Here is a 230,686-nt window from a genome sequence, read left to right as displayed (position 1 = left end):
CGTCGATGATCAGGTTGACGCCGGTCACCGACTCGAAGGCGCGGATGTTGCGCCCCTCCCGGCCGATGATGCGCCCCTTCATCTCGTCACCGGGCAGGTGCAGGACGCTGACCACGCTCTCGGCGGTCTGCTCGCTGGCGACCCGCTGGATCGCGTCCACCACGATGTGGCGGGCCCGCTGCTCGGCGGTGTTGCGCGCGTCGGACTCGATGTCCCGTACGAGCAGTGCCGCCTCCCGCTTGGCGGACGTCTCGATCGCCTCGATCAACTCCAGTCGAGCCGATTCGGCGGTGAGCCCTGCGACCCGCTCCAACTCCCGACGGCGCAGTTCCTCCGACTCGGCCAGCTCGACCTCCCGCTGGGCGAGCGCGGACTCCCGGGCGGCGAGGTCGGCCTTCGCGGCGGTGAGCTGCCGCTCCCGTTCGGCGAACCGCTCCACCTCCTCGGTGTGCATCCGCTCCCGCTCGTCCATCCGGGCAGCCCGACGTTCCACCTCGGCGGCCTGCTCCCGGGTGGTGGCGGCCAACACCGCGACTTCCCGCTCGCCGCTGCGCCGCGCCGCCGTGCGCAACTGCTCGGCGTCCGCCTCGGCCTGCTTGTGGGCGCGCTCCAGCACGGTGTCCGCCTCGGCGCGGGCGTCGTCGAGCACCCGCCGCGCCTCGGCGCGGGCCGCCTTCGCCTCCGCCTTCGCCGCCGCGGCCTCCGTACGGGCCGCCGCGGCGGCGGACTTGGCCACGTCGATCGTGCTGTTCGCCTCGTCGGCCGCGGTCCGCAGGGCGGCGAGGGACTGCTCCTGACGGTCCTTCTCGGCAATGAAGGCGGGATCCTCCGGGGCCGGCGCGACACCCATCCGGCGCATCGTCCGGATGCCCACCAGCACGGCCCCGATCACCACCACGGCGAGGACGAGGACGGCCGCGAGGAGCACGACATCGAAGGCGTTCATGCCGGGACCCCGTCGGGTCCACCGGTGAACCTGTGCCGCCGCCCCGCCATGGCCGCCTCCCCTAACGTCGAGACCGCAGCGACCGTGCCGGGGCACACTGCTGCGGCTGTGGACGCCCGACCGGAGCGGCTGGCCGTGGGTAGCTCTCTCCGCCGGCGGTGCCCGCAGGCAACGTCGGCGACCGGGTGCAGTTGTCGCGGCGTCCCGGACCGGCCAGTCCGGAGCTGCCGCCAAAGGCCGTGGAGTCGGCCAAAGTGATGCTGTCTTGTTACGCGATCTATGTTGTGCGCTTAGCCTGCGATGGTCGGGCAATGTGAGCCTGTATGGCGAGGCTAGGTCTCCGGGGGTGCTCTGGTCAAGGACTCATGATCAAACCCCCCGAACGGAGAGAAGTTGAATCGTCACCGAAAGCTGATGTCGTTGCGGACACAGGGTGACAAAAACCGCGACCTGGCAGGGCTTATTGACATGTCCTACCTGTTCAGGGACGACGACGCCGGCGGGTAGAGCCGACTTTGTGACAACCATGACGTCGGCGCCGACGAAACTGCGCTCGCGACGCCACCGCGCCGCCGCGCGGCACCAGTCACCGCCGCCGCGCGGTCCGCGCAGCCACCGGCCACCACCAACGCAACGCCACCCCCGCCACCCCCGCCACCCCGCCGCCCGCCGCCCGCCGCCCGCCGCCCGCCGCCCGCCGCCCGCCGCCCGCCGCCCGCCGCCCGCCGCCCGCCGCCCGCCGCCAAGATCGTGCTCGATCCAGGATGTAGTGGGGTCGTCGTGCCGGTCAGGCCACCACATCCCGGATCGAGCACGATCAACCGGTCGGCCGTCCCGGCCGGTCCGCCGGTGTCCGCCGCCCACACCAGCGGGTGATTGTTGACCTTGTGGTGCTCCCGTACGGTCCGCGCATGACTCGGAAATGGCCCCTGTTCATCGCCGTGCTGATGCTGTCGTTCACGGTCGTGGTGGCCCTCGGCAGCCGGCGATCGGGCACCGGTTCCGCGCCCCGGGCGGGCGACACGACCCGACTGGGCCCGGGTGAGCGGACGACCACCGGCGACGGACGGGTGAGCTTCACCGCCCCGAAGGGCTGGACGGCAGGCCCGTGCCCCCCGCGCGGCGACGCGAACTGCGTCCACCTCTCGCCTCGGGGCGCAGCCGAGGGCGACGCCGTCATCCTGATCGCGAGTGAGAGCAACCGGGTCGAGGGCTCGCCGATGGACCTGCTGTTGGTCGACGACCCATCCCGCGCCATGCAGAACCCGTCGGTCGAACGACTCACGTTGGACGGCGCGAAGGCGGTCCGGATGGACCTCTCCGCCCTGGGCGGCGGCCCCCGGTGGGACGGCGAGCCGGGGGTCCAGGACGTGATGGTGTACGGCGTCCTGCCAGGCGGCACCCACAACCTCATGGTCAGCTGCGGGCACGACCGGCTGGCGGTGGAGATGCGGGCCGGCTGCGATCTGATCGTGGAGAGCCTGCGCTTTCCCCGCTGAGGTCGACTCAGCGGGCGTCGACCTCAGCGGGGCGGGCAGATCACTCGACGGCGCGGGTGTCGCGGTCCAGGTCGCCCTCGGCGTCGGCGAGCACGTCGGCGTCGATCTGCTCGGCGAACTCGGCCGCCTCGGCGCTCTGCGCCGCGAGGGCGTCCTTCACCGCCCGGATCGCGACCCCCGGCGGGTAGCCCTTGCGGGCCAGCATGCCCACCAGCCGGCGGAAGACCGCGTCGGGCTCGCCTCGGGCCGTGCGCAGCTTGCGTTCCACGAGACTGCGGGCGGTGTCGGCCTCGGTCTCCTCGTCCAGCTCACCCAGCGCCTCGGTGGCCACCTCGCCGTCGACGCCCTTGCGGCGCAACTCGTTGGCGAGCGCCCGCCGAGCCAGCCCGCGACCTGAGTGCCGACTGGACACCCACGCTCGGGCGAACGCGGCGTCGTCGATGATGCCGACCTCGTCGTACCGGTCGAGCACCTCGGCGGACACCTGCTCGGAGATGCCCCGCTTGGCCAGCGCCCCGGCCAACTCGGCCCGGGTACGCGGCCGGACGGCGAGTTGGCGCAGGCAGATCTCGCGAGCCACCTCGGACTCGTCGCGCGGTGGGGGCGCCGGTTCGTCCGTCGGCGACTCGGCCCGGCGACCCCGACGGGGACGCGGCGGATCAGCGGCGTCGCCCGCACGGGGCGGACTGGCATCCCAGCCCCGCCCCGTGCGGGCGCGTCGTCCTGCCACTGGTCAGCGACCGGTCAGAAGTCGACCGGCGGCAACTCCGGGCCACCGGCGGCGTCGCCCGCGCCGACACCGACGCCGAGCTTCTCCAGGATCTTCTTCTCGATCTCGGCGGCCACGTCCGGGTTCTCCTTCAGGAACTCCCGGGCCTTCTCCTTGCCCTGACCGAGCTGGTCGCCGTCGTACGTGTACCACGCTCCGGACTTGCGGATGATCGCCTGCTCCACGCCGACGTCGATCAGCGAGCCCTCACGGGAGATGCCCTTGCCGTACATGATGTCGAACTCGGCCTGCTTGAACGGCGCGGCCACCTTGTTCTTCACGACCTTGACCCGGGTGCGGTTGCCGACCACGTCGGTGCCGTCCTTGAGGCTCTCGATGCGTCGCACGTCGAGCCGGACCGAGGCGTAGAACTTCAGCGCCCGACCACCGGTCGTGGTCTCCGGGCTGCCGAACATGACGCCGATCTTTTCCCGCAGCTGGTTGATGAAGATCGCCGTGGTGCCGGTGTTGCTGAGCACACCGGTGATCTTCCGGAGCGCCTGGCTCATCAGCCGCGCCTGGAGACCCACGTGGCTGTCGCCCATCTCGCCCTCGATCTCGGCGCGCGGCACCAGGGCCGCCACCGAGTCGATCACGATGATGTCGAGCGCGCCGGAGCGGATCAGCATGTCCGCGATCTCCAGCGCCTGCTCGCCGGTGTCGGGCTGGGAGACCAGCATCGCGTCGGTGTCGACACCGAGGGCCTTCGCGTACTCCGGGTCGAGCGCGTGCTCGGCGTCGATGAAGGCGGCGATGCCGCCGTTGCGCTGGGCGTTGGCCACCGCGTGCAGGGCCACCGTGGTCTTACCGCTGGACTCGGGGCCGTAGACCTCGATCACCCGACCCCGCGGCAGACCGCCCACGCCGAGCGCCACGTCGAGCGCGATGGAGCCGGTCGGGATCACGGCGGTCTGGACGACGGGCCGCTCCCCCAGCCGCATCACCGAGCCCTTGCCGAATTGCTTGTCGATCTGAGCGAGAGCAAGGTCGAGTGCCTTCTCCCGGTCAGGTCCTGCTGCCATGGTTGCCACCCCTGCCTTCGCCGGCGTCTTTGCTGAGCTTCGCGTCACGCGGACACGCTAGGCGCTGGGTCCGACAGAAAACCAGCCGACGGGCCGCGAGCTGTGGACGAGCACCCCGCTGTGGACAATAGCCGAACAGGTGTACGACTCGACAGGCGACACGCGGAAGCGACGAAAAGGCTGCTCAGCGTAGTCGGGCAGGCACTCGGTCGGGGTACGCGGCGCAGACCGCCCGCCACACCACGTGCGTCTGCTCACCCGACGCCAGCGCCTGCTCGATGGTCCGTCCGCCGAGCTGGGACAGCACCTGGTCGCGGGCGATGCTCGCCGCGTAGCCGGGCCCGAACGCCTCCTCCAGGCGCGCCCAGAAGTCGGTCAGCCGCACGTGATCAGCCCTCCTCGTCCGGTGCCCCGGTCGGCACCGGGCGCAACGCTAGCGCCACCAGGGGCGCCGCCGCGACCGCCGCGAGCAGGGTGAGCACCGGATAACCGGCGAACTGCATGACAAACCCGCTGACCACGGCCGCGACGGCTCCGGCCAACCCCATGACCAGGTCGCAGAACCCCTGGACGCTCGGCCGCACCCCGGTCGGCACCGACTCGGACAGCAGCGTCGAGCCGGCCACCATGGTCCCCGACCAGCCCAGCCCGAGCAGGACCAGGCCCACCGAGAGCCGGGGTGTGTGGTGCCCGGCGGTGCCGGCGACCGCGCAGGCGGCCAGCAGCAACCCGACCCCACCGAGGATCACGGCCCGCCGGCCCAGCCGGTCGGTGAGCCAACCCACCACCGGGGAGAACGCGTACATGCCCGCGATGTGCAGGCTCAGCACGATGCCGACCAGACGCAGCACGTCGGCGTCGGCGTGCGACTCGCCGAGCCGGACCGGGGTCATCGCCATCACCGCCACCATGACCAGGTGGCCGACCGCCACGGCGGCGATGCCGAGTCGGGCGGCGGGCCGCTCGCGTACCACCGACCAGGCCGCCCGCATCCCGGCGCCGCGCGGCGCGCGCACCTTGACCGGCGCGGCGTCGGTCGGTGCCACGACGGGCGGGTCGGCCACCGCGAGCCGCCGCGCGGTGAGCAGCGGATCGGGCCGGAGCAACCCGAGGAGTACGACGGCAGCCAACACGAACGCGGCCGAGCTGAACGCGAACGGGCCGGCCAGCGGGGGCAGCCCCCAACCGGTGGTGACCCGGTCGGCCAGCGCGGCGAAGTTCGGCGCGGTCACCGCACCGATGGTGGTCGCCCAGACGATCAGGGAGAGCTGCCGCCCTCGTCGGGCCGGCTCGGCGAGGTCCACAGCCGTGTAGCGGGCCTGGAGGTTCGCGGCGGTGCCCCCACCGAAGAGCAACATGCCGAGGAAGAGCAGCGGCACCCAGCGGGTCACCGCGGACAGCACCACGAGCACGCCGCCGACGGCACCGACCACGTACGCCACCACCAGCCCCGGTCGCCGCCCGTGCCGCGCCATGATCCGGGTGACCGGGACGGCGAGCAGCGCCGCGCCGACCACCCCGGCGCTCTGCGCCACACCGGCCACGGCGGTGCCGGCGATCCGCGCGGCGAGCAGCGCGCCCACCGCGATGCCGATGGTGACGCCGACACCACCGACGATCTGGGTGGTGAAGAGCAACCGCAGGGTACGACGTTGGATCGACGTGATGTCGGGGCGAGTCGCGGCGCCCGGCGCGGTCAGGTCGGTGGCCATCGACGCTCCTTACGAACGAGGTGACCCCATCCTCGCGCACCCACCCCGCCCCCCGCCGCCCCGCCCCGCGGGCGCCCCGCGCCCCGCCGCCCCGCACCCCCGCACCCCCGCACCCCGCCGCCCCGCCGCCCCGCGCCCCGCGCCCCGCGCCCCGCGCCCCGCGCCCCGCGCCCCGCGCCCCGCGCCCCGCGCCCCGCATGATCCGCGCAGTTTCAGGGATGTTGCTGTCTCAGCGCGCTTGGAGGCAGCACTTCCCCCGAAACTGCGCGGATCTTGGTCGGGCCTTGATCCGGGTGCGGGTCCTGCGGACCGGGGTGGCGCCCGGTCGGCGTGGTCGGTCAGCCGGCCAGCACGCGCTGGTGCAGCGACGACACCGCCGAGCGGGCCGCCACGAACGCGCCGTGCTGCCAGGCCACCTCGTGGCTCAGCCAGTCCCCGGCGAAGTAGACCCGCCCGGCCGGCTGGAGCAACAGGTTGTAGCCGGCTGTGCCGTAGCGAGGTGAGGTCCAGGCGCCCTCGATGTAGCGGGTCCGGTCCCAGGCGTGGGAGTACGAGGTGACCAGCTCGCTGCGGTACTTGTCACCATGGATCTTCACACCCTGGTCGACCGCACGCTCCCTGCGCTGCTCGGGGGTGAGCCCGCTGTACGCCCTGGCGTTCGCACCGGTGTTGTAGTAGCCGACGACCAGGCCGCGCTTGCCGTGGAAGCCGTGCGACGGGTACCAGATGTGCGACAGGTCCAGATCGGTCTCGGTGATGCCGCCGTAGATCCGCTGGTCGGTCTCCCACCAGCGGCTGCGGTACTCCAACCCGATCTTGCCGGCGGCGGTGACCGGGAAGTCGGCCAGGGCGGCGGTCACGGCCGTGCCGAGATTGTGCGGTACGCGGGCCATCAGGTGCGGTGGCAGCGTGGCCACGCAGTAGTCGGCGGTGATCTGTGCCTGCCGGGCGCCCTGCCGGTAGGTCACCTCGACGGCGCCGCCCCGGTCGGTCACCCCGGTCACCTCGGCGTCGAGCCGGATCCGGTGCATGCCCACCGCCTTGGCCAGGGCCCGGGGGATCTGGTCCATGCCGCCGACCGGCTGGAACATCAGCATGGCCTGGTCGTAGCCGAACTCGAAGGAGAAGTACCGGCCGACGTTGCTGGCGAAGACGTCGGAGAGCGCCGGGGGCGCACCGAGAGGGCTGCCCACGTCGTTGCCCGCGCCCGGATAGGCGGCAAAGCCCCGACGGCTGGTCCCGGTGTACGCCCATCCGTTGGTGCGTCCGCCGATCGCGCCGAAGCTCTGCAGGAACGCCAGGAGCCGGGTCCGGTCCTCGGTGGTGAGCTGGGCGTCCAACGCGCCCTGGTCGGTCGCCTTCGCCAGCAGTTCCGAGACGTAGCCGTACACGTCGGCCTTGGCGGTGCGGTACCGGACCGGCTCGGTCATGCCGGCGGACTCGTTGTAGATCCAGGCGTCGGCGTTCTGGTTGGTGAAGACCTCGACGGGCACGCCGAGTTCCCGGCAGTAGTCCATGGTCACCATCCACTGCGCGATCCGGCCCGGCCCGGCGTTGAAGTAGACCCCGTCGGAGAAGCCCGCACGCTGCGTCCGTCCATCGAGGTCGGTTTCGACGTCGCCGCCGCGGATGGTCAGGTTCCGCCCGCCGACGCGGTGCCGCGCCTCGAGGATCGTGCAGCGGTAACCCGCCTTGCCCAGTTCGTAGGCGGCGGTGAGACCGGCGATGCCGCCCCCGAGGATGACCACGCTGGCACCCGGCCGCCCGGTCAGCGTGAAGTCGGACCGTTCCGGCGGCCGGAATGCCGGGGTGACCGACGCCTCCGCGCTGGGAGCGAGGCCCATCGCGCCCATCGTGGCGAGCATCGCACCGGCACCACCGCTGACTCCCACCGCCCGCAGGAACCCACGCCGGCTGACCGTCGACTGTGTCTGACCGCTCATCACGCCTCCCCTACAAGATCGACTCGCATGAGTCTGCAGAGAAGCTGTTTCGCGGATCGCGCAGTGCCGTTTCCGGTAGGTATCGGGTCGGCCGCCGCCGGGCACGCCGGGGCCGGGATCGGCGTCGCCTCCGGTGTGGACGGCGCCGATGGTGCCGGGACGGGCGATGCCGAAACCGGTCGGTGGAACGGTTCAACGACGCCCGGCGGCGGGGCGACCTGGCCACGGTGGCCGGCCGCAGTCGGAGGACGGCACCGTGTTGCCCGGAGGGGTCTCTACCTGGTCCGAGATCGCCTGATCGCCGCAGCGGACGTGTTCGGCAGGATCACGATGGAGGGCTGCGGCCGGTGTCTATCGGGGCGCTCCCGGTGGTCCGGCCCGCAGCAGGGATGCGAGCCGGCGGATTCGGGTCAGCGTCAGCACGGCGACGGCCACACTGACGACGGCTACCGCCCCGGAGAGGACCACGGAGCCCTCGTTGTCGGCGGCGAGCAGAGCCAGCAGGACCAGGCCGAGACAGATCGTGAGGATGAACAGCAGCGCCGCCCAGGTGGCCCGCCGCTGTCCGGCCAGGTAGCCGGGCAGTGCGGCCCGGGTGCCCTCGTCCTCGGGCACCGTGCCGGTACGCAGGGCCTCGCGCAGCGCGTACCCCTCGGGGTCCCGCCGGGCGGCCTGCTCGCCGGCGGCCCGCCGGCCGAGGTAGATCGCGGGACCGATGCAGACGGCGTTCCAGGCGCCGCCCAGCACGGCCTCGACCAGCGACTCCTGCCGGTCGAAGAGCCAGCGCACCGGCAGCCCGACGAACACCGTGACCGGCACCCAGTAGACGGCCATGAGCTGGAGACCGGGCGCCCGTTCGAGGAACCGCCGCCGTCCCCGGCGGCCCTCCCCGGCCTCGGTGGGCGCATCGGCACGACGGGGGTCGCTGTCGACGTCCATCGGCTCCCGTTACCCAGGCTCGACCGCCGCGCAATCCCCGGGAGCACTGTCGATCGTGGACTACCCCGGTGTCAGTCGGGCAGGGCGCGGGTGACGACGGTGAGGTCGGCGACCAGGCCCTCGTACGCCTTGTCCTGGTCGTCGGCGCGCAGCACCGCGGACGGGTGGATGGTGGCCAGCAGCCGAGCCTGCGGCGCGTCGGCGTGCTTCCCGGCGTTGTCCACCGGCACCCGTTGGAAGTCCTCCGGACGCTGGGCCGAGGCGGGCCAGGGCAGCAACTCGCCCCGCTGCCTGGTGACCCGGAAGGACGGCCCGAGCAGCGCCTTGGCGGCGGTCGCGCCGAGCACCACCACGATCTCCGGGCGTAACCGGGCGAACTCGGCGACCAACCAGGGTCGACAGGCCGTGATGTGCACCTGGTCGGGGGTCTGGTGGATCCGCCGCCTGCCGCGCAACTCGAAACGGAAGTGCTTCACGGCGTTGGTCAGGTAGAGGTGGCCCGGGTCCAGTCCGGCGTCGTCGACGGCGCGGCGCAGCAGCCGACCGGCGGGGCCGACGAAGGGCAGCCCCTTCTGGTCCTCCATGTCGCCCGGTTGCTCGCCGACCAGCACCACCCGGGCGCTCTCGTCGCCCCGGCCGAAGACCGTCTGCGAGGCGTCCCGGTACAGCTCGCAACCCCGACAGCCGCCGGCGGCGGTACGCAGGGCGTCGATGGTGTCGGCGTCGGGCGGGATGAACCGCTGGGCGCCCGGGGCGTTCCCGGTCTGCTCGGCCATGCCGACTGTTATATACCCGTTCGTCGCCCGGTGCCGGGTACGCCCGCCCGCCGAACCGGCTCAGTAACCGTTTCCGCCGCCGTCACCACCGGAAGCGATCGCGATCAACACGATGACGATGATGATGATCACCAGCGCCACCACGATCCAGATTCCCTTGCGCGCTCCAGGAGAAGCCATGGTCCCCACCTCCGGCGGCCCGCATACCCGCCCCTTTAGCCATGAGCCCCGCAACCTCGTACTTTCTGGTCGAACCGTCGGTCCCGCCGACACCTGGAGCAGGGCGGCCGACCGAGGGCGGTCAGGTGGGGAAGCCCGGGGGTGGAGTCGGGTTGACGGCGTCCGCCAGAGCGGCGGCCAGCGGGACCAGGTCGTCGGCATCCAGCGAACTGACCGTGATACGCACGGCGGGCGCGGCGGCGATGCGGTAGAGGGCGCCGGGGGCGACCGCCCAGCCGGCGTCACGCAACGCGGTGACCGCGCTGGTCTCGTCCGGCACCGGCAGCCAGACGTTGATGCCGCTACGACCGTGCGCCCGGAGGCCGTGCTCGGCCAGCGCGCCCAGCAGCCCGTCGCGTCGCCGCTCGTAGCTCTGTGCCGCCCGCCGCACCAGCTCGTCGACCGCCGGATCCCGCCAGAGGGCGAGGACGAGTCGTTGCAGCACGGTGGAGACCCAGCCCGCGCCGACCCGCGTCCGACCGGCCACCCGGGCCACCGTCGTCTCGTCGCCGACCAGCACCGCGAGCCGCAGGTCCGGGCCGAAGGGTTTGCTCACCGACCGCAGGAAGGCCCAGCTCGCGGTCGCACCGGCCAGCGGGTGCAGGGGTACGCGGGCCAGCTCGGCGGCGTGGTCGTCCTCGATCAGCAGCAGGTCCCGGCGACCGCCGAGCAGCGCCCGCAGCGCCTCGGCACGCTGCCCGGAGACGGCCGAGCCGGTCGGGTTCTGCGCTCGGCTGGTGACCACCAGCGCCCGTGCCCCGGCGGCGAGCGCGGCGGCCACCCCGGCCACCAGCGGACCCTCGTCGTCCACGGGTACGCCGATCGGACGCAGCCCCAGCGCGGCAACCAGGTCGAGCAGGTTGGCCCAGCCCGGATCCTCCACCGCTACCGCGTCGCCGGGCCGCAGGTGGGCGCCGAGCAGCCGCTCGATGCCGTCCAGCGCGCCGCCGGTGAGGGTCAGGTCCCCGGCCGGTACGCCGTCGGCGTCCAGTCGAGCACGGGCCACCTCGGTCAGTTCGGGCAGCACTCCGGCGTCGGAGTAGCTGACCGAGGGGCCGATGTCGGCGGCGAGCGCCGCCAGGTGCGGGCCGAGCGGAGGGAGCAGCCGGCGGTCGGGTTCGCCCCGGGACAGGTCGCGGGCCCCGGGCAGCGGCGGGGGGCGCAGCGCGGAGCGGCGGGCGGCCACCGGAGGGCGGGGGCGGACCCGGGTGCCGTGCCGTCCGGCGGTGACGAGCAGGCCACGTTGGCGTAGCTCCTGGTAGGCGCGGGCGACGGTGGCGGGACTGACACCCAGGTCGGCGGCGAGCGCCCGCACCGGGGGCAGCGCGGCCCCGGGGGACAGCGCACCGGTACGGATGCCCGACTCGATTCCGGCCGAAATCTCGACGGCCGTCGTACCACTGAGCTGATAGCGTGCTGACACAAACAAGGGATTGTACTAGAACAAAGGGACGAGCGCATGTATCCACCCACCGCCCGGACCACACCCCACCGCTCCCGCGACCGGATGAGCTACGACGAGGCCGCCGCTCACGCCGTGCTCGACGAGGCGTACGACTGCGCACTCGGGTTCACCGTCGACGGCCAGCCCCGGGTGCTGCCCACCCTGCACGTCCGCATCGGCGACACCCTCTACCTGCACGGCTCCACCGGAAGCCGGCCACTGCTCGCCGCCCGGGGCGACGGGCTGCCGGTCTGCGTCGCGGTGACGGTGCTCGACGGGCTGGTCTACGCCCGATCCCAGTTCCACCACAGCGCCAACTACCGCTCGGTCGTCGCGCACGGCACCGCCCGCCTGGTCACCGACGAGCGGGAGAAGCTCGCCATGCTCACCGCGCTGGTGGAGAAGGTCGGCTCGGGACGCAGCACCGACACCCGCCCGCCCAGCCGACGGGAGCTGGCCGAGACCGCCGTGCTGGCGCTGCCCCTGCGCGAGGTGTCCGTCCGGTCCCGCAGCGGCGGGGTCCGCGAGGACGAGGCCGACCTGCACCTGCCGCACTGGGCCGGTGTGCTGCCGCTGCGGTTGACCGCCGGGCAACCCGAACCGGCCCCCGGGGTCACCGCGCCGCTGCCGGCGTTCCTGCGTACGGCGCGTACGCCCTGGCACGACCCGGTGTCGCTGCACGGCGAACACGTCCGGCTGGAGCCGCTGGAGGTGGCGCACGCCGACGAGTTGCACGCCGCCACCGCAGACCCGGAGGTGTGGCAGCACCTCGCCGTCGCACCGCCCACCGCGCCCAGCGAGACCGCGGCGGTGATCGGCGCCGCCCTGGCCGCCCAGCACCGCGGTGAGCAGGTGGCCTGGGTGCAACGGTGCGCGGCGACCGGGGCGGTGGTCGGCAGCACGTCCTACTACGAGATCGACCCGCAGCGGCGGGCGGTGGCGATCGGGCACACCTTCCTCGGCCGGCCCTGGTGGCGTACCGGGATCAACACCGAGGCGAAGCTGCTGCTGCTCGGCCGGGCCTTCGACGAGCTGGGCGCGGTGCGGGTCGCCTGGCACACCGACATCCGCAACGTCCGCTCCCAGGCGGCCATCGAACGGCTCGGCGCGACCCGGGAAGGGGTGCTGCGGATGCACCGGCAACGCCCGGACGGCTCCTGGCGGGACACCGTCCAGTACGCGATGACCGTCGACGAGTGGCCGAACGCACAGGCCAGGCTGCGAGAAAGGCTTCGCCGTACGGCACCGGTGGCGTGATGATGGCGGGCGTGCTGGGGATCACCGACATCTGGACGTACGTGCTGGGCACCGTGGCCATCATCCTGCTGCCCGGGCCGAACTCGCTCTTCGTGCTCTCCACCGCGGCCAAACGAGGGGTAGCGGTCGGTTACCGGGCCGCCGGGGGCGTGTTCGTCGGCGACGGGGTGCTGATGTTCCTCTCCGCCGCCGGGGTGGCGTCGTTGCTCAAGGCGTACCCTCCGCTGTTCCTGGTGATCAAGTACGCCGGTGCCGCGTACCTCGGTTATGTCGGGTTGACCATGCTGCGCGGCGCGGTGCGGCGCTGGCGCGACCGCAACGACCCGAGCGCGCCGCGGCTCATCGACGCCGCGGAGCCGGCGGCGATGCGCAGCCCGTTCCGCAAGGCGCTGGTGATCAGCCTGCTGAACCCGAAGGCGATCCTGTTCTTCATCTCGTTCTTCATCCAGTTCGTCGACCCCGGCTACGCCTGGCCGGCGCTGTCGTTCCTGCTCCTCGGGCTGATCGCACAGGTGACGAGCGCGCTCTACCTGACTGCGTTGATCTTCGCGGGTACCTTCCTGGCGGCCCAGTTCCGGCAGCGCCGCCGCCTGGCCGCCGGCGGCACCACCGCCGTGGCCGCCCTCTTCCTGGCCTTCAGCCTCAAACTGGCCACCGCCACCGCCGGCTGACCCCACCCCACCCACCCCGTCAACCTCGACGCTCGGCGCTGACGCTCGCGTCGATCATGGAGTTGTGGTGCCCCCTAAAGGGGACGAAAAGGGATTTTCATCCCACCGCAACTCCATGATCGACGGGGTTGGCGGGGCGCGGGGCGGCGGGGCGGGAGCGGCGGGGCGGGGGGTCAGGTGCCGTCGCCGCCGCCGGAGCCGCCGCCACCGACGCCCGCGCCGCCGGCGGTGCCGCCGAGACCGTAGCCCGGACGGATCGGCTCGTCGGGGTGGCGGCTGACGTGGGCGGACCCGCCGATCCGCGCGGACCAGTCGGCGTGCGCGGCAGCGGCGGCGTGCCTGTTGATCGCCTGGCGGAGCCAGCCGTCCACGGTGGCGACCCAGTCCCGCCGGTCGGCGTCCTCGTGCCAGATCCGGAACCGGCTGATGCTCTGGTGGGTGATGCCGGCCAGCGCCAGCCGGCGATCCATCCACAGGATCGCCTCCAGGCCCGCCGAGTTGGTCACGAAGATCACCTCAAGCTCGGTGATCGGACCGGCGTAGAGCGGCCCCACCCAGAAGCCCCAGCGCTGGTGCAGTGGCAGGGTGTGCTCCACCCCGGGCAGCCCGCCCTCCTGCAACCCCGCCTGGCGGATCGCGAAGCCCAGCGTGTCCAACGCCGCGAACACGTGCTGCTGGGTGGGGAGCGGGTGGACGAAGACGGGCACCATCGCACCCTGGTCGAGGTCGGGGTCGACGGACACCTCGGTCCGTAGACCCATCCGCAGGCTGAGCAGCGGCACCCCACCGAAGGTCGTCACCGGGGTCTCCCAGGGCAACGGCAACGCGAAGTCGACAGCGCGCCGCCGTCCGGCGGGTACGACGAACCGACCGGCGATCGGCACCTGATGGAACTGCACGAGGCGGCGGGCGGCGTCCGGATCATCCGGTTCGACGGTGGTGACCAGGCCGAGCCGGATGTGCCGGACCAGCACGTCCTCCGGTCCGGCCGCGACTGTCACCCGCCCCGGCAGGCGCAGGCCCGGCCGGGTGCTCGGGTTGGGAAGTGTGGTCTGCACGGACAGGCCGGTCCAACCGGACTCCCGGGACACTCCGGTCAGTCGCACCGCGGGCCCCCTCCCGGACGGGACCCCGTCGGCCCCACCCGGCGCGCCTACCCGGTCGCGATGACCTCACGCCCACCGCGCCGACCCGGGCCGCACCCGTCGGCCCCGACCGCGCCTACCCCGGCGGACACCCGGCGCGGCAGCGCCGACCCGGCCGCACCACGTCGGCGCGGCCGGGTCGACACGTCACCGCAGGCGACGTCCGCGCGGGACCGTGTCGGTCTCGTCGTCGAACTCGCCGATGACCTCCTCCAGGAGGTCCTCCAGAGCCACGAAACCGATCGGTCGGGCCGGGCCACCGCCGTTGCGCACCAACGCGAGCTGCGACTGCCGGGCCCGCATCGCCGCCACCGCCTCGGTGACCGAGGACGTCGCGGGCAGGGTGAACGCGGGAGTCATCAACTCCCCGGCGGTCGCGGCACGGCCGGTGGTGACCACCCGTACCGCCTCCCGGACGTGCACCAGGCCACACACGTCGCCCTGCTCGTCCAGCACCGCCAACCGGGACCGGCCGCTGTCCCGGCTGACCTCCTCGATCCGCCCGGCCGGGTCGTCCCGACGGACGGTGACCATCGTGGCGAACGGTTCCATCACCTGCGCCACCGACGTGCCCTGCAACTCCAGCATGCTGGTCAACAGCTGGTGCTGCTCCGCGCCGAGCAGCCCGTGCTCGCGGGACTGCTCCAGCAGGATCCGCAGCTCGTCCGGGCCGTGCACCTGGGCGAGCTGATCCTGCTGGTTGACCCCGAACAGCCGCAGGATCGCGTTGGCCAGCGCGTTGAGCGCGGACAGGACCGGCCGCGACACCCGGGCGAAGGCCCGGAACGGCAACGCGAGCAGCGTCGCCGAGCGCTCCGCGTCGGTGATCGCCCAGGACTTCGGGGCCATCTCCCCCACCACCAGGTGCAGGAAGGTGACCACCCCGAGGGCGAAGACCAGGGCGATCAGGTGGCTGGCCGCGTCCGGCAGGCCCACCGCGTGCAGCAGTGGGCTGAGCAGGTGCTCGATCGCCGGCTCGGCCAGCGCGCCGAGACCCAGGGTGCACAGCGTGATGCCGAGCTGCGCGCCGGCCAGCATCAGCGACAGCTCGCGGACGCCGTCCAGCGCGGCGCGTGCCGCCCGGCCACCGTTCGCCGCCGCCTGCTCCAGGCGGTAGCGCTTGCTGGCCACCAGAGCGAACTCGGCAGCCACGAAGAACCCGTTCAGCGCCAGCAGGATCACCGAACTGAACAGCGCGATCCCGGGGCTCACGCGGTCACCTCCGGCTTGGTGAGCTGCAACCGCACCGAATCCGCCACGTGCCGGTCCACGGCCAGCACCTCGACCAGCGCGCGCGGCTCCGCCTCGTTGACCTCGCCGTCCGCGCCCTCCGGCAGCAGGCTGATCTCCAGCCGGTCACCGACCTCCGGCACCCGGCCCAGCTCCCGCATCACCAACCCGGACAGGGTGTCGTACTCCGGTGCCTCGGGCAGCGCGATGCCGGTGCTGTCGGCGACCTCGTCGATCCGCCAGCGGGCCGGCACCACCCACGATCCGTCGTCCTGGCGGGCGGGTGCCCGCTCCGGTGGGTCGTCCTCGTCCCGGATCGGGCCGACCAACTCCTCGGCGATGTCCTCCAGGGTGATGACCCCGGCGAAACCGCCGTACTCGTCGACCACACAGGCCATCTGCCGGTGGCCGGACCGCAGGCGGTCCAGCACCGTGGGCAGGGGCAACGTCTCCGGTACGAGCAGCGGCGGGCCCGCCACCGCGCTCACCGGCGTGGTCGACCGCTCCTCCGGGGGTACGCCGAGCACGTCGGCGATGCCGACGACGCCGATCAGGTCGTCGACGCCCTCCGCACCGCGTACCGGGAAGCGGGAGTGGCCGGTGTCCAGCAGCTCGACCACGCGGCTGACCGACTCGTGCGCCCGTACGGTGTGCACGTCGACCCGGGGCACCATGGCCTCCCCGGCGGTCAGCTCGCGGAAGTCCAGACCTCGGTCGAGCAGCGTGGACATCTCCGCGTCCAGGCTGCCCTCCTCGCGGGACTCGGCGATGATCTGCTCCAGGTCGGCCGGGGTGGCGCCACTGGGCAGCTCCTCGATCGGCTCGATGCCGACCCGGCGGAGCAGCCGGACCGACGCCCGGTCGAAGAGCCGGATCACCGGCCCGGCGACGGCGAGGTAGACGAGGGTGGACCGGCTCAGCGCGCGGGCCAACGGCTCGGCCCGCGCGATGGCCAGGTTCTTCGGGGCCAGCTCACCGAGGACCATCTGCACGATGGTGGCGATGACCAGGGCCAACACCACCGACAGCGGCAGGGTGACCCCCTCGCTGACGCCCGCCACGCCGAGCAGGTCGGCGAGGCCGGCGCCCAGGTACGGCTCGGCGACGTAGCCGACCAGCAGGGCGGTGACGGTGATGCCGAGTTGGGCGCCGGAGAGCATGAAGGAGAGCCGGCTGGTCACCGTCAGGGCCCGGGCGGCGGCCTGGTCGCCGTCGTCGGCGAGCTGACGCAGCTTGCCCCGGTCCACGGCGACGTAGCCGAACTCCTGCGCCACGAAGTAACCGGTGGCGGCAGTGAGAACAACGATCAAGAGAAGACCAACGACGATCAACACGGGTCGCTCAGGGCTCCCGGGGTCGTCGGTACGGGGATATGCCGGGCACGACCCGGCTGGCTACTGCTGCCCTCCTGGGCAGAAGAGTCGATCATGCCGCCATTTTATCGGCGCTGGCTGGGACTTCGCTGGGGGTGGGCCGAAGGAGCGGATCGTCCGGTTCCCCGGTCGTCACGCCGGGCCGGACGACCCGCCGCCTGATCCGCGTTCGGCCAGCTCATCGGCGTCGAGCAGGCTCCGGTCGAGTCGACCCGCCCGGTACGCGGCCCGCCCGATCATCTGGGCCGCCACCGGCGCGGTGGCCAGCTGAAACACAGCCACGAGCAGGAGCATGCCGAGGTCCGATCCGGAACGGAGACGCAGCGCGATGCCGAGCAGCAGCAGGAGCACTCCGAGCACCTGCGGCTTGGTGGCGGCGTGCATCCGGGACAGGGCGTCGGGAAAGCGGAGCACGCCGATCGCGGCGGCCAGGGCGAGCAGCGCTCCGGCGACCAGACAGGCCGCGCCCAGCCAGTCGGCGACGGTGCTGATCACACCTGCTCCCGGACGGCGAAGCGGACCAGCGACACCGAACCGATGAACCCCAGCAGGGAGAGCACCACGAGCACCGGCAGCGTGGTGGCGTGCCGGTTGACCGCCGCCTCCGCGCCCACCGCGCCGACCATGGTGGCGAGCAGCATGTCCGCGGCGATCACCCGGTCGATCAGGGACGGCCCCCGGTAGAGGCGGGCCAGTGCCAGCAGCGCGGTCACCGACAGTAGGGCGGTGAGGACGGCGGCCAGAAAGGTGATCATGGTTCGGTTCCCTTCTCGACGGGTCGGGACTCGACAAGTCGCAGTTCGGCGGCGGAACCCACGGCGCGGATGAGACGGCGCTCGACGGCGAGCGTGCGCTTGCGGGCCGCGGACAGGTCCGACGGCCGATGGGTGTCCAGCACGTGCACGAAGAGGGTCGCGGACCGCCGGTCCACCTCGATGATCAGCGTGCCGGGCACCAGCGAGACCGCCTCCGCGGTGAGCGCCAGGTTCAGGTCCGTACGCACCCGTAGCTGGACCGCGATGATCGCGCCGCGCGGCCGGTAGCCGGGCTGCACGGCGATCCGGGCGATGTGAATGCTCGCGCGGACCAGCTCGACGACGAACCGGCCGGCGAACACCAGCAGCGCCCCCGGCCGGAGCCGACCGCCGAAGGTGACCGCCGGCAGCGGATAGAAGACCAGCACCGCCGTGCCGACCAGCAGGCCGCCGACGATGTTCGCCCAGTTGACGTCACCCCAGAGCAGGATCCAGACCAGCACCAGCCAGCCGAGCGCCACCAGCTGGTCCCGCCGGCGTCCGAGCCCGCCGCGCGACACCGGCGACCCGCCGTCGTCCCGGGTCCGCCCGGGCGGGCCGGTCACGGTTCACCGCCCGGCAGCACCGCACGCACGTACGGGGTACGCAGACGCAGGTCGGCCGCCGCGTCGGCGGTGACGTCGAAGAGCGGACCGGCCAGCACGGTCAACGCCAGACCGAGAGCGACCAGGGCCACGGTGGCCCCGACCATCAGCCTCGGCAGTTGGACGACGGGCTCGCCGGTGGCCAGCCGGGGCGCTCGCCAGAAGGCGATGTTCCACACCCGGGACGCCACGTACAGGGTGAGCAGGCTGGTCACCGTGCCGGCGGCCACCAGCACCCCGGGCAGCGGCCCACCGGCGGCCACCCCGGCCTGGAGCAGACCGAGCTTGCCGAGGAAGCCGGAGAACGGCGGCACCCCGGCGAGGTTCATGGCCGGGACGAAGAACAGCACCCCGAGCAGCGGCGCGACCCGGGCCAGCCCGCCGATGCGGCGCAGGTCCGTGCTTCCGGCGCGCTCCTCGACCAGACCCGCGACCAGGAACAGCGTGGTCTGGATGGTGATGTGGTGGACCACGTAGAAGATCGCGCCGGAGAGCCCGGCGGCGGTACTCAACGCCACCCCGAAGATCATGTAGCCGATGTGGCTGACCAGGGTGAAGGAGAAGAGCCGCTTCAGGTCGGACTGGGCCACCGCGCCGAGGATGCCGACCACCATGGTCAGCCCGGCGACGACCATCAGCAGCGTGTCGGCGTGCCCACCGGGAAACAGCAACGTCTCGGTACGGATGATCGCGTACACGCCGACCTTGGTGAGCAGACCCGCGAAGACGGCGGTGACCGGGGCCGGCGCCGTCGGGTAGCTGTCCGGCAGCCAGGCCGACAACGGGAAGACCGCCGCCTTGATCGCGAAGGCCAGCAGCAACGTCAACTCCAGGGCCAGCCGTACGCCGTCGGGCAGGTCGTCGAGACGGTGGGCGAGCTGGGCCAGGTTGAGCGTGCCGGTGGCCGCGTACACCAGACCCACCGCCGTCAGGAACATCATCGACGAGAGGATGCTGACCACCACGTACGTCGACCCGGTCCGGATCCGGGTCTCGGTGCCGCCCAGCGTGATCAGCACGAAGCTCGCGGCCAGCAGGATCTCGAAGCCGACGAAGAGGTTGAACAGGTCACCGGCCAGGAACGCGTTGGTCACCCCCGCGGTGAGCACCAGGTACGTCGGGTGGAAGATCGACACCGGCGTGGACTCGCTCGTCTCGCTGCGGCCCTGACCGATCGAGTACAGCAGCACGCAGAGGGTCACCGCCGACGAGACCACCACCATCAGCGCGGCCAACTGGTCGGCGATCAGCACGATCCCCACCGGGGCCGGCCAGGCGCCGACCGTCACCACCACCGGCCCATGCCGGTACGCCTGCACCAGCAGCACCAGCGCCACGACGAGCGTGCCGCACAGGCAGAGCACACTTATCGCGCGCTGAAGTCGGGGCATCCCGGCCAACAGCAGGGTCAACGCCGCACCGAACAGCGGCACCACCACCGGCAACGGCACCAACGCGCCCATCACGAGTCGTCCCCGCGCCGCAGCCGACGACGGGCGGGCTCCGGATCGACCTGCTCCGGGTCGCCGTTCGGCCCCTCCCCACCATGGTCGACGGCACCCATCTCGTTGCGCCCGGCCCGGCGGATGATCTGCCGGTCCTCCAGGTCGTCGGGCACCTCGTCGTCACCGGACAGATACCAACTGCGGTACGCCACAGCGAGCAGGAACGCGGTGAACCCGAAGGTGATCACGATGGAGGTCAACACCATCGCCTGCGGCAGCGGGTCGCTCATCCGATCCACCGGACCCGAGCCGACGATCGGCGCCCCACCCGACCGCCCACCCAGCAGGATCAACAGGTTCACCCCGTTGCCGAGCAGGATCACACCCAGCAGGATCCGGGTCAGGCTGCGCTCCAACAGCAGGATCACCCCGCACCCGAACAACACCGCGACGGCCACCACCATCACCAACGTCGGCCCAGCGTCGCTCGCGCTCACGGCGCCACCTCTGTTCGCGACTGCGGGGCTCGCAACACCGGCTCACTCCTCGCGCTCACGGCCGGTCCCCCTTGTCGACGGCCAGGCCACCGGGTGCCTCCCCGGCGGCCTCGATGTGCCGGTCCACCTCTGCGCCGAGGCTGCGCAGGATGTCCAGCACCAACCCGATCACGACCAGGTACACGCCGATGTCGAAGAAGAGCGACGTCACCAGGTGGGTGTCACCGACCACTGGCAGGGTCTGGTCGAGCTTGGCGCTCTCCAGCACCGCGCCACCGGCCAGCAACGCCACCACCCCACTGCCCGCCGACACGGCCAGCCCCGCGCCGAGGATCGCACCGGCGCCGATCGGAGCGGCCTCGGTCAACTCGTACCGGCCACCGGCCAGATAGCGCACCACCAGGGCGAGACCCGCCACCAGGCCGCCGGCGAAGCCACCGCCCGGCGCGTTGTGCCCGGAGAAGAGCAGGAAGAGGGAGAACAGCACCACGGTGTGGAAGATCAGCCGGATGACCACCTCCAACACGATCGAGCGACGCTCCTCGTAGAGGGTGGGGCCACCGCGCAGCCATACCGACCGGCCCGACTCGGTCAGTCGGCGGTCCGCGTCCGGGCGGCGCGGTCGCGGCCCGGTGCGAGAGCGCTCGAAGATCAGGCTGGCCACCCCGGTCGCGGCCACCACCAGCACCGCCAACTCCCCCATGGTGTCCCAGGCCCGGATGTCGACGAGGGTCACGTTGACCACGTTGCGGCCGTACCCCTGCATGACCGCCAGGTCCGGGAAGACGGCGGAGATGTCCGGTGCCCGGCGGGCACCGGCGGCCGTGAGGGCCAGCCCGGCGGCCACCACACCCACGGCCACCCCGATCACCCGGCGCACCCAACGGGTACGGCGCAGCGGGCGGGCCGAGAACCGCTCCGGCAGCCGACGCAGCACCAGCACGAAGATCGCGATCGTCGCGGTCTCCACCAGGAACTGCGTGAGCGCCAGGTCGGGTGCCCCGTGCAGGACGAACAGCATCGCCGTGCCGTAGCCGGTCATCCCCACCAGCAGCATCGCGGTCAGGCGGCGGCGGGCACCGACCGCCAACACCGCGGCGACCGCGATCACCACGACGACCACCGGTTGCAGCAGGCTGTCCCAGAGTGGGAGCCGAGCCCGCCACGGGCCGGCGGAGAGCATCGCCGTGCCGGGCACCAGCACCAGGGAGACCAGGATGACGCCCAGATACTGCGGCAGGGAACCACGCTGGGTCGCGCCGGTGACCTCGATGGCCAGCCGGTCGAAGCGGCCCACGATCCACTCGTACCCCTGGTTGCCGCCGACCGGCGAGCGCAGGCGGGCCAGCACCGGGGCCAACGGCCCGCGCAGGGCGAAGAGCAGGCCACCGCCGACGAGCGCCACCACGGACAGGCCGAGCGCCGGAGTCGGCCCGGACCAGAGCGCCAGGTGCGCGTCCACCCCGCCGAGCAGATCGGCGTACGGGCGCAGCAGCTCGTCCAGCACACTCGCGGCCGGACCGGCGAGCAGACCCACCCCGGCGAGCACCGCCGGTGGCACCAGCAACGACGCGGCCACCGGCCCCGGTCGGACCGGCTCCACCCCCGGCCGGTCGGCGAACGCGCCCCAGAGGAAACGTGCGCTGTACGCGACGGTGAGCACCGTTCCGGCGACCAGACCGGTGAGGAGCACCGGCTGATCGGTGAACGCGGCGAACACCGCCTCCTTGGACACGAAGCCGACCAGCGGCGGCACCCCCGCCATCGACGCCGCGGCCAGCACCGCCACCACGAACAGCGGCCGGGACCAGTGCCGCAGTCCGGTCAACTCGCGCAGGTCACGGGTGCCCGCGCTGTGGTCGATGATGCCGACGACCAGGAACAACGCCGCCTTGAACAACGCGTGCGCCAGCAGCATCGCCACGCCGGCCAGGGCCGCGTCCGGGGTGCCCGAGCCGGTGACCGCGATCAGCAGACCGAGTTGACTGACCGTCCCGTACGCCAGCAGTAACTTCAGATCGGTCTGCCGCAGCGCCGCCCAGCCACCGACGAGCATCGTCGCCACGCCGGCGACCTGCACCACCGGCCGCCACGGGCCGACCGTGGCGAGCACCGGCGCGAGCAACCCGACCAGGTAGACGCCGGCCTTGACCATCGCCGCGGCGTGCAGGTAAGCGCTGACCGGCGTGGGTGCCGCCATCGCCACCGGCAGCCAGGAGTTGAACGGCAGCACCGCCGACTTGGACAACGCGCCGACCAGGATCAGCAGCACGGCCGTGATCAGGTAGCCGCCGTCGGGCAGCCCTTCGGCGGTGATCTGCGACCAGCGGTAGGTGCCGGCGTGCTCGCCCAGCATGATGAACCCGACCAGCATGGCGAGCCCGCCCAGCGTGGTGACCGTCAACGCCTGCGCCGCCGCCCACCGGCTGGAACGCCGTTCGGTGCTGTGCCCGATCAGCAGGTAGGAGAAGATCGTGGTCAACTCCCAACCGACGTAGAGCAGCAGCAGGTCGTCGGCGAAGACCAGGGCGAGCATCGCGCCGGCGAACGCGACCAGGACCCCGGCGAACTGCGCGAGCCCGGTCGAGCCGGCGTCGAAGTAGCGGGCGCTGTAGACCAGCACCAGCGCGCCGACGCCGCCGATCAACAGCGTCATCAGCCAGGACAGCGTGGTGAGCCGCAGCGCGATGTCCAGGCCCAACTGACCGACCCAGGGGTACGTCTCGACCACGGCCCCACCGTCGGCGACGGCCGGGGTGCGGGCCACGGCCCAGCAGAAGGCGGCGGCCGGTGCCAGCGCCAGCGGGTAGCACGCGCTGGAACCCCACCACCGGACGAGCAGCGGTGCGGCGAGGGCCGCCACGAGGTGGAGGACGAGCAGTACCAGCACCTGCGCTCCCGATCGAGGTGGCCGACGCCCGTGCAGCAGTGGCGCCTAGCAGCGATCAGACGCCAGTTCGTCGTCCTCCGGGCGGTTTTGCCGGAATTCACCCCACCCAACCCCGGTCGATCATGGAGTTAAGGTGTCCACTTCGAGGCGGAAAAGGGGCCTTCTCACCCACCACAACCCCATGATCGACAGTGGGGTTGGGGCGGAGGTTGGGTGGGCTCTCCACGCGTCGCCGTCGACCCGCAGGCGGAGCGGTGCGGGGTGGGGGGTTTAGTGGAGGAGGGCGTTGTTCAGGGGTTGGGCGTCGTCGGGGGTGGGGCAATCGCGGTGCAGCTCGGCCAGCAGGTCCAGGCGGCCGAGCTGGCGCGCGACGCGGTCGACCACCCGCTCGGCGGCGGCCAGCGACCGCACCGAGAGCAACCGGCCGCGACTCTCCCGACGCAGCACGAAGTAGTGCACGGCGACGCGGACCTGGCCGCGATCGGCGGCGCTCGCCTGCGCGGTGCTGCGGACCAACTCACGCAGGCAGCGGGCGAGGCGTTCGGCGAGCTCCAACTCGGGGCCGTGCAGACCGCAGCGGAGCGCGGCCAGGTGACTGTCAACCTTGCGAATCAGCACGTCGGTGCCCGGTTCGACGGTGCGCTGCTCGCCGGCCATCAAATCCCCTCACCCCGGTTCGCGTTGCGAGTGAAGTTACTTTATGTTGCTCCGTAGAAGCAAGCAGTTAAGTAAGACTTAACGTATTAAGCGCACCTTCCACGCTTTTTGCTTTAGTCGGGCACATTCCCCACCCGGTCCGTTCGTGGATGTCGTACCGGCGGGGCACGATGGACCGGTGACCGGGGCAGACGCAGACGCCGGCACGGTGCTCGCCGGTTTCGGTCCAGCCACCCGTGCGTGGTTCGACGCGGCCTTCGCCGCACCCACCGCCGCCCAGACCGGCGCGTGGCGGTCCGTCGCCGCCGGTCGAAACGCTCTCGTGGTGGCGCCCACCGGCTCCGGCAAGACGCTCGCGGCGTTCCTCTGGTCACTGGACCGGCTGGCCCGCGAACCGGCCCCGACCGAGGCCCGCCAGCGGTGCCGCGTGCTCTACGTCAGCCCGCTCAAGGCCCTCGCCGTCGACGTGGAACGCAACCTGCGCGCCCCGCTGGCCGGCATCCGGCAGGCGGCGACCCGGCTGGGCGTCGCACCACCCGACATCACCGTCGGCATGCGCACCGGCGACACCCCGGCCGACGAGCGACGAGCCTTCGCCCGCACCCCGCCCGACATCCTCATCACCACACCCGAGTCGCTGTTCCTGCTGCTCACCTCCGCGGCCCGCGACTCGCTGCGCGGCGTCCAGACGGTGATCGTCGACGAGGTGCACGCGGTGGCCGGCAGCAAGCGAGGCGCCCACCTCGCCCTCTCCCTCGAACGCCTCGACGAGCTGCTGCCCGCCCCGGCGCAACGCATCGGCCTCTCCGCCACCGTCCGGCCGATCGACGCCTGCGCGCAGTTCCTCGGTGGCGCCCGGCCGGTCGACGTGGTGCAGCCGGCCACCCCGAAGACCATCGAGGTGAGCGTCCAGGTCCCGGTGGAGGACATGACCCGCCTCGACGAGCAGGAGCAGCCACCCGAGGACGACCTCGGCGGCCCCGGGCCCCGGCGCGCCTCGATCTGGCCGGCCGTCGAGGAGCGGGTCTTCACCCTCATCGGGCAGCACCGTTCGACGATCGTCTTCACCAACTCCCGACGCAGCGCCGAGCGCCTCTGCGCCCGGCTCAACGAGTTGGCCGCCGAAGAGGCCGCCGGGAGCGCCGTCGGCGTACCGGACGGATCGTCGACCGGCGAAGACCCGGCGGCCGGGTCGCAGCGGTGGGGCGGTCCCGCCGGCCCGGTGCGCAACCGACCACCGGCCGAGGTGATGGCCCAGTCCGGTGCGGCCACCGGCGCGGCACCGGTGATCGCCCGCGCCCACCACGGCAGCGTCTCCCGGGAGGAGCGCAAGCACATCGAGGAGGCGCTGAAGTCCGGCCAACTGCCCGCGGTGGTGGCCACCTCCAGCCTGGAGCTGGGCATCGACATGGGCGCGGTCGACCTGGTGGTGCAGATCGAGGCGCCGCCCAGCGTGGCCGCCGGCCTGCAACGGGTCGGCCGGGCCGGGCACCAGGTGGGCGCCGTTTCCCGGGGGGTGGTCTTCCCCAAGCACCGCGGCGACCTGCTGTCCTGCGCCGTGGTCGCCGAGCGGATGACCGAGGGCGCGATCGAGGAGCTGCACTACCCGCGCAATCCCCTGGACGTGCTGGCCCAGCAGATCGTCGCGATGGTGGCACTGGAGCCGTGGTCGCTCGGCGACCTGGCCGTGCTGGTCCGCCGGGCCGCGCCCTTCGCCGAGCTGCCCGACTCCGCGCTGCACGCCGTGCTGGACATGCTCTCCGGCCGTTACCCCTCCACCGCCTTCGCCGAGCTGCGCCCCCGACTGGTCTGGGACCGGGCCACCGACCTGCTCACCGGCCGTCCCGGCGCGCAGCGACTCGCGGTGACCAGCGGCGGCACCATCCCCGACCGAGGGCTGTTCGGGGTGTTCCTGGCCGGCGCCGAACGGGCCGCCCGGGTCGGCGAGCTCGACGAGGAGATGGTCTACGAGTCGCGGGTCGGTGACGTCTTCCTGCTCGGCTCCTCCTCCTGGCGCATCGAGGAGATCACGCCCGACCGGGTGCTGGTCTCGCCCGCCCCCGGGCAGGCCGCGCGGATGCCGTTCTGGAAGGGCGACCAGCTGGGCCGACCGGTCGAGCTGGGCCGAGCCATCGGCGCCCGGGTGCGCACCCTGCTGCGGCAGAGTGACGAGGCGGCCCTGGCCCTGCTGCGCGACGGCGGTCTGGACGACTGGGCCGCCGGCAACCTGATGGCCTACCTGCGCGAGCAGCGGGAGGCCACCCGTTCGCTGCCCGACGACCGCACGGTGGTGGTCGAGCGGTTCCGCGACGAGCTGGGCGACTGGCGGCTCGCCGTGCACAGCGTCCTCGGCGCACGGGTCAACGGGCCGTGGGCGCTCGCCGTCGGCCGCCGGCTCGCCGAGCGGTACGGGGTGGACGCCCAGGTGATGCCCTCCGACGACGGCATCGTGGTGCGGCTTCCGGACACCGCCGACGAGCCGCCCGGCGCTGACGTGGTGGTCTTCGAGCCGGACGAGATCGCCCAGCTCGTCGAGGAGTCGGTCGGCACATCCGCGCTCTTCGCCGCCCGTTTCCGGGAGTGCGCCGCCCGGTCGCTGCTGCTGCCCCGCCGCGACCCGCGCCGCCGCCAACCGCTGTGGCAGCAGCGGCAACGCGCCGCCCAACTGCTCGACGTCGCCCGCGAGTACGCGGACTTCCCGGTCACCCTGGAGGCCGCGCGGGAGTGCCTGCAGGACGTCTTCGACCAGCCCGCGCTGGCCGGGTTGATGCGCGATCTGGCCACCCGCAAGGTGCGGCTGGTCGAGGTCGAGACCAGTGCGCCGTCGCCGTTCGCCAGGTCGCTGCTCTTCGGTTACGTGGGCGCGTTCCTCTACGAGGGGGACGCGCCGCTGGCCGAGCGTCGCGCCGCCGCACTCGCCCTGGACTCCACGCTCCTCGGCGAGCTGCTCGGCCGGGTCGATCTGCGCGAGTTGCTCGACCCGGCGGTGCTCACCGAGACGCATCGGCAGCTGCGGTGGCTGACCGAGCAACGTCGCCCCCGCGACGCCGAGGACGTCGTCGAGCTGCTGCGGGTGCTCGGTGACCTGAGCGACGCCGAGTTGACCGAGCGGGGTGTGCCGGAGACCTGGCTGAGCGACCTGGAGGCGGCCCGCCGGGTGCTGCGGGTCCGGATCGCCGGTGAACAGCGCTGGGTGGGTGTCGAGGACGCCGCCCGGCTGCGTGACGCTCTCGGCGTGGCGTTGCCGGTCGGGGTGGCCGAGGCGTACCTCGCGCCGGTGGCCGATCCGCTCGGTGACCTGGTGGCTCGCTACGCCCGCACCCATGGGCCGTTCGCCGCCGCCGGTTGCGCGGCCCGCTTCGGGCTCGGCGTGTTCGTCGTCGAGCAGACGTTGCGCCGGCTCGGCGCCACCGGGCGGGTGGTCTCCGGGGAGTTCACCCCGGACTCGGCGGGTGCCCAGTGGTGCGACGCGGAGGTGCTGCGGATGTTGCGCCGCCGCTCGCTCGCGGCGCTGCGCCGGGAGATCGAGCCGGTGCCGCCCCGGGCGCTCGCCACGTTCCTGCCCCGCTGGCAGCAGGTCGGCTCCTCCGCCCGAGGTGTGGAGGCGCTCGCCGCGACGGTGGAGCAGTTGCAGGGTGCGGCGGTGCCCGCGTCCGCCCTGGAGCGGCTGGTGCTGCCCGCACGGGTCGCCGACTACTCCCCCGCCCACCTCGACGAGCTGTGCGCCAGCGGGGAGGTGCTGTGGGCCGGCTCGGGCGCGATCTCCGGGGGTGACGGCTGGGTGACCCTCGCGTACGCGGACGCCGCACCGTTGCTGCTTCCGCCGCCGGATGACGCGTTGACCCGTACGCCGCTGCACGACGCGGTGCTCGACGCGCTGGCCGACGGGCAGGCGTTGTTCTTCCGGGCGTTGGCCGACCGGGTCGGCTCGACCGACGACGCCGCGTTGACCACCGTGATCTGGGACCTGGTCTGGGCCGGGCATCTCACCAACGACACCCTCGCCCCGCTGCGTGCGGTGCTCGGTGCCGGTGGTGCGCACCGGTCCCGGCCGTCCGCGCCCCGCACCCGTTACCGGCGGCCGGGTCGGGTGGCGCTGCCCAGCCGGGGTGGTCCGCCGACCGTCGCCGGTCGCTGGTCACGCCTACCGGAGCGGGACGTCGACCCCACCCGACGGGCCGCCGCACTCGCCGACGTCCTGCTGGAGCGACACGGGGTGGTCACCCGTGGCGCGGTGATGGCCGAGCAGGTGGTCGGCGGCTTCTCGGCGGTCTACCCGGTGCTATCGGCGTTGGAGGAGCGCGGCGCGGCCCGGCGGGGTTACTTCGTCGAAGGGCTCGGCGCGGCGCAGTTCGCGGTGCCGGGCGCCGTGGACCGGCTCCGCGCGTTGGCCGATCCCGCCGACGGCACCCGGGGGCGGGGCGCACCCGCCACCGTGCTCGCCGCCACCGACCCCGCCAACCCGTACGGTGCGGCGTTGCCCTGGCCGGAGCGGGCGCTCGACTCCGGTGACGGGGCCGCCCCGGCGACCGGACACCGTGCCGGCCGCAAGGCCGGTGCCCTGGTGGTGCAGGTCGGCGGCGACCTCGTCCTCTACGTGGAACGCGGCGGCCGGACGCTGCTCTCCTTCAGCGACGACACCGACGCGCTCGCCGCGGCCGGCAAGGCGCTCGCCGACGCCGTGCACTCGGGTGCGTTGGGCGCGATGTCGGTGGAGCGGGCCGACGGCGAGGCGGTGCACTCCTCACCGCTGCGCGACGCGCTGACCGCCGCCGGTTTCCGGGCCACCCCTCGCGGCCTGCGCCTGCGCGGCTGACCGCCCCACCACCGGCCGAGCCCACCACCGGCCGAGCCCACCACCGGCCGAGCCCACCACCGGCCGAGCCTGCCATCGGCCGAGCCTGCCATCGGCCGAGCCCGCCACCGGCCGAGCCCGCCACCGGCCGAGCCCACCACCGGCCGAGCCCACCACCGGCCGAGCCCACCACCGGCCGAGCCCACCACCGGCCGAGCCCACCACCGGCCGAGCCCACCACCGGCCGAGCCCGCCACCGGCCGAGCCCACCACCGGCCGAAGCTCAGCCGAGGCCGTTGAGGACCTTCTCGTAGCGGAGCCGGTCGGCGGCCGGGGTCCTCGCCTCCAGGTAGTTGAGCACCACCGCGCCGCGTCGGTACGACTGGCCGCCCCAGGTCTCGGCGATGTCGCCGGCGCTGGTCTCGTCGGGGAACACGTACACCGTGACGGCACCGGTGGCGACGACCTCGGAGCAGCCCAGGCCCAGCCCGTCCGGTCCACAGTCGACCGAGCGGTCCTTCGTGTACGGCACCTTCAGGCCGGCGGCCTTGAAGGCGGTGACCACCTGGGCGGCCCCCGGCGCCCCGGCCGGCCGCTGCGGCAGCACCACCGGCGGCGGGCTGGCCGGACGCCGTTGCGTGGGCCCCTGCGGCGCGGCTGTCGCCGGTGCGGGCGGGGGCGCGGCCCCGTCGGTGCTGGACGGAGCGGCCGAGGGAGTCGGCGCACCCGGGAGACCGGTGGCCGCCGGAGCCGAGAAGGACGAGACGCTGGGGTCGGCGCTCGCCCGTTTCGCGCCGTCATCACCACCGCAACCGGCGGTGACGGCGGCGAGGACCAGCAGGGCTCCGACGGCGGGCAGGCTCCGAAGTGTCACCACCGCAGTCTGCCCAACCGTGCCGGACAGCGCGAGGGGCCGGTCGGTCACCGTGCTGTCCCGTTTCCGCCAACCGCCCTCCGCCGGAAGATCCGCACAAGATCCGGGATGATGCTGCCTCAAACGCGCCGCAGGCAGCACCATCAGGGATCCTGCGCGGATCTTGGCGCAGGAGGCGCGGGCGCAGGAGGCGCGGGCGCAGGAGGCGCGGGCGCAGGAGGCGCGGGCGCTCTCGCGTACCTCGTTCGATCTTCGGGTTAGCCTGCGGGCATGTCCGTCACGCCCTGGATCTCGCTGACCACCGACTACGGCCTCGCCGACGGTTTCGTGGCCGCCTGTCACGGGGTGATCGCCCGGATCGCGCCGGCGGCCCGGGTCATCGACGTGACCCACCTGGTGCCACCGGCGGACGTCCGGCGGGGTGCGGCGGTGCTGGCGCAGACGGTGCCGTACCTGCCGGTGGGTGTGCACGTGGCGGTGGTCGATCCGGGGGTGGGCACCGCCCGCCGGGGAGTGGCGCTGACCACCCCGGGTGGGCTGCTGGTCGGTCCGGACAACGGGCTGTTGCCGGACGCCGCCGCCGCGCTCGGTGGGGTGAGCGCTGCGGTGGAGCTGACCGAGCCGCGCTGGCTGGCCGGTCGGGTGTCCGGCACGTTCCACGGTCGGGACGTCTTCGCCCCGGTGGCGGCCCGGCTGGCGCTCGGCGCGCCGGTGGGCGAGGCGGGGCCGCCGATCGACCCGGACGGTCTGGTCCGACTGCCGTCGCCGACGCTGACCTCGGACGACGACGGCTTCACGGCCGAGGTGCTGACTGTGGACCACTTCGGCAACGTCCAACTGGCCGCCCCGGCTGAGCTGCTCGACCGGCTGCCGGCCACCGTCCGGGTCGGTCCGTCGGGGCCGGGACCGGCCCGGTCGGCCGTACGGGGGCGGACCTTCGGCGACGCCCCGGCGGGTGGCCTGGTGGTGTACGTCGACTCGGCCGATCTGGTCGCCGTCGCGGTCAACGGTGGGCGGGCTGTGGATCTTCTTCAGGTGGTACCGGGTGACGTCCTGCGGGTATCGGGCTGATATTCGACTGTGGAATGCTGCCCCGGTGGGTGAACACGTGGTTCCCGTGGGTTGTCCCTGCTGCGCGTCCCGGACCGGCGGGGGGACCTGCCCGGTCTGTTTCTGGACCGACGACGGCCAGACCGACGCCGACGCCGACACGGTCCGGGGTGGCCCCAACGGCGACCTGAGCCTCTCGCACGCCCGACTCAACTACGCCGTCTACGGGGCCAGTCACCCGCGTTACCAGGACATGGTGCGTCAGGCCCGCCCCGACGAGCGACCCTGACGCGGCGCCCGACGGGGCGGTGCGTGGTCAGCAGACCGGGACGCTGCCGCCGTACACGCCCGAGATGTAGCCGTGGCTGACGTACTGCCCGGTCGCCAGGCGGTTCCAGCGGGTGGTGGTGCGGTAGGGCCCGAACACCCGTTGCCCGGTGACGTAGCACTGGATCGGCACGTGGGCCAGCCGGGCGGCGAGGCCCCGCACCGCGTACGAGGTGCCGGCCCCGGAGCGGATGTTCAGCGGTCCGTCACCGACCACGCCCCGTGGCCCCTCGCCGGTCCACAGGTAGGCGACGTCCACCCAGGCGTTCGTGGTCAACTGGAGGCCGTCCCAGAACGTGCCGTCGGCCAGGTCGATGCCGGCCGGGTTGAGCACGGTCCGCCCGAACTGGTCCCGCCCGCCGTTGTAGCCGGACTGGTACGCCGCCTGGGCCTCGGGGCGGCCCTGCGGCAGGTCCTTCCAGTTCTCCCGCACCGATGACGGGTTCCAGTAGTCGTCACGGGTGTTCCACGGCCCGACGTCCCACACCGGGGCGTACTCGCAGCGCGCGCCGTTGGTCGTGCAGACCCGCACCGTGTAGTCGCCGGTGTTGAGCGGAGACAGGCCGCGCCGCGACGGCAGCGCCACGAAGTGGTCCCGGGGTTGCACGGTACGGCCGTTGGCGGTCACCTCGCCGACCAGGCCGATGCGGGTGGCGTACACCCGGTAGGTGCGGCCGGGCGTGGCGGCGGACACGGCGGCTGTCGTGTCGGCGGTGAGCCGCACGGCGCGTACCGTCGCGGTGGCACCGCCGTGGGGTGCGGTGAGCACCACCCGGGTCTGCACCCGGGTGACCGGTCGGTCGAAGACCGCGCCGCTGGTGGCGGCCTGCCACTCCGTCCAGCCCAGCGCCCGCCAGCCGCGGACCTGCGCCTCCACTGTCGCGCCGGTGGGGATCGCCGCGCTGATCTCGGCGCGGACCCGGGTGGCCGGCCGGGCGAGGGTGCGGGACGTGGTCAGCAGCATCCCTTCGGCGACGGCGCTGTGCGGGCTGCGGGCGCGGTGCCCGGCGGCTCGTGCCTCGCGCAGCCGCAGCCCGGCGGCGGTCCGCCGGACGTTGACGTCGTCGCGGTCGACGACGGAGAGGTCGGCATCCCACCGTTCGCCGCTGGGAGCGGCGGCGGTGATGACGAGTGGTCGGTCGGCTGCGGCGTCGGCGACACCGCCGACGGTGGGTAGGAGTGCGGCGCTGAGCAGGAGGGAGGACGTGGCGACGAGGGCGACGGACGGGATACGACAACGAGGTCGCGTCATGGGCATTCTCCTCAGAACCCCTTGACCCTCGCATGTCGGGAGATCATGAGGAACCTGAGTACAAATAGCGACACATGCGAATTCTGCTCGAAAGAGGGAGGATGGCAGGGTGCCCGAAGGCGACACCGTCTGGAACACCGCGCGCGTGCTGCACCGCGCGCTCGCCGGCGCGCGGGTCACCGGTAGTGACTTCCGGGTGCCGCAGCTCGCGACCACCGATCTCAGCGGCTGGACCGTGCGCGAGTCGGCCAGTCGGGGCAAGCACCTGCTGTTGCGCCTCGACGCCCCGGACGCGGCGCCCTGGACCCTGCACTCGCACCTGCGGATGGACGGCGCCTGGCGGGCGTACGCGCCGGGGGAACGCTGGAACGGGCGGCCCGCGCACCTGATCCGGGTGGTGCTGCGCACCCCCGGCGCCGTCGCGGTCGGCTACCACCTGCACGAGCTGGCCCTGGTGCCGACCGCCGAGGAGGACCGGCTGGTCGGCCATCTCGGCCCGGATCTGCTCGGCCCGGACTGGGATCCGGCCGAGGCGGTCCGCCGGCTCGCCGAGCACCCGGAGCAGACCATCGGCGAAGCGCTGCTCGACCAGCGCAACCTGGCCGGGGTGGGCAATCTCTACAAGTGCGAGGTGCTGTTCCTGCGGGGCGTGTCGCCGTGGACGCCGGTCGGCGCGGTGCCCGACCTGCCCGGCCTGGTGACCCTGTCGCAGCGGCTGCTCGCGGCCAACCGGGGCCGGTGGACGCAGAGCAGCACCGGTTCGCTGCACCGGGGGCAGACCAGCTACGTGTACGGTCGCCGCGCCCAACCCTGCCGCCGCTGCGGCACCGCGATCCGGAAGGAGGAGCTGGGTGAGCGGGTCACCTACTGGTGCCCGGTCTGTCAGCCCGAGCGCCCCGATCCGCCCGCGCCGAGCTGACCAGCGCGATGTTCTCCCAGAAACGGACGATTGGGTAATTCCTATCCGGCCGTCGGAGTCGCATGCTGCGGTTGAACCCTCACCGACCGTCAGCAGAGCGCGGCGGTCCGCCACGTCGGGGTGGCGGACTCCTGCCCGACCCCGGGGAGAGTCATGGCGATGTTCCGCAGACTCCGCTTCACCTTCTTCGAGCGGACGATCCGTGACACCGGCGATCCCGCCACCGAGCGGACGGCATCGGTGCCCGCCGCGCGTACCGCCGAGGGGGCCGCCCCGGCCCCGAGCCTGGACCCGGCCGTGGTGCCGCGGTGCTTCGGCCCGGTGCCGAACTTCGCCCACAGCCCCCGCCCGACGCGTGATCCCGGCGGGCGGGTGGTGCCCGGCACCGGGCTGCGCAAGTTCGTCGACCCGTTGCCCACTCCGGGCCGGCACTCCCGCACCGACCTCGGCAGCCACCTGCCGGTGGCGACGCCGGACACGATCAGCTATCCGGGCTGCGACTACTACGAGATCGGCCTACAGGAGTACGCGCAGCGGCTGCACCGGGATCTGCCGGCCACCCGGCTACGCGGCTACCGGCAGCTCAACCTGGGCACCGACGCGACGGGCCACAACACGGTGGCGCCCCCCGACCGGCCGTGGCACCTCGGCCCGATGATCCTCGCCCGCCGGGGCCGACCGGTCCGGGTGAAGTTCATCAACCAGCTCCCCACCGGCCGGGCCGGCGAGTTGTTCCTGCCGGTCGACGACACCATCGAGGGTGCCGGTCTCGGCCCGCTGGGCGGACCGGCACCGTACCCGCAGAACCGGGCGGTGCTGCACCTGGCCGGGGCGCAGACCGGGTGGACCAGCGCCGGCAACCCCGGGCAGTGGATCACTCCGGCCGGGGAGATCACCCCGTACCCGACCGGAGTGGGCGTGACACCCGTGCCGGACATGCCGGTACCGGGTGCGGGGGCGACCACCCTCTACTACCCGAACGACCAGAGCGGCCGCCTGCTGTGGTGGCACGACAACACCGCCGGCCTGGCCCGGCTCACCGTCTACGGTGGGCAGCTCGCCGTCTACCTGCTCACCGACCCGGCCGAGGACCAGCTCGTCGCCGACGGGGTGCTGCCGGCCGACCAGCTGCCGCTGGTGATCGAGGACAAGACGTTCGTGCCGGACGACACCCAACTCGCCGCCGAGGACCCCACCTGGGACCGGGAGCGCTGGGGAGCCCGGGGCAGCCTCTGGCACCCGCACGTGTACCAGCCCCGGCAGAACCCGTACCGCTCCGGCGGACGCAACCCCACCGGCCGGTGGGACTACGGCCCCTGGTCGCACAACCCCACCCCGGGCGGCGTCCACACCGACGGGTGGGCCCCGAACCCGCACCACGACCCAGTGGACGCGCCGGACGAGCCACCGCTGAGCCCCGACCTGCCGCACCCGTCCGCCGTCCCCGAGGCGTACGGCGACACCCCGCTCGTCAACGGCGTCGCGTACCCGTACCTGGAGGTGCGACCGTGCGCGTACCGGTTCCGGATCCTCAACGCCTGCCTGGACCGCAGCCTGAACCTCCAGCTCTACCGGGCCCGCTCGGACGCGGCGATGTGGACGGCCGACGGCGCGCTCGCCGACGCCGACGCCGGGGAGGTGCCGATGGTGCCCGCCGTGCGGGCGGCGGACCGGCCGCCGGGCTGGCCGACCGACGGGCGCGACGGCGGTGTGCCGGACCCGCGTGCGGCCGGGCCCGAGTTCGTCCAGATCGGGAACGAGGCGGGGCTGCTACCCGCACCCGTGGTGCTGCCGAACCGCCCGATCGGCTACCGGTACGACCGCCTCGACCCGACGGTGCTGAACGTCGACGGGCACACCCTGCTGCTCGCCCCGGGCGAGCGGGCCGACGTGCTCGTCGACTTCTCCGCCGTACCACCGGGCAGCACCCTGATCCTGTACAACGACGCGCCGGCTCCGCTGCCCGGCTACGACCCCCGCTACGACCAGCACACCGATGCGCCGGACCGCACCGCCGAGGGTGGTCCGCCTCCCACCGAGCCGGGGTACGGCCCGAACACCCGCACCCTGCTCCAGTTCCGGGTCGTCGGGGCACCCGGGCAGCCGTACGACAGGGCCCGGCTGCGCGAGCGGCTGCCGGTGGCGTACGCGGCGAGCCAGCGCCCGCCGATCGTGCCGCAACCGGCCTACGACGCGGCGTTCGGCACCCGGACCGGGTCGGAGACGACGGTGCCGGTGCACGCCGGCACCGTGACGTTCACCCCGGCGGGCGGCACCGGCCCGGTGACCCTGCCGATCGCGGTCAAGGCCGCCCAGCAGGTCTTCGAGCCCGACCGTGGTCGGCTGACCGGCCGGCTCGGCGTCGGGCACCCGCACGCCGGGCCGCTGCACCCGACGACGCTGCCGCTGGGCCCCACCGACCCGGTCACCGAGGTGCTCTTCGCCACCGACCCCGCCGTGCCGGTGGGCGCGCCCGGCGACGGCACCCAACTCTGGCGGATCAGTGGCGACGTCCGGCAGACCGAGCCGCTGCACTTCGGTGGTTGTGACGTGCAGGTGATCAACCGGGTCGGCTGGGACGGCACGCTGCGGCCACCGCACGGCAACGAGTTGGGCTGGAAGGACGTCGTCCGGGTCAACCCCCGGGAGGACGTCGTGGTGGCGTTGCGCCCGGTCGCCCCGGTGCTGCCGTTCAAGCTGGGCGACAGCGTCCGGCTGCTCGATCCGGGTCGCCCGGCCGGGGCACGGACCGGGTCGACTCCGGTCAGCCCGGCGGACGGGCGACCCGCCATGGTCGTCAACCAACTGGTCAACCTGGGCTGGGAGTACCGCTGGCACAGCCGGCTCGCCGGCCACCGCGACGCCGGGATGACCCGGCCGCTGGTGCTGCGGGTGGCACCGAAGGCACCCACCGGGCTGACCGCCACGCCGGTGTCCGGCTCGGCCACCGCGCTCCCCGCGATCGCGCTGGCCTGGACCAGCAACGGCGGACGCCCACCCGCCACCAGCCACCTGCTGCAACGGGCCACCGACGCGGCCTTCGGCGGCGAGGTCACCACGATCACCGTCGCGGCCGCCGCCACCCGGTACACGGACGCGACGGTCACCCCCGGCGTGACGTACCACTACCGGATCCGGGCGGAGAACGCCGTCGGCTACTCGTCCTGGTCGAACGGCGTACCCGCCTCGGTGCACCTGGCCGCGCCGACCGGCCTGGTCGCGGCGCTCCCGCCGGCCGCGCCGCTACGGGTGGCGTTGCGCTGGTCGAACCGGTCGTTCGCCACCGGCATCGACGTGCAGCGGGCGACCAATCCGACGTTCACCAGCGGCCCGGGCACCACGGCGATCGGGGTCAGCGACAACCACCTGGACGTCACCGTGGCACCGGACACCACGTACTACTACCGGGTGCGGACCACCTACCTGGGCGCCGCCTCAGCCTGGTCGACCGTCGCCACGGTGACCTCGCCACCCGCGCCGGGCACCCCCACCGGGGTGAGCGCCACCGCCACCGCGCCCGGCCCGGACACCGCCACGGTGATCCTGGCCTGGGAGGCGAGCACCCCGAGCGGGCAGGGGTCCGGATTCATCGTGCAGCGGGCCCTCGACCCGGCGTTCGACCGGGAGGTCGCCACCTTCACCGTGACCGGCCGGGGTTTCACCAACACCGGGCTGGCCCGAGGCGTGACCTACCACTACCGGATCCGGTCGTTCAACGTCGTGGGCAGCTCGCCGTACACCGGGCCGGTCCTGGTCACGACACCACAGTGACCGGTCGGCTCGGCCCGGCTCAGCGGGTGGGCGCGCGCAGTGGGGTGCCGACGGCACGCAGCTCGGCGAGAGCGCCGGCGACCCCGTGCAGCAGGTCGGTCGCCTCGGTGAGCCGGTCGGCGGCCGGGTGGGCGGTCTCCGGGCGGGCGTCCTCGGCCAGGTAGCCGGCGGCGGCGACCACCAACCGTTCGTAGGCGGCGACCCCGCTCTCCAGTTGGCCGGTCAGCACGGCGTGCGCCTCGGCCAGTGGCGCCCGCGCGTCGGCCGGGGCCAGGCGCAGCGCTCGTTCGACGCTCGCCACCCGTGCCGCCAGGTCGCGCAGCGAACCGTCGGCGGCGGCGGCCTCCTGCACCGCGGGCTCGGCCAGCCCGGTGAGCCGGGGAGCCATCCCGGCCAGGGTCAGGGCCGCCCGGTCCAGGCGAGCCCACTGCTCGCCCGCGCTGGTGCCGCGCAGGGCGATCCGGGAACGGACCCGACGGACCTCGGCCAGCACACCCGGGCCGACCGGCAGCCGCTCGACGGCGGCGACCAACCGGGCCCGCGACCGGGCCGCGGCCTCGGCCGGGTCGAGCGCGGGGGGTGCCGGCTGGGCGGCCAGGGCGCGCACGTCGATCCAGCGCCAGGCGGCGAGCGCCACCGCACTGCCCGCGGCGCCGGCCCAGGCCGCGTCGGGAAGACCGAGGCCGGCGTACGGGGTCAGCACCGCCGCGGCGCCGCCGAGCCCGCCGGCCAGCACACTCCACCGTCGGGCGGACCGGCGCAGCCGACCCAGCCTGCGGAAGTATCGCGTCCGCTCGTCTGCCACCCTGACCCCCTCGGTCCGCTCGTTCAGCCGGCGGCGGTCGGGTCGCCGGTGCCCCGCTCACGGGCCATGCTGGCGCGCAGCTCGTCCAGCCGGGCGGCCGCCGCCGGGTCGTTGGCCGGCCCGGCCTTCTCGGCCTGCGGCACGGCCGGCCGCTGCGCCGCGCCGCCGAGCTGCTCCCCCGCCATGCTGGACCGGATCTGCTCCAGCCGGGCGGAACCGGCCGAGTCGATGGTGGCCTTCTGGATCTCCAACATGCGGCCCTCGACGGAGTTGCCGGCCAGCTCGGCGCGACCCATCGCGTTGGCGTACCGCCGCTCGATGCGGTCGCGCACCTCGTCCAGCGACGGCGTGTTGGTGGGCGCGGTCAGCGACGACATCGACTCCAGCGAACGGGCCACCGACTCCTGCATCTTGGCCTGCTCCAACTGGCTGAGCAGCTTGGTGCGCTCGGCGAGCTTCTGCTGGAGGATCATCGAGTTGTTCTCGACCGCGCGGCGGGCCTGGGCTGCGGCACCCAACGCCTGGTCGTGCAGGGTCTTCAGGTCCTCGGTGGCCTGCTCGGCGGAGACCAGCTGGGTGGCCAGGGTCTGCGCCGACTGCTCGAAGCGCACCGCCTCGGCCTCGTCACCCTTGGCCCGGGCCTGGTCGGACAGCACCAGGGCCTGCCGGGCGTTGCCCTGCAGGCGCTCGACCTCGGACATCTGCCGGGACAGCTTCATCTCCAGCTGACGCTGGTTGCCGATCACCGCGGCGGCCTGCTGGACCAGCGCCTGGTGCTGCCGCTGGGCGTCCTCGATGGCCTGCTGGATCTGCACCTTGGGGTCGGCGTGCTCGTCGATCTTCGCGCCGAAGAGCGCCATCAGGTAATTCCAACCCTTGACGAACGGGTTCGCCATCTCCGCGGTATCCCCTCAGTCGCGTCGCTTGACCACGGTCGGTCGGACGGGCCGACCACGACCGGCCGGTCTCCATCGTCCCAGTCGAACGCCAGCGAAGGCACCCTTACCGTTGGTCGACAGCACCGGCAGCTCCTGCCGGCCACCCTACGCGGCCGGGGCCAGCCCGCCCACGGTCAACCGGAAGGACACCCTAAGCGGCGCAGACCACGTCCCGGTCGCGCTCGGTCGGGCGGACGCGCGAGCTGCGAAGCGTGGCCTTGAGCGGCGAATCCTGGCGGACCGACACGGCGACCTTGCCGTCGGAGGTGACCTGGCGAACGCCCCGGCTGGTGCTCTTGGGCACCGCTGCGGCGTCGGCGGGCTCCTCCGGGATCGACACGAGGACGCCGGGCATCTGCTCGGCGAGCGCCACGGTGTCGCTCACCTCACGCAGCAGCTCGGACAGGCGGGCGCCGAGGGCGTCGCAGATCGCGGCGAGCAGCTCGCTGGACGGCTCCTTGTGCCCCCGCTCGATCTCGGAGAGGTAGCCGAGGCTGACGTTGGCGGCGGTGGACACCTCACGCAGCGTGCGCTGCTGCCCCTGACGGCGCGCTCGCAGTGCGTCACCGATCACCCGGCGTAGCAGGATCATCGCACCTCCCCCTGAGGGATACCTCGCGCTCGCCGCCGGCAGCCGGTCGCGGCGGAACCGCGCCGACCCCGAACGTCGGAGCCTTCCCGCAACCGTACCCGTTGCGAGCCCGGGCGACATCCCGCCCCGCCCGTCGGTTCGTCGGCGCGGGGCTCAGCGACGGGTGGCGCCGGCCGTTCCCGCCCTGCCCCGGCTGGTCCCGTTCGAGGTGTCGGAGGTGTCCGTCGGGGGGACGGCTTCCGAGGTGGCGGGGGTGGCGGTCGGCACCGCGTCCTGGGCGTCGGCGTCGTAGATCCGCTCGGCGAGCAGCCGTAGGGCCTCGATCACCGCCGCCGTCCGGACATGTTCCCGCCCGCCGCCGAGGTCGAGTCGGCGGACCTCGACGCCGTTCGCCCCGGCCACCGCGACGTAGACCAGGCCGACGGGTTTGCCGTCCTGGGGTTCCGGGCCGGCGACTCCGGTGGTGGCGACGCCCCAGTCCGCGCCGCAGCGCTCGCGGCCGCCCCGGGCGAGCGCCGCCGCCACGTCCGGGTCCACCGGCCCTCGCTCGGACAGCAGGTCGGCGGGTACGCCGGCCAGGCTGTCCTTCAGGTCGGTGGCGTAGACCACGAGGCCACCCCGGTAGATCGCGCTCACCCCGGCGACGTCCACGATCGAGGCGGCCAGCAGCCCGCCGGTGAGCGATTCGACGGTGGCCATGGTCTCGTGTCGCTGTGCCAGCCGGTGCACCACCGCCGCCGCCGCGCTGCCCGCCACCGCGTCATCCGAGACGCCGACCTCGTGCCGCCCGAAACCCGCGTCCTGCTGTGTCGACCCGTCCGCTGCCACGCACCAATCCTTCCCCACCGACCGGTCCCCAACCCTGCCGGACCGATCGCGCCGATCATGAGGTTTGACCTCCCGACACGCCGTCCCGGGAGATCATCGGGCGGAGGTCAGCGGGGTCGGCGGAGGCGCAGCGCCTGGGCTATGTAGTCGAACCCGGTGACGACCGTGACCAGGACCGCGGCCGCCATGATCCACGGGCCGACGGCAGCGAGAGCGGCCGGCATCGGCCAGAGGTACCAGACGATCGCGAGGATCTGCAGCGCGGTCTTGACCTTGCCACCCCGGCTGGCGGCGATCACACCGTGCCGGATCACCCAGAACCGCAGCGCCGTGATGCCCAGCTCGCGGACCAGGATCACCGCGGTCACCCACCAGGGCAGCTGGTCGTACCAGGAGAGCAGCACCAGGGCCGCGCCGGTGAGCGCCTTGTCGGCGATCGGGTCGGCCACCTTGCCGACCGAGGTGACCAGCCCGAAACGGCGGGCGATCCAGCCGTCCACCAGGTCCGTCGCCGAGGCCACCGCGAAGATCAGGCAGGCCGCCATCCGCCAGCCCGAGTGGGTCATCCCGGACACGATCACCGAGGCGGCGAAGACCGGCACCAGCACCAGCCGCAGGGCGGTCAGCGCGTTGGCCGCGTTGAGGACGGGCACCACAGCCGCCACCGACCGGCTCGGCGTCGACTCCGTCGCCCCGGTCACCGGCGCACTCCGCTCGGGCTGCCGCGGCGTTCCCGGCACCGCACCACGTGGCTCCCCCGCTCCGCTCGGGCCCGCCGTCACCGTGCCGCGCCGGGCGCCGCCGAGATCATCTCATCCGGTACGGCGAGCAGGTCCACCCCTTCGGTGCCGGTCACCGTCGCGCGCACCAGGTCACCCGGGCGCAGCGCGGCCAGGTCCACACCGCCGTCGGCGGGAGCGACGAGGGTCGTCGAGCCGTCGACCTCCGGCGCCTGGTGCGCCGCCCGCCCCTCGACCACACCGTCGGTGATCGAGTCGACGAGCACTTCGACGGTCGAGCCGAGCCGGTCCTCGGCCCGCTGCGAGCAGAGCTCGTCGGCGAGCGCGCTCAGCCGGTCGTAACGCCGCTTGATCGTCGCGGCGGAGACCTTGCCGGGCAGCCCGGCGGCCTCGGTGCCGTCCTCGTCGCTGTAGTCGAACACGCCGATCGCGTCGAGCCGGGCCTCGGTCAGGAACCGCACCAGCTCGTCGACGTCGGCGCGAGTCTCGCCGGGGAACCCGACGATGAAGTTGCTCCGGGCACCCGCGTCCGGGGCCAGCGCACGCGCGGTCGCCAGCAGCTCCAGGAACCGGTCGGTGGAGCCGAAACGCCGCATCCGGCGCAGCACCGGCTCGCTGGAGTGCTGGAACGACAGGTCGAAGTACGCGGCCACGCCCGGGGTGTTGGCGATCGCCTCGACCAGCCCGGGCCGGGTCTCGGCCGGCTGGAGGTAGCTCGCCCGCACCCGGACGATGCCGCTCACCGCGGCGAGCTGCGGCAGCAGCTTCTCCAGCGCACGCGGGTCGCCCAGGTCCTTGCCGTACGAGGTGGAGTTCTCGCTGACCAGCACCAGCTCGCGTACTCCGGTCTTGGCCAACCACTCCGCCTCGGCCAGCAGCTCGTCCGGCGTACGCGAGACGAACGCGCCACGGAAGGCGGGAATGGCACAGAAGGCGCACCGCCGGTCGCAGCCGCTGGCCAGCTTCAACGAGGCCACCGGGCCGGTGTCCAACCGGCGGCGAAGCACCTGCCGCAGGTGCGCCGGGGTGTGCTCGTCGGTGTCGACAGCGGTCCGGGTGACGGTGCCGTGCCCGGGCAGCGACACCGCGCTGTCGCGCCGCTTCACCGGGGTCAACGGCAGCAGCTCCCGCCGGTCCCGAGGGGTGTGCGCGGTGACCTGCTCGCCGGCGACGACAGCGTTCAGCCGGGCGGCGATGTCCGGGTAGTCGTCGAAGCTCAACACCGCCTGGGCCTCGGGCAGGCTGTCGGCGAGCTCCCGACCGTACCGCTCGGCCATGCAACCGGCCGCGACCACCTTGGCGCCGGTCCCGGCGGCGGCGAGCAGGGTCTGGATGGAATCCTGCTTGGCCTTCTCCACGAAGCCGCAGGTGTTGACGACCACCACGTCGGCGCCCTCGCCGTCGGTACTCACCTGCCAACCGTCGGCGTGCAGCCGGGCGGCCAGCTCCTCCGAGTCGACCTCGTTGCGGGCACAGCCGAGGGTCAGCAGGGCGACACGGCGGCCCTCGGCGTTGTCGGAAGGAGAAGGAGCGGTGGCAGACACCATCCGAGGGTACCGGGCCAGCCTGGGTGGCCCACGCACGCGGGCGGCCGGGGCTCCTCAGCCCACGTCGGTGGGTCGGGTCACGGGCCGATCCGCCGCGCGCCGCGGCGGTCCCGGGCGTCCGTCAGCGCGCCGCGGCGGTCACCCGGGTCAGCGCGTCGAGCAGGAAGACCTCGGTACCGGCCAGGCCGGTGCAGCAGAAGACCGAGATCTGGTCCGCGGTGGTCCGGCCGGGGACCGCGCCGGCCAGGACGCCGCCCAGGTCACCCAACCGCCCGGCGTACGGGGGTGTGGCCGCCAGCATCGGCGGCTGGTAGTCCGCCGCCTGGGCCGGCGAGTCGGTGACCAGCAGGTCGGCGGCGTCCAGCAGGTCGGTGCCGAACTCGCTGCGGTCGAGCTGCTTGAAGCCGACCGCGTTGACGTGTGTGCCGGGGCTGAGGTCGGCGGCGTGGAGCACCGGGGTCGGGCTGGTGGTCGCGAGCACCACCACGTCCCGCCCGGCGACGGCCGCACCCGGGCTGGTCACCGCGCGGGCCGGCACACCCAGCTCGGCACGGACCCGGGCGGCGAAGGCGTCCCGCCGGGCGGCGGATCGGCTGTGCACGACCACCTCCCGCAGGGGGCGGACCGCGGCGGCGGCCCACACCTGCGTCCAGGCCTGCCGGCCGGAACCGATCACCCCGAGGCTGGTCGAGTCCGGGCGGGCCAGCGCGTCGACGGCGAGGCCGCCCAACCCACCGGTACGACGCGAACCCAGCTCCTCGCCGACCGCTACCGCCCGCACCGCCCCGGTCCGGGCGTCGTGCAGCACCACCACCTGCTCACCCTCCGGGTGCCCGAAGGTGTCGTAGGAGCGGAAGCCGTACCAGTCGTCGACCAGGTGCCCGGCGGTGAGCACCAGACGCCCGCCGTCGAGCGGGGCGGCGGTCCGGGGCGGGGCGACCAGACGTCCCTCGTACGCGGCCAGGAGGGCGGCACGCATGGCGTCGACCGTGGTGGCGGCGTCCAGCGCGGCGGCGACCTCGGGGTCGGCGTAGAGAAGGGTCATGGTCGTCATCCTGCAAGTTGAAGTCAGGTGCAGGTCAACGGGGCGTGGTGGGCGTCACCGTCCCGCCCCGGACGCCGGTGCTAGCGTCGACAGCGGTGGCCCCGGATGGTCGGGGCCGCTCCGGACGAGTGGTGGGCGTACCCGGTCAGGCCAAGACGCCCCGCGTGAGATGCAGACTCGACTCGTCCCGGCGCGGCAGCCCCGGGCGCCTACCGTGAGGTGAACGATGGCCTGGCTCGTACTCGTGATCTCGGGAATGCTGGAGACGGCCTGGGCGGTCGCCCTCGACCGCAGCGCCGGCCTCAGCCGGTTCGTCCCGTCCGCGATCTTCGTGGTGACCCTGGTCCTGAGCATGGCCGGGCTGGCGTACGCGCTCCGGGAGATCCCGGTCGGCACCGGCTACGCGGTCTGGGTCGGCATCGGCGCGGTCGGCACCGCACTGATCGGGATGCTGGCGCTCGGTGAGTCGACGAGCCTGCCCCGGATCCTCTGCCTGCTGCTGGTGGTGGCGGGCGTGATCGGTCTGAAGATCTTCCATTGACGAGCACGCGTGACGAACGCCCACAGTGGGTAGTGATCGATCCGCCACGACAGGCTCTCACTTGGAGGAAGACATGACCGACATGCCGAGCACCGCACGCCCCCGCAGCAACGCCGCCCGCATCCTCACCATCGTGGGCTTCGTCTTCGCAGTCCTCGCCCTGCTGCTCAACCCGGTCATCTTCGGCGTGCTCGGCGTCATCGCGGGCGTCGTCGGCGCGGTGCTCGGCGACAAGCCGCTGGGCTGGTACGCCGCCGCGGCCAGCGTCGTCGCCGCGATCCTCGGCCTGGTGGTCTTCGCCGCGCTGATCAGCAATTGATCGCCCTCGCACGTCGCGGGCCCGCCGGACACCGGCGGGCCCGTCGCACGTGTGGGGCCGCCCGTCGGTCAGTCCGCGTCGCCGCGTAGACCGACCAGGACCTCCTCCAGCTCGTCCGGCTTGACCAGCACGTCGCGTGCCTTCGACCCCTCGGACGGCCCGACCACGCCACGGGTCTCCATCAGGTCCATCAGGCGTCCCGCCTTCGCGAAACCGACCCGCAGCTTGCGCTGGAGCATCGAGGTCGAGCCGAACTGCGAGGTGACGACCAACTCCACCGCCTGCACCAGCAGGTCGAGGTCGTCGCCGATGTCCTCGTCGATCTTCTTCTTGTTGTCCTGCGCCGGGGTCAGCACGTCCGGGCGGAACTCCGGCTCGCGCTGGTCCTTGCAGAACTTCACCACGTCGGCGATCTCCCGCTCGGTGACCCAGGCACCCTGGATGCGGACCGGCTTGGAGGCCCCCATCGGCAGGAAGAGCCCGTCGCCACGGCCGAGCAGCTTCTCCGCGCCCGGCTGGTCGAGGATGACCCGCGAGTCCGCGAGCGAAGAGGTGGCGAACGCCAGCCGGGACGGCACGTTCGCCTTGATCAGACCGGTCACCACGTCGACCGAGGGGCGCTGGGTGGCCAGGACCAGGTGGATGCCGGCCGCACGGGCCAGCTGGGTGATCCGGACGACCGAGTCCTCCACGTCGCGCGGCGCGACCATCATCAGGTCGGCCAGCTCGTCCACGATCACCAGCAGGTACGGGTACGGGCGCATCTCCCGTTCGCTGCCCGGCGGGGCCTTGATCTCGCCGTTGCGGACCTTGCGATTGAAGTCGTCGATGTGCCGGACCCCGTTCGCCGCGAGGTCGTCGTAGCGCATGTCCATCTCGCGGACCACCCAGTCCAGCGAGTCGGCCGCCTTCTTCGCGTTGGTCACGATCGGGGTGACCAGGTGCGGGATGCCCTCGTAGCCGGTCATCTCGACCCGCTTCGGGTCGATCAGCAGCAGCCGCACCTCGTCCGGGGTCGCCCGGGTGAGGATGGACACCAGCAGGGTGTTGAGGCAGCTCGACTTGCCCGCGCCGGTGGCGCCCGCGATCAGGATGTGCGGCATCTTCGCGAGGTTGGCCACCACGTAGCCGCCCTCGATGTCCTTGCCGAGCGCCACCACCATCGGGTGGTGGTCGCTGGTCGCCGCCCGCGAGCGCAGCACGTCACCGAGGGCGACGTTCTCCGGGTCGGTGTTCGGGATCTCCACGCCGACCGCGCTCTTGCCCGGGATCGGGCTGAGGATCCGCACGTCCGGCGACTTCACCGCGTACGCGATGTTGCGGGACAGCTGGGTGATCCGCTCGACCTTGACGCCGTGCCCCAACTCCACCTCGTACCGGGTGACCGTCGGACCCCGGGTGAAGCCGGTGACGGCGGCGTCCACGTCGAACTGGTCGAAGACGCCGGTCAGCGCGGCGATCACCTCGTCGTTGGCCTTGCTGCGGGTCTTGGGCGCGGTGCCACTGCTGAGCATGTTGGCCGGCGGCAGGGTGTAGTCGCCGGCCAGCCCGGTCAACGCGAGCTGCTCGGCCCGGGTCGGCGCGGGCGAGTGCTCCGGCGGCTCGACCGGCGGCTTGCGGCTCGCCGGCACCTTCGCGGGCGACTTGCGCGGCAGCACCATGGTCTCCTGGAGGTCCGCGCCGTCCAGGTCCTCGAAGTCGTCCGGATCGATCGGCGGAGGCATCCGCTTCCCCGGCCGCTTGCGCGCGGGCCGCGCGGCCGGCTCGTCGGTCTCCTCCTCGGCGGTCTCCGGCGGCGCGACCAGCCCACCGGCGAGCAGGCCCAACCGCTCCGGGATCTTGTTGATCGGCGTGGCGGTGACCACGAGCAGACCGAAGAGCAACAGCAGGACCAGCAGAGGTACGGCCACCCAGGCGGTCACCGCCCGTTCCAGCAACCCGCCCACACCGGCGCCGACCAGGCCCCCGGCGAAGTCACGCTCCACGGTGTCCACCGGGTCCTGACCGATCTGGAGCAACGCGGCCGTCGCCACCAGCAGCGAACCCCACCCGATCAGACCACGCCCCCGGTGCTCCGGGTCGGCCGGCTGACGCATCAGCCGCCACGCCCCGATCATCAGCAGCACCGGCACGACCACCGAGATCGCGCCCAGGAACAGCCGGATCGAGTCGGCCAGCCGCGCGCCGACCGGGCCCGCTCCGGAGAACCAGAGCGCCACCGCGGAGAGCAGGGCGAGCCCGAACAGCAGCAGCCCGGCGCCGTCTCGGCGGTGCTCCGGGTCGAGGTCACGGGCCGAGGCGGCCTGCCGACCGGCGGCGCGCACCGCCCAACCCATGCCGTGTGCCAGACCCATCCACAGTGCGCCCACCGCGCGGCCCACGTAGACGGCCGGGCCGGGTCGGGCCGGCGCGGTGCGACGCCGGACCGGCGCCCGGGTCTTCTTGGCCGGTTGACGGGCACGACTGTTGGTGCCACCGCGCGGCGACGCGCCGCGCCGCCGGCTCGCCTGAGAGGTACGGCCCGCCATAGAGTCACGGTAACGGTGGGGCCGGGCAGATCCCCGCTTTTCCGGGTCGTGTCCGCGCGTCGCAACACGAACCCCACCGCCGGTCGTGATATCCGCCTCAGAAGGGATGCCCGCATGGCGTCGCCGGACATCGCGAGCGATCCGGACGACCCGCTGGCCGGGCACCCGGGTGCGGTGCGTCCGCTGAGCGGCGAACTGGTCGCCGCGGTGCTCGCCGCCCGTGGCCGCCCCGTCGGCCGGAGCGTGGACGGCGAACTGGTGGGCCGCTTCGACGACAACCTGATCTGGTTCCTCCTCCTCGGCGACGACGGCGAGCTGCTCCAGGTCCGCACCATGGTCACCACCACCTTCGGAATCGAACAGGTGCCCGCCCTGTACGCCTTCTGCAACTCGTGGAACCACGACCGGCTCTGGCCCAAGGCGTTCACGCACGTGGACGACGACGGTCGCGCCCGCGTCTACGGCGAGGTGATCACCGACCTGGAACGGGGGGTGACCCCGCACCAGCTCGACCGACTGCTCGACTGTGGCATCACCACCGGCTGCCAACTCGCCGTGGCGGTCCGCCGACTGCCCGGTGCGGTGCCGTCGTGAGCGGCCGGGACGAGTTCACCGGCACCCCGTCCACCGGTGCCGGTGACCGCCTCGCGCACTCTCGCCTACCGGCGCTGGAGTCCGCGCTCGCCGACGCCCGGGACATGCCCGACGGCCCGGCCCGGCGGGTGGCCCTGGAACGGCTCGCCGAGCGGGCCGACGCGTGCGGCGACGTCCGCTCCGGGGTGGACGCACGGTTCGCGTTGATCGAGGCGTACCTGCTCGACGGGGAGCGGTGGCGTCTGGTCGAACCGGTCCGGCGCTGCCGGGCCGCCGCCGACCACCGGCCCGAGGTGCTCACCGACGTCGAGACCGGGCTGCTGCTGCGCTACCAGCGGTACGCCGTGGAGGCGTTGCTCGGCACCCCCCGGGTCGGGCTGGACCAGACCCGGTCCCTGCTGCACGACCTGGCCCACCGGGTCGGTGTGGACGGTCCGGACACGCCGACCGTCGCGGAACTGCACTGCCGGATCGCCGACCACCTGGGCGACGAACCCACCGCCCGCCACTGGTACGAGCGATGGTCGGGCAGCCGGCCCGGCCCGGCCGGCGGCTGCCCCGGCTGCGCCTCGGCCCGACGCGCGGAGCTGCTGACCGGCTGGGGCGAGTGGCGGGCCGCGCTCGACGAGCTACGGGACTCCGACGGCGACCCGGCGGCCTGCACCGACCAACCCGAACGGAACCTGGTCGCCGCCCTGCTACCGGCCCTGCGGGGAGGCGAGCCGGAACGGGCCGCGGCGGCACACGTCCGGGCGTACCGCAGGCACCGGCGCGACCGTGCCGCGTTCCCGCACCTCGCCGCGCACCTGCGGTTCTGTGCGCTCGGCGGGCACCTGGAACGCGGGCTGACCATCCTGACCGAACAACTGCCCCGGTTGGACCGGCCCACCGACGACCTGGCCGCGATGGAGTTCGCCGCCGCCGGAGCGCTGGTCTGCGTACTGGCCGACGAGGCCGGCCTCGGCCGGCGGACCCTGCCCCGCCCGGCGTACGGCGATCGACCCGCCACCGAGCCGGACGTGTCCACACTCGGCGCGCTGCTGGTCGGGGTGGCCGGTGACCTGGCCGGCAGCTTCGACGCCCGCAACGGCACCGGCCACCACTCCGGCCGGATGGCCGCCTGGCTCGCCGAGCGTCCGCTCGCGACACCGGTCCCGCTGCCCCCCGACGACGAGCCGGGCGGGGCCGCCGAGCCGGACGCCGACACGTCCGACGAGACGACCCGCACCGACGAGCTGATGGCGTTGACCCTCGACATGATCACCGAAGTACTGACCGGGCGCGGCGACCAGTACGTGGTGGAAGGGGGCGACACGGTGGTCGGCCGGTGGGGTTCGGTGGTGATCCAGTTCCGGCGGGCCGGCGAACGCGGTGAGGTGCTGCACGCCCGGTCCATGGCCGCCCGTCGGCTGCCGGTGACCCGCCGCTCCGAGGCGTACGCCTTCTGCAACGCCTGGAACCACGACCGGCTGCTGCCCAAGGCGTACGCGCACGACCTCGGCGAGGAGTTGGTGCTGGCCGGCGACGTGGCCACCGACCTGACCCACGGGGTCACCCCGGCGCAGCTCACGGTGCTGGTGGAGGCCGCCATCGCCACCGGCGTCGCCTATGCCGAGGCGGTCGCCGCGCTCCCCTGACCCCGCACACGCCGACGCCGGCCCACCCCGTCGAAGGCGGACCGGCGTCGGCGGACGTTGCTCAGACCTCGACCACGGTGGGCACGATCATCGGGCGACGCCGGTACGCGTCGTTGACCCACCGGCCCACCGTCCGGCGAACGATCTGCTGAAGCTGGTGCGGATCGGTGATGCCGTCCGCCGCAGCCCGGTTGAGCGCCTCGGTGACCAGCGGGATCACCGGGTTGAACGCCTCCGGGTCCTCGGAGAAGCCCTTCGCCGACAGCGTCGGACCGGCGACCACCTTGCCGGTGACCGAGTCGACCACCACAGTGGTGGCGATGAAGCCGCCGTCACCGAGGATCCGCCGCTCGGTGAGCAGCGACTCGCTGACGTCACCGACGGCCAGGCCGTCGACGTAGACGTAGCGGCTCTTCACGTGCCCGACCAGACTGGCGCGGCCCTCGACCAGGTCGACCACGTCGCCGTCCTCGCAGAGGACCACCCGGTCGGCGGTGACCCCGGACTCGATGCCCAGCCGGGCGTGGGCCCGCAGGTGCCGCCACTCGCCGTGCACGGGCATCAGGTTGCTGGGCCGGACCACGTTGAGCAGGTAGAGCAGCTCCCCGGCGGGCGCGTGCCCGGAGACGTGCACCTTCGCCACGTCCTTGTGCACGACCACCGCTCCGGCCCGGGCCAGCCGGTTGATCACCCGGTAGACCGAGGTCTCGTTGCCGGGCACCAGGGAGGAGGCCAGCACGACGGTGTCGCCGGGAGCGATGGTGATGTGCCGGTGGTCGCCGCTGGCCATCCGACCGAGGGCGCTCATCGGCTCACCCTGCGAGCCGGTGGACATCAGCACGATCTGCTCGGGCGGGAGCGTGGTCGCCTCCTCGATCCCGATGACCAGGCCGGCCGGGATGTTGAGCAGGCCGAGGTCCCGGGCGATGCCCATGTTGCGGACCATGGACCGGCCGATCAGCGCGACCTTGCGGCCGTGCTCGACGGCGGAGTCGAAGACCTGCTGCACCCGGTGCACGTGCGAGGCGAACGAGGCCACGATGATCCGGCCCTTCGCCTTCGCGAAGATCGAGTCGAGCACCGGCCCGATCTCCCGCTCCGGGGTGACGAAGCCGGGGATCTCCGCGTTGGTCGAGTCGGACAGCAGCAGGTCGACGCCTTCCGCGCCGAGCCGGGCGAAGCCGGCCAGGTCGGTGATCCGGCCGTCCAACGGGAGCTGGTCCATCTTGAAGTCGCCGGTGTGCAGCACCAGGCCGGCGGGGGTGCGGATGGCCACGGCGAGGGCGTCCGGGATCGAGTGGTTGACAGCGAAGAACTCGCACTCGAACGGGCCGAGCCGCTCGCGGCCACCCTCCCGCACGGTCAGCGTGTACGGCTGGATCCGCCGCTCGGCCAGCTTCGCCTCGACCAGGGCGAGGGTGAACTGGGAGCCGACCAGCGGGATGTCGGGCTTGTGGGCGAGCAGGTAGGGCACCGCGCCGATGTGGTCCTCGTGGCCGTGCGTCAGCACGATCGCCTGGACGTCGGCCAGCCGGTCCAGGATCGGGCCGAAGTCGGGCAGGATCAGGTCCACACCCGGCTGCTCGACGTCGGGGAACAGGACCCCGCAGTCGACGATCAGCAGCTTGCCGTCGTACTCGAAGACGGTCATGTTCCGACCGATGGCGCCGAGCCCGCCGAGCGGGATGATCCGCAGGCCGCCTTCCGGCAGTGGCGGGGGCAGCTCCGCCTCGATGTGCGCCTCGGTCACGCGTCCACCTCAATCTGCGACGCCGTCACTCGGCGTCCGTCGTGTCGTTTGGTCATTCGGGCAGCTCCAGGCCCGCTGCCGCGAAGTCCGCGCGCAGCTGGGCGATCTCGTCGTCGGTGGCGTCCACCAGCGGGGGTCGCACCGGGCCGGCCGGCAGGCCCTGCGCCGCCAGGCCCGCCTTCACCAGGATCGTGCCCTGGGTGCGGAAGATGCCGGTGAACAGCGGCAGCAGCCGCCGGTGCAGCGCCAGCGCGGTCGGCATGTCCCCCGCGTCGTACGCGTCGATCATCTGTGCGGTCAGCGCCCCGGTGAAGTGCGTGGAGGTGCCGACCACGCCCACACAGCCGACGGCCAGCGCCGGCAGGGTGAGGGCGTCATCGCCGCTGTAGAAGGCGAGGGCGGTGCGGCTGGTGACCCAGCTGGCAGCGGTCAGGTCGCTCTTGGCGTCCTTGACCGCGACGATCCGGCCGTGCTCGGCGAGCCGGACCAACGTCTCGGTCTCGATCGGCACACCGGAACGGTGCGGGATGTCGTACAGCATCACCGGCAGGCCGGTGGCGTCGGCGACGGCGGTGAAGTGCCGCAGCAACCCGCTCTGCGGCGGCTTGTTGTAGTACGGGGTGACCACGAGCAGGCCGTGCGCGCCCGCCTTCTCGGCGCCGGCGGCCAGCTCGATGGTGTGCCGGGTGTCGTTGGTGCCGACCCCGGCGACCACCTTTGCGCGGTCACCGACGGCCTCCACCACGGCCCGGATCAGCTGTTCCTTCTCGGCGTCGGTGGTGGTCGGCGACTCGCCGGTGGTGCCGTTGACCACCAGCGCGTCGTTGCCCTGCTCGTCGACCAGGTGGCTCGCCAACCGGGCGGCACCGTCGAGGTCGAGTGAGCCGTCGGGGGTGAACGGGCTCACCATCGCGGTGAGCAGCCGGCCGAAGGGGCGGGACACCGGTCGGACAGCGGCGTCGAGGTGGTCGTGCGTCATACCCTCCAACCTAGCGGACGACCAGCCGGGGCCCGCCGGGGAAGGGCTCAGGACGCCTCGTGCGGGCTGGCCGCCACCTCGGTGCCGTCCGGCAGCGTGGAGATCACGAAATCGGCGAAGACGTTGGGGGCGACGCCCTGCAGCTGGCGCAGGCACTCCACGGCCAGCTCACGGATCTCCACGTCGGCGTGCTCGGTGGCCCGCATCGCGACGAAGTGCCGCCACGCCCGGTAGTTACCGGTGACCACGATTCGCGTCTCGGTGGCGTTGGGCAGCACCGCCCGAGCCGCCTGCCGGGCCTGCTTGCGACGCAGCGTCGGGTTCGGCTCGTCGGAGAAGCGCTGTTCCAGGCCCTCCAACAACTCGGTGTACGCCCGGACGCTCGCCTCGGCGGCCTCGGTGAACTTCTTGTGCAGCTCGGGGTCGTCGGCGATGACCGCCGGCTCGACCATGGCCGCGTCCCGCTCTGGGACGTACCGCTGGGACAGCTGGGAGTACGAGAAGTGCCGGTGTCGGATCAGCTCGTGGGTGAACGAGCGGGACACCCCGGTGAAGTAGAAGGTGACCGACCCGTGCTCCAGCACCGACAGGTGCCCGACCTCCAGAATGTGCGCGAGGTAGCCGGCGTTGGTGGCGGTCGCCGGGTTCGGCTTCTTCCAGGACTGGTAGCAGGCCCGCCCGGCGAACTCGGCGAGCGCCTGGCCACCCTCCGCGTCGGTCGACCACGGCACATCGTCCGGGGCCGCGAACTGGGTCCACGCGATCAACTTGACCTGGGGCTGCACCATCTCCGGCATTCCTGGGACTGTAGTGGCGCGGCCCCTTTCGGCCCAACTCAGGCGCGCGCCGTGCAATCTCGATCACTAGGCGGTGGCGGAGCCGATCGAGCGCCAGAGCGGGGGGCGGGGTGCCCGCGCCTCGCCGTCGGAGCCGGGGCGGAAGCCTTCATGGGCGTCCTGTGGAGCTGAATCGTTTACGACATCAGCCTCGCGGAAGGGCCGCCCGAGTCGACGGCCTCGCGAACGGGCGGCCCGAGTCGACGAGCCCCGTCCGAGCGCCCCGTCAGCCGCTCCGTCAGCCGCTGCGACCGCAAGATCGCACAACATCCTGGATGTAGTGGCATGCGAGCCGCCCGACACCACTGAATCCAGGATCGAGCACGATCATGGGGCCCGGTACGCCTTGCGCCGGGCGTAGAGGACGCGGGTGCGCGGGCTCGCGGGCTCGCCGGTTGATCGACTCGGGTTCCCGGAAGTCGGGGTGTCCGAGGCGAGTGGATCGCCCGGTTTCCTGAATACCGAGTCGATCACTGCGTGGGGTGGCGTCGGGCGGGGCGGCGCGGCGTCGGGCGGCGCGGCGTCCGGGCGGGGGCGGCGCGGCGTCGGGCGGGGCGGGGCGGCGCGGCGCGGCGTCGCGCGGGGCGGCGTCGGGCGGGGCGGCGCGGCGTGGGGTGGCGCGGCGTGGGGTGGGGCGGCGTGGGGTGGGGCGGCGTCGGACGGTGTGGGGTGGCGCGGCACAGCGGAGGAAGCGGTAGGTGATGTCGTAAACGAGTCAGCTCCACAGGACGCCCGGACAACGCATGCCGGCCGAGCGCCGCGTCCGGCCGAGCCGCGTCCGGCCGAGCGCGCCCTCTGAAGAGCGGCACGTCGGGCAGCGGGCGCTCAGACGTAGAGCGAGGTGAACGGCGCCCAGGGCAGGTTGCGCAGCACCGAGAACGCCAGCCACACACCCAGGAACCCGCCGATGACCTTCGAGCTGATCCGCAGCTCGGGCAGTCGCCAACCGAACGCCTGGTTTCCCGCCCAGGCCACGAAGAGGTACGCCAGGAACGGCAGCGCGAAGACGAACAGGAAGTGGTGTCGGGCGGCGGCCGGCAGGTCGCCGTGCAACACGTACCAGAGCGCGCGGGTGCCGCCGCAGCCCGGACAGTCCAGCCCGGTGGTCAACTTGAGCAGACAGGTGGGTGCGGCGTCCGGGGCGGCGTGGGTCGGGTTGCTGAGCAGCGCGTAGCCCATCCCGATGGCGACACAGCCGACCGCGGCCAGCGGCACGGCCCAACGCGGCGAGCGTTCGTAGATCCGCAGCACGAACCGGGTGACGATGTCGGACGGCACCTCTGGCGGCGCCGGGTAGGCGCCCGGCGGGGGCGTCGGCCAGCCGACCGGACCCGCCTCGGCCGCAGCACCGCCGGTCGGAACCGCAGCGGCCGACGCCACGCCGGTCGGGCCCACGGCGGTCGTGTCGGTCGGCAGCGTGTGCACCGCCCCGGGGGCGGGCTGCGGCTCGTCGGCCGGTCCGGAAGGGCTCGTCACGCGCTCACGGTACACCGGACACGCCGGCCAGCGCGGCGGTCAGCGGGCCGGCCAGGTCACCGGCCTGGGGCGGGGCCACCGCGTCCAGGCCGAGCCAGCCGGCGAGCCGGTACAGCTCGGCGGCGAGCGCCACTGCGGTCTCCCCCGCGTCGACGCCCGGCTCGACCCACGCGGCCGGCACCAGCAGCACCCCCGCCTTGCGGTCGGCCTTCAGGTCGACCCGGGCGGTGAACCGGTCGCCCTGCAGGAACGGCAGCACGTAGTAGCCGTAGACCCGCTGGGGCGCCGGGACGTAGATCTCGATCCGGTAGGTGAAGTCGAACAGCCGCTCGGTACGGGCGCGTTCCCAGATCAGCGGGTCGAACGGGCTGACCAGGGTGTTGCCCCGGACCCAACGGGGCAGGCGGGCGGACGCGTGCAGCCAGGCCGGCTGACGCCAGCCCGCCACCGTGACCGGCACCAGCTCACCGGCCTCGGCCAGCTCCGCGACGGCCTGCCGGGCACCGGCCACCGGCAGCCGGAAGTAGTCGCGCAGCTCCGGCTCGGCGGCCACCCCGAGCGACCGCGCGGCGAGGGCCACCAGCGTGCGGTACGCCTCGGCGTCGGTCGGGGTGGGTGCGTCCAGCACCGCCGCGGGCAGCACCCGCTCGGGCAGGTCGTAGCGGCGGGCGAAGGAGGTGGTGCGCTCGGCGGCGGCCACCTCGCCGGCCCAGAAGAGGAACTCCAACGCCTGCTTCACCGCCGACCAGTTCCACCCCCAGTTGCCGGTCTCCCGTGGCGCGTCGTGCTCGATCTCGGCAGCCGTCAACGGGCCCCGGGCGGCCACCTCGTCGCGCACCCAGGCGACCAGCTCCGGCTGCTCCTGGGCGATCCGCCGCATGCCGCCCCACGCTTCGCTGCGCGCCCGGGCCATCCGCCACCGCAGCGCCGGGTGCAGCTCGACCGGGACCAGCGACGCCTCGTGACCCCAGTATTCGAACACCTCGCGGGGGCGCCGGTAGGCGGCCTGGTCGAGGAGCGTCGTCGGGTAGGGCCCGAGCCGACTGTAGAGCGGCAGGTAGTGAGCGCGTTGCAGCACGTTCACCGAGTCCATCTGGATCAACCCGACCCGGCCCAGCACCCGGCGCAGGTGGCGGCGGGTGGGCACGCCGGTGGGCGCCGGGTCGGCGAAGCCCTGGGCGGCGAGGGCCACGCGGCGGGCCTGGGCGAGCGAGAGCGATTCCGGTGCGGTCATCGTCGGCGACCCTAATTCATCGGTACGACGTCGGTGCGGGAAGCTGGACGCGACGGCCAACTGGGCATAGAACGGTGCAATGCTGACCATCCGCCGGGAGGAGCCGGACGACGCCGAGGCGGTCGCCCGGGTGCACGTACACGGCTGGCAGGCGGGCTACGCCGGCTTCATGCCCGACGAGGTGCTTCGGCGGCTGAACGTGGCGGCCTGGGCGCAACGCCGTCGCGACGTCGGGACCGCCGACCCCGAGCATCCGTTCACCACCCTTCTGGGCGAGGTGGACGGGCTGGTCGTCGGCTTCACCACCTTCGGGCCGTACCGCCGCAACCAGGACCGGGACGACCTGGACCCGACGGTCGGCGAGGTGGTGGCGATCTACGTGGAGCCGGCGCGCTGGGGTGACGGGACGGCCGCCGCGCTGCTGGCCGCCGCCCGGCACGGGCTCGCCGAGCGGGGCTGGTCCGGCTACCGCGCGTGGGTGCTGGCGGACAACCGGCGGGCCCGCCGGTTCTGTGAGCGCGCCGGTCTGTCACCGGACGGTGAGCGCTCGACCTACCAGGTGCCGCTGGCCGGCGGGATCCCGCCGGTCGGGCTGGTCGAGCTGCGGTACGCCGGACGCCTCGACCGCTGACCCGTCCGTCGTCGACCAACGGCGGATCGGCAGGAAGGCCAGCAGCGCCAGACTGACCCACACGTAGGCGTTGCTGCCCAGGAAGCCGTCGACGCCGGTGAAGTCCTTCTCCCAGAACCAGACGGTCCGGCTGATGAGCAACGCGTACCCGATGATCACGGCGACGAGCAGGACCCGCCGTCGGCGGCCGGCCGGCGCGGCCATCGCGTTGTCGACCAGCAGGATCAGCGCGGGCAGCAGCCAGACCAGGTGGTGAACCCAGGTGACCGGGCTGACCAGGCACATCACCGCACCGGTCAGCGCCAGGCCGGTCGCCTCGTCACCGACCGCGACGGCGGCCCGGGACCGCCAGGCCCAGAGCGCCAGGGTGCCGAGCACCAGCAGCAGCCAGAGCACTGTGCTCGGGTGCTGCGGGTCGAGCCGGGCGACGACCCCGCGCAGCGACTGGTTGGAGACGAAGGCCAACTCGCCCACCCGACCGGTGTTCCACAGCGCCTCGGTCCAGAACTCCCGGGACGCGTCCGGGAAGAGCGCACCGGCCAGCAGTGTCACCCCGGCAGCGGTGCCGGAGGCGGTGAGAGCCGCCCGCCAGCGGCCGGTCACCAGCAGGTAGACGATGAAGACACCGGGGGTCAGTTTGATCGCGGTGGCGAGCCCGACACCCACCCCGGCCCAGCGGTTGCCGGTCGGCAGCAGCCGCAGCAGGTCCACCGCCACCAGGAAGAGCAGCAGGGTGTTGACCTGGCCGAAGTTGACCGTCTCGCGCATCGGTTCGAACGCGGCGGCCAGGCAGAGCGCCACGGCGAGCGCGAACCACCGGGTCCAGCCGGCGCGGCGGGCGATGGGGTCGACCAGCCACCAGATCAGCACCGTCGTGGTGACCACGCTGGCGAGCACGCTCACCACGATCGCGGCCGTCCACGGCAGGTACGCCATCGGCAGCATGACCAGGGCGGCGAACGGCGGATAGGTGAAGCCGTACTGGGTGTTCGGCTTGAGGTAGTCGTAGATCTCCCCGCCGTCGTGCACCCACCACGTCAACGCGCCGTAGTAGACCTTCAGGTCGAAGAAACCGTGGCGTACGGCAGCGACGGCGAGGAACGCGGCGACCGCCGCGGCGAGCACCACCACCCCGACGACCTGCGCAGTCGTCCGTTTGGCACCCTGCGCCACCGTCGCCTCCCTCGCCCTGCGTAGGCTTCCGTCCCATGGCTCTCGGGTACGTCCGCCCGGCGCGTCCCGAGGACGCCGGCGAGATCGCACGCATCCAGCTCGCGACCTGGCGGGTCGCGTACCGCCGGATCCTGCCTCGGCACGTGCTCGACAACCTGGACGAGGCGTTCCTCGCCCGGCGGTGGAGCGCGGCGGTGCTGGAGCCGCCCTCCGGCAAGCACCGGGTGCTGGTCGCCGTCGAACAGGCCGAGCAATCGTATCTGGTGGGGTTCGCCGCCTCCGGCCCGGCCGACGGCGAGGCCCTGGCCCCGGGTGAGCCGGCCGACGCGTTCGGTCCGGACGTGGCCGCCGTGACCGACCTGCTGGTCGAACCGCGCTGGGGTCGCCGGGGGCACGGCAGCCGACTACTCGCCGCCGCCGTCGACCTGTGGCGCGAGGATGGGATGAGCCGGGCGGTGGCCTGGGCGTTCGACGGTGACGAGGCGACCCGGAAGTTCCTCACCAGCACCGGCTGGGAGCCCGACGGGGCGGCGCGCGCGCTGGACGTCGACGACATGCTGGTGCCTCAGGTGCGCCTGCACGTGGCGGTGCCGACCGAGCCACTCGCCGAGGACCGCCCCGGCGAGTGACCCGGCCGGGTCAGCCCTTGTCCGAGCCGTCGTTGGCGTCGCGGACGAAGTACCGCTGGAACACCACGAAGATGATCGCCACCGGGATGGTGGCCAGCAGCGCGGCGCCCAGCTTGAGCGGGTACTGGGTGCCCTTGCCGAGCGAGCCGCTGACCAGGTCGGCCAGGCCGCGCGGGAGGGTGAACAGGTCCGGGTCCTGCACCGACACGAGGCTGTGCGGGAACTCGTTCCAGGAGCCCTGGAACGACAGGATGGTCAGGGTGATCAGCGCCGGTTTCGCCATCGGCAGCACCACCGACCAGAAGGTCCGGAAGATGCTCGCCCCGTCGATCCGGGCGGCCTCCTCGACGCTGACCGGGATCGACTCGAAGAACTGCTTCATGATGAACACGCCCGCCGCGTCGGCCAGCAACGGCACCACCAGCCCGGCGTAGCTGTTGTAGATGCCGAGCTGGTTGAGCACCAGGAACTTCGGGATCAGCAGCACCACGCCGGGCACCGCCATCACGGCGATGACGGCCGCGAACAGCCCGCGCCGACCCCGGAACCGCAGCCGGGCGAGCGCGTAACCGGCGAGCGAGTCGAAGAACACCCGCCCGACGGTGACCAGCACCGTCACCAGCAGCGAGTTGCCCAGCCAGAGCGGGAAGTTGGTGCCGGCGAAGATCCGTTCGAAGCCGGCCAGCGTGAGCGGGTCCGGGAACGGCGACAGCGGGTTCGCCGCCGCGTCGGGTTCGGTCTTGAGGGCGTTGCCGATCTGGATGACGAACGGGTAGAGGAACACCAACCCGAAGAAGACGAGCGTCGCGTACCCCAGGAAACGGGTGACCAGGGTGCGGGCCGCGCGGTGGTCGGGCCGCGCGGGCGCCGCCGGGCGGTCGGTGAGCACGGCCATCTCAGGACCTCTCCGGTACGCGCCGACGCGACCGGCCGCGTCGCGGCCGGTCGGTGTCCCGCTCGGCCAGCACGCGGCGCTGGACCAGCGTGAGCACGATGATGATCAGGAACAGGACGAAGGAGATCGCCGCGCCGGAGCCGTAGTCGAAGTCCCGGAAGGCGGTCCGGTACGACAGGTAGGCGGGGGTGAGCGTGGTCTTGGCCGGGTCGCCCTGGCTCATCACGTACACCTGGTCGAAGACCTGCCAGGAGCCGATCATGCCGAGGGTGAGCACCAGGAAGGTGGTGGGCCGCAGCAGCGGCAGGGTGACGTGCCGGAACCGCTGCCACCGGGACGCCCCGTCGAGGGTGCTGGCCTCGTCCAGCGCGACGGGCACGTTCTGCAACCCGGCCAGGAACATCAGCATGAACGTGCCGGACGTGGTCCAGACGACCAACGCGATGATCGAGATCATCGCCACGCTGGGGCCGGCCAGCCAGTCCCACCAGGTCAGCCCGAACGGGCCGCCGTCGGTCAGTGCCGCCGGTGGCGAGTCGACGCCGACCGCGCCGAACAGCAGATGCAGTACGCCTCGGGAGTCGGCGAACCACTCCGGCCCGTCGATCCCGAAGAAGCCGAGCAGCGCGTTCACCGCACCGGAGTTGGCGAAGAGGAACAGGAACACCACGCTGATCGCGACGGAGCTGGTGACCGAGGGGAAGTAGAAGGCGCTGCGGAAGAAGCTCTTGCCCTTGAGCATCCGGTTGTTGACGACCAGGGCCAGGCCGAGCGCGAGCACGGTCTGCGCCGGCACCACGATCGCCACGTAGTAGACGTTGTTGCGGATGCTCGTCATGAAGTCGCGGCGGGCCAGCCCGTCCTCAGCGAACAGCCGGGTGTAGTTGTCCGCGCCGACGAACGGGACGTCACCGGTGAAGGGGCTGCCCTGGCCGTTCCAGTCGGTCAGGCTGACCCAGAGCGCCATCAGGATCGGCAGCAGCAGAAACAGCCCCAGGATGACGATCACCGGTGCGACGAAGAGCCAGCCGGCGACTGTCTCGTCGCTCCGGATGCCGCCTCGGCGTCGGCGCGGCCCCGACCCCGGCGTGGTCGCCACGGCGGTCAGTGTCTCGGTTGCCATCGTTCCTCCCTCCCTCTCGGGCCGACGTGCGGCGGGGCCCAGGCGAACGCCTGGGCCCCGCCGACACCTCAGCTACCGCCGAGCGCCGCCTTGGCGTTCTTGTCGAAGTTCTGCAGGACGGTCTTCGGGTCGCCGTTGGCCAAACCCTGCAGACCGGTGTCGAGGTCCTTGAGGACGCTGTCCATCTTCGGGGCGTTCACCGGGCCCTGCGCGTACGCGGCACCGTCGATGAACGGCTTGTCGGCCGGGAAGGCGCTGCTGTACTGCTCGCCCGCCGACTGCCGGGACGGCATGACGCCGAACGCCTTCGAGAACGCCATCTGCTGCTCGCCGCTGGTCATCGCCTCGACGAACTTGATCGCCTGGTCCTTGTACTTGCTCTTGGCGGCGACACCCCAGCACTGGGTGAAGGACAGCGTGCCCTGGCCCTTGGGACCGGCCGGCAGCGCCACCACCCTGTACTTCACGTTCGGGAAGTCGGTCTGCAGGGCACCCTTGATCCAGTTGCCCTCGATGGTCATCACGGCCTTGCCCTTGCCGAACGCCTCACCCGACCAGCCGGCGTCGAGCTGCTTCGGGTACTTCGCCAGACCGGTGGTGAGCATGCTCTTGACGTACTGGAGGGCGGCCAGGTTCTCCGGGGTGTCGGCAGTGGGCTGCTTGCCGTCCTTGCTCGTCAGCCAGCCGCCGTTCTGCACCATGAAGGCGCCGATCCGGTCCCGGGTGTCGCCGAGGGCGAGCGGGACCTGACCCTTCGCCTTGATCTTCTGGGCGACCGTGGTGAGCTGGTCCCAGGTCGTCGGCACGTCGGCGTCGGTCAGCCCGGCCTTGGCCCACAGGTCGGTGTTGATCTGCAGGGCCAGGGTGGAGAAGTCCTTGGGCGCGCAGTAGAGCTTGCCGTCGTACGTGAAGGTGGTGCGCAGGCTCTCGTAGAAGTCGCCGGGGTTGCTGATCCGGTCGCCGTACGGCTCCAGGGCGCCGACGCTGGCGTAGTCGGCGAACTGGGCCGCGTCCACGTAGAAGACATCCGGTGGGGTGCCGCCGGCCAGCGCCTGACCGAGCTGCTGGGTGAGGTCCTGCGCCGGCGTGACTGTCACGGTGTTGCCGGAGCCGCCGGCCCACTTCGCCGCGGCCTCCCGCACCACAGTGGTCTCGGCGTCGCCGGACGAGCCGATCAGGACCTGCAGGCTGGCCGGGCCGCTGGACTGGGCGGTGTCGCCGGAGGAGTCGTCGAAGCCGCTGCCGCAGGCCGCGGAGCCGAGGAGGGCGACGGCGGCGAGGCCGGCCACCGCCGCCCGGGTGATGGTTCGAGGTGCCATTGGTTTCTCCTGGTGGGGGGTGGGACTACGCGGTGTGCCGCAGCGCCAGCGCGGGCTGGAGCAGCACGGGGGCGGGGGTCTGGTGGTCGTCGTCGAGGACCCCGGTGAGGAGGTCCACGCAGCGGGCGGCGGCCTCGCCCAGCGGTTGGCTGACGCTGGTCAGCCCGACCGCGGCGGCGACCGGTGTGTCGTCGAAGCCGATCACCGACACCGGTGGATCGATGCCGCGGATCGCCTGCAGCGCGCCGAGGGCGAGTGAATCGCTGGCGCAGACCACCGCGGTCGGTGCCGCGGCGTGGAGCAGGTCGCGCATCAGTCGTTCCCCCTCGGCGATGCCGTCCTCGGTCTCCCGGTGCAGCCCGGTCGGGTCGACGCCGGCCGCGCGCAGCGTGTCGTGCCAACCGGCGCGCCGGTCGTCGCCGACGCCGGAGCCGACCGGCCAGCCGAGGAAGGCGATCCGCCGGTGGCCGGTGTCCAGCAGGTGCCGGGTGGCGCGGGCGGTGCCGGCCGCGCCGTCCACGTCCACCCAGGGGTGTGCGTCGAGCGCGTCCCAGGGGCGACCGAAGGTCACGAACGGCACGTCCCGGGCCGCGAGCCAGGCGGTACGCGGGTCGCCGTGCGTGGTGCCGACCAGCACGAACGCGTCCAGTTCGTACGTGCCGAGCAGGTCGTCGTAGGTGGCGATCTCCCGCTCGTGGTCGGTGGCGGTGTAGAGCAGCACCCGGTAGCCGGCGGCGTCGGCGGTCTCGGTGAGGCCGTGCAGGAAGCGGTCGAGTACCGAGCCGTTGATGCCGTCACGGGTCGGTTCGATCCGGGCCGCGATCAGCCGGGACCGGCCGGTACGCATCTGTCGGGCGGCCTGGTTGGCCCGGTAGCCGAGCGCGGCGATGGCCTCCTCGACCCGCTGACGGGTCTCCTGCCGCACGACGTGCGGGGCGTTGAGCACGTTGGAGACCGTCTGCCGGCTTACTCGGGCGTGCCGAGCCACCGTCGCTATGGTCACCTTTTCGGCCACTTAATCCCTCTCGCCACCTTGAACGATCCAATTTGGATAAGGCAGGATTAGATCGTTCAAGTTTCTGGAATGTTTCGCACTTTGCACGGCCAGGGCCGCGTTGTCAAGACGTCCGCCCCGCACCCCGAGGATCTGGAGCCACACCGTGATCGAACGCCAGCTGCAACCCCTCCTGCACGAGTTGGTCGGGGTGGTCCACGCGCCGACCAGCGCGTTGGGGGACGCGACCGGGCAGATCCGCCCGACCGGCGTCCAGGGCGTGTTCCACGCCGACGCCCGGGTGCTCTCCCGCGCCGAGTTGCGCGTCGACGAGCGGGAACTCGAAGGGCTGACCCGCGGCGACGACGGCCCCCACGGCGCGCGGTTCGTCGGCCTGGCCCGCTGGCTCGGCGACCCCACGCCCGACCCGACCGTCCGGGTCGACCGGCTCCGCCGGGCCACCGGCAACGGCCTCACCGAGGAGGTACGGGTCGTCTCCACCGCCACCGTCGGCGTACGCACCACCGTCACCGTCGACCTCGGCTGCGACCTCGCACCCATCGAGGCCGTCAAGTCCGGTGGCACCGTCCCCGCGCTGGAGGCCAAGTCCGGCCAGCCGGGCGTGCTCACCTGGTCGGCGACCGGGATCACCGTCACCGTCACCGCGCCGGGCGCGCAGGTGCTGGCCACCGATGAACGCGCCACGGCACCCCGGTTGGCCTGGCCGGTCGACCTGCCCGCTGGCGGCGAGACCGTGCTGAGCTGGAAGCTGACCGTCGAGGACCCGCGCGCCGTCGTCGTCGGCCCGACCGGCGGGCCCGAGTGGTCCCGGCCGCAGGTGACAGCCGACGACCGCCGCCTGGTCCGACTGCTGGACCGCAGCCTGGACGACCTGCGCGGCCTACGGCTGGCCGAGACCGGCGCGCCGACGGACGTGTTCCTCGCCGCCGGGGTGCCCTGGTTCCTCACCCTGTTCGGTCGGGACAGCCTCTGGGCCGCCCGGATGATGCTGCCGCTCGGCACCGACCTGGCCGCCGGCACCCTGCGCGTACTCGCCCGCCGGCAGGGCACCCGGGTCGACCCGGCGACCGGCGAGGCCCCCGGCAAGATCCTGCACGAGCTGCGCCGGCACGAGTTCACGGTGCCCGGCAACGGCCTGCGCCTCCCGCCCGCGTACTACGGCACCGTCGACGCCACCATGCTCTGGGTCAACCTGCTGCACGACGCGTGGCGCTGGGGTCTGCCCGCCGAGCAGATCGAGCCACTCCTGCCACACCTCGAGGCGGCCCTGGGCTGGCTCGGCGAACACGCCGACCCGGACGGCGACGGCCTCGTCGAGTACGTCGACACCACCGGACACGGCCTGTCCAACCAGGGCTGGAAGGACTCCGGTGACGCCGTCCGCTTCCACGACGGCACGCTGGCCACCGCGCCGATCGTGCTGGCCGAGGTCCAGGGGTACGCACACGAGGCAGCGGTGAACGGGGCCGCCCTACTGGACGCCTTCGGCCGACCGGGCGCGGACCGTTGGCGTGAGTACGCCGCCGGCCTGGTCCGCCGGTTCCGCGACAGCTTCTGGGTGGACGGCCGGTACGGCCCACAACCCGCCCTCGCCCTCGACCGGGACAAGCGGCCTGTCGACTCGCTGACCAGCAACATCGGTCACCTGCTCGGCACCGGCCTGCTCGACCGCGACGAGGAGGCCCAGATCGCCCGGTTGCTCACCACCGACACCCTCGCCGGGGGATTCGGGCTACGCACCATGGCCACCGACGACGCGGGTTTCAGCCCGCTGTCGTACCACTGCGGTTCGATCTGGACCCACGACACCGCGATCGTGCTCGGCGGGCTGGCGCGGGCCGGGCACCGGCAGGCCGCGCTCGGCCTGGCCGAGGGGTTGCTCAGCGCGGCCGAGGCGTTCGACTACCGGCTGCCGGAGCTGTACGGCGGTGACGACCGGTCACTGCTGCACCGCCCGGTGCCGTACCCGGCCGCGTGCCGTCCACAGGCGTGGGCCGCGGCGGGCGCGGTGCTGCTGCTGCAGGCGGCGACCGGCCTCTACCCGGACGTGCCCGGCGGCACGGTGCGCGTCGCTCCTCTGGCGGGCGCCGAGCTGGGCGGGTTGCACGTCGACGGACTGCGTGTCGCTGATGCCTCCGTGACCGTCACTGTCGACCCCACCGGCGAAACCACGGTGACCGGCCTCCCCACCCCGCTGACCCCCACCATCCCCACCCAACGCCGCCCCACCACCCCAGCCCCGCACTAGATGTAGTGCCCGCCCGCCCCGTCGCGCCCCCGTCCCCGTCCCCGTCCCCGTCCCCGTCCCCGTCCCCGTCGATCATGGAGTTGTGGTGGGCCTTCGCTCCGCAAATGCCCCTGATGAGGGGCACCACAACTCCATGATCGGCGCGAAAGGGTGGTGGGGTGGGGCCGCGCCGGGTTAGCGGCGGAGTTCGGTGATCAATTCGTCGTCGTCCACCTGGCCGGTGGGGTGGAAGCCCAGGGAGGTGTAGAGGGCGGCGGCGGGGGTGTTGTCCGGGTGGTACGAGAGGCGGACCGGGGGGTTGCCCTCCCGGGTGGACAGCCAGTCGGCCAGCGTCTGCACGGTGGCCCTACCGACGCCCTGGCCCTGCTCGGCGGCGTCGATCAGCATTCCGCCGATCCAGTGCGAGCCATCGTCGTCCACGCCCCACATGACGTGCCCGACGACGGTCTCGTCGGCGTAGACGGCCAGCGAGTTCCACACCTCGGAACGGCTGCTCAGCAGCAGGTAGCGGGCGCCCAGCGCGGCCACGAACCGGCGCTGGTCGTCGCGCGGGGCGACATCGGCCACCGCCCGCCAGTTGTCGTCGTCGACCGGTCGGAGCGTGATCCGCCGGCCGCTCCGGTCCAGGTGCCCACCATTGATCATCGGCGGATGCTACCCGGTGGGCGACCTGAGATCTTGGACAGTTTCCGTTACGCGCGAACGGAAACTGTCCAAGATCTGCGCGGGCTCAGTCGAGCAGGGCGTCCAGGCCGACGGTGAGGCCGGGGCGGTTGCGCACCGCGCGGACGGCCAGCAGCACACCGGGCATGAACGACACCCGGTCGTACGAGTCGTGCCGGATGGTCAGTGTCTCCCCGGTGCCGCCGAAGAGCACCTCCTGGTGGGCGACGAGCCCGGTGGCGCGTACGGCGTGTACGCGTACCCCGTCGATGTCGGCACCGCGCGCACCCGCGACCTCGTCCTTGGTGGCGTCCGGCACCGGCCCGAGGCCGGCCTCGGCGCGGGCCTGGGCGATCTGCCGGGCGGTGTGCGTGGCGGTGCCGCTCGGGGCGTCCAGCTTGCGCGGGTGGTGCTGCTCGATGATCTCGACGGACTCGAAGTGCCGGGCGGCCCGCGCGGCGAACTGCATCATGAGCACCGCGCCGATGCCGAAGTTCGGGGCGATGACCACGCCCACCTCGGGCTTGTCGGCGAGCCAACCGCGCACCTGCTCCAGCCGCTGCTCGGTGAAGCCGGTCGTGCCGACGACCGCGCTGATGCCCTGGTCGATGCACCACTTCAGGTTGTCCATGACGACGTCCGGCGTGGTGAAGTCGACGACCACGTCGGCGCCGGAAACGGCGGAGCGGTCGTCGCCCTGGTCGATCGACGCCGCGAGAGCCAGGTCGTCGGCGGCGTCGACGGCCTTGCAGACCTCGATGCCCATCCGGCCACGGGCACCGAGAACGCCGACCCGGGTCTTCTTCTGCTCGTCAGTCACGGGGCACAACCTATCCCAATCGGGACGTGCCCCTCGGGCCGGATCCGGGGGCATCCACCGGCCGGGATGCCCCGCCCGACAGGGCCTCACCCCCCCGGAAGCGGAGGGACGCAGCCCACGCCGCAGCGCGGAAGGAGGCAGCCCACGCCAGGGGGCGACAGGGCTCAAGACCGCGGCGCGAAAGGGCTCAGACCGCGCTGCGGCGCGGAAGGACCGAGACCGCGACTCAGACCGCGAAGTCGCCCTCGCCGAAGGGGCCGACGACGGCCAGCGACATCGGTCGGCTGAGCAGCTCGGCGGCGAGGACGTTCACGTCCTCCACGGTCACCTCGTCGACCCGACGGAGCAGCTCGTCAACCGGCATCAGGTCGCCGTAGAGCAGCTCACCCTTGGCGAGCCGGCTCATCCGGGAACCGGTGTCCTCCAGGCCGAGCACGAACGAGCCCTTGCTCATCCCCTTGCCGCGGGCCACCTCGGCCTCGGTCAACCCGTCGGCCGCGACCCGGGCCAGCTCGGCTCGGGTCAGGGCCAGCACCTCGTCCACCTTGCCCGGCGCGCAGCCGGCGTAGACGGCGAACAGGCCGGTGTCGGCGTACTGGCTGGCGTAGGAGTAGACCGAGTAGGCCAGGCCGCGCTGCTCGCGGATCTCCTGGAACAGGCGGCTGGACATGCCACCGCCGAGCACGTTGTTGAGCACCCCGAGGGCGAAGCGCCGCTCGTCGAGGCGGTCGATGCCGGGGCAGCCGAGGATGATGTGCGCCTGCTCGGTCTCCTTCGGCTCCACGACCGTGGTCACCGGCTTGGTGCGTACCGCCGGGGTCGCCGCGCGGTGCGGCGCCGGGGTGGCCGGGTCGCTGTCCAGGGGCGTGCCCCGCACCGCCTGGCGGACCAGCTTGACCACTGTGGCGTGGTCGAGGTTGCCGGCGGCGGCGATGACGATCTGCGGGGCGGTGTAGCGGCCCCGGTAGAAGCTCTGGATCTGCTTGCGGGTCATCGGCGTGACGGTCTCCGCGGTACCGGAGATCAGCCGACCCAGCGGGTGGTCGCCGTAGACCGCCTGGACGAAGAGGTCGTGCACCTCGTCACCCGGCTCGTCGTCGTGCATGGCGATCTCTTCGAGGATCACGCCGCGCTCGGTCTCGACGTCCGCCGGGTCCAACAGCGAGTCGGCGACCAGGTCGCACATCACGTCGATCGCCAGCGGCAGGTCCTCGTCCAGCACGCGGGCGTAGTAGCAGGTGTATTCCTTCGTGGTGAAGGCGTTGGTCTCACCGCCCACCGCCTCGATCTGCGAGGAGATCTCCAGTGCGGTGCGCTTGTTGGTGCCCTTGAAGAGCAGGTGTTCGAGGAAGTGCGCGGCACCGGCCTGCGGGCCGCTCTCGTCGCGCGAGCCGACCGCCACCCAGATGCCGAACGAGACGCTGCGCATCGCGGGGATCGCCTCGGTGAGCACGCGCAGGCCGCTGGGCAGCACGGTACGTCGTACCGTGCCGCCCAACGGGTCGTCGCTGAGCGTCCGGGTCACCGCGCGGGTGGTGCCGCCGGAACGGCCCGCCCCGGCGGCCCGAGACTGACTCGACTGGCCGGCTCGCCAGTGCGGAGCCACCCCCCGTCGATCCGGTGGAAACGGCGCGCTGAAGGCCCGACTCACGTGGTGCTCCCGGTTCGACGAGGGGTGGGTGTCGCAGGTGCTGGTGGTCAGCTGTGCCGGGTCCGGCGGCGCGGACGCTCGCCGCCCTCGCCACCCTCGCCGCCGCCCTCGCCGCGCTCCGGGCCACGCCCGCCCCGGTCACCGCCACGCTCGCGGTCGCCGCGGTCACGCGGGCCACGGTCGCCCCGGTCCCGACCGGACGGACGGTCGCCGCCGGCGGCCTCACCGGCGGCCGGAGCCTCGGCGCCCTCCGGCCGGACCTTATCCAGGTAGATCTTGCCGCGGGCGTCGATGTCCGCGATCTCGACCTCGACCCGGTCGCCGACGTTGAGGAAGTCCTCGACGCGCTCGACCCGCTTGCCGTCGCCCACCTTGGAGATGTGCAGCAGGCCGTCACGGCCCGGCAGCAGCGAGATGAACGCACCGAACGCGGCGGTCTTGACCACCGTGCCGAGGAACCGCTCGCCCTGCTTCGGCAGGGTCGGGTTGGCGATCCCGTTGATCCGGTCGACAGCCGCCTGGGCCGACGGGCCGTTGGTGGCACCGACGTAGATCGTGCCGTCGTCCTCGATGGAGATCTCGGCGCCGGTCTCGTCCTGGATCGCGTTGATGGTCTGGCCCTTCGGGCCGATGACCATGCCGATCTTGTCCACCGGGATCTTGACGGTGGTCACTCGCGGCGCGTAGTCCGACATCTCGGCCGGAGCCTCGATCGCCGCCTTCATGACACCGAGGATGACCTGCCGGGCCTCGTTCGCCTGCTGCAGCGCGGCGGCCAGCACGTCCGACGGGATGCCGTCGAGCTTGGTGTCGAGCTGGAGCGCGGTGACGAACTCCGGCGTGCCGGCGACCTTGAAGTCCATGTCACCGAACGCGTCCTCGGCACCGAGGATGTCGGTCAGGGTCACGTACTGGGTCTTGCCGTCGACCTCGTCGGAGATGAGGCCCATGGCGATGCCGGCGACCGGCGCCTTCAGCGGGACACCCGCGGAGAGCAGACCCAGCGTCGACGCGCAGACCGAACCCATCGAGGTGGAGCCGTTGGAGCCGAGTGCCTCGGACACCTGCCGGATGGCGTACGGGAACTCCTCGCGCGACGGCAGCACCGGGATCAGCGCGCGCTCGGCGAGAGCGCCGTGGCCGATCTCGCGACGCTTCGGCGAACCGACCCGGCCGGTCTCACCGGTCGAGTACGGCGGGAAGTTGTAGTTGTGCATGTAGCGCTTGCGGTTCTCCGGGGACAGCGTGTCCACCATCTGCTCCATGCGGAGCATGTTGAGCGTGGTGACGCCCAGGATCTGGGTCTCGCCCCGCTCGAACAGAGCCGAACCGTGCACCCGGGGCAGCACGCCGACCTCGGCGGTCAGGGTCCGGATGTCACGCGGGCCACGGCCGTCCATGCGGACCTGCTCGCGCAGCACGCGGTTGCGCACCTCGGACTTGGTCAGCGAGCGGAAGGCCGCGGACAGTTCCTTCTCCCGACCCTCGAACCGAGCGCCCAACTCCTCGGCGACCCGGGCCTTGACCCGGTCCAGGGCCTCCTCGCGGTCGGCCTTGCCGGCGATGGTGATCGCCTCGGCCACGTCTGCCCGGGCCAGCTCGGCGACGGCGTCGTACGCGTCGTCCTGGTAGTCCAGGAAGACCGGGAACTCGGTGACCGGCTTCGCGGCGACCTCGGCCAGCTCGCTCTGCGCGCGGCACAGCTCACGGATCGCCGGCTTGGCGGCCTCCAGGCCGCTGGCGACGATCTCCTCGGTCGGGGCGGTGGCGCCGGCCGAGATCAGGGCGACGGCGTTCGGCGTGGCCTCGGCCTCCACCATCATGATCGCGACGTCGCCGTCCTCGAGCGTGCGGCCGGCCACGACCATGTCGAAGGTGGCCCGGGCCAGCTCCTCCAGGGTCGGGAAGGCGACCCACTGGCCGTCGATGTGGGCGACGCGGGTCGCACCGATCGGGCCGGAGAACGGGAGGCCGGAGAGCTTCGTCGACATCGAGGCGGCGTTGATCGCCACGACGTCGTACGGGTGCTGCGGGTCGAGCGCGAGGACGGTCTCGACGACCTGGACCTCGTTACGCAGGCCCTTCACGAAGGACGGGCGCAGCGGCCGGTCGATCAGGCGGCAGGTGAGGATCGCGTCCTCGCTGGGCCGGCCCTCACGGCGGAAGAACGAGCCGGGGATGCGGCCCGCGGCGTACATCCGCTCCTCGACGTCGACGGTCAGCGGGAAGAAGTCGAACTGCTCCTTCGGGTGCTTACCGGCGGTCGTGGCGGAGAGGACGACCGTCTCGCCCAGCTGGGCGATGACGGAACCGGCGGCCTGACGGGCCAGCCGGCCGGTGGAGAAGGTGATCTCACGGGTGCCGAAGGACCCGTTGTCGATCACGGCGGTGCGGGATTCGGTGCCGAGTTTGGTCTCGGTCATGTGCTGTCGTGCTCCTTCGCGTCGTGGGCCCACGACATCGGGGAGCTGCTCAGCCGGCCGGTCTTCGATCGAAGCGCCCGGGGTGGCCGGCGTCATGCCGGGGTTCCCGGGGGCCACTACCGGAGACCGGTACGCTGACCGGCTCCCTGTCGGGTGGTCGCGCGGCCCATGTTTTCTCTGGTGGGACGCGGTACGGGGGAGCGGCCGGTCGGCCACTCCCCCGTCACGTCACCGGCGCAGGCCGAGCCGCTCGATGAGCGACCGGTAGCGGTTGATGTCCTTCTTCTGGACGTAGTTGAGCAGCCGACGGCGACGGCCGACCAGCAGCAGCAGCCCACGGCGGCTGTGGTGGTCGTGCTTGTGCACCTTCAGGTGCTCGGTCAGCTCGGCGATCCGCTTGGTGAGGACCGCGACCTGGACCTCCGGCGAACCGGTGTCGCCCTCGGCGGTCGCGTACTCCGCGCGGATGCTGGCCTTGGCTTCCTGGTCGAGCGCCATGTTCTCCCTGTTTCGATGGGTTGATCAAGTAGGTTGCCCGTCGTCCCGATCGACCGGGAACGGACCGGTACCTCGCACCCGCGGCGTCGAGCAGGCACGCGAGGCCCCACGCCGGTCACCCGACGTCTCGGCAAGACTACCAGCACTCGCCGGTAACACCCGGCCAAGGGCCGCCGCCGGGCCCGCCGATCAGGCCAGGGCGTGCCGGGTACGGGTGACGTCCTGCTCCATCTGGGCGATCAACGGCTCGATCGAGTCGTACCGGACCTGGCCGCGCAGGTGCGCCACGAAGTCCAGGGCCAGGCGCTCGCCGTACAGGTCGCCGGAGAAGTCCAACGCGTAGGCCTCCACCCGCCGTTCCCGGCCGGAGAAGGTCGGGTTGGTGCCCACCGACACCGCCGCCATCAGCGGTTCACGTTGCCCGCGGCGGATCAGCCGGGCCGCGTACACCCCGTCGGCGGGCACCGCCGCGTACCGGTGGCAGAGCAGGTTGGCGGTGGGGAAGCCCAGCTCCCTCCCCCGCTGGTCGCCGCGGACCACCACGCCCTCCAGGCGGTGGGGGCGGCCCAGGGCGGCGGCCGCCGCGCCCACGTCGCCCGCGTCGACGCAGGAGCGGATGTACGTGGACGAGAAGACGGTGCCGTCGTCGGCGACCAGAGGGCCGCCCTCCACTCCGAAGCCGAAGGTACGCCCCAGCTGCTCCAGCAGCGCCACGTCACCGGCCGCCCGGTGCCCGAAGCGGAAGTTGTCGCCGACCACCACCAACGCGGCGTGCAGGTGCTCGACCAGGACGTCGTGCACGAACTGCTCGGCGGGCAGCCGGGAGAACTCCGGGGTGAACGGCACCACGCAGAGCACGTCCACGCCGAGCGCCTCGATCAACTCGGCCTTGCGGGCCGGTTCGGTGAGCACCGCCGGATGCGAACCGGGGCGGACCACCTCGGCCGGATGCGGATCGAAGGTGACCACCACCGACTGCACGCCCAGCGCCCGCGCCCGGGCCACGGCGTGCCCGATGGTCGCCTGGTGCCCCTTGTGCACGCCGTCGAAGACACCGATGGTGACGACGGAGCGTCCCCACCCACCGGGCGCCGCGTCGTACCCCCGCCACCGCTGCATGCCGTTCCTCCCCTACTGCCCGGCCTCAGGCCGGGGCGAGCACGATCTCCGCGCGGGCCCGCCCGTCCCGCTCGCTGACGATAGCGATCAGACCGCCGGCGGGGCCGAAGACGGCGTACGGCCCGGTGAGGCCGGCCGGGTCCAACGGCCCACCGTGGGCGAGCACCCGAGCCTCCTCGGGCGTGGCCTCCCGGCGGGGAAAGAAGCGGTCGGCCGCCGCGTCCAGCGGCAGGTTCACCACGTCCGGGGCGCGTTGCTCCAGGTCGTCGAGGGTGGCCGCCTCGGCGATGGTGAAGCCGCCCACCGCGGTCCGGCGGAGCGCGGTCAGGTGGCCGCCGACGCCGAGCGCGAGGCCCGCGTCCCGGGCGATGGCCCTGATGTACGTGCCGGAGGAGCAGGTCACGTCCACGTCCACGTCCACCAGGTCCGGCTCGGTACGGCGGATCGCCAGCACCTCCAGACGGGAGATGGTGACCCGTCGCGCGGGCAGCTCGACGCTCTCCCCCTCGCGAACCCGCTTGTACGCGCGCTGACCGTTGATCTTGATGGCGCTGACCGCGCTCGGCACCTGGTCGACCTCGCCGCGCAGCGGTGCCAACGCCGCCCGGATCGCGTCGTCGGTGACCCGACCGGCCGGAGTGCCGGCGATCACGTCGCCCTCGGCGTCGTCGGTGACGGTGGCCTGGCCGAGCCGGATGGTGCCGGTGTAGCTCTTGCCCGCGCCGATCACGTAGGTGAGCAGGCGGGTCGCCCGACCCACACCGATCACCAGGACACCGGTGGCCATCGGGTCGAGGGTGCCGCCGTGGCCGACGCGCCGGGTCTTGGCCAGCCGGCGGATCCGCGCCACCACGTCGTGCGACGTCATGCCGCCGGGTTTGTCGACGACGATCAGACCATCGGTGCTCACGTCGGCCAAGCCTGCCAGACGGCCCGTACCGCCCGATGCGTGGGCACGCCGCGCGTGACCGGAGCCTCCGCCCGGGTGACCTGAGCCGGTTGGTCGGATGCGAGGTCGATCCGGCGGTTTGTCCGGCGGGGCAGCAGGCCGACCTCCACGGATGCGAAGATCATCCGCCCGCTGACCGCGCCCCGAGATCAGGACCGCCGATGACCTCCGACCGACCTCCGGGCCATGAACACCGCGCTCGGGTCGACCTGCCGCAGTGGATGCGGGATCCGACGCCGAAGCGGCGGACCCCGGCACGCTACGTCGACGACCTGATCGAGGGCTGGCCGCCGCTACGCGCCGCCCGCCGGGCGGTGTGGCACTGGCGCAGCCGGAGCCGATGGAGCGAGTCGCATCCGAACATCGTCGCCGTGCTGTCGTTCGTCGTGGCCGCGGTGATCGGCACCGTGTTGGTGACCGGCGCCTACTATCTGCTCGCCCTGGCCATCAGCGGCGAATACTGACGGTGGTGGTCAGCGGACCGCGCCGACCACCGCCCAACTGCCGTTGCGCAGGCGCAGCAGCAGCGCGACCAGGCGGATCACCACGAACACGGTGAGCCCGGCCCAGATGCCGCCCAGCCCGAGGTCGAGGGCGTACGCCAGCCAGATGGCGGGCAGGAAACCGCCGAGCGCCGCCACGATGGTGAGGTTGCGCAGGTAGCGCACGTCACCCGCGCCGATCAGCACACCGTCGAGGGCGAACACCACACCGGCCAGCGGCAGCATGACGACGAACCACGGCCACGCGACCATGGCCTGCTCGCGTACCCCCGGATCGGAGCTGAACCAGGACGGCACCACGCCGGCGCCGGCGGCGACGAGCAGCGCGAAGCCGACGCCGCAGACACCGCCGAGCAGCCCGATCCGGCGGGCGAGTGCCCGCGCTCCCACGTCGTCGCCGGCGCCGAGCGCGGCGCCGACCAGCGACTGGGCGGCGATGGCGAGGGCGTCGAGCACCAGCGCGGTGAAGAACCAGAGTTGTAGGGCGATCTGGTGGGCGCCGACGGCGGCGGCGCCGAAGCGGGCGGCGACGGCGGTCGCGGAGAGGAAGCTGGCCTGGAACGCCAGCCCTCTGATCAGCAGGTCCCGGCTCAGCAGCAACTGCTGGCGGATCACGTGGGGCCGGGGTCGCAGCGACACCCGTTCGGCGACCAGCGCCGCGGCGAAGAGCGCCCCGCAGAGGGTCTGCGCGACGACGTTGGCCACCGCCGAGCCGACCAGGCCCAGCCCACCGGGATAGACCAGCAGCGGGCAGAGCAGCGCGGAGAGCAGGTTGGGGCCGAGCACGAAGAACAGTGGGCGGCGGGTGTCCTGCACGCCGCGCAGCCAGCCGTTGCTGGCTGCGGCGAGCAGCAGGCCGGGGGCGCCGAGGGCCGCGATGCGCAGCCAGTGTGCGGCGGCGTCGGCGACGTCGCCGGCACCACCGACGAGGGTACGCGCGAGCGCGGCTCCGCCGAACTGCATGCCGATCGCGATCAGCAGGCCGACACCGAACGCCAACCAGGACGACTGGACGCCCTCGGCCACCGCGGCGGCCCGGTCCCCGGCCCCGAAGCGGCGGGCCGCCCGCCCGGTGGTGCCGTACGCGACCACGGTGCCGACCCACGCGGTGAGCGTCATCACCGTGCCGCCGACGGCGAGCGCGGCGAGCGGCACCCGACCGAGGTGACCGACCACCGCCGTGTCGACGAGCACGTAGAGCGGCTCGGCGGCGAGCACCACCAGAGCCGGCAGGGCGAGGCCGGCGATGCGGCGCGGCGAGGCGGACAGGCCCGTGGTGGTGGCAGCGATCTGGCTCATCGCCGCCGATCGTGGCACGAGCACGGTAAGGATCGCAATCCCGCCGACCGCTTACGTGTCGGCGGTGACGCTCAGGCGCGTGGCGCGTGGCGCGTCCCGGCGGTCCGCCAGTCGCGCAATCGGCCGAGGGCGGTCGGGCGGTCGGGGCGAGTGCCTCCGGGTCAGAGGCTTTGGAGCTGATGCCGTCAACGAATCAGCCGCGATGTCGCAGACGGATCACGTCGTGATGTCGCGAGCGATCCAGCGTGCCGCGAACGATGGCGCGGACCGATCCGTCGCGACGCCGCGAACGATCCAGCGTGCCGCGAACGATGGCGCGGACCGATCCGTCGCGACGCCGCGAACGATCCAGCGTGCCGCGAACGATGGCGCGGACCGATCCGTCGTGATGTCGCAGACGATTCAGCTCCACAGGCGGACCAGGAAGCGTCCGGCCCTCTCCGCCGGCCGACAGCGGGATCAGCGTCGGGCGGGTCTGATCACTGGCGGGTGTCCATCGACGTCTGCAGCGCGCGGCGGGCCTGCTCACGGGCGTCGTCGGTGGTGGCCTCGGGCTTGGGCTTGTTCGGCATGGCGGTGGTCCTTCCAGGGAGCGAGCCACCGACAGGCGGCGGCCCTCACGGGCGGTCCTGCTGAGCGCCCCACGACGGTCCGGGGTTACCGGAGCAGCCGCCTGGGCAGCTTGAGCCCGGGTCGGTCCGACCCTGGAGGGAGGCGGCACGAGGTGTGGCACCACCGCCCATGACCTGCGCCGCCACGCGGCACCGGCCCTCTCCCAAGTTATCGTTCAGGTCCATATGCTGCTCACGGTTCCCGCCATCTGGACGGTCGGCAACCCGGCTCAACGGGCCAGGAAGTGCCACCCCAGCCACCACCAGAACCCGAACAGACCGATCCGGCCCACCGGCACCGGACCGACCTCGTAGCGCATCACGTACGCGCAGACCTCGCCGAGGGTGGGGATCCGCGAGCCCTCCCGCCGGGCCATCCACTCGACCACCGCGAAGAGGACCAGCGCGGCCAGGAAGCCACCGATCGCAAGCGTCCGCATCATCGCCGCACCAGCCCCCAGAAGGCCGCCAGCCAGGCGAACCAGGCCGCCGACCGGGTCAGGTGATCTTCCAGGAGAGGGTCGGCTAGGCGCGAGAAGGTGGGGAAGTCGTCGCCGGCCGCCAGCACGAAGGTCGCACCCTCGAAGACACCGAAGACCACCACCGGCACCGCCCACCAGGCCGCTCCGGCACCCAGCCGAGGCGGTGCCGGCCGGCGGGGCACCCGGTTGCTCAGACCGAGCCAGATCAGCACCCCGCCGGTGCCGAGGGTGAACAGATTCGCCTCGGTCGAGAAGGACGCGAACCGACCACCGACGAGCGACAGGCAGACCAGGACGGGAACGGAGACGGCGGGCCGATCCCAGGCACGGGGGGCCTCCACGGTGAGGTCGTGCGGCTGCTCCATCCCGCAATTCTTCCCGGTCTCACGGAGCGCGGGAAGACCGACACTCCCCGGAGCTGACCCTGATCTTCGGGGTCGACGGATCGATGACGGCGAACGTGGGCGTCAGTTCGCGGGGCTGACCAGCGCCGCGTCCAGTTGACCGCGGATCGAGTCGACCACCTGATCGACGGTGCCCCGGCCGGTGAAACCGGCCGCGAACGTGTGACCACCACCGCCCAGCGCGACCGCGACCCGGCTGACGTCCACCGCACCCTTGCTGCGCATCGACACCGCCCAGTCGCCCGACGTGGTCTGCTTCAACACACAACCCACGTCCGCCTCGGCGGTGCACCGCACCGAGTCGATCAACGCCTCCAGCACGTACGGCCGCTGGTCGTGTCGGGCCAGGTCGTCCAGGGTGGCGAAGGTCCAGACGAACCCTCGGCCACCGGCGGCGGACGGCTCCAACCGGGCCCGGCCGAGCACCTCACCGAAGAGCCGGACCGCGCCGAAGGGCCGGGTGTCGAAGACCCGCCGGGAGATGTCGCCCGGCGAGATGCCGGTGGCCAGCAACCGGGCGGCCATCTCGTGCACCGCCGGGGTGGTCGCCGCGAACCGGAACGAACCGGTATCAGTGGTCAGGGCCACGTAGAGGCACTCGGCGATCTCCCGATCCACGACGACCCCGAGCCGGGCAAGCAGCCGCTCGGCCACCACCGACGTCGCCGCGGCTCCGGGGTCGACCAGGTTGACGGTGCCGAAGCCCGGGTTCGAGGCGTGGTGGTCGAGCACCAACGCCGCGCCCGCCGACGACAACCGCCCGGCCAGCTCACCGAGGCGCGACTCGCTCGCCGCGTCGAAGCAGATCACCAGGTCGGGGGCGAGGTCCGCCGCGTCCGCCGGGACCAGCAGGTCGAGCCCGGGCAGCCCCTGCAACGGCTCCGGCACCTCCGGCGGCCCGGGGAAGGTCGCCTGCACCTCGCGTACGCCGAGCTGCCGCAGGCCCAGACCGAAGCCGAGCATGCTGCCCAGGGCATCGCCGTCCGGGTTGACGTGGCAGATCAACAGCACCCGGGCACCCGCCGGGAGAGCCCGTACGAGCGCCTCGGCGGCAGCCCAGTCCGTCTCGGTGGGGACACCCGCGGCCGCCCCGGCGAGCGGGGTGCTGGTGGCGCCGGTCACCGCGTTTCCCCACCCCGCGGGGTCTCCGTGACGTCGGTGGCCTCGTCGGCCTCGTCCGTCTCGTCGGCGTCGTCCTCCACCCGGTACGGCTGCGCCTCGCCCGCGTACTCCGCCCGGGCGGCGAGCCGCTGCACCTCGGCGTCGGCGTTGCGGGCGGCGGCGAGCAGGTCGTCGATGTGCTTGACCTGGTCCTGTACGTCGTCGAGGACGAACGTCAGGGTCGGCGAGTGCCGCAGCCCGAGCGCCTTGCCGACCGTGCTGCGCAACATCCCCTTGGCGCTCTCCAGGGCGGCTGCGGTGTCCGCCTGGGCCACCGAGTCGCCGAGCACCGTGTAGAAGACCGTCGCGTCGCGCAGGTCCGCGGTGATCCGGGCGTCGGTGATGGTGATCATCCCGAGCCGCGGGTCCTTGATCTGGCTCCGCACCACCGACGCGACCAACTCACGCACCCGCTCGGCGTGCCGGCGTACCTTGGCCGGATCAGACATCTCGCCACCTCCACGGCGTCCTGCTCCCGGTCGGCCCGGCGACCCGGAGGCCGCCGGCCGACCGGCCAACATCTCGAACACTACCTTCGCGGCCGTACCGGTCGCCCGGCACAGCCGGCACCGTGGTCAGTCGTCGTCCACGCCGTACAGCCGGCGTCGAACCGACAGCAGCTCGACCTCGGGACGGGCGGCCACCAGGCGCTCACAGGAGTCGAGCACCTCGCGGACGTGCCCTGTCTCGGCGGCCACCACGGCCACCGCTATCTGCGCCCGACCGTGCAGGTCGAGCGCCCCCACCTCGGCGGCCGACACCTCGAAGCGGCGCAGCGCCGCCACGATCGGCCGTACATATGATCTCTTGGCTTTGAGCGACCGGGAGTCGCCCGGCAGCAGCAGGTCGAAGACCGCGGTTCCGGTGAACATCGCCCCGGACGATACCGCCAACCCGCCCCGCATGATCAAGGGGTTTACGCCGTGCGGCGTAAACCCCTTGATCAGCGTGTCACTGCCGGATCAGGCGCGAACCTTCTCCCGCATCTCGAAGGTCTCGATGACGTCGCCGACCTGGACGTTGTTGTAGCCACCCAGGGTCAGACCACACTCGAAGCCCTCGCGGACCTCGGTGGCGTCGTCCTTGAACCGCTTCAGCGAGGTGATCGTGAGGTTGTCCGCCACGACCGTCCCGTCCCGAAGCAGTCGAGCCTTCGCGTTGCGTCGGATGATGCCCGACCGGACGATGCATCCGGAGATGTTGCCGATCTTGGACGAGCGGAACACGTCGCGGATCTCCGCGGTGCCCAGCTCGGCCTCCTCGTACTCCGGCTTGAGCAGGCCCTTGAGCGCTGCCTCGATCTCCTCGATGGCCTGGTAGATGACGGTGTAGTACCGGATCTCCACGCCCTCGCGGTCGGCCATCTCACGGACCTTGTTGGAGGCCCGCACGTTGAAGCCGATGATCGTGACCGGCTCGGACGACGCGCTCGCGAGCATGACGTTGCTCTCGGTGATCGCGCCGACACCCCGGTCGAGGACCTTGAGCTGGACCTCCTCGGGGATGTCGAGGTTGAACAGCGCGTCCTCCAGGGCCTCCACCGAACCGGAGACATCGCCCTTGAGGATGAGGTTGAGCGACGTCTTCTCGCCCTCCTTGAGCTGCTCCATGAGCGTCTCGAGGGTGGCCCGACCACGGGAGTTGGCGAATGCCGCCGCCCGCCGCCGCGCCTGCCGCTGCTCGGCGATCTGCCGCACCGTGCGGTCGTCCGCCGCCGCGAGGAACGTGTCGCCCGCGCCGGGCGGCGCGGTCAGACCCAGAACCATGACCGGACGCGCCGGCCCAGCCTCGGAGAGCTGGTTGCCGTTCTCGTCGAGCATGGCCCGGACCCGGCCGTGCGCCCCACCGGCGACGATCGAGTCGCCGGCCCGCAGGGTGCCCTTCTGCACCAGCACCGTCGCCACCGCACCGCGGCCCTTGTCCAGGTGCGCCTCGATGGCCACACCCTGCGCCGGCCCGTCGATCGGAGCGGTCAGCTCCAGCGACGCGTCGGCGGTCAGCAGGACGGCCTCGAGCAGCTCCTCGATGCCGATGCCCGGCTTGGCGGCCACGTTGACGAACATGGTCTCGCCGCCGTACTCCTCGGCGACCAGGCCGTACTCGGTCAGCTGCTGGCGGACCTTGTCCGGGTTGGCGTCCGGCTTGTCGACCTTGTTGACCGCGACCACGATCGGCACGTCGGCCGCCTTGGCGTGGTTCAACGCCTCGATGGTCTGCGGCATCACGCCGTCGTCGGCCGCGACGACCAGGATCACGATGTCCGTCACCTGGGCACCACGGGCACGCATGGCGGTGAACGCCTCGTGACCCGGGGTGTCGATGAAGGTCACCGCGCGGTCCACACCCTCGTGCGGAACGTGCACCTGGTACGCACCGATGTGCTGGGTGATGCCACCCGCCTCACCGGCCACGACGTTCGCCTTGCGGATCGCGTCGAGCAGCTTGGTCTTACCGTGGTCGACGTGACCCATGACGGTCACCACCGGCGCACGGCTGACCAGACGCTCCTCGGCCACCTCCGCGTCGAGGTCGATGTTGAACTGCGCGAGCAGCTCGCGATCCTCGTCCTCCGGGCTGACGATCTGGATGTCGAAGCCCAGGTGCTCACCCAGCAGCTGCAGGGTGTCGTCAGAGCAGGACTGGGTCGCGGTGACCATCTCGCCCAGGTTGAACATCTCCTGGACCAGCGAACCAGGGTTGGCGTTGATCTTGTCGGCGAAGTCGGACAGCGAGGCGCCGCGGGACAGCCGGACGACCTGACCCTGACCCCGGGGAGCACCCGAGCTCATGGTCGGAGCCGACAGGTTGTCGAACTCCTGTCTGCGCTGCTTCTTGGACTTGCGACCGCGCGTCGGCCGGCCACCCGGACGCCCGAAGGCACCCGCGGCACCGCCGCCACGGCCACGACCACCCGCACCCGGACGGCCGCCACCGCCGGCCGGCGCACCCGGACGGAAACCGCCACCGGGGGCACCGCCACCGCCGCCGGGACCGCCACGGTAGCCGCCGCCACCACCGGCACCCGCGCCGCCACCGGGACCGCCGCGGTAACCACCGCCGCCACCACCGGGACCGCCACGGAAGCCACCGCCGCCACCGCCGGGGCGACCAGCGCCACCACCGGGGCGACCAGCGCCACCGGGACCGGGACGACCGGCAGCCGGACGCTGGCTCGGCATCGACGCCGGGCTGGGCCGCGGCGGCATGGAGTTCGGGCTCGGCCGCGGCGGCATGCCCGCCGGGGTGTTGGGCCGAGGACCACCCGCACCGGCGGCCGGGGGCCGCTGCTGCTGGCCACCCTGGATGCCGAACGGGTTGTTACCGGCGCCGCGCGCCGGCGGGCGACCACCCGGTCGGGCACCCGGACCCGGAGCAGGCGCGCTCGGGCGAGCTGCCGGCGAACCGGGGCGGGGCGGCATCGCGGCCGGACCCGGCCGGGGGCCGGGGCGGTTGCCACCGTCTGCCGGAGGCTCCCGGCGAACCGGGTTCTCCCGCTGCTGCTGACGGGCGGCCTGCGCGGCCTTGACCGCGGCCTCCTGCTCAGCCTTCAGCGCGGCGGCACGCGCCTCCGCGGCCGCCACCTCGATGTCGTGGGCGCTCGCCGGCTTGGCGACCGGGGCCGCGGGCTGCGGCGCAGCGGGCACCGGACCCTTCGGCTTCGGGCCGGGCATCGGCGCTGCCGGCCGCCGAGGCGGCATCGGCTTGGCCGAGACCCGGGGCGCGCCCGGGGTCGGGGACGTCGTCGGGGTCGGGTTGGGAGCCGGCGTCGACGCGGGCGCCGACGGGGCGGCCGGCGCCGGAGCACCGGCGGACGCGACGAATGCGTTACGCAGCCGCCGGGCGACGGGCGCCTCGACGGTGCTCGACGCGGACTTCACGAACTCGCCCATTTCCTTCAGCTTGGCGAGAACGGTCTTACTCTCGACCCCGAGCTCTTTTGCAAGCTCGTGTACGCGGGCCTTGCCTGCCACTGCACTCCTCACTCCGAGGTCGTGCGGGCAGCACCCGCAGACCTCACTCGTGCACTTGAAGCCTGGTCATTTCAGGGACTTCATCGTGTGCTCATGTCGGTCGTCCTACCCTGCTAGCGACCCTCGCCCGGTCGGGCTGACCGGACGTAGTGGTTGGCGCATCGACGTGCTTCGCCAGCACACCGTGGTCGAGGACCTCGGTGATGCGCAGCGCACGCCCGAAGGCGCGACGCCGCACCGCCAGCGCGAAGCAGGCCGGATCCGGATGCATGTTCGCTCCCCGACCCGGCAGCCTGCGAAGCGGATCAGGCCGGAGGCTGTGACCAGCCTCGTCCCTGACCGCGACTATCCGCAGCAATTCGCTGGCCGGCGCACGTTGTCGGCAGCCCACACAGGTGCGCTCCGGCTGCGTGCGTCGTACCACTGGAAGAAGTCTACCCCTAGCCGCCCGAGATCGCGCCGCCCGGCTCCCGCACGTGATCAGCTCCCTCACGCGCGGCCGGGGCGGTCTGCTCCGCATCGGAGCGGATGTCGATCCGCCAACCGGTCAGACGGGCCGCGAGTCGGGCATTCTGCCCCTCCCGGCCGATGGCGAGCGACAGCTGGAAGTCGGGAACCGTCACCCGGGCGGCCCGACCGGCCAGGTCGACCACCTCGACCCGCAGCGCCTTGGCCGGCGACAACGCGTTGCCGACGAAGGTGGCCGGGTCGTCCGACCAGTCGATGATGTCGATCTTTTCGCCGTGCAACTCGCTCATCACGGCGCGTACCCGCTGACCCATCGGCCCGATGCAGGCACCCTTGGCGTTGACCCCGGGAGTCGTGGAGCGGACGGCGATCTTCGTGCGGTGACCTGCCTCACGGGCGATCGCGCCGATCTCGACAGTGCCGTCGGCGATCTCCGGGACCTCCAGCGCGAAGAGCTTCTTGACCAGCGCCGGGTGCGACCGGGACAGGGTGATCTGCGGCCCGCGCATGCCCTTGGCCACGTGCACCACCACGCAGCGGACCCGCTCGCCGTGGGCGTACCGCTCACCGGGCACCTGCTCGGACTGCGGCAGCACGCCCTCCAGCTTGCCCAGGTCGACGCTGACGATGCCCTTCTCGGTACGCGTCTCGTGCGCCTGCACCACGCCGGTGACCAGGTCACCCTCGCGGCCCACGTACTCACCGAAGTGCACCTCGTCGGTGGCCTCCCGCAGCCGCTGGAGGATCACCTGCTTGGCGGTCATGGCGGCGATCCGGCCGAAGTCGTGCGGGGTGTCGTCCCACTCCCGCACCAGACTGCCGTCGGAGTCCATCTCCTGCGCGTACACCAGGGCCGCGCCGGACTTGCGGTCGATCTCCACCCGGGCGTGCGGCTCGGCGCCGTCGGTGTGCCGGTAAGCGGTCAGCAACGCGGTCTCGATCGCCGCGAGAATCGTGTCGAACGGGATCTCCCGCTCGCGCTCGAGTGCGCGCAGCGCCGCGAGGTCGATGTTCACCTCTCCTCGTCCTCCACATCATCTTCGTCGTCGATGTCGTCTGAATCGTCGAACTCGTCTGAGTCGTCACTGTCGTCCGCGTCGTCGAACTCCTCGTCCGGCTCGCCCAGCTCGGCGAGGCGGGTGAACTCGACCTGCACGCGACCCGGGCCCAGCTGGGCGTACGCCCAGGAGGTCCGGCCGTCCTCGGTCTCCAGCTGCACGCCCTCGTCGTCGGCGGCGATCACCCGGCCGGTCAGTTGGCGGTCACCGGCGGGCTGCTCGCCGCGCTGGCCGGGCAGCGCGGTCGCGCCCCGGACGGTGACCTTGACGAGCCGGCTCACGTTGCGCCGCCAGTGCCGGGGCAGGGTGAGTGGCCGGTCGACGCCCGGCGAACTGACCTCGAGCTGGTATTCCCCGGCGACGATGTCGCCACCGGTCTCCTCCGCGGCGTCCAGCGCGGCCGAGACCGCCCGGGAGACGTCGGCGACGGCGTCCAGGTCGATCCCGCCGTCGGCGTCCACCATCACCCGCACCACGTGCCGGCGACCGGCCCGGGAGACCGACAGGTCCTCCAGGTCGTAGCCGGCGTCGTTGACGACGGGCTCGATCACGGCCCGCAACCGGGCACGCCGCCCGGCGAGGTCGCCACCGCGGGGACCCGCGGCAGCGCGGGGTCGACCGGTCGGCCTGGTGGCACGGCCACGCTGCGTCATCTCCGCACCCTTTCCCTGGTCGACGGTGGTGGGACTTCCCGCCATGCCGGCACGCCACCGGAGCGGACACGCCGGTGGCTGCGCAGAGCGTAACGCGCCTGCCCGGCGGCGGGCCGGGCGGCGCACCGACGCCGGTGGCCCCTGGACCGGCGCCCATGGTGTTGACTTGGCCGGTGGGGATCGGCAGAACGACACAGCGCAACCAGTCATCCGGACATTCCCGGCGAAAGCTCCTGCGCGGCGGGGCGCTGCTGGTGCTCGGCGGCGCCGCCGCGCCGCTGACCGGCTGTGATCTTTTCGACCGCGACGATCAGCCGGCGCCACCGCCGGACCCGCTGCGGCCGATGGTGGACGAGGCGCTCGCCCTGGCCGAGGCGTACCGGAGCACCGCCACCGCGCACCCCGACCTGGCCGGCCGGCTCGACCCGATCGCCGAGGCGCACACCGCCCACGCCACCGAGCTGGCCCGGGTGATCGGCGTCGCCCTGCCGTCGGCCGGGGTCGGCGCCCCGACCACCGCCGCGGGGGCCGACCCGACCGGCGCGCTCGCGGCGCTGCGGGCTCTGGAGAAGACCGCCCAGCAGTCCGCGTCCACCGCCTGCGCGGCGGCGCCCGCGGAGCGGGCCGCGCTACTCGGGTCGATCGTCGCCGCCCGCGCCACCCACCAGGAGGCACTGAAGTGAGGCAACCGTCCGCCGGGGAGGCCCTCGCCTCCGCCCTGTCCGCCGAGTACGCGGCCATCTACGCCTACGGCCGGATCGGCGTCCGGCTCACCGGCGCGGCACGGGAGGCGGCACACCAGGCGGAGGCCGCGCACCGACGTCGACGCGACACCCTGGTCGTGCAGCTCACCACCGCCGGCGGCGTCGTGCCGCCGGACCGGGCCGGCTACGCGCTGCCGTTCCCGGTCACCGACCGGGCCAGCGCCCTGCGGCTCGCCGCCGAGGTGGAGGAACGCACGGCCGCGCACTGGCGGGCGGCGTTGGCGTCCACCACCGGCGCCGACCGGGACCAGGCCCTGGCCGCCCTGGTGGAGTACGCCGTTCGCGCCACCCGGTGGCGCAAGACGGCCGGGTCGACCCCGCTGACCGTCCCGTTTCCCGGTCGACCGGCCTGAACGGGCCCGCTCCGGTTGCGGTGCGCATACCAGGTATGCATACTCCGTTGCCATGTCCATCCGTCACGGGTTGCTCGCCCTGCTCGAACGCGGCCAGATGTACGGCTACCAGCTGCGCGCCGCGTTCGAGGAGTCGACCGGCTCGACCTGGCCGCTGAACATCGGGCAGGTCTACACCACGCTGGCCCGGCTGGAGCGGGACGGTCTGGTGCGCCCGCTGCCGGAGAGCGAGGCCGGGCAGCGCCCGTACGAGATCACCGACGCGGGCCGGGCGGACCTGGCGCTGTGGTTCGCCACCCCGATCAGCCGCACCGACCGTCCCCGCGACGAGTTGGCGATCAAGCTGGCGTTGGCGTTGACCACCCCGGGGGTGGACGTCCGCTCGGTGGTGCAGGCCCAGCGCAGCGCGACGATGCGTGCCCTGCAGGAGCTGACCCGGCTGAAGTACGGCAGCAATCGGCCGGAGGACCTCCCCTGGCGCCTGGTACTGGATTCGATGGTGTTCCAGGCCGAGGCGGAGGTGCGCTGGCTGGACCACTGCGAGACCAGTCTGGTACGGCACCAACCCACCGGACCGGCATTCCCCCTATCCCCACCGGGGGACGACGACGCACGTGACGCGGCGAGGTGGGCCGGCGAGGAGGCGCGACGGTGAGCGGGGCGGACGACGCGGTGTTGGAGCTCCGCGCCGTCCACCGCACCCACGGCACCGGACCGGCGGCGGTGCACGCGCTGCAGGGCGTCAGCCTGGCCGTCCGGCCCGGCGAACTGGTCGCCGTGATGGGACCGTCCGGATCCGGCAAGTCGACGTTGCTGGCCCTGGCCGGAGGGCTGGACCGGCCGACCGGCGGCGAGGTCCGGGTCGAGGGGCAGCCGCTCGGGGCCCTGGACCGGCGCGGGCTCGCCCAGTTGCGTCGCCGCCGGATCGGCTACATCTTCCAGCAGCTCAACCTGCTGGGCAGTCTGAGCGCGCTGGAGAACGTGGCGCTCCCGTTGGAGCTCGACGGCACCAGCGGACGCCGCGCCCGCGCGCTGGCCCGGGCCGCGCTCACCGAGGTGGGCCTGCCCGGGCTGGGTGACCGCTTCCCCGACCAACTCTCCGGCGGCCAGCAGCAGCGGGTGGCCATCGCCCGCGCGCTGGTGGGTGAACGCCGGTTGGTCCTCGCCGACGAGCCGACCGGCGCGCTGGACTCGCAGACCGGCGAGGCGGTGCTGCACCTGCTGCGCCGCCGCATCGACGCGGGCGCCGCCGGAGTGCTGGTCACCCACGAGGCACGACACGCGGGCTGGGCGGACCGGGTGGTGTTCCTCCGCGACGGCGTGCTCGTCGACACGACGGCACCGCTGGGCAGCGTCGAGCAGTTGCTGTCCGGCAGCGAGCGGTGACCGTCCGCCGTACGCGGCAGGTGCCGGTCCGACCCTCCACCCTGGTCGGTCGGCGGCGGATCGCCGAGCTGACCGGCTCCTGGCGGACCGCGCTGCGGATCGCACGGCGCGAGTCCCGCCGCGCCCGGGGTCGAACGGCCCTGGTGCTCGCGATGATCGCCCTGCCGGTGGCCGCGCTGGCCTTCCTCGCGGCGAGCTACGACATGGCCGAATTGACCCCGCAGGAACGTGTCGACCGTCGACTCGGTGTCGCCGACGCGGAGTTGCAGTGGGTCGCCAACGGCCCGATCGGACAGGACGACTGGGGTGAGGGTTGGAGCACGACCAACGGCACGGCCCCGGGGAGGGCCACCGCGGCCCAGATGACCGCGCTGCTGGGGCCGGGCAGCAGGGTCACCGAGGTACGCCCGCACGCCCCACTGACCCTGCGCGGCCCGGACCGTGACGAGGACGTGGCCGGTCGGGTGCTGGACCTCGGTGACCCGCTGGCCCGCGGGCTGGTGCGGTTCCTGGCCGGCCGCGCACCGCAACACCCCGGCGAGGTGGCGGTCAGCCAGGCGGCACTGCGCCGCCTGGACCTGCGCCTCGGTGACGCCGTCACGGTCGCCGACGGGAGCAGGGCGTACACCGTGGTGGGGCTGGTCGAGTTCCCCGACGACCTCGGTCCGGTCGTGGCGCTGCACCCGGGAGCCGTACCGAGGACCGGTCCGGAGCCGGACAGCGTCTGGTTGGCGGACGTGCCCGGGACCGTCGACGCGGCGCTGGTGTCCCGGCTGAACGAGCGTGGGGTGCTGGTCACCGCCCGGCACTCGACCGGCGCGGGGGGCGGGGCGAACCGGACGTGGTTCGGGTTGACCGGGGCGAGCGACGCCAACGACCTGAGTACCGGCTTCCTGATCGCCGGCCTCGGGCTGTTGGAGGTCGTCCTGCTGGTCGGGCCGGCCTTCGCCGTCGGCGTCCGTCGCCGACGTCGGGATCTGGCGCTGGTCGCGGTGGCCGGTGGGGACGCCGCCCAACTGCGCCGGGTCGTGCTGGCCGACGGCGTGGTGCTCGGTGTGCTGGGCGCCGCCGCCGGCCTGGTCGTCGGCGTCGGCGCGGCGTTCGCCGGGCGACCGCTGATGGAGGAGTACGTCTTCGGCGCCCGCTTCGGCGGCTACCGCTGTTGGCCGGGGGCCTTGGTGCTGCTCGGCGCGGTGGCGGTGCTGGCCGGGGTGCTCGCCGCACTGGCACCGGCGTGGACGGCGGCCCGGCAGGACGTCAGCGCCGGGCTCGCCGGGCGGCGTACCCCACCGGTGTCCCCTGCCCGGTGGTTGGTGGTCGGTCTGGCGCTGGTGGTGGGCGGGGCGGGGCTGGCGGCGTACGGGGCCAGCCGGACCTCCCCGGCGGTGATCCTCACCGGTCTGATCCTCGGCGAGTTGGGGCTGGTGTCCTGCACACCCACGTTGATCGGGACGCTCGCCCGCCTCGGTCGGCTGTTGCCGTTGGCACCGCGGATCGCGGTGCGCGACGCCAGCCGCAACCGGGCCTCGGCGGTGCCGGCCATCTGCGCCGTGATGGCCGCCGTCGCCGGCAGCGTGGCGCTCGGTGGGTACCTGGCCAGTGACGATGCCCGCGACGCACGTGCCTACCAGCCGATGCTGCCAGCCGGCCACATGCTGGTCTACCAGAACGGGTCGGGTCAGCGGCCCACGCTGGCCCAGGTCGCCGACGCGGCCCGGGACCAGTTGGGGGTCGACGCGGTGGCCACCGTCCACGCGCCGGACTGCACGTCGGCGGGCACCGGCTACTGCGACATCGCGCCGGTGCTCCCGGCGAGCCGGGCCTGCCCCTGGCAGATCGGCGACGACCTTCCCGCGTCGCACCGCCGGCAGGCCCGGACCGACCCACGCTGCGCGGCCGACCCCACCGGGGGTTACGTGCAACCCGAGGTGGACGACGGCAGCGCGCTACCACTTCTCACCGGCGCCGACGCCACGACGACCGCGGCGGCCTCGGCGGTCCTGCGCGCCGGTGGCGTGGTGGTGACCGACCCGCGTTACCTGCACGACGGTCTGGTGACGGTACGCGTCAGCCGGGTGGACACCGGGCCGGACCAGCTGACCGAGGTCCGTGACCTCCCGGGGTACGCGCTGCCCGGGGCGGTCGGCTACCCCCGTCTGCTGCTGTCCACCGCCGCGGCCCGACACCTCGGCCTGGACTGGTCCTCGGCCGGCTGGGTGGTCGGCAGCACCACTCCGCCCGACGAGGAGCAGCAGGCACGGTTCAGCGCCGCCCTGCGCTCGTTCGGCACGTTCTCACTCAACGTGGAGCAGGGCGCCGCACCCCGCGACGTCTCACCGCTGCTCCTGCTGCTCGCGGCCGCGGCCGGACTGATCACGGTGGGAGCGGCGGGTATCGCCACCGCGCTCGCCGCCGCCGAGGGACGCGCCGAGCTGACCACCCTCGCGGCCGTCGGCGCGGCACCGGGGTTGCGCCGGTTGCTGGCGATCTGTCAGGCCGGCGTCATCGCCGGGCTCGGATCGGTGCTCGGCATCGTGGCCGGGCTCGGCACCGCGGCGATCGTGCTGTTCTCGGTGAACCGGCAGTACGCCGGCGACTGGCCGGTCCCCGACCCGTACCCGATCCTGGTGCCCTGGCCGACCCTCGGCGTGCTGGTGCTGGTGCCGGTGGTGGCGATGCTCGGCGCGGGCCTGTTCACCCGCGCCCGACTGCCGATCGAACGGCGACTGGACTGAGGACCGGGTGGTCGGCTGCGGCCCGCAGCGCCGCCGGTCCTCGCGCCGCCGCGGCCGCGACAGGTCGCCGATTCGGGGGTGCCGCCGGGGCCGGGCAACCGGCACACTGATCCGCGTGTCAGTGCTGGGAAATCTCACCCGCCGAGTCGGTCACTACCGGTGGTTCGGTGCCGCCGCACGCCTGTTGGTCCCCGCCGACCGGGTGATCGGCCGGCTCACTCGGGGCCGGGTGGTCGCGCTCGGCCTGATGCCGTCCCTGGTGATCACCACGACCGGCCGCCGCTCGGGCAAGCCGCGCAGCAACCCGCTGCTGTACGTGCCCGACGGTGACGCCTACGTGGTGATCGGTTCCAACTGGGGGCAGACGCACCACCCCGGCTGGGCGATGAACCTGCTCGCCGATCCGGCCGCCACAGTGGACGTGAAGGGCCGGCGACTCCCGGTGCGTGGCGACCGGGCGTCCGGCGCCGAACGGGACCGGCTGTGGCGACTGCTGGTCACCGAGTGGCCCGCGTACCGCACGTACGTCCAGCGGGCCGGTGGCCGGGAGATCCACATCTTCCGGCTGGTACCGACCGGGCGCGGCGAGCCCGCAGCTCCCCCGCCGGCTGGCTAAACTTCACCGGCAGTAAGCGAGCCGAGACACCGCACGCCGCACCGCGCCGCACCGCACGCCGCACCGCACGCCGCACGCCGCACGCCGCACGCCGCACGATCCGAGCAACGTCCCGGATGTTGCTGCCTCCGACCCGCGGGAGACACCAAGAACCCTGATGTTGCGCGGATCTTGGGAAGGGAAGGTGAGGTGGCCCCGTGAGCGCGAGCAGTGGGCAGACCGGTGTCGGTCGGGGTCTCGACGATGGACGGTGGGCGGTCGCGGAGCGGGTCGCCGAGGCGGTCCGGCGACGCTTCCCGGCCGAGGTGCTCGCGGTCGCGGTGCACGGTCCCCTGGCGCACGGTGACGACGACGGCGGCGGGGACCGCGAGGCGGGGATGTTGGTCGTCACCTACCGGTCCGGCACCGGCCCGCCGCCTGCCACCCGGCGCGTCGACGGGGTGCTCGTCGACCTGACCGTGGCCGGTGCGGAGGACTACCTGGCGCAGGCTCGGGTGATCTCCGCGCTGTGGCCGCTGACCGCCGACCGGTACGTGACCACGCAGGCGTTGCACGACCCGACGGGTTGGTTGCGCACGCTGCGCGACGAGCATCTGGGCCGGTTGGCCCGGGCCCGGCCGGCGGAGTTCAGCACCGCGGCCCGGCAGGCCTGGTATCGGGGCAGCGCGGCGCACGCCCGGGCGGCCCGGCTCGCCGAGTGGTACGAGACCGACCAGGCGCTGCTGATGCTCGGTGAGGCTCGGCTGGCGGCGGCCACGGTGACGGGTCTGCTGAGCCGCACCTACTTCCGTGATCCGGGGGACGCGGTTCGGCGTACCGGGTTGGCCGGCGCGGACATGACCGAGGTGGGTGCGGTGCTGGGCCGCCAGGCCGAGGAGTTGGCCGCCCGTGGTCGTGCGGTCGACGGGACGATCGACGAGTTGCTCACGAGTTGACGGGTCACAGCCCGCCGTGCACCCCGATCAGCGTGCCGACGAGATAGGTCGCACCGGCCGCGGCGGCACCCAGCAGCAGTTGACGTAGGCCGCCGGTCCACCAGGACCGGTTGGTGAAGCGGGCGACCACCGCACCGGCGGCGAAGAGCCCGAGCCCGCCGACGGCGAGCGCCAGCCACAACGCGGTCGCGCCGAACAGGTAGGGCAACAGCGGGATCAGGGCGCCCACCGAGAAGAAAAGGAACGACGAGGTCGCCGCGGCCCAAGGGCTGGGCTGGTCGTCGGGGTCGACACCCAACTCCTCGCGGACGTGCACCCGCAGGGCCTCCTCCGGGTCGCGGCGTACCGCCTCGGCGACCTGGGTGGCGAGGTCCCGGGGCAGGCCGCGGGCGACCCAGGCGTCGGCCAACTCGCGGGCCTCCGCCTCGGGGTGGCGTTCCAGCTCCCGGCGCTCCTTGGCCACCTCGGCGGCGACCTGCTCGTTGGCGGACCGGACGCTCGTGTATTCGCCGAGCCCCATGGAGATCGCCCCGGCGACCAGGCCGGCGGTGCCGGTGAGCACGATGCTGTGCGACGACACCCCGCCGCCGCCGACACCGGCGATCAGGGCGATGTTGGTGACCAAGCCGTCCATCGCGCCGAAGACGGCTGGGCGCAGCCAGCCGCCGGAGACGTCGGCGTGGTGCGCCTCGCGCAGGGCTGCCGGGGTTTCGGTCATGGTGCCTGCTCTTCGTTCACGACTGCGGGACTCCGCTTCGCTGCGTTCCTCGCGCTCACGGCAGAGTGAGGATCTCGTGGCCGTCGTCGGTCACCACGATGGTGTGCTCGAACTGGGCCGTCCACCTGCGGTCCTTGGTGACGACGGTCCACCCGTCGTCCCACATGTCGTACTGGTAGGTGCCGAGCGTGATCATCGGCTCGATGGTGAACGTCATTCCCGGCTCCATGATGTCGGTGGGGCGCGGGCTGTCGTAGTGCGGCACGTAGAGCCCGCTGTGGAAGGACTCGCCGATGCCGTGGCCGGTGAAGTCGCGGACCACGCCGTAGCCGAACCGCTTGGCGTACGACTCGATGACCCGGCCCACCACGTTGATCTGGCGGCCCGGGGCGACCGCGCGGATGCCGCGCATCATCGCCTCGTGGGTGCGCTCGACCAGCAGTCGGGCTTCCTCGCTGACCTCACCGACGCAGAAGGTGGCGTCGGTGTCGCCGTGCACCCCACCGATGTACGCGGTGACGTCGACGTTGATGATGTCGCCGTCCTGGATGACGGTGGAGTCCGGGATGCCGTGGCAGATGACCTCGTTGATGCTCGTGCAGCAGGACTTCGGGAAGCCCTTGTAGCCCAGCGTCGACGGATATGCGCCGTGGTCGCAGAGGAACTCGTGCACCACCTTGTCGATCTCGTCGGTGGTCACGCCGGGCTTGCAGTGCTCACCGGCGAGTCGGGTCGCCTGGGCGGCGAGTCGGCTGGCGATCCGCATCTTCTCGATGGTCTCCGGCGTCTGCACGTGCGAGCCACGCCACTCCTGCGGACGCTTCTTGCCCACGTACTCCGGTCGGGCGATCTGGGACGGCACCGGTCGCGTCGGGGAGAGCGTGCCGGGTGTCAGCGGAGGGCGGACGGTCATGCGGCAAGCCTATCGCCGGGAGTGCTGGTGACCCGCGCCACGGCCGCCGTGAGGTGGTTGTTGCCCTGCAAGTGTCGCTGTGCCATGGTGTCTGCGTGGATCAAGGGGGAGCACCGCCCGTCTTCTCCGCCAGCGCGGAGATCGACGGTGATCACCTTCGCGTGGTGGTGGCCGGTGAGGTCGACATGGCGACCGCGGACACGATGCTCCAGACCGCGCTGCGGGAGCCCGCCGGGCAGATCACCCTCGACCTGCGCGCTGTCACCTTCTTCGACTCGGCCGCCATCCACGCCCTGGTCCGGCTCGCCCAGCAGTTCCCGGGCACGCTCACCGTCCTGCCGTCCCGGCAGGTCCACCGGGTCCTGGACATCTCCGGCCTGGGCGAGCAGAGCTGGCTCAGGCCGGCCTGAGCGCCGGGCGCGGGGTCAGTCCCGTAGCTGCCGGCGCAACGTCACCTCGGTGCCCTCGTCGGTACGCCGCACCGACAGGTCACCCAACGCCCTGATCAGGGCCAGGCCGCGCCCCCGGAATCCGGCGCCGGTCGACTCCCGCCACTGACCGCTGTCCCGCACGGTGGCCGTCACCGTCCGGTTCTCGATCGACACCTCCACGCTGATCGTCGCCTCGGCGGGGTGGACCGGGTGTTCGATGGCGTTCGCGGCGGCCTCGGAGACCGCGACGGTCAGGTCGAACACGTCGGTCTCACCGACCTCGTGCGCGACCAGGAAGTCCTCCAGGCGCTTACGCAGCACACTCAGCCGGGTCGGGTCCGCCGGTAGCCGCAGCGCGAAGCGGTTCAGCTCCGCCGCCTCCAGGGCCAGGGCGGCCACGTCGTCGCGGCGGGGCCGCCCGTCGACCCGCTCGACGACCGCGTCGATCAGGTCGGCCACGTGCTCGCTGGGGGTGGCCGCGTCCAGGCACAACCGGGCCAGCGCGCCGTCGATGCCGAGCTGCCGGTCCTCGATCAGCCCGTCGGTGTAGAGCAGCAACCGACTGCCCGGCGTCAACTCACCCTCGACCGTCTCGTACGTCGCCTCGGGGATGGCGCCGACCGGGGGGCCGAGCGCGCGAACGTGCAGGAACGCCACGTCGCCTCCTCTGATCAGCAGTGGGGACGGGTGACCGGCGCTGGCGTACCGCAGACGGCCGGTACGCGGATCGAACAGCAGACAGACCACGGTCGCGAAGGAGCGGCGCTCGGTGGACCCGACCAACCGGTTGAGCCGGGTCAGCGACTCGCCCGGCCCGTAGCCCTCCAGCAGGTACGCCCGCAGCGCGTTGCGCAGTTGGCCCATCGCGGCGGCGGCCTGGACGCCCTTGCCGACCACGTCGCCGATGACCAGCACCAGTTCGCCGTTGTCGAGGGCGATGGCGTCGTACCAGTCCCCGCCGACCTCCACGTCGGCGGTGCCGGGCAGGTAGCGGCTGGCCAGCACCGCCCCGGGAAGCTGTGGCAGCGCTCGCGGCAGCAGGCTGTGTTGCAGCGTGGTGGCGATGCGGTGTTCGGCCTCGTAGAGCTGGGCGTTCTCCAGTCGTACCCCGACCAGGCGGGCCAGTTGGGTCAGGGCGGCGTCGTCGGTCTGCGCGTCGTCTCCGGCGGGCCGCCAGACCCGCAGCTCGCCGAGAGTGTCGCCGGCGGTGCCGGTCAGCTCGGTCGCGAAGGTCGGATCCGCGGCGGTGGTGCCGCCGCCGTCCGCCTCGAAGCGGGCCCCGGCCGCGGTGATCACCACTCGGGCGGCCTCGGCGAGGCTGAGCGCGTGCCGGGCGGCGACCTGGAGCACGTCGCCGGTGGACCGGGCGGTGTTCACCGCCACCGCCGCGTCCGCCAGCGCCCGGAGCCGGCGGATGATCTGCCCGCGCAGCTGGCCCAGCTCGACGTTGGCCCGGACCCGGGCGATCAACTCCTGGCTGACGAAAGGCTTGGTGAGGTAGTCGTCGGCGCCGGCGGACAGACCGGCGACGGCCTCCGCGGCGCCGGCGCGGGCGGAGAGCAGCACGATCGGGACATGCCGGGTACGCGGGTCCGCCCGCAACGCGCTCACCAGCCCGAACCCGTCGAGGCGGGGCATCATCACGTCGCTGAGCACCAGGTCGAAGCCGCCCTCGCGGGCCAGTGGCAGCGCGGCCAGCCCGTCGTTCGCGGTGACCACCTCCCAGGTCGGGGAGAGTAGCCGCGTGACGTGCTCGCGCAGGTCCGCGTTGTCGTCGACGACCAGGATCCGGCCGGCCGCGGTGCCGTCGGTCGGCCGGCTGTCGTACTCGGGTGCCGGGCCGGCGCCGGTCCACAACGCGGTCTCCGCCACGTAGAGGCGGGCCTGTTCGGGCTCCGCCGCGGGCAGGTGGCCGAACGTGACCACCCGGTCGGCGGGCAGGTGGTCCGAACCGGTCGGGACGGTCACCGTGAAGGTGCTGCCCTCGTCGACGCGACTGGTCAGCCCGACCTCGCCGCCGTGCATCTCGACCAACTCCCGGACCAGCGCCAGGCCGATCCCGGTGCCCTCGTAGGTGCGCGCACGGGCGCCGGGCACCCGATGGAACCGCTCGAAGACGTGCGGAATCTCGTCCGGCACGATGCCGATGCCGGTGTCCGTCACCTCCAGTCGGGCCGCGCCGTCCACGGCCCGGACGCGCACCCGGATCTCGCCGTCGAAGGTGAACTTGACCGCGTTGGACACCAGGTTGAGGACGATCTTCTCCCACATGTCCCGGTCGACGAAGACCGGCGCCGGCAGCGGAGGGCAGTCCACCACCAGCCGCAACCCGGCCCGGTCCGTGGCCGAGCGGAAGGTGCTGGCCAGCCGGGCCGTGTAGCCGGCGAGGTCGGTGGGCTGATAGCGGGCGGCGAGCCGACCGGACTCCAGTCGGGAGAAGTCCAGCACGGTGTTGACCAGCTTGAGCAGACGCAACGCGTTGCGGTGCATCGTGGTGAGCCGCTCGATCTCGGTGGCGGGTAGCGCCGGGTCGGCCAGCATGTCCTCCAGCGGGCCGAGCACCAGGGTCAGCGGGGTACGGAACTCGTGGCTGACGTTGGCGAAGAAGTTGGTCTTCGCCCGGTCCAGCGCTGCCAACTCGGCGGCCCGGGCACGTTCCTGCTCGTACGCCCGCTGCGTGCCGACCGCACGGGAGATCTGGGCGGCGACCAGGTCGAAGAAGTTCCGGTAGTCGTCGCCGAGCGGTAGCTGACGGCTCACGCCGACGATCAGGGCGCCCACCGTCTCGTTGGTCGCCGTGACCGGCAGCACGAGGGCCTGGTCCGCGACGTCGACAGGCGGCGGGTCGAACAGGTCGGCCACGTCGACCGTGGCGGGCACGCCGTCGGCGGTCACCTGGGCCAGCACCTGCGCGACGGCCTCGACGGCGGGCGGGACGCTGCCGGTGCAAGCGGCCAGGGCGAGTTGACCGCTGTCGTCGGCCAGGTAGATCAGGGCGAACGGCACGTCCGCGCGGTGTCGGCCGAGCACCTCGGCAGCGGTCCGGCCCAGCTCGGCGGAGCTGCCGACGTCGGCCAACTCGGCGCCCAGTTCGGCCAGTGCCCGGAGCCGACGCTCGCCGAGCACCCGGCCGGTGGTCTCGCTGACGATGCAGTAGACGCCACCGACCGAGCCGTCGGCGCTGCGGATCGGGTCGTACGAGACGTCGAAGTAGGTCTGCTCGACGAAGCCGTGCCGGTCCAGCAGGAAGGGGTGGTCCTCGCCACGGTAGGAGCGCCCGGTGGTGCGGACGCCGTCGAGCAGCGGGCCGAGCACCGGCCAGGTCTCCGCCCAGAAGGCGCGGGCCGGCTGGCCGATCGCGGCCGGATGCTTGTCGCCGATGGTCGGCCGGTAGGCGTCGTTGTAGAAGGCGAGCTGGTCGTCGCCCCAGAACATGACGATCGGCGCGCTGGAGGCGAGCATCATGCCGACCGCGTTGGACAGCGCGACCGGCCACTGACCGGGCGCGCCCAGTGGACCGGTGGACCAGTCGAGGCCGGCCAGCCGCTCGCCCAACTCACCGCCGGCGGCGAACGCCGCCGCCAGCATCGGGGAGGTCTCGCTGCCGGACGCGGCCGGATGCCGTTCGTCCGCGCCCCCCTGGGCCGAGCTCATGCAGCCTCCCGCTCCGGCCGTACCCCGCGACCGTTGATCTTCGCCCGCCGTGCTCCGACTTGTACCCCAGCGGACCAGCAACGTAACGCATCACGACAGGTGGACGCTGTTGACGTTCGCGCGGGCCGTCGGGCACCGGACAGGGCGGGCGCGCGGCGACGTCGAACGACGGTGGCCGGAGCGCCCCGACCAGTCAGAAGACCGGCAGCCCGTCGATGCTTGCCGCGTTCCTGGTGGCCCGGTAGGTCACCAGATCGTCGGCCGTACGGCGGGAGTGTGAGGTGAGCAACAGATCACGCTCGGCGCGGAAGTCCATCAACGGCACCGCGTACCCGCAGGAGTCGCTGACCCGCTCCACCTCGACGGTGATCACCGCCCGGACGGCGTGCACGTCCGGAGGCGCGGGGAACTCGGCGAGCCGGTCGGCGAAGGTCTCCTCGGTCACGGCGACGCTGCTGCCCCGGCCGTGCAGCCGGACGATCTTCGGCGGCCCCTCGAAGGCACAGAACATCAGCGTGATCCGGCCGTTGTCGCGCAGGTGGGCGATGGTCTCCGCCCCGCTTCCGTGATAGTCGAGGTACGCCACCCGGTGCGGCCCGAGGATCACGAAGGTGCCCCGCATGCCCTTCGGCGAGACGTTGACGTGCCCCTCGGCGCCGGACGGCGCGGTGGCCACGAAGAAGACCGGCTGAGCCGCGATGAAGTCACCCAGTCGAGAGTCGATCTCCGGATAGACCTTGCCCATACGTCGATCCTCCCATCGGCGACGGCACGGCACGGGGGCGACGAGCGTCACACCCGTTGTCGACCCGCCGGCCGGCGGCCCGGACCAGCGCGGTGATCGGCCGGGGATCCGGCTCGTTCTCCGGGTGCCACTGCACACCGAGCACGAACGGCAGGGCCGGATCCTCCACCGCCTCCACCACGCCGTCGTCGGCCCACCCGGTGACCGTCAACCGGCCCGGGTCGGCGACCGCCTGGTGGTGGTAGGAGTTGACCCGGTCCACCCCGGCCAGCACCGTCGCGGCCAGGCTTCCCGGGGCGAACCGCACCGGGTGGCTGCCGTAGACACCGGGTGCCGGGCGGTGCGCCTCGTGACCGACCACGTCGGGCAGGTGCTGGTGCAGGGTTCCGCCGTAGGCGACGGCGAGCAACTGCAGGCCCCGGCACACACCCAGCACCGGCAGGTCGGCGGCGAGCGCGGCGGCCAGCACGGTCAGCTCACCGGCGTCCCGGTCCGGCCGCTCCTCGGTACGCGGATCGGGCTGCTGCCCGTACCGCCCCGGACCCACGTCGGCGCCACCGGCCAACAGCAGCCCGTCCAGGACCGCCACCACGTCACCGTCCACGTCGTCGGGAGGTAGGACGACGGCCCGGCCACCGGCGCTCGTCACCGCCCGCGCGTACGCCTCGGGCACCAGAACGGCCGGTACGCCCCGCCACACCGCCCAGCCGGCCGGCTCGACGTACGCGCTGATCCCGATCAGCGGCCGCCTCACAGCGGCGTGACGTACGCGCCGGTGATGCCACCGTCCACGACGAACTGCGCGGCGGTCATGAACGAGGCGTCGTCGCTGGCCAGGAACGCCACCGCGGCGGCGATCTCCTCGGGTTGCCCGAACCGGCCCATCGGCACGTGCACGAGGCGGCGGGCGGCCCGCTCCGGGTCGGCGGCGAACAGCTCCAACAGCAGTGGGGTGGCCACCGGGCCGGGGCAGAGCGCGTTGACCCGGATGCCCTCGCGGGCGAACTGCACACCGAGCTCCCGGGTCATCGCCAGCACCCCGCCCTTGCTCGCGGTGTACGCGATCTGCGAGGTCGCCGCACCCATCAGCGCCACGAAGGAGGCCGTGTTGATGATCGACCCCTTGCCCTGGCGACGCATGTGTCCGATCGCGTATTTGCAGCACAGGTAGACGCTCGTCGTGTTGACCCGGAGCACCCGCTCCCACGCGTCCAGGCCGGTGTCCAGGATGGAGTCGTCGTCGGGCGGGGAGATGCCGGCGTTGTTGAACGCGATGTCCACCCGGCCGTGCCGGTCGGCCACCCCGTCGAACAGGTCGCGTACTGCCGACTCGTCGGCCACGTCGGTGTGGACGAACTCCCCGCCACACTCCTCGGCGGCCTTCGTACCGGCCGTCGTGTCGATGTCCACGCAGACCACCCGAGCCCCCTCGGCGGCGAACCGCCGGACGGTGGCCAACCCGATGCCGCTGCCCGCGCCGGTGACCACTGCCACCCGGTCCTGCAACCGACCCTGCACCCGCATCACTCCTCTGTCGCGATGAACACGTTCTTGACGTCGGTGAAGGAGTGCAACGCGTCCGGGCCCAGCTCACGGCCGAGCCCGGAACGCTTCATCCCACCGAACGGGGTCCAGTAGCGCACCGAGGAGTGCGAGTTGACGCTGAGGTTGCCCGCCTCGACGGCGCGGGCCAGGCGCAGCGCCCGACCGACGTCCCGGGTCCAGATGGAGCCGGAGAGGCCGTACTCGGTGTCGTTGGCGAGCCGGACCGCGTCGGCCTCGCCGTCGAACGGCAGCACCGAGACCACCGGTCCGAAGATCTCCTCCCGCCAGTGCCGGTCGGCCGGCGAGTCGGCCAGCAGCACGGTGGGCGCGTGCCAGAACCCGGGGCCGTCGGGGCAGGAGCCGGTGAACGCGATCGTCGCCCCGTCGAGGTAGCCGGCGACCCGGTCCCGCTGGGCGGCGGAGATCAGCGGGCCCATCTCGGCGGTGTCCCGAGACGGGTCCTCGACCCGTACCGCGCGTACCGCCGGTTCGAGCAGTTCCAGGAACCTGTCGTACACCGGCCGCTGGACCAGGATCCGCGACCGTGCGCAGCAGTCCTGGCCGGCGTTGTCGAAGACCGCGCCCGGGGCGGTCGCGGCGGCGCGTTCCAGGTCCGCGTCGGCGAACACGATGTTCGCGCTCTTGCCCCCCAGTTCCAGGGTGAGCCGCTTCACCTGCGCGGCGCAGCCGGCCATGATCCGGGTGCCGACCTCGGTGGAGCCGGTGAAGCAGATCTTGCGGACCGCCGGGTGGCTGACGAACCGCTCCCCCACCACCGCCCCCTCGCCCGGTACGACGGTGAACACGTCGTCGGGCAGGCCGGCCTCGCGGGCCAGCTCGGCCAGCCGCAGCGCGGTGAGCGGGGTCAACTCGGCGGGTTTGAGCACCACCGTGTTGCCGGCGGCGAGGGCCGGCACGAACCCCCAGGCGGCGATCGGCATCGGGAAGTTCCACGGCACGATCACGCCGACCACACCGAGCGGCTCGTGGAAGGTGACGTCCAGCCCGCCCGGCACCGGGATCTGCCGCCCGGTCAACCGCTCGGGCGCCCCGGCGTAGTAGTCCAGGACGTCCCGGACGTTGCCGGCCTCCCACCGGGCGTTGCCGATGGTGTGCCCGGAGTTGCGGACCTCCAGCGCGGCCAACTCGTCCAGATGCGCGTCGACGACGGAGGCGAACCGTCGCAGCAACCGGGCCCGGTCTCCGGGCCCGACCGTCCGCCACGTCTCGAAGGCGGCACCCGCCCGCGCGACAGCCGCGTCCACCTCCCCCACCGAGGCCCCGGCAACCTCCCGAAACCCCACCCCGCGAGAGGGATCGACAACGAGCGTCACCACCCGCACCCCCTTCCCCCGCCTCGTCGATCATGGAATCGTGGTGCCCCACGAAAGCCTGCGATCCACCGCATACCGCCCACCACAAGTCCATGATCGACGCCTACCGAAGGCGGGCTACAGGCGCTCGAAGCCACGGGTCAGCTCCCAGTCCGTCACCGCGGCGTCGAAGGCGGCCAGCTCCACCCTCGCCTGGTTGGCGTAGTGGGCCACCACCTCCGCGCCGAACGCCTCCCGGGCCACCGTCGAGCCCTCCCAGAGGGCCAGCGCGTCGCGCAACGTGCCGGGGACCCGCTCGGCCTCCGGGTCGTCGTACGCGTTGCCGGTGCACTCGTCGCCCAACTCCAACTCCTGGTCGATGCCGTGCAGCGCCCCGGCGACCAGCCCGGCGATCGCCAGGTACGGGTTGACGTCGGCCCCGGGCACCCGGTTCTCCACCCGCATCCCCTGCCCGTGCCCCACCACCCGCAGCGCGCACGTGCGGTTGTCCACCCCCCACCGCAGCGCCGTCGGGGCGAACGACCCCGGCTGGTAGCGCTTGTAGGAGTTGATGTTGGGGGCGAACAACAGGCTGAACTCCCGCATGGTGGCCAGCAGCCCGGCCAGCACCCGCTGCCCGGTCGTCGACAGGTGCGCCGGCCCGTCACCGAGCATCGCCGAGCGTCCACCGCCGTCCCGCAGTGAGAAGTGGATGTGGCAGGAGTTGCCCTCCCGCTCGTTCGGCTTGGCCATGAAGGTGATCGACATGCCCTCCTGGGCGGCGATCTCCTTGGCGCCGTTCTTGTAGATCACGTGGTGGTCGGCGCAGGCCACCGCCTCGTCGTAGCGGAACGCGATCTCGTGCTGGCCGAGGTTGCACTCACCCTTGGCGCTCTCCGGCGTCAGCCCGGCGGCGGCCATCTCGGTGCGGATGCGCCGCAGCAGCGGCTCCACCCGGGCGGTGCCGAGCAACGAGTAGTCGACGTTGTACTGATTCGCCGGGGTGAGGTCCCGGTAGCCCTGCCGCCAGGCGTCCTCGTACGAGTCGCGGAACAGCACGAACTCCAACTCGGTGCCGGCGTACGCGGTCAGCCCGTGCTCGGCCAACCGGTCCAACTGGCGACGCAGGATCTGCCGGGGCGAGGCGACCACGTCACCCGAGCCGTCGAGCCAGGTCAGGTCGGCCAGCAGCATCGCCGAGCCGGGCTGCCACGGCGTCCGGCGCAACGTGCCGAAGTCCGGCACCATCGCGAAGTCGCCGTAGCCACGCTCCCAGCTCGACATCGCGTACCCGTCGACGGTGTTCATGTCGACGTCCACGGCGAGCAGGTAGTTGCAGCCCTCGCTGCCGTGCTCCACCACCTGGTCGAGGAAGAACGGCGCGTGGAACCGCTTGCCCTGCAACCGGCCCTGCATGTCGACCAGGGCCAACACCACGGTGTCGATCTCGCCCTCGTCGACGGCGACCCGCAGTTGTTCCAGCGTGAGCGGCGCTTTACTCATGGCGGGCCTCCATCACCAAGGTCTACTGGCAAACCGGATCACCGTCAATGCCCCCACGAGGGTCGGCGGCAAACCCGGCGGGACGGGAGCGACGCCCGTCCCGCCGGGTGCGGCTCAGGCCGGGCCGTCGACCGGCGACGTGGGCTGTTCGACGGTACGCACCGGACCGGTGAACCACTTCCGGGCCGACGCGTACCACCAGACGGCGACCACCAGCAGCACCCCGCCGACGGCGAGCGGCGCGTAGTTCACCGCCGTCCAGGTGAACCCGTCGTTGCCGGGCACCCCGGCGGGCACGATCGGCAGCACGAAGTAGACGGCGATCACCGCGATCTCGATCACCGCGATCCAGCCGAGCAGCCTGTACTTCCGTCCCAGCGTCCAGGGGCCGGGGACGAACCGGTCCCCCATGCGCAGCCGCAGGGCGATCGGGATGAGGAAGGACAGGTAGAGCCCGAGCACCGCGACGGAGACCACCGCGTAGAAGGCGACCGGGATCCCGGCCGAACTCTCGTAGAGCGCCGGCAGGGTCAGCACCAGGCCGGCCACCGTGGCGCCGATGATCGCGTTGACCGGGGTGCCGTTGCGGTCGACCGTCGACCAGAGACGCCAACCGGGTACCGCCCGGTCCCGGCTGAACGCGTAAGCCATCCGGCTCATCGACGTCACGCAGCTCATGCCGCAGAAGAACTGACCGATCGTGGAGATGATGATGACGACCTTGAAGAACACCGGGGTCAGCGCGGATTCGAAGATCGCGCCGGAGAAGCCGCCCGCCGCGTTGACCGCCTCGACGTCGGTGGCCGCGAAGAGGAACGCCAGCAACAGGATCCAGCCGCCGACCGCCGAGTAGAAGATCGACTGCCAGAGCCCTCGTGCGGCGGCCTGCGACGCACCGCGGGTCTCCTCGGAGACGTGCGCGCAGGCGTCGAACCCGGTGATCGTGTACTGCGTCAGCAGGAAGCCCAGCGGCAGCACGTAGAACCAGAACGTCAACCCGCCGATGTCCCCGTCGCCGAAGCCGGAGTTGTTGAAGCGCTCGGTGAACACGAACTGGAAGCTCTGGTGGTCGTCGGGAACGAAGACCAGGATGGCCACCACGACGGCCGCGCCGGCCACGTGCCACCAGACCGAGACGTTCTGGAGTACGTCGATGATCCGGTGCCCGAAAATGTTGATCAGCCCGTGCAGCACCAGGATGATCACGAAGAGGACGAACGCCTGCCGCAGCGTCCCGGCCCACCCGTCGAAGAGCGCCGACAGGGTGAGGTTGAGGAACGTCGCGCAGCCGTAGTCCACCGAGGCGGTGACCGCCACCAGACCGATGAGGTTCAACCAGCCGGTGAACCAGCCGTGCACCGGGCGACCCATGGTGGCCGCCCACCAGTAGATTCCGCCCGCGGTCGGGTACGCCGACACCAGTTCCGCCAGGCAGAAGCCGATGATGAGGATGAACAGCGAGATCAGCGGCCAGCCCCAGGAGATGGCGACCGGACCGCCGTTGTTCCACGCCTGACCGAAGGTGGTGAAGCAACCGGCCAGGATCGAGATGATCGAGAACGAGATGGCGAAGTTGGAGAAGCCGCTCCACTTGCGGCGCAACTCCTGTTTGTAGCCGAGTTCGGCGAGCCGTCGGGCATCGTCGTCCATCGGTTGCTCGGCGGTCGGCACGGGGGTCGTTGCCACTGCACACCTCCCTGAGGCGGTTCCGCGGTGCGAGTGGGCAAAGTGTGATCCCGGCCGATCAAGGCGGTCAATACATGGCCGATGGGAATGTCACCGCCGTGGGGCTAATTGCGTTGCCGTCCGGCCCTCCCGACGAGCATCCTGAACCGGTGACCAGGCCCGATCAGGGCCGAAGCCGGGCACTCGGACCGCCCGGACCCGAAGGCGCGGGGCACACCTCTCTCTCACGACGGCGATCCCGCCGTACCCAAAAGTGCCCCGCGCCCTCCCCCCGCGCCCCTCCCCCCGCCCTTTCCCCGCGTGATCAAGAGGTTTGCGTCAGATTCCAGGCCCGGTTCGACGCAAACCTCTTGATCACTGGGGAGAAGGGGGGTGGGGGTCAGGTCAGGAGGAGGCCGGCTACCCAGAGGGCGGCGATGATCATGCCGGCCAGGAACTCCACGAGCATCGAGAGGCCGGCGGCCTTGAGCGCCTGCACTGTGGACGGCCAGGCGAGGCGGTTGCTGCCCAGCCGCAGGCGTTCCGCCGCCCACACCCCGCCGACGAAGCCGAGCACCAACCCGACGACCGGCACCACGAAGAACCCGATGATCCCGAGCACCCCACCGGCGAGCAGCGTGGACGTCGGCACACCGGTACGTTTCAGGTTCCTGCCCGGCCACGCGTACTTGATCACGAAGCCGCCGGCGGCAGCCACCGTGGCAGCGGCGAACACCGCCCAGCCACCCATGCCCGCGCCACCGAAGATCGCCCAGACCAGCACGCCACCCCAACACAGCGGCAACGCCGGTAGGCCGGGCACCACCACGCCGGCCAACCCGGCCAGGATGGCCAGCCCGGCCACCACGGTCACCGCTGTCTGCGAGTCGGTCAGGTCCACGCTGTCACCTTCCCCTGCCGCCGCTCAGCCCGCAACGCCCCGCCCGCGCAACGCTCCCGCACCCACCGGCCCAGTCGCGCCGCCCGCTCACGCCGCCACGCCGTCGCACCCACCGGCCCACTCGCGCCACCACGCCGTCGCACCCACCGGCTCACTCGCCCCCGCTCGCTCACGCCGCCACGTCGCCACGCAACCGGGCGGTGATCGCCTCGGCCGGGGCCGGGGCACCGAAGAGTCGGCCCTGCCCGGTGTCGCAGCGCAGCGCCCGCAGGCGTTCCGCCTGCTCGCCGGTCTCCACCGCCTCGGCGGTCACCCACAACTCCAACGCGTGCGCCAAGCGGACCAACGCGTCGACGATCCGTTCGTCGCGGTGGTCGGCAGCATCGTCGGCGCGGATGCCCTCGACGAACGGGCCGGCGAGTTTCAGGCAGTGGATCGGCAACCGCCGCAGGTACGCGAGGTTGGAGTACCCGGTGCCGAAATCGTCCACGGCCAGCCGGACACCGAGGGCGGCGAGCCGGTGCAGGCTGCGCAACGGCTCGTCGGCGCTGCCCATCACCGCGCTCTCGGTCAGCTCCAGTTGGAGCAGGCCCGCGGGCAGCCCGCTGGTGTGCAGCGCGTCCGCCACGGTCTCCACGATCGCCGGGTCGTCGGCCTGCCGGGCGGCCAGGTTGACGCTGACCACCAGCCGGGCGTCGGGGAACTCCCGCCACCACCGCTCGGCGTCGTGACAGGCCTGCCGGAGCACCCACTCGCCGAGCCGGACGATCAGGCCGGTCTCCTCGGCCAGGCCGATGAACCGGTCCGGGCCGATCAGGCCCAGCTCCGGGTGCTCCCACCGGACCAGCGCCTCCACCGCGAGCATGCTGCCCTCCAGCAGCGACACGATCGGTTGGTAGTGCAGGACGAACTCGCCCCGGTCCAGCGCGGCGGGTAGCCCGGCGACCAGCGCCGACCGGGCGATGTCGCGGGCGCTGCGTTCCGGGTCGTAGACCGCCCACTGACCCCGGCCCGCCGCCTTCGCCCAGTAGAGCGTGGTGTCCGCGGCCTTCATCAGCTCGGACGGGCTGGTCTCCGCCGCCGGGCACTGCACGATGCCCACGCTGGCGGAGACGGCCAACTGGTGGTCGCCGACGTGCACCGGGGCCGCGACGGCGGCCAGCGCCGCCTCCGCGACGGCCACTGCGTCGTCGATGTCGTCCCCTCCGTCGACGAGGATCACGAACTCGTCGCCACCCATTCGGGCGACCAGGTGGCCGTGGTCGGCCACGCACGCGTTCAGCCTCCGGCCGATCATGACGAGCAGCTGGTCACCGAGGTCGTGGCCGAGGCTGTCGTTGATGGCCTTGAAGCCGTCCAGGTCGAGGAAGCACACCCCGACCCGCTTCCCGGTGCCCGCGCTGTCGAGGACCCGGCCCAGCGTCTCGAAGAACAACGTCCGGTTGGGCAACCCGGTCAGTGGGTCGTGCAGGGCCTGGAAGCGCAGCCGCTGCTGGAGTTCGTACCGCTGGGTGATGTCCTCGATCATCGCGACCGTGTAGCGGGGCCGGCCGTCGTCGTGCCGGATCAGCGAGACGGCCAGGTCGGTCCAGACCATGCTGCCGTCCTTGCGGTGGTACCGCTTCTCCACCCGGGCGGATTCGTGCTTGCCCTCGACCAGCTCCTGGTACAGCTCCCACATGCCGGCGGCGTCGTCGGCGTGGAACAACGCGGCCACGTTGGTCTCGCACAGCTCCTCGATCGAGTAGCCGAGCATGTCGGCGAACGCCTGGTTGACATCGACGATCCGACCGTCCACGTCGGCGATGCCGATCCCGATGGCCGCACCGGTGAAGACGGCCCGAAACCGCGCCTCGCTGTCGCGCAACGCCTGCTCGACCTCGTCGCGGGCCTGCCAGGCCGAGCGGGCGATCCGCTCCTGCTGGCTGAAGGTACGGTCGCGAAGCGCCCGGGCGAATCCGGCGGCCAGCCCACCCTGGAGGGCCGCCATCCGCTCGGCGAGGTCCGCCGGACGGTCGGCGGCACCGAGCACCCGGTGCGGGAAGTCCGCACCGAGGGTGTGCACCGTCCAGTCCAGGGCCTGTGGCTCGGTCAGGTGCGCCTCCACCAGCGCCGCGCCGACGTCCTCGGCGGGGCGGGCGGTGAACGGCTCCGCCCGCACCGCCTCCGCCAGCCGGACCGTGTGCACCAGCAGCAGCCGCTCGGTCTCGGCCGGGCTGAGGGGCACGAAGCCGAGGCGGCGTACCGCGCGGGCCCAGTCGGCGGCGTACCCCCGAGGATCGACCCGGCCGGCATCCACCCCGGCGGGGTCCCGGCCGGCATCGACCCCGGCGGAGTCCGGGACGGCGGCCATGGGATCAGCCGGCGGGCTGGTCGTACCGGGCGACGCCGCCGAAGGCGCCGAACCGCTCCGGGTGCTCGTCCACCTCGGACGGTGAGTCGGGACGCCACAGCGGCATGTGCACCACGCCCGGCTCCAGGACGGTCCAGTCGCCGAAGAAGCCGGTCACCTGGGCGCGGGAGCGCAGGGTGATCTCGGTGTCCGTTCGGGCGGAGAGACGCTGGGCGTCGAGCATCTCCTGTGGCTGGTCCTCGAACGTGGAGTGCGAGAGGACCAGGAAACTGCCCGGCGCGGCGGCGGCCCGCAGGGTGGCCAGGATCTCCTCGGGCCCGTCGCCGTCGGGGATGAAGTGCACCACCCCGGCCAGCAGGATGCCCATCGGTCGACTGAAGTCGATCAGCCCGAGCTGCCGGGTCTCGGTGAGGATGCGCTCCGGCTCGCGCAGGTCGGCGTGGATGACACCGGTCAGCTCGTTGCCGGCGAGCAGCTCCCGGCTGTGGGCGACAGCGACCGGGTCGATGTCGACGTACACCACGCGGGCCTTGGGGTTCACCCCCTGGGCGACCTCGTGAACGTTGCCGACGGTGGGAATTCCGGAGCCGATGTCGAGGAACTGGTCGATGCCGGCGTCGAGCAGCGTCCGCACGGCCCGGCGCAGGAACTCACGGCCGGACCGCATGGTGGCGGCGAGGTTCGGGGTCATGCTCGCGATCTGTTCGGCCAACTGCCTGTCGATCTCGAAGTTGTGCGCCCCGCCAAGGAAGTAGTCGTACACCCGAGCCGCGCTCGGCCTGGTCAGATCGATCTCGGTCGGCAGTCCGTCGGGCATCAGTGTGCTCCCCAGTGTCGTCGCCGCGGCGCGGGACGGCACCGGCGTCGACGGACGTGCGCGATAACCGGCAGACCCGCGGGTCGTGTGGTGTGGACCACTCTAGGCGGCTGACTCCAGCAACAGCGAGATCCCTTGACCGACGCCGATGCACATGGTGGCCAGAGCCCGGCGGCCTCCGCGGCGGCGCAACTCCAGGGCGGCGGTCAGCGCCAGGCGTGCGCCGCTGGCGCCGAGCGGGTGCCCCAGCGCGATCGCGCCGCCGTTCGGGTTGACGTGTTCGGCGTCCACGGGGAGCCCCAGCTCCCGCAGCACCGCCACGGACTGCGCGGCGAACGCCTCGTTCAGCTCCACCACGTCCACCGCGCCCAGCTCGACGCCGAGCCGGTCGAGCAGCTTGCGGGTCGCCGGGACCGGGCCGATGCCCATGATCCGGGGCGGTACGCCGGCCGCCGCCGCGCCGCTGACCCGGGCCAGCGGGGTGAGGCCGTAACGGGCCACCGCCGCCTCGCTGGCGACCAGCAGCGCGACGGCTCCGTCGTTGACGCCCGAGGAGTTGCCGGCGGTCACCGTGCCGCCGTCGCGGAACGGGGTCGGCAGCGCCGCCAACTTCTCCAGCGTGGTCTCCCGGGGGTGCTCGTCGACCTCGACCAGCCGGGTCTCCCGACGGCCGGCGGGCACCGACACCGCCACGATCTCCTCGGCGAACCGGCCGTCGGCCTGCGCCTTGGCCGCGCGCTGCTGCGAGCGGTACGCGAAGGCGTCCTGCTCGGCCCGGCTGACGCCGTACTCGGCGGCGACGTTCTCCGCCGTCTCCGGCATCGAGTCGGTCCCCCACCCGTCGGCCATCAGCGGGTTGACCAACCGCCAGCCCAGGGTGGTGTCGTACACCTCGGCCGACCGGGAGTACGCCGACGTCGCCTTCGGCATGACGAACGGCGCCCGGCTCATGCTCTCCACCCCACCGGCGATCACCAGCTCCGCGTCCCCGGCGACGATGGATCGGGCGGCGGTGGCGAGCGCGTCCAGCCCCGAGCCGCAGAGCCGGTTGACGGTGCTGCCCGGCACCTCCTCGGGAAGGCCGGCCAGCAGCGCCGCCATCCGGGCCACGTTGCGGTTGTCCTCGCCGGCCTGGTTGGCGCAGCCGAGCACGACGTCGTCCACCCGGGCCCAGTCCACCGAGGGGTGCCGGGCGACCAGCTCACGGATCACGTGCGCGGCCAGGTCGTCGGGGCGGACGCCGGCCAGCGCGCCGGCGTACCGGCCGATCGGGGTGCGGACACCGGCCACCAGGTATGCCACGGTCATCGCGAGTCCTTCGGGGGTGCAGACGGCGGGGGTGGGGGCAGGCCCACCGGATCGCGGGGGCTACCGGCCGCCAGGATATCCGCGCCGGCAGCGGATAGGTTGACGGCATGGCCCGGGCCCAGTTCAGCGCAGAGACCAGCAGTGGCGGCGCGTTCGTCCGCCAGCCCAACCGGTTCACCGGGCGGGTCACCGCCGACTCGACCTCGCCGCCCGGTGGCGGCCCCGACGAGCAGGACCGTTGGCCGCTGGAGGCCGGCCGGTACCGGCTGATCTGGTGCCGGGCCTGCCCGTGGGCGCACCGGGCGAGGATCGTACGCGGCCTGCTCGGGCTGGACGACGCGATCTCGCTGGGCACCGTCGACCCGATCCGGGACGAGCGGGGCTGGGCGTTCGCCCTCGACCCGGACGGCTTCGACCCGGTGCTCGGCGTGAGCTTCCTGTCCGAGGCGTACCTGGCCACCGACCCGGACTACACCGGCCGGGTGACCGTGCCGGCGCTGGTGGACACCCTGACCGGCCGGGTCGTCACCAACGACTATCCGCAGCTCACCCTCGACTTCTCGACGGAGTGGCGGTCGCTGCACCGTGCGGGGGCGCCCGACCTGTACCCGGTCGAGATGCGGCCCGAGATGGACGCGCTGATGGCCGAGATCCACACCGACGTCAACAACGGCGTCTACCGGTGCGGGTTCGCCACCTCCCAGGAGGCGTACGACGAGGCGTTCCGGGCCCTGTTCGCCCGACTGGACGCCCTCTCCGAACGGCTCGCCGGTCAGCGTTACCTGATGGGCGACGCGATCACCGAGGCCGACGTGCGGCTGTTCACCACGCTGGTCCGCTTCGACGCCGCGTACCACGGGCACTTCAAGTGCAACCGCGGCAAGCTGACCGAGATGCCGGTGCTGTGGGCGTACGCCCGGGACCTGTTCCAGACCCCGGGCTTCGGCGAGACGGTGGACTTCGACCACATCAAGCGGCACTACTACGGCACCCACCGAGAGATCAATCCGACCGGGATCGTGCCGCTCGGGCCGGACGAGTCCGGCTGGAGCACGCCGCACGGGCGTGGTTGACGCGGGTCGGCCCGGCACCACGACCGCGGCGAGGATCCGCGCCGACGTCGCCCGCCGGGTCGCCGGGTCCGCCGCGGCCGGCTGCGCGGTGGCCGGTGCGGTCGCGGTGACGGTCGCCGTGGTCGCCGGTCCCGGCCCAGGCTTCACCGGGTACGTCAGCGAGGCGGGCATCGCCGACAGCGCGCACGCCCTGACGTACCGGATCGGGGTTCTCGCTCTTGCCGCGGCGCTGCTGCTGATCGGTGTGGCGCTGCCTGCCGGGGTGTGGGCGGCCCCGGCGTTGCTCGCCATCGGCGCCGTCTGCACCGCCGTGTCCGGGGCGGTGACCTGCTCCGCCGGCTGCCCGCTGCCGCCGTTCGAGCGTGCGACGGTGGCGGATCTGGTGCACGGCGGCGCGAGCATCGCGGCGATCGCGGCGGTGGTCTTCGCCATGGTCACGCTCACCGTGTCCGGGGCGGCGGGCCGGGTGGTACGCCGACTGGCCGCCCTGGCCGCCGCGCTGGCCCTGCCGCTCTGCGCCGCCGTCGGGCTGGCGATGCTCGTCGTCGGCCGGGGCACGTTCGTGGGCGTGCTGGAACGGCTGATCCTCGCGCTCGCCGTGCTGTGGGGGTTGGCCACCGCCACCGCGCTGGCCCTGGCGCCGAAAGGTCAACCGTTGTAAGGAGCCTCACGTCGACAGCTCCTTGCCGGGCACGGAAATCGGCGTACCGTCGGCCAACGATGACCAATGTCTGGGGCCTCACTGTCCGCCTGTATGTCGATCTCCGACTGCAGGCCAGTGGCATCTGTCCGGGCTAGCGCGCTTCCACGCCTGCCCTGAATCAGACCGGACAAATGGATAGACCATGCCCTTCAGCCTGCGCAAAATCCCCTTCTCCGTGCAGATCCTGCTCGGCCTCGTGCTCGGCGTCGCGCTGGGCTTCCTGGCCCGCACCAACGACCTGAGCTGGCTGACCAGCACCCTGCACACCGTCGGCAGCCTCTTCGTCCAGCTCCTCAAGCTGGCCGTACCGCCGTTGGTCTTCACCGCCATCGTGGTCAGCGTGGTCAGCCTTCGCGGTGTCGCCAACGCCGCCCGGCTCGCCCTCAAGACCCTGATGTGGTTCGGCATCACCGCCCTGGTCGCGGTGAGCATCGGCATCGGGCTCGGCCTGCTCATCAACCCGGGCAGGGGCGTCTCCCTCGACCTGGGTGGCGCGACCCCGCCGAAGAACACCGGCTCGTGGACCGACTTCCTCACCGGCATCGTGCCGACCAACCCGATCGGCGCGTTCGTCGAGGGCAACGTCCTCCAGATCGTCTTCCTGGCCCTCGTCATCGGTGCGGCCGCGCTGCTGGTCGGTGACGCCGCCGAGCCGTTCGTCGCGCTCAACCGTTCCCTGCTGGAGATCGTCCAGAAGGCGCTCTGGTGGGTCATCCGCCTCGCCCCGATCGGCACCCTCGGCCTGATCGGCAACGCCGTCGCCTCGTACGGCTGGGACCTGCTGGCCCCTCTCGCGAAGTTCACCACCGCCGTCTACGTCGGCTGCGCCATCGTGCTGTTCGTGGTCTACCCGCTGGTGCTGGTCCTCGCCGGCCGGCTCAACCCGCTGCGCTTCTTCGCCGGCGCCTGGCCGGCCATCGAGCTGGCCTTCGTGTCCCGCTCCTCGGTCGGCACCATGCCGGTGACCCAGCGTTCCGTCGAGCGGCTCGGCGTGCCCCGCGAGTACGCCTCGTTCGCGGTGCCGTTCGGCGCCACCACGAAGATGGACGGTTGCGCCGCCATCTACCCGGCGCTCGCCGCGATCTTCGTGGCCCAGGTGTTCGGTGTGCAGCTCGGCGTGACCGACTACCTGCTGATCGCCTTCGTCTCGGTGGTCGGTTCGGCGGCCACCGCCGGCCTGACCGGCGCGATCGTGATGCTGACCCTGACCCTCAGCACGCTGGGCCTGCCGCTGGCCGGCGCCGGCCTGCTGCTGGCCATCGACCCGATCCTGGACATGATCCGCACCGCCACCAACGTGGCCGGGCAGGCCCTGGTGCCGACCGTCGTCGCCGCCCGCGAGGGCACCCTCGACCGCGTCGCGTACGAGTCCGCCGGTCGACGTGACCTGACCGAGCCGGAGCCGGTCGCCGAGACCCGGCCCGACCTGACCCCCGTTCCTGCCTGACCACACCACCCGGTACGGCGACGGACCCCTCTCCCCGGGGGTCCGTCGCCGTCACCGTTCCGAGAGGATGTCCCCCATGAGCTCCCTGTTCACCCCCCTGGCCCTGCGTGGCGTCACACTGCCCAACCGGATCGCGATGGCGCCGATGTGCCAGTACTCCTGCGGCCCCGACGGTCTGCCCACCGACTGGCACCTGACCCACCTCGGCTCTCGCGCGGTCGGCGGTGCCGGTCTGGTGATGACCGAGGCGACGGCCGTGCTCCCCGAGGGCCGGATCAGCCCCCAGGACACCGGGCTGTGGTCCGGTGCCCACGTCGACGCGTGGCGGCCGGTGACCGCGTTCGTCGCCGCCCACGGCGCGGTGCCGGCCGTGCAGCTCGCGCACGCCGGGTTCAAGGCCTCCACGTACCGGCCGTGGGCACCGGAACGCGGTGGCGTGCCGGACGCCGAGGGCGGCTGGACGCCCGTCGCGCCCGGCTCCGAGCCGTTCACCACCGGCTACCGGACGCCCACCAGCCTCGACGAGGCCGGCATCGCCGGTGTCGTCGAGGCGTTCGCGACCGCCGCCGAACGGTCGCTGGACGCCGGCTTCGCCGTCGTGGAGATCCATGCCGCGCACGGTTACCTGCTCAACGAGTTCCTGTCGCCGCTGACCAACAACCGCACCGACTCGTACGGCGGCGACCGGGCCGCCCGGATGCGCCTCACCCTGGAGGTGGCCCGCGCGGTGCGCGCCGCGGTCGGCGAGGACGTGCCGGTGCTGACCCGGATCTCCGCGACCGACTGGGTCGAGGGCGGCTGGACGATCGAGGACAGCGTGGCACTGGCCGGCGAGTTGGCCGGCGTCGGCGTCGACCTGGTCGACGCGTCGTCCGGTGGCGTCAGCGTCGAGCAGCGCATCCCGCTCGGCCCCGGCTACCAGGTGCCGCTGGCCGCTCGGATCCGCCGCGAGGCCGGTGTGCCGACCGGCGCGGTGGGCCTCATCGTCGAGCCCGAGCACGCCGAGCAGATCGTCGCCGGCGGCGAAGCGGACCTGGTGCTGCTCGGCCGGGAGCTGCTGCGCGACCCGTACTGGCCGCGCCGGGCCGCCGCGAAGCTCGGCGTCACGTACAGCGGACCCGACCAGTACGCCCGCGCCTACTGACCTGACCCGGTTCGGGCGGCTGCCGTATCCCGGCGGCCGCCCGACCGTCAGCCGGCCAGGTGCGACCAGTCGCCCTCCAGCTCCTGCCAGGTGCCCTGGGCCGCGACCGCCCCACCGAGCAACACCACCACGTGATCGGCCCGGACCAACGCCGCGCGCTTCGCGGTCGAGCCGACCACCGTCACCCCGTGGTCGCGCAACGCCTGCCACAACGCCAGCTCGGTGGTGACGTCCAGCGCCGACGACACGTCGTCGGCGACCAACAGTTCGGTACGCGGTGCCAGCGCCCGCGCCAGCGCCAACCGCTGCAACTGGCCGCCGGAGAGCCGGGTGCCCTTGTGCCCGATGAGCAGTCCGAGCCCACCGCCGGCGGCGACCAGGTCGTGGTCGAGCTGGGCGGTGCTGACCGCACCGGCCGCGTCGACCTGGTGCCCGAGGGCGATGTTCTCGGCGACCGTGCCGGAGAGCACCCGGGGCAACTGGCCGACGTAGCCGACCTGGTTGGGGCGCAGGAACAACTCCGGCTCGGTGACCGGATCACCGTTCCAGGCCAGCTCACCGGTGTGGTGCACGATCCCGGCCAGCGCCCGCAGCAACGAGGACTTGCCCGACCCGACCGGCCCGACAACCAGCACCAACTGCCCACGCCGCACGGTCAGGTCCACGTTCCGGACGGCCACCGTGCCGTCGGAGTGCACCACCCCGAAATCGCGCAGCTCCAGGCGGCGCAGCGGATGCCGGGGCGGCGGCGTCGGCGCGGGCGCCGTCCCGGCGGCCAGGTCGACAGCCGGAACCCCGGCGGAGTACGCGCTCACTCCGGTCATCGCCGCCGTCCGCCGGGTCCAGACCCGCGCCGACGGCAGCTGGGAGATCAACGACGCGGTGGTCCAGGCGAACCACCGGGCCGCACCCAACGTGGAGACGGCCACCAGCACCGCACCGGCGGACAGCCCGCCGCCCAGGTAGAGCGCCCACGCGCCGATCGGCAACAGTCCGCTGGCCATCGACGGCGTGGAACGCGCCCATACCTGCACCGAGATCTCCCGCCGCTGCCGGTCACTGCGCAGCACGTCCAGGCCGGCCAGATGGCGTAGCACCGCCGTTGTCGCACCGGCGAGCTTCACCGTCCGCGCCGCGGACAGCGCGGAGACCAGTGCCGTGGCGAAGGCGGCCCGTGCCGCCACCGTGGCCCGGGCGGCACGTTCGAGCTTCGGCCCGAACAGCGTCGCCGCCAACCCGGAGACGACCATCGTGCCGAGGAAGAACAGTCCCGGTACGACACTGCCGGTGACCGCCGTCATGGCCACGACCAGGACCAGCGCCACCGACTGGTCCAGCACGTTGTCGGCGAGCTGAACCACCCGCTCGGTGTCGCCGCCCTGCGCCACGACCTCCGCCGGGGTGTGCGAGCTGACCCGGCGCGGCCCGGTCTGACCGTGCACCAGGCGCAGGCCGATCCGCAGCATCTGCCGCACCCACCAACCCGGGAACCAGACATGGGTGTAGTACGGCAGCGGCAGGGTGACCAGCAACCCGGCAACGATCCCCACCGCCGGCAGGTACGGGCTGCCGGTGCCGTCGACCAGATCAGCCCAGAGCCACGGCAGCACCGGCCCGTCCAGCCCCAGCAGGCTCAACCCGAGGAACAGCACTATCGCGGCCATCCCGTACCGGGGGTCGTTGAGACAGAGCCGGAAGATCTCCCGCAACGTACGGGCCGGCGGCACGGGCGGCAGCGGCGGCGGGTCGGCCCGGGTGGGCCCGACCGACCCGGTCGTCGCCTCGACGGGCTCGACCGGCTCGGCCTGTTCGACCGGCTCGGCCAGCCCGCCCGGCTCAGCCCGCCCGGTCCTTGGCTCGCTCGGGTCGACCAGCCTGCCCGGCTCGACCGGCCTGCCCGGCTCGACCAGCTCAGCGCGCCCGGTCCTTGGCTCGCTCGGGTCGGGCCGCACGGTCGTCGGCTCGTCCGGGTCGGGCCGCTCGGTTGCCGGCTCGTCCGGGCCGGCCCACGGGCTCGCCGAGTCGGTCGGCCAGGCGGGCTTGGCCGAGTCGGTCGGCCAGGCGGGCTTGGCCGAGTCGGTCGGCCAGGCGGGGTTGGCCGAGTCGGTCGGCCAGGCGGGGTTGGCCGAGGCCGGGCTGGTCGGCCAGGCGGCGCTGGGCAGGTCGGTCGGCCAGGCGGCGGCCGGGGCCGGGCCGGTCGGCCAGGCGGCGTTGGGCAGATCGCTCGGGCAGGCGGCGGCCGGGTCCGGGCCGACCAGCAGGTCGGTGCCACCGCCCGCGCGGCCGGCCGGTGCCGCCGCGGCGAAGGCGGCAGCGTGACTGGTGGCCAGCAGTTCGGCGAAGCGGGTCGACGTCTCCAGCGGACCGGCCTCCACCACCGCGCCGTCAGCCAGAACCACCACCTCGTCGCAACTGCGCACGGAGGACAGCCGGTGCGCGATGACGATGCCGATCCGGTCGCGCAACAGTCGTTCGGTGGCTCGTTGCACCCGCGCCTCGGTCACCGGGTCGAGACGCGCGGTGGCCTCGTCGAGGATCACCACATGCGGGTCACGGACCAGGATCCGGGCGAACGCCACCAACTGCTCCTGACCTGCGGAGAGCACATGCCCACCCTCCCCCAACCGGGTCGCCAAACCGTCCGGCAGCTCGGCGATCCAGCCCGCCAGCCCCAACTCGTCGAGCGCGCGGGCTGCGGCGTCGAGCAGATCCGGGTCGAAGAGTGCGACGTTCTCGGCGAGCGTGCCGGCCAGGATCTCGGTGCGTTGCGGCACCAGCGCCACCCAGCGGCGCAGTTGTTCGACGTCGAGGTCACGCAGGTCGGTGCCGCCGAGGAAGACCGTTCCCGGTGGCACGTCGACCGCCCTGGTGAGCACCTTCGCCAGTGTCGACTTACCCGAACCGGTCCGCCCGATCAGCGCGTACGAGCGACCCCGCGCGAAGGTCAGATCGAGCCCACGCAAGGCGGCCCCCCGGCCACCTTCCTGGTACGTGAACGTCAGGTCCTCGATGTGCAGGTCACCTTCGCTCGGGCTGGCCCCTCCGACGGGTTCCTGCCGAGCACGCTGGAGCAACTGCACCCGGGCCCACGCGCCGAGGGCCTCCTGGATCTCCGGCACCATCCGACTGACGTGTTCCGCTGTCGCACCGAAGGCGAGCGCCAGCAGCCAGATGGCGGTGAGGCGGGCGGCGTCGACCCGGCCGGTGGCCAGCGCCCAGGCACCGCCGAGCACCACCACGCCGATGCCGGCCCGGATCGTCGCGGTGGCGGCCGTCGCCACCTTGGCGGACAGCACCCAGACCACGCGGCCCCGGGACAGCACGGCGGCGGCGCGCCGCGCGTACAGCCGCAGCACGTACGGCCGGGCCAGACTGGTGCGTACGTCGTCCTGGCCGTGCACCGCCTCCTCCATCACCGCGGCCAGGTCCGACCACGCCTCCTCCTCGGCCATCCGTGCCGGACCGATCCGCGCGGTGGGCCGGCGAAGGCTGACGGCGAGCACCACGGTGAGCAGCAGCATCGCCACCCCGGCCGGCCACCACACGGCCAGGGCCACGACCATCGACAGCAGACCGACGCAGAGCCCCTGGGCGAGCCGCGTGCCCTGGTTACGGATGGCCGACGCCACCTGGTAGACGTCCCCGTCGATCCGGTCGAGCAACTCACCGACCGGTGTGGTTTCCAGAGTCGGCAGGTCCTGTCCGAGTGCGACCCGGCAGAGCCGGCGGCGCACGTCAGCGGACCAGTCGGCGGTCAGGCCGGCCATCAGAAGGCTCACCGCGAGGTCACTGAGGACCACAGCGACCAGTGCCGCGGCCAGCACGGCGAAGAAGCCGGCCGAGCGGTGCACGAGCACCGCACCCGCGAGCGCCGAGGCACCGGCCTGACCGGCGGCACCGAGCACGATCAGGGTGACCACGATCGTCATTCGGCGCGTCGAAGTGCCCCACAGATCTCGGAGCAGGCGCATGGAGAGTCCTCCGGACGTGGGGTGGCGGAGACTCCAGCCTGCCGACGTAGGTGCGCCGTCTCAACCGATTTTCCGGGCCCTGAGCAGGGCGTCGACCATGTCCCCCACCGGCCCGCGCCCCGCCCTCGACACCGGGAGGACCCCACCGGCCGCGTCGCGTCCCCCGGCACCTCAGCGGCCGCACCGCGCCCCAGCACTCCAACAACCCCACCGGCCCGCCCGCGCCCCAGCACCCCAACAACCCCATCGGGCGGTGCCGCCCGGACCTCGACGACCATCACCCGCAACGCCGCCTGAACCGTGACGCCCTACCGCGATGCCCCCCCGAACCTGCCAGGCCGGAATGATCGACTCGACTTCGCCGATGTCGCGGTATCAAACCCTTGCGGATACCGCGACATCGCCGAAGTCGAGTGGATCAAACCTCCGTACGCGTTGTGTGCGGTCTGCGAACGTGGGTGTCGGGGACCGCTGCCCGGGCTGGGTGGTGTGGGCGGTTCGCGGCGTCGACGGAGCCCCGTCGCCCTATCCGGCCTTCACGTCCGGGGCATCCGCAACGTGCCCTGCACGTCTATCTGCCACTGACGGTGGCACCTGGCTGGTTGCGCAGTCGCGAGCCAGCCCTCCACGCGGACTGCTGGCCCGCACTGGAGAGGTCTGTGGGCGATTTGTCCGACGATGGGTTGTGGTCGGATGCACTCGTGGGCCGGAATGACGGCCGGGCGGAGGTCGTTACACACCCAGACGATCGCAGGACCACGGCCGGTCGGCTCGACGGTCCGCCCCCGGGGAATGACCCGGCCCGCCGGGTCGTTACACCCGGACCCCGGCCCGACCGGCACCCCGCTTCACCGGGTGCCAGCCGATGGTCCGCCCCCGGGAATGACCCCGGTCCCCGGGTCGTTACACCCGGTCCCGGCGCCGCGAGCCCCCGCTCGTAGGCCGCCGATGATCCCCCAAGACTATGTTGCAGCGCCGGACGAGGTGCTCACACCCGCCGTACCCGGGCGGGTGTCCTTACCCCCGAAGGAGCTTCCCCCATGAACACGATCATGCGTAAGAGTGTGCTGTCCGTTGCTGGTCTGGCGTTCGCCGGTGGTGTGTTCGCCGGTCCGGTCGCCGCCCACGCCGACCCCGTCGACGCCAAGCCGGTTGCGACTGCCGTGCAGTCGGGTGCGCCGAAGCCGCAGGGTGAGCAGTCGCGCATCACCCTCAACGACGAGCAGACCGCGAACGTGAAGGCGATCATCGCCGCGACGAAGAAGGCCGGCCTGCCCGAGCGGGCCGCGGTGATCTCGATCGCGACGAGCCTGCAGGAGTCGAAGTTGGAGAACCTGGGCCACCTCGGCGACGCCAACGACCACGACTCGCTGGGCCTGTTCCAGCAGCGCCCGTCCAGTGGTTGGGGTACGCCGGAGCAGATCACCGACCCCGCCTACTCGACCACGGCGTTCCTGAAGGGCCTGAAGCAGGTTGACGGGTGGCAGGACATGCCGCTGACCGAGGCCGCGCAGACCGTGCAGGTCTCCGCCTACCCGGACGCGTACGCCCAGTGGGAGCAGCAGGCCACCGACCTGGTCGCCCAGTACTGGAACAGCTGACCCCGCACCATCGCAGGACACGAACCGCTGGCCGGCACCCCACACCCGGGGTGCCGGCCAGCGGCATATCCACCACCGCCACCGCAGCGCGCGAAGGTGGTGGCGGCACATCCACACCGAGATCTTGGACAGTTTCCGTTCGCGCGGAACGGAAACTGTCCAAGATCTACGGAGTTACGCGCGGCCTGCACCTTGGGAGAGCGAAACGGGCGGGCCAGCTCGGCCCGCGACCTGCCACGGCACGGCGGCCCGGACAACGCCACGGCACGGCGGCCCGGACAAGCCACGGCACGGCGGCCCGGGCAACGCCACGGCACCACGGCCCGGATAACGCCAGAGCCCCGCGGCCCGGGCGACGCCACGGAAACGGTGAGCCGGGCAAGGCCACGGCAACAGCCACGGCACCACGGCCCGGACAAAACCACGGCACGGCGGCCCGGACAAGCCACGGCACCACGGCCCGGGCAACGCCACGGAGACGGTGAGCTGGACATACCGGCGAGCTGAGCCAGCAGCATGCCGACGTCGCGGCAACGGTGAGCGGACATGGCCGCGGAGCAAACCGGCCTGGCGACTACCCAGGGGGAAGGGCGTGACGGTCACGCACGACCAGACACCCAGCGGTCAGAAGAGGACCGTGGCGAGGGTGCCGATCGGTTGGAAGCCGCAGCGTTCGTAGACGCGGCGGGCCGGGAGGTTGAAGTCGTTGACGTACAGGCTGACGGTGGGGGCGACCCGCAGCAGCGCGTCGCGGACCACGGCCGCCATGGCGGCGGTGGCGATACCGCGGCCCCGCCACTCGGGTGCCACCCAGACACCCTGGACCTGGGCGGTCCGCTTGGTCACCACGGCCAGCTCGGCCTTGAAGACGACAGTGCCGTCGACGAAGCGGGCGTACGCCCGGCCGGATCGGACCAGGTCGTTGACCCGCCGCCGGTAGCTGCGTCCGCCGTCTTCGGCCAGCGGGGAGACGCCGACCTCTTCGGTGTACATGGCTACCGCCGCCGGGAAGAGGCGGTCGACCTCGCCGGAGCGGACCTGGCGTACCTCCGGGTCGGCCGGGATGGGTGGCAGGGTGTCGGTGGCCAGCAGTGGCTGGTTGGGGCGGACGTCTCGTGCTGGCCCCCAGGTGGCGGAGAGCCGGTCCCACAGCCCCAGCACGGCGTCGGCCCGGCCGACGATGGAGGAGCACAGCCGTTCCTCGCCGGCGAGCAGGTCGGCGAAGGCGGCCACTGCGGCGTCGCTGGCCAGCACCGGCGTCAGGTTGCCGCCGAGCCAGCACAGCGATTCGAGGTTGCGCCGTGCGCCGTACCCCAGGACTCTCCCCTCGGCCCGCCACCACGAGAGGCCACGCGCGGCGATTCGCTCGGCGACCTGCGCGCCCGCGTACGGGTCATGGTCGAGTAGTCGCTCGACCGCGCGGCGCTCCGATTCCCCGAGTTGCCGTACCGGCACCGTCAGCACGACTACCAGCCTGCCAGATCGACCCCCCGCTTCGCCGGTCGAGTGACAAGGCCGGCATCGGCTCGGCCGGTTCGCTGGCGGAACGGGTCCGCTCGGCCCAGCGGACGACTGGCGGCACCAGCGCCCCGAGCAGGAGGAACACCGCACCGAGCACCAGCCAGCCCGGTACGCCCCAGCCGAGGGCGAGGGTGGTCACCACCACCGGGGCGAGCATCTTGCCCAGTTCGTAGCCCATGCCGTACGTCCCCTGGTACTGCCCTTGGGCATCGGCCGGCGCGAGCCCGAAGGAGATCGCCCAGCCGGCGGCGGAGTGCCACAGTTCCCCGGTCACGTGGGCGAGCGCCCCGACGCCGAGCAGGCCCACCGCCCCGGCGGTGGGGAGCGCGCTGCTGGCGGCGAAGAGTACGCAGGCCAGGGCGATTGCCACGCCCGCCCGACGGGCGGCACGGGCGGCTCCGGGCACGGTGGCGGCGGTGCCCGCAGCGCGTACCTGGAGGAGGACCACGAGCCCGGTGTTGACCAACGTCAGCGCGGAGATCATCCAGACGGGTGCCGTGGTGTGCCCGGCGATCCACAGCGGCAGGGCGATGGTGAGCAGGCTGAAGTGCATGGACATCAGCCCGTCGACCAGGGTGAAGGCCAGGAACGGACGGTCTCGCAGGGCGATCAGTCGCGGGCCGTGCGTCGGGGCGGCGACCGGGGCGACGCGGGGCAGTCGGAGGAAGATCACCGCGGCGGCGAGTGACGCCACCGCGGTGGTCAGGATCAGCGCGACGTACCCGGTCCGGGTGTCGGCGGCGATGGCGAAGCCGCCGAGGACCGCGCCGACGGAGATCCCGACGTTGGTGGTGGCCCGTAGGTAGGCACGGGTGCGTACCCGTTGGTCGGCCGGGACGGCTCCGGCGATCAACGCGCCCCGGGCACCGCGCTCGACCGCGTCGGCGAGCGCGGTGGCGGCGCCCACCAGCACGAACGTGGGGAACGACCGGACGGCGATCAGGCCGACGGTCAGGGTGCCGGCGGCGAGCAGTGCGCCGACCTGCACGCCGCGAGGACCGACGCGGTCGGCCAGGTAACCGCTCGGTGCGCTGGCCAGAATCCCCACCAGCGCCGAAATGGTCAGTCCGATCCCGACCTGGGTCGCCGACAGGCCCACCGACCGGGTGAGGAAGAGCGCGCTCGCGACGAGCCAGAGGCCGCGCCCCACGGTCTTGACCAGGGTGCCGAGGGTGAGGACCCGGGCCGGGCCGGGTGGGGGAAGCAGGCTCATGACCGGGACGCTAGCAAGACGTACGTACGGTTTGCAAGAAGCAGGTTGTCGACGATGCATTGCCGATATATCGTTGATGCATCAGCGACAGTACGAAGAGAGGGAGAACCTGATGAGGTTCCATCGACAGCACCACCCGATGCACGAGGCTCGGATGCGAGGGTTCGGCTTCCCGCCGGTTCCGCCCGGCCCGCACGGCCATGGCCACGAGCACGGACACGGCGGCCCCTGGGGCGGTCGGGGTCGCGGCCGGGGTCGGGGGCGACGCCCCAACGTCCGGGCCGCCGTGTTGGCTCTGCTCACCGAGCGGCCGATGCACGGCTACGAGATGATCCAGGAGATCGACTCCCGCACCGGCGGTGCGTGGCGACCGAGCCCCGGGTCGATCTACCCCACCCTCCAGCTCCTGGAGGACGAGGGCGTGATCGCTGCCAGCACGGAGGAGTCCGGCGGCGGGCGCAAGCGCTTCACGGTCACCGAGGCCGGGCAGGCGGAGGCCACCGAGGCCGCACAGACCCCGGCCTGGGCGGACGTCGCCCAGACCACGGTGACCAGTTGGCATGACATCCGCGACTCCGGGGCCCAGGCGATGAACGCGCTGCGCCAGGTCATGATGAACGGCACCGACGACCAACGCGAGCGGGCCGCCCAGGTGCTCGACGAGACGCGCCGCAAGCTGTACGCGATCCTCGCCGAATCCGAGTGACCCGGACGCCGACGCCCGCCGACGCCCACCCCGCACGAACGGCACCGTCCGCACGAACGGAACCGTCCGCACGAACGCCGACGCCGCACGGACGCCGACGCCGCACGGACGCCGACGCCGCACGGACGCCGACGCCGCACGGACGCCGACACCGCACGGACGCCGACACCGCACGGACGCCGACACCGCACGAACGCCGACACCGCCCGGACGCCACCGTCCGCACGAACGCCGACGCCCGCACGACGCAGGCCGGCACGCGCGACCCCCGCGCCCCGCACGGCAGCAGGACGGCATCGGTACGACGACGAATGCGGCCGTTCCCCGCACGGGGAACGGCCGCATTTTCCAGATGGAAAATCAGTGCACGGTGACCGTCGGGCCGCTGACCAGCCCGCGCAGCTCCTCGGGAAGCTCGGCGCCCATCTCGTCGGCGATCCGCAGCGCCTCCTCGATCAGCGTCTCCACGATCTGCGCCTCGGGCACCGTCTTGACGACCTGCCCCTTGACGAAGATCTGGCCCTTGCCGTTGCCGGAGGCGACACCGAGGTCGGCCTCGCGGGCCTCGCCGGGCCCGTTGACGACGCAGCCCATCACGGCGACCCGCAGCGGCACCGGCAGCCCTTCCAGACCGGCGGTGACCTCCTCGGCGAGCTTGTAGACGTCCACCTGGGCCCGCCCGCAGGACGGGCAGGAGACGATCTCCAGGCCGCGCTCGCGCAGACCGAGGGACTCCAGGATCTGGTTGCCGACCTTGATCTCCTCGACCGGCGGCGCGGACAGCGACACCCGGATGGTGTCGCCGATCCCCTCGGCCAGCAACGCACCGAAGGCGACCGCCGACTTGATGGTGCCCTGGAACGCCGGACCGGCCTCGGTGACGCCGAGGTGCAGCGGGTAGTCGCACTGCTCGGCGAGCTGCCGGTACGCGCGGATCATCACGACCGGGTCGTTGTGCTTGACCGAGATCTTGATGTCGCGGAAGCCGTGCTCCTCGAACAGCGAACACTCCCACAGCGCGGACTCGACGAGCGCCTCGGCGGTCGCCTTGCCGTACTTCGAGAGCAGTCGCTTGTCCAGCGAGCCCGCGTTGACGCCGATGCGGATCGGCACTCCCGCGTCCCCGGCGGCGCGGGCGATCTCCTTGACCTTGTCGTCGAACTGGCGGATGTTGCCCGGGTTGACCCGGACGGCGGCGCAGCCGGCGTCGATCGCGGCGAAGACGTACTTGGGCTGGAAGTGGATGTCGGCGATCACCGGGATCTGCGACTTCTTGGCGATCGCGGGCAGCGCCTCGACGTCGTCCTGGGACGGCACGGCCACCCGGACGATCTGGCAGCCGGACGCGGTCAGCTCGGCGATCTGCTGGAGGGTCGCGTTGACGTCGGAGGTGAGGGTCGTGGTCATCGACTGCACGGACACCGGCGCACCGCCACCGACCGGGACCGAACCGACCATGATCTGGCGGCTGGCCCGACGGGGAGCGAGCGGCGGAGGCGGCACGGCTGGCATACCGAGACTGATAGCTGTCACTTCAGGCACTCACCTTGAGAAGAGCGTGATCGGGTTGACGACGTCCGCGGCGATGGTCAGCAGCGTGAACGCGCCACCGATCAGGATCACCGCGTACGTGAAGGGCATCAGTTTGAGGTAGTCCACCCGGCCGGGGTCGGCGCGGCCGATCTTGCTGTAGATCCAGGAGCGGGCGCGTTCGAACCAGGCGACGGCGATGTGGCCGCCGTCGACCGGGAGCAGCGGCAGCAGGTTGAACACGCCGATGAAGAAGTTCAGCGACACGAAGAGCATGAAGAAGACCAGCCAGGCGTTGTTCTCCACCGCCTCGCCGCCGAGTCGGCTGGCGCCGACCACGCTGATCGGGGTGTCGATGTCGCGCTCGCCGCCGGTGAGGGCGGTCCACAGGGCGGGGACCTTCTGCGGGAGGCGCTGCAACGCCTCGAAGGTGCCGACGGCGAGCTGACCGGTGAAGTCGGCGGTGGCGCCGAAGGCGCCGACCGGGCCGTACGTCACTCGGGTGGGGGTGCTGGGGACGAGCCCGACGCCGAGGGCGGCCACCGGCGCGACGGTGCCGCTCGGGTCGTCCAGCGGCGGACGCTGGGTCTGCGCGAGCACGGTGCTGGTGGTGGCCGGCTGCCCGTCGCGGACGTACGCGATCTGCGTGGTGTCGCCCGGCTTGAGGCCGCGCAGCGTGGTGAGCAGGTCGCCGTAGTTGTCGACCGGGGTGCCGTTGATCGCGGTGATCCGGTCGCCGTTCTTCAGCTGCGCCTGGGCGGCCGGGCTGGCGGCGTCGCCGGGGGCGCAGGCGCGCACCGAGTTCTCCGCCACCACGCAGTCACTGAGTCGGATGACGGCCGGCTCCTGGCGGGCCTGCGCGTCGGTGGTCGGGAAGTCCGGGTTGGGCAGGCCGGCGGAGACGGCCAGGATCCAGATCGTGACCAGGGCCAACGCGAAGTGCGTGATCGACCCGGCGGCCATCACGATCGTCCGCTTCCAGACCGGGTAGCGCCACATCACCCGCGACTCGTCGCCCGGCTCGACGTCGTCGTCCTGCGGGGTCATCCCGACGATCTTGCAGAAGCCGCCGAGGGGGATGCCCTTGAGGCCGTACTCGGTCTCACCCCGCTTGAACGACCAGATCGTGGGGCCGAAGCCGACGAAGTACTTGGTGACCTTCATCCCGAACGCCTTGGCGGTCAGCAGGTGCCCCGCCTCGTGCAGGCTCACCGAGATGAGAATGGCCAGGGCGAAGAGGACCACCCCGAGCAGGTACGACATCAAGCTCCTTCCACCGAACCCGCGATGATCTCCTGCGCGTGCGCGCGTGCCCACGACTCGGCCGCGAGCACGTCCTCGACGGTACCTGGTTCGCCGAAGTCCGGAGCCTCCTCCAACACGCGTTCGAGGGTGTCGACGATGCCGAGGAAGGGCAGCCGGCCCGCCACGAACGCCTCGACGCACTCCTCGTTCGCCGCGTTGTAGATCGCCGGGCGGCTGCGACCGGCCTCTCCGGCGGCCTTGGCCAGCGCGACGGCCGGGAACGCCTCGTCGTCGAGCGGCGCGAACTCCCAGGTGTGCGCGGCCGTCCAGTCGACGGCGCTGGCCGCCTCCGGCACCCGGTCCGGCCAGCCGATGCCCAGCGCGATCGGCAGCCGCATGTCCGGTGGGCTGGCCTGGGCGATCGTCGACCCGTCGACGAACTCGACCATCGAGTGGATCACCGACTGGGGGTGCACCATCACGGTGATGTCGGCATACGGCACGTCGAACAGCTCGTGCGCCTCGATCACCTCAAGCGCCTTGTTGACCATGGTCGCGGAGTTGATCGTGACGACCGGGCCCATGTTCCAGGTGGGGTGCGCGAGCGCCTGCTCGGGTGTGACCTGCGTCAACTCGTCGCGCCGCCGACCCCGGAACGGGCCACCGCTGGCCGTCACGATCAGCCGGCGCACCTCACCGCGCGTCCCGGAGCGCAGACACTGGGCCAGCGCCGAATGCTCCGAGTCGACCGGCACGATCTGCCCCGGCCGCGTCACCGCGGCCTTGACCAGCGGGCCGCCGGCCACGAGCGACTCCTTGTTGGCAAGCGCGAGGGTACGACCAGCACCGAGCGCGGCCAGCGTAGGAGCGAGGCCCAGCGAGCCGACCACCCCGTTGAGCACGATGTCGCACGGCCACTGGGCCAGCTCGGTCATGGCGTCCGGGCCGGCCACGATCTTGGGAAGCTTGAAGTCACCGGTGGCCCACCCGCGCCGACTCGCCTCGGCGTAGAACGCGAGCTGGAGGTCCTGCGCGGCGGACGCCCGGGCCACCCCGACCGCCTCGACGCCAAGCTCCAGCGCCTGCGCGGCGAGCAGCTCGACGTTGCCGCCGCCCGCGCCCACGGCGACCACCCGGAACCGGTCCGGGTTGCGCCGGACGATGTCGATGGCCTGTGTACCGATCGAACCGGTGGACCCGAGCAGAACAAGATCGCGGGGGGAAGTCACAGGCCCATTCTTCCCCACCGTCACTGCGAGCCCGCTGGGAGCCTCAGCCCACCGCTGCCGCTGCCGCTGCCGGGCGATGATCGACTCGGGTTCAAGGAAGTCGCGGCATCCCCAGCACCCGGACACCCCGACTTCCGGGAAACCGTGTCGATCAAGCCTCGTCGTCGGCCGACTCGGGCCCCGGCCCGGTCGGTGCCGCCTCCTCGCCCAGCAGGTCGCCCGGATCGATGGAGAACTCGAACGGCTCCCGCATGACGAACCGCGTTCCGGCAGCCGCAGCGGCGACCGGCCGGTACTCCCCCTCGATCAGCTCGTACAGCGCGAGGGTGGGCACCCGGTTGCGCAGATCGACGCGGAGGAAGAAGGGCACGCCGACCGCGGCGTACTCGCGCGGCCGGTCGATGATGTCCTTGCGCCGGTTCCCGGGGGAGACAATCTCGCCCAACAGCACGGCGTGCGCGATGTCCATCGTCGTCCGGCCACCGCCGGGCGCGTCGAGGATGACGATGTCGGGGATGAAGAGATCGTCGCCAGAGACGACGTTCGTCTCCAGATAGAGCCACAGCTTTGCACGGCGGGCTGCCTGCTTGAGGTGATATGCGAGGTCCAGCTCCGCATCCTGATGGTCGTACCCGGCATGTGGTGTCACGATCACGCTTCCGCTCAGGACCTCAACCTTGGGGCCGTTGGTCTCCGGCAACAGGTCGAGGGCGAGCTGCGCAGTCCACGGCTCGTCGTGCCACCGCAGCACGTCGAACGACGGCTCGGTGTGCTGCGGCGCCGGCTCCGGCGCGAACGCGGCCTGGGCCATCCGGGCTCACCCCCTCAGCGGACCATCCTGCTCAGGTCAGCCTAGCCACCGCAGCCCCTGTTGTACTGGATCGCACACCCGGTCCGTCATCGAGACCTACACGTCCCGAGGCCCTTGCCACCGGCGACGGTGTCGTAGGTGCAGCGGCCCACTCGGGCCCGTCGTTGCGCAACGGCTGCCTCAGCTTCGAACGTCAGCCGCACTGGTCCTGATCGATGAGCCGGGGTGGTACGACCCCGTCGCCGTAGTTCGTGGCCAGGGTTGCGGCCCACACGTCCGGGACGGTCTGGCCACGGAAGGCCAGCGGCAGGTACGACTGCAGCGCGTCGAATGCGTCCAGCATCGGCGCGAACTGCTCCTGCCATTCGCGGCGTGCGGCCACGCTGGGGAACCCCGGAAGACTGCTACTTCGGGAGCCCGCTCACCCCAGCATCCCCACCTGCGCGAAGGTCCAGTCACCGCGATGACGTTCGCCGAGATCGCGATCGAACCGAAGATGTCCCTGGCGGCCTCGTGACCGATGAGCGCCCAGTAGTCGTCCTCGGTGGCGTCGACGGACAACGACAGGGCCGGATACGACTGATACTCCGACAGGTAGTACGTATCGCAATCCGGTTCGAGGACCAGCAGCTCGACGTGCTCGTCGCCATGCAGGCGGGCCATCGCGCAGAGGGCCGGCCACAGATCCGGAACGAGGACAGCGTCGAACTCGCAGAACAGTGACTCGCCTTCGATCTCCCGGAAGACCTGGGCAGGCAATCTGGCTGACAGATCGAAGATCGCTGCACAGCGGGAGTGAATGTTCAGGTAGGTGTGGTGATCGGTCACGACGGGCCCCTCCCCCGAGATCCCCCGGCATGCTGCCCTACCGGCGCCAGGAAGCACGAGGGGTTTGTGCAGATCGGGCGGCAGCGCACCGCGTCGCGGGTGTCGCACGACGGCCAGCCGGACCGCTGCGCCGACGCAGAGGACGGCCAGCAGGGACAGCAGCACCAGAGCCGGGTTGGCCCAGGCGGGCACCAGGTCGTGGGTGGCGTTGCATCGGTCGTGGAGAGGGAACCATCGCGACGACTCACGCCAGTGGGCGGCGCGGTAGGCACTGTCGTAGCTGACGCCGGCCTGTCGGCAGGACTCCTCCGAACTCATCGAACCAGCCCGGAGTCTTCCAGCGGCCGGTGAGCAGAGGTCGGCCCCACAACCAAAGCACGAACAGAAGGGGTACGGCGAGGCAGAGCGCGGTCATCGCGTGGGCTGGCTGACCACCGTGAACTCGACGAACGCAGCCCAGGCCGAGGGGGTGAAGGTCAGCACCGGCCCCTGCCGGTCCTTGCTGTCGCGTACGCCGACCGACTCGGCGAAACCCGCCACCTCGACACAGTCGCCCTCGCTGCCGGACCGGGTCGACGTGCGCCAGACTCCGTCACGCACCATCGGTCATCTCCTTCGCTATGGCCGCGATCAGCTCACGGGACTCGTCGGCGCTGAGCGCCCGCTCACTGAGCGAGCGCCACGCGTCGTCGTAGACCTCGATTTCGTGGGTCTTGTCAAGGTAGACCGCGCCGCACGGCCCGTCCATGTAGATGGTGGTCGGCTCCGGTGAGCGCACCTCGGACGGGAAGTCGAGCATGGTGAAGGTGCCGGCCTGCGCCCAGCGCACCAACCCGGCGTCGAACGGCAGCACCCGGATGCCGATGGTGGGCTGCCGCGACGACACCACGAGCGACTCCAGTTGCCGGACCATGGCCGACCGGTCGCGCAGCGGGCGGCGCAGCACCGCCTCGTTCAGGATGACGTCGAGGCGCGGGGCGCGGGGCACCGCCCGGACCAGCAGGCGTTGACGGCGAAGCCGCACGTCGATCTTCGCCTGACGTTCCGCCTCGGCCATCTGCGGCTGGTCGGTGTCGATCAGCTCGGTCATGTACTCGACCGTCTGCAACAGCCCGGGAATGAGATCCGCCTCGTACTTGCGGATGCGGGTGGCGGCGGCTTCCAGGCCGACATACAGCTTGAACCAGTCCTTGATCGCCTCGCCGTAGCTGTGCCACCACCCGTGCGCCTTGGTCTCCCGGGCCAGCGCCCGCATCGTCTCGATCGTCTCCGGCGAAGCGCCGTAGACGCGGCACATCGCCGCCACGTCGTTCGGGTGCATGGGGACCTGGCCGGTTTCGTACCGCCAGATGCGCGGTGCCGACCATTCCAATTCCTTGGCCGCCGCCGTGACCGTCACATAGGCATTTTCGCGAAGCTCTCTCAGATATCTGCCGAGCTGCCTCCGTGGGACTGTGCTGCCGGAGTCGTCCACGTCATCTCCCTGACTGTCGTCGTGTAAGACACCTCGCCCCTTGGTCTGGATTCTGCCGCGAAAGATTGCGTTGGGCCAGCAGTGAAAAGACCATCGTGGACAGCCGGACAAAGATGGGGTCGGCCACCGTCGGGAGCGTTATACCGCAGAGTCATATTTATGACTGTGGGGTATAACGCTCGTCGGGAGGTCGCCGCCCGGACGGGAGGACCATGGGCGCTGTCGACGATCTACCGCTTCCGCCCCACGTCACCACGGAGGACGTCGTGTTGGCGCTGAGGGCGGTCACCGTGCACGCCCCCGAGCAGCCGAACGGTGACCGTTGCCGCAAGGACGAGGCAGCACACCCGTGCCGGCTGCACCGCTGGGGCCGTCGCGTCCTGGAGCGGCGCGGCCTGACCGATGAGCAGGTGCAGACGTTGATCGCTGGAGGAACGGTGGCGTTGCGATGAGCGCGCCGAGGTGGATCATCCACCTGCCGACAACGCTGACCAGGCTCGACGAGGTCACGGCTCTGGCCGTGGCACTTCGCGACTCGCTCGGCCACCTGGCCGTCGTCGACTTCGGTGAGACCACGCTCAGCGAGGAGGATGCGCAGTTCCTGCGTACCCGAGTGTTCTGTGACGCCCGGCTCGACGGCGCGGGGCGTTGCGGGCGGTCCGTTACCCACGACGGACCCTGCGCTGCGGTGCCCAGCACGGAAATCGGGGTGCCCGCAGACCGCGGACACCCCGACTTCACTGAAAGCGTGTCGATCAGGGAGCGATGACGAACGGCGAGCCGGGCTGGATGACGATGTCGCCGTCGGCCGAGTTGGTGATTGTCACGTTCGTCAGGTTGGCGTTTCCGCGTGCGCCGCTCATCGCGAGGATGCCGGCGCCGTTGTTGGATTTGTCGATCCGCACGTTGGTGATGGCGACGTTCGGCATGTTGCCGCCGCCGTTCTTGAACTGGATGCCGTCGTACGTGGAGTCGATGATGTCGGTGTCGCGGATGGTGACCCCGACGATGTCACGGGTGGAGGGGAAGAGGGTGATGGCACCGAACTCCTGGTCCTCGTTCCAGAATGCGCCGCCGGTGCGGTAGAGCCCGTTGTTGGCGATCAACGTGGTGCCGGAGAACGGGAGCGGGTCGTGGTCGGTCGCCAGCATGATGCCCGGGTAGTTCGCGGTGTCGTAGATCAGGTTGTTCTCGATCGAGTTGTCGTAGCCGCCGTAGATGGCGATGCCGTTCGCCCGCCAGGGCAACTGGATGGTGTTGTTGACGAAGTGGTTGTCGTGGGCGATGTCGACGGAGCGGTCCTTCACGTACGGGTTGGCCCAGACCGCGAGCGCGTCGTCGCCGGTGGTGCGGAACGACGAGTTGAACACCCGCGAGTTGCGCGTGCCGTTGCTGAAGTTGATGCCGTCGGCGTACGTGTTGCGGATCCGCATGCCGGTGAACTCCAGCCCGTCGGCCGGTCCCCACAGGTCGGGGATGTTGTCGTAGTCGCGGCCGACCCAGACACCCACGTTGGCGTGCTCGATCCACACGTTGCTGATCCTGGTGCCGGTGCCGAAGCGACCGTTCAGGCCCACGCCACCCTCGGCGTTGCCGTCACCACCCCGGATCCGGCCGGAGCCGAAGATGGCGATGTCGGAGATCTGGGTGTTCTTGTCGATGTCGAAGCCGAAGTTGCCCTCGTGCGGGTGGTTGATACCGCCCACGACGTTCTGCGGCTCGGTCAGCGTGTAGAGCTGCGAGTGCCACATACCGGCGCCCCGGATCGTGACGTTGCTGATGCCGACCTGGTTGTGCGTACCCCGGTTCAGCGGGTCGTCGGTCAGGATCTTCTGCTCCTGCCGCCACTGCCCGGCGGGGATCCAGACGCAGCCGATGACGCCGTTCTGGTCGTCGGTCACCGCCCGCTGGATCGCGGCGGTGTCGTCGAGTCCGTCGTTCGGAACCGCGCCGTACGACGTGATCGAGGTGCAGCCGGCCGGCTGGCTCGCCGGAGGCGCCACCTGCTCCAGGTCGATCATGTCGATGACGTAGAACGAGGCGGTGTCCCCCGAGTCGCGCTGCAACTTGAAGCGGGTGCCCGCCGGGTACGACTGCGCCAGCAGCGCGTTCGACTCGTCGAAGAGCCGCCGGGCGTCGGCCTGCGGGGTGTTGGTCAGCGCCTCCGGCCCGTCGGTGTTGCCGTAGAGCCAACTGTGCTTGGACGACAGGGTCAGCTTCCGGGAGAAGACGTCGTTGACGTAGAGGCTGATCGTCGCCTCGATGCCGCCGCCACCGGGAGCGTCCGGGATGGAGTTGCGCACCACGATGGAGTTGGCCTGGTTGGCCGAGGTGAACTCCACGAACTGGCCGGTGCTGGTGAGGCGTACCGACTTGCGGCCCGAGGACTCGCTCGCGAAGTTGGTGTGCCCGAAGGTCCGCAGCGGGTCGGTCTCCAGCAGCGTGCCCTGGTAGCGACCGGCCTCCGCCTCGTAGGAGGTGTACGGGACGGCGGCCCCGCGCCCGACCACTATCGACTGGCTGAACGCGTTGTTGGTCTCGTTGGTCTCGGCGACCACGTTCGTGGCGTCAGCGGTGGCGGTGAGCGTGGCACCGCCGCTGGTGGCGGTCCAACTGCCGCTGACGGCCACGGTGACCGTCGCGCCGGCCGCGATCGAGGCGGTGTTGGTGTTGAGCGTGGTGCCGCCCGCCACCAGCCGGGTGACAGTGGTCGCGCCGGTCGCGGTGGTACCCCGGTTACGGACCGCCACGGTGAACGTGACGGACGCCCCGACCGCCGGGTTCGGCGGGTTCGAGGCGATGCTGAGCACCTGAAGGTCCGGGCCCGGGGCCTGCGCCACCACCAGTGGCGACGCCGCGGTGAAGCTGTTGTTGCCGTTGTTCTGCTCGACGATCGTGTTCGTCGGGTCGACCACCGCCGAGACGGCGTAGCTGCCCATCGGCCGCGTACCGGCGTTGAACGACACGGTGGTCGAGGCGCCTGCGGCGAGCGCGCCCACCGTGGCGCTGCCGACGACCGCGCCGGCCAGGCTGAAGTTGACGGTGGTGGCCCCCGCGGCGGCGGATCCGATGTTCTGCACGACCGCCGACAGGGTGACCGCGCTGGCCTCGCTGGGCGACGACGGCGACCAGGTCACCGAGCTGACCACCAGGTCCGGGTTGGGTGCCGGGGTGCCGCACACCTCGAGCTCCGCGACCTGGCCGGACGGCGCACCGGTGTTGCCGGTGAACCGCAACTGCACGTCCGCGGTGGTCGCGCTGACCGGGATGGTCACCACGTTGGTGCCCTGCACGAACTGGTAGGCCGCCGCCGACACCAGACTGGTGTACGACGACGACGCCTGGTCGCGACCGAGAACCTGGATGGTCTGGGTACGGGTGCCCCAGGCCGAGTCGGGGTTGAGCTTGACGGTGACGGCGGAGATCGAGTGGTTCGCGCCCAGTGCCACCGTCAGGTTCTGCGGGTAGCTGGCCGCGCCCTCCCAGTAGGTGCCGAGCTGCCCGTCGTTCGCCTTGTCCGGGGTGAAGCTGAAGGTGGAGCCGCTCGCCGTCATGCTCTTGCCCTGCGCCACGTTGGTGCAGGCGGGCGGGTTGCTGCCGGTCCGGGTGACGGTGTTGCTGTTGCCGGACAGGTTGCCCGCGCCGTCACGGGCGCGGACGTAGTACGAGACGGTGGCGGTGGCCGGCTGGGTGTCCTGGTAGGTGAGCACGGTGCCCAGCGTCGCGATCAGGTTGCCACCCCGGTAGACGTTGTAGCCCGCCAGGCCACTGCCACCGGAATCGGTGGAGGCACCCCAGTTCAGCGTGATCGTGCTGCCCGACGTGCTCTGCGACAGCGTCCCCGGGACGCTCGGCGCGGTGGTGTCGCCACTGCCCGTGCGGGTGACCGTGTTGCTGTTGCCGGACAGGTTGCCGGCGGCGTCACGGGCACGGACGTGGTAGGACACGGTCGCCGTGGTCGGCTGGGTGTCGTTGAAGGTGGTCACGTTCCCGACGGACTGGAGGAACGCGCCGTTGCGGTAGACGTCGTAGCCGGCGATGCCGCTGCCGCCCGCGTTGTCGGTCGACGCGACCCAGTTGAGGCTGATGGTGGTGCCCGACTGGGTGTACGACAGGTTGCCCGGCACGCTCGGGGCGGTGGTGTCCGGGGTGGTGCCTCCGCTGCCGTACACCTCCAGCTCGGAGAGCTGCCCCGCCGGCCAGCCGCTGTTCGCGGTGACGGTGATCCGCACGTAGCGGGTGGAGGTCGAGGTGAAGTTGATCGTGACGGTGCTGGCGCTCGCCGGGTTGAAGGTGTACGTCTGCGACCCGACCAGATCGGTGAAGGACGAACCGTTCGTGCTGCCCCGCACGCTCAACGTCTGCGTCCGGGTCGCCCAGCCGTTGGTCGGCAGCTTCAGCACGACCTGGTTGACGCTCTGCGCTGCGCCGAGGTCGACCTGCACCCACTGCGGGAACGCGTTGTTGACGCTCTCCCAGTAGCTGCCCGCGTTGCCGTCGACGACCTTCGACGAGTCGTAGACGTCGGCGTGGCCGCTCTCCTGGGTCGGGCGGCCCTGCGCGAGGTTGGTGGCGGCCGGGGCGAAGGCGCTGCTCGGCGCGGCCGCCGTGTCGGCGGGGCGGGCGGCGGCCGGGTTCGCGACGGCGGTCGCCCCCGCCGTGGCGATCAGCGTGGCCGCGGCTGTCGCCGCGACCATCCTGAACAGATTCGTTCGTCTCATGACTGTCCTGTCGTCGGGGGACGGTTGCCGCGGGCGGGGGTGACCACGGGTGGGGGTGAGCGGCGGCGCGTCGCCGGCCGGTGAGGGCGGGCCGGCGACGAGGGGGTACGACCATCAACGGGCCTCCCCAGGAGACCCGTTGAATCTTCCGCATGCATGCACAGAACCGTGCACGTGTTTGTCGAAATCTTGCGTTACTTTGACCAAAGGTTACTGACGTGCTACGGGAGCGTCAACACTTCGACCGCGGTAACTATTGACGGAGTTGCCCACTCTCGACCGCCGACAACGCGAAGGAAGGTGCCGCCTCCGACGACTGGAGGCGGCACCTTCCCCGGACTTGCGCGGATCTTGCGTCAGGCCGTAACGGAACGATCAGGCATCTGGCGCCCGCAACACGAAGGTCTCCAACAGCTCGCCGCCGCGTGCCGGTCCCGCCAGATCTGCAGTCGCTCGGGGGCCTGAGCCGGGTCGGTCATCGGCAGGCCGGGCGACACGGCCAGCCAACGGGTGATCTCCGGACGGGAGTAGATGTCGTAGATCCGGGCCGGATCCGCCGGATCGTCGGTCCGATCGCGCAGGATGAGGCGTTCGGTGGTGACAACAGTCATGACCGGCGATCTTAAGGAGTGGCGGCCCCGACGACAGGGAAGGAGACGGCGATGGGCAACGGATGGCAGCGGGCGAAGCGGATCACCAGCGCCGCGTTCCGCCCGGTGCGTGGGCGGGACCTGTCGCTGCACGCCGCCGCGATCACCTTCTACGGGGCGATCGCGGTGGTGCCGGTCGCCCTCCTCGCGATCTGGCTCACCTCGCTGGTGGCCGGGGCCGATCGGGTACGCCGGCTGACCTCGCACGCCGTGGAGGCCCTGCCCACCGCCATCGGCGCACCCCGGGCGGTGGACGCGCTGGTCAACGCCGGAGTGGAGTTGACCCCGCTGCTGGCGTTGGCCTCACTGCTGCCCGCGTCGCTCTACGGCGAGGGCCTACGCCGGGCCTTCGTGTCGGTGGCCGCACCCCGGACCGACGAGCACCTGGTCGGCTGGCGAGGCCGACTGCTCCTGCTGCCGCTGCTCGCACCGGCCCCCGCGCTGCTGCTGTCGATCCTGCTGGCGCTCCCGCTCACCACCGGCCTCGTACGCCGAGGGGGTTGGCTCGGTGTGCTCGGCGTGGTGCTGTCGTTCCTCGCGGTCTGGCTCGTGCTCACGCCGGTGCTGGTGTGGGTGTTCCGGGTGGTCGGGCCCGCCTCACCGGACTGGCTCTCCACCGTGGGGATCGGGTCGTTCACCGCGGCGAACCTCTCCGGCTTCCTGCACGGCTTCGTGCTCTTCGCCTCGCTCCCCCTGGACCTCGGGGTGCCGTTCGGCGGCTTCGACGAGATCGGCGGCGGAGTGGCGGTGCTCCTCTGGCTGTACCTGTTCCACGTGATCGTCCTGGCCGGCTACTCCGCCACCCTGGCCCTCTCCACCTGGCGCACCAACCGCGCCGACCGCACCCCTCAGCCGGGTTGATCAAGAGGTTAGCGTCATTTTCGCGCCGTTCGCTGACGCAAACCTCTTGATCACCAGGGCAGGGGGTGGGGGTGCGGGTGGGGGTGGGGTCAGCGGCGGAAGGGACCTTGGATCTCGTAGGTGATGCCGTTGGCGCCGGTCGACGCACCGGAGGTGCCGCGCTGGGAGGAGAAGTACAGGCGCGAGCCGTCCGGGGAGAAGGCCGGACCGGTGATCTCCGACGACGACTGCCCGACGATCCGCACGATGGGCGCCACCACACCGGCCGGGGTGATCACGTTGATCTCCATGTTGCCGCCGTCCTCGGCGACGTAGAGGTCACCGGAGGCGGTACCCGTGATGTTGTCCACCCCGGTCAGCGGTGCCGTGCCGGCCGGCACCAGCGAGTCGTCGTACGCCAGGTCGAGACGCTGGTTGACCGCGTCGTACGCCCAGACCCGGTTGTCGCCCTTCGTGGTGAACCAGCAGGTGCCCCGGTCGTACCAGCAACCCTCGCCACCGTCGAAGTGCTTCGCCGCACCCACCTGGAGCCGAGTGGGGATCGGGAAGCCGTCCCGGTCCGGGACGTCCCGCCAGGTGACCGGCCCGGCGACCTGGTCGGCCGGCGCGCAGAGCACCTGCACCCGACCGGTACGCAGATCACCCCAGGTGTCCGGCACGAAGCGGTAGAAGCAGCCGTCCTCCTCGTCCTCGGTCAGGTAGACCACCCTGCGGTCCGGATCGCACGCGGCAGCCTCGTGGGTGAACCGGCCCATCCGGGTCCGCTCCTCGGCCGACCGGCTGCCGTCCGGCCACGTCTCAAAGACCCGACCGAGGGGCACCTCCTCGCAGGACAGCCAGGTGCCCCACGGGGTCGCCCCACCGGCGCAGTTGACGTTCGTGCCGCCGAGGATCCGGTACGCCGAGACGACCGAGCCATCGGCAGCGAAGCGGACCGCCGACGCACCCCCGACGAACGGGACCTCCGAGTTCGACACGTAGATCCAACCGTCGCCGGCGGGGAAACAGGCGCCGCCGTCCGGAGCCCAGTGCCAGAGGTACGAGGTGCCAGCGACTCGCTGACCGGACCGCGCGATCACCCGACTGGTGAAACCGGCCGGCAACTGGATGCCGTTGACGTCAGCCGCCAGCAGGTCCCCGTACGGGCCGGGGCCGGGCTGGGCCGGGGCGGCCAGGGCCGCGCCGGCCCACAGGCTGCCGGAGAAGGCGGCCGCGCCGGCGACGGCGGAGCGCAGGACGGTACGACGGTCCATCGGTGAACCTCCCGGAGTGGTCGATGTCCAACCGACGGTAGGACCGCAGCGGCATCGATCACAGCCACTGCCCGGTGAACGAGGGGTGACGGCTAGGCGGGCGAAGGGCTGCCCGGACCCGGCGGAGCGGACTACGCTGCCGCGGCATGAGCAGTGAGATTCCGGCCCGCGCCGACGTCGTGATCGTCGGTGCCGGGCACAACGGCCTGGTCTCCGCAGTCCTGCTGGCCCGCGCGGGCCTGGACGTCCTGGTGCTGGAGGCCGCCGACGTGCTCGGTGGCGCGACCCGCACCGAGAACCCGTTCCCGAAGGTGCCGGGCCTGCGCCACTCCACCGGCTCGTACCTGCTCGGGCTGATGCCGCCGGAGTTGCTCGCCACCCTCGACGTGCGGATCCCGGTGCTGCGCCGCGACCCGCACTACTTCCTGCCCACACCGGGCGGGCTCGGCTCGCCGTACCTGCTCTTCGGCAGTGACACCGCCGCGACCCGGGCACAGCTCGCCGAGTTCTTCTCCCCCGCCGACGTGGCCGCCGACGACGCCATGCAGGCCGAGCTGGCGGCGCTGCGCGAGGACCTCGCCCCGGCCTGGCTGGCCGAGCCGCTGAGCGTCCAGGAGACCGCCGAGCGGCACGTCCGACCGGCGCTGCGGCAGGTCTTCGTCGACCTCGTCCAGGGTTCGGTCGCCGACTACCTGGCCCGGTTCGAGTTCCGCTCCGAACTGCTGGTCAGCATGTACGCGGTCACCGACGGGCTGTCCGGTCTCAACGCCGGCCCGGACGACCCCGGGACGGGCCACAACTTCCTCGTGCACAACATGTGCCGGCTCCCGGGCTCGGGCGGCACCTGGATGATCGCCGAGGGTGGGATGGGCACGGTCTCCCGGACGTTCGCCGAGGCCGCCCGCGCCGCCGGGGCGACGATCCGCACCGGTACGCCGGTGAGCGCGGTGACAGTGGACGGCGGCGCGGCCAGCGGCGTCGTACTGGCCGACGGCCGACAGGTCGCCGCCCCCGTGGTGCTCGGCGCGTGTGACCCGTACCGGCTGATGGACCTGTTGCCCGACGGCGCGCTCCCGGCGCCACTCAGCGAACGGATGGCGGCCGTCCGCCGCCCCGGCACCACCCTCAAGCTCAACCTGGCGCTCACCGGGCTGCCCCGGTTCTCCTGCCTGCCGGCGGGCACGCCGAGCCCGTTCGGGTCGACCATCCACCTGCTGCCCGGCTCCGCCTCGCTGGTCGGTGGGGAGGCCACCTCACCGATGACCGCGCTGCGGGCGATGTGGGCGGACGTGCAGGCCGGGCGACTGCCGGCGGAGCCGACGATCGAGTGGTACCTGCACACCACCGTCGACCCGTCGCTCTCCGACGCCGCCGGGCACCACTCGTCGGCGTTGTTCGTCCAGTCGGTCCCCTACGAGCTGGCCGGCACGACCTGGGACGCGGAACTGCCCGGCTACCTCGAGCGGCTGGTCGAGATCGTCGAGCGGTACGCCCCGGGCACCGGTGACCTGATCGCCGACGCGGTGCCCCTGCCCCCGCCCGGCATCGAGGAGCACTTCGGCATCACCGGTGGGCACATCCACCACGTCGACAACACCGTCTCGTTCACCGACCGGATGCCCTACGCCACCGGCATCGACGGCGTGTACGCGGGCAGCGCCGGCTGCCACCCGGCCGGCAGCGTCATCGGCGCCGCCGGCCACAACGCCGCCCGTCGCATCCTCGCGGACCTAGGTCGCTGAGGCCTCCTCGGCCCGGTGTGCGTACGGCCGCAGGTCACCCGGGCCACCGACGAGATAGAAGGCGACCAACAGGAGGTACGCGCAGAGGCTCAGGATCGGGTCGACGAAGACGGCGGCGAACGCGACCAGGTAGAGCAGCGGCTTCAGCCGTATCCGGCGGGCGATCGCCCGAGCCAGTCGGGGATCCAGGTCGGCGTGCAGCAGCCCGGCGCGGCGGGCCCACCACCAGCTCAGGTTGACGAAGACCGCCTCACCGAGCACGGTGCCGAGGTAGAGGGCGGCGGTCAGCCGCTGCTCGGTGGCGCTGCCCCGCAGATTGTCCGACAACAGGTCGGCGGTGAACGGGATGGTGGCGATGAACAGCAGCACGAGCAGGTTGAGCACCAGCAGCAGTTGGTCGACCCGGACCACGTACCGCCAGATGTTGTGGTGGGCGATCCAGACCTGACCGGCGATCCCGAAGGTGATCACGTACGCCAGGTAGGACGGCCAGGCGTCGGCCAGGGCCTCCGGGAGTTCCCTCCCGCCCACCCGGGCCGGGCCGGTCTGGAGCAGCTCGACGGCCATCACCGTCAGGACGACCCCGAAGACCCCGTCGCTGAACGTCTCCACCCGCGCCGCGTCCCGGGTCATCTCCCGGCCGCGCCCGAACCGGTACGAACCCTGTCGCGCGTCCGCCCCCGCCACGCCCGCCCCGCTCTCAATGGTGTCCGGTAGCTACCGGACTGCGGCTTTCGCCGCCCTCCATTGCATCGTGGCGTATCGGGGGGCCGGGCGGACACGGATCGCCGGGGCGCCACCTCAGGCGCCCCGGCCGGTACGTCAGCTGAGCGCCTCCCCGGCCGGGGCCGGGGTCTCGGCGTCGACCCGGTGGGCGCGGACCTTGTGGCCGACGCTGGTCAGGCAACGGCCGCTGGGCAGGTCGAAGCGCCAACCGTGCAGCTGGCAGGTGAGCTGGTCACCCTCGACGATGCCGAAGCGGGTCAGGTCGGCCTTCAGGTGCGGGCAGCGTCGCTGCACCACCCAGTCGCCCAGGGTGATGTCCTCGGCGTCGGTGGTGCGCTCGTGCTCGTCGTACCAGCCCTCGGCGTACTGGAGACGCTCCTCGGACAGGCACTTGAAGAACGCGTAGACGAACTCGTTGTACTGGCCGATCCGGGCGGCCGAGAACCGGCAGGACAGGAAGAGCGAGTTGACCCAGTCCACCTCGTCGATGAAGAGCAGGTGCTCGATCAACGACCGCTCGGTGCGGAACCGGTAGCGGACCTTCTCGTCGGCGTACGGCCGGACCTCCTTGCCTGGGAAGTCCACCACGATCGACTCGACGCTTTCGCCGTCGTAGCCGACCAGGTCGAAGCGGACCGGGCCACCGACCCCCTTGGCCAGGTAGATCGACTCCTCGAGCAGGGGCTCGATCCGACGCTTCATCTCGCCGAGGACGTCCACCTCGGGGTGCCGCCAGGACGCCTTCTCCGCCTCGATGATCGGGCGCTTGCGCTCCCGCATCTCCTCCAGGTGGGCGACCTTGTTCGCGAAGAACTCCTCCACCGGCACCGGGTGGGTCGTGCTCGCGCCCTCGGTGGTGACCTCGGTGACGCTGCCCGGCAGCAGCACGATCCCGTTGGTGCCGCCGACCTTCGCGTACTCGGTGAGGAACACCGACTGGTCGGGGAAGATGTTGCCCTCGTCGCCGTGGATGTCGTTGAACTGCCACAGGGCGTCGTCGAGGAAGCACGGCGGGCCGGCGATCGGGAAGACGTGGTCGGCCTTCAGGTCGTCGATGTAGCGCCACGTCCGGTCGAACTGCCGGTCCCGCTTCTGCTTGCCGAACGCGGTCTTCGCCGCCTGCGGCAGCTCGTAGACCATCGGGTACCAGATCGCGCCGGAGAACTGCAGCAGGTGCGCGTGCACGTGCCCCAACTCGGCGAAGACGCTCAGGTCGGTCGGACGGGCGTCGTTCTGGTTGAGCAGCCGCACCCCGTCGTACTCGACCCAGAGCGACGAGTCGCCGATCGGGCCGTCGGTCGGGCTGGTCAGCGCCTGGATCATGATCTTCAGGCCGCCGGGAAGCTCCACCACCTGCTCGTTGGGCGCCTTCAGGAACTTGGTGAAGCCCAGCGCCCGGAACTCGTCCTCCATCTCCGAGGTGGGGAACTCGGGGAGCAGGACTGTCGCCTCCTTCGAGACGAAGTCCCGCAGGTGCTTCGCGTCGAAGTGGTCCCGGTGCAGGTGGGAGACGTACAGGTAGTCGACCTGGCCCAGGCTCTCCCAGTCGAGCAGGGAATTGTCCGGGAAGGGGAACCACGAGGCGAAGTACGCCGGGTTGACCCACGGGTCGCACAGGATGCTGCCCGCGGCCGTGTCGATCCGCATGCTGGCGTGCCCGGTTCCGGTCACTCGCACCGCACAGTCCCCCTCAAACAGACAATCAGGTGTACGCCAAACGCTACCGGAGTGAGTCTGACCGTCGCCCCGCGACGCCGGTAGTGCCATTCGACCCGGATGGGCAGAGCCTGAGGGCCAGGAAACCCCCACCCCGCCGGGCCGAGCGGGAGGCGTGCCAGACTAACCAAAGATCCGATCGCGAGGGAAGGACCGACAGTGGCAGGAAGCGAGCCGGTAACGTCGCCGGACCAGCACAAGCCCGGGCACCGCAAGGCCGGGCAGATCGGCGCGGTGCTGTCGGCGCTGGCGCTGCTGGCGATGATCTGCGGCAACCACGAGGGCAGGGTCGAGGACCTCTGGCTGATCGGCCTGGCCGCACTGCTGCTGATCATCGTGATCGGTGACATCGTGCTGCGGCGCAGCGGTCTGCGCTCCTGACCCGCCCGTCCGCCGGACGAGCGGTCGACAACGCCGAGGGCCCGCCCCCACCCGGGGGACGGGCCCTCGTCCGTACGCGTCGGGGTCAGCGCCCGAAGAGAATGTCCTGCACGTCCTTCAGCGCGGCGTCCACCTCGGCCTCGAAGTAGCCGCCCGGGACCAGCCCGAACCGCAGCGTGTCGAGGTCCTTCGGGTCGACCGGCATCGGGTTGCGGCGCTGCATGCCGCCGAGCAGGGTTTCGAAGAACCGGTCCACCTGGTCGGGGTCGTACCCGCTGCCGAACCGACGGACCTGGAAGCTGCGGCGGATCTGGTCGACCCGGTACAGGTCGCTGCCGGGCGGACCGGCCATCGGCGGACCGACCATCGGGGGGCCACCCATCGGAGGGCCGGGCACCGCGGGCGGACCGGCCATCGGCGGGCCGGCCATGCCCTGCTGGGGCAGCTGAGGCGGACCGGCCGGACCCCGGCGCATGTCACGCAGATCCCGCTCCGGCATCCGGATCTCGGCGGTCATGTCGGTGCGGCCGTGCCGACCGGCCTCGAAGCCGTCGAAACGCGACTCCTCCGGCGGACCGTAGCCGCCGGGCGCCCGCTGGTCGTCCGGGCCCGGGCCGTAGCCACCCGGCGCGCGCTGGTCGTCCTGACCGTACCCGGAAGGGCCGGCGGGGAGACCGCGCGGCGGAGCGCCGTGGCCACCCATCGGACCGGGACCCATCGGACCGGGGCCCATCGGACCGCCGGGACCCATCGGGCCGGGGCCGGCCGGTCCGCGCGGGGCGTCGTAACCGCCACGGGGGCCGTCGTACCCACCGGCGAAGGCGCCGGTCGGCTCGTCGTAGCGGCCGTAGCGGTCGGCGGGCGGACCGGCCTGGGCGGGCATCGGTCGCGGCGGCATCGGTGGTGCCATCCCCCGCTCGTCACGCATCGGCGGACCCATCCGGTCCGGTGGGCCCAGCCGGTCAGCCATTCGGGGGTCGCCACCGCGCCCGGCGCTGTTGCGCTCCTCCAGCTCGGCCAACTGCCGCTCCACGCGGTCGAGGTGCAGGTCGACCTGCCACTCGTCGTAGCCGTTGAACCGGACCCGGAAGACGACGTCGTGGACCTCCTGGGAGGCCACCGGCGCCCCGACCTGTCGGCCGTCGAGCGTCGCCTCGACCCGGTCGAGGAAGGCATCCACCTCGTCGACCTTGTATCCCCGGCGGAGCGCCTTGCGCCGGAAACGCTGACCCTGACTCGCCACTATGTCTCCTGGTCTCGTTCGCCACGCCCGGTCACGCCGGTGCCTCTCCGGCGCGGTCGGTGTTGGTGTCGTTGTCCTCGGCGGCGGCGAGTTGGCCACACGCGCCGTCGATCTCGCGACCTCGGGTGTCCCGCACGGTGGTGGACACCCCGGCGTCGCGCAACCGCCGGACGAACTCCCGCTCGACCGGCTTCGGGCTCGCGTCCCAGCGACTGCCCGGCGTCGGATTGAGCGGAATGAGGTTCACGTGGGTCAATTTGCCGGCCAGCAGCCGCCCGAGGAGGTCGGCCCGCCAGGGCTGGTCGTTCACGTCCTTGATCATTGCGTACTCGATCGACACGCGACGGCCCGTCCGGTCGGCGTAGTCCCACGCTGCGTCCAGCACCTCGGCTACCTTCCAGCGCTGGTTCACCGGCACGAGTTCGTCGCGCAGATCATCATCGGGCGCGTGCAACGACAGCGCAAGGGTCACAGAGAGGTCTTCGCTGGCCAGTCGGTGGATGGCCGGAACCAGACCGACCGTGGAAACGGTGATGTGCCGCTGGGACAGGCCGAGCCCCTCCGGAGCAGGGCTGACCAGGCGGCGGATCGCCGCGACGACCCGGTTGTAGTTGGCCAACGGCTCGCCCATGCCCATGAAGACGACACGCGACAGCCGCGGTGGGGACCCGGCGACCACGCCGGAGGCCGCCACCCCGGCCATGTAGACCGCCTGGTCGACGATCTCGGCGGTGGACAGGTTACGGGTCAGCCCGGCCTGGCCGGTCGCGCAGAACGGGCACGCCATGCCGCAGCCCGCCTGGCTGGAGATGCAGACGGTGACCCGGTCCGGGTAGCCCATCAGCACGCTCTCCACCAGAGCACCGTCGTGCAGTCGCCAGAGCGCCTTGCGGGTCGCGCCGTCGTCACAGGCCAGCTCCCGCACCGGGGTGAGCAGTGTGGGCATCAACTGCTCGGACAACCGCTCCCGGGTCGCCGCGGGCAGGTCGGTCATGGCCTGCGGGTCACGGACCAACCGCCCGAAGTAGTGGTTCGAGACCTGCTTGGCACGGAAGGCGGGCTCACCCAACTCGGTGACCAGCGCCTGGCGACCGGCCAGGTCCAGGTCGGCGAGGTGCTTCGGCGGCATGGAGGCCCGGCGCGCGGCGGGGGCATCCGAGATGGCGGGGATCAACGGCAAGCTCGTCATGGCTGGTCCAGTGTGTCACGCCGTCGGCGGCAGGTGCCGATCCGGAGGTGCCGAACGGGCCGCGACCCCCGCAGCCGGACGACCGGAACGCCGTGATCCATGCCTCAGTTCACCATCGGCACGAAGACGGCCAGCAGCAGGTACGCGGTCGGCACCGCGAAGAGGATCGAGTCCAGTCGGTCCATCAGACCGCCGTGGCCGGGCAGCAGGTTGCTCATGTCCTTGACACCGAGATCCCGCTTGATCATCGACTCGGCCAGGTCACCGAGGACCGCCGCGCCGGACACCGCCACCCCGAACAGCGCACCCCACCAGGGGGCCACCTCGAACATCAGCCACAGCAGCAACGCGCTGCCCAGCGCCGCCGCGGTGACCGAGCCGGCGAAGCCCTCCCAGGACTTCTTCGGGCTGATCGACGGGGCCATCGGGTGCTTGCCGAACGAGACGCCGGCCGCGTACCCGCCGGTGTCGGAGAGGACCACCGCGACCAGCGTGGCCAGGATCCGCAGCGGACCGTCGTCGGGGGCCGCCGCCAGCAACGCCGCGAACCCGGCGAGGAACGGCACGTAGACGGCGATGAGGGTGGCCGCCGTGAGGTCCCGCTGGAAACCGGCCGGACCGTCACCGAGCCGCCAGATCATGGTGCCCAGCACGGTGACGAGCAGCCCCAGGCTGAGCGCGTCCGGGCCGGCGAACCAGGCCAGGCCCACGGTCAGCACCCCGCCGGCGATCAGCGGCACCAGCGGTGGGTGGGCGCCACTGCGTCGGACCGCCCGGGCCATCTCCCAGATGCCGATGGCGACGGCACCGGCGATCACCGGCAGGAACGCCAACGGGTAGAACACCAGCGGCACCACGATCAGCGCGCCGAGCCCCAGCCCGACCCCGATCGCCGCCGGGAGATTACGGCCGGCTCGCCCGTTGCCCACCTGCTGGGTGGCAGGTCGGTCGACGCTGGCCCGACGCCGACCCTTCGTCCGTCGACCGGACGGCGGCTCCGGCTCGTCCACCGGCTCCGGGTCCGGCAGCAGTTCGGCACCGATGGGCGCGAGCTGCGCGGTCGGGTAGGCGTCCTCGTCGTACCGGACCGGCCCGTCGAAGGGTTCCGGCTCGTCGTAGCGCTCGGGCTCGTCGTAGCGGCGGGGGCCGCCCGGGTGGATCGGGCCGCCGTCCGGACCGACCGGCGGACGATCGACGTATCGGCCGGAACGGCCCCGGTCGTCGTACCGGTCGGGCTGGTTCCGGTCGTCCTCGTGCCGGTCCCGGTCGTCGAAACGACCGCGCCGGTCACGGTCGTCGAGACGGTCCCGGTCGTCCGGGCGGACCACACGGCCACGCTCGTCGTACGGGCCGGTCGGATGCGGCTCGGCGTACGGCCGGGCGTGCGGGTCGGCGTACAGCTCGGGGCCGGCCGTGGGACGGCGGCTCCACTGGCCGGCGTCCAGCTCCTGATCGGGCCAGGGCAGCGCCACCGGGCGCTCCGGGCGGTCCCAGCCACGAGGCTCGTTGCCGTAGGGGTCGGGGCGGGACATCACACACCGCGACGGGGCGCGAGAACCACCACATGACGCACGACCACAAGCATCCCCTACAGGCGCGATGTTCCTCCGGTTGACCGCCTCGACGGTCGGTCGATTCCCGGGGTTCACCACCCGGTGGCCGGGAATCCTGCCGAGCCTACTGCACCCGCCGCACCGGCACGGCGGACGAGGCACACCGACGGGCCCCGCCCTGGTCACCGGTCCGCCTGACGGCGGCGGACACCAGACCGGTACCGCACCTCGGGATGAACGGCAACCATCGATCCGACTGGTCGCCTGCCCGATCAGGAACTGAGCCGGGCACACCCCACGTGGTCGGGTGGTGTCGCGCCGGCTCCCGCCGGCGTGTCCGACGGGGGAAGGGCACACACATGCACAAGGTCAGTCTGGCGGCGTCGACCGTGGCCGCCATCGTCCTGGCAGCGGGGGCACCGGCCGCCGCCGCGGCACCCACCAGGATCACCATCGATCGCCACGCCAGCGAGTTGTACCTGTTCGAGCCGCCGGGGGCCGAGCCCGGCGAGGCGTACCCGGCGACGAGCGTCGACGCCACCGCCCGCTCCTGCCCGGCCGGCCCGTACCTGATGTCGGCCTCGCTCGTGCAGGACGGTCTGCCCACTCTCTGGGCCACCTCGGGACGGGGCGCCGGCGAGATCCAGTGCGACGGCGGCACCGCCGAACTCGCGATGGGCTTCGCGCGGAGAGATCCGGTGCTACACCCGGGCAAGGCCACCGTCCGCTTCGCGCTACGCGACGCGTACACCGGGGAGCAGTTGGCGGAGAGCACCAGGACCGTCTGGATTCCCTGCTGACGTACGACACGAGGCCCGTTCCCACCTCGGGGAACGGGCCTCGGAGCGTCCCACCCGCGTGGGCGGGCAGACGCGGTCAGACTTCGAGCAGCTCGGTTTCCTTGTGCTTGACCAGGTCGTCGATGCTGGCGACGTAGCGCTGGGTCAGGTCGTCGAGCTCCTTCTCGGCGCGGCGACCCTCGTCCTCGCCGGCCTCGCCGTCCTTGACGATGCGGTCCAGCTCCTCCTTGCCACGGCGGCGGACGTTGCGGATCGCCACCTTGGCCTCCTCGCCCTTGTGCCGGGCCACCTTGATCATGTCGCGGCGGCGTTCCTCGGTCATCTGCGGGAGCAGGATGCGCAGCTGGGTGCCCTCGTTGTTCGGGTTCACCCCGAGGTCCGAGTCGCGGATCGCCTTCTCCATCGCGTTGATCTGCGAGTTGTCGTACGGCTTGATGATCGCCATCCGTGGCTCGGGGATCGCGATGGACGCCATCTGGGTCAGCGGCGTGGGCGTGCCGTAGTAGTCGATGATGACCTTGGAGAACATGGCGGGGTTGGCGCGGCCGGTGCGGATGGCGCCGAACTCCTCCTTGGCGTGCTCGACCGCACGCTCCATCTTCTCCTCGGCCTCGAGGAGGGTGTCGTCGATCACCGGTCTCCTCGCCTCCTTCTGTGCTCGTCGTGGGCCCTGCTGAAAGTCGTCAAACCGCCGCCACCGCGATCGGCGGGTTCAGGCGGTGATCAGGGTGCCGATCTTGTCGCCACCCACTGCGCGGATGATGGTGTCGTCACCCTGCGCGCCGAAGACCAGCATCGGCAGGCCGTTCTCCATGCAGAGGCTGAACGCCGCCGCGTCGGCCACCCGCAGGTTACGGCGCAGCACCTCGGAGAAGGTGATCGAGTCGAGCTTGCTGGCGGTGGGGTCGATCCGGGGATCGGCGGTGTAGACGCCGTCCACCCCGTTCTTGCTCATCAGCACCACGTCGGCCCGGATCTCCAGCGCCCGCTGGGCGGCCACCGTGTCGGTGGAGAAGTACGGCATCCCGGCGCCGGCGCCGAAGATGACCACGCGGCCCTTCTCCAGGTGCCGGATCGCCCGCAGCGGGATGTACGGCTCGGCGACCTGGGCCATCGTGATGGCGCTCTGCACCCGGGTCTCGATGCCCTCCTTCTCCAGGAAGTCCTGAAGCGCGAGGCAGTTCATCACGGTGCCGAGCATGCCCATGTAGTCGGCGCGGGCCCGGTCCATCCCGCGCTTCTGCAGCTCCGCGCCGCGGAAGAAGTTGCCGCCGCCGACCACCACGGAGACCTGCACGCCGCGGCGGACCACGGTGGCGATCTGCCGGGCGATGGCCTGGACGACGTCCGGGTCGACGCCGATCGCGCCGCCGCCGAACACCTCACCGGAGAGCTTCAGCACCACCCGGCGGGCACGCCCCGGCGGCGGTGCCGTCGGGTCGTCCAGCTCCAGCGTCCGGTCACTCACAACCTGCGTCATCCGCCCCGCCCTTCACCACGCGCACGCCCCGTGCGGCGCGTACCGCGAACCTGCCGCTGCCGACCCTATGTGACGAGGAGGCCGCGGTGCCTGTCACGTACACCGGCGGCCTCCTCGTCGACGTCTCCTGCCCACGGGCGCCCACGGCGCCCGGTGACGGCTCAGGCCTGGCCGACCTCGAACCGCACGAAGCGGGTGACCTCGATGCCGGCCTCGGCCAGCACCTGCTTCACCGACTTCTTGTTGTCGGCCACCGACGCCTGCTCGATCAGGACGTAGTCCTTGAAGAAGGAGTTCACCCGACCCTCGACGATCTTCGGCAGGGCCGCCTCGGGCTTGTTCTCCTCGCGGGCGGTCTGCTCGGCGATGCGCCGCTCGGACTCGACGATCTCGGCCGGAACCTCGTCCCGGGTGAGGTACTTCGGTCGCATCGCGGCGATCTGCATGGCCACACCACGGGCGTCGGCGTCGCCGGCCTCGTCGGTCTTACCGGTGTACGACACCAGCACGCCGACGGCCGGCGGCAGGTCCTGGGCCTTACGGTGCAGGTAGACGGCGGTGGTGCCCTCGACCTTGGCGAACCGGTTGAGGACCAGCTTCTCGCCGATCTTGGCGGACTGCTCCTGGATCAGGTCGGCGACGACCTTGCCGTCGAGCTCGCTGGCGAGCAGTTCCTCGGCGGTGTTCACGCCGGAGCGCTCACCGTGCTCGACGAGCTGCTGGGCCAGCGCGATGAACGACTCGGTCTTGGCGACGAAGTCGGTCTCGCAGTTGAGCTCCAACAGGGCCTTGCCGGAGTGGGCGACCAGACCGTTGGCGGCCGTACGACCAGCCCGCTTGCCGACGTCCTTGGCGCCCTTGACGCGCAGGATCTCGACGGCCTTGTCGAAGTCGCCCTCGGCCTCGGTCAGCGCCTTCTTGCTGTCCATCATGCCGGCGCCGGTGAGGTCGCGGAGCTTCTTGACGTCCGCGGCGGTGATTTGGGACATGGCTCTCTCTTCGGTGTTGAGACGGCGTGTGGATGGTCAGAGGTGCCGGTTACCCGGATCCGGGCGGATCGTGCCCGGCGTACCGTCGCTGCCCGCCGTCCGCGAAAACGGACGGCGAGGCAGCGACGGTGCGATCACTCCGCGGTGGCGGCCGCCGGCTGCTCGGTGGCGGCCTGCGCCGGCTGCTCCGGGGTGGCGGCCTGCTCGGCCGACTCGTCAGCCTTCTTCGGCTCGAGCAGCTCGCGCTCCCACTCGGTCAGCGGCTCGTCGCTCGCGACACCCTCGGGCTTCTCGTCGTTGCCCCGGCGACGGCCGGAACGCGCGATCAGACCATCCGCGACGGCGGCGGCGACGACCTTGGTCAGCAGCTCGGCCGAGCGGATCGCGTCGTCGTTGCCCGGGATCGGGAAGTCGACCTCGTCCGGGTCGCAGTTGGTGTCCAGCACCGCGATCACCGGGATGCCCAGCTTGCGGGCCTCGTCGACGGCGATGTGCTCCTTCTTGGTGTCGACGATCCAGACCGCGGCGGGAAGCTTCTGCATGTCCCGCAGACCACCGAGCGTGCGGGTCAGCTTGATCTTCTCGCGGGAGAGCTGCAGGGTCTCCTTCTTGGTGTAACCGGCGGCGGTGCCGCTGAGGTCACCCAGGCCCTCCAGCTCCTTCATCCGCTGGAGCCGCTTGTACACCGTCTGGAAGTTGGTCAGCATGCCACCGAGCCAGCGGTGGTTGACGTACGGCTGGCCGACCCGGGTCGCCTGCTCGGCGATCGCTTCCTGGGCCTGCTTCTTGGTGCCGACGAACAGGATGCTGCCGCCCTCGGCGACGGTTCCACGCACGAACTCGTACGCCTTCTCGATGTAGTCGAGGGTCTGGCGCAGGTCGATGATGTAGATGCCGTTGCGCTCGGTCATGATGAAGCGCTTCATCTTCGGGTTCCAGCGCCGGGTCTGGTGCCCGAAGTGGACACCACTCTCCAGCAGCTGGCGCATGGTCACGACGGCCATGGTTGGGGTACTCCTCTGAATCCCTGGTTGTCACGCCCGACCGGTGGCCGGGCGTCCTGGTGCCTGGTCGCCGGCCCATGGTGGGCCCGATCAGGATCGGGACCAGGGAGGCCGTCGCTCCACGACGATTCGTGAAGAGGGCACGCGAGGTCGACCGCACGAGGCGGTCGCCAGTTGGCCAGTGTACGCCCCTCACCCGTTCAACCGCCCCGGGGTGCGCGGGGTGCGCCGCCCCCTTCGCCGCGCGCCTCGCCGATCCGCCCTCGGTCCGCCCTCGGTCCGCCCTCGGTCCGCCCTCGGTCCGCCCGAATCGCCTCATGATCGACTCCACATCGGCGAAGTGGCGCCGTCCCGCCGCCCTGACACCCCCACATCGCCGACCTGGTGTCGATCACGCCCGCGGCTCGCGCGGCGGGCGGGCGCGGCGGGCGGGCGTGCGCCGCGGGCGCGGCGGTCAGCCGGCGGCGAGCGCGGCGGCGATGAAGAGCACCAGGCCGACGGTCAGGTAGGCCGTCGGTGGGCGCAGCCAACCCCGGCCGGTGTCGGAAAGCGCCAGACCTCCCGTTCGGAGCCCGTACAGCCCGATCGCGAAGATCGGCAGCCCGGCGACCAGGGTGATGCCCGCCACGACGTTCCCCGCGTCGACCGGATCGCCGGTCACGCCCGCGAGCAGCACCCGCAGCGCGGGAGCCTCGAAGATCAACACCAGCACCGCGAAGAGTACGGCCAGCACCGGCCGACGGGTCCGGTAGACGCCGTCGGCGGTCGGCGGGTACACCGCAGGCTCGCCGGTAGGCAGGTCGGGGCGGGGTCCGATCCCCGGCATCGGACCGGTCGGCATCTCCAACGGATGCGGTGTCTCGCCGCCACCACGCGTGGGATCGATGATCGGGTACCCGCCGAGCGGGGCGGGACGAGCCTGGTCGGCGAGGACGCCGCCGGGCGTCTCGCCCACCGCCGTCGACGGACGGCTGACCTCCTCCCGACCGACGGTCAGCGGTGCGTCCGCCCCGGCCGCCTCGCGGGCGGCCCGACGACCGGGCAGCTCCCCGGAGACCTCCGACTGGTCCCGAACACCGAGCGGCGCAGCCGCCGCGGCCGCGTCCTGGGTGACCCAACGACCGGGCAGTTCGCCGGAGACCTCCGAGGAGTCCCGGTCGGCCCGCCGTGACCGGGTGGCCCGGTACCCGTCGATCTCCGCCCGCACGTCACCCAACGGGTCGACCGCGCCGAACCGTCCCGACTCGGGCTCGCCCGCGCCGAACCGACCCGGCTGAGCGTCCACAGCGCCGAAGCGACCCGAGTCCGATTCCGGCGAACCACCGAAACGACCGGTGTCCACCGCGCTCAGCCGACCCGAGTCCGACTCCGCCGTACCACCGAACCGCCCCGCGTCCACCGCGCCGAAACGCCCTGAATCCGGCTCTCGGCGACGGCCGACCCCGCTGTCCTCGACGGAACGGCTCTCCTTGGGGCCGCGCTGCTCGGGGATCTCGTCGTCGCGGTAGCGCGGTTCGCCGGTGCCGCGCCACTCCGACTCGCCGTAACCGCGACCCCGCTCGTCGGGGTACCAGCGCGACTCCTGATCTTCCGGAAAACTCCGTCGTCCGTCCACGTCAGGCACCGTATGCGACCGGCCACGCCCGCGCCATTTCGGCCCGCCCCGCGCTGCCGACCGCACGGTCGGTAGCGCGATCGAACGGAGGCTGGTGAGAAGTCGCGAGGACCCGCCGCGGCCGATGCAAGCGTTGATCAAATGATGAAAAGTAGATCCTCCACCGTCCTGGAACCTACTTTTCATCACCTGATCATGAGGGACCGGCGTCCTCAGGAAGCCGACGTCTCAGGAAGCCGACGTCTCAGGAAGCCGGGCGGTGAGCCGGGCTCGGCCGCGGCCTCCTAGCACGGCGCGGGCTTGATCGTCCGGTTGTCCACAGGACACCTGTTGTCCACAGATGCGATGTCGCCGAGGTCGCGGTGCTCGCACTCCGACGGGCACCGTGCCCTGCATGACGAAGCGGAACCAGGCGGTCGGCGCGTACGGGGAGCGGTGCGCCGTCCGACACCTGACCGAGGCCGGGCTGCGGCCGATCGCCCAGAACTGGCGCTGCCCCTCCGGGGAGATCGACATCATCGCCTGGGACGGGCCGGTGCTCGCCTTCTGCGAGGTGAAGACCCGCCGGGGCGACGACTTCGGCACCCCGGCCGAGGCTGTCGTGCCGGCCAAGGCCCGTCGGCTGCGAGGGCTTGCCGCGCGCTGGCTGACCGAGACCGGTACGACCGCCGAGGAGGTGCGCTTCGACGTGCTGTCGGTGCGACTACCGGATGCCGGGCCGGCGCAGGTCGAGCACCTCAAGGGAGCGTTCTGAGATGCGCACTCCCGAAGAGTCGGCGGCGTCGTGAGCTACGCGAAGGTGCTCTGCGTGGGTCTGGTCGGCGTGACCGGCCACCTGGTCGAGGTGGAGGCGGACCTGGCAGCCGGCCTCCCGGCAGTGGTGATCTCCGGTCTGCCGGACACCGCCCTGCACGAGGCCCGCGACCGGGTCCGCGCCGCCGTTGTCAACTCCGGCCAACGATGGCCCAACCGGCGGATCACCCTCAACCTGCTGCCCGCCACGTTGCCGAAGTTCGGCTCGGCATTCGACCTGGCCATCGCGGCAGCTCTGCTTGGCGGTTCGGGTGAGCTGCCGCTGCTTCCCCTGGATGATGTGGTGGTCCTCGGCGAGTTGGGGCTCGACGGCACGGTCAGGCCGGTGCGCGGCGTGCTCCCGATGGTCGCCGCCGCGGCCCAGGCCGGCGTCGAGCGGGTGATCGTCCCGCTCGGCAACGCCGCCGAGGCCGCTGTCATCCCCGGGGTACGGGTGCGAGCGGTGGACCACCTGCACCGGTTGGTCTCCTTCGTTCGCGACGGCACCCCGCTGATCGAGCCACCGGCGGCCACGCCGACACCGGCCGTCGGAGGTCCGGATCTGGCCGATGTCGCCGGGCAGCAGGTGGGCCGGCGCGCATTGGAGGTGGCCGCCGCCGGTGGGCACCACATCGCGCTGCTCGGCCCTCCAGGTGCCGGCAAGACGATGCTCGCCGAACGACTGCCGTCGATACTGCCCGAGCTGGACGACGACGCGGCGCTGGAGGTGACGGCACTGCACTCGGTCGCCGGGCTGCTGCCGCCGGGCGGTCGGCTGCTGCGACGCCCGCCGTTCCAGGCCCCGCACCATACGGCGACGGTGCCGTCGCTTGTCGGCGGCGGCTCGGGGCTGGCCCGGCCCGGCGCGGTGTCGTTGGCTCACCGAGGGGTGTTGTTTCTGGACGAGGCCCCGGAGTTCAGCAAGGGCGCGTTGGAGGCACTGCGCCAGCCCCTGGAGCACGGTCGCATCCAGCTGAGCCGCAGTGGAGGCGGCACCGTCTACCCGGCCCAGACCCAGTTGGTGCTGGCGGCCAACCCGTGCCCGTGCGCGAAACCGTCCGGCGACGCGCACTGCGAGTGCAGCCCGCTGGTCCGTCGCCGTTACCTGGGCCGGATCTCCGGGCCGCTGCTCGACCGCATCGACGTACAGGTGCAGCTGATGCCGGTGCGGGCGGCCGACCTGATGGCAGCAGACAGTGACGCCGAGCCGTCGGCGACGGTCGCGGCGCGGGTGGCGGCGGCACGACAGGCGGCGGCGACCCGCTGGGCGTGCCTCGGCCGCAGGCTCAACGCCGAGGTGGGAGGCCCCCACCTGCGTCGGCCGCCGTGGCGACTGCCCGCCCGGGTCACCGCGGAGCTCCGTGGCCGGCTCGACTCCGGCTCGCTGTCGGCACGTGGCTTCGATCGGGTCATCCGGATGGCCTGGACCATCACCGACCTGGACGGCCGAGTTCGGCCAGACCTGGATGACGTCCGGGAAGCGATCCAACTCCGGACGGGAGAGACGGCATGAGCGCCGACGACGAGAGCAAACTCGCCCGGGTGGCGTTGACCTGGCTGGCCGAGCCGGGCACCCGCGCGGTTCACCGGCTGGTCGAACGACTCGGGCCGGTGGCGACCCTGAACCTCCTGCTCGACGGGGGCAGCCCGGACGGCTGGCTGCACAGCACGGTCGCCGCCCGGCTGGCCGGCGGCGACGCCCGCGCGGTGGCTGCCGAGGCGATAGAGCGCGCGGACCGGCTCGGTGCCCGACTGGTCACGCCGGACGACGAGGAGTGGCCGACCCGCGTCGCCGACCTGGCCACGCTGCGTCTGCCCGACGTCTCCCGGCGAGTGGACGGTGAGACCGCCCCACCGCTCTGCTTCTGGGTACGCGGAGCCTGGCCGCTGGGCGAGGCGCTGGATCGTTCGGTGGCCGTGGTCGGGGCGCGGGCGGCCACCGGGTATGGCCAGCACGTCGCCACCGAGTTGGGGTACGGGCTGGCCGAGCGGGACTGGACGGTCGTGTCGGGTGGGGCGTTCGGCATCGACGCCGCCGCTCACCGGGGAGCCCTCAACGCCGGCGGTCTGACTGTCGCGGTGCTCGCCTGTGGGCTGGACCGGCCGTACCCGGTGGGCAACACCGCGCTCTTCGACCGGATCGCCGACACCGGGCTGCTGGTCAGCGAATGGCCGCCCGGCGCCGATCCACTGCGGCCCCGGTTCCTGATCCGCAACCGGGTGATCGCGGCGGGCACCGTGGGCACCGTCCTGGTCGAGGCGTCGGCGCGCAGTGGCGCGACCCAGACCGCGCGGCGAGCCGTCCACACCGGTCGGGTGGCCATGGTGGTGCCCGGGCCGGTGACGTCGGCGATGTCCGTCGGCGCGCACGAGTTCCTCCGCGACAATCCCAAGACCCGGCTGGTCACCGGGGTGGCACACGTGCTCGAGGAGGTGGGCCGGATCGGCGTGGACCTGGCCCCGCCGGCGCGGGGCCCGCAGCGGCCCGCCGACATGCTCGACGACGACGCGCGCTCACTGCTGGAGGCGCTCCCCCGCCGGGGCGGGTGGGGCGTGGATCAACTTGCCACCCGCGCCGGCATCGACGTGCGGACCGCGTTACGCAAGCTGTCGCTTCTGGAGGAATTGTCCCTGGTGGTCCGCCGCCACGACGGATACTCCCTGGCCCCACCCGTTCGAGCGAAGCGCGGAGCGGTGGCGGGAGGGTCCGGGCCGACCTGAGAGGGCATCTTCGTGGGACGTCGAAAAGTCGTTACCGCCGTTAGGGTGCGTGGTCATGGGTGCGATCAAGCCGTGGCACATCGCCACGCTGTGCTGTCTCGTCACGTCCGCGGTGTTCATCGCCGGTTTGGCCGTTGTCCTGGTCAAGCGGGCCAACCGCCGATAGTCGGGCCGCTGGCTGGTCGTGGTGAAGGCGCGCGGGCCGGGGAACAGGCCCGCCCAGAGGGCCGGCGAAGGCGTCCGGGCCGGGGAACAGGCCCGCCCAGAGGGCCGGAGAAGGCGCCCGGCCACCAGCGGCCGGGCCGCTGTCGCTGTTCACCGGTTGGCGACGACCGGTAGCTGCTGAGTGGGTCCGTCGAGCGCGGTGTGTGGCTGCGTCGCCTCCTCCGGCCGCGTCGCCTCCTCCGGCCGCGTCGCCTCCTCCGGTGGCACCGGCGGCACGGCACGTGCCCGCGGCGGAATCAGACGATCGCGGAGCTTGAGCGCGGGCCACTCGACGGCGCGGGTAAGCACCACCGCGATGGCGAAGACGCCGGCGTAGAGCACGGCCAGCCGGAGTGGGGTCTCGTTGACCCAGGGCGCGACCCTGACCACGGCCTGGTTGACGTAATCGGCCGCGGAGACATGGGTGAGGTAGATCGCGTACGAGTAGATACCGAGCGTGCCGATCGGGCGCAGAACGGCCCGGAAACGGACCACCCAGTCGGCCCGGTAGAGCAGCAGCAGAAAGGACGCGGAACCGAGGTACGCGACGGAGTAGCCGAAGCTGGCGCCGTGGTCGGAGTTCTTGTTGTTGGTCCAGAGCCAGGCGATGCCGAGCACGGTGCCGCCGAGCCAGAGCCATTTCCAGGCCACGATGCGGTCGAACAGCTCGGTGTAGTAGACGGAAGCGACGGCCAGGAGCATGCCGGCGAGCATGGCGTCGACGCGGAAGTGGGTGAGCTGCTGGATCAGCACGGGTTTCGTGTCGATCTGGACCGCGATGACACGGCCGACGAGCGTGGCCACCATGATGCCGAATATGACCTTGACGAGGGTCTGCGGCCGAACGCGGCGGCGGAACGCGATCGGCAGGAGCAGTGCGGCCGCGAGGTAGAAGTGCTCCTCTACGGCAAGCGACCAGAGGTGCGGGGGCCTGGTTTGCGTGTAGTTCTGCACGTGGATGGTCTGCGGCAGGAACTGCCACGGATCCCAGGGGTGGGTGATCATGAGGAATGCGATGAACAGGTAGTAGACCGGCCACAGCTTGAATGCTCGGCGTAGCAGGAACCGCCCCGCGTCGAACCCTCCGGTGCGTACCTGCTCGCGGAAGATCAACCGGCCGACCAGGAACCCGGACAGTACGAAGAAGAGGTCGACTCCGGCCCAGCCGAATGTGCGGGTGGGCAGCAGCATGACATCGCTGACGGGATTACCCGTGGGTTTGCCGGCGAGGTGCCATCCCACCGCGAGGAGGATGGCGACGCCGCGTACGACGTCGAGGTCGAGCTCGCGCGCGCCTAGCGGCGAGGCGAGGCGCGCCCGGGCGGCGCCAAGCACGGTCTTCGTCACCGCAGCAGCTTGACAGATCTTGACCGCGGGCTGTGCCCCGGCTGTGCCGCCGGTCCGCTTTGCGTGCTGATCGTCTTTCCGGGCCCCGATTTCGGCACCGCTGGGCCGTGCGCTCGGCATTCGGTGTCGATGAAACCGCCCCGGCAGGGACCGCTTGAGGTGCCGACCGACGCGCTCGACGGCAACCGATGGCGGTGCCGGCCCGGCGAGGCGCGATGAGCGGGGAAGGCTCGGGGCCGGTGACGTACGACGATCAGCCGTAGGCTGATGCCGTGTCAGCTGTCGGTACGGGTGGCTGTGTCAACGGACGGGCCTTCCCCGCGACCGGATCGGCGCGCCCGCGGTGAGTCGACCTGCGCGGGGCACCCGGGCCATGCACCAGGCACTACCGCCGGCGCTGCGCGACGCCGTCGACGACTTCGCCGAGCACCTGTCCCGGGTGCGGAACCGGTCGGCGCACACCGTCCGTGCGTACGTCACCGATCTGGTCTCGCTGCTCGACCACGCCGTTCGGATGGGCTGCGTCGACCTGGCCGAGCTGGACCTGTCGGTGCTGCGTAGTTGGCTGGCGCGGCAGCGCACCACAGGTGCGGCGCGCACCTCGTTGGCGCGGCGGGCCGCGTCGGCGCGGGCGTTCAGCGCGTGGGCGCACCGGGTCGGGCTGCTCTCCGTCGACGTCGGTGCGGCGCTGGCCAGCCCGCGTGCGCACCGGGAGTTGCCCAGCGTGCTGCGCGCCGACCAAGCCGCTGCCCTGGTCGATGCTCCGGGTCGGCGGTTAACCACCACCGGCACGCCCGAAGCCCCACCGGACACCCGCCGGACAGGGACCGGCCCGGCGGCCACGGAATCGGAGAACACCGCCCCGGCGGCCACGGAATCAGAGAACACCGGCCCGGCGGCCACGGGACTGGAGAGCACCGGCCCGGCGCGCACGGACCAGGCGGCTGCGCCGACCTCGGGCGCACCACAGCGGACCGCTGTGCCGTTGCGCGACCGGGTGCTGCTGGAGCTGCTCTACGCCACCGGCGTACGGGTCAGTGAGGTCTGCGGGTTGGACGTCGCTGACGTCGACCACGGCCGGCGGGTGATCCGGGTGTTCGGCAAGGGTGGACGGGAGCGCTCGGTGCCGTACGGCGTGCCCGCACAGCAGGCGTTGGACGACTGGTTGCGGCTGGGCCGCCCGGCGATGGTGAACACCCACTCCGGAAACGCGCTGTTGTTGGGCGCCCGGGGCGGTCGGCTCAATCCGACGACCGCGCGGCAGATCGTCGGTGCGTACGCCGAGGCCGCCGGCCTGCCCCGGACGAGCCCGCACGGCCTCCGGCACTCGGCGGCCACCCACCTGCTCGAAGGTGGGGCGGACCTGCGCGCCGTGCAGGAGTTGCTGGGCCACTCGTCGCTGGCCAGCACACAGATCTACACGCACGTGTCGGTGGAGCGGCTGCGGGCCGCCTATCGGCAGGCCCACCCCCGCGCCTGATCAAGGGCGGGAGGGCGGGATCCCCGGCGGTTACGATCATCTGGTGAGCGTCCCGCAGCCCCCTGAGCCGATCCCGGGCGCCCGCCTGCTCTTCTCCCTGGACCCGGCGGTGAGCCACCTCAACCACGGCTCGTTCGGCGCGGTCCCGATCGGCGTGCAGCGAGCCCAGCAGCGGCTGCGCGACGAGATGGAGGCCAACCCGCTGCGCTTCTTCACCCAGGGTCTGGTCGACCGGATCGCGCACACCCGACGGCATCTCGCCGGGTTCCTGGGTGCCGACCCGGACGGCAGCGCCCTGGTGGGCAACACCACCACCGGCGTCGCGGTGGTGCTGCAGTCCATCGGCCTGCGTCCCGGCGACGAGGTGCTCAGCACCGATCACGGGTACGGGGCGGTGAGCCTGGCCATCCAGCGCGAGTGCCGTCGTACCGGGGCGGTCAGCCGGGTCCTGCCGGTTCCACTGACGGCGACCGACGAGCAGCTCGTGCAGATCATCCGCGACGGCCTGCGCCCCGGGCGCACCCGACTGCTCGTCGTCGACCAGCTCACCTCGGCCACCGCCAAGCTCTTCCCGACCGCCGCGATCGTCGGGGTGGCCCGCGAACACGGCGTGCCGGTGCTGGTGGACGCCGCACACGCCCCGGGGATGCTGCCCACGACGGTGGCCGGCATCGGTGCCGACTTCTGGGTGGGCAACCTGCACAAGTGGGCGTACGCCCCGCGCGGAACGGCCCTGCTGGCCGTGGCACCGCCGTGGCGGGACCGGATCGAGCCGCTGGTGGTCTCGTGGGAGCAGGAGTCGGGCTTCCCGGCCCGGCTCGAGTGGCAGGCGACCCTCGACTACACGCCCTGGTTAGCCGCCCCGGCGGGTCTGTTCACGATGCGCAGTCTCGGCGTGGACCGAATGCGGGCACACAATGCGGCTCTCGCCGCGTACGGCCAGCGGGTGGTGGGGGACGCTCTGGGGGTGGCCCCCGCCGACCTGCCCGACCCCGGCGGGCCGGGGGTGTCTCTGCGCCTCATCCCGCTGCCGGCCGGGACGGCCGCCACGATCGACGCGGCGCGGGCGTTGCAGACGCGCATCGGCGAGCGGCTCGCCGCCGAGGTGGCGGTGATGAGCTGGAGCGGCCGGGGGTGGCTGCGGCTCACCGGTCAGGTGTACAACACCGCCGACGAGTACGAGCGGCTGGCCGCACGACTGCCGGCGCTGCTCGCCCAGCGCTGACCGCACACAGCGGCGGAAGGCCCCCGGCTAACGAACCGCACCGGCGGAAGGTCCGCCTACCGAACGGCACCGGCAGAAGGTTCGCCGACCGGCAGCAGGCGCACCGGGCCGAGGCCGAGCAGGGCGAGCGGGTCCAGGTACTCCTCGCCCCGGCGCAGGCCCCAGTGCAGGCACGCGTCTGCCGGGCAACCCGGGTGGCCGGGCAGCAACTCGCCCAGCGGTGCGCCGGTGGCGACCGCCTGACCGCTGCGTACACCGGGTTGCACGGGCTCGTGGGTGGTTCGCAGCCCACCGGCGTGCCCCACGGTGACCACCGGCCGGCCGGCCACCAGACCGGCGAAGAGGACGGTGCCCGGCCCGGCACTGCGGACCACGGTTCCGGCCGAGGCGGCCAGGTCGACGCCCCGGTGGCCGGACAGCCACGGCTCAGGTGGCGGGTCGAAGCGGCGCACCGGTCGCGGTGGCCCGTCGAGCGGCCAGCGGAAGCGCTCCGACCCGACGCCCGCCACGGCGGCGACAGGCACCGGTACGACGGCCGAGGGTGGCTGGCCGGGCACCGCCGCGACAAGCACCGCCAGACCGCAGAACTGCACGGTCAGCGCGAGTGGCACGGCGGCGCAGAGCAGCACGGTACGGCGGATCGAACGGATCGACGGATGTCGCATGACGGCAGCCTCCGGCCGCGGGCGGGTGGTACGCCAGCCCGGCCGACGAACCTGTGGACGACGGACGGCCCTGTGGACGACCACCCGGAAGCTCCGACGATCTGCTATGTCTAGGCTGGGCCGCGTACGGCGGGTGCCGCCGTCTGCACCGGGGAGGCCCGCATGACCACTCTCGATGACCGGACGACGTCCCCCGCGGACCGCGCCGAAGGTTCCGGCCCGGCGGTCTCCGACGTGAGCGGCCCGTCCCGGCTCGCGGAACCGGACGAGGCGATCAGCGCCGAGGAGTTGCAGCTCGCCGCGCGTAACCACGGGATCCCGTTGGAGGCGTTGCGCTACGACGTCACCCCGGCCGGGTTGCACTACCTGCTGATCCACTACGACATTCCGGAGGTCGACCCGGCGACGCACGCGCTGACCGTCGGTGGCGCGGTGGACCGGCCGCTGACGGTCGGCCTCGCCGACCTGCGCGAGCGGCCACGGGTCACCCGGCAGGTGACCCTGGAGTGCGCCGGCAACGGCCGAGCCCTGCTGCACCCCCGGCCGGTGAGCCAGCCGTGGTTGGTCGAGGCGGTCGGCAACGCCGAGTGGACGGGCACTCCCCTGGCTCCGCTGCTGCGCGAGGCGGGGCTCGGGCCGGACGCTGTCGACGTGGTCTTCACCGGCGCCGACCACGGCGTCGAGCGCGGGGTCGAGCAGGATTACCAGCGGGCGCTGCCGGTGGCCGACGCGCTGCGCGAGGAGGTCCTGCTGGCGTACGAGATGAACGGCGCTCCCCTGCTGCCCCAGCACGGCGCGCCGCTGCGGCTGATCGTGCCCGGCTGGTACGGCATGGCGCACGTGAAGTGGCTGCGCTCGATCGAGGTCCGGACCGAACCGTTCGAGGGTTACCAGAACGCGGTGGCGTACCGGGTGCGGCGGGACGCCGACGACCCGGGCGTGCCGGTCACCCGGATCGAGCCGCGTGCGCTGGTCCGCCCGCCCGGCTTCCCCGACTTCATGTCCCGCCGCCGGGTGCTGCGCCCCGGCCCGTGCACCGTCGACGGTCGGGCCTGGTCCGGGCACGCCCCGGTGGTGTCCGTCGAGGTGACGACCGACGGTGGGCGGAGCTGGGCGTCGGCCGAGCTGGACCCGGCGGAGGCTGGGGAGTTCGCCTGGCGGCGCTGGCGGTACGAGTGGGCCGCGACCCCGGGCCGGTACGTGCTGGGGGCCCGGGCGACCGACGCGTCCGGGCGCACCCAGCCGGTCGAGCAGCCGTGGAACCGTGGCGGTTTCGCCAACAACCTGGTGCAGCGGGTCGAGGTCGTGGTGCCGGCCGAGTGATCGGCGGCAGGTGCTACGCCACGGGTGGGGGGCCCGTGACGTGGCCGGATGCCCTCAGCCGCCGAAGCCGGAGTCGGCGGGCAGCGAGATGTCGGGCTTCTCCAGCTCCTCGACGTTGACGTCCTTGAAGGTCATCACCCGGACGTTCTTCACGAAGCGGGCGGGACGATACATGTCCCAGACCCAGGCGTCGTGCATCTCGACCTCGAAGTAGACCTCGCCGTCGGAGTTACGCACGTGCAGGTCGACCTGGTTGGCCAGGTAGAACCGGCGTTCCGTCTCCACCACGTACGAGAATTGGCGGACGATGTCGCGGTACTCCCGGTAGAGCTGCAGCTCCATCTCGGTCTCGTACTTCTCGAGATCTTCCGCGCTCATCGCACTCCGCCTTCCATGGCCACATCTTCCCCCACCGGCGCCGGAGGCCGAGGCTGCTCGCCCAACGCCACGCCGACGGTACCCCCTGATGCCCCGGAGCGCTCCATCGGCTCTTCCGAGGCGTGGCCGCCGGGCCGTCGGGCGCGCGGCGGCCGACCGTCGCGGCCGGAGACCGCGGCGACGTTGACGTACGAGAAGCGGTGCTCCCGGCACGGCCCGTGCTCCCGCAGCGCCGCGGAGTGCTCCGGGGTGATGTAGCCCTTGTGCTCGGCGAACCCGTACGCCGGGAACGTCTCGTCCAACTCCACCATGATCCGGTCCCGGGTGACCTTGGCGAGCACACTGGCCGCCGCCACGCACGCGGCCACCCGGTCGCCCTTCCACACGGCCAGGCCGGGCACGCCCAGGCCGTCCACGCCGAAGCCGTCGGTGAGCACGTACTCCGGTCGGGTGGTCAGCGAGGCGAGCGCCCGACGCATCGCCGCCAGGTTGCACACGTGCAACCCCCGGGCGTCGACCTCGTCGGCCGGGATGACCACCACGGCGTACGCGAGCGCCCGGTCCACGACCTCCGCGTACACCCGTTCCCGGCTGGTCGGGGTGAGCAGCTTCGAATCGGCCAACCCCTCGATCTCGCCGCGCCGCCCTTCGGGCAGCACCGCCGCGGCGGCGACCAGCGGACCCGCGCACGCGCCCCGGCCCGCCTCGTCGGCGCCGGCGACGTGCCGGAACCCACGCCGCTGTAGCGCTCGTTCCAGCGCGTAGAGACCGGCCTCGCGGCGCACGACAGTGCGCGGCGGGGTCAGCACGACGCCTCGTCCCGGCCGGCGGCGGCGGACTGCAGCAGCCGGGCCAGCAGCGCCGGCAACTCGGGCGGGTAGAACCGCTCACCGCTGGCCGCCAGCTCGTCCGGGAACCACCAGCGGTGGTCGGCGATGCTGCGCTGCTCGATGTCGTTGAAGCCGGTGGTGTCCACCTGCCAGGACTGCACCCGGAGGAGGAAGAAGTCCTGCTCCTGGCGGTACCAGGTGCCGTCGAAGGTGAACTCGGTCGTGTCGGACCAGACCGTCTCGCCCAGCGCTGCGGGGTCGAGCCGCAGCCCGGTCTCCTCGGCCAGCTCCCGTGCCGCGCCGGCCGCCGGGCTCTCCGCCGGGTCGAGCCCGCCACCGGGGGTAAACCAGTATCGATGCCCTGGTCGGGCCGGGTCGAAGCCCTCGAACAGCAGGACCCGACCGGCCGCGTCGACGAGCAGCACGCGGGCCGCGCGTCGAGGGGTGTAGACGCGGCTGCTGCTGTTCGCGGCTGCGGGGCTCGCAAGCTCACTCCTCGCGCTCACGTTCACCGCACCAGCCTGCCAGACCGACGGCGGATCGCCCACGCCCCGGTGCTCTACGGCTTGGGAATGCCGTCGAACTGATCGGGCACGGTCAGCCAGGTGGCCCGGTTGACCGGCCAGAAGACGGTGAACGCCCGCCCGACCACGTCGTCCTCGGGGATCGTGGCCTCGATGATGTTCTGCCCGGACTGCTGCCAGTGCTCCAGCGAGTCGCCGGAGGCCGATCGGTGGTCACCCATCACCCACAGCCGACCCTCCGGCACGGTGATGTCGAACTCCTGGTCGGCGGCCTTGTCGCGGACCCCGTCCATGGAGAAGATGTACGGCTCGTCCAGCGACTTGCCGTTGATCATCAGCCGTTCCTGCGGGTCGCAGCAGACCACGTGGTCACCCGGGGTGCCGATGACCCGCTTGATGAAGTCCTCGCCGTCGGGGTTGCCGCTCCACGTGGTGGGGGCCTTGAACACGATCACCTCACCGCGGTGCGGCGACCGGAAGTCGTAGACCAGCTTGTTGACCAGCACCCGGTCATCGATCTTGAGTGTGTTCTCCATGGACGGGGAGGGGATGAAGAAGGTCTGCAGCACGAAGGCGCGGACCAGAACCGCGACCAGGATCGCCACACCCAGCAGGATCGGCAGCTCCTTCCAGAAGGAGCTGCGGGGCTTGTCGGTCTGCTCGTCAATCACGCCAAGGAGCCTACGTTGCCCGGCTGGACGTCACCGTCCGGAACGCGCGGGAACCACGGAGTGCGGCTACCAACGGCGGGACCAGCAGCACCACGCCGCCCTGCGGGGTCGGTCGCACCGGTGGTGCGCCGGAGGAGGCCGTGGCCGGCCCGGACACGTCGTCGAACGTCGACGGCACCGACAACGCGTTCCACCGGGACGAGGGCCAGACCACCATGAAGGCCCGGCCGACGACGTTGTCGATCGGCACCGGGCCCTGGCAACGGGCGTCCTGGGAGACCTCGCGATGGTCGCCCATCACGAAGAGCTGACCCGGGGGTACGACGACCTCGTCGAAACGCCGGGAGCGGCACTCCGACGGGTTGGGCGGCAGATCCAGTGGGGAGTCCCGCAGCACGTACGGCTCGTTGAGGGGCGTGCCGTTGACCGTCACCCGTCCCTGGCTGTCGCAGCAGGCGACCCGGTCGCCGGGAACGCCGATCACCCGCTTGATGAAGTCCTTCTCACCGGGACGGCTCACCCCGATGAGGTCGCCGACGGTGCGGGCGAGCCGACCGGCGACGCCGGGCTTCGGCTGCTCGTCGACCTGCGGCGCCCAGCGGTCGGTGCCCCGGAAGACCACCACCTCACCGCGTACCGGGTCGCGGACGTCGTAGACGACCTTGTTGACCAGCACCCGGTCTCCGACGAGGAGGGTGTCCTCCATCGAGCCGGACGGGATGAAGAACGCCTGGAGCAGGAAGGTGCGGATCAGCACGGCGAGGCAGAACGCGACGACCAGGAGCAGCGGAAGCTCCTGCCAGAGGGGCATCTGCCGGCGGGTACGGCGGGTCCGCCGGCGCCACGGATCGACGGTGCCGTCCTCGTCAAGCGTCTGCACCACGCCACTCCCCGGTCCACAGAAGCACTACCGCCCGGGAGCCTCGACGAGGCTCCACGGGCGGTAGTGGACGGCTGCCCGCCACCTGGGCGGACCCGCCGCCTCGCTGCGCCCGTACGACCAGGGTAGTGCGGTCCGGCCGGTACGGCATACGCGCAGCTCAGGCGGCGTGGCGAGCGGGAAGTCAGCTGGGCTGCTTCTCCCGCTTCTCCTTGATCTTGGCCTTCTTGCCGCGCAGCTCGCGCAGGTAGTAGAGCTTGGCGCGGCGCACCGCACCACGGGTCACGACCTCGATCCGGTCGATGCCCGGGCCGTTGAGCGGGTAGGTCCGCTCGACGCCGACACCGAAGCTGACCTTGCGGACCGAGAAGGTCTCGCGCAGACCGTCACCCTGGCGGCGGATCACGACGCCCTGGAAGATCTGGACACGGGACCGGTTGCCCTCGACGACGCGGGCGTGCACCTTGACGGTGTCACCGGCCCGGAAGTCGGGAAGGTCGGTCCGCTTCGACTGGGCGTCAAGGGCGTCCAGGATGTTCATCGCTGCGTCCTCGTAAGGCTCACGGCGCACCGTCACTCGGTGCGCGGGTGGGTGATTCTGATCCCCGGGTGGTGGTCGGCGGGCCGACCCCGGTCGGGGATCCTCGCAGCCGCCCGCGGGCGCGGACGGATACGGCAACCTCCCTACTTTGCCACATCCCCCGGCGGCACCTGAAATCCGGCCTGGTCCAGAGCCGCGATGTCCCGTTTGTCGAGCCGATCGGCGGGCAGTGCGGCCAGCAGGTCGGGGCGACGGGCGGCGGTGCGCAGCAAGCCCTCCTCGCGCCGCCAACGGGCGATCTTGCCGTGGTCTCCGGAGCGGAGCACCTCCGGCACGTCGTACCCGCGCCAGCTCGGCGGCTTGGTGTAGATCGGTGCCTCCAGCAACCCGTGCGCGTGCGACTCCTCGTCCAGCGAGCCCGCGTTGCCCAGCACACCCGGCAGCAACCGGGTGACCGCCTCCACCATCACCAACACGGCGACCTCGCCGCCGAAGAGCACGTAGTCACCGAGCGAGACCTCGGTCACCGGCATCCGGGTGGCGGCGTGCTCCAGGACGCGTTGGTCGATGCCCTCGTACCGGCCGCAGGCGAAGAGCAGGTGCGACTCGGCGGCCAACTCGTACGCCATGGCCTGGGTGAACGGGACACCGGCCGGAGACGGCACCAGCAACCGGGGCGGTGGGGCCTCGGCCGGCGCGAGCGCGTCCAGCGCCGCACCCCACGGCTCCGGGCGCATCACCATCCCCGGCCCGCCGCCGTAGGGGGTGTCGTCGACGGTGCGGTGCACGTCGTGGGTCCAGGTCCGCAGGTCGTGCACGGCGAGTCGGAGTACGCCGTTGGCCCGCGCCCGCCCGATCAACGACAGGTCGAGCGGGGCGAAGTACTCCGGGAAGATCGACACGACGTCGACGCGCATGCCTGGTGGTCCTAAAGGTCGAGCAGGCCGGCCGGCGGGTCGACGATCACACGTCCACCGGCCAGGTCGACCTCGGGGACGATCGCCCGGACGAACGGGATCAACGCGGTACGCCCCTCGGGGCGCCGAAGCACCAGCAGGTCCGAGGAGGGGGCGTGGTCGATGCGGGCGACCTCGCCGAGGCGTTCACCGGCCGGGGTGACCACGGCCAACCCCACCAACTGGTGGTCGTGGAACTCCTCCGGATCGTCCGGCGGGGCCACGTCGGCGCTGTCCACCACGAGCAGGGTGCCGCGCAGCGCCTCGGCGGTGTTGCGGTCCAGGATCCCGTCGAACGCGACGAGCAGGCGGCCCTGGTGGAAACGGGCCTCCTCGATGGTCAGCTCGGCCGGAACCCGGAACGGCACACCCGGCCCGTTCGCCGGCGACGGGACCGCCCCCGGCTCAGTGCGGAGCACAGTGCTGTGGGCAGGCGCAGGCGGGGGCGTCGCCCCCGGCTCAGTGCGGAGCACTGACCCGGGGGCGAACCGTGCTTCGGGCTCGTCGGTCCGCACCTCCACGGTGACCTCACCGCGGACACCGTGCGGCTTGCCGATCCTGCCGACGACGAGCTGCATCAGTACGAGTCGACGATGTCGACGCGCACGCCGCGCCCGCCGATGGAGCCGATCACCTGACGCAGCGCCTTGGCGGTCCGGCCGGACCGCCCGATCACCGTGCCGAGGTCCTCGGGGTGCACGCGGACCTCGAGCCGCTTGCCCCGACGGGAATCGACCATCCGCACCCGGACGTCGTCCGGGTGGTCGACGATGCCCTTGACCAGGTGCTCCAACGCCGGACGCAGGGGCATGTCAGGCCTGCTCACCGGCGTCGGCAGCGGCAGCCGGGGCCTCGGCCGGAGCCTCGGTCTTCGGCGCCTCGGCCGGGGTCTCGGCGGCCTTGGTGGCCTTCTTGGCCGGCTTGGCCGGGGTCTCCGGGGCGAGCCCGGCGGCGGCCTTCGCCTCGGCCTCGTACGCGGCCTTCCGGTCGGTCCGCTCGGCGGCGACCTTCAGCGGCGGCGGGGCCGGCAGGCCCTTGTACTTCTGCCAGTCACCGGTCAGCTCCAGCAGCCGCTGCACAGCCTCGCTCGGCTGAGCGCCGACGGACAGCCAGTACTGGACCCGCTCCGACTTGACCTCGATGATCGAAGGGTCTTCCTTCGGCTGGTACACCCCGACGAACTCGATCGCCCGACCGTCACGCTTGGTGCGCGAGTCGGCGATGACGATGCGGTACTGCGGGTTGCGGATCTTGCCCATCCGCAGGAGCCGGATCTTTACGGCCACAGTTGTTTCGCTCCTGTTGCGATCTCACCGGCCCGTGCGGGCGGTGTGCATGGGTGAGCGCCGACGGCACAGTGGGGTTGGGCCGGAGACTACTCGGTGGACTGGCGACGCGCCCGGGTTAGAGGGCGCCGGACGCGCGCCGGATACCAGCGACCCATTCTGCCAGATCCGGTGCCGATCTTCCGCACCGGACCCGGACACCACGTCACCGGTGACCGGAGACACTCCTCACCGCACCGGCGGGCGGTCCCATCCTGGCGGAAGTTCGTCCGGTACGTCCCATTCCGCCGGGGGCGTGAAGTCGCACCATGTGCCGTCGAACGGGAACTCCCCGGCCTCGGCGAGGGCGATCACCCGCTCCCCCTCGGCCCGGACCGCCTTCTCGTCGGTCACCCAGTAGTCGGCACCGAAGGCGAGCCGCTCGACGAACTCGCCCTCGTCCTTCCACTCCCAGCTCAGGTCCGGGCGGACCAGCACGTCGAGGTCCTGGTCCACCACGTCGACGCCGGCCACCGGGCCGTCGTCCCAGCGGACACCGTGCTCCTCCAGGTTGACGTACCAGTGGGCGAACCGACCCTGGGCGTCGCGGAACCACCAGACGGAGTGCGCCGCGCCGGTCGGCAGGAACTTCAACAGCGGCGGCCCGTTCCAGCGCCCGTGCGCCAACCGATACGACGACGAGATCCACTGGGCGAAGGGCATCGCCCGCATGCCCAGCCCCGCCTCGGTCACCTCGTGGGCCACCGGCGAATCCCGGGCGATCCACACCAGCAGACCCCGCTCGTCGTCGCTGACCACACGGCCCGGCCGGACCCATCCGATCCGACCGTGCCGCACGTTCCGGTGCATGATCAACCGACCCGGCGCGAACCGCACTGGCTGTCTACGTTCAGTAGGCGCGGGCGAGGACGGCGATCAGGTCGGGCTCGTCCTCGGAGTCCGGCACCGAGCCGTCGGCGCGCACCAGGCAGCGCACCGTGACGCCCTGACCGTTCGCCTCGGCCTCACCGGCCACACCGACCGCCGACCACGGCACCCGGGCCCAGCCCGTCGCGGCGGCCTCGATCGCCTCGGCCAGGGTCGCGACCTCCACGGTGCGCGACTCGCGGTTGGCCAACGCCTGGTCGTGCAGCACCTGCTGGTCGGTCTCCAGCGCCGCCACCACCGCGGCGACCACGTCGGCCACCGGCGTCGGGGACTTCGACCCGTCGGTGCGGCGCACCACAGTCGCGTTGCCGGCGGCCAGGTCGCGAGGGCCGACCTCCACGCGTACCGGATAGCCACGCAGCTCGGCGTCGACGGCCCGGCGGCCGAACGCGGTGTCGGTGCGGTCGTCGAGCGCGACCCGGACACCGGCGTCACGCAGGCCGTCGCGCACCTTGGCCGCCGCCTCCGCGACGCCCTCGCCATCCTTGACGATCATGATGTACGCCTGGATCGGGGCCAGCTTCGGCGGCACGCGCAGACCGTTGTCGTCGCCGTGCGCCATGATCAGACCACCGAGCATCCGGGTCGACGTGCCCCAGGACGTGGTCCAGGCGTGCTCCCGGCCACCCTCCTTGGCGGAGTAGCTGATGTCGAACGCCTTGGCGAAGTTCTGCCCCAGCTCGTGGCTGGTGCCCAGCTGGAGCGCCTTGCCGTCGCCCATCATGCCTTCGCAGGTGTACGTTGCCGTCGCCCCGGCGAACCGCTCACGCGCCGTCTTCAGGCCCACCACCACCGGGATGCCGATCACGTTGACCATCAGGTCCTCGTACGCCTCGTGCAGGATCCGCCGCGCGTACGCCCGGGCGTCCTCGCGGGTGGCGTGCGCGGTGTGCCCCTCCTGCCAGAGGAACTCGCTGGTGCGCAGGAAGATGCGCGGCCGAAGCTCCCAGCGGACCACGTTCGCCCACTGGTTGAGCAGCAGCGGCAGGTCCCGGTACGAGTCGATCCACTTGGCCATGAACTCGCCGATCACCGTCTCGCTGGTGGGACGCACCACCACCGGCTCGGCGAGGGGCTTGCCGCCACCGTGGGTGACGACCGCCAGCTCCGGCGAGAAGCCCTCGACGTGCTCGGCCTCACGCTTGAGGTAGTTCTCCGGGATGAAGAGCGGGAAGTACGCGTTCTCCGCACCCGCCGCCTTGATCCGGGCGTCCATCTCGGCCTGCATACGCTCCCAGATGGCGTAGCCGGCCGGTCGGATGACCATGGTGCCGCGGACCGGGCCGTTGTCGGCCAGCTTCGCCTTGGCGATCAGGTCCTGGTACCAGCGGGGAAAATCCTCCGCACGGGGAGTGAGCACGCGTGCCATGACCGCACATCCTATGCGCCCCTCGCCGGGGCGGTGCGGTCGGGCGCGGCATCGTTAGCATCTGCCGTCATGACCCCCCTCGATCCGCACTCCGGCGCGGCCTCCGACCCGGTGCCCGACCCCGCCGAGCTGGCACACCTCGCAACCCGGTGGGTGCGCTGGGTGGCCCGGCACCGGCAACCCGCCAATCCGATCGGCGACGGGTCCGGCCGGCACGCCGGGCACCACCAACCCGCCGACGTCTGGTTCCTCGCGGGTACGTTCGGTGGCTCTGCGCAACGTCGGTGCGTGGTTCCCGCCGGGCGGCCACTGTTCTTCCCGGCGTTCTGCTATTGGCAGGTCGGTCGCACCGACGAACCGGCGGAGGCCATGGACAGCGCGACCGGTCACGCGCAGTTCGACGGGGTGGCCGTCGCCCTGCGCGAAGCCGGCTCGGCCCGGTCGTTCCCGGTCAGCGGCTTCTTCAACAACGTCGTCACCGTCTGGCCGTGGCCCAGGCCGGTCTCCTGCTGGGGCCTGTGGGCGCTGGTGCCGCCGCCCGCCCCCGGTCAGCACGAGTTGACCTTCGGCGGCACCGACGGTGAGGGCTTCCGGGTGGAGGCGCAGTACCAGATCGACGTGCGCTGAACCACCTACACTTCGACCACCATGATTGAGCAGAGGGGCGCCACCGGAGTGCGGGACGGCATCGTCGACGCCGCCCGCGCGCTGACCGTCGCCACCGGGTGGGACGGTGTCCGGATGGGTGCCGTCGCGGGCGCCGCCGGGGTCAGCCGACAGACCGTCTACAACGAGTTCGGCAGCAAGGCCGGGCTGGCCGAGGCGCTGGCCCGGCGTGAGGTGGACACCTTCGTCGGCGACGTCCGTGCCGCCCTGCTCGCACACGGCGCCGACGTCCGCGCCGGCGCGTACGCGGCGATCGCGCACACGCTCACCACCGCAGCGGAGAACCCCCTGGTCAAAGCCATCCTGAGCAGCGCCCGAGGCGGCTCGGACGAGCTGCTTCCGTACCTCACCACGCGGGCCGAGGTGGTGCTCACCGAGGCGTCCGGCGCGCTGATCGACTGGGCCGGCGACCACCTACCCGGCGCGGACCAGGCCGCGTTGGCCTTCGCCGCCGACACGACCGTCCGGCTGGTGGTGAGCCACATCGTGCTCCCCCGCACCCCGATCGACCAGACCGCCACCGCCCTCGCCGACCTTGCCGTACACCTCTTCAGCGCCGCCGTCCGCCCACCCCACTGACCCGCCGCGCGACTTGCCCCACGGCCCACGGCCCACGACCCACGACCCACGGCCAAGATCCGCACAACATCGGCGATGTTGCTGCCTCCAGCACGCGGGAAACAGCAACATCCCGGATGTTGCGCGGATCTTGACGACGAACACCGCCCCGGAGACCGGAAGCACGACTTGGGGCACGCAACGCCGCCAAGGTCACCCTCGAGTAGGGCCTCACCGACGCAACGACACCACTACATCGTGGTTCTTGCGCGATCTTGAGCCCGGGACACCCCTTCGCGGGGGATCTGCCCGCTCCACCCTCTTCCGCCTTCAAGATCCGCGCAACTTCGGGGAAAGTGCTGTCTCGCTGGGCGCTGAGGCAGCAACTTCACCGAAGTTGCGCGGATCTTGAAGTGCGGCGCAGAGCGCGGGGGACCCGGCGCACGACGCGCGCGGTAAGCGGGCACGACGCGCGCGGCGAACGGGCACGACGCGCACGGCACACGACGCGCACGGCGCACGACGCGCACGGCGCACGACGCGCGCGGTAAGCGGGCACGACGCGCGCGGCGAACGGGCACGACGCGCACGGCGCACGGCGCACGGCACACGACGCGCACGGCACACGGCACACGACGCGCACGGCACACGCACACCGCGCACGGGACACGGGACACGGGACACGGGACACGGGACACGGGACACGGGACACGGGACACGGGACACGGGACAGGGCGCAGGGCGCAGGGCGCACGCCACACGGCGCGCCCCGGGTCAGCGGATGACTCGGCCGCGGAGGATCGTGCGGGACGGGGCGCGGACGACGCGTAGGTCGCGGCGGGGGTCCTCGGGGTAGACGGTCAGGTCGGCGAGGCCGCCCTCGACCAGGCCGGGGAAGCCGAGCCATTCCCGGGCGCCCCAGGAGGCGGCGGCGAGCACGTCGATCGGTGCCATGCCCGCGCGCTCGTGCAGCAGCATCATCTCCTCGGCGGCCAGCCCGTGGTCGATGCCGCCGCCGGCGTCGGTGCCGACGTAGATCGGTACGCCCGCCTCGTGCGCCGCGCGCACCACCTCGGGGAAACCGTCGCGCAACGCCAGCATGTGTTCGGCGTACCCGGGGAACTTGCCCCGCGCCTGCTCGGCGATGCCTCCGAAGGTCGCGATATTGATCATTGTGGGGACGAGCGCGGTGCCCTGCCGGGCCATCTCGTCGATCAGGTCGAGGCTGAGCCCGGTGCCGTGCTCCACCGAGTCCACCCCGGCCCGCACCATGATCTCGACGGCGGATTCGGAGAAGGTGTGCACCGCGGCGCGTACCCCGGCGTCGTGGGCCGCTCGCACGGCGGCGGTGAGGGTGTCCGCGTCCCAGGCCGGGGCCAGGTCACCCACACCACGGTCGATCCAGTCGCCGACCAGCTTGACCCAACCGTTGCCGGCCTTCGCCTGCGCGGCCACCGTCGCGGCGACCTCGGTCGCGTCGACCTCCACGCCGATGTCGCGCAGGTAGCGCTTCGGCGGGGCGACGTGCCGGCCGGCGCGGGCCAGTCGCGGGAGGTCCGGTTCGTCGTCGAGTTCGGGGTACGGGTACGGCGAGCCGGCGTCGCGGATGGCCAGCACCCCGGCGTCCCGGTCCAGGCGGGCCAACTCGCGCGCCTGGTCGAGTGAGGTGATCGGGGCGCCACCTCGGGCGATGCCGATGTGGCAGTGCGCGTCGACCAACCCCGGCAGCACGTAGCCGCCGTCGACAACCGTCTCCGCGTCGGGCACCGGGGTGAAGGTCACCCGGTCGTCGACCAGCCAGATGTCCCGGACCTCGTCGTCGGGGAGCAGTACGCCGCGCACATGTAGGGCCATGCGACAGTCCTACCCGATCACCCCTCGTCGGGGGCGAGCAGGTCGTTCTTCCGAGCGGTCAGCGCGGGCCCTTGTCGCCGCCCTTGCCGAGCTTGTTGAAGTCGATCTTCGGCAGCTTGAAGCCGGGCGGAAGGCCCTGGCCGGCGGCGAGGTCGTTCGGGTCCAGGCCCGGCGGGAGCTGCGGCATGCCACCGGGGAAGCCGCCCGGCATTCCGGCGCCGGTGCGCGGACGACCGCCGCCTTTGGTGCCCTTGCGCTTGTTCTTCGGGCTCTTGGTCGCCTTGCGCCGACCGCCGCCGGGCAGGCCCATCATGCCGCCCATCTGCTTCATCATCTTCTGCGCGTCGGCGAAGCGGTTGAGCAGTTGGTTGACGTCCATCACGGTGACCCCGGAGCCGTTGGCGATGCGCGCCCGGCGGGAGCCGTTGATGATCTTCGGGTTGGTCCGTTCGCCCGGGGTCATCGACCGGATGATCGCGGTGACCCGGTCGAAGTGGCTGTCGTCCAGCTCGGAGAGCTGGTCCTTCATCTGCCCCATGCCGGGCATCATGGCCAGCACGTTGGCGATCGGGCCCATCCGCCGCACCGCGATGAGCTGGTCGAGGAAGTCGTCCAGGGTGAACTGCTCGCCGCCCATCAGCTTGGCGGTCATCTTCTCCTTCTGATCGGAGTCGAAGGCCTGCTCGGCCTGCTCGATCAGAGTGAGGACGTCGCCCATGCCGAGGATCCGGCTGGCCATCCGGTCAGGGTGGAAGACGTCGAAGTCCTCCAGCTTCTCACCGGTGGAGGCGAACAGGATCGGCTGCCCGGTGACCTCACGCACCGACAGCGCGGCACCACCACGGGCGTCGCCGTCGAGCTTGGAGAGGACCACACCGGTGATGCCGACCCCGTCGCGGAACGCCTCGGCGGTGCGGACGGCGTCCTGACCGACCATCGCGTCGATGACGAAGATGACCTCGTCCGGCGAGACGGCGTCGCGGATGTCGGCGGCCTGCTGCATCATCTCGGCGTCGATGCCGAGTCGGCCGGCGGTGTCGACGATGACGATGTCGCGGGCGGCGCGCTTCGCGTGCTCGATCGACGCGCGGGCCACCTGCACCGGGTCACCGGTGCCGTTGCCGGGCTCCGGGGCGTACACCTCGACACCGGCCCGACCACCGAGCACCTGGAGCTGCCCGACGGCGTTGGGGCGCTGGAGGTCGGCGGCGACCAGCAGCGGCTGGTGCCCCTGGCCCTTGAGCCAACGGGCCAGCTTGCCGGCGAGGGTGGTCTTACCGGAACCCTGAAGGCCGGCCAGCATGATCACCGTGGGCGGCTGCTTGGCGAACTGGAGTCGCCGACCCTCGCCGCCGAGCACGTTGATCAGCTCTTCGTTGACGATCTTGATGATCTGCTGGGCCGGGTTCAGCGCCTGGGAGACCTCGGCGCTGCGGGCCCGCTCCTTCACGGCCGCGATGAAGCCCTTGACCACCGGCAGCGCGACGTCCGCCTCCAGCAGCGCGAGGCGGATCTCGCGCGCGGTGGCGTCGATGTCGGCGTCGGTGAGCCGTCCCTTGCCGCGGAGCTTGGTGAAGATCCCGGACAGGCGGTCACTCAAGGTGTCAAACACGCGAACATCCCGTTTGTCAGTGTTCCGGCGGGCACAACCCGGCCGGCACTGCGGAGTCCGGCCACCGCTAGGGTAACCGGCCACCCGCAAGGCCGCTGGCGGCCCGGGCCTCACCCCGAGACCAACCCCGATTGGTACGCGAAGACGACGAGCTGGGCCCGGTCCCGGGCTCCCAGCTTGCCCATCGCCCGGCTGACGTGGGTCCGCGCGGTCGCCGGGCTGACCACCAACCGGGCGGCGATCTCCTCGTTGTTCAGTCCCTCCCCGACGAGGCCGACGACCTGGCGTTCCCGGTCGGTGAGCGTGTCCAGCCGGGGGTGCGGGCGAAGCACCCGGGACGGCCGGGTGGCGAACTCCCGCACCACCCGGCGGGTCACCGACGGCGACAGCAGCGCCTCCCCCTCGGCGACCAACCGGATCGCGCGCAGCAGGTCGACCGGCCGGGTGTCCTTGGTGAGGAAGCCGCTCGCGCCGTGCCGCAACGCGTCGAAGACGTACTCGTCCAGCTCGAAGGTGGTGAGCACCACCACCCGCGTGCCGGTCAGGTCGGGATCGGCGACGATCCGCCGGGTCGCCTCGATGCCGTCGATGCCGGGCATCCGGATGTCCATCAGCACGACGTCCGGCCGCTCCCGGCGGGCCAGCTCGACCGCCCGCAGCCCGTCGGCGGCCTCACCGGCGAGCGCCAGGTCGTCCTCGCTCTCCACCAGCGCGCGCAGGCCGAGCCGGACCAGGTCCTGGTCGTCGGCGACCAGCACCCGGATCACGTGGTCGACTCCACGGGTAGCCGGGCGTACACCCGGAAACCGCCACCGGGGCGCGGCCCGGTGTCCAACCGCCCGCCCAGCGCCTCGACCCGCTCCCGCATCCCGGCCAGACCGTGCCCGCTCCCTTCGTCGGCCGGAGCCTTCCCGGCGCCCTCGTCGGCCACCTCGACCGTCACCTCGTCGGCGCGGTAGTCCACGGTCACCTCGGCGCTGGTCACCCCCGCATGCCGCAGCACGTTCGTCAACGCCTCCTGCACCACCCGGTACGCGGTCAGGTCCACCGCGGCGGGCAACACCCGAGGGTCGCCGACCACCCGCGTCCGCACGGCGAGCCCGGCACCGGCCAGCCGGTCACGCAACGCCGGGAGCCGGGCCAGACCGGGCACCGGCCCGCGCTCGGCGCCCTGCCGTACCGCCCCGAGGGTGACCCGGAGCTCGTCGAGCGCCTCCCGGCTGGTCCGGCTGATCGCGGTCAACGCGGTCTCCGCCTGCTCCGGCCGCTTCGGCAGCAGGTGCAGGGCGATCTCCGCCTGCATGCTGATCGCGGCCAGCCCGTGCCCCACCACGTCATGCACCTCCTGCGCGATGCGCAGCCGCTCCTCGTCGGCCTGCCGACGAGCCTGTTCGGCACGGGCGCGGGCCTCCTCGGCGCGGGTACGCGCGGCCGACTCCCGACTGACCCGCACCACCACACCCACCGCGAACGGTACGACCACCCAGGCCGACGCGGGCAGCACTCCCGCCCAGCCCGGCGCCGGGCCTCGGGCGACGAAGACGTGCGCCACCAACAGGACGAACGCGCCCCCGGCCGCGAGCGCCGCCGGGCGAACCGGCAGTCGCACCGCCACGGTGTACACCGCGAGCAGGAACGCGAGCAGGATCGGCCCGTACGGGTAGCCGAGCACCAGGTACGTCGAGGTGGCCACGGTGACCACGGCCAGGACGGGCACCGGGGCGCGTCGCCGGAGCAGCAGGGCGAGCGCGGCGACCGCGATCAGTGCCCGACAGGACGCGTCCACCGGCCTGGACCCCGGCTGGTTCTCTCCGGCCAGCCCGGTGGCGAGCAGCCCGAACGCGAACAGCACCAGGGGCGGCACGACATCCGGCCATCCCCACCGCCCACCTGGTCGCATGGCCGCCATTCTGCCCGCGCCGGGGGCACCCGTCGTCCGTCCAGCAGCGGCACAGCGACTACGTCCGCCGACGTATCGGCTGCGGGATGCCCCACCAACCAACACCCGCAACCCAAGTGATCGACACGACTTCCCCGAAACTGCGGTATCCCAGCGCCCGCGATACCGCAATTTCGCCGAAACCGAGTTGATCATGGGGCAGGCCGGTCAGACGCCAGCCAACCGTCGGTCAGACGGCGGCGAGGACCGCGGCCTCCAGACGGGCCCGGGTGTCGTCGTCCGGCCAGCCGCCGACCAGGTAGAAGGCGTCGACCACGTCGGCGCCGAGAGTGGAGATGCGGGCTGCGCGGACCAGGGCGCCCGCCTCGTCGAGCGCGCAGGTCACCCGGTAGAGCAGCCCGGCGGCGTCGGCGGCACGCAACTCCAGCAGCACCGCGTCGGTGGCCGCCTCCCGGTGCCAGACGACCCGTGGAGCAGCCCCGTCGCCCCGGGCGGCGAGCGCACGGCCGCGCAGCCGCTGCGTCACCGACACGTCGCCGCCGACGGCCCGGCGCAGGTCGGCGCGGAGCGGGACCGGGTCCGGCGGGAGGCCGTAACGGGGCTGCACCCGGCACTCGACCAGGGCCCGGCCGTCGACCACCGAGGCGTCGGCGGAGATCACCTCCATCCGGTGCAGGGCCAGGCAGCCGGCCACCGTGGCGAGCAGGCCCCTCCGGTCGGCCGCGGCGACCGACACCCGGTCACCGGTCAGGTGGACGACCGGTAGCGGCCCGGCCAGCAGCGCCGGGTCCGGGGTGGGTGGTTCGGGGAGTACGCCGGTGTCCAGTGCGGTACGGACCCGGGCGACCAACTCGGCGACGAGTCGACCCTTCCAGTCCGACCAGGCCGCCGGCCCGGTCGCCGCCGCGTCGGCGCGGACCAGCGCGTGCAGCAGGTCGAGGGTGCCGGTGTCTCCCACCGCCTCGGCCACCGAGGCGATGGTGACCGGGTCGGTCAGGTCCCGGCGGGTGGCCACGTCGGGCAGCAGCAGGTGCAACCGGACCAGCGTGCCGATCAGGTCGACCTCGGCGGGGGGCAGGCCGATCCGGGTCGCCGCCTCCTGGGCCAGTGGCACGCCGACGGTGCTGTGGTCACCGGTGAGCCCCTTGCCGATGTCGTGCAGGAGCGCGCCGAGGAGCAGCAGGTCGGGGCGCTCCACCTCGCGGGAGTGCCGGCTGGCCTCGTACGCGGTCTGCACGAGGTGCCGGTCGAGGGTGTAGCGGTGCACGGGGTTGTGCTGCGGCAGGCTGCGCAACCGGGTCCACTCGGGCAGCCAGTTGTCGACGAGTCCGTACCGGTCGCAGGTCTCCCAGGCGGGCACCAGGCCGGGACCCGCGCCGAGGAGGGTGGTCAACGCGGCCCGGGCATCGGCCGGCCAGGGCGCGGGCAGCGGTGGGCAGTACGCCGCCAGCCACTCACAGGTGGCCCGGGCGATCGGCAGTCGGGTGGTGGCCGCCGCGGCGGCCACCCGTAAAGAGAGACTCGGGTCGGGGCGGGCCCCGATCGCCGTGCGGGCGAGCACCAGCTCACCGTCGTGCTCGACCACGTCGCGGGCCACCGGGCGGCGCACGGGGCGCCCGCCACCGTTGCGGGACCGGCCGGAGCGCAACCGGTCGGCGGCGCGGAACGCGTCGTCCAACGCGTGGCTGACCGTGCGGGCATCGCCGGCGACCCGGCGCAGGAGGGCGTCACCGTCCTCGACGACGGCTCCCGGCCGCCGCGCGGCGTCGGACGCGCCGGGCTGGAGGTGTCGCAGGCCGAGCAGTCGAGCCACCCCGTCGCGTTCCTGCGCGACCAGCCGGTCGACCCGGCGGCCGACCTGCTGGTGCAGCGCGTCGCGGGTGTCCAGCAGGCGCAGGTGCGCGGCGCGCACGGCGGGGCGCAGCGCGTCGGTGATGCCGGCGGCGGAGATCGCCCGCAGCAGCCCCACGTCGCGTAGACCGCCGGCGGCCTCCTTGAGGTCGCCCTCCAACAGGAAGGCCAGCTCGCCGTGCGCCTGCCAGCGGGCCTCGGTGATCTCGCGCAGGCCGGGCAGGTGCCGGACGGCGGTGCGCCGCCAGTGGTCGGCGGCGGTACGGATCAGCGAGTCGGCCAGCGCCTGGTCACCCACCACGAGGCGGGCGTCGAGCAGCCCGAGGGCGACCTTGACGTCGTCCTGGGCGACGGACAGCGCCTCGGAGACGGTGCGTACCGAGTGGTCGAGCCGCAGGCCCGCGTCCCAGATCGGGTACCAGACCGAGGCGGCCAACTCGTCGGTGCCGGGCACCCCGGCGTGCAGCAGGACGAGGTCGAGGTCGCCGTACGGGGCGCACTGCCGCCGCCCCAACCCGCCGACGGCGAGCAGCGCCACCCCGTCCCGCGCGGGCAGCAACCCCCGCAGGAACGCCTCGTACGCCGCCGCCCGGGAGAGCCGAGCCGCCTCCCCGATCCCGGCGCGGACGCCGACGACCTCGTTGACCAGGAGGTTCGCGTCACCATCGGCGGCGTGCCCTGACGCGTTCTTCCTGATCAACGAGGTCATGTCGGCCGTCAGAGCGCGTCTAGGCCGCGCTCGCCGGTACGTACCCGGACGACCTCCTCGACACCGGTGACCCACACCTTGCCGTCACCGATCTTGCCCGTGCGGGCCGCCCCGACGATGGCGTCCACCACCTTGTCGACGTCGATCTCGTCGGTGAGCACCTCGACCCGGATCTTGGGCAGGAACTCGACCGTGTACTCGGCACCCCGGTAGACCTCGGTGTGCCCCTTCTGCCGTCCGTACCCCTGGACCTCGCTGACGGTCAGCCCGGCCACCCCGAGGGCGTGCAGGGCCTCCTTCACCGCGTCCAGTTGGTACGGCTTGATGACCGCGGTCACCAGCTTCATGTCCAACCCCTCCATCCCAGGAACGTTAACCGGCGACCTTTTCGCTGACCGGCTCGGCGGGCTCCGCCTCCGGCTTGGCACCACTCGTCGCACCGCCACCGGGGGTGCCGATGCCGGCCATCGCGAACGCGCCGCCCGTGCCGCCACCGGCCGGGGACAGGTCGTAGCCACTCTCGGCGTGCTCGCCGATGTCGATGCCCTCGACCTCCGCCTCGGCCTTGACCCGGAAGCCCATCGTCTTCTCGATGACGAAGGCGAGCACCCAGGCGATGCCGAAGGACCAGACGGTGACGATCAGACCGGCGAGCGCCTGCCGTCCGAGCTGGGTCACGCCGCCGCCGTAGAAGAGGCCGTCGGAGGCGCCCACCACGTCGGTGATCGCGGCGTTGACCGAGTTGGTGGCGAACAGACCGAGCCAGAGCGACCCGATCCAGCCACCGACGAAGTGCACGCCGACGACGTCGAGCGAGTCGTCGTAGCCGAGCTTGTACTTGAGGCTGACGGCCAGCGCGCACACGGCACCGGCGACGATGCCGAGCAGGACGGACGCCCACGGGGCGATGAAGCCACAGGCCGGGGTGATGGCGACCAGGCCGGCGACGGCGCCGGACGACGCACCGACCATCGTCGGCTTGCGGGTCTTGACCCACTCGACGGCGATCCAACCGAGCACGGCCGCCGCCGTGGCGAGCTGGGTGTTGATGAAGGCGAGGCCGGCGACCGAGTCGACGGTCAGCTCCGAGCCGGCGTTGAACCCGAACCAGCCGAACCACAGCAGACCCGCACCGAGCGCGACCAGCGGGATGTTGTGCGGCTTCATGCCCTCCCGCGGCCAACCGAGCCGCTTGCCGAGCACCAGCGCCACGGCCAGGGCCGCCGCACCGGCGTTGATGTGCACCGCGGTGCCACCGGCGAAGTCCAGCGCGTGGATGTCACCGCCGATGATGCCGCCGCCCCACACCCAGTGGGCGACCGGGAAGTAGACCAGGGTGGCCCAACCGAAGGCGAACAGCAGCCAGCCGGCGAACTTGGCCCGGTCGGCGATGGCGCCGCTGATCAGCGCGACGGTGATCACCGCGAAGACCATCTGGAAGGCCATGAACACGTAGAGCGGAACCCCGATGCCGCTGGGGTTCTCCGCCGTGGCACCCCACAGGTCGGTCTCGGCGAGGAAGGTCTTGGTGCCGAGGTACGCGCCCGGGTCGCCCCAGAAACCGTTCACGTCGGCCCCGAAGGCGACGCTGAATCCGTAGAACCACCACAGAATGGAGATGAGCCCGATGGCGGAGAAGCTCATCATCATCATGTTGAGTACGCCCTTGGCCCGGTTGAGGCCGCCGTAGAACAGCGCCAGTCCGGGGGTCATGAGCAGCACGAGCGCGGTCGAAACCAGCAGCCACGTGGTATTGGCGCCGTCGATCGTCGGTGCTTCAGGCACGCTGGCCTCCTAAAGGTGAAGTCCTCCTTCGCGGCTTTCCGGGGCAGCGTCGCCCGTAGGCCGGTTGCGCGGAAGCTTTGTTGCCGGCTGTTTCACCCAGGGTCCCGGGCGGGTTTCCAATTCGTGACGGGTTGTTTCGTACGTGTCACGAACTCCGCACACTCAGCGGCATGGACGGTGGTGGATCGCCCGGACGGCGGACGTCGATGGCCGACCGGCCCGACCCATCGACCGGTCCGTTCCACGGAACCGCCCGAGCATCGACCGGTCGACCACTCAGCGGAGGGCGTTCTCCAGCGCGTGCCGCTCGTAGTCGAGCAGCCGCAGATCGCGCATCGGTCGACGCAGGTGGCCCTTGTGCACGATCCGGACGAACGCCGGCTCACCGGCGGCGGCCATCCGACGGATGCCCTCGACGTGGTCCACGATCCGCTTGCGGATGGTCCGGATCAGCCGGTGCCGGTCGCGGGGGATCAGCCCGTACGCGTCGGCGAAGAGCCGGAGCCGCCGCGGCCGGTCCGGGTGCTTCCAGCCCAGCGTGATCGAGTCCCGGTCCGCGAAGATCGGCACCCAGGTCCAGGCCGCGTACGCCACGTCGTAGATCCGCGCGCCGGGCGAGGCGAGGTCGAAGTCGATCAGCCCGAGGGTGCCGTCGGGCCGCCAGATCACGTTGTGCGGCGCGGCGTCGTGGTGGCAGATGACCTCGGTGTCCGGTGGCGGGGGGCCGAACGACCGCCAGACCGCCCCGGGCGGCGGGGTGAAGCCGTACTGGGCGTCGTGGAACATCCGGAGCATCGTCGCGACGGTCACCAGCGCCTCGTCGGTCACCCAGTGCGGGGCGAGCGGGTACTCCCCGCACTCCCCCTCCAGGTACGACAGCACCTCGCGGTTGCGTTCGTCCATGCCGAGCGCTCTCGGTGCGCCGGTGAAGCCCACGTACTCCAGGTGGCGCAGCAGGGCGTGCACGGACGGTGTCCACGGCCCGGCGTTGCGGCGGACGGTGTCACCGACCCGGACGACGGTGCTCACGTTGCCGCCGTGCAGCGGGATCTCCTGCGAAGTCACGTACGGTCTCCCGAGGCGCTGCGAGGGGTGGCCGGGCTCACGCCAGCCCGCGTACGCGCGGTTGTCACTGGACACCCGAGACTACGCGTCCCGTCCGGCGGCCTCGGTCCCCAGCAAGGCGTCGACGAACTGCGCCGGGTCGAACGGGGCCAGGTCGTCCTTGCCCTCACCGAGGCCGACCAGCTTCACGGGGATGCCGAGCTTGCGTTGCACGGCGATCACGATGCCGCCCTTCGCGGTGCCGTCGAGCTTGGTCAACGCCACGCCGGTCACGTTGACCACCTCGGTGAAGACCCGGGCCTGCTCCAGACCGTTCTGGCCGGTGGTGGCGTCGAGGATGAGCAGTGTCTCGTCGATCGGCCCCTGCTTCTCCACCACCCGCTTCACCTTGCCCAGCTCATCCATCAGGCCGACCTTGTTCTGCAGTCGGCCGGCGGTGTCGATGAGCACGGTGTCCACGCCGGTGTCGATGCCGCGCTTGACCGCGTCGAAGGCGACGCTGGCCGGGTCGGCGGCCTCGGGGCCCCGGACGGTCTCCGCGCCGACGCGTGAACCCCAGGTCTCCAACTGGTCGGCGGCGGCGGCGCGGAAGGTGTCCGCCGCGCCGAGCAGCACGCTGCGGCCGTCGGCGACGAGCACGCGGGCGATCTTGCCGCAGGTGGTGGTCTTGCCGGCGCCGTTGACGCCGACGACCAGGACGACCGCCGGCACTCCGTCCTTCGGGGCGGTCCGCAACGAGCGGTCCAGGGTCGGGTCGAGCGCGTTGACCAACTCGGCGGCGAGCAGTGCCCGCAGCTCGGAGGCCGAGCGGGTGCCGAGCACGCGGGTGCGCTCCCGGAGCCGGTCGACGATGTCGCGGGTGGCGTCGACGCCGACGTCGGCGGTGATGAGGCTGTCCTCGATCTCCTCCCAGACGTCCTCGTCGAGGTGGTCGCGGGCGAGCAGGCCGAGCAGGCCCTTACCGAAGACGTTCTGCGAGCGGGACAGCCGCGAACGCAGCCGGACCAGCCGCCCGGCGGTCGGCTCGGGGACCTCGACGGGGACCTCGACGACCGGCGGCGGCTCGACCAGGACACCGGTGGACAGATCGGACTCCGGTGCCTCGACCGGCGGGCCGGCGAGATCCTCCTCTGCCCTGGTGTCGACCTCCGTGCGCGGCAACGGGGGCTCGGGCCGCCGCCGCAGTCGCGGGACGACCAGCCCGACTGTGCCGGCGATCAGCACACCGAGCAGGACCAGAGCGAGGACGAGATATTCGGCCATGCCGGAATCCTGTCAGATGCGGGCGACCGCGTCCCAGCCACCGCACCCCGAGCGGTGTCCGGAGTCTCCGCCGCCGCACTCCGGGGCGGTGGCCGGGGTCTCCACCACCGCACTCCGGGGCGGTGGCCGGGGTCTCCACCACCGCACCCGGCCGGTGCCGGAAACCGGCGGTAGGCTCGGCCGCATGCCCGCCGCACACCTCCTCATCGGCCCACTCCTGCGGCGAGTGGTGGACACCCGAGCGACCGTCTGGGTGGAGACCGCCGCGCCCGCCGTGGTCACCGTCCGCACGGCGGGCGGCGCCACCGGCACCGCACCCACCTTCTCGGCGTACGACCACCACTACGCCCTCGTGGTCGTGGAGGGGCTCACCCCGGACAGCGAGACCACCTACGAGGTGCTCGTCGACGACGAGTTGGTCTGGCCGGTGCCGAGCAGCGGTTTTCCGCCGAGCGTGATCCGCACCCGGGCCGCCGACGACCGGGACCAGCCGGTCAGCCTGATCTTCGGGTCGTGTCGGGAGACGACCCAGCACGCCACCACCCGCAAGTTGCCACCGGACGCGCTGGACGCGTACGCCCGGCGACTGATGGCCGACCCGGAGTCGAATCCGCTGCCGGATCTGCTGGTGCTGCTCGGTGACCAGGTCTACGCCGACGTCACCTCGCCCACCGTGCGCCGGTTGCTGCGCCGTCGTCGGCGGCGTCCGAAGGGCGCCCCGGCCGACCAGGTGGTGAGCTTCGACGAGTACACCAAGCTCTACCTGGAGTCCTGGCGTGATCCGGAGATCCGCTGGCTGCTCTCCACCGTGCCGAGCGTGATGATCTTCGACGACCACGAGATCATCGACGACTGGAACACCTCGGCGGCCTGGCGGGCGGACGTCCGCGAGCAGCCGTGGTGGCAGGAGCGGATCGGCAGCGGGCTCGCCTCGTACTGGGTCTACCAGCACCTGGGCAACCTCTCCCCCGACGAGATCACCGCCGACCCGGTCTTCGCGAAGGTGGTCGCCGCCGAGGACGCCACGGGCGTGCTGCGCGAGTTCGGGCACCGGGTCGACCAGGAGTCGGACGTGGCGCACGACACCGAGCGCTGGCGCGCGGTGCAGTACCAGTGGAGTTACGCACTCGACCTGGGCCGCACCCGCCTGGTCATGCTCGACAACCGGTGCAGCCGGGTGCTCGACCCGGGCGGCCGGGCGATGCTGCCACCGGGCGAGTGGTCCTGGTTCCTGGACCAGGCGCACGGGGTCTACGACCACCTGGTGGTCGGCGCCTCGCTGCCCTGGCTGCTGCCCCAGGGCATCCACCACATCGAGGCGTGGAACGAGAAGCTGGCGGAGTCCCGCCGCCCGTGGGTGGCGCGCGGGGCGGAGAAGCTGCGCCGCGCCCTGGATCTGGAGCACTGGGCGGCGTTCCGGCGCTCCTTCGAAGGGCTGGCGGAGACCTTCGCCCGGATCGGCACCGGCACCCCTCGCGAGTCCGGAGCCCGCATCGGCGCCGGTCCGGCGTACGCCCCACCGGCCTCGATCAGTGTGCTCTCCGGCGACGTGCACCACTCGTACGTGGCCCGGGCCCGGTTCGGCGACCCGGCGGTGGTCACGCCCGTGCACCAGCTCACCTGTTCACCGATCCACAACCAGGTGCCGGCCGGCATCCGTCCGTTGATGAAGATGGGCTGGTCGGCCGGTCCGGCGGGTGCCACCCGGGCGCTGGCGCGGTCCGCCGGTGTGCGCCGACCGAGTGTGCGCTGGCGCAAGCTGGCCGGGCCGTACTTCGGCAACGCGGTCGCCACCCTGACGCACCGGGGGCGCGGGGCGGACGTGGTCATCGAGGGCACCACGAGAGACGGGCACCTACGCACCGTGATGCGGCGTCGACTCTCGGCCGACTCCGCGCCGACGTCGCCGTAGTCTCTACGCCGTGGACGAGCACCTGCCGGAACCGATCCGGGCGGTCGAGCACGAGTTGACCGCCCTCCTGCGTCGTGGGCGGGCGGTCTCCTGGGAGATCGCCCGCGAGGTGCACCCGAACCTGGAGCCGAACACCTACGGGCTGCTGCTCTGGTTGCGGCGCAGTGGGTCGATCCGGTTGACCGAGTTGGCGGCGCGCCTCGGTGTGGGCAAGGGGACGTTGAGCCGACAGATCAACGCCCTGGAGGTCCTCGGCCTGGTCTACCGCGATCCGGACCCGAGTGATCGGCGGGCCGCGCAGATCAGCCTCACCGAGGAGGGGCAGCACCGGTTCGACGTGGCCAGGGCCGCCCGGCTGGGCGAGTTCGTGCGCGCGCTGGACGGCTGGCCGGAGCGGGACATCGAGGAGCTCGCCCGGCTGCTCGGCCGGCTCAACGACTCCTGGTCCTGAACCCGGGGTGACGGGGAATACGGCACCCGCTCCTCAGGTTGTTGCCTGAGGCAACCAAGCATACGGTTGCCCCAGGCAACTCTCAGGCGGCCCGCATGTCAGCTCGCCGCCGTTCCACCTCGACTCCGCTCGGAGGCACCAAACGATGAGCCAGGCGACAGCGCCCACCAAGGCGACCGCCGTCGACATGACCCACCGGCAGATCCTGGAGGCACTCTCCGGCCTGCTGCTGGGCCTGTTCGTCGCGATCCTCTCCTCCACGGTCATCTCGAACGCGCTGCCGCGGATCATCACCGAGCTGCACGGCGGCCAGTCCGCGTACACCTGGGTGGTCACCTCGGCCCTGCTCGCGACGACCGCGACCACCCCGATCTGGGGCAAACTGGCCGACCTGACCAGCAAGAAGACACTCGTCCAGCTCGCCCTGGGCATCTACGTGCTGGGCTCGGTCCTGGCCGGCCTCGCCCAGGGCACCGGCGAGCTGATCGCCTGCCGCGTGTTGCAGGGCATCGGCGCCGGCGGTCTCACCGCACTGGCCCAGGTGATCATGGCCACGATGATCGCGCCGCGCGAGCGGGGCCGCTACAGCGGCTACCTCGGGGCCGTGATGGCCGTCGGCACCATCGGCGGCCCGCTGATCGGCGGCGTGATCGTGGACACGTCCTGGCTCGGCTGGCGCTGGTGCTTCTACGTGGGCGTGCCGTTCGCCATCGTGGCCCTGATCGTGCTGCAGAAGACCCTGCACCTTCCCGTGGTCAAGCGGAAGGCCGAGATCGACTGGTGGGGTGCCACCCTGATCACCGCTGCCGTGTCGCTGCTCCTGATCTGGGTCTCGCTCGCCGGTGACCAGTTCGCCTGGGCGTCCTGGCAGACCACCGCCATGGTCCTCGGCGCGTTGCTCCTCGGCGCGCTGGCGATCCGGGTCGAGACCCGGGCCGCCGAGCCGATGATCCCGCCGCGCCTGTTCCGCAACCGCACCATCACCCTCGCCGTCGTCGCCAGCATCGCGGTCGGCGTGGGGATGTTCGGCGCGTCGATCTTCCTGGGCCAGTACTTCCAGATCAGCCGCGGCCAGAGCCCGACCATGTCCGGCCTGATGACCCTGCCGATGATCCTCGGCCTGCTGGTCGCCTCCACCGTGATCGGACGGGTCATCACCAAGACCGGCCGCTGGAAGCGGTACCTGGTGATCGGCTCGGCGCTGCTCACCGTCGGCTTCGCGCTGATGGGCACGCTGCGCGCGGACACCAGTTTCGCCCTGCTCAGCGTCTACATGGCGGTCATCGGTGTGGGCTTGGGCATGACGATGCAGAACCTGGTCCTCGCCGTGCAGAACACCGTCGGCCCGCACGAGCTCGGCGCGGCCAGCTCGGTGGTCGCGTTCTTCCGCAGCCTCGGTGGCGCGATCGGCGTCTCCGCGCTCGGCGCGGTCCTCGCCCACAAGGTCAAGGACTACACCGCCGACGGGCTGGCCCAGCTCGGCATCCCCGCCTCCAGCTCGGGCAGCGGCGGCGCCCTGCCCGACGTGCACACCCTGCCCGGCCCGCTGCGGGCCGTGGTGGAGAGCGCGTACGGCCACGGTGCCGGTGACATCTTCCTGACCGCCGCACCCTTCGCGTTGATCGCGTTGATCGCGGTCGCCTTCATCAAGGAGGTGCCGCTGCGGCAGCACAACGGCGACGCGGTTTCGGCCGAGATCGAGAGGGAATCGACACTCGCCGCCGGTGCCGGCGCGGCCGTCGTCCGTACCGGCGAGCAGAGGTGAGGTAGAGCGATGAGCGTGGGAGCACCGGACCGCGAGGAGTACGGCCCCAGGACCCGACCGCTGCCCTTCGAACGGGGCACGGACGGCCCTCGGGTGATCATGGTGGGCGTCGACGGCACCCGCACCTCCGAGCGGGCCGGCTCCTACGCCGCGGGTCTGGCCCGCCGGCAGGGCGCCGCCCTGGTGGTGGTCTTCGTCAGCTCGCCGAGCGGCCTGACCGCCCTGGTGCCCGGGATGGACGCCGGAGCGGTCCAGCGCGCCGCCGACGAACTGGCCGACGAGCTGCGCCGGGAGTGCCGGCGTGGGGCCGAGCAGTGGGGCATCCCGGTGACCTTCGTGTGCCGCCGTGGCGACGCGTACGGCGAGTTGTGCGCGGCGGCCGACGAGTTCCAGGCCGACATGGTGTTGGTGGGCGCCTCCGAGCAGGCCGGTCACCGGCTGGTCGGCTCGGTCGCCACCCGCCTGGTGCGCACCGGTCGCTGGCCCGTCGTCGTGGTGCCCTGATAACCCGTCGCGACATGTCAGGCGTGCCGGGCAGGATGCACCGCATGACGTGGACCGCACCGGAGATCAGCCGGACCCCTGAACCGTACGTCGGCGACGAGCGCACGATGCTCGACGGCTGGCTCGACTACCACCGGCAGACCCTGCTGCTCAAGTGCTCCGGGTTGACCGAGGAGCAGCTTCGGACGCCGAGCGTCCAACCCTCCGGGCTGACCCTGCTGGGCCTGGTCCGGCACCTGGCCGAGGTGGAGGCCTGGTGGTTCCGGGAGAACTTCGCCGGCCGGCCTGTCGACTACCCGTACTTCACACCGGAGACGCCGGACGCCGACCACGACGTCAGCGACGCCGACGCCGAGGCCGACTTCGCCGTCTTCCACCGGGAGGTGGCGCTGGCCCGCGAGGCCGCCGCCGGCCACTCGCTCGACGAGACGTTCACCGAGGTCGGCCCGAAGAAGCGCACCTTCAACCTGCGCTGGGTGTACGTGCACATGATCGAGGAGTACGCCCGGCACAACGGCCACGCCGACCTGATCCGGGAACGCATCGACGGCGTCACCGGCGAGTGACGGGATAGCCGTCAGTCCAGGCGTCCAGCCCGCAGCATGTGCTCGCCCAGCGGGGTCAGCGTGTGCACCACCGACGAACCGGCCCGGTGCGTGGCGATCAGTCCGGCCCGGCGCAGGGTGCTGGTGTGCTCGCTGGCGGAGGCGATCGAGATGCCCACCGCACGGGCCACCTGTGACGTGCTGAGGCCGTCGGCGACGACTCTCAGCACCGCGGCCCGGCTACGGCCGAGCAGGTGGGCGAGGGGCTGGCCGGTGGCCGGTTCCCGCCGGGCCGGCCGGATCGGGTAGGTCAGCACCAGGGGACCGGCCGGGTCGTCGAGCACCGCGGGCTGCGGCACGAAGTACGAGGGCACCAGGGTGACCCCCCGGCCGCCCGGCGACAGACCGACGTCGCCGCCGAAGGCACACCGGTACGACAGCTCGTACGTGTCCCCCGTCGGCGTGAAGTGCAGGTGCGGGCTGAGGCCACGGAGCACCCGGTCGAGCCCGGCGTCCACTATGGCTCGGCCACGCACCGCCCGGTCGGCGTGCACCGCCGCGAGGATCGTCTCCCAGTACGCGCCCACCGCGACGGCGTGGAAAGCCTCCATCGCATCGAGTAGCCGGCGTACCGCATCGGGTTTCCCGTCGGCGAGCGGACCGACCCGGGGTGACAGGTCGCCGGCCTCGATCCGGGGACGTAGCTGCTCGGTGAGGGTCGCCGCCGGGGTGTCCGCGACCTCCGCCAGCGCCGGGCCCAACTCCCCGCCGAAGCTGGGCGGGGTGAGGAAGTCCGGGAACCACCGTTCGTGGCGACACAGGTCCAGGTAGGGCCACATCACCGGGCGCAGTGCGGCCCGGGTGCGGGCCCGCCAGGTGACCAGGTGTTCCGGCACTGTGGTCTGGAACACCCGTTGACCGGCCGCCCCCAACTCCAACAACACCGACGGCTCGGAACGCAACACGGTGCGGCTGAGGTCCACCGCGCTCAGGTGCAGAGTCACCACGGCATCGACGCTAGCCACCTTTCGGGCAGGTGCGAAAGGGGATGGAGACGGCCCGGCGGTGCGATGACTCTCAGGGCATGAAGAAGCTGCTCGCGTCGACGACCATCGGCCTGGCCGTGCTGACCGTCGCCGTACCCGCGCCGGTGCTCGCCGTCGGCCCGCGCCCCGACACGTACGTGGTCTCCCGGGCGGCCGGTGCGCTGCCCGAGGGGATCGCGGTGACCCGGGACGGCACCCTCTACGTCACGAGTCTCGGAACCGGGGCCGTCTACCGTGGTCACGTCCGCGACCGGGAGCTGCGACAGTTCCTGCCACCGGGGGCGGACGGGCGCACCCGGGCGGCCGGGGTGCACGTCGACCGGCGGGGCCGGATCCTCGTCGCCGGGTGGGACACCGGCGCGCTCTTCGTGTACGCCCCGGACGGTGACCTGCTGGCCCGCCGGACGGGGCCGGGCGCCGCCCTCAACGACCTGGCGCTGACCGCCGACGCGGTCTACGTCACCGACTCGGCCACCGGCACGCTGTGGCGGGCGGCGCTGGACGGCCCGACGGTCGGGAACCTCGTCCGGTGGCTCACCCCCGCTGACTTCCCGGTCACGCCGGGCTTCCTCAACGGCATCGTCGTCACCGACGGCGGGCGGATCGCGCTCGTCGCCGACCAGGGCGACGGCCGGCCCGGCACCGAGCGGCTGTGGCGGGTCGACCTGGTCGGGCGGACGGCCACGGCCGTCGAGGTGATCGGCGGCCAGATGGGTGCCGACGGGCTGCTGCTGGAGGGCGACCGGCTCTACGGGGTGGTGAACTTCCCCGACGACGCCGGCGGCTGGGATTTCGCGGTGAATCTGGCGGTGCTGGATGCCGACCGACGAACCGCCCGGGTGGTACGGCAGTCCCACCCGGCCGGTCTGGCCCAGTCGCCGACCACACTCGTCCGGGACGCCGGTCGGCTGCTCTGGGTGAACAGCCAGCTCAACGCGGCCGCCCCGGCGCCGCCCTTCACCGTCACCCAGGTCCCCGGGCTGCGCTGACCCGGCCCCGACGCGCGAGCGTGGGACGACCGGGTCACCGCGATGTCGCCGGGCTCAGTAGGCCAGCGCAGCCCGCAGGTAACGGAGGTCGGCGTGTCCGCCCCAGCGGTGCGCCGACAGCCCGGCGGCCCGGGCACCGCGGACGGCCCAGTCCTCGTCGTCGACGAAGAGGACCCGGGCCGGTGCGGTGGCCAGCGCCACGCAGGCGGCCTGGAAGTACTCCGGGGCGGGCTTGTGCACCCCGAGCGTCGACGAGTTGACCACGACGTCGAACTCACCGACCAGGCCGAGGGCGGCCAGGTCGGCGTCGAGCAGGTCGGTGGCGTTGGTGCCCAGACCCACGGTGATGCCGGCGGCGCGCACCTCCCGGACGAAGTCGAGCACAGCGGTGTCCACCTCGCCCCGGTAGCGCTGCCACTGCTCCACCGCCGCCCGGGCCCGGTCCGGGCCGCCGGCCGGCTCGGCGAGTGCGTCGGCCACGCTGTCCACCCACTGGGCGTGGCTGACCTGGCCGGTGAGCACCGGCCGGAGCCGGCCCCACTGCATGGCGATCTCCTGGAGAACCCCGTCGGCGAGGCCGTAATCCCGCTCCACCCCGGCGGCGACCGCCGGGTCGAACCGGCGCAGGACGCCGTCCAGATCCAGCAGGAGCGCCGTCGCGCGTTCCCGAGCCACTACCCGTTCTCCTCGCCGCGGCCGTGCCGCTCGTCGTCCTCGTCGGCCCGGTTGAGCCGTTGACTGATCACCTGGGTGACCCCGCTGCGCATGGTGACTCCGTAGAGCGCGTCAGCGATCTCCATCGTCCGCTTCTGGTGCGTGATGACGATCAGCTGACTCTTCTCCCGCAACTGTGCCATCAACGTGATCAACCGGCCCAGGTTGACGTCGTCCAGGGCCGCCTCCACCTCGTCCATGATGTAGAACGGGCTGGGCCGGGCCCGGAAGATCGCCACCAGCATGGCCACCGCGGTCAGCGACCGCTCGCCACCGGAGAGCAGCGACAACCGCTTGATCTTCTTGCCCGGTGGACGGGCCTCCACCTCGACACCGGTGGTGAGCAGGTCGTCCGGCTCGGTGAGGATCAGCCGACCCTCGCCGCCGGGGAAGAGCACGTTGAACACCTGCTCGAACTCCCGGGCGGTGTCCTCGAACGCGCTGGCGAACACCTCCAGGATCCGCTCGTCCACGTCCTTGACCACGGTGAGCAGGTCCCGACGGGTGGCCTTGAGGTCTTCCAACTGCTCGGAGAGGAACTTGAACCGCTCCTCCAGCGCGGCGAACTCCTCCAGCGCGAGCGGATTGACCTTGCCGAGGAGGGTCAACTCCCGTTCCGCCTTGGCGGCCCGCTTCTCCTGCACCGGCCGCTCGTACCGGACCGGTTCGGGCACCGGGAGGCCGTCGCGTTCGGCCGTGGCGATGTCGACGGGGGTCGGCGGGACCGGCTGCGTCGGGCCGTACTCGGCGACCAGCGTCTCCACGTCCAGCCCGAAGTCCTCCGCGGCCTTCGCCTCCAACTGCTCGATGCGCAACCGTTGCTCCGCGCGGGCGACCTCGTCGCGGTGGACCTGGCTGGTCAGCCGCTCCAGCTCCGCGCCGAGCCGCTTGGCCGCGCCGCGTACCTCCTGGAGTTCCGCCTCGCGGGCGGCCCGTTCCCGGGCGACCGCGTCGCGGTGCTCCTCGGCCGTCGCGATCGAGGTGGTGAGCCGGGTGAGCGCCTCCCGGGCGCCGCCGGCGACGGCCCGGGCGATGCCGGCGCCCCGGGTGCGCGCGGCCCGCCGGGCCGCGGCGCGTTCCCGGGCGGCCCGCTCGGCGGTGGCCTGCCGGGCGAGGGAGTCGGCCCGGCCGGCGATCGAGGAGACCCGCTCCTCGGCGGTACGCACCGCGAGCCGGACCTCCATCTCGTTCTGCCGGGCCTGCGGCACCATGGCCGCGAGTTGATCCCGCTCCTCGGTCGAGGGCTCCGCGTCGACAGGCGTCTCCTCGGCCAGCCGCAGCCGCTCCTCCAACTCGTCGAGCGCGGCGAGGTCCCGCTGCCGGGCGGCCTCGGCGCGGGACCGGGACTCGCCGAGCCGGTCGGTCTCCGCCTTCGCCGAGCGGGCCGCCGCGCCCAGCTCGGCCAGCCGCCGGGCGGCGGCGTTGCGGTGACTCTCCGCCTCCCGCTTCTCGGCGGCGGCGTGCTGCACGGCCTCCTTGGCGGCGGTCACCTCGGCGCGCGCCTCGACGAGCTGCTCGCGCAGCTCCGCGCCGGCCCGTTCGGCGGTCAGCCGGTTGGCGCGGGCCTCCTCGACGGCCGCCTGCACCTCGATGTAGCTGGGGGCCTTGGCCGACCCACCGGCCGCCGCGTACGCCCCGACCACGTCGCCGTCCGGGGTGACCGCCCGCAACTCGGGGTTGCCGGCGACCAGCTCGGCGGCGGCGGCAAGGTCGTCGACGAGCACCACGTCCCGCAGTGCGCGGTGCACCGCCGGACGCAGGTCGGCGCTGCACTCCACCAGGTCGGGGGCCCACCGGGCGTCGTCCGGCAGCTTCGGGCGCAGCGCGTCGGCGGAGCCGGTCATGCCCGGGCCCGCCGGACTGCCGACGAGCAGACCGGCCCGGCCGGCGTCGGAGATCTTCAGCAGTCGCATCGCCTCGACGGCCTCGTCCACCCCGCTGACGGCTACCGCGTCGGCGAGTCCGCCGAGCGCGGCGGCCAGCGCGGCCTCGTGGCCCGGCGCGACGGTGAGCAGCCCGGCGAGGCTGCCGAGCAGTCCGGGTACGTCGTCGGCGCGGGCGAGCAACGCCCCCGCGCCGTCCTTGCGCCGCAGCCCCAGCGCCAGCGCCTCCTCCCGGGCCTTCCAGGTGGCGGCGTCCTTCTCCGCCGCCCGCTCCGAGTCGGCCAGGGAGCGTACGGTCGCCTGCGCCCGCTCCTGCGCGGCGACCGCCTCGGCGTGCCGCGCGTCGAGGTCCGCGTTGTCCCGGTCGGCCTCGGTGGACTGGGCGGCCACCGCGTCGAGGTCGGCCTGCGCCTGCTCGGCGCGGCCCAGCGCGTCGGCGTGCGCGACAGCGAGTCGTTCGATCTCCTCGCCGGCGCTGGTGGTGCGGGCGCGGGCCGAGTTGACCTGACCGGTGAGCTTGGCCATCCCCTCCCGCCGGTCGGCGATGGCCTTGGCCGCGGCGACCAGCTCCCGTTCGGCGGCGGCGAGCTGCCGTTCCAGCTCCTGGCGGTGCTCGACCGCCTCGGCCAGCCGGATCTGGTCGTCGGTGAGCGCCGCGCGCAGGTCCTCCTCCTGCTCGCGGACCCGCTCGGCCTCGGCCTCCAGTTGATCCGGATCGCGGCCGGGCCGCTCGTCGTCGCCGCTGGTGCTGAGGTGCCGCAGCCGTTCCCGGGCCAACTGCTCGATCGAGCGGAAGCGTTCCTGGAGGGCCGACAGCTTGTACCAGGTGTCCTGTGCGGCGGCGAGCAACGGCGCGTCCTCAGCGAGGGCGGCCTCCAGCTCACCGAGTCGACCCTGCACCTCGACGTGCTCGCCCTCGATCTGCTCGCGCCGCTCCCGCAGCGCGGTCTCGTCGGCGATCTCCCGGTCGAGCGTGGTGCGCAGGGTGGCCAGGTCGTCGGCGAGCAGCCGCAGTCGGGCGTCGCGCAGGTTGGCCTGGATGGCGGCGGCGCGACGGGCCACCTCGGCCTGCCGGCCCAGTGGCTTGAGCTGGCGGCGCAGCTCGGCGGTGAGGTCGGTGAGGCGGTTCAGGTTGGTCTGCATCGCGTCGAGCTTGCGCAGGGCCTTTTCCTTGCGCTTGCGGTGCTTGAGGACGCCGGCGGCCTCCTCGATGAACGCCCGGCGGTCCTCCGGCTTGGCGTGCAGCATGCCGTCGAGCCGCCCCTGCCCGACGATGATGTGCATCTCCCGGCCGATGCCCGAGTCGGAGAGCAGCTCCTGGATGTCGAGCAACCGGCAGGAGTCGCCGTTGATCTCGTACTCGCTCTCGCCGGAGCGGAACATCCGGCGGGTGATGGAGACCTCGGTGTACTCGATCGGCAGCGCGCCGTCGGTGTTGTCGATGGTCAGGGTGACCTCGGCGCGGCCGAGTGGGGCCCGGCCGGCGGTCCCGGCGAAGATGACGTCCTCCATCTTGCCGCCGCGAAGCGCCTTGGCGCCCTGCTCGCCGAGGACCCAGGCGATGGCGTCGACGACGTTGGACTTGCCGGAGCCGTTCGGGCCCACCACGCAGGTGATCCCGGGCTCCAGCTTCAACGTCGTCGCGGAGGCGAAGGACTTGAACCCCTTCACCGTCAGGCTCTTGAGATACACCTTCTCGATCCTCGTCCGGTGGCCGCCGTACCGTCGCCGGCTCTGGGGACCTGGGTGAACTCGCAGACTAACCCGGCGGCGGGAGCGGCCCGGCACGCGACCCGCCCCGGGTCGGGTACGCGGAGGGCGCGAGGCGTGTACGCGCTGTTGTTCCAGCGGTCGCGATAATGGTGAGAGCAGTTCATGATCGGCTTTTCGACCGATGCGTTATTCGGACGCGGCGGGGACGGTTCCCGCGCGACCGATCGCAAGATCATAAATCGTCGACCCGAAACCGAACCGGACAGTGTTGCGCGCCGGCACAGGACGTGTCGGCGCGCTTTTCTGCGATGGTGCGATTCAGTTTTGTCGACGCGGAGATCAGGTCAGCGCCGGCTCGGCCAGACGGAGCAGATCGTCCGCCTCCGCCGCAGCCGCCGCGAGCCGATCGTTGTCGGCACGCAGACGCGTGATCTCGAACTCCAGTGCCTGCACCCTGGCACGCAGCCGGGTGACCTCGTCGAGCAGACGCCGATCGGGCGCTGCACCTACGTGGCCGTAGAGGGCCTTCGCCATGCTGACTCCTTGATATGCGCTGCCGGAAAGGCCGGCCAACGCGCGCCCATTTGTACGCGGCTGTCATTCCAGGCTGTATCTGGGCATGACCGGGCGCGACTGGCGACACCTATATATTGAGCCGCAAACCCCTCCTTCGTCAAGTTCTCGCAGGCCGTAGATCATCTCCACGTCGACCTGTCCACTTGTCGGGGGGCTGCCTTCACGGCACGGACACGCTCTGTCCGGACACCTTTACTGTACGCCCGGATTCCCGGAAGTCCGCCCCCTGTCGTCCGACTTCCCCTTAACTCTTCCTTAGCCACGTTGCCGCAGGTCGCGGGCGCGCCGTAGCGTCACCCCGGCCCGCAACCGACCTCTGGAGGCATAGGCGTGTACGGCTGGACCGACCCGATGGACCCGAACGGCGCCCCCCGGCGCGCCGAGCGGCCGACCGACGAGCCGGCCTGGCTGCACGACCGCCCGGAGCCCCGCTCGGCCTACCTGTTCGGTGACGACGCCGACCAACCCGGCGACGACCGACGGTCGCCGCAGCAGGCCGACGGCTGGCACTCGGGCCACTCGACGCCCGCCGACCCGGTCGACGCCCCCACCGCCGCCTGGCCGGCCCACCGCCCGGCCCGCGAGAGCGGCACCTGGGACAGCAGCCACCCGGCCGAGGACACCACCGGCGGGTGGCACGCCGACAGTGACACCGCGACCACCGGCGGATGGCGCACCGACACCGACCCCGACACGACCGGCGGTTGGCGCACCGAGGGCGGGGCGGCCGGTCGCGCCGGTGAGGGACGGCACCGCTCCCCGCGCCGCTGGCGCAAGCCGATGATGATCGGCGGTGCCGCCGCGGCGGCCACCCTCGTGGTGACCTTCGGCGTCGGCGCGCTCGCGATGCCCGGTGGTGGCGACGGGGCCGATCAGCCGACGGCTGTCGACGACACCTTCGCCGCGTCGCAGGCACCGACCGAGCCACCGGCGATCGACACGCTGGCCGCCCCCTCCCCGTCGGCCGCGCCCAGCTCGGCGCAGCCGAGCCCCACGCCGAGTAAGGTCGTCAAGCCGACCCCCGCGGCGTCCCGGACCACCGCCGCGTCGCGCCGCGCGCGCAGCACCGCGCCGAGCACGACCAGCGGTTCGGGGTCCGGCGGCTCCAGCGGCACCGTCAGCTCGCAGGCCCGCGAGGTGGTGGACCTGGTCAACGCCGAGCGGGCCAAGGCCGGCTGCAAGGCGCTGACCATCGACGACAAGCTGATGACCGCCGCGCAGAAGCACAGCCAGGACCAGGCCGACCACCAGAACATGTCGCACACGGGCAGCGACGGCAGCAACGCCGGGGTCCGGCTGGACCGGGTCGGCTACGCCTGGCGCACCTACGGCGAGAACGTGGCCTGGAACCAGAAGACACCGACCTCCGTGATGGACGCCTGGATGAACAGCTCCGGCCACAAGGCCAACATCCTGAACTGCGCGTTCACCGAGATCGGCGTCGGCATCGCCAGCAGCAACGGGCCGTACTGGACGCAGGTCTTCGCAGCGCCGCGCTGACCGCGCGTCGTCCGCGCCCCCGCGCTCGTTTGACCCGATGAGGTACGTCGGGCCGAGCGCGGGGTCGGCGTACTGGTGCGGGCGGCGACGGGCCGCCCCGACCCCGGGAGCTGCCGATGCGGATCCGGCCACGGCGACGCCCCGCCGTACGCCCGCTGCACCGCGTCGCGTCGGCGGGCATCGCGTTGCTCATGGTCGTGCCGGTGTACGGCTGCCGCCCGGCGCTCACCCCGCCCGGCGCGCCCACCGCGTGGCCGGCCGGGCAGTCCCGCCACTGGCAGTGGCAGTGGCAGCTCACCGGTCCCCTCGACCCGACGGTGGAGGCGGACGTCTTCCTGCTCGACCCGGTGGCCACCACCGCCGCGCAGACCGCCGAGTTGCGTTCCCGGGATCGCCGGTTGATCTGCCAGGTGCACGTCGGGTCGGTCCGCTCCGCCGACCCGGACGCCAGCCGGTTCCCGGACGTCGTCCAGGGTGCGGCCGGGCCCCGGCCGGACAGCCGGTGGCTGGACGTCCGGAGCTGGGACGCGCTGAAACCGGTGCTGGCCGACCGGTTCCGGCTCTGCCGGGGCAAGGGCTTCGGCGCGGTCGCGCTCGCCGACACCGACGGGTACGCGTTCCGCACCGGCTTCCCACTCGACTTCGACGACCAACTGCTGTTCAACCGGAGGCTGGCCGAGCTGGCCCGCTCGTTGAGCCTCTCCCCCGGGCTGGTCAACGACGTGCCGCAGCTCGCCGCGCTGGCTCCCGACTTCGACTTCGTGGTCAACGAGGAGTGCGTGCGGCTGGCCCAGTGCGCCAAGCTGCTGCCGTTCGCCGACGCCGGCAAGCCGGTCTTCCACGTGGAGTACACCGGCACGACCGACGACTTTTGTGTGACCACAGTCGGCTACGGCTTCGCCTCGATCCGGAAGGACCGCGCGTTGGACGCCTCCCGGGAAGCCTGCCCGCTGCCCTGAGCCTGCTGCTGGGCCGGGCCGCGGTCGCGACCCGGCCCAGCACGCTCGACGTCAGGGCACCGGCACCAACTGCGGGTTGGGGGCCGGCGGGTCGCTGGGCGCGGCCGCCTGCGGACGAGGGCGCAGAAAGCGCGGGGCCCACCAGTTGGCGTCGCCCAGCATGGTCATCAGTGCCGGCAACACCACTCCCCTGATGATCGTGGCGTCCAGCAGGATCGCCGCCGCGAGGCCGATGCCGAGCTGCTTCATGTCGATCGTGCTCAGCGTGGCGAAGATCGAGAAGACCCCGACCATCACGACCGCCGCGCTGGTCACGACCCCGGCCGACGAGGTGATCCCGTACGACACGGCGTCGCGGTTGGGCATGCCGGACCGGATCGCCTCGCGGATCCGGCTGACCACGAAGACGTGGTAGTCCATCGAGAGGCCGAAGAGGACCACGAAGAGGAACAGCGGCAACCAGGACACGATGGCGCCCATCGACGTGAAGCCGAGCAGCCCCTCGGCCCACTCACCTTGGAAGACCAGCACCAGCAGCCCGTACGCGGCACCGGCGGAGAGCAGGTTCAGCGCGATCGAACTCGCCGCGACCACCACCGACCGGAAGGTGAAGACCATGACCAGGAAGGTCAGCACCAGCACGAAGCCCATCACCAGCGGCAACTTGTCCCGGACGTGGGCCGCGTAGTCCTCGCTGTCGGCGACGCTGCCACCGACCGCGTACTCGATGCCGGGGATGCCCCGCAACCCGGCCGGGACCAGGTCCTCGCGCAGCTTCTCCAGCGACTGCACCGACCGGTCGTCCCGGCTGGCGTACGGGGTGGCGACGTCCAGCACCGACACCCGCCGGTCGGCCGACACCTCGATCTTCGGGCCGTCCGCCTCGACCGGGGCGAACAGCGGATCGCCGGCCGCGCGGCCGGACAGGTCGGTGAGGGCGGCGCGTACCCGGTCGGCCTGCTCGGCCGGCGCCCGCACGGCCACCACGTGGTTGGTGCCGGTGCTCGGGAACGCGGCGGTGAGCCGGTCGTACGCCTGCATGGCCGGCGTGGTGCGCGGCAGGTCCTCCATACCGGGGAACTTCAGCTTCATGCCGAGCGCCGGCGCGGCCAGCGCGAGCAGCAGCCCGACCGAGATGACGAGCGTCGCCACCGGCGCGCGCAGCGCGGGCCGGAGCACCGCGGGCCAGAGCCGGGGCGCGCGGGGCTGGCCGTGTCGGCCGGTGCGCGGCGCGGTCAGCCGCCAGAGCAGCGGCACCCGGGGCCGGTCGACCCAGCGGCCGAGCCGGGCCAACAGGGCGGGCAGCACCGTCAACGAACCGGTCACCGCGACGGCGACCACCAGGATCGAGCCGACCGCGAGGGACGAGAAGACCACGTCACCGGCGAGCAGCAGCCCGGCCATCGAGATCATCACCGCGAGGCCGGACACCACCACGGCGTGACCGGACGTCTCCGCCGCGATCTCCACGGCGTCGAGGCCGGAACGGCCCTTGGCGCGTTCCTCCCGCTCCCGACGGATGTAGAACAGCGAGTAGTCGACCCCGACCGCCATACCGATCAGCAGGATCACCGGTGCCGTGGTGTCGGTCGCGGGCACCAGGTGCGAGGCGAGGGTGGACAGACCCATCGCGGCGGCGACCGACGAGAGCGCCAGCAGCACCGGCACACTGGCCGCGATCAACGCCCCGAACGCGATGATCAGGATGGCCAGGGTGACCGGCAGGCTGAGCAGTTCGGCACGCTCGAAGTCCTTGCCCAGCGTGTCGTCGAGGGCCTGACCGATCGACGGCCCGCCGACCTGTTCCACGCGTACCTGCGGATGTGCCGCCTGCACGGTGGCGGTGGCGTCGCGCAACGGCTGCACCCGCTCCGACGCCGTCTCCGGGTCACCGGACATGGTGACCGGCACCAGCAGCGCGGAACCGTCGCGGGCGGTGACCGGCTGCCCCACCGCGGCCACCCCGACGACCGTGCGCAGCCGGGCCGCCGCGTCGTCGGCGGCTGCCGTGGCCGCCGCCCGGTCCAGCGCACCGCCGCGAGAGGTGATCAGGACGTTGTCCACGGCCGGGTCGTCGAAGTCGGCGGCGTCCACGATCAGGCCCGCCCGCCCCGCCTCACCGATGGCCTGGTCACCGCTGGTGGCCTCGTTGAGACCAGCGGCGTTGCCGCCGACGAAGCACACCGCCACGAACACCGCCCACAGCGCGATCGCCCGCCACGGGTGCTCGGCGCTCCACCGCGCCAACCGCACCGTCACCGGTCTTCTCCGCATCTCGGCTCCCCCTGTCACGTCAGCCCCCCGGTCAACGGTGCTGACGTTAGGGGCGTGACGAGGCAGTCACATCGGGGATCAGCCCCGGCCCACCCCGGAAACCCCGGGTGGGCCGACGGGGGTCGGCGCGGCGGGCATCAACCCACGAATCGGACGTACGCCGGGGTACGGTCCGGAGCGGTCCGCCGCGACCCGCCGATGCAGCCCCGGAGTCGACTCCGGGTCATCCCCGAAGGGAACCCCGGGGCCGCGGTTGGCAGCGCGGGCAGCTGTACGAGGACCGGTTCATGAACGCCTCGCGGCGGATCGGCGTACCGCACCGGCGGCACGGCTCACCCTCACGGCCGTACGCGTTGAGCGCCCGGTCGAAGTAACCGCTCTCCCCGTTGACGTTGACGTAGAGGGCGTCGAAGCTGGTGCCGCCCTCACGGATCGCCTCGCCGAGCACGTCGCGGACATGGCCGAGCAGGCGCTGCACGGCCGGGCCGGTCAGCGCGTCCGTGGGTCGCCCGCCGTGCAGTCGAGCCCGCCAGAGCGCCTCGTCGGCGTAGATGTTGCCCACCCCGGAGATCAGGGTCTGGTCGAGCAGGGCCCGTTTCACCTCGGTGTGCCGGCGACGCAGCGCGGCGACGAACCCCGCGTCGGAGAACTCCGGGTCGATCGGGTCACGGGCGATGTGCGCGATCTCGTCGGGCAGCTCGGCTCCGCCTTCGCTCACCGAGAGCCCACCGAACGTGCGTTGGTCGACGAAACGCAGCTCCGGCCCGTCGTCGGCGAACCGGAACCGGACCCGCAGATGGGTCTCGTCGACGGTGCCGGACGGCTGGAGCAGCATCTGACCGGACATGCCGAGGTGACCGACTATCGCGTCGCCGCTGTCCAGTGGCAGCCACAGGTACTTCCCGCGACGGCGGGCGCCGAGCACCGTCCGACCGGCGAGCACGTCGGCGAAGTGCACGTCACCGGGAACGTGCCGGCGGACCGCACGCGGATGACGGACCTCGACCGAGACGATCCGGCGGCCGACGACCCACTCGGCCAGCCCCTGCCGGACGGTCTCGACCTCGGGCAGCTCAGGCACGCCGCGACCCGGTCTCGTGGCCGTCGGCGCCCCCGGCCGGCAGGGCCTGCGCCAGGTGGTCGGCCTGCTCGGCCTGAGCCGCCCGCTCGGCGCGTTCCAGCGGACCGACCGACTCGTCGCCGGTCCGCCCGGCACCGTTGGTCTGCGCGGCGCCGTTGGCCTGCCCGCCCTGGCTGGTCGGGGCGGCACCATCGGTCTGGCCCTCGTCACCGTTCTGGCCGTTCTGCTCGGCGAGCGTCCGCCAGGCGGCCTCGGCGGCGCGCTGCTCGGCCTCCTTCTTGCTGCGCCCCTCGGCACCGCCGTACCGGTTGCCGGCCACCACCACCCAGGCGGTGAAGGTCTTCAGATGATCAGGGCCGGTGCCCTCGATCCGGTACTCCGGAACGCCCAGCCCGAGCGCCGCCGTCAGCTCCTGCAGGCTGGTCTTCCAGTCCAGCGCGGCCCCCCGACCGGCCGACTCGGCCATCAACGGGTCGAACAGCCGGTGGATGACGATGCCCGTCGTGTCCAACCCGTACTGGAGGTAGATCGCGCCGAGCAGCGCCTCCAGCGTGTCGGCGAGGATGCTCGCCTTGTCCCGGCCGCCGGTGGTCTCCTCGCCCTTGCCGAGCAGCAGGTACGCGCCGAGCCCGTCCGGACCCAGACCACGGGCCACGTCCGCCAACGCCCGCATGTTGACCACGCTGGCCCGCAGCTTGGCCAACTGCCCCTCGGGCAGGTCCGGGTGGTTGTGGAACAGCGCCGTGGTGATCACCACGCCGAGCACCGAGTCGCCGAGGAACTCCAGGCGCTCGTTGGTGGGCAGCCCACCGTTCTCGTACGCGTACGAGCGGTGGGTCAGCGCGCGCTGGAGCAGCTCGGGTTCGAGGCTCACGCCGAAAGCCGCTTCCAGGTGACTGACGGACACCCGCCGCCTCTTGTCGTTGCTCATGATGTGCGTACCTCGGTGTCGGTGGAACGATTGGTGCGGTCCGTCACGGCGTCGCCGTCGAGCAACGCGGAGACCAGATCGGTGGCGCGCCGACGCCACAGGTGAGCGGCGAGGGCGATGCCGGAGGCGACGTCGCCGGCGCGGGCGGAACCGTGGCAGACGACCACCGTCCCCGCCACGCCCAGGAGGGCGGCAGCGCGGGGAGCGCCACCTTCGGCGGGAGGACCGCCGGCCATGGCGTACGCGCCCTCGATGGCCTTGAGCAGCACGTTACCGGTGAAGCCGTCGGTGACGACCACGTCGGCGCGCGCGCCGAGGGTCACGTCGTACCCCTCGACCAGGCCGACGTAGCGCGCCCCGGCGGGGAGCGGCTCGACGGTGAGCAACGGGTCGGTGGCCCGACGGACCCGGTCCCCCTTGCCGGCCTCGGTGCCGACCGACAGCAGCCCGACCCGGGGCGCGGAGATCGAGTGGGCCACCGCGGCGTAGGCGGCGCCGAGGACGGCGTGCCGGGCGAGGGTGGCCGGGCGGGGCTCCAGGGAGCCACCGACATCGAGCAGGACGACCGGCCCGGCCACGGCGGGCAGGGTGGCGACCAGGGCGGGTTGGCGGATCTCCGGCCAGCGGCCGAGGCCGAGAACGGCAGCGGTGACGGTGGCACCGGTGGCACCGGCGGACACCAGAGCGTCGGCGGTGCCGTCGCGGACGGCGGTGACCGCGGCGCGGACGGTGCTCTCCGCGCGGGCGGCGCTGGGGTGGTCGGCCATGCCGACCACGTCGCGGACGGGCCGCACCGCGACCCGGACGCGCTGCGCCGGATCGAGCTCAGCGATCAACTCGTCGGCGACCTCGGCCGGGCCGACGAGGAGCAGGTGCAGATCAGGGTCGGCGCGCATGGCCCGCAGAGCGCCGTCAACCACGACGGCGGGAGCGTCGTCCCCGCCGAGGAGGTCAACGGCGATCCGCGCGGTGCCCGGCTCCACGGGAACGCCGGCCGGAGTCGGCCGGGCGTCGGAGGGAGCCGGGGCACCGGGCGAATGCCAGGATGCGCGCGCCGCCCGACCTGAGGTCGGGGGCGTCACTGGGCGTCCAGGTCAGACCTCGAGAACCTGGCGGCCGTTGTAGGTGCCGCAGACGGAGCAAGCGGCGTGCGGCAGCTTCGGGGACTTGCACTGCGGGCACGCAACGGTCGCGACCACGGTCGCCTTCCAGTTCGCCCGGCGGGACCGGGTGTTGCTGCGCGACATCTTGCGCTTCGGGACGGCCACGGTTCTTACTCCTCTGTAACGGTCAGTTGCGACAGGCCCGCCCAACGCGGGTCGATCTGCTGGTGACTGTGGTCGGCCGGCAGATCGTCCCAGTGCGCCCCGCATTCGGGGCACAGTCCTGGGCAGTCCTCCCGGCAGAGCGGGTTGGTCGGCAGCGTGAGCACCAACGCGTCCCGCAGCGCCGGCTCCAGGTCGATCAGATCGCCCTGCATCCGGCCCACCTCGTCCTCGTCGGTCGTGGCGTCCGTGGTGCTGTCCTCGTACGCGTACAGCTCCTGGATCGTCACGCCCATCGAGTCGTTGATCTCGCGCAGGCAACGGCCGCACTCGCCCTTGACGGGACCGGTGATGGTCCCGGAGACGAGCACGCCCTCGGACACCGACTGCAACCTCAGATCGAGGTCGAGATCCGCACCCTCCGGCACGCCGATCATCTCCACACCGAGGTCCGCCGGTGCCGGCACGACCCGCTTGACCTCACGCAACGCGCCAGGGCGGCGCGGCAGGTCCCTCGTGTCGAGGACCAGCGGCGACCTGGGGTTGAGTGTCGATGGCGAGTGCTTGGGCATAGTTAGACTCCGGCCGGTGAGAGGCCGACAAAAAAGGTTACCTGGACGACCGCCGGACCGTCGAACCGGGGGCGACGCCTGCGGCGAGAATGTCGGCTGGTGAGGTGCCGCTCAGAAGGGTAGCGGGCGTTCCGCCTCGTCCCCAGCGAACGTGCCGATCTCCCGCAGGGCGTGCATCTTGTCCCGGCCGCGCTCTATCGAGGCCAGCGCCCGGGTGAGGAACTGTTCGAAGTTGGCCAGCGCGGTGTCGACGTAGTCGTCGACCTCCTCACGCAGGCGCTGCGCCTCGGCCCGGGCCTCGGCGATGATCCGGGCACCCTCGTGCTCGGCCGACACGGTGATCTCGTTCACCGAGACCAGGCGGGCGTGTTCTGCCTCACCCTCGCTGATGATCCGGTCCGCCTCGCGCTTGCCGGCCTCCATGATCTTGTCCCGCTCCTCCAGGAGCGCGGCGGCGCGACGCAGGTCGGCGGGGAGGTCGGCACGTATCTCGTCGAGGGCCGCGATCGTCTCGCCCCGGTCGACCATGCAGTTGTTGCGCGACATCGGGACGGAGCGGGCCTGCTCCACCATGGCGATCAGTTCGTCGATGCGATCGAGCGGGTCCACCGGTACCTCACTCCTGTCGTTCTTCGGCCGACCTCCATGATGCGGGCTACGGCCGTTCCCCGCGCCACCAATCATGGCGTGCCCGCCCCACCCGCGCCCCATCCACCCCAACCCGGCGCGTCGCGACATCGTCACCCGGCGCCCACCGTGCCCGTACTCTTGCCTCGAATTCGCGCAAAAGGGGCGTGACGGCGACCCGGTCGGTGTGGCCGCCGCCGGAAGCGAGCGGATCAGCTACGGGGGCCGAGCCGGGCCTGGAGGGCTTTACGGACCGGGTCGGGGACGTGCGCGGAGATGTCGCCGCCCCACTTGGCCACGTCCTTGACGAGGCTCGACGAGAGGAACGAGTAGAGCGGGTTGGTCGGCATGAACAACGTCTCGACGCCCGCCAGCCCGATGTTCATCTGGGCCATCTGCAACTCGTAGTCGAAGTCACTGACCGCCCGCAGACCCTTGATCAGCACACTCGCCTGCTGGGCCCGGCAGAAGTCCACCAGCAGTCCCCGGAACGACTCGACCCGCACGTTCCCGTACGACGAGGTCACCTCGCGGAGCATGTCGATCCGCTCCTCGACGGTGAACAGGCCACTCTTCGACTGGTTCACCAGCACACCGACGATCACCTCGTCGAAGAGCCGACTGGCCCGCCCGATGATGTCGAGGTGTCCGTTGGTGACCGGATCGAACGAACCGGGGCACACCGCACGTCTCATGATCGGCGACCGTACCAAAGTGTGGTCTCGCCGTAACGGCGACTGCGGTCGGAGGTGATGCCGTCCACCCAGTCGAACTGCCTGGTCCGACTGGACCGCTCCACCACCACGAGCGCGTCGGGCGCCAGCCACCCGCCGTCGACCAGAGCGGCCAACAGGGCGGTGATCTCCTCGTCCGGGACCGCGTAGGGCGGATCGGCGAAGACCACGTCGTACGGCCCGCCGTCCGGGCCGGCGGCCAGCGCCGTCGCCACCTTGCCGGCGACCAGGCGGGCGGCCGGGCCGACGCCCAGGGTCGCGATGTTCTCCCGGATCACCCGGGCCGCCCGTGGGTCGGACTCGACAAGCAGCACGTGCCGGGCACCCCGGGAGAGCGCCTCCAGCCCGACCGCGCCGGAACCGGCGTACAGGTCGGCGAAGCGGGCGCCGTCGAGGTCGACCTCGGCCTCGACGGCGCTGAACAGCGCCTCCCGGACCCGGTCGGACGTGGGTCTGGTGCCGGCGCCGGAAGGCGCGGCGATCCGCCGGCCACCCAGTGCGCCGGCCACGATCCGGGTCACGGTCTCCTCCTGCTCATACCCGCGACGCTACGCGACCCGTCGGACCTATCGCCCGACACGGTCGGTACCACCACGAAGACCACGTGATCACTTCTCGTATATCAATGATCTCAACTTCATAACATCCGTCTTAGCAAATCCTGAGCGCTGTCTCACGACCGACGATCTCGCTAGGGTCTGCCGGGTGCCGGCGGCAACCCACCGGCCCGCGGTACGGGAGGGCGCCTCTCCAATCGGACGTGCAGCGACCGTCCACTGTCACTCCCGTGCCACACCCCTGACGCTTCAGCACTCCAGGAGTACCCGTGATCCGTCCCAAGCTGTCGCTACAGCGACCGCTGGCCATCCTGGGAGCCGCCCTCATCGGCCTCACCGGGGCAGTCGCGGTGGCCGGCCCGGCCAGCGCGCACCACACCACGATCACCGCCGTAGCCGACTGTGACCGGCTCACCGGCGAGCGCGTGATCACCTGGAAGGTCGAGAACAGCGAGCGCGACAAGGCGGTCACCCTCAAGACGGTGACCGCGGAGCCGGCGACCGAGGTCACCGTGCCCGTCGAGGGCTCCGAGGCGGTCCCGCTGCAGGGCTACGTCATCCGCAAGGGCGCCAGCGTCCTGGCCGTCCAGCGGGTGCCGGGCGACACCGCCACCGCCAAGCTCACCATCTTCGGCAAGTGGAAGAAGAACGGGCAGGAGGCCACCAACGACGGCAGCATCAACCTGGCCGCCGACAGCTCCTGCGCGCCGGCACCGAAGTGCGTCGACGTCGACAAGGCCAAGTACAGCCACACCTTCGACGGTCCGAAGGGCACCGCCACCGTCAAGCTCGACGGTGACCTGCCGCTCTGCGGCGAGGGCAAGCAGTGGTTCACGCTGGTGTCGTACTTCGCGCCCCGGCCGCAGTTCGCCACCCCGCAGTACGTCTACGGCACGCCGGACAGCAACTGGATCGGTGGCACCCAGACCGAGATCGAGCTGAACGTGGAGATCCCGGACTGCCACACCCAGGTCGACCTGATCTGGGGCGGCAAGGACGAGGTCATCGACGAGCTGGTCGACGGTGGCAAGCGCTACGGCGACAAGAAGCTCGGTTCGGCGGGCGCCCCGGGTAACCGCTCGAAGGGCCCGCAGGGCTGGTACAACGGCGGCAGCAAGAGCTGCACCACCCCGGCCTCGACCTTCGCGTCCAACTGCGACGGTTCCGTCGCCGTGTCGCTGAGCAACGACGGCAAGATCAGCAAGTACGCGGTCGAGTTCGAGGTCAAGGGCGAGAACGGCTTCACCAAGAAGGTCTCCGTCCCGGCCGGCAAGGCCGACACCAGCGTCGTGGTTCCCGCCGCCGACGCCGGCAAGATCGAGGTGCTGGTCGACGGCAAGGTCGTCGAGAACGGCACGTACTCGTGGCAGCGCCCCGAGGACTGCCCGCTGCCGGCCGTCACCACCAAGGCCGACTGCAAGAACTTCGCCCTCACCGTGACCAACCCCGAGGGTGGCCTCCCGGTCAAGGCGACGTTCACCTACGGCGACAAGAACGAGACCCGTACGGTCGCCTCCGGCAAGTCGGAGACCGTGACCTTCACGGCCGGTAAGGCCGAGTCGGCGCTCGTCGCGCTGCCCGACCTCGACCTGGAGATGGAAGCCATCTACACGCCGGAGGGCAACTGCGGCGGCGGTGGCGCCGGTGGCGAGGAGCCGGGCCTCCCGGTCACCGGTGCGGCGGCGGGCGGCATCGCCGCCGGTGCGATCGCGCTGCTGATCGCCGGCGCGGTGCTCTTCGTCATCGCCCGGCGGCGTCGGGTGACCTTCACCGCCTGAAACAACCCGCTCTGACGACAGAGGGCGCGTCGACCATCCGGTCGGCGCGCCCTCTGTCATGCGCGAGGTGGCCCGCCAAGCCCTGGGCAACCTCGTCATGCGCTGCACGGCCCGCCGGCTGCACGGCCCGCCGGTCGCCCTGGGCAGCGTGATCGACTCGGAGTCATTGAAGCCGGGGCATCCCTCAGGGCTCGACCCCCCGGTTTCCTGAAACGGGAGTGGATCACCAGCGGGCGCGAGCCAGCGCGGGCCGGAGCAGCCCGGAGCGCGAGCGGGGCCCACGCCGGGGCGAGGGCCCGAGCGGGCCGCAGTCGCCCGGTGGAGGTCAGGTCAGCGGGCCTCAGCCCTTCTCCAGGTACTCCGCGCGGTCCTCGTCCACCAACGCGGCCACCGAGGCGGCCAGCGCCGGGTTGCGGGTCAGCTCCGGGTCGTCCTCGATCAGGGTGATCGCCTCGGCACGGGCGTCGCGGATCAGCTCGGTGTCCCGTCGCAGCGACAGCAGCCGCAGGTGCGACCGGTGCCCGGACTGGGTGGCGCCCAGCACGTCACCCTCACGGCGCTGTTCCAGATCCAGCTCGGCGAGCTTGAAACCGTCGCTGGTGGACGCCACCGCGTCCAGCCGTTCCCGCGCCGACGACCCCTCGGCCGCCTCGCTGACCAGCAGACAGAGCCCGGCGGCGGCACCCCGGCCGACCCGACCCCGCAACTGGTGCAGTTGGGAGACACCGAAACGGTCCGCGTCCAACACGATCATCACGGTCGCGTTCGGCACGTCCACGCCGACCTCGATCACGGTGGTCGCCACCAGCACGTCCAGGTCACCGGCGGCGAAGGACCGCATCACCGCGTCCTTCTCGTCGGCCGGCAGACGACCGTGCAGCACCCCGATCCGCAGCCCGTGCAGCGGCCCCTCGGCCAGCAGCGGTGCCACCTCGGTCACCGCCAGCGGCGGGCGTCGACCGTTGTCGTCCTCGGGTGGCGGCTCCTCGTCGGAGGTGGGACCGTCACCGATCCGGGGACAGACCACGTACGCCTGGTGGCCGGCGTTCACCTCCTCGCGTAGCCGACGCCAGGCCCGGTCCAGGTAGGCCGGCTTCTCGGCGGCCGGCACCACGTGCGAGGCGATCGGCGACCGCCCCCGGGGGAGCTGGGAGAGGGTGGAGACCTCCAGGTCGCCGTAGACGGTCATCGCCACCGTGCGCGGGATGGGCGTGGCCGTCATCACCAGCACGTGTGGCGGCTGGTCGGCCTTGGCCCGCAGGGCGTCGCGTTGCTCCACGCCGAAGCGGTGTTGCTCGTCGACGACCACCAGGCCGAGGTCGGCGAAGTCGACCCCCTCGTAGAGCAGGGCGTGGGTGCCGAGCACGATGCCCGCGGCACCGCTGGCGACCTCGCCGAGCGCCCGCCGCCGGGCCGCCGCGCCCAGCGAGCCGGTGACCAGCTCGACCCGGGTGGCGTGCTCGGCGGAACCCAGCTCGCCGGCTCTGCCGAGCGGCCCGAGCAGGTCGAGCATGCCGCGGTGGTGCTGGGCGGCCAGCACCTCGGTGGGCGCCAGGAGCGCGGCCTGCCCGCCCGCGTCGACCACCTGAAGCATCGCCCGTAACGCCACGACGGTCTTGCCCGAGCCCACCTCACCCTGCAACAGGCGGTGCATCGGGTGCGGTGCGGCCAGGTCCGCGGCGATCTCGACGCCCACGTCGCGCTGGCCTTCCGTCAGCTCGTACGGCAGACGGGCGTCGAATGCCTCCAGCAGCCCACCTGGCCGGGCCGGGCGGGGTCGGGCCGGCCAGTCGGCTGCCCGGTGCTTGCGCTGGACCAGGGTCAACTGGACGGCGAACGCCTCGTCCCACTTGAGCCGCCGCCGTGCCCGGTGCAGTGCCTCCTTGCTGGACGGCCGGTGGATCTCCTTCAGCGCGGTGCCCAGCCCGACCAGCTTGCGGCCGGCTCGCACGTCGGCCGGCAGCGGATCGTCCGGCGGGGTGAACGTGTCCAGCACGACGCGTACGCACCGGGCGATCACCCAGGTCGGCAGGGCCGCCGCGGCCGGGTAGACGGGGATCAACGCACCGGCGAACTCCTCGATCTCGTCGTTGACCGCCGCCTCGCCGTCCCCACCTTCGCCGAGCAGCACGTACTCCGGGCCGTTGAGCTGCCGTTTGCCCCGGAACTCGGTGACCTTGCCGGCGAACAGCCCCCACCGACCGGGGCGCAGCTCCCGCTCGCGCCACGCCTGGTTGCCGAAGAACGTCAACGTCAGGACCCCGCCGGAGCCGTCGCCGACGGTCACCTCCAGCAGGTTGCCCCGCCGCTGCCGCATCGGACGCACCGCGGTGCGCTGCACCTGGGCCAGCACGGTGACCTGCTCGCCGACGTCCAGGGAACGGATGTCGGTGTGCTCGCCGCGCTCGTCGTAGCGGCGCGGGAAGTGGTAGACCAGGTCACCCGCGGTGTGCAGGTCGAGGTGCGTGGCCAACGCCTTGGCCGTCTTGTCCCCGACCAGCTTCTTCAGCGGAGTGTCCACGGTGGCTGGTTCGCTCATTCGATCCCTACCAGGAGCGGATAAAACGGCTGGCCCCCCGGGTACGCGTGCACCTCGACGAACGGCCAGCGACTCGCGACGTGGGCGCGGACGGCGTCGGTGAGCCCGGCCGGGGCGTCCAGCCCGGCCAACAGGGTGACCATCTCGCCGCCGCCGCCGAGCATCCGGTCGACGACTGCGGCGCAGGTGTCGGTGAGGTCGGTGCCGATCAGGTGCACCTCCCCCTCGACCAGCGCCAGGACGTCGCCGGGGCGGCACGGCCCGGCGACGGTCAGCGCCTCCCGGCTGGCGTGGCAGACCTCGGCGTAGCGGCACGCGCCGGCCGCCTCGGCCATCGCGATCACGTCGTCCTCGAAGCGGCGGTCGCCGTCGCGGACCGCGAGGGCGGCGAGCGCCTGCACGGGCGAGCGGGTCGGCACCACGCTCACCTTGATGCCGTGCCGGTGGGCCTCGCGCGCCGCCGCGCTGGCCACGGCCTCCGTGTCGGCGTCGTTGGGCAGCACCACCACCCGGGCCGCACCGGTGCTGCGGACGGCGTCCAGCAACTCACCGGTGGACGGGTTACCCGGCACGACGGTGGCGCCCTCCGCGGCGAACAACTCGGCGATGCCACCCCCGGTGGCGACCACCACCGCGGCCCGGCCGGTCGCCACCGGCCCCGGGGGCGACTCCGGCTGGTCGGCGAAGCGGGTCACCGAGATCCGGTACGGCCGACCGGCGGCGACACCGGCCTCGACCGCCGCGCCCACGTCGTTGACGTGCACGTGCACGTTCCAGGTGGCCTCCGGCTCCCGCCCGTCGCCGACGACGACCAGGGAATCCCCCAAGGCGTCGAGCGTCCGCCGCAACCCGTCGACCGCCTCAACGCCTGCGTCGAGGAGGAACTGCACCTCGTACGCGTACTCCTCGGAGCCGGTCTCCCGGGCGGCGGTGGCCGCCGGACGGACGGAGCGCGGCGGCGGCGCGGGCCGGGCGTCGGTCTCGCCGGTGAGCACCGCGACCAGGGCGTCGAGCAGCACGCAGAGCCCTCGGCCACCGGCGTCGACGACACCCGCGCGGGCCAACGCCGGCAGTTGCTCCGGGGTCCGGGCGAGCGCCTCGGTCGCGGCCCGGGCCGCGACGCGGGCCACCGCCGGCAGGTCGTCGCTGTCGGCCTGTTCGGCTGCCGTGGCGGCCGCCGCGACCACGGTGAGCACCGTGCCCTCGACCGGCCGGGCGACCGCGGTGTACGCGGCGGCGGTGCCGGAACGCAGCGCGGCGGCCAACTCCCGACCGCGCACCACAGGCACCACGGCGACCTCGTCGGCGACCCCCCGCAGGATCTGCGAGAGGATCACCCCGGAGTTGCCCCGCGCACCGAGCAGCGCGCCCTGCGCCATCAGCCGCAGCGCGTGCCCGTGTGCGGTCGGCCCGCTGTCGGGGAGAGTGTCCAGATCCATCGCGAGCGCCTGCTGCGCCGAGGTGAGGGTGAGCACCAGATTGGTGCCGGTGTCACCGTCGGGCACCGGGTAGACGTTGAGCTGGTCGATCTCGCCCTGGTGGCGCTTGAGCGCGGCCAACCCGCTCGCGCACCAGCGGCGGACCGTGGCGGCGTCGAGGGTGTCCAGCACGGGCAGAAGCCTACTGGCGCGCACCGACACGCGCCGGAGTCGTCCGGCGTGTCCTCCGCGTCCCGGTCTCGCGGGGACGGCAGCGCGGGCGGACACCTCCGGTAGCGTTGCCGCCGGGCCGGCCCACTCGCGGGCGGACGGGCCCTCGACCAGGTGGGAGCCGGAGCGCGAACGAGCGCCGGACCGGGCCGGTTGGCCGGGTCGGCGAGTCATCGGGTAACCTGACCAGGTTGCCCGGGTAGCACCTGCCGGCGACCCCATGAACGTATCAATCCCAGGAGTATCCCGTGGCTAGCGTGTGCGACGTCTGTGGCAAGGGACCGGGCTTCGGCCACAACGTGTCCCACTCGCACCGGCGGACCAACCGCCGCTGGAACCCGAACATCCAGTCGGTGCGTACCCCGGCCGGTGGCGGCAACACCAAGAAGTTGAAGGTCTGCACCTCGTGCATCAAGGCCGGCAAGGTCACCCGCGCCTGACGCGGTAGCACCCACTTTCTCGTACGGCTCAGCCGGCGGACCCTGAGGTCCGCCGGCTCTGTCGTGTCCGCACCCGTCGGGCGCGCGCAGCGGACCCGCAGGTCAGAGGGTGCGGCCGAAGGAGACGCAGCCCTCCGCGTCCTTGTAGAAGCCGAAGTTCGGGATCCGCTCGTACCCCGCTGAGCCGTACATGGCGATCGCCTCGGGCTGCTTGTCACCGCACTCCAGGACCACCCGCTTGCGGCCCTGCTCACGGGCCGAGCGCTCGACGGCAGCCAGGACCGCGCGGGCCACGCCGCGCCCCCGCGCCGCCGGCGCCGTGTACATCCGCTTCAACTCCGCGGTGTCCGCGCCATGGCTGCGCCAGCCGCCACAGCCGACCGGCTCACCGGCCAGGTAGGCGACCAGGAACGCACCGTCCGGCGGCTCGAACTCGCTCGCGTCCACCGGGGTGTCGTCGCCGGAGCCGCCGTAGCGGGCACCGAGGTCGGCCAGTGCGGCTCGGATCAACTGCTGCGCCACCGGTGCGTCGAACCGCACCACCCGGATCTCGATCTCACTCACGGTGTCCAGGGTACGGCGGGCGCAGGGCCCTAACGGAAGTGGTCCCAGCCGGTCGGGCCGTCGTAGGGCGCTCCGTCGACGGTCACACCGCCACCGTGTGTGACCACACCGATCGGCCGCCACTCCGGTGGCAACGCCACCGCCGGGGGGAAGGTCGCGGCCAGCGCGTGGTCCTCGCCACCGGCCAGGATCCAGGTGTACGGGTCGACGCCGAGCGCCTGCGCGGCGTCGGCCATCTGCCGGGGCACCTCGAACGCGTCCCGGCGGACGTCGATGGCCACCCCGCTCGCCGTCGACACGTGCCCGAGATCGGCGAGCAGCCCGTCCGACACGTCGATCATCGAGGTGGCGCCGAGCGTGGCGGCCTGCGGCCCGGCCGGGTAGGGCACCTGCGGCCGCCGGTACGCCTCGACCAGCAGGCGGGGGGTCCGGAACCCCCGGGTGAGCACGTTCAGCCCGGCTCCCGCGTACCCGGTGCGTCCGGCCAGGGCGAGCACGTCCCCCGGACGGGCACCGGACCGCACCACCGGCGGGCGCCCCTGCAGGTCGCCGAGCGCGGTCACCGCGACGGTCAGCGTGGGACTGGAGGACATGTCCCCGCCGACGACACTCGCGCCGACCGTCGCCGCCTCCGCGGACAGCCCGTCCGCCAACTCCTCCGCCCAGCCGGTCTCCAGGTCCGCCGGCATGCAGAGGGCGACCAAGAGGGCCGTCGGCGTCGCGCCCATCGCCGCGATGTCCGCCAGGTTGGCGGCCGCCGCCTTGTGCCCCACGTCGCGGGCCGAGCACCAGTCCCGCCGGAAGTGTCGCCCGTCGACCAGCACGTCCGTGGAGGCCACCACCCGGCCGTCCGGGGCGGTCACCACCGCCGCGTCGTCACCGGGGCCGAGCAGTGTCGTCGGCCCGTACGACAGTCGAGCGGTGATCCTCCCGATCAGCCCGAACTCCCCGATCCCGGACACGCTGACGCCACCGCCGCCGTTCCGCCCGTGCCGCCCGGCTCCGCCGTGCTCGCTCACCGCTGCTCCTTGACCACCGATAGGGATCAGACCTGGTCCGTAAGGTAGTTTCACCCTTCGGGCCGCTCCCGAGCGGCGACGGACGGAGGTCGAGTCGTGGTACAGGCGTACATCCTCATCCAGACCGAGGTCGGCCGCGCACGTGACGTGGCGGGTCTCATCGCGGACATCTCCGGCGTCGTACGCGTCGACGCCGTCACCGGGCCGTACGACGTGGTTGTCCTCACCGAGGCGAACACCGTCGACGAGCTGGGCAAACTCATCGTCAGCAAGGTGCAGATGGTGCCCGGGATCACCCGCACCCTCACGTGTTCGGTGGTGCGGCTGTAAGTGGACGAGATGACGACCTCCTCCTCCGCGTTGGACGACGACGGGACGCGCGAGGCGGCCGACGGGACGGGTGACTCGGCTGACGGGACGCGTGGGCCGGCTGACGGTAACCGCGAACCGGCCGACCAGCCCGCCGCCGCGCCGGCCGGTCGGGACCGGACCATCCGCGGTGCCGCCCTCCTGGCCACGTTGATCGCGTTGCCCGTCACGTTGTTGGTGGCAGCGCTGGCCTTCACCAAGCTCGCCCCGGACACGCCGGTCGCCGCGCCGACACCGTCCGCCAGCGGCGTCCAGGTGCAGTCCACCACCCCCGTGCAGATGGCCGCCCCGGCGCTGGCCGCTCGACCGGCCACCGTCTGCCGGGCACTGCTCTCCCAGCTACCGGCGAGCATCCGCGACCTGGCCCAGCGGCCGGTGACCGCCGGTCCCGAGCAGAACGCCGCGTACGGCGATCCCGCGCTCACCGTGGCCTGCGGCGGCACCGAGCCGACGTTCCCCAGCACCGACGAGGTCTGGACGGTCAACCGGGTCTGCTGGCACCTGGCCGAGCAGGCCGACGCGGCAGTGCTCAGCACCGTCGACCGGGAGACGCTGATCACCGTGCGGGTTCCCCGCTCGTACGAGCAGCCCTTGCAGTGGGTGCCGGCCATCTCCAGCACGATCGTGGCGACCGTGCCGTCCGGCGGCGCCATCCCGTCCGGCTGCCAACGCTGAGCAGGCGCACCCTCGTCGGCGGCCGACGCTGAGCGGTGGCTGCCGTCGGCGGGCTCACGTTGGGTGGGCGCTGCCATCGGCGGCCGGCGCTGCCGTCGGCGGGCTCACGTCGCGTGGGCCCCGCCGTCGACGGTCGATGCTGGGCGGGCCCCACGCCGGCTGACCGGGCGGGGCTGGCTGCTCAGTGCAGGCCGACGCCGCGCCGCTGGGCGGTGCGGATCAGCCGGTTGACCAGCTTCGGATATTCCAGACCGGCGGCCGCCCACATCCGCGGGAACATCGACGTCGGGGTGAACCCGGGCATCGTGTTGATCTCGTTGAGGTAGACGTCCAGCTCGGGCGTGACGAAGAAGTCCGCCCGGGCCAGGCCGGCGCAGTCCAGTGCGGTGAACGCGCGGACCGCGTACTCCTGCACCTGGCGGGTCACCCGCTCCGGCAGGTTCGCCGGAATGTCGTACTCGCACGAGTCGTCGAGGTACTTCGCCTCGAAGTCGTAGAAGTCGTGGTCGGCGACGACCCGCACCTCGGCCAGCACCGACGCTTCCGGCGCGCCGCCGGCCTCGCCCTCCAGCACACCGCACTCGACCTCACGGCCGACGATGGCGGCCTCGATGATGACCTTCGGGTCGAACTTCCGGGCGGCGGCGACCGCGTCGTCCAGCTGCGCCCAGTCGCTGACCTTGCTGACGCCGAACGACGACCCGGCCCGGGACGGCTTGACGAACACCGGCAGGCCCAGCCGCTCCTTGTCCTGCTCGCTGAGCGTCATCCCGTTGCGCAGCACCGCGTACGCGCCGACCGGGATGCCCTCGACGGCGCAGAGCTTCTTGGTGAACTCCTTGTCCATCGCGGCGGCGGACGCGAACACGTTCGCCCCGACGTAGGGGATGCCGGCCATCTCCAGCATTCCCTGGATGGTGCCGTCCTCGCCGTACGCGCCGTGCAGCACCGGGAAGACCACGTCCACGTCGGCCAGCACCCGCGGACCCTCGGTGGGGTCGAGCACCATCAACCCGTTGCCCGTGGGGTCGGCGCGCAGCACGACGTCGTCGCCGGAGTCTGCGGTGATCTCCGGCAACTGACGGGCGTTGATCGCGAGCTGGGCGGGATCGCCGTCGGTCAGCACCCACTGGCCGGCCCGGGTGATGCCGACGGGCACCACCTCGAACTCGTCCGGGTCGAGCGCCTCGAACACGCTACCGGCGCTGACGCAGGAGATGCCGTGCTCCGGGCTGCGGCCGCCGAACACGATCGCCACGCGGGTCTTGCCTGGGGTGGTCACTCCGGTCACCTCTTCGTACGCGACTGCGGCTGGTCGTGCTCGCCGGTGGCGCTCACCCGGTTGACCTTACTGTGCGTGGCGGCGGGGCGAGGCGATACCCGGCGAGCCACGGCACGACACGGCAATCGGTCAACAGAGGATATACGGTGCGTGACGGTGCGCTAGAGGTCTCGCAGGCCGGTGACCTGGGCCTATCCAGCGCCGGCAGTGCCGTCGACCTCAGTCCCGGGAGTGCCGTCGACCGACGGCTATCACCTTCACCCGCTGCCGGCCGGCCCGCACCATGCCCAGCGCCATGAACGCCCCGGCGATCCGGTCGGCGGCCTCGCGACTGCTGGCACCGACCACCTGCCGGCGCCGCTCCGGCGCGACCCGCTCGTTGCGCTCGATGCCCTCCACCGGGCGCACGTCGGTGAGCACCACGAGGAAGCGGGTCATCGACGGCCGCCCGCGTGCACGGCGGGGGGCTGCGGGCAGGTTCCCACGTCGTCTCCTTCCGGCGGGCCGGGATGGCGGGGCGGCACGCGACGATCGGGTACGGGGGAGAAACCCGATCGCCGCGCGCCCCATCCCCTCCGGTCGCTCACCACCACCGTCGCCACGACAACCGGCGGTGAGGACGCGATAACAGATTGACACGTGTACAGCCGTGAATGCAACTCTCATCGACGTTCTCTCATGCAGACGTTCCCGCGAATGTGTGCGACCATCGATGTATGGCTCCGAAGACCGCCCGTGCCCGCCGGCTCGGCATCGCCCTGCGCCATCACCGGGAAGCTGCCGGGCTGACGCTGGAGACCGCGGCGGATGAGATCAACAGCACCCGCAGCACCCTCTCCCGATACGAGAACGCCCAGACCCTGATCACCCCCGCCACCGTGCGCGCCCTGCTCACGTCGTACGGGGTGAGTGCCGAGGAGGTGGCCGCAGCGGTGCTACTCGCCAAAGACGCCCGCAAGCCGGGCTGGTGGGTGTCGTACTCGTACCTGCTGGACCCGCGCACCATCGACTTCATCGCGTTGGAGGCCGAGGCCACGGCCATCGCCAACTTCGAGCCCTCGGTGGTGCCCGGCCTGTTGCAGACCGCCGACTACGTCCGTGGCGTGATGCGCGGCGGGCCGCACACCCTCGGCGACGACCTGGTGGAGCAACGGGTCAAGATCCGGCTGGACCGACAACAACGGCTCACCGGCGACAACCCGCCCATCTTCGACGCGATCATCGACGAGGGCGCGTTGCTACGCCCGGTCGGCGACCGGTCGGTGATGGACGGTCAACTACGCCACCTGGTCAAGATGGCCGAGCTGCCGAACATCAGCGTCCAGGTGATCCCACTGTCGGCCGGTTACCACCGGGGCACGCGGGGCTCACTGCACATCCTCGAGTTCGCCGACCCGGAGGACCCGATCATCGCCTCGGTGGAGACAGTCGCGGGTCAGATGATCCTGGACCGGGCCGGCGAGACGCGTACCTGCACCAAGATCATGGAGCATCTCCGAAGCGTGGCGCTCAGCCCGGCGGACAGCCGCGAGATGCTCCTGTCAGTCCTGAAGGGACGGTAGGACCGATGACACCGACAATCACAGCGGCCTTGGCCGCAGCGGCGTGGCGCAAGAGCAGCCGCAGCGGCGACGAGGGCGCCTGCGTCGAGGTTGCCGCGCTGCCGCGGCTGGTGGCCGTCCGCGACTCCAAGGACCCGGCCGGCCCGGCCCTGCTGTTCCCGACCGCCGCCTGGGCCGCCTTCGCCCAGGCACCACCCCGCCCCTGACCAGATCCCGCGCCCCACGCAGCGACCCCGACGCCTGCCCACCGCCCGCCGCGCCGTCGACAAGAGGGCGCGGCGGGCCGGGCCGAGCCCCGGCCGACCACCTCGGCACGGCCGGTCTCGGCACGGCCAGCCCAACGCACGGCCAGCCCAGGCAGGGCCGATCAGCGAACGGCCCTTCGGCACGGCCAGCCCGACGCACGCCAGGCGCAGGGCACGCCGGGCTCAAGGCACAGTCGGCGGATGGGGGCGGGCCTCACGCGACCAGCGGGCTGGGCTCCGGAGCCGCACGCAGCCTTTCCAGGGCGGCGATCGCCACGCCCCGGGCACCGGCCATGTCCCGGTCCGGCACCAACGCGAAGGTGGCCACGGCCGCCTGCTCCTCGCGGAGCACGGTGTGCTCGCGGACCGTCGCCAGGAACCAGTCGCGGAACTCCGGCGCCGCCTCGACCACCCCACCGCCGACGAAGTACGCGTGCGGGTCGGTGAAGTTCGCCGCCACGGTGAACAGCCGTCCCAACGCCATCGCCTGCTGGGCGAACAGGTCCCGCGCGAGGGCGTCCCCCCGTTCGCCGTATCCGCGTACCAGCTTCGCGGCCCGGGCCACCGGTTCGGCGGCGAGCGGGTGGTCCGGGTACCGGGTCAGCCAGTACGGCAACAGGTTGCGCTCGATGCCGGTCAGCGAGGCGACGCTCTCGACGTCACCGGTGAAGCCACAGGCGCAGGTGGGTTCGGGCTGGTCCGGGCCGAGCAGCCCGCTCAGCGGGATGTGCACGTGGCCGAGTTCCCCGGCCATGCCGGCCGCACCGGCGATCACCCGACCGCTCTCCACCACGCCACCGCCGAGGCCGGTGCCGACGATCGCGGCGACCGACGAGCGGGTCATCGCCTCGGCGCCGAAGTGGACGTGGTGCGCGTAGAGCGCCGCCGCGTTGCCGTCATTGTGGTAGATCACCGGCAGGCCGAGCCGCCGTTGCAGCGCTCCCCGTACGTCGAAGCCCCGCCAGGCCGGCTGGGAGAAGTTGGTGGAGCCCCGCGACGAGATGACGCCGTCGGCGCTGGCCGGGCCGGGAGTGTCCAGCCCGACGGCCTGAACCAGCTCGCGCGGCACTCCGGTCTGGGCCAGGGCACCGTCCAGCGCCCGGGCCAGCGCCTCGATCGCCGCCTCGGGCCCGGCCTGCACCTCGCTGGGGATCTCCAGCAGCCCGTCCACCAGGAAGCGGCCGTCCACCGTCAGCACGGTGGCGTTGTTGCTCGTGCCGCCGTTGTCCAACCCGACGACCACCGGCACCCCTGCGCTGCCCACCGAAACCGCCTCCCGCCGTCATGATTGTGAGCCGAGGCTAGTGCCAAGCCCTCTCCCCCGCCACGCCCGGCCCGCCCCACGCCCGGCCCCCCGCCACGCCCGGCCCGCCCCCACGCCCGGCCCGCCCCACACCCCACACCCCACACCCCACCCCCCACACCCCACACCCCACGCCCCACGCCCCACGCCCCACGCCAAGATCCGCGCAACTTCCCGGATGTTGCTGCCTCCGACGCGCGGGAGACACCAACATCCCTGATGTTGTGCGGATCTTGGCGGCGGGGCACCCCAGCGCGGGGCACCCTGCGCGCGGGGCACCCTGCGCGCGGGGCACCCTGCGCGCGGGGCAACCCAACGCGGGGCAACCCAACGCGGGGGCGGGGGGACCTGGCGCGGGCAGCCCGGCGCGGGCGACGGGCACCCGGCGGGTACCGAGCGCGGCGAGGCTCAGGTGGGGCGGCGGGCGAGGACCGCGGTGGCGTCCAGGTCCTCGTCGTGGCGCACGGTGGGGAGCAGGCCGGCGGCGGTGAACGCGGCGCAGAGCGCGTCCACCTGGGTGACACCGGCCTCGACCACCAGGTGCCCTCCCGGGGTCAGCCATTCGGCCGCGTCGACGCCGACCCGGCGCAGCACGGTGAGCCCGTCCGGCCCGCCGTCGAGGGCCACCGGGGCCTCGTGCAGCCGCGCCTCGGGAGGCATCAACGCCACCGCCTCGGTCGGCACGTACGGGGCGTTGCAGAGGACGAGGTCCAGCCGCCCCCGCCAGCGCCGGGGCAGGGGCGCGAAGAGGTCGCCCTCGTACACCTCGATGGTCAACCCGTCGACGTTGCGCCGCGCGCACGCGACGGCCGCCGGGTCGACGTCGGCGGCGGCCAGCCAGCGTGGCGTGAGCCGGTGCGCCAGCGCGACAGTGGTGGCGCCGGAGCCGCAGCAGAGGTCCACCACGGCCGGGGTCGGGCCGGTCACCTCGACCGCCACCTCGACCAGCAGGGCGGTCCGGGCGCGCGGGACGAAGACGCCCGCGTCGACGGCGATCCGCAGGCCGGCGAACTCGGCCCACCCGAGCAGGTACTCCAGCGGTTCACCGGCGACCCGCCGGTCGGCCAGGTCGGCCAACGCGGCCGGTGAATCGGCGGCGGCCAGCAGCAGTTCGGCCTCGTCCTCGGCGTAGACGCAACCGGCGGCGCGCAGCCGGCCCACGAGAGCGGCCCGATTGACGTCGCCTGATGCCCGGCGGGGGCCGCCGTCGCGCACGGCGTCGGTCGGGGACGGTGATGGCACCGGCGTCCTCAGACCGGCCCGGCCGTGTCCAGTGCGGCGGCGATGTCGGCCACCAGGTCCGCGGTGTCCTCGGCCCCGCAGGAGAGCCGGACGAAGCCGGGTGCGGTGTCGTCGCCCCACTGTTCCCGGCGGTCCGCCGTGGTGTGCAGGCCACCGAAGGAGGTCGCCGCCGCCACCAGCCGGGCGGCCTCGATGAACCGGCCCACCCGTTCGGCGCTCCCCAGGTCGAACGAGAGCACCCCCGGCATCCGGCGCATCTGGGCCGAGGCCACCGGGTACGCGGGGTCGTCCGGCCGCCCCGGCCAGCGCAGCCCGGTCACGTCCGACCGGTCGGCGAGCAGGTCGACGACCGCGGCGGCGTTCGCGCTCTGCCGGGCCAGCCGCAGGTCCAGGGTCGCCAGTGACCGGTGTGCCAACCAGGCGTCGAACGCCCCCGGGACCGAACCGGTCGTCGTCCGCCACGTCGTCACCGCGGCGATCAGTTCGGTGGACCTGCTGGCCAGGTAACCCAGCAGCAGGTCGGAGTGGCCGGTGAGAGCCTTCGTGCCCGAGGCGACCACCAGGTCGGCGCCGAGGTCGAGTGGGCGCTGACCGAGCGGGGTGGCCGTGGTGTTGTCCACCGCGAGCAACGCGCCGGCGGCGTGCGCCCTCTCGGCCAGGGCCACCAGGTCGACCACGTCCAGGCCCGGGTTGGCCGGCGTCTCCACGAGCACCAGCCGGACACCCTCGAACGACGGGTACGGCCCGGCGGTCGGCGCGAAGAGCACCCGGACGCCGATCGCCTCCAGCACGTCGGTCGCGAACGCCCGGACCGGGAAGTATCCGTCGGTGGGCAGCACCACCGTGTCACCGGGGCGCAGCAGGGTCAGCAGCAGCCCGGTGATGGCCGCTTGCCCGGTGGAGAAGACGCGGCACTCACCGCCCTCCAACTCGCCCACTGCCGTCTCCAGCAGCCGCCGGGTCGGGTTGTCCGGGCGACCGTATCCGTTCGGCGACGTGCCCTGCCCCTGGAACGGGTCGAGGTGGTACGGCGCGGCGAAGACCGGCCCCGGCAGGAACGGGTCTCCCGGCGTCGGCTCGGGCAGGCCGGCGCGTACGCAGCGGGTGCCGTCTCCCAACTCGCTCATCGGATCCTCACTCGTACGACTCGGGCTTGGCGGTGCGGCTCATCAGGGTCTCCACGGCCAGGCGTGGGTCCATCCCCTCGTGGCAGATCCGCTCGACGTGCTCGGTGATCGGCATCTCCACGCCGTGCGCGCGGGCCAGGTCACGGATCGCCAGGCAGCTCTTCACACCCTCGGCGGTCTGCCGGGTGGCGGCCTGGGCCTGCTCCAGCGTCTCGCCCCGGCCCAGGTGCTCACCGAAGGTGCGGTTGCGGGCCAGCGGGGAGGAGCAGGAGGCGACCAGGTCACCCATGCCCGCGAGGCCGGCGAAGGTGATCGGGTCCGCGCCGAGCGCCACGCCCAGCCGGGCCGTCTCGGCCAGCCCGCGGGTCATCAGCATGGCCCGGGTGTTGTCGCCGAAACCCATCGCGGTGGCGATGCCGTACGACAGGGCGATCACGTTCTTGACCGCCCCGCCCAGCTCACAGCCGATCACGTCGTCGTTGGTGTACGGGCGCAGGTACGGCGTCCGGATCGACGACTGCACGAGCGTCGTACGGTGGCTGTTCGTTCCGGCGACCACTGTCGCGGCGGGCTGCTCGGCGGCGATCTCCGGGGCCAGGTTCGGACCGGAGACGACGACCACCCGGTCGGCGGCGACCCCGGCGGTCTCCACGATGACCTCGCTCATCCGCTTGGTGGTGCCCAACTCGATGCCCTTCATCAACGACACCAGGGTGGAGTCGGGGTGCAGGTGCCCGGCCCACTCGGCGAGGTTGCCGCGCAGGGTCTGCGACGGCACCGCCAGGACCACCAGTTCGGCGCCGGTGATCGCCTCGGCGGCGTCGGCGGTGGCGGTGACCCGGGACGGCAGCAGCAGGTCCGGCAGGTACTCCGGGTTGCGCCGCTCGGCCCGGATGCTCTCCGCGACCGGCGCGCGGCGGGCCCACACCGTCACGTCCCGTCCCGCGTCGGCGAGGATCTTGGCGAACGCGGTGCCCCAGGAGCCGGCGCCGAGCACCGCGACGTGCCCGCTCATGCCGCCGCTCCGCTGCGCTCCGCGCCAGCCTGAGTCACCACTGAGCCCGATGATCCGCTCGCTCATGCCGCTTCACCCTGCTGCTGCTCGCGGCCGGCGGAGGACCGGGCCGGTCGCTCCCACAGCGGTGGCGGTGTGCCACCACGGATCTCGGCGAGCATGTCCCGCAGCCGCAGCATGATGGTGTCCGTCATCTCTTCGAGGGTGGCCCGGGTCGGCTGGGCGTCCGCCCACCGGCTGAGGTCGATCGGTTCCCCGGCGACGACGGTCACCGGGATTCGGGGGCGCAGGTTCACCCGGCTGGTCCGCGGATCGAAGATGCGCTCCGGCCCCCACATCACCACCGGTACGACGGGTGCGCCGGTGGCCAGCGCCAACCGGGCCGCGCCGGTCTTGGCCTTCATCGGCCACAGCTCCGGCTGCCGGGTGGTGGTGCCCTCCGGGTAGATCACCACGGCGCCGCCCCGGTTGAGCGCGGCGACCATCTTGTCCAGCGAGCGGACCGCGTCGACGCTGCCCCGCTCGACCGGGATCTGCAGGCACCGGTGCAGGATCCAGCCGACCACCGGCACCCGGAACACGCTGGCCTTGCCCAGGTACTGCGGCCAGCGCCCGGAGTCGTAGATGAAGTGCGCGGAGACCAGCGGGTCGGCGTGCGAGAGGTGGTTCGCCACGATGATCATGCCACCGTCGCGACGGAGGTGTTCCTGGCCACGCCAGGTCCGCCGGGTCCACACGGTCATCACCGGCTTCACCAGCCCCACGGCGAACCGTTGCCAGAACCCCAGCCTTCGCCGTGCCACTGTGCCTCCTCGTCGCGCCCCAACCCCGCCGCGAAACCCCGCCCGCGACACCCGCAGCGGAAATCATGCCTGCTCGCCCCCGGTACGGCCAGCGAGGGTCCCGTCGTCCGGCTGGCAGGATTGCGGACGTGAGTCAGCCGAGGTGGGCCGTGGTGGTGCCGGTGAAGCAGCTGGGCGCGGCCAAGAGTCGGCTGCGGGGCGCGCTGCCCGGCGTACCGCACGAGGAGCTGGCGCTGGCCCTGGCGGCCGACACCCTTCGCGCGGTGCTGGCCTGCCCGGCGGTCGCCGAGGCCCTGGTGGTCACCGACGACGCCCGGGTGGCGGAGGCGGCGCGGGCGGGCGGCGCGCGGGTGCTGCCGGACGAGCCGCGCGCCGGCCTGAACGCGGCGTTCCGGCACGGCGCGGCCGGGACCACCGGCGGCTGGGTGGCCGGTCTCACCGCGGACCTGCCGGCGCTGCGCCCGGCCGAGCTGGCCGGCGCGCTGCTCGCGGCCCAGAACGGTCGGCCGGGGGTACGCCGGTTCGTGCCGGACGCACCCGGCAGCGGCACGGTGCTGCTGACCGCCCCGCCCGGCCTCGCGTTGGATCCCCGTTTCGGGGTGGGTTCGGCGGTCGCGCACGCGGCGAGCGGGGCGCTGCCCCTGACCGGGGACTGGCCCAGCCTGCGCCGCGACGTGGACACCCCGACGGACCTGACCGCCGCCGCCCGGCTCGGGCTGGGGCCACGAACCGCCGCACTCGTCGCCGCCGCTCACCCGGCCCGGTCCGCGGGTTGAACCGCCGGGTGTACGGTGCCAGCATGCAGGGCACGGTGGCCAGCTACGACGCGGCGACGCGCAGCGGTGTCCTGCTGCTCGACGACGGCACCGAGATGCGCTTCCCGGCGCGGGCCTTCGACGCCTCCGGGCTGCGGCTTCTCCGACTCGGGCAGCGGGTCCACATCGACACGGATCCCGACGGCACGGTCGTCCGGGTGACATTGCCGACGATGATCTGAACCGGCGAACCCAAGTTCATTTTGCGTTCACCGTAATCGGGTGATTATGAGCGGGTGAGCACCCCTCGCGAGCACCCGGCCCGCCCGCCCGCCTCCGACCTCCGCAACGGTTCCCGCGCGCGCGGGACCGACGGCCGCTTCCGCCCGTCCCGCGCCGAACGGGCGGGCGCCGCCCGCGCCGACACCCTCGCCGACGACCCGGGGGCCGCCTCCTCCGGGCTGGACGAGGTCATCGAACCCGAGCCGACGACCGACGAGGCGGACGCCCCCGCCTCCGTCGGCGTCCATCCGGTCCTGCCGGTCGACCTCCCGACCGCCGCCGAGGAGGAGGACGACGAACCGCCGGCACCGCTGCCCGAGGACCGTTTCCTCAACCGGGAGCTCTCCTGGCTCGACTTCAACGCCCGGGTGCTCACCCTGGCCGAGGACCAGCGCACCCCACTGCTGGAACGGGCCAAGTTCCTGGCGATCTTCGCCAGCAACCTGGACGAGTTCTTCATGGTGCGCATCGCCGGACTGAAGCGGCGCCTCTCCGCCGGCCTGCCGGTGCGCGGCGGGGACCGGCTGCCCCTGCGGACGCAGTTGGAGCTGATCGCGGAGCGCACCGCCGCCCTGGTGGCCCGGCACGCCGCCTGCTTCGTGGACGACGTGCTGCCCAAGCTGGCCGACGAGGGCATCCGCATCCTGCGCTGGGGCGAGCTGGGCGACCCGGAGCGGGAGCGGCTGCGCACCTACTTCCGGGAGCACATCTTCCCGGTGCTGACCCCGCTCGCGGTGGACCCGGCGCACCCGTTCCCGTACATCTCGGGGCGCTCACTGAACCTGGCGGTGGCGGTTCGTGACCCCGACGGCGGCTCCGAGCTGTTCGCCCGGGTGAAGGTGCCCAACAACGTCCCGCGCTTCGTCCGGGTGGACCGGGACCAGCCGGGCGTCCGGATGTTGCCGGTGGAAGACCTGATCTCGGTGCACCTGGGGCAGCTGTTCAGTGGCATGCAGGTGGTCGAGTGCCACCTGTTCCGGGTGACCCGCAACGCCGAGGTGGAGGTCGACGAGGACCGCGACGAGGACCTGTTGCAGGCCCTGGAGCGGGAGCTGGCCCGGCGGCGGTTCGGCCCACCGGTCCGGCTGGAGGTGGCCGCGTCGATCTCCGACCACATGTTGGAGCTGCTCGTCCGCGAGTTGGACATGGACGACCAGGACGTGCTGCGGGTGCCCGGGCTGCTGGACCTGTCCGCGCTGTGGCAGGTCTACGGCGAGGCCGACCGGCCGGACCTGAAGGACCCGCCGTTCGTACCGGCCACCCATCCCCGGCTCGCCGAGGGCGAGGTGCCACGCAGTGTCTTCGCCACCCTGCGCGACGGCGACATCCTGGTGCATCACCCGTACCACTCGTTCGCCACGAGCGTGCAGCGCTTCATCGAGCAGGCCGCCGCCGACCCGAACGTGCTGGCCATCAAGCAGACCCTCTACCGCACCAGCGGCGACTCCCCGATCGTCGACGCGCTCGTCGACGCGGCCGCCGCCGGTAAGCAGGTGGTGGTGCTGGTGGAGGTGAAGGCCCGCTTCGACGAGGTGGCCAACATCGGCTGGGCCCGTACGTTGGAACGGGCCGGCTGCCACGTGGTGTACGGCCTGGTCGGGCTCAAGACGCACTGCAAGACCGCGCTGGTGGTCCGCCAGGAGGGCAACCAGATCCGCCGCTACTGCCACATCGGCACCGGCAACTACCACCCGAAGACCGCCCGACTGTACGAGGACTTCGGGATGCTCACCGCCGACCCGGAGATCGGTGCCGACCTCACCGACCTGTTCAACGTCCTCACCGGCTACAGCCGGCAGACCGCGTACCGGCGGTTGCTCGTCGCTCCGCAGGGCATCCGCGCCGGGCTCATCGAGCGCATCGAGCGGGAGATCTCGCACGTCCGACTGGGCATGCCCGGCCTGGTTCAGTTCAAGGTCAACTCGCTGGTCGACGAGGGGGTGACCGACGCGCTGTACCGGGCCTCCCAGGCCGGCGTCCACGTCGACCTGCTCATCCGGGGCATGTGCACGTTGCGCCCCGGGGTGCCCGGGCTGTCGGAGAACATCCGGGTCCGCTCGATCCTCGGCCGGTTCCTGGAGCACTCCCGGGTCTTCCGGTTCGGCAACAACGGGGAGGCCGAGTTCTGGATGGGTTCGGCGGACCTCATGCACCGCAACCTCGACCGCCGGGTGGAGGCGCTGGTGCAGGTGAGCGACCCCGTCGCCCGCGCCGAGCTGGACCAGGTGCTGACCGCCGCCATGAGCCCCGACGTGGACGCGTTCGAGCTGGCCGGCGACGGCAGTTGGACCCGGCGTACCAGCGCCGACGACAGCGCCCCGGCGCATCTGCAGGAACTGCTGTTGCGCCGCGTCGGTGGCACGGCCGGCTGACCGATCACCGCATAGGCTGGGTTGATGGTGGAGGAGGAGCAGAAGTACGAGGTGGACGACACCTACGTGCTGCCGGACCTGGCCGCCACCGCACCGGCGGGGGGTCGGGTCCGGGCGCTGCCACCGGTGACGCTCGTCGCCCGCTACCTCGACACCGTCGACCTGAGGCTGGCCCGCGCCGGTGCCTCGCTACGTCACCGCCGGGGCGACGAGCTGCCCTGGACGGTGAAACTGCCGACCGGCACGCCGGGCGTCCGGCACGAGGTCTCCCGCCCGGGGCCGAAGGGGCAGCCGCCGCCGGAGCTGGTGGAGCTGGTCACCGTCCTGCACCGGGGGGCACCGCTGGCCCCGGTGACGGTGGTCCGGACGGTCCGGCACGCGTACGAGGTGTGCGACAAGGCGGGCACGGTGCTCGCCGAGGTGGTGGACGACCGGGTGACGGTGCTGGACGACTCCGGCACCACCACCGGCACGTTCCGCGAACTCGAGGTCGAACGTAAGGCCGGCGACCGGGACCTGCTCGACCGGGTCGGCGCGGTGCTGCGCGAGGCGGGCGCCCGGGGAGGGTCGTTCACCCCGAAGCACGTACGGGCGCTGGGCGCGACGGCGCAGGCCGATCCGGACCTGGTCGCCCCGGCCGGGCTGCCCGCCGAGCCGACCGCCGGTGACGTGGTGACCGAGGCGCTCCGCAAGGAGGTCCGCCGACTGTTGGCGCACGACCCGCTGGTCCGGCTCCGCGCCCCGGCCGCCGGTGGCGACACCGGCGTACACCAGATGCGGGTGGCCTGCCGCCGCCTCCGCAGTGACCTACGCACCTTCAAACCGTTGCTCCGCAAGACCTGGGCCCGTCCGCTGCGCACCGAACTGCGGTGGCTGGCCGGTGTCCTCGGCGCGGCCCGCGACGCCGAGGTGTTGCGGGCACGACTGCGCCGGACCGCCGACGCGGATCCGCTCAGTCCGCTCGACGAGAGGGCGGTGGACCGGCTCGACGAGGTGCTCGCCGCCCGGCAGCGCTCGGCACTCGCCGCCATCGACGAGGCGTTGCGCAGCACGCGTTACCTGGCTCTGGTGGATTCCCTGGTGCTGGCCTCCGCCTCGCCCCGGCTCACCCGCCGGGCGACCGCGCCCGCGGCGGAGGCGCTGCCCGCGCTGGTGGCCCGCCCGTGGGCGCGGCTGACCGGGCCGGACGGCGTCGACGGGTTGGACGCGCGGTCGCCGGACGACAGGTGGCACGCCGTCCGCAAGGAGGCCAAGCAGGCGCGGTACGCGGTCAACGCGGTGGCGGCCACCGCCGGCAAGGGCGCGCGCCGGCTGTCCCGCGCCCTGGCCCGGGTGCAGGACGTCCTCGGCGAGCACCAGGACGCGGCGGTGGCTGCGGACACCTGGCTGGAGATCGCCGCCGAGCGGCCGGACGACCACGAGCTGGCGGTCACCGCCGGGCGGCTCGCCGAGCGGGAACGCGCGTGCGTACACGTGATGCGGGCTTCCCTCCCGGCGGCCTGGCACCGGGCGACGCGACGGCGGCGGACGAGTTGGCTGCCGTGACGGGCATCCGCGCTGCGGGCGGGGTGGCCTGGCGGCCGACCCCCGACGGCGTACGCGTCTGCGTGGTGCACCGCCCCCGCTACGGCGACTGGACGCTGCCGAAGGGCAAGTTGGAGCCGGGCGAGCACGCGATGGCGGCGGCGGTCCGCGAGGTGGCCGAGGAGGCCGACGTGCGGGGCGTGCCGCAGGTCCGGCTGCCGTCGGTGCGGTACCGCAGCGAGGGGCAGCCGAAGCTCGTCGACTACTGGTCGATGCTCGCCGTCGACAGCGGAGGTTTCCAACCGGGCACCGAGGTGGACGACATCCGCTGGCTCGCGGTGGACGACGCGATCCGGTTGGTCAGCTACCCCCACGACGCCGAGGTGCTCGCGGCGTTCGCCGCGCTTCCGTCGGTGACCGCGACCGTCGCGTTGGTCCGGCACGCACACGCCGGTAAGCGGGCCACCTGGTCCGGCCCGGACGTCGGGCGGCCCCTGGACGCCGAGGGATGGGCTCAGGCGACGGCGCTCGGCGGTCTGGTCGCTCTGCTCCGACCGTCCCGGCTGGTGTCGGCCTCACCGCGACGGTGCGTGCAGACCCTGGACCCGGCCGCCGCGCTGCTCGACCTGCCGATCGAGGTGTGCGGCGACCTGGACGAGCCGCAGCCCGGCCAACAGAGTGACGAGCAGATCCTGGCCACCGCCGCCCGGCTGGTGGAGTTGGCCGACGCCGGTGGGCAGGCCGCGGTGTGCAGCCAGGGCAAGGTGCTGCCGGGCGCCCTGGAACAGCTCACCGGCCGCACCGACGAGGACTTCAGCACGCCCAAGGGCGGCGGTTGGTTGCTCGCCTTCACCGCCGACCGGTTGGTGGCCGCCGACCGCCTGTAGGGCGTGTCAGCGGGGCGGCAGGGTCAGCGTCACCGCGACCGGCAGGTGGTCGCTGGCCGTGCTGCGGGGCGCGACCGGGTCGCTGCGGGTCAGGCCGGCTGAGACGAAGACGTGGTCGATCTGCTCGCGCGGGTCGTCGGCGGGGCTGGTCGCCAGCGGTCGGGCGGCAGCCAACGCGTCGACCAGACCGGCGGCCGTGAACTGCCCGAACGCCTCGTCCCCCGGTTCGGTGTTCAGGTCGCCCGCGACCACCAGCGGTCGTCCGGCGGCGTACCGGATGGCGAAGTCGGCGACCGCGCGGGCCTGGACCACCGGGCCCTGCCCGGGCGGCGGTTGCAGGTGGGTGCTGACCACCGCGGTACGGACCCCGTCGCTCAGGTCGAGCGTCACGGCGAGGGCCTGCGCCCCGGTCGGCGCCCCGACGGCCGGCAGCGGAAGGCTCCGCGCATCGTCCATCGGCCAACGGCTGAGCACCGCGTCGCCCCAGACCGGATCGGCGGCCGGGCCGAAGACGTACGGCATGCCGAGCCGGTCGGCCAGCAGGTCAAGGGTGTCGTGCCCGCCGTTGAGCAGCCAGGCGCGGTCCACCTCGCTGAGCAGCACCACGTCGGGTTGTTGCCGGTGGACCACCTCGGTGAGCCCGGCCAGGTCGAACCGACCGTCCAGCCCGAAGCCCATCCGGATGTTGTACGCCACCACCGTCAACCGCTCCGGTGGGCCGTCCCGGTTGTCGGCCACCGGAACCTCGTCGGCGAGCACGGGCGCCAGCAGGGCCAGCGCGGTGACCGCCGTGGCGGCCCGGAGCGGCGGGAACGGCCCGGGGAGCCACTGCAGGGCAGGCTGGGCGGTGAACGCCACGACGGCGACCAGGGCGGCCACCACAACGGGCACCGCCGCGTTGGGGTATCCGAGGTCGTAGGCGGAGTAGTACCCGACCGCGCCCAGCGCGAAGGCCAGCATGCCGGTGGCCACCGCGTACCCCCGTCGGGTCGCCGCGCCGTCGACGCCGGTGGTCTCGCTGACCGCGCCCGGCGGCGAAATCGCCACCGTCGAGGCCGGTGTCGTCGGGGCCGGTGTCGTCGGCTCGGTCGCTGCCGTCGGCTCGGTCGCTGCGGTCGGGGTCGGGCGGTCGGCGTGGTCGGTCAGGGCGAGGCAGGCGCCGAGACCGACGGCGGTCAGCAGGACGGCCGCGACGAGCAGGTCGCCCCGGCCGACGGCGAACAGCACCGCGCCCACCAGCAACGCCACCGGCCCGTACGCCCGACCCCACCCCGGGGGCGGCCGGGTCGACGCGGTGTACAGGAACGCGGCGACCGCCACCGGCACCGGTGCCAGGCCGAACAGCGGCGAACCCGCCACACCGTCCCCGGCGAACAGGTACGACATCCCGGTTCGGGCCAGCGCCGGGGAGAGCGCCACCATCCCCGCCAGCAGTAGCGCCGGCCCGGCCAGCAACCAGGCCCGCGCGCCACCGCCACCGGCCCGCGTGCTGTCACCACCGGTCTGCGCGCCCACACCATCGGTCTGCGCGCCACCGACTCGCGCGCCTCCGCCACCGGCCCGCGCTACCGGGTGTGCCGTGCCGACCAGGAACAGCAGCACCATGACGGAGCTGAGCAGCCACGCCACCCAGTCGCCCCGCCAGACCAGGTCGACGGTGTCCCACACCGCGTGCACTGCCGCGTTGACCGCGAAACCCAACGCCAGCCCCGGAACCGGACGGTCGGTGTCGGCGGCGACGCCGACCAGCCAGACCAACCCGGCGAGCAGCCCGGCGGTGGCCAACCAGAGCTGCGTACGCCCGCCCGGCGCGGCGGTGAGTGCCAGCCGGGCGACGGCGAGCGCGACGGCGGCGGCGACGGTGACGGGGCGGGCGCCGACCCGGCGGACCACTGCGGGTGCGCCCAGCGCCAGCACGAACCAGCCGAGGGCGAACGCACCCATCAACTCGGCCGGGGTGGACGCCGCCTGGCCGAAGATGGTGATGATGCCGGGCAGCCAGACCCGCAGCACGTCGATGAGGAGGATGACGCCCAGCGCGAGCGTCCCGGTGGTGAGCTGGCGATAGCGCACCGGCGCCCCATTTCCCGTCGACGGGCCGGCGGAGGGGGAGCCGGCACGGCGATTCTGCGCGAGCGGACCGGACGGGTCAACGGCCCGCGTACGCCGAAAGGGCGCCCACCAACCGGTGGACGCCCTTCGGTAGTGGGTCGGGTCAGCGCTTGCTGGCCGCCTTCTTGGCCGGAGCCTTCTTGGCCGGAGCCTTCTTCGCCGGCGCCTTCTTCGCCGCCGTGCTCTTGCTCGCCGCCGCGGTGGTCTTCTTCGCCGTGGTCGACTTGGTCGCCGCGGTGGTCTTCTTCGCCGCGGCGGTCTTCTTGCTGGCGGCGGTCTTGGTCGCCGTGGTGCTCTTGCTCGCCTTGGCCGGGGCGGTCTTCTTGCCGGCGGCCGTCTTGGTCGCCGTGGCGGTCTTGCTCGCCTTGGCCGGGGCGGTCTTCTTGCCGGCGGCCGTCTTGGCCGCCGTCGCCTTGGCGCCGGTCGCCTTGGTGCCCGTGGCCTTGGCCGTGGCGGTGCTGGTGGCGGTCTTCTTCGTCGCCACCGTGGCCTTCGGCACCTTGCCGCTGGCCACCATCTCCTTGAACCCGGCGCCGGGGCGGAAGGTCGGGACTGACGTCTTCTTGACCTTCACCGCCTCGCCGGTACGCGGGTTGCGCGCTGTTCGTGCGCCACGCACACGCTTTTCGAATGCTCCGAATCCGGTGATCGCCACCTTCTCGCCCTTGGTGACCGCCGCCTGGACCTCGGTGAGGACCGCGTCGAGCGCGGCCGTCGCCATCTTCCGGTCCCCCAGGCGAACGGCGAGCGCCTCGATGAGCTCGGCCTTGTTCACGACTTCCTCCCGATTGTGCAACTGACTCGACGCGAGCCATTCTGCGCGCACGTTATGCCCTGTGCTGCCTAGACACAAACATTCGGTAGAAAAAAGCCCTTGTGTCGCAACGGATTCACCCCCACCGGTTGGACCGATGGGGGTGGAATCCGCTGTGCGAGCGGGCGTACGGCTATGCCACGGAGGGCAGGAACGGCAGTCGGCGCGCCTCGTACGAGTCGATGTCGGCGGCGTGGCGGAGGGTTAGTCCAATGTCATCGAGGCCCTCCAGCAACCGCCAACGACTGAAGTCGTCCAGCGGGAACGACCAGCTGGCCTCGCCCGCCCGGAGCTGCCG

At 72.3% G+C, this 230,686-nt stretch carries 205 protein-coding genes, 1 pseudogene and 1 riboswitch (2 of these 207 cut by a window edge); of the genes and pseudogenes, 63 read left to right on the top strand and 143 right to left on the bottom strand.

Going from position 1 to position 230,686, the window contains the following annotated elements; translation table 11 throughout:
- Positions 1-946 carry the 5' portion of a ribonuclease Y gene (gene rny, locus O7616_RS12510; RefSeq protein WP_282306943.1) on the bottom strand. It extends 821 nt beyond the left edge of the window, so only the first 946 of its 1,767 coding nucleotides appear in the window; it begins with the start codon at positions 944-946; its stop codon lies beyond the left edge, outside the window.
- A gap of 911 nt (positions 947-1,857) precedes the next feature.
- Here rny and O7616_RS12505 point away from each other — a divergent pair.
- Positions 1,858-2,445 (top strand): hypothetical protein, encoded by a 588-nt coding sequence (locus tag O7616_RS12505; protein WP_282306942.1) that lies wholly within the window; start codon positions 1,858-1,860, stop codon positions 2,443-2,445.
- 40 nt (positions 2,446-2,485) lie between these two features.
- Here the strand turns inward: O7616_RS12505 and O7616_RS12500 are convergent, their stop codons facing one another.
- The 8 genes from O7616_RS12500 to O7616_RS12465 form a co-directional block, all read right to left on the bottom strand.
- Positions 2,486-3,175: a regulatory protein RecX gene (locus O7616_RS12500; RefSeq protein ID WP_282306941.1), complete on the bottom strand. Its 690-nt coding sequence runs from the start codon at positions 3,173-3,175 to the stop codon at positions 2,486-2,488.
- Positions 3,176-3,189: 14 nt separating this feature from the next.
- Positions 3,190-4,236 carry a recombinase RecA gene (gene recA, locus O7616_RS12495; protein WP_088990914.1) on the bottom strand — a complete coding sequence of 349 codons (1,047 nt, stop codon included), beginning with the start codon at positions 4,234-4,236 and terminating at the stop codon, positions 3,190-3,192.
- A 184-nt stretch (positions 4,237-4,420) separates the two neighbouring features.
- The gene (locus tag O7616_RS12490) at positions 4,421-4,621 is read right to left on the bottom strand and encodes a DUF3046 domain-containing protein (RefSeq protein WP_278151127.1); all 201 of its coding nucleotides are present in this window, start codon (positions 4,619-4,621) and stop codon (positions 4,421-4,423) included.
- Between the two features lie 4 nt (positions 4,622-4,625).
- Positions 4,626-5,948: an MFS transporter gene (locus O7616_RS12485; protein WP_282306940.1), complete on the bottom strand. Its 1,323-nt coding sequence runs from the start codon at positions 5,946-5,948 to the stop codon at positions 4,626-4,628.
- A 338-nt stretch (positions 5,949-6,286) separates the two neighbouring features.
- Positions 6,287-7,891, bottom strand: coding sequence for an FAD-dependent oxidoreductase (locus O7616_RS12480; protein ID WP_282306939.1), 1,605 nt, complete (start codon positions 7,889-7,891; stop codon positions 6,287-6,289).
- Positions 7,892-8,242: 351 nt separating this feature from the next.
- Positions 8,243-8,830, bottom strand: coding sequence for a hypothetical protein (locus O7616_RS12475; protein WP_282306938.1), 588 nt, complete (start codon positions 8,828-8,830; stop codon positions 8,243-8,245).
- Between the two features lie 71 nt (positions 8,831-8,901).
- The gene (locus tag O7616_RS12470) at positions 8,902-9,606 is read right to left on the bottom strand and encodes a UdgX family uracil-DNA binding protein (protein WP_282306937.1); all 705 of its coding nucleotides are present in this window, start codon (positions 9,604-9,606) and stop codon (positions 8,902-8,904) included.
- 301 nt (positions 9,607-9,907) lie between these two features.
- Positions 9,908-11,248, bottom strand: coding sequence for an aminotransferase class I/II-fold pyridoxal phosphate-dependent enzyme (locus O7616_RS12465; RefSeq protein WP_282306935.1), 1,341 nt, complete (start codon positions 11,246-11,248; stop codon positions 9,908-9,910).
- A 36-nt stretch (positions 11,249-11,284) separates the two neighbouring features.
- On the opposite strand from O7616_RS12465, the gene O7616_RS12460 reads away from it, so the two are divergent.
- The gene (locus O7616_RS12460) at positions 11,285-12,526 is read left to right on the top strand and encodes a bifunctional pyridoxamine 5'-phosphate oxidase family protein/GNAT family N-acetyltransferase (protein ID WP_282306934.1); all 1,242 of its coding nucleotides are present in this window, start codon (positions 11,285-11,287) and stop codon (positions 12,524-12,526) included.
- On the top strand, positions 12,526-13,197 hold the full coding sequence (gene leuE / locus O7616_RS12455; protein WP_282306933.1) for a leucine efflux protein LeuE: 672 nt from the start codon (positions 12,526-12,528) through the stop codon (positions 13,195-13,197). Before O7616_RS12460 ends, leuE begins: the two co-directional genes overlap by 1 nt.
- A gap of 173 nt (positions 13,198-13,370) precedes the next feature.
- Here the strand turns inward: leuE and O7616_RS12450 are convergent, their stop codons facing one another.
- The 10 genes from O7616_RS12450 to O7616_RS12405 all read right to left on the bottom strand — a co-directional run bounded on the left by O7616_RS12450 (position 13,371) and on the right by O7616_RS12405 (position 23,833).
- Positions 13,371-14,303, bottom strand: coding sequence for a sporulation protein (locus O7616_RS12450; protein ID WP_282306932.1), 933 nt, complete (start codon positions 14,301-14,303; stop codon positions 13,371-13,373).
- A 186-nt stretch (positions 14,304-14,489) separates the two neighbouring features.
- The gene (locus tag O7616_RS12445) at positions 14,490-15,554 is read right to left on the bottom strand and encodes a hemolysin family protein (protein ID WP_282261805.1); all 1,065 of its coding nucleotides are present in this window, start codon (positions 15,552-15,554) and stop codon (positions 14,490-14,492) included.
- Positions 15,551-16,906, bottom strand: coding sequence for a hemolysin family protein (locus tag O7616_RS12440; RefSeq protein WP_282306931.1), 1,356 nt, complete (start codon positions 16,904-16,906; stop codon positions 15,551-15,553). Before O7616_RS12440 ends, O7616_RS12445 begins: the two co-directional genes overlap by 4 nt.
- A gap of 171 nt (positions 16,907-17,077) precedes the next feature.
- The gene (mnhG, locus tag O7616_RS12435; RefSeq protein WP_282307606.1) at positions 17,078-17,437 is read right to left on the bottom strand and encodes a monovalent cation/H(+) antiporter subunit G; all 360 of its coding nucleotides are present in this window, start codon (positions 17,435-17,437) and stop codon (positions 17,078-17,080) included.
- Positions 17,437-17,700: a monovalent cation/H+ antiporter complex subunit F gene (locus O7616_RS12430; RefSeq protein WP_282306930.1), complete on the bottom strand. Its 264-nt coding sequence runs from the start codon at positions 17,698-17,700 to the stop codon at positions 17,437-17,439. Before O7616_RS12430 ends, mnhG begins: the two co-directional genes overlap by 1 nt.
- Positions 17,697-18,305 (bottom strand): Na+/H+ antiporter subunit E, encoded by a 609-nt coding sequence (locus tag O7616_RS12425; RefSeq protein WP_282306929.1) that lies wholly within the window; start codon positions 18,303-18,305, stop codon positions 17,697-17,699. Before O7616_RS12425 ends, O7616_RS12430 begins: the two co-directional genes overlap by 4 nt.
- Complete coding sequence (locus O7616_RS12420; protein ID WP_282306928.1) at positions 18,302-19,807, bottom strand: Na+/H+ antiporter subunit D; 1,506 nt, start codon at positions 19,805-19,807, stop codon at positions 18,302-18,304. The genes O7616_RS12425 and O7616_RS12420 overlap by 4 nt, the downstream gene beginning before the upstream one ends.
- Entirely contained in the window at positions 19,807-20,286 is a 480-nt protein-coding gene (locus tag O7616_RS12415; protein WP_282261810.1) for a Na(+)/H(+) antiporter subunit C, read from the bottom strand. The genes O7616_RS12420 and O7616_RS12415 overlap by 1 nt, the downstream gene beginning before the upstream one ends.
- A gap of 55 nt (positions 20,287-20,341) precedes the next feature.
- A complete protein-coding gene (locus O7616_RS12410) occupies positions 20,342-23,176 on the bottom strand; it encodes a Na+/H+ antiporter subunit A (protein ID WP_282306927.1) in 2,835 nt (944 codons plus the stop codon).
- 270 nt (positions 23,177-23,446) lie between these two features.
- Positions 23,447-23,833, bottom strand: coding sequence for a hypothetical protein (locus O7616_RS12405; protein WP_282306926.1), 387 nt, complete (start codon positions 23,831-23,833; stop codon positions 23,447-23,449).
- 178 nt (positions 23,834-24,011) lie between these two features.
- Here O7616_RS12405 and O7616_RS12400 point away from each other — a divergent pair, with 178 nt between their 5' ends.
- Positions 24,012-28,649, top strand: a complete 4,638-nt coding sequence (locus tag O7616_RS12400) for an ATP-dependent helicase (RefSeq protein ID WP_282306925.1) — start codon at positions 24,012-24,014, stop codon at positions 28,647-28,649.
- Positions 28,650-28,911: 262 nt separating this feature from the next.
- Here O7616_RS12400 and O7616_RS12395 read toward each other — a convergent pair whose 3' ends face one another.
- Complete coding sequence (locus O7616_RS12395) at positions 28,912-29,502, bottom strand: hypothetical protein (RefSeq protein ID WP_282261815.1); 591 nt, start codon at positions 29,500-29,502, stop codon at positions 28,912-28,914.
- Between the two features lie 270 nt (positions 29,503-29,772).
- On the opposite strand from O7616_RS12395, the gene O7616_RS12390 reads away from it, so the two are divergent.
- Positions 29,773-30,573, top strand: a complete 801-nt coding sequence (locus tag O7616_RS12390; RefSeq protein WP_282306924.1) for an SAM-dependent chlorinase/fluorinase — start codon at positions 29,773-29,775, stop codon at positions 30,571-30,573.
- A gap of 25 nt (positions 30,574-30,598) precedes the next feature.
- A complete protein-coding gene (locus tag O7616_RS12385; protein WP_282306923.1) occupies positions 30,599-30,841 on the top strand; it encodes a CPCC family cysteine-rich protein in 243 nt (80 codons plus the stop codon).
- 27 nt (positions 30,842-30,868) lie between these two features.
- Here the strand turns inward: O7616_RS12385 and O7616_RS12380 are convergent, their stop codons facing one another.
- Positions 30,869-32,131, bottom strand: a complete 1,263-nt coding sequence (locus O7616_RS12380; protein WP_282306922.1) for a hypothetical protein — start codon at positions 32,129-32,131, stop codon at positions 30,869-30,871.
- A 109-nt stretch (positions 32,132-32,240) separates the two neighbouring features.
- Here O7616_RS12380 and O7616_RS12375 point away from each other — a divergent pair, with 109 nt between their 5' ends.
- A complete protein-coding gene (locus O7616_RS12375) occupies positions 32,241-33,050 on the top strand; it encodes a DNA-formamidopyrimidine glycosylase family protein (RefSeq protein WP_282306921.1) in 810 nt (269 codons plus the stop codon).
- 153 nt (positions 33,051-33,203) lie between these two features.
- Entirely contained in the window at positions 33,204-36,821 is a 3,618-nt protein-coding gene (locus tag O7616_RS12370; RefSeq protein ID WP_282306920.1) for a hypothetical protein, read from the top strand.
- A 19-nt stretch (positions 36,822-36,840) separates the two neighbouring features.
- Here O7616_RS12370 and O7616_RS12365 read toward each other — a convergent pair whose 3' ends face one another.
- From O7616_RS12365 to O7616_RS12335, 7 genes are all read right to left on the bottom strand, one after another.
- Positions 36,841-37,626: a hypothetical protein gene (locus O7616_RS12365; protein ID WP_282261821.1), complete on the bottom strand. Its 786-nt coding sequence runs from the start codon at positions 37,624-37,626 to the stop codon at positions 36,841-36,843.
- Between the two features lie 23 nt (positions 37,627-37,649).
- Positions 37,650-38,522 carry a PspA/IM30 family protein gene (locus O7616_RS12360; RefSeq protein ID WP_282306919.1) on the bottom strand — a complete coding sequence of 291 codons (873 nt, stop codon included), beginning with the start codon at positions 38,520-38,522 and terminating at the stop codon, positions 37,650-37,652.
- Between the two features lie 193 nt (positions 38,523-38,715).
- Positions 38,716-39,156, bottom strand: a complete 441-nt coding sequence (locus O7616_RS12355) for a helix-turn-helix transcriptional regulator (protein WP_282306918.1) — start codon at positions 39,154-39,156, stop codon at positions 38,716-38,718.
- Positions 39,157-39,309: 153 nt separating this feature from the next.
- The gene (locus tag O7616_RS12350; protein WP_282307605.1) at positions 39,310-39,912 is read right to left on the bottom strand and encodes a CinA family protein; all 603 of its coding nucleotides are present in this window, start codon (positions 39,910-39,912) and stop codon (positions 39,310-39,312) included.
- A gap of 179 nt (positions 39,913-40,091) precedes the next feature.
- On the bottom strand, positions 40,092-40,685 hold the full coding sequence (gene pgsA / locus O7616_RS12345; protein WP_282306917.1) for a CDP-diacylglycerol--glycerol-3-phosphate 3-phosphatidyltransferase: 594 nt from the start codon (positions 40,683-40,685) through the stop codon (positions 40,092-40,094).
- A 77-nt stretch (positions 40,686-40,762) separates the two neighbouring features.
- Positions 40,763-42,271, bottom strand: coding sequence for a 30S ribosomal protein S12 methylthiotransferase RimO (gene rimO / locus O7616_RS12340; RefSeq protein ID WP_282306916.1), 1,509 nt, complete (start codon positions 42,269-42,271; stop codon positions 40,763-40,765).
- A 121-nt stretch (positions 42,272-42,392) separates the two neighbouring features.
- Positions 42,393-43,316: an ornithine cyclodeaminase family protein gene (locus O7616_RS12335; protein WP_282307603.1), complete on the bottom strand. Its 924-nt coding sequence runs from the start codon at positions 43,314-43,316 to the stop codon at positions 42,393-42,395.
- A 92-nt stretch (positions 43,317-43,408) separates the two neighbouring features.
- Positions 43,409-43,481: riboswitch (guanidine-III (ykkC-III) riboswitch) on the top strand.
- A 61-nt stretch (positions 43,482-43,542) separates the two neighbouring features.
- Here O7616_RS12335 and O7616_RS12330 point away from each other — a divergent pair.
- Positions 43,543-43,857 carry an SMR family transporter gene (locus O7616_RS12330; protein ID WP_282306915.1) on the top strand — a complete coding sequence of 105 codons (315 nt, stop codon included), beginning with the start codon at positions 43,543-43,545 and terminating at the stop codon, positions 43,855-43,857.
- A gap of 73 nt (positions 43,858-43,930) precedes the next feature.
- Positions 43,931-44,176 carry a hypothetical protein gene (locus O7616_RS12325; protein WP_282306914.1) on the top strand — a complete coding sequence of 82 codons (246 nt, stop codon included), beginning with the start codon at positions 43,931-43,933 and terminating at the stop codon, positions 44,174-44,176.
- A 68-nt stretch (positions 44,177-44,244) separates the two neighbouring features.
- On the opposite strand, the gene O7616_RS12320 is transcribed toward O7616_RS12325, so the two are convergent.
- On the bottom strand, positions 44,245-46,704 hold the full coding sequence (locus O7616_RS12320; RefSeq protein ID WP_282306913.1) for a DNA translocase FtsK: 2,460 nt from the start codon (positions 46,702-46,704) through the stop codon (positions 44,245-44,247).
- Positions 46,705-46,818: 114 nt separating this feature from the next.
- On the opposite strand from O7616_RS12320, the gene O7616_RS12315 reads away from it, so the two are divergent.
- Together O7616_RS12315 and O7616_RS12310 are read left to right on the top strand one after the other, a co-directional pair.
- Positions 46,819-47,298 (top strand): YbjN domain-containing protein, encoded by a 480-nt coding sequence (locus O7616_RS12315; RefSeq protein WP_282306912.1) that lies wholly within the window; start codon positions 46,819-46,821, stop codon positions 47,296-47,298.
- A gap of 104 nt (positions 47,299-47,402) precedes the next feature.
- Entirely contained in the window at positions 47,403-48,935 is a 1,533-nt protein-coding gene (locus O7616_RS12310) for a YbjN domain-containing protein (RefSeq protein WP_282307602.1), read from the top strand.
- A 61-nt stretch (positions 48,936-48,996) separates the two neighbouring features.
- Here the strand turns inward: O7616_RS12310 and O7616_RS12305 are convergent, their stop codons facing one another.
- The 5 genes from O7616_RS12305 to O7616_RS12285 form a co-directional block, all read right to left on the bottom strand.
- Positions 48,997-50,685, bottom strand: a complete 1,689-nt coding sequence (locus O7616_RS12305) for a ribonuclease J (RefSeq protein ID WP_282306911.1) — start codon at positions 50,683-50,685, stop codon at positions 48,997-48,999.
- A gap of 52 nt (positions 50,686-50,737) precedes the next feature.
- On the bottom strand, positions 50,738-51,664 hold the full coding sequence (dapA, locus tag O7616_RS12300; protein ID WP_282306910.1) for a 4-hydroxy-tetrahydrodipicolinate synthase: 927 nt from the start codon (positions 51,662-51,664) through the stop codon (positions 50,738-50,740).
- A 47-nt stretch (positions 51,665-51,711) separates the two neighbouring features.
- Positions 51,712-52,452 carry an FAD-dependent thymidylate synthase gene (gene thyX, locus O7616_RS12295; RefSeq protein ID WP_145785820.1) on the bottom strand — a complete coding sequence of 247 codons (741 nt, stop codon included), beginning with the start codon at positions 52,450-52,452 and terminating at the stop codon, positions 51,712-51,714.
- Between the two features lie 873 nt (positions 52,453-53,325).
- Positions 53,326-53,916 carry a DUF2752 domain-containing protein gene (locus O7616_RS12290; RefSeq protein WP_282307600.1) on the bottom strand — a complete coding sequence of 197 codons (591 nt, stop codon included), beginning with the start codon at positions 53,914-53,916 and terminating at the stop codon, positions 53,326-53,328.
- A 64-nt stretch (positions 53,917-53,980) separates the two neighbouring features.
- Positions 53,981-55,210, bottom strand: a complete 1,230-nt coding sequence (locus tag O7616_RS12285) for a crosslink repair DNA glycosylase YcaQ family protein (RefSeq protein WP_282306909.1) — start codon at positions 55,208-55,210, stop codon at positions 53,981-53,983.
- A 79-nt stretch (positions 55,211-55,289) separates the two neighbouring features.
- Between O7616_RS12285 and O7616_RS12280 the strand changes: the two genes are divergently transcribed.
- Positions 55,290-55,841 (top strand): GNAT family N-acetyltransferase, encoded by a 552-nt coding sequence (locus tag O7616_RS12280; protein WP_282306908.1) that lies wholly within the window; start codon positions 55,290-55,292, stop codon positions 55,839-55,841.
- Here the strand turns inward: O7616_RS12280 and O7616_RS12275 are convergent.
- The gene (locus tag O7616_RS12275; protein WP_282306907.1) at positions 55,740-57,014 is read right to left on the bottom strand and encodes a glycosyltransferase family 87 protein; all 1,275 of its coding nucleotides are present in this window, start codon (positions 57,012-57,014) and stop codon (positions 55,740-55,742) included. The genes O7616_RS12280 and O7616_RS12275 overlap by 102 nt on opposite strands.
- Before the next feature lie 35 nt (positions 57,015-57,049).
- On the opposite strand from O7616_RS12275, the gene O7616_RS12270 reads away from it, so the two are divergent.
- On the top strand, positions 57,050-57,643 hold the full coding sequence (locus O7616_RS12270; RefSeq protein ID WP_282306906.1) for a GNAT family N-acetyltransferase: 594 nt from the start codon (positions 57,050-57,052) through the stop codon (positions 57,641-57,643).
- A gap of 10 nt (positions 57,644-57,653) precedes the next feature.
- On the opposite strand, the gene O7616_RS12265 is transcribed toward O7616_RS12270, so the two are convergent.
- From O7616_RS12265 to O7616_RS12250, 4 genes are all read right to left on the bottom strand, one after another.
- Entirely contained in the window at positions 57,654-58,538 is an 885-nt protein-coding gene (locus O7616_RS12265; RefSeq protein ID WP_282306905.1) for a carbohydrate ABC transporter permease, read from the bottom strand.
- Position 58,539: 1 nt separating this feature from the next.
- Positions 58,540-59,661: a sugar ABC transporter permease gene (locus O7616_RS12260; RefSeq protein WP_282306904.1), complete on the bottom strand. Its 1,122-nt coding sequence runs from the start codon at positions 59,659-59,661 to the stop codon at positions 58,540-58,542.
- Between the two features lie 68 nt (positions 59,662-59,729).
- Entirely contained in the window at positions 59,730-60,980 is a 1,251-nt protein-coding gene (locus O7616_RS12255) for an extracellular solute-binding protein (protein ID WP_282306903.1), read from the bottom strand.
- A 25-nt stretch (positions 60,981-61,005) separates the two neighbouring features.
- Positions 61,006-61,968: a LacI family DNA-binding transcriptional regulator gene (locus O7616_RS12250; RefSeq protein ID WP_282306902.1), complete on the bottom strand. Its 963-nt coding sequence runs from the start codon at positions 61,966-61,968 to the stop codon at positions 61,006-61,008.
- Between the two features lie 172 nt (positions 61,969-62,140).
- On the opposite strand from O7616_RS12250, the gene O7616_RS12245 reads away from it, so the two are divergent.
- Complete coding sequence (locus O7616_RS12245) at positions 62,141-64,243, top strand: glycogen debranching N-terminal domain-containing protein (protein ID WP_282306901.1); 2,103 nt, start codon at positions 62,141-62,143, stop codon at positions 64,241-64,243.
- Between the two features lie 174 nt (positions 64,244-64,417).
- Here O7616_RS12245 and O7616_RS12240 read toward each other — a convergent pair whose 3' ends face one another.
- The 7 genes from O7616_RS12240 to truB all read right to left on the bottom strand — a co-directional run bounded on the left by O7616_RS12240 (position 64,418) and on the right by truB (position 72,327).
- The gene (locus tag O7616_RS12240) at positions 64,418-64,888 is read right to left on the bottom strand and encodes a GNAT family N-acetyltransferase (RefSeq protein WP_282306900.1); all 471 of its coding nucleotides are present in this window, start codon (positions 64,886-64,888) and stop codon (positions 64,418-64,420) included.
- Positions 64,889-64,973: 85 nt separating this feature from the next.
- The gene (dapB, locus tag O7616_RS12235) at positions 64,974-65,726 is read right to left on the bottom strand and encodes a 4-hydroxy-tetrahydrodipicolinate reductase (RefSeq protein ID WP_282306898.1); all 753 of its coding nucleotides are present in this window, start codon (positions 65,724-65,726) and stop codon (positions 64,974-64,976) included.
- A 226-nt stretch (positions 65,727-65,952) separates the two neighbouring features.
- The gene (locus tag O7616_RS12230; RefSeq protein WP_282306897.1) at positions 65,953-67,377 is read right to left on the bottom strand and encodes a pitrilysin family protein; all 1,425 of its coding nucleotides are present in this window, start codon (positions 67,375-67,377) and stop codon (positions 65,953-65,955) included.
- A gap of 47 nt (positions 67,378-67,424) precedes the next feature.
- Positions 67,425-69,800 (bottom strand): polyribonucleotide nucleotidyltransferase, encoded by a 2,376-nt coding sequence (locus O7616_RS12225; protein ID WP_282306896.1) that lies wholly within the window; start codon positions 69,798-69,800, stop codon positions 67,425-67,427.
- Between the two features lie 228 nt (positions 69,801-70,028).
- Positions 70,029-70,298 carry a 30S ribosomal protein S15 gene (gene rpsO / locus O7616_RS12220; protein WP_278137994.1) on the bottom strand — a complete coding sequence of 90 codons (270 nt, stop codon included), beginning with the start codon at positions 70,296-70,298 and terminating at the stop codon, positions 70,029-70,031.
- 189 nt (positions 70,299-70,487) lie between these two features.
- Positions 70,488-71,417: a bifunctional riboflavin kinase/FAD synthetase gene (locus O7616_RS12215; RefSeq protein ID WP_282261850.1), complete on the bottom strand. Its 930-nt coding sequence runs from the start codon at positions 71,415-71,417 to the stop codon at positions 70,488-70,490.
- A 25-nt stretch (positions 71,418-71,442) separates the two neighbouring features.
- Complete coding sequence (gene truB, locus O7616_RS12210; protein WP_282306895.1) at positions 71,443-72,327, bottom strand: tRNA pseudouridine(55) synthase TruB; 885 nt, start codon at positions 72,325-72,327, stop codon at positions 71,443-71,445.
- Between the two features lie 200 nt (positions 72,328-72,527).
- Between truB and O7616_RS12205 the strand changes: the two genes are divergently transcribed.
- Complete coding sequence (locus O7616_RS12205; protein WP_282306894.1) at positions 72,528-72,830, top strand: hypothetical protein; 303 nt, start codon at positions 72,528-72,530, stop codon at positions 72,828-72,830.
- Between the two features lie 9 nt (positions 72,831-72,839).
- Here O7616_RS12205 and O7616_RS12200 read toward each other — a convergent pair whose 3' ends face one another.
- From O7616_RS12200 to rimP, 11 genes are all read right to left on the bottom strand, one after another.
- Positions 72,840-74,168, bottom strand: coding sequence for an MATE family efflux transporter (locus O7616_RS12200; RefSeq protein WP_282306893.1), 1,329 nt, complete (start codon positions 74,166-74,168; stop codon positions 72,840-72,842).
- Positions 74,169-74,361: 193 nt separating this feature from the next.
- Complete coding sequence (locus tag O7616_RS12195) at positions 74,362-74,580, bottom strand: hypothetical protein (protein ID WP_282306892.1); 219 nt, start codon at positions 74,578-74,580, stop codon at positions 74,362-74,364.
- A 429-nt stretch (positions 74,581-75,009) separates the two neighbouring features.
- A complete protein-coding gene (locus O7616_RS12190; RefSeq protein ID WP_282264640.1) occupies positions 75,010-75,219 on the bottom strand; it encodes a DUF6186 family protein in 210 nt (69 codons plus the stop codon).
- Positions 75,219-75,626 (bottom strand): hypothetical protein, encoded by a 408-nt coding sequence (locus tag O7616_RS12185; protein ID WP_282261857.1) that lies wholly within the window; start codon positions 75,624-75,626, stop codon positions 75,219-75,221. The genes O7616_RS12190 and O7616_RS12185 overlap by 1 nt, the downstream gene beginning before the upstream one ends.
- Before the next feature lie 102 nt (positions 75,627-75,728).
- Positions 75,729-76,787 (bottom strand): bifunctional oligoribonuclease/PAP phosphatase NrnA, encoded by a 1,059-nt coding sequence (locus O7616_RS12180; protein WP_282306891.1) that lies wholly within the window; start codon positions 76,785-76,787, stop codon positions 75,729-75,731.
- Positions 76,784-77,275, bottom strand: coding sequence for a 30S ribosome-binding factor RbfA (gene rbfA, locus O7616_RS12175; RefSeq protein WP_282261861.1), 492 nt, complete (start codon positions 77,273-77,275; stop codon positions 76,784-76,786). Before rbfA ends, O7616_RS12180 begins: the two co-directional genes overlap by 4 nt.
- Positions 77,276-77,401: 126 nt before the next feature.
- Positions 77,402-77,698 carry a DUF503 domain-containing protein gene (locus tag O7616_RS12170; protein ID WP_282261862.1) on the bottom strand — a complete coding sequence of 99 codons (297 nt, stop codon included), beginning with the start codon at positions 77,696-77,698 and terminating at the stop codon, positions 77,402-77,404.
- Positions 77,699-77,788: 90 nt separating this feature from the next.
- A complete protein-coding gene (gene infB, locus O7616_RS12165; protein WP_282261863.1) occupies positions 77,789-80,797 on the bottom strand; it encodes a translation initiation factor IF-2 in 3,009 nt (1,002 codons plus the stop codon).
- A gap of 91 nt (positions 80,798-80,888) precedes the next feature.
- Positions 80,889-81,221 (bottom strand): YlxR family protein, encoded by a 333-nt coding sequence (locus O7616_RS12160; RefSeq protein WP_282261864.1) that lies wholly within the window; start codon positions 81,219-81,221, stop codon positions 80,889-80,891.
- 16 nt (positions 81,222-81,237) lie between these two features.
- Positions 81,238-82,281, bottom strand: a complete 1,044-nt coding sequence (gene nusA / locus O7616_RS12155) for a transcription termination factor NusA (protein ID WP_278137985.1) — start codon at positions 82,279-82,281, stop codon at positions 81,238-81,240.
- The gene (gene rimP, locus O7616_RS12150) at positions 82,278-82,976 is read right to left on the bottom strand and encodes a ribosome maturation factor RimP (protein WP_282306889.1); all 699 of its coding nucleotides are present in this window, start codon (positions 82,974-82,976) and stop codon (positions 82,278-82,280) included. Before rimP ends, nusA begins: the two co-directional genes overlap by 4 nt.
- A 155-nt stretch (positions 82,977-83,131) precedes the next feature.
- Here rimP and O7616_RS12145 point away from each other — a divergent pair, with 155 nt between their 5' ends.
- From O7616_RS12145 to O7616_RS12115, 7 genes are all read left to right on the top strand, one after another.
- Positions 83,132-83,659 carry a hypothetical protein gene (locus O7616_RS12145; protein ID WP_282306888.1) on the top strand — a complete coding sequence of 176 codons (528 nt, stop codon included), beginning with the start codon at positions 83,132-83,134 and terminating at the stop codon, positions 83,657-83,659.
- Entirely contained in the window at positions 83,656-84,093 is a 438-nt protein-coding gene (locus O7616_RS12140; RefSeq protein ID WP_278144381.1) for a ferritin-like domain-containing protein, read from the top strand. Before O7616_RS12145 ends, O7616_RS12140 begins: the two co-directional genes overlap by 4 nt.
- A 52-nt stretch (positions 84,094-84,145) precedes the next feature.
- Entirely contained in the window at positions 84,146-84,748 is a 603-nt protein-coding gene (locus O7616_RS12135) for a PadR family transcriptional regulator (protein WP_282261875.1), read from the top strand.
- Between the two features lie 17 nt (positions 84,749-84,765).
- The gene (locus tag O7616_RS12130) at positions 84,766-85,479 is read left to right on the top strand and encodes an ABC transporter ATP-binding protein (RefSeq protein WP_282264641.1); all 714 of its coding nucleotides are present in this window, start codon (positions 84,766-84,768) and stop codon (positions 85,477-85,479) included.
- Positions 85,476-88,214: an FtsX-like permease family protein gene (locus tag O7616_RS12125; RefSeq protein ID WP_282306887.1), complete on the top strand. Its 2,739-nt coding sequence runs from the start codon at positions 85,476-85,478 to the stop codon at positions 88,212-88,214. The genes O7616_RS12130 and O7616_RS12125 overlap by 4 nt, the downstream gene beginning before the upstream one ends.
- Positions 88,215-88,329: 115 nt before the next feature.
- Positions 88,330-88,830, top strand: coding sequence for a nitroreductase/quinone reductase family protein (locus O7616_RS12120; protein WP_282261878.1), 501 nt, complete (start codon positions 88,330-88,332; stop codon positions 88,828-88,830).
- 197 nt (positions 88,831-89,027) lie between these two features.
- Positions 89,028-89,765, top strand: a complete 738-nt coding sequence (locus O7616_RS12115) for a nucleotidyltransferase domain-containing protein (protein WP_282306886.1) — start codon at positions 89,028-89,030, stop codon at positions 89,763-89,765.
- 4 nt (positions 89,766-89,769) lie between these two features.
- Here O7616_RS12115 and O7616_RS12110 read toward each other — a convergent pair whose 3' ends face one another.
- Together O7616_RS12110 and map are read right to left on the bottom strand one after the other, a co-directional pair.
- On the bottom strand, positions 89,770-90,483 hold the full coding sequence (locus tag O7616_RS12110) for a VIT1/CCC1 transporter family protein (protein WP_282306885.1): 714 nt from the start codon (positions 90,481-90,483) through the stop codon (positions 89,770-89,772).
- Positions 90,484-90,538: 55 nt separating this feature from the next.
- A complete protein-coding gene (gene map / locus O7616_RS12105; protein WP_282306884.1) occupies positions 90,539-91,396 on the bottom strand; it encodes a type I methionyl aminopeptidase in 858 nt (285 codons plus the stop codon).
- A gap of 95 nt (positions 91,397-91,491) precedes the next feature.
- On the opposite strand from map, the gene O7616_RS12100 reads away from it, so the two are divergent.
- Complete coding sequence (locus tag O7616_RS12100; protein WP_282261884.1) at positions 91,492-91,806, top strand: STAS domain-containing protein; 315 nt, start codon at positions 91,492-91,494, stop codon at positions 91,804-91,806.
- A 15-nt stretch (positions 91,807-91,821) separates the two neighbouring features.
- Here the strand turns inward: O7616_RS12100 and O7616_RS12095 are convergent, their stop codons facing one another.
- From O7616_RS12095 to pcaF, 11 genes are all read right to left on the bottom strand, one after another.
- Positions 91,822-95,481 carry a SpoIIE family protein phosphatase gene (locus tag O7616_RS12095; RefSeq protein WP_282306882.1) on the bottom strand — a complete coding sequence of 1,220 codons (3,660 nt, stop codon included), beginning with the start codon at positions 95,479-95,481 and terminating at the stop codon, positions 91,822-91,824.
- Positions 95,482-95,674: 193 nt separating this feature from the next.
- Entirely contained in the window at positions 95,675-96,226 is a 552-nt protein-coding gene (locus tag O7616_RS12090) for a pyridoxamine 5'-phosphate oxidase family protein (protein WP_282306881.1), read from the bottom strand.
- Positions 96,186-96,980, bottom strand: a complete 795-nt coding sequence (locus O7616_RS12085) for a gamma-glutamyl-gamma-aminobutyrate hydrolase family protein (protein ID WP_282306880.1) — start codon at positions 96,978-96,980, stop codon at positions 96,186-96,188. Before O7616_RS12085 ends, O7616_RS12090 begins: the two co-directional genes overlap by 41 nt.
- The gene (locus O7616_RS12080) at positions 96,977-97,744 is read right to left on the bottom strand and encodes a 3-oxoacyl-ACP reductase (protein ID WP_348773864.1); all 768 of its coding nucleotides are present in this window, start codon (positions 97,742-97,744) and stop codon (positions 96,977-96,979) included. The genes O7616_RS12085 and O7616_RS12080 overlap by 4 nt, the downstream gene beginning before the upstream one ends.
- A 5-nt stretch (positions 97,745-97,749) precedes the next feature.
- The gene (locus O7616_RS12075) at positions 97,750-99,105 is read right to left on the bottom strand and encodes an aldehyde dehydrogenase family protein (protein ID WP_282306877.1); all 1,356 of its coding nucleotides are present in this window, start codon (positions 99,103-99,105) and stop codon (positions 97,750-97,752) included.
- A 117-nt stretch (positions 99,106-99,222) separates the two neighbouring features.
- Positions 99,223-100,587, bottom strand: a complete 1,365-nt coding sequence (locus O7616_RS12070) for a glutamine synthetase family protein (RefSeq protein ID WP_282306876.1) — start codon at positions 100,585-100,587, stop codon at positions 99,223-99,225.
- 114 nt (positions 100,588-100,701) lie between these two features.
- On the bottom strand, positions 100,702-102,273 hold the full coding sequence (locus O7616_RS12065; RefSeq protein ID WP_282306875.1) for an amino acid permease: 1,572 nt from the start codon (positions 102,271-102,273) through the stop codon (positions 100,702-100,704).
- Between the two features lie 379 nt (positions 102,274-102,652).
- Complete coding sequence (locus O7616_RS12060; RefSeq protein WP_282306874.1) at positions 102,653-103,153, bottom strand: DUF456 domain-containing protein; 501 nt, start codon at positions 103,151-103,153, stop codon at positions 102,653-102,655.
- Between the two features lie 169 nt (positions 103,154-103,322).
- Positions 103,323-105,506 (bottom strand): EAL domain-containing protein, encoded by a 2,184-nt coding sequence (locus O7616_RS12055; RefSeq protein ID WP_282306873.1) that lies wholly within the window; start codon positions 105,504-105,506, stop codon positions 103,323-103,325.
- Positions 105,507-105,510: 4 nt separating this feature from the next.
- On the bottom strand, positions 105,511-106,323 hold the full coding sequence (locus O7616_RS12050) for an SAM-dependent methyltransferase (RefSeq protein WP_282306872.1): 813 nt from the start codon (positions 106,321-106,323) through the stop codon (positions 105,511-105,513).
- 102 nt (positions 106,324-106,425) lie between these two features.
- Positions 106,426-107,631: a 3-oxoadipyl-CoA thiolase gene (gene pcaF, locus O7616_RS12045; RefSeq protein WP_282306871.1), complete on the bottom strand. Its 1,206-nt coding sequence runs from the start codon at positions 107,629-107,631 to the stop codon at positions 106,426-106,428.
- 107 nt (positions 107,632-107,738) lie between these two features.
- Here pcaF and O7616_RS12040 point away from each other — a divergent pair, with 107 nt between their 5' ends.
- The 4 genes from O7616_RS12040 (at position 107,739) to O7616_RS12025 (ending at position 111,998) form a co-directional block, all read left to right on the top strand.
- On the top strand, positions 107,739-108,704 hold the full coding sequence (locus O7616_RS12040; protein WP_282306870.1) for a glutathione S-transferase C-terminal domain-containing protein: 966 nt from the start codon (positions 107,739-107,741) through the stop codon (positions 108,702-108,704).
- Positions 108,697-109,365 carry a DUF998 domain-containing protein gene (locus O7616_RS12035; RefSeq protein WP_282261906.1) on the top strand — a complete coding sequence of 223 codons (669 nt, stop codon included), beginning with the start codon at positions 108,697-108,699 and terminating at the stop codon, positions 109,363-109,365. The genes O7616_RS12040 and O7616_RS12035 overlap by 8 nt, the downstream gene beginning before the upstream one ends.
- 196 nt (positions 109,366-109,561) lie before the next feature.
- Positions 109,562-110,854 carry a dicarboxylate/amino acid:cation symporter gene (locus O7616_RS12030; RefSeq protein ID WP_282307599.1) on the top strand — a complete coding sequence of 431 codons (1,293 nt, stop codon included), beginning with the start codon at positions 109,562-109,564 and terminating at the stop codon, positions 110,852-110,854.
- A gap of 76 nt (positions 110,855-110,930) precedes the next feature.
- Positions 110,931-111,998, top strand: a complete 1,068-nt coding sequence (locus O7616_RS12025) for an NADH:flavin oxidoreductase/NADH oxidase (RefSeq protein ID WP_282306869.1) — start codon at positions 110,931-110,933, stop codon at positions 111,996-111,998.
- Positions 111,999-112,045: 47 nt separating this feature from the next.
- Here the strand turns inward: O7616_RS12025 and O7616_RS12020 are convergent, their stop codons facing one another.
- Complete coding sequence (locus O7616_RS12020) at positions 112,046-115,969, bottom strand: ATP-binding cassette domain-containing protein (protein ID WP_282306868.1); 3,924 nt, start codon at positions 115,967-115,969, stop codon at positions 112,046-112,048.
- A 1,040-nt stretch (positions 115,970-117,009) separates the two neighbouring features.
- Between O7616_RS12020 and O7616_RS12015 the strand changes: the two genes are divergently transcribed.
- A complete protein-coding gene (locus O7616_RS12015; RefSeq protein ID WP_282303566.1) occupies positions 117,010-117,570 on the top strand; it encodes a hypothetical protein in 561 nt (186 codons plus the stop codon).
- A 624-nt stretch (positions 117,571-118,194) separates the two neighbouring features.
- On the opposite strand, the gene O7616_RS12010 is transcribed toward O7616_RS12015, so the two are convergent.
- Both O7616_RS12010 and O7616_RS12005 read right to left on the bottom strand, forming a co-directional pair.
- The gene (locus O7616_RS12010; RefSeq protein ID WP_282306867.1) at positions 118,195-119,034 is read right to left on the bottom strand and encodes a DUF4081 domain-containing GNAT family N-acetyltransferase; all 840 of its coding nucleotides are present in this window, start codon (positions 119,032-119,034) and stop codon (positions 118,195-118,197) included.
- On the bottom strand, positions 118,964-120,304 hold the full coding sequence (locus O7616_RS12005) for an MFS transporter (protein WP_282306866.1): 1,341 nt from the start codon (positions 120,302-120,304) through the stop codon (positions 118,964-118,966). Before O7616_RS12005 ends, O7616_RS12010 begins: the two co-directional genes overlap by 71 nt.
- Before the next feature lie 112 nt (positions 120,305-120,416).
- Between O7616_RS12005 and O7616_RS12000 the strand changes: the two genes are divergently transcribed.
- Positions 120,417-121,010 carry a PadR family transcriptional regulator gene (locus O7616_RS12000; protein ID WP_282306865.1) on the top strand — a complete coding sequence of 198 codons (594 nt, stop codon included), beginning with the start codon at positions 120,417-120,419 and terminating at the stop codon, positions 121,008-121,010.
- Positions 121,011-121,370: 360 nt separating this feature from the next.
- Here the strand turns inward: O7616_RS12000 and ispG are convergent, their stop codons facing one another.
- The 7 genes from ispG to O7616_RS11965 all read right to left on the bottom strand — a co-directional run bounded on the left by ispG (position 121,371) and on the right by O7616_RS11965 (position 128,127).
- Complete coding sequence (gene ispG / locus O7616_RS11995; RefSeq protein WP_282306864.1) at positions 121,371-122,543, bottom strand: flavodoxin-dependent (E)-4-hydroxy-3-methylbut-2-enyl-diphosphate synthase; 1,173 nt, start codon at positions 122,541-122,543, stop codon at positions 121,371-121,373.
- A gap of 9 nt (positions 122,544-122,552) precedes the next feature.
- Entirely contained in the window at positions 122,553-123,803 is a 1,251-nt protein-coding gene (locus tag O7616_RS11990) for a site-2 protease family protein (RefSeq protein ID WP_282306863.1), read from the bottom strand.
- Positions 123,803-125,014 (bottom strand): 1-deoxy-D-xylulose-5-phosphate reductoisomerase, encoded by a 1,212-nt coding sequence (gene dxr, locus O7616_RS11985; RefSeq protein WP_282306862.1) that lies wholly within the window; start codon positions 125,012-125,014, stop codon positions 123,803-123,805. Before dxr ends, O7616_RS11990 begins: the two co-directional genes overlap by 1 nt.
- A 151-nt stretch (positions 125,015-125,165) precedes the next feature.
- Positions 125,166-125,825, bottom strand: coding sequence for a Uma2 family endonuclease (locus O7616_RS11980; protein ID WP_282306860.1), 660 nt, complete (start codon positions 125,823-125,825; stop codon positions 125,166-125,168).
- A 193-nt stretch (positions 125,826-126,018) separates the two neighbouring features.
- Positions 126,019-126,207, bottom strand: a complete 189-nt coding sequence (locus O7616_RS11975) for a hypothetical protein (RefSeq protein ID WP_282306859.1) — start codon at positions 126,205-126,207, stop codon at positions 126,019-126,021.
- A gap of 857 nt (positions 126,208-127,064) precedes the next feature.
- On the bottom strand, positions 127,065-127,256 hold the full coding sequence (locus O7616_RS11970; RefSeq protein ID WP_282306858.1) for a DUF397 domain-containing protein: 192 nt from the start codon (positions 127,254-127,256) through the stop codon (positions 127,065-127,067).
- Positions 127,246-128,127: a helix-turn-helix transcriptional regulator gene (locus O7616_RS11965; protein ID WP_282306857.1), complete on the bottom strand. Its 882-nt coding sequence runs from the start codon at positions 128,125-128,127 to the stop codon at positions 127,246-127,248. The genes O7616_RS11970 and O7616_RS11965 overlap by 11 nt, the downstream gene beginning before the upstream one ends.
- A 266-nt stretch (positions 128,128-128,393) precedes the next feature.
- Here O7616_RS11965 and O7616_RS11960 point away from each other — a divergent pair, with 266 nt between their 5' ends.
- Entirely contained in the window at positions 128,394-128,579 is a 186-nt protein-coding gene (locus O7616_RS11960; protein WP_282306856.1) for a hypothetical protein, read from the top strand.
- Positions 128,576-128,896, top strand: a complete 321-nt coding sequence (locus O7616_RS11955; RefSeq protein ID WP_282306855.1) for a hypothetical protein — start codon at positions 128,576-128,578, stop codon at positions 128,894-128,896. The genes O7616_RS11960 and O7616_RS11955 overlap by 4 nt, the downstream gene beginning before the upstream one ends.
- On the opposite strand, the gene O7616_RS11950 is transcribed toward O7616_RS11955, so the two are convergent.
- Positions 128,883-132,848 (bottom strand): CARDB domain-containing protein, encoded by a 3,966-nt coding sequence (locus O7616_RS11950; RefSeq protein WP_282306854.1) that lies wholly within the window; start codon positions 132,846-132,848, stop codon positions 128,883-128,885. The two genes, O7616_RS11955 and O7616_RS11950, sit on opposite strands and share 14 nt — an antisense overlap.
- A 356-nt stretch (positions 132,849-133,204) precedes the next feature.
- Positions 133,205-133,459, bottom strand: a complete 255-nt coding sequence (locus O7616_RS11945) for a hypothetical protein (RefSeq protein ID WP_282306853.1) — start codon at positions 133,457-133,459, stop codon at positions 133,205-133,207.
- Positions 133,460-133,510: 51 nt separating this feature from the next.
- Between O7616_RS11945 and O7616_RS11940 the strand changes: the two genes are divergently transcribed.
- The gene (locus tag O7616_RS11940; protein WP_282306852.1) at positions 133,511-134,359 is read left to right on the top strand and encodes a YhjD/YihY/BrkB family envelope integrity protein; all 849 of its coding nucleotides are present in this window, start codon (positions 133,511-133,513) and stop codon (positions 134,357-134,359) included.
- A gap of 89 nt (positions 134,360-134,448) precedes the next feature.
- Here the strand turns inward: O7616_RS11940 and O7616_RS11935 are convergent, their stop codons facing one another.
- Complete coding sequence (locus O7616_RS11935) at positions 134,449-135,612, bottom strand: alkaline phosphatase PhoX (protein ID WP_282306851.1); 1,164 nt, start codon at positions 135,610-135,612, stop codon at positions 134,449-134,451.
- Between the two features lie 146 nt (positions 135,613-135,758).
- Between O7616_RS11935 and O7616_RS11930 the strand changes: the two genes are divergently transcribed.
- Entirely contained in the window at positions 135,759-137,354 is a 1,596-nt protein-coding gene (locus O7616_RS11930; protein WP_282306850.1) for an NAD(P)/FAD-dependent oxidoreductase, read from the top strand.
- Here the strand turns inward: O7616_RS11930 and O7616_RS11925 are convergent.
- Together O7616_RS11925 and O7616_RS11920 are read right to left on the bottom strand one after the other, a co-directional pair.
- Positions 137,343-137,987: a TMEM175 family protein gene (locus O7616_RS11925; protein ID WP_282307598.1), complete on the bottom strand. Its 645-nt coding sequence runs from the start codon at positions 137,985-137,987 to the stop codon at positions 137,343-137,345. The two genes, O7616_RS11930 and O7616_RS11925, sit on opposite strands and share 12 nt — an antisense overlap.
- A 189-nt stretch (positions 137,988-138,176) precedes the next feature.
- Positions 138,177-139,757, bottom strand: coding sequence for a Rieske 2Fe-2S domain-containing protein (locus O7616_RS11920; RefSeq protein WP_282306849.1), 1,581 nt, complete (start codon positions 139,755-139,757; stop codon positions 138,177-138,179).
- Between the two features lie 198 nt (positions 139,758-139,955).
- Between O7616_RS11920 and O7616_RS11915 the strand changes: the two genes are divergently transcribed.
- On the top strand, positions 139,956-140,177 hold the full coding sequence (locus O7616_RS11915; RefSeq protein ID WP_088991027.1) for a DUF2631 domain-containing protein: 222 nt from the start codon (positions 139,956-139,958) through the stop codon (positions 140,175-140,177).
- Between the two features lie 85 nt (positions 140,178-140,262).
- Here O7616_RS11915 and O7616_RS11910 read toward each other — a convergent pair whose 3' ends face one another.
- The 3 genes from O7616_RS11910 to O7616_RS11900 form a co-directional block, all read right to left on the bottom strand.
- Positions 140,263-141,420: a DivIVA domain-containing protein gene (locus tag O7616_RS11910; protein ID WP_282261936.1), complete on the bottom strand. Its 1,158-nt coding sequence runs from the start codon at positions 141,418-141,420 to the stop codon at positions 140,263-140,265.
- Positions 141,421-141,451: 31 nt separating this feature from the next.
- On the bottom strand, positions 141,452-142,609 hold the full coding sequence (gene rlmN / locus O7616_RS11905; protein ID WP_282261938.1) for a 23S rRNA (adenine(2503)-C(2))-methyltransferase RlmN: 1,158 nt from the start codon (positions 142,607-142,609) through the stop codon (positions 141,452-141,454).
- A 104-nt stretch (positions 142,610-142,713) separates the two neighbouring features.
- Complete coding sequence (locus tag O7616_RS11900) at positions 142,714-144,141, bottom strand: phosphatidate cytidylyltransferase (RefSeq protein WP_282306848.1); 1,428 nt, start codon at positions 144,139-144,141, stop codon at positions 142,714-142,716.
- 380 nt (positions 144,142-144,521) lie between these two features.
- Between O7616_RS11900 and O7616_RS11895 the strand changes: the two genes are divergently transcribed.
- Positions 144,522-144,962, top strand: a complete 441-nt coding sequence (locus O7616_RS11895; RefSeq protein ID WP_282261942.1) for a hypothetical protein — start codon at positions 144,522-144,524, stop codon at positions 144,960-144,962.
- Between the two features lie 76 nt (positions 144,963-145,038).
- Here O7616_RS11895 and frr read toward each other — a convergent pair whose 3' ends face one another.
- From frr to O7616_RS11870, 5 genes and pseudogenes are all read right to left on the bottom strand, one after another.
- Positions 145,039-145,596, bottom strand: a complete 558-nt coding sequence (frr, locus tag O7616_RS11890) for a ribosome recycling factor (RefSeq protein ID WP_282306847.1) — start codon at positions 145,594-145,596, stop codon at positions 145,039-145,041.
- A 78-nt stretch (positions 145,597-145,674) separates the two neighbouring features.
- Complete coding sequence (gene pyrH, locus O7616_RS11885; RefSeq protein ID WP_030335195.1) at positions 145,675-146,442, bottom strand: UMP kinase; 768 nt, start codon at positions 146,440-146,442, stop codon at positions 145,675-145,677.
- Positions 146,443-146,603: 161 nt separating this feature from the next.
- Positions 146,604-147,431, bottom strand: coding sequence for a translation elongation factor Ts (tsf, locus tag O7616_RS11880; protein ID WP_282261946.1), 828 nt, complete (start codon positions 147,429-147,431; stop codon positions 146,604-146,606).
- Positions 147,432-147,565: 134 nt separating this feature from the next.
- On the bottom strand, positions 147,566-148,435 hold the full coding sequence (gene rpsB, locus O7616_RS11875) for a 30S ribosomal protein S2 (protein ID WP_282306846.1): 870 nt from the start codon (positions 148,433-148,435) through the stop codon (positions 147,566-147,568).
- 454 nt (positions 148,436-148,889) lie between these two features.
- Positions 148,890-150,087 (bottom strand): annotated as a pseudogene (locus tag O7616_RS11870) (hypothetical protein).
- A 357-nt stretch (positions 150,088-150,444) separates the two neighbouring features.
- On the opposite strand from O7616_RS11870, the gene O7616_RS11865 reads away from it, so the two are divergent.
- The 3 genes from O7616_RS11865 to O7616_RS11855 are packed head-to-tail and all read left to right on the top strand — an operon-like array spanning position 150,445 to position 153,563.
- The gene (locus O7616_RS11865) at positions 150,445-150,804 is read left to right on the top strand and encodes a YraN family protein (protein ID WP_282306844.1); all 360 of its coding nucleotides are present in this window, start codon (positions 150,445-150,447) and stop codon (positions 150,802-150,804) included.
- 30 nt (positions 150,805-150,834) lie between these two features.
- Complete coding sequence (locus O7616_RS11860; RefSeq protein WP_282306843.1) at positions 150,835-152,355, top strand: YifB family Mg chelatase-like AAA ATPase; 1,521 nt, start codon at positions 150,835-150,837, stop codon at positions 152,353-152,355.
- A complete protein-coding gene (locus tag O7616_RS11855; protein ID WP_282306841.1) occupies positions 152,352-153,563 on the top strand; it encodes a DNA-processing protein DprA in 1,212 nt (403 codons plus the stop codon). Before O7616_RS11860 ends, O7616_RS11855 begins: the two co-directional genes overlap by 4 nt.
- Positions 153,564-153,878: 315 nt before the next feature.
- Here the strand turns inward: O7616_RS11855 and O7616_RS11850 are convergent, their stop codons facing one another.
- Entirely contained in the window at positions 153,879-155,114 is a 1,236-nt protein-coding gene (locus tag O7616_RS11850) for an acyltransferase (protein ID WP_282306840.1), read from the bottom strand.
- Between the two features lie 373 nt (positions 155,115-155,487).
- On the opposite strand from O7616_RS11850, the gene O7616_RS11845 reads away from it, so the two are divergent.
- Together O7616_RS11845 and O7616_RS11840 are read left to right on the top strand one after the other, a co-directional pair.
- Complete coding sequence (locus O7616_RS11845) at positions 155,488-156,594, top strand: tyrosine-type recombinase/integrase (RefSeq protein WP_282307597.1); 1,107 nt, start codon at positions 155,488-155,490, stop codon at positions 156,592-156,594.
- 43 nt (positions 156,595-156,637) lie between these two features.
- Positions 156,638-157,819, top strand: coding sequence for an aminotransferase class V-fold PLP-dependent enzyme (locus O7616_RS11840; RefSeq protein WP_282306839.1), 1,182 nt, complete (start codon positions 156,638-156,640; stop codon positions 157,817-157,819).
- 56 nt (positions 157,820-157,875) lie between these two features.
- Here the strand turns inward: O7616_RS11840 and O7616_RS11835 are convergent, their stop codons facing one another.
- Complete coding sequence (locus O7616_RS11835; RefSeq protein ID WP_282306838.1) at positions 157,876-158,484, bottom strand: M23 family metallopeptidase; 609 nt, start codon at positions 158,482-158,484, stop codon at positions 157,876-157,878.
- 162 nt (positions 158,485-158,646) lie between these two features.
- Between O7616_RS11835 and O7616_RS11830 the strand changes: the two genes are divergently transcribed.
- A complete protein-coding gene (locus tag O7616_RS11830) occupies positions 158,647-159,807 on the top strand; it encodes a sulfite oxidase (protein ID WP_282306837.1) in 1,161 nt (386 codons plus the stop codon).
- 54 nt (positions 159,808-159,861) lie between these two features.
- On the opposite strand, the gene O7616_RS11825 is transcribed toward O7616_RS11830, so the two are convergent.
- The 12 genes from O7616_RS11825 to proS form a co-directional block, all read right to left on the bottom strand.
- Positions 159,862-160,185: a DUF2469 domain-containing protein gene (locus tag O7616_RS11825; RefSeq protein ID WP_007075222.1), complete on the bottom strand. Its 324-nt coding sequence runs from the start codon at positions 160,183-160,185 to the stop codon at positions 159,862-159,864.
- Positions 160,182-160,994, bottom strand: a complete 813-nt coding sequence (locus O7616_RS11820; RefSeq protein ID WP_282261960.1) for a ribonuclease HII — start codon at positions 160,992-160,994, stop codon at positions 160,182-160,184. The genes O7616_RS11825 and O7616_RS11820 overlap by 4 nt, the downstream gene beginning before the upstream one ends.
- Positions 160,988-161,521: an NUDIX domain-containing protein gene (locus O7616_RS11815; RefSeq protein ID WP_282306836.1), complete on the bottom strand. Its 534-nt coding sequence runs from the start codon at positions 161,519-161,521 to the stop codon at positions 160,988-160,990. Before O7616_RS11815 ends, O7616_RS11820 begins: the two co-directional genes overlap by 7 nt.
- 53 nt (positions 161,522-161,574) lie before the next feature.
- Positions 161,575-162,210 carry a signal peptidase I gene (lepB, locus tag O7616_RS11810; protein ID WP_282306835.1) on the bottom strand — a complete coding sequence of 212 codons (636 nt, stop codon included), beginning with the start codon at positions 162,208-162,210 and terminating at the stop codon, positions 161,575-161,577.
- Positions 162,211-162,220: 10 nt separating this feature from the next.
- On the bottom strand, positions 162,221-163,093 hold the full coding sequence (lepB, locus tag O7616_RS11805) for a signal peptidase I (RefSeq protein ID WP_282261963.1): 873 nt from the start codon (positions 163,091-163,093) through the stop codon (positions 162,221-162,223).
- Between the two features lie 181 nt (positions 163,094-163,274).
- On the bottom strand, positions 163,275-163,631 hold the full coding sequence (rplS, locus tag O7616_RS11800; RefSeq protein ID WP_088991045.1) for a 50S ribosomal protein L19: 357 nt from the start codon (positions 163,629-163,631) through the stop codon (positions 163,275-163,277).
- 143 nt (positions 163,632-163,774) lie between these two features.
- A complete protein-coding gene (trmD, locus tag O7616_RS11795; protein ID WP_282306833.1) occupies positions 163,775-164,548 on the bottom strand; it encodes a tRNA (guanosine(37)-N1)-methyltransferase TrmD in 774 nt (257 codons plus the stop codon).
- 11 nt (positions 164,549-164,559) lie between these two features.
- Positions 164,560-165,165, bottom strand: a complete 606-nt coding sequence (rimM, locus tag O7616_RS11790; RefSeq protein ID WP_282306832.1) for a ribosome maturation factor RimM — start codon at positions 165,163-165,165, stop codon at positions 164,560-164,562.
- Complete coding sequence (locus O7616_RS11785; RefSeq protein WP_172862164.1) at positions 165,165-165,425, bottom strand: RNA-binding protein; 261 nt, start codon at positions 165,423-165,425, stop codon at positions 165,165-165,167. Before O7616_RS11785 ends, rimM begins: the two co-directional genes overlap by 1 nt.
- A complete protein-coding gene (rpsP, locus tag O7616_RS11780; RefSeq protein ID WP_282261968.1) occupies positions 165,400-165,873 on the bottom strand; it encodes a 30S ribosomal protein S16 in 474 nt (157 codons plus the stop codon). Before rpsP ends, O7616_RS11785 begins: the two co-directional genes overlap by 26 nt.
- Before the next feature lie 228 nt (positions 165,874-166,101).
- Entirely contained in the window at positions 166,102-166,749 is a 648-nt protein-coding gene (locus O7616_RS11775) for a DUF402 domain-containing protein (protein WP_282306831.1), read from the bottom strand.
- 13 nt (positions 166,750-166,762) lie between these two features.
- The gene (proS, locus tag O7616_RS11770) at positions 166,763-168,169 is read right to left on the bottom strand and encodes a proline--tRNA ligase (RefSeq protein WP_282261970.1); all 1,407 of its coding nucleotides are present in this window, start codon (positions 168,167-168,169) and stop codon (positions 166,763-166,765) included.
- A 69-nt stretch (positions 168,170-168,238) separates the two neighbouring features.
- On the opposite strand from proS, the gene O7616_RS11765 reads away from it, so the two are divergent.
- Together O7616_RS11765 and O7616_RS11760 are read left to right on the top strand one after the other, a co-directional pair.
- Positions 168,239-168,796: a hypothetical protein gene (locus O7616_RS11765; protein WP_282306830.1), complete on the top strand. Its 558-nt coding sequence runs from the start codon at positions 168,239-168,241 to the stop codon at positions 168,794-168,796.
- Between the two features lie 21 nt (positions 168,797-168,817).
- Positions 168,818-169,414 (top strand): TetR family transcriptional regulator, encoded by a 597-nt coding sequence (locus O7616_RS11760; RefSeq protein ID WP_282306829.1) that lies wholly within the window; start codon positions 168,818-168,820, stop codon positions 169,412-169,414.
- 753 nt (positions 169,415-170,167) lie between these two features.
- On the opposite strand, the gene O7616_RS11755 is transcribed toward O7616_RS11760, so the two are convergent.
- From O7616_RS11755 to ftsY, 9 genes are all read right to left on the bottom strand, one after another.
- Complete coding sequence (locus O7616_RS11755) at positions 170,168-171,247, bottom strand: amidohydrolase family protein (protein WP_282306828.1); 1,080 nt, start codon at positions 171,245-171,247, stop codon at positions 170,168-170,170.
- A gap of 58 nt (positions 171,248-171,305) precedes the next feature.
- Positions 171,306-172,859 (bottom strand): signal recognition particle protein, encoded by a 1,554-nt coding sequence (ffh, locus tag O7616_RS11750; RefSeq protein WP_282306827.1) that lies wholly within the window; start codon positions 172,857-172,859, stop codon positions 171,306-171,308.
- A gap of 110 nt (positions 172,860-172,969) precedes the next feature.
- Positions 172,970-173,626 carry a response regulator transcription factor gene (locus tag O7616_RS11745; RefSeq protein ID WP_282306826.1) on the bottom strand — a complete coding sequence of 219 codons (657 nt, stop codon included), beginning with the start codon at positions 173,624-173,626 and terminating at the stop codon, positions 172,970-172,972.
- Positions 173,623-174,759: a sensor histidine kinase gene (locus O7616_RS11740; protein WP_282306825.1), complete on the bottom strand. Its 1,137-nt coding sequence runs from the start codon at positions 174,757-174,759 to the stop codon at positions 173,623-173,625. Before O7616_RS11740 ends, O7616_RS11745 begins: the two co-directional genes overlap by 4 nt.
- Positions 174,760-174,988: 229 nt before the next feature.
- Positions 174,989-177,319, bottom strand: coding sequence for a [protein-PII] uridylyltransferase (locus O7616_RS11735; protein WP_282261984.1), 2,331 nt, complete (start codon positions 177,317-177,319; stop codon positions 174,989-174,991).
- 8 nt (positions 177,320-177,327) lie between these two features.
- Positions 177,328-177,666 (bottom strand): P-II family nitrogen regulator, encoded by a 339-nt coding sequence (locus O7616_RS11730; protein ID WP_172862163.1) that lies wholly within the window; start codon positions 177,664-177,666, stop codon positions 177,328-177,330.
- Positions 177,667-177,691: 25 nt separating this feature from the next.
- Positions 177,692-179,104 carry an ammonium transporter gene (locus tag O7616_RS11725; RefSeq protein WP_282306824.1) on the bottom strand — a complete coding sequence of 471 codons (1,413 nt, stop codon included), beginning with the start codon at positions 179,102-179,104 and terminating at the stop codon, positions 177,692-177,694.
- 276 nt (positions 179,105-179,380) lie between these two features.
- Positions 179,381-180,244, bottom strand: a complete 864-nt coding sequence (locus O7616_RS11720; RefSeq protein ID WP_282261986.1) for an aminoglycoside phosphotransferase family protein — start codon at positions 180,242-180,244, stop codon at positions 179,381-179,383.
- A 6-nt stretch (positions 180,245-180,250) separates the two neighbouring features.
- Positions 180,251-181,432: a signal recognition particle-docking protein FtsY gene (ftsY, locus tag O7616_RS11715; RefSeq protein ID WP_282306823.1), complete on the bottom strand. Its 1,182-nt coding sequence runs from the start codon at positions 181,430-181,432 to the stop codon at positions 180,251-180,253.
- Positions 181,433-181,616: 184 nt separating this feature from the next.
- On the opposite strand from ftsY, the gene O7616_RS11710 reads away from it, so the two are divergent.
- The 5 genes from O7616_RS11710 (at position 181,617) to O7616_RS11690 (ending at position 186,630) form a co-directional block, all read left to right on the top strand.
- Positions 181,617-183,344 carry an alkaline phosphatase D family protein gene (locus O7616_RS11710; protein ID WP_282306822.1) on the top strand — a complete coding sequence of 576 codons (1,728 nt, stop codon included), beginning with the start codon at positions 181,617-181,619 and terminating at the stop codon, positions 183,342-183,344.
- Positions 183,345-183,354: 10 nt separating this feature from the next.
- Complete coding sequence (locus tag O7616_RS11705; RefSeq protein ID WP_231924400.1) at positions 183,355-183,795, top strand: MarR family transcriptional regulator; 441 nt, start codon at positions 183,355-183,357, stop codon at positions 183,793-183,795.
- A 145-nt stretch (positions 183,796-183,940) separates the two neighbouring features.
- Complete coding sequence (locus tag O7616_RS11700; RefSeq protein ID WP_282306821.1) at positions 183,941-185,560, top strand: MDR family MFS transporter; 1,620 nt, start codon at positions 183,941-183,943, stop codon at positions 185,558-185,560.
- A 9-nt stretch (positions 185,561-185,569) separates the two neighbouring features.
- A complete protein-coding gene (locus O7616_RS11695; RefSeq protein ID WP_282306820.1) occupies positions 185,570-186,064 on the top strand; it encodes a universal stress protein in 495 nt (164 codons plus the stop codon).
- A 44-nt stretch (positions 186,065-186,108) separates the two neighbouring features.
- The gene (locus tag O7616_RS11690; RefSeq protein WP_282261999.1) at positions 186,109-186,630 is read left to right on the top strand and encodes a DinB family protein; all 522 of its coding nucleotides are present in this window, start codon (positions 186,109-186,111) and stop codon (positions 186,628-186,630) included.
- Between the two features lie 11 nt (positions 186,631-186,641).
- Here O7616_RS11690 and O7616_RS11685 read toward each other — a convergent pair whose 3' ends face one another.
- Positions 186,642-187,616: a helix-turn-helix domain-containing protein gene (locus O7616_RS11685; RefSeq protein ID WP_282306819.1), complete on the bottom strand. Its 975-nt coding sequence runs from the start codon at positions 187,614-187,616 to the stop codon at positions 186,642-186,644.
- A gap of 77 nt (positions 187,617-187,693) precedes the next feature.
- Between O7616_RS11685 and O7616_RS11680 the strand changes: the two genes are divergently transcribed.
- Positions 187,694-188,644: a superoxide dismutase gene (locus tag O7616_RS11680; RefSeq protein ID WP_282306818.1), complete on the top strand. Its 951-nt coding sequence runs from the start codon at positions 187,694-187,696 to the stop codon at positions 188,642-188,644.
- A gap of 54 nt (positions 188,645-188,698) precedes the next feature.
- Here the strand turns inward: O7616_RS11680 and O7616_RS11675 are convergent, their stop codons facing one another.
- The 3 genes from O7616_RS11675 to O7616_RS11665 form a co-directional block, all read right to left on the bottom strand.
- Positions 188,699-189,319: an HAD-IA family hydrolase gene (locus O7616_RS11675; RefSeq protein WP_282306817.1), complete on the bottom strand. Its 621-nt coding sequence runs from the start codon at positions 189,317-189,319 to the stop codon at positions 188,699-188,701.
- A complete protein-coding gene (gene smc, locus O7616_RS11670; protein WP_282306816.1) occupies positions 189,319-192,933 on the bottom strand; it encodes a chromosome segregation protein SMC in 3,615 nt (1,204 codons plus the stop codon). Before smc ends, O7616_RS11675 begins: the two co-directional genes overlap by 1 nt.
- 360 nt (positions 192,934-193,293) lie before the next feature.
- A complete protein-coding gene (locus O7616_RS11665) occupies positions 193,294-193,488 on the bottom strand; it encodes a hypothetical protein (RefSeq protein WP_007456482.1) in 195 nt (64 codons plus the stop codon).
- Positions 193,489-193,860: 372 nt separating this feature from the next.
- Between O7616_RS11665 and O7616_RS11660 the strand changes: the two genes are divergently transcribed.
- A complete protein-coding gene (locus O7616_RS11660; RefSeq protein ID WP_282306815.1) occupies positions 193,861-195,030 on the top strand; it encodes a CAP domain-containing protein in 1,170 nt (389 codons plus the stop codon).
- A gap of 116 nt (positions 195,031-195,146) precedes the next feature.
- Complete coding sequence (locus O7616_RS11655; protein WP_282306814.1) at positions 195,147-195,989, top strand: endo alpha-1,4 polygalactosaminidase; 843 nt, start codon at positions 195,147-195,149, stop codon at positions 195,987-195,989.
- Positions 195,990-196,040: 51 nt separating this feature from the next.
- Here O7616_RS11655 and O7616_RS11650 read toward each other — a convergent pair whose 3' ends face one another.
- The 9 genes from O7616_RS11650 to rsmD form a co-directional block, all read right to left on the bottom strand.
- A complete protein-coding gene (locus tag O7616_RS11650; protein WP_282306813.1) occupies positions 196,041-198,263 on the bottom strand; it encodes an MMPL family transporter in 2,223 nt (740 codons plus the stop codon).
- Positions 198,264-198,486: 223 nt separating this feature from the next.
- Complete coding sequence (mutM, locus tag O7616_RS11645) at positions 198,487-199,344, bottom strand: bifunctional DNA-formamidopyrimidine glycosylase/DNA-(apurinic or apyrimidinic site) lyase (protein WP_282306812.1); 858 nt, start codon at positions 199,342-199,344, stop codon at positions 198,487-198,489.
- Positions 199,337-200,275, bottom strand: a complete 939-nt coding sequence (gene rnc, locus O7616_RS11640) for a ribonuclease III (RefSeq protein ID WP_282306811.1) — start codon at positions 200,273-200,275, stop codon at positions 199,337-199,339. The genes mutM and rnc overlap by 8 nt, the downstream gene beginning before the upstream one ends.
- The gene (locus tag O7616_RS11635; RefSeq protein WP_282262007.1) at positions 200,272-201,258 is read right to left on the bottom strand and encodes a phosphate acyltransferase PlsX; all 987 of its coding nucleotides are present in this window, start codon (positions 201,256-201,258) and stop codon (positions 200,272-200,274) included. The genes rnc and O7616_RS11635 overlap by 4 nt, the downstream gene beginning before the upstream one ends.
- Before the next feature lie 111 nt (positions 201,259-201,369).
- On the bottom strand, positions 201,370-201,543 hold the full coding sequence (gene rpmF, locus O7616_RS11630) for a 50S ribosomal protein L32 (RefSeq protein WP_030335284.1): 174 nt from the start codon (positions 201,541-201,543) through the stop codon (positions 201,370-201,372).
- Positions 201,544-201,548: 5 nt separating this feature from the next.
- On the bottom strand, positions 201,549-202,112 hold the full coding sequence (locus tag O7616_RS11625) for a YceD family protein (RefSeq protein WP_282262008.1): 564 nt from the start codon (positions 202,110-202,112) through the stop codon (positions 201,549-201,551).
- A gap of 111 nt (positions 202,113-202,223) precedes the next feature.
- A complete protein-coding gene (locus O7616_RS11620; protein ID WP_088991070.1) occupies positions 202,224-202,721 on the bottom strand; it encodes a hypothetical protein in 498 nt (165 codons plus the stop codon).
- 230 nt (positions 202,722-202,951) lie between these two features.
- Positions 202,952-203,434 (bottom strand): pantetheine-phosphate adenylyltransferase, encoded by a 483-nt coding sequence (gene coaD / locus O7616_RS11615; RefSeq protein WP_088991071.1) that lies wholly within the window; start codon positions 203,432-203,434, stop codon positions 202,952-202,954.
- Positions 203,431-203,994: a 16S rRNA (guanine(966)-N(2))-methyltransferase RsmD gene (rsmD, locus tag O7616_RS11610; protein WP_282306810.1), complete on the bottom strand. Its 564-nt coding sequence runs from the start codon at positions 203,992-203,994 to the stop codon at positions 203,431-203,433. The genes coaD and rsmD overlap by 4 nt, the downstream gene beginning before the upstream one ends.
- Before the next feature lie 305 nt (positions 203,995-204,299).
- Between rsmD and O7616_RS11605 the strand changes: the two genes are divergently transcribed.
- Positions 204,300-205,808 (top strand): cell wall anchor protein, encoded by a 1,509-nt coding sequence (locus O7616_RS11605; RefSeq protein WP_282306809.1) that lies wholly within the window; start codon positions 204,300-204,302, stop codon positions 205,806-205,808.
- A gap of 340 nt (positions 205,809-206,148) precedes the next feature.
- Here the strand turns inward: O7616_RS11605 and recG are convergent, their stop codons facing one another.
- Together recG and O7616_RS11595 are read right to left on the bottom strand one after the other, a co-directional pair.
- Entirely contained in the window at positions 206,149-208,347 is a 2,199-nt protein-coding gene (gene recG / locus O7616_RS11600) for an ATP-dependent DNA helicase RecG (protein WP_282306808.1), read from the bottom strand.
- Positions 208,344-209,957, bottom strand: a complete 1,614-nt coding sequence (locus tag O7616_RS11595; RefSeq protein WP_282306807.1) for a DAK2 domain-containing protein — start codon at positions 209,955-209,957, stop codon at positions 208,344-208,346. Before O7616_RS11595 ends, recG begins: the two co-directional genes overlap by 4 nt.
- 287 nt (positions 209,958-210,244) lie before the next feature.
- On the opposite strand from O7616_RS11595, the gene rpmB reads away from it, so the two are divergent.
- On the top strand, positions 210,245-210,436 hold the full coding sequence (rpmB, locus tag O7616_RS11590) for a 50S ribosomal protein L28 (RefSeq protein WP_011905179.1): 192 nt from the start codon (positions 210,245-210,247) through the stop codon (positions 210,434-210,436).
- Between the two features lie 102 nt (positions 210,437-210,538).
- On the opposite strand, the gene O7616_RS11585 is transcribed toward rpmB, so the two are convergent.
- Together O7616_RS11585 and O7616_RS11580 are read right to left on the bottom strand one after the other, a co-directional pair.
- A complete protein-coding gene (locus tag O7616_RS11585; RefSeq protein ID WP_282306806.1) occupies positions 210,539-211,000 on the bottom strand; it encodes a GNAT family N-acetyltransferase in 462 nt (153 codons plus the stop codon).
- Positions 211,001-211,029: 29 nt separating this feature from the next.
- Complete coding sequence (locus O7616_RS11580; protein ID WP_282307596.1) at positions 211,030-211,962, bottom strand: thiamine-phosphate kinase; 933 nt, start codon at positions 211,960-211,962, stop codon at positions 211,030-211,032.
- A gap of 153 nt (positions 211,963-212,115) precedes the next feature.
- Between O7616_RS11580 and O7616_RS11575 the strand changes: the two genes are divergently transcribed.
- Both O7616_RS11575 and O7616_RS11570 read left to right on the top strand, forming a co-directional pair.
- Positions 212,116-212,349: an Lrp/AsnC ligand binding domain-containing protein gene (locus O7616_RS11575; RefSeq protein WP_030335303.1), complete on the top strand. Its 234-nt coding sequence runs from the start codon at positions 212,116-212,118 to the stop codon at positions 212,347-212,349.
- Positions 212,350-213,063 carry a DUF3515 family protein gene (locus O7616_RS11570; protein WP_282306805.1) on the top strand — a complete coding sequence of 238 codons (714 nt, stop codon included), beginning with the start codon at positions 212,350-212,352 and terminating at the stop codon, positions 213,061-213,063. It abuts the gene before it with no gap.
- A gap of 181 nt (positions 213,064-213,244) precedes the next feature.
- Here O7616_RS11570 and O7616_RS11565 read toward each other — a convergent pair whose 3' ends face one another.
- Both O7616_RS11565 and O7616_RS11560 read right to left on the bottom strand, forming a co-directional pair.
- Positions 213,245-214,345: a D-alanine--D-alanine ligase family protein gene (locus O7616_RS11565; RefSeq protein WP_282306804.1), complete on the bottom strand. Its 1,101-nt coding sequence runs from the start codon at positions 214,343-214,345 to the stop codon at positions 213,245-213,247.
- Positions 214,346-214,564: 219 nt separating this feature from the next.
- Positions 214,565-214,783, bottom strand: coding sequence for a hypothetical protein (locus O7616_RS11560; RefSeq protein ID WP_145785114.1), 219 nt, complete (start codon positions 214,781-214,783; stop codon positions 214,565-214,567).
- Positions 214,784-215,061: 278 nt separating this feature from the next.
- Between O7616_RS11560 and O7616_RS11555 the strand changes: the two genes are divergently transcribed.
- Both O7616_RS11555 and O7616_RS11550 read left to right on the top strand, forming a co-directional pair.
- The gene (locus tag O7616_RS11555; RefSeq protein ID WP_282262020.1) at positions 215,062-215,907 is read left to right on the top strand and encodes a helix-turn-helix transcriptional regulator; all 846 of its coding nucleotides are present in this window, start codon (positions 215,062-215,064) and stop codon (positions 215,905-215,907) included.
- A gap of 5 nt (positions 215,908-215,912) precedes the next feature.
- Complete coding sequence (locus O7616_RS11550; RefSeq protein ID WP_282262021.1) at positions 215,913-216,113, top strand: DUF397 domain-containing protein; 201 nt, start codon at positions 215,913-215,915, stop codon at positions 216,111-216,113.
- Between the two features lie 253 nt (positions 216,114-216,366).
- On the opposite strand, the gene O7616_RS11545 is transcribed toward O7616_RS11550, so the two are convergent.
- The 5 genes from O7616_RS11545 to O7616_RS11525 form a co-directional block, all read right to left on the bottom strand.
- Positions 216,367-217,416, bottom strand: a complete 1,050-nt coding sequence (locus O7616_RS11545) for an ROK family protein (RefSeq protein ID WP_282306803.1) — start codon at positions 217,414-217,416, stop codon at positions 216,367-216,369.
- 447 nt (positions 217,417-217,863) lie between these two features.
- The gene (locus tag O7616_RS11540) at positions 217,864-218,616 is read right to left on the bottom strand and encodes a putative protein N(5)-glutamine methyltransferase (protein ID WP_282307595.1); all 753 of its coding nucleotides are present in this window, start codon (positions 218,614-218,616) and stop codon (positions 217,864-217,866) included.
- Between the two features lie 89 nt (positions 218,617-218,705).
- Positions 218,706-219,824 (bottom strand): cystathionine gamma-lyase, encoded by a 1,119-nt coding sequence (locus O7616_RS11535; protein ID WP_282306802.1) that lies wholly within the window; start codon positions 219,822-219,824, stop codon positions 218,706-218,708.
- A gap of 7 nt (positions 219,825-219,831) precedes the next feature.
- Positions 219,832-220,839 carry an NAD(P)H-dependent glycerol-3-phosphate dehydrogenase gene (locus O7616_RS11530; RefSeq protein WP_282307594.1) on the bottom strand — a complete coding sequence of 336 codons (1,008 nt, stop codon included), beginning with the start codon at positions 220,837-220,839 and terminating at the stop codon, positions 219,832-219,834.
- A gap of 62 nt (positions 220,840-220,901) precedes the next feature.
- Positions 220,902-221,642: a lysophospholipid acyltransferase family protein gene (locus O7616_RS11525; protein ID WP_282306801.1), complete on the bottom strand. Its 741-nt coding sequence runs from the start codon at positions 221,640-221,642 to the stop codon at positions 220,902-220,904.
- A gap of 128 nt (positions 221,643-221,770) precedes the next feature.
- Between O7616_RS11525 and cofC the strand changes: the two genes are divergently transcribed.
- From cofC to O7616_RS11500, 5 genes are read left to right on the top strand one after another with little or no spacing between them, the layout of a single operon-like run.
- Complete coding sequence (cofC, locus tag O7616_RS11520; RefSeq protein ID WP_282306800.1) at positions 221,771-222,418, top strand: 2-phospho-L-lactate guanylyltransferase; 648 nt, start codon at positions 221,771-221,773, stop codon at positions 222,416-222,418.
- Positions 222,419-222,441: 23 nt separating this feature from the next.
- Positions 222,442-222,639, top strand: coding sequence for a cold-shock protein (locus tag O7616_RS11515; protein ID WP_145785123.1), 198 nt, complete (start codon positions 222,442-222,444; stop codon positions 222,637-222,639).
- A 54-nt stretch (positions 222,640-222,693) separates the two neighbouring features.
- Positions 222,694-225,051 carry an RNA degradosome polyphosphate kinase gene (locus O7616_RS11510; RefSeq protein WP_282306798.1) on the top strand — a complete coding sequence of 786 codons (2,358 nt, stop codon included), beginning with the start codon at positions 222,694-222,696 and terminating at the stop codon, positions 225,049-225,051.
- Positions 225,052-225,075: 24 nt separating this feature from the next.
- On the top strand, positions 225,076-226,596 hold the full coding sequence (locus O7616_RS11505; protein ID WP_282306797.1) for a CYTH and CHAD domain-containing protein: 1,521 nt from the start codon (positions 225,076-225,078) through the stop codon (positions 226,594-226,596).
- On the top strand, positions 226,584-227,462 hold the full coding sequence (locus O7616_RS11500; protein ID WP_282307593.1) for an NUDIX hydrolase: 879 nt from the start codon (positions 226,584-226,586) through the stop codon (positions 227,460-227,462). Before O7616_RS11505 ends, O7616_RS11500 begins: the two co-directional genes overlap by 13 nt.
- A 6-nt stretch (positions 227,463-227,468) precedes the next feature.
- Here O7616_RS11500 and O7616_RS11495 read toward each other — a convergent pair whose 3' ends face one another.
- The 3 genes from O7616_RS11495 to leuD all read right to left on the bottom strand — a co-directional run.
- On the bottom strand, positions 227,469-229,535 hold the full coding sequence (locus tag O7616_RS11495) for an endonuclease/exonuclease/phosphatase family protein (RefSeq protein ID WP_282306796.1): 2,067 nt from the start codon (positions 229,533-229,535) through the stop codon (positions 227,469-227,471).
- A 142-nt stretch (positions 229,536-229,677) separates the two neighbouring features.
- Complete coding sequence (locus tag O7616_RS11490; RefSeq protein ID WP_348773863.1) at positions 229,678-230,349, bottom strand: HU family DNA-binding protein; 672 nt, start codon at positions 230,347-230,349, stop codon at positions 229,678-229,680.
- 172 nt (positions 230,350-230,521) lie between these two features.
- On the bottom strand, positions 230,522-230,686 hold the end of the coding sequence (leuD, locus tag O7616_RS11485) for a 3-isopropylmalate dehydratase small subunit (RefSeq protein WP_282262032.1). The gene runs 423 nt beyond the window's last position; only the last 165 of its 588 coding nucleotides appear in the window; its start codon lies off the right edge, out of view; the stop codon is at positions 230,522-230,524.

The organism is Micromonospora sp. WMMD964, from assembly GCF_029581455.1.
Classification (GTDB): Bacteria; Actinomycetota; Actinomycetes; order Mycobacteriales; family Micromonosporaceae; genus Micromonospora.
This window is presented reverse-complemented; position numbering and strand designations above follow the sequence as displayed.

Coding starts and splice junctions, on each gene's coding strand:
- O7616_RS12505 (WP_282306942.1), top strand. CDS start 1,858: ATGACTCGGAAATGGCCCCTGTTCATCGCCGTGCTGATGCTGTCGTTC.
- recA (WP_088990914.1), bottom strand. CDS start 4,236: ATGGCAGCAGGACCTGACCGGGAGAAGGCACTCGACCTTGCTCTCGCT.
- O7616_RS12485 (WP_282306940.1), bottom strand. CDS start 5,948: ATGGCCACCGACCTGACCGCGCCGGGCGCCGCGACTCGCCCCGACATC.
- O7616_RS12480 (WP_282306939.1), bottom strand. CDS start 7,891: ATGAGCGGTCAGACACAGTCGACGGTCAGCCGGCGTGGGTTCCTGCGG.
- O7616_RS12475 (WP_282306938.1), bottom strand. CDS start 8,830: ATGGACGTCGACAGCGACCCCCGTCGTGCCGATGCGCCCACCGAGGCC.
- O7616_RS12470 (WP_282306937.1), bottom strand. CDS start 9,606: ATGGCCGAGCAGACCGGGAACGCCCCGGGCGCCCAGCGGTTCATCCCG.
- O7616_RS12460 (WP_282306934.1), top strand. CDS start 11,285: ATGTATCCACCCACCGCCCGGACCACACCCCACCGCTCCCGCGACCGG.
- leuE (WP_282306933.1), top strand. CDS start 12,526: ATGATGGCGGGCGTGCTGGGGATCACCGACATCTGGACGTACGTGCTG.
- O7616_RS12430 (WP_282306930.1), bottom strand. CDS start 17,700: ATGATCACCTTTCTGGCCGCCGTCCTCACCGCCCTACTGTCGGTGACC.
- O7616_RS12420 (WP_282306928.1), bottom strand. CDS start 19,807: ATGGGCGCGTTGGTGCCGTTGCCGGTGGTGGTGCCGCTGTTCGGTGCG.
- O7616_RS12405 (WP_282306926.1), bottom strand. CDS start 23,833: ATGGCCGGCGAGCAGCGCACCGTCGAACCGGGCACCGACGTGCTGATT.
- O7616_RS12390 (WP_282306924.1), top strand. CDS start 29,773: ATGTCCGTCACGCCCTGGATCTCGCTGACCACCGACTACGGCCTCGCC.
- O7616_RS12380 (WP_282306922.1), bottom strand. CDS start 32,131: ATGACGCGACCTCGTTGTCGTATCCCGTCCGTCGCCCTCGTCGCCACG.
- O7616_RS12370 (WP_282306920.1), top strand. CDS start 33,204: ATGGCGATGTTCCGCAGACTCCGCTTCACCTTCTTCGAGCGGACGATC.
- O7616_RS12360 (WP_282306919.1), bottom strand. CDS start 38,522: ATGGCGAACCCGTTCGTCAAGGGTTGGAATTACCTGATGGCGCTCTTC.
- O7616_RS12355 (WP_282306918.1), bottom strand. CDS start 39,156: ATGATCCTGCTACGCCGGGTGATCGGTGACGCACTGCGAGCGCGCCGT.
- rimO (WP_282306916.1), bottom strand. CDS start 42,271: ATGGTGTCTGCCACCGCTCCTTCTCCTTCCGACAACGCCGAGGGCCGC.
- O7616_RS12335 (WP_282307603.1), bottom strand. CDS start 43,316: ATGACCCTTCTCTACGCCGACCCCGAGGTCGCCGCCGCGCTGGACGCC.
- O7616_RS12330 (WP_282306915.1), top strand. CDS start 43,543: ATGGCCTGGCTCGTACTCGTGATCTCGGGAATGCTGGAGACGGCCTGG.
- O7616_RS12325 (WP_282306914.1), top strand. CDS start 43,931: ATGACCGACATGCCGAGCACCGCACGCCCCCGCAGCAACGCCGCCCGC.
- O7616_RS12320 (WP_282306913.1), bottom strand. CDS start 46,704: ATGGCGGGCCGTACCTCTCAGGCGAGCCGGCGGCGCGGCGCGTCGCCG.
- O7616_RS12315 (WP_282306912.1), top strand. CDS start 46,819: ATGGCGTCGCCGGACATCGCGAGCGATCCGGACGACCCGCTGGCCGGG.
- O7616_RS12310 (WP_282307602.1), top strand. CDS start 47,403: ATGCCCGACGGCCCGGCCCGGCGGGTGGCCCTGGAACGGCTCGCCGAG.
- dapA (WP_282306910.1), bottom strand. CDS start 51,664: ATGACGCACGACCACCTCGACGCCGCTGTCCGACCGGTGTCCCGCCCC.
- thyX (WP_145785820.1), bottom strand. CDS start 52,452: ATGGTGCAGCCCCAGGTCAAGTTGATCGCGTGGACCCAGTTCGCGGCC.
- O7616_RS12285 (WP_282306909.1), bottom strand. CDS start 55,210: ATGACCGCACCGGAATCGCTCTCGCTCGCCCAGGCCCGCCGCGTGGCC.
- O7616_RS12280 (WP_282306908.1), top strand. CDS start 55,290: ATGCTGACCATCCGCCGGGAGGAGCCGGACGACGCCGAGGCGGTCGCC.
- O7616_RS12270 (WP_282306906.1), top strand. CDS start 57,050: ATGGCTCTCGGGTACGTCCGCCCGGCGCGTCCCGAGGACGCCGGCGAG.
- O7616_RS12265 (WP_282306905.1), bottom strand. CDS start 58,538: ATGGCCGTGCTCACCGACCGCCCGGCGGCGCCCGCGCGGCCCGACCAC.
- O7616_RS12260 (WP_282306904.1), bottom strand. CDS start 59,661: ATGGCAACCGAGACACTGACCGCCGTGGCGACCACGCCGGGGTCGGGG.
- O7616_RS12255 (WP_282306903.1), bottom strand. CDS start 60,980: ATGGCACCTCGAACCATCACCCGGGCGGCGGTGGCCGGCCTCGCCGCC.
- O7616_RS12240 (WP_282306900.1), bottom strand. CDS start 64,888: ATGATCAATGGTGGGCACCTGGACCGGAGCGGCCGGCGGATCACGCTC.
- O7616_RS12225 (WP_282306896.1), bottom strand. CDS start 69,800: ATGACCGAGACCAAACTCGGCACCGAATCCCGCACCGCCGTGATCGAC.
- rpsO (WP_278137994.1), bottom strand. CDS start 70,298: ATGGCGCTCGACCAGGAAGCCAAGGCCAGCATCCGCGCGGAGTACGCG.
- O7616_RS12215 (WP_282261850.1), bottom strand. CDS start 71,417: ATGCAGCGGTGGCGGGGGTACGACGCGGCGCCCGGTGGGTGGGGACGC.
- O7616_RS12205 (WP_282306894.1), top strand. CDS start 72,528: ATGACCTCCGACCGACCTCCGGGCCATGAACACCGCGCTCGGGTCGAC.
- O7616_RS12200 (WP_282306893.1), bottom strand. CDS start 74,168: ATGAGCCAGATCGCTGCCACCACCACGGGCCTGTCCGCCTCGCCGCGC.
- O7616_RS12190 (WP_282264640.1), bottom strand. CDS start 75,219: ATGCGGACGCTTGCGATCGGTGGCTTCCTGGCCGCGCTGGTCCTCTTC.
- O7616_RS12185 (WP_282261857.1), bottom strand. CDS start 75,626: ATGGAGCAGCCGCACGACCTCACCGTGGAGGCCCCCCGTGCCTGGGAT.
- rbfA (WP_282261861.1), bottom strand. CDS start 77,275: ATGTCTGATCCGGCCAAGGTACGCCGGCACGCCGAGCGGGTGCGTGAG.
- O7616_RS12170 (WP_282261862.1), bottom strand. CDS start 77,698: ATGTTCACCGGAACCGCGGTCTTCGACCTGCTGCTGCCGGGCGACTCC.
- rimP (WP_282306889.1), bottom strand. CDS start 82,976: ATGACGCAGCGTGGCCGTGCCACCAGGCCGACCGGTCGACCCCGCGCT.
- O7616_RS12145 (WP_282306888.1), top strand. CDS start 83,132: ATGGTGTTGACTTGGCCGGTGGGGATCGGCAGAACGACACAGCGCAAC.
- O7616_RS12135 (WP_282261875.1), top strand. CDS start 84,146: ATGTCCATCCGTCACGGGTTGCTCGCCCTGCTCGAACGCGGCCAGATG.
- O7616_RS12110 (WP_282306885.1), bottom strand. CDS start 90,483: ATGACCGAAACCCCGGCAGCCCTGCGCGAGGCGCACCACGCCGACGTC.
- map (WP_282306884.1), bottom strand. CDS start 91,396: ATGACCGTCCGCCCTCCGCTGACACCCGGCACGCTCTCCCCGACGCGA.
- O7616_RS12095 (WP_282306882.1), bottom strand. CDS start 95,481: ATGAGCTCGGCCCAGGGGGGCGCGGACGAACGGCATCCGGCCGCGTCC.
- O7616_RS12090 (WP_282306881.1), bottom strand. CDS start 96,226: ATGGGCAAGGTCTATCCGGAGATCGACTCTCGACTGGGTGACTTCATC.
- O7616_RS12070 (WP_282306876.1), bottom strand. CDS start 100,587: ATGAGTAAAGCGCCGCTCACGCTGGAACAACTGCGGGTCGCCGTCGAC.
- O7616_RS12055 (WP_282306873.1), bottom strand. CDS start 105,506: ATGGCCGCCGTCCCGGACTCCGCCGGGGTCGATGCCGGCCGGGACCCC.
- O7616_RS12050 (WP_282306872.1), bottom strand. CDS start 106,323: ATGCCCGACGGACTGCCGACCGAGATCGATCTGACCAGGCCGAGCGCG.
- pcaF (WP_282306871.1), bottom strand. CDS start 107,631: ATGACCGTGGCATACCTGGTGGCCGGTGTCCGCACCCCGATCGGCCGG.
- O7616_RS12040 (WP_282306870.1), top strand. CDS start 107,739: ATGGCCCGGGCCCAGTTCAGCGCAGAGACCAGCAGTGGCGGCGCGTTC.
- O7616_RS12025 (WP_282306869.1), top strand. CDS start 110,931: ATGAGCTCCCTGTTCACCCCCCTGGCCCTGCGTGGCGTCACACTGCCC.
- O7616_RS12020 (WP_282306868.1), bottom strand. CDS start 115,969: ATGCGCCTGCTCCGAGATCTGTGGGGCACTTCGACGCGCCGAATGACG.
- O7616_RS12015 (WP_282303566.1), top strand. CDS start 117,010: ATGAACACGATCATGCGTAAGAGTGTGCTGTCCGTTGCTGGTCTGGCG.
- O7616_RS12005 (WP_282306866.1), bottom strand. CDS start 120,304: ATGAGCCTGCTTCCCCCACCCGGCCCGGCCCGGGTCCTCACCCTCGGC.
- O7616_RS12000 (WP_282306865.1), top strand. CDS start 120,417: ATGAGGTTCCATCGACAGCACCACCCGATGCACGAGGCTCGGATGCGA.
- O7616_RS11990 (WP_282306863.1), bottom strand. CDS start 123,803: ATGTCGTACCTGCTCGGGGTGGTCCTCTTCGCCCTGGCCATTCTCATC.
- O7616_RS11980 (WP_282306860.1), bottom strand. CDS start 125,825: ATGGCCCAGGCCGCGTTCGCGCCGGAGCCGGCGCCGCAGCACACCGAG.
- O7616_RS11970 (WP_282306858.1), bottom strand. CDS start 127,256: ATGGTGCGTGACGGAGTCTGGCGCACGTCGACCCGGTCCGGCAGCGAG.
- O7616_RS11955 (WP_282306855.1), top strand. CDS start 128,576: ATGAGCGCGCCGAGGTGGATCATCCACCTGCCGACAACGCTGACCAGG.
- O7616_RS11950 (WP_282306854.1), bottom strand. CDS start 132,848: ATGAGACGAACGAATCTGTTCAGGATGGTCGCGGCGACAGCCGCGGCC.
- O7616_RS11945 (WP_282306853.1), bottom strand. CDS start 133,459: ATGACTGTTGTCACCACCGAACGCCTCATCCTGCGCGATCGGACCGAC.
- O7616_RS11940 (WP_282306852.1), top strand. CDS start 133,511: ATGGGCAACGGATGGCAGCGGGCGAAGCGGATCACCAGCGCCGCGTTC.
- O7616_RS11935 (WP_282306851.1), bottom strand. CDS start 135,612: ATGGACCGTCGTACCGTCCTGCGCTCCGCCGTCGCCGGCGCGGCCGCC.
- O7616_RS11930 (WP_282306850.1), top strand. CDS start 135,759: ATGAGCAGTGAGATTCCGGCCCGCGCCGACGTCGTGATCGTCGGTGCC.
- O7616_RS11925 (WP_282307598.1), bottom strand. CDS start 137,987: ATGACCCGGGACGCGGCGCGGGTGGAGACGTTCAGCGACGGGGTCTTC.
- rlmN (WP_282261938.1), bottom strand. CDS start 142,609: ATGACGAGCTTGCCGTTGATCCCCGCCATCTCGGATGCCCCCGCCGCG.
- O7616_RS11900 (WP_282306848.1), bottom strand. CDS start 144,141: ATGTCCCGCCCCGACCCCTACGGCAACGAGCCTCGTGGCTGGGACCGC.
- O7616_RS11895 (WP_282261942.1), top strand. CDS start 144,522: ATGCACAAGGTCAGTCTGGCGGCGTCGACCGTGGCCGCCATCGTCCTG.
- pyrH (WP_030335195.1), bottom strand. CDS start 146,442: ATGACGCAGGTTGTGAGTGACCGGACGCTGGAGCTGGACGACCCGACG.
- tsf (WP_282261946.1), bottom strand. CDS start 147,431: ATGTCCCAAATCACCGCCGCGGACGTCAAGAAGCTCCGCGACCTCACC.
- rpsB (WP_282306846.1), bottom strand. CDS start 148,435: ATGGCCGTCGTGACCATGCGCCAGCTGCTGGAGAGTGGTGTCCACTTC.
- O7616_RS11865 (WP_282306844.1), top strand. CDS start 150,445: ATGACGAAGCGGAACCAGGCGGTCGGCGCGTACGGGGAGCGGTGCGCC.
- O7616_RS11855 (WP_282306841.1), top strand. CDS start 152,352: ATGAGCGCCGACGACGAGAGCAAACTCGCCCGGGTGGCGTTGACCTGG.
- O7616_RS11845 (WP_282307597.1), top strand. CDS start 155,488: ATGCACCAGGCACTACCGCCGGCGCTGCGCGACGCCGTCGACGACTTC.
- O7616_RS11835 (WP_282306838.1), bottom strand. CDS start 158,484: ATGCGACATCCGTCGATCCGTTCGATCCGCCGTACCGTGCTGCTCTGC.
- O7616_RS11830 (WP_282306837.1), top strand. CDS start 158,647: ATGACCACTCTCGATGACCGGACGACGTCCCCCGCGGACCGCGCCGAA.
- O7616_RS11825 (WP_007075222.1), bottom strand. CDS start 160,185: ATGAGCGCGGAAGATCTCGAGAAGTACGAGACCGAGATGGAGCTGCAG.
- rplS (WP_088991045.1), bottom strand. CDS start 163,631: ATGAACATCCTGGACGCCCTTGACGCCCAGTCGAAGCGGACCGACCTT.
- trmD (WP_282306833.1), bottom strand. CDS start 164,548: ATGCGCGTCGACGTCGTGTCGATCTTCCCGGAGTACTTCGCCCCGCTC.
- rimM (WP_282306832.1), bottom strand. CDS start 165,165: ATGCAGCTCGTCGTCGGCAGGATCGGCAAGCCGCACGGTGTCCGCGGT.
- proS (WP_282261970.1), bottom strand. CDS start 168,169: ATGGCACGCGTGCTCACTCCCCGTGCGGAGGATTTTCCCCGCTGGTAC.
- O7616_RS11765 (WP_282306830.1), top strand. CDS start 168,239: ATGACCCCCCTCGATCCGCACTCCGGCGCGGCCTCCGACCCGGTGCCC.
- O7616_RS11760 (WP_282306829.1), top strand. CDS start 168,818: ATGATTGAGCAGAGGGGCGCCACCGGAGTGCGGGACGGCATCGTCGAC.
- O7616_RS11755 (WP_282306828.1), bottom strand. CDS start 171,247: ATGGCCCTACATGTGCGCGGCGTACTGCTCCCCGACGACGAGGTCCGG.
- O7616_RS11740 (WP_282306825.1), bottom strand. CDS start 174,759: ATGCGACCAGGTGGGCGGTGGGGATGGCCGGATGTCGTGCCGCCCCTG.
- O7616_RS11735 (WP_282261984.1), bottom strand. CDS start 177,319: ATGACCTCGTTGATCAGGAAGAACGCGTCAGGGCACGCCGCCGATGGT.
- O7616_RS11730 (WP_172862163.1), bottom strand. CDS start 177,666: ATGAAGCTGGTGACCGCGGTCATCAAGCCGTACCAACTGGACGCGGTG.
- ftsY (WP_282306823.1), bottom strand. CDS start 181,432: ATGGCCGAATATCTCGTCCTCGCTCTGGTCCTGCTCGGTGTGCTGATC.
- O7616_RS11710 (WP_282306822.1), top strand. CDS start 181,617: ATGCCCGCCGCACACCTCCTCATCGGCCCACTCCTGCGGCGAGTGGTG.
- O7616_RS11700 (WP_282306821.1), top strand. CDS start 183,941: ATGAGCCAGGCGACAGCGCCCACCAAGGCGACCGCCGTCGACATGACC.
- O7616_RS11695 (WP_282306820.1), top strand. CDS start 185,570: ATGAGCGTGGGAGCACCGGACCGCGAGGAGTACGGCCCCAGGACCCGA.
- O7616_RS11690 (WP_282261999.1), top strand. CDS start 186,109: ATGACGTGGACCGCACCGGAGATCAGCCGGACCCCTGAACCGTACGTC.
- O7616_RS11680 (WP_282306818.1), top strand. CDS start 187,694: ATGAAGAAGCTGCTCGCGTCGACGACCATCGGCCTGGCCGTGCTGACC.
- O7616_RS11665 (WP_007456482.1), bottom strand. CDS start 193,488: ATGGCGAAGGCCCTCTACGGCCACGTAGGTGCAGCGCCCGATCGGCGT.
- O7616_RS11655 (WP_282306814.1), top strand. CDS start 195,147: ATGCGGATCCGGCCACGGCGACGCCCCGCCGTACGCCCGCTGCACCGC.
- O7616_RS11650 (WP_282306813.1), bottom strand. CDS start 198,263: ATGCGGAGAAGACCGGTGACGGTGCGGTTGGCGCGGTGGAGCGCCGAG.
- rnc (WP_282306811.1), bottom strand. CDS start 200,275: ATGAGCAACGACAAGAGGCGGCGGGTGTCCGTCAGTCACCTGGAAGCG.
- O7616_RS11625 (WP_282262008.1), bottom strand. CDS start 202,112: ATGCCCAAGCACTCGCCATCGACACTCAACCCCAGGTCGCCGCTGGTC.
- coaD (WP_088991071.1), bottom strand. CDS start 203,434: ATGAGACGTGCGGTGTGCCCCGGTTCGTTCGATCCGGTCACCAACGGA.
- recG (WP_282306808.1), bottom strand. CDS start 208,347: ATGAGCGAACCAGCCACCGTGGACACTCCGCTGAAGAAGCTGGTCGGG.
- O7616_RS11560 (WP_145785114.1), bottom strand. CDS start 214,783: ATGACCCGCTTCCTCGTGGTGCTCACCGACGTGCGCCCGGTGGAGGGC.
- O7616_RS11555 (WP_282262020.1), top strand. CDS start 215,062: ATGGCTCCGAAGACCGCCCGTGCCCGCCGGCTCGGCATCGCCCTGCGC.
- O7616_RS11550 (WP_282262021.1), top strand. CDS start 215,913: ATGACACCGACAATCACAGCGGCCTTGGCCGCAGCGGCGTGGCGCAAG.
- O7616_RS11535 (WP_282306802.1), bottom strand. CDS start 219,824: ATGAGCGAGTTGGGAGACGGCACCCGCTGCGTACGCGCCGGCCTGCCC.
- O7616_RS11530 (WP_282307594.1), bottom strand. CDS start 220,839: ATGAGCGGGCACGTCGCGGTGCTCGGCGCCGGCTCCTGGGGCACCGCG.
- O7616_RS11515 (WP_145785123.1), top strand. CDS start 222,442: ATGCAGGGCACGGTGGCCAGCTACGACGCGGCGACGCGCAGCGGTGTC.
- O7616_RS11505 (WP_282306797.1), top strand. CDS start 225,076: ATGGTGGAGGAGGAGCAGAAGTACGAGGTGGACGACACCTACGTGCTG.